Source organism: uncultured Roseobacter sp. (genome assembly GCF_947501835.1).
Taxonomy (GTDB): domain Bacteria; phylum Pseudomonadota; class Alphaproteobacteria; order Rhodobacterales; family Rhodobacteraceae; genus Roseobacter.
This window is the reverse complement of the sequence record NZ_CANMXR010000009.1, coordinates 56901-227939: the sequence shown is the minus strand read 5'-3', so window position 1 is coordinate 227939 and position 171039 is coordinate 56901. Positions and strand designations below refer to the sequence as shown.

General features: G+C 60.0%; 161 protein-coding genes, 8 tRNA genes and 1 other RNA gene (1 of these 170 cut by a window edge). 91 read left to right on the top strand and 79 right to left on the bottom strand.

Annotated elements, in window-relative coordinates:
- The first annotated feature begins 194 nt into the window (after nucleotides 1–194).
- A complete protein-coding gene (locus Q1A20_RS19095) occupies nucleotides 195–728 on the top strand; it encodes an AAA family ATPase (protein ID WP_299409593.1) in 534 nt (177 codons plus the stop codon).
- A 102-nt stretch (nucleotides 729–830) separates the two neighbouring features.
- Here the strand turns inward: Q1A20_RS19095 and infC are convergent, their stop codons facing one another.
- A complete protein-coding gene (gene infC, locus Q1A20_RS19090; RefSeq protein WP_298976073.1) occupies nucleotides 831–1400 on the bottom strand; it encodes a translation initiation factor IF-3 in 570 nt (189 codons plus the stop codon).
- A gap of 180 nt (nucleotides 1401–1580) precedes the next feature.
- Between infC and Q1A20_RS19085 the strand changes: the two genes are divergently transcribed.
- Nucleotides 1581–2315: a translation initiation factor 3 gene (locus Q1A20_RS19085; RefSeq protein WP_299918155.1), complete on the top strand. Its 735-nt coding sequence runs from the start codon at nucleotides 1581–1583 to the stop codon at nucleotides 2313–2315.
- 59 nt (nucleotides 2316–2374) lie between these two features.
- Here Q1A20_RS19085 and Q1A20_RS19080 read toward each other — a convergent pair whose 3' ends face one another.
- The 6 genes from Q1A20_RS19080 to cysG all read right to left on the bottom strand — a co-directional run bounded on the left by Q1A20_RS19080 (nucleotide 2375) and on the right by cysG (nucleotide 7853).
- Nucleotides 2375–3223: a ferredoxin--NADP reductase gene (locus tag Q1A20_RS19080; RefSeq protein WP_299409587.1), complete on the bottom strand. Its 849-nt coding sequence runs from the start codon at nucleotides 3221–3223 to the stop codon at nucleotides 2375–2377.
- Nucleotides 3224–3303: 80 nt separating this feature from the next.
- Complete coding sequence (locus Q1A20_RS19075; RefSeq protein ID WP_299409585.1) at nucleotides 3304–3723, bottom strand: DUF934 domain-containing protein; 420 nt, start codon at nucleotides 3721–3723, stop codon at nucleotides 3304–3306.
- Nucleotides 3720–4466 carry a phosphoadenylyl-sulfate reductase gene (locus Q1A20_RS19070; protein ID WP_299918152.1) on the bottom strand — a complete coding sequence of 249 codons (747 nt, stop codon included), beginning with the start codon at nucleotides 4464–4466 and terminating at the stop codon, nucleotides 3720–3722. Before Q1A20_RS19070 ends, Q1A20_RS19075 begins: the two co-directional genes overlap by 4 nt.
- Nucleotides 4456–6120, bottom strand: coding sequence for a nitrite/sulfite reductase (locus tag Q1A20_RS19065; RefSeq protein WP_299918149.1), 1665 nt, complete (start codon nucleotides 6118–6120; stop codon nucleotides 4456–4458). The genes Q1A20_RS19070 and Q1A20_RS19065 overlap by 11 nt, the downstream gene beginning before the upstream one ends.
- Nucleotides 6113–6418: a DUF2849 domain-containing protein gene (locus tag Q1A20_RS19060; protein WP_299409576.1), complete on the bottom strand. Its 306-nt coding sequence runs from the start codon at nucleotides 6416–6418 to the stop codon at nucleotides 6113–6115. The genes Q1A20_RS19065 and Q1A20_RS19060 overlap by 8 nt, the downstream gene beginning before the upstream one ends.
- Nucleotide 6419: 1 nt before the next feature.
- Complete coding sequence (gene cysG / locus Q1A20_RS19055; protein ID WP_299918146.1) at nucleotides 6420–7853, bottom strand: siroheme synthase CysG; 1434 nt, start codon at nucleotides 7851–7853, stop codon at nucleotides 6420–6422.
- Between the two features lie 140 nt (nucleotides 7854–7993).
- Here cysG and Q1A20_RS19050 point away from each other — a divergent pair, with 140 nt between their 5' ends.
- A complete protein-coding gene (locus Q1A20_RS19050) occupies nucleotides 7994–8455 on the top strand; it encodes an Lrp/AsnC family transcriptional regulator (RefSeq protein ID WP_298976065.1) in 462 nt (153 codons plus the stop codon).
- Between the two features lie 74 nt (nucleotides 8456–8529).
- Here the strand turns inward: Q1A20_RS19050 and Q1A20_RS19045 are convergent, their stop codons facing one another.
- Nucleotides 8530–9711 carry a cytochrome P450 gene (locus Q1A20_RS19045; protein ID WP_299409570.1) on the bottom strand — a complete coding sequence of 394 codons (1182 nt, stop codon included), beginning with the start codon at nucleotides 9709–9711 and terminating at the stop codon, nucleotides 8530–8532.
- Between the two features lie 60 nt (nucleotides 9712–9771).
- Between Q1A20_RS19045 and Q1A20_RS19040 the strand changes: the two genes are divergently transcribed.
- The 5 genes from Q1A20_RS19040 to Q1A20_RS19020 all read left to right on the top strand — a co-directional run bounded on the left by Q1A20_RS19040 (nucleotide 9772) and on the right by Q1A20_RS19020 (nucleotide 16136).
- Nucleotides 9772–11520 (top strand): ATP-binding protein, encoded by a 1749-nt coding sequence (locus tag Q1A20_RS19040; protein WP_299918142.1) that lies wholly within the window; start codon nucleotides 9772–9774, stop codon nucleotides 11518–11520.
- Nucleotides 11517–12749: a sigma-54 dependent transcriptional regulator gene (locus tag Q1A20_RS19035; RefSeq protein ID WP_299918140.1), complete on the top strand. Its 1233-nt coding sequence runs from the start codon at nucleotides 11517–11519 to the stop codon at nucleotides 12747–12749. Before Q1A20_RS19040 ends, Q1A20_RS19035 begins: the two co-directional genes overlap by 4 nt.
- A gap of 252 nt (nucleotides 12750–13001) precedes the next feature.
- Nucleotides 13002–14003, top strand: a complete 1002-nt coding sequence (locus tag Q1A20_RS19030; protein WP_299918137.1) for a DctP family TRAP transporter solute-binding subunit — start codon at nucleotides 13002–13004, stop codon at nucleotides 14001–14003.
- A gap of 69 nt (nucleotides 14004–14072) precedes the next feature.
- Nucleotides 14073–14753 carry a TRAP transporter small permease gene (locus tag Q1A20_RS19025; RefSeq protein WP_299409560.1) on the top strand — a complete coding sequence of 227 codons (681 nt, stop codon included), beginning with the start codon at nucleotides 14073–14075 and terminating at the stop codon, nucleotides 14751–14753.
- A 3-nt stretch (nucleotides 14754–14756) separates the two neighbouring features.
- A complete protein-coding gene (locus Q1A20_RS19020; RefSeq protein ID WP_299409557.1) occupies nucleotides 14757–16136 on the top strand; it encodes a TRAP transporter large permease in 1380 nt (459 codons plus the stop codon).
- 104 nt (nucleotides 16137–16240) lie between these two features.
- On the opposite strand, the gene tpiA is transcribed toward Q1A20_RS19020, so the two are convergent.
- Nucleotides 16241–16990, bottom strand: a complete 750-nt coding sequence (tpiA, locus tag Q1A20_RS19015; protein ID WP_299409555.1) for a triose-phosphate isomerase — start codon at nucleotides 16988–16990, stop codon at nucleotides 16241–16243.
- 127 nt (nucleotides 16991–17117) lie between these two features.
- Here tpiA and Q1A20_RS19010 point away from each other — a divergent pair, with 127 nt between their 5' ends.
- On the top strand, nucleotides 17118–18023 hold the full coding sequence (locus tag Q1A20_RS19010) for a 2-oxoglutarate and iron-dependent oxygenase domain-containing protein (protein WP_299409552.1): 906 nt from the start codon (nucleotides 17118–17120) through the stop codon (nucleotides 18021–18023).
- Between the two features lie 4 nt (nucleotides 18024–18027).
- Here the strand turns inward: Q1A20_RS19010 and Q1A20_RS19005 are convergent, their stop codons facing one another.
- Genes Q1A20_RS19005 through Q1A20_RS18995 form a run of 3 tightly spaced genes read right to left on the bottom strand, consistent with a single transcriptional unit; the run spans nucleotide 18028 to nucleotide 19334 of the window.
- The gene (locus tag Q1A20_RS19005; protein WP_298976056.1) at nucleotides 18028–18372 is read right to left on the bottom strand and encodes an iron-sulfur cluster assembly accessory protein; all 345 of its coding nucleotides are present in this window, start codon (nucleotides 18370–18372) and stop codon (nucleotides 18028–18030) included.
- Between the two features lie 23 nt (nucleotides 18373–18395).
- Complete coding sequence (locus Q1A20_RS19000) at nucleotides 18396–18962, bottom strand: sugar O-acetyltransferase (RefSeq protein WP_299409548.1); 567 nt, start codon at nucleotides 18960–18962, stop codon at nucleotides 18396–18398.
- Between the two features lie 9 nt (nucleotides 18963–18971).
- Entirely contained in the window at nucleotides 18972–19334 is a 363-nt protein-coding gene (locus Q1A20_RS18995) for an SUF system Fe-S cluster assembly protein (RefSeq protein WP_298976054.1), read from the bottom strand.
- Between the two features lie 178 nt (nucleotides 19335–19512).
- On the opposite strand from Q1A20_RS18995, the gene Q1A20_RS18990 reads away from it, so the two are divergent.
- Nucleotides 19513–21315: an NAD(P)/FAD-dependent oxidoreductase gene (locus tag Q1A20_RS18990; protein WP_299409546.1), complete on the top strand. Its 1803-nt coding sequence runs from the start codon at nucleotides 19513–19515 to the stop codon at nucleotides 21313–21315.
- A 107-nt stretch (nucleotides 21316–21422) separates the two neighbouring features.
- Here the strand turns inward: Q1A20_RS18990 and Q1A20_RS18985 are convergent, their stop codons facing one another.
- The 5 genes from Q1A20_RS18985 to Q1A20_RS18965 all read right to left on the bottom strand — a co-directional run bounded on the left by Q1A20_RS18985 (nucleotide 21423) and on the right by Q1A20_RS18965 (nucleotide 26690).
- Nucleotides 21423–21920, bottom strand: coding sequence for a GNAT family N-acetyltransferase (locus Q1A20_RS18985; RefSeq protein WP_299409544.1), 498 nt, complete (start codon nucleotides 21918–21920; stop codon nucleotides 21423–21425).
- Nucleotides 21921–22036: 116 nt separating this feature from the next.
- Complete coding sequence (rimK, locus tag Q1A20_RS18980) at nucleotides 22037–23416, bottom strand: 30S ribosomal protein S6--L-glutamate ligase (protein WP_299409542.1); 1380 nt, start codon at nucleotides 23414–23416, stop codon at nucleotides 22037–22039.
- 155 nt (nucleotides 23417–23571) lie between these two features.
- A complete protein-coding gene (locus tag Q1A20_RS18975) occupies nucleotides 23572–23847 on the bottom strand; it encodes a hypothetical protein (RefSeq protein WP_299409539.1) in 276 nt (91 codons plus the stop codon).
- Nucleotides 23844–24740, bottom strand: a complete 897-nt coding sequence (locus Q1A20_RS18970; RefSeq protein WP_299409536.1) for an SPFH domain-containing protein — start codon at nucleotides 24738–24740, stop codon at nucleotides 23844–23846. Before Q1A20_RS18970 ends, Q1A20_RS18975 begins: the two co-directional genes overlap by 4 nt.
- 129 nt (nucleotides 24741–24869) lie before the next feature.
- Nucleotides 24870–26690 (bottom strand): pentapeptide repeat-containing protein, encoded by a 1821-nt coding sequence (locus Q1A20_RS18965; RefSeq protein ID WP_299409534.1) that lies wholly within the window; start codon nucleotides 26688–26690, stop codon nucleotides 24870–24872.
- Between the two features lie 96 nt (nucleotides 26691–26786).
- On the opposite strand from Q1A20_RS18965, the gene tgt reads away from it, so the two are divergent.
- The 5 genes from tgt (at nucleotide 26787) to Q1A20_RS18940 (ending at nucleotide 32100) form a co-directional block, all read left to right on the top strand.
- Complete coding sequence (tgt, locus tag Q1A20_RS18960; protein ID WP_299918130.1) at nucleotides 26787–27911, top strand: tRNA guanosine(34) transglycosylase Tgt; 1125 nt, start codon at nucleotides 26787–26789, stop codon at nucleotides 27909–27911.
- A gap of 101 nt (nucleotides 27912–28012) precedes the next feature.
- Nucleotides 28013–28699 carry a methyl-accepting chemotaxis protein gene (locus Q1A20_RS18955; RefSeq protein ID WP_299409529.1) on the top strand — a complete coding sequence of 229 codons (687 nt, stop codon included), beginning with the start codon at nucleotides 28013–28015 and terminating at the stop codon, nucleotides 28697–28699.
- 197 nt (nucleotides 28700–28896) lie between these two features.
- Nucleotides 28897–31311 carry an endopeptidase La gene (gene lon, locus Q1A20_RS18950; RefSeq protein ID WP_299409526.1) on the top strand — a complete coding sequence of 805 codons (2415 nt, stop codon included), beginning with the start codon at nucleotides 28897–28899 and terminating at the stop codon, nucleotides 31309–31311.
- A 219-nt stretch (nucleotides 31312–31530) separates the two neighbouring features.
- Complete coding sequence (locus Q1A20_RS18945) at nucleotides 31531–31971, top strand: HU family DNA-binding protein (protein ID WP_299409523.1); 441 nt, start codon at nucleotides 31531–31533, stop codon at nucleotides 31969–31971.
- A 54-nt stretch (nucleotides 31972–32025) separates the two neighbouring features.
- Nucleotides 32026–32100: transfer RNA gene (locus tag Q1A20_RS18940), tRNA-Val, on the top strand.
- A gap of 81 nt (nucleotides 32101–32181) precedes the next feature.
- Here Q1A20_RS18940 and Q1A20_RS18935 read toward each other — a convergent pair.
- Nucleotides 32182–34359: a molybdopterin cofactor-binding domain-containing protein gene (locus Q1A20_RS18935; RefSeq protein WP_299409520.1), complete on the bottom strand. Its 2178-nt coding sequence runs from the start codon at nucleotides 34357–34359 to the stop codon at nucleotides 32182–32184.
- 3 nt (nucleotides 34360–34362) lie between these two features.
- Nucleotides 34363–34824 carry a (2Fe-2S)-binding protein gene (locus tag Q1A20_RS18930; protein WP_299918126.1) on the bottom strand — a complete coding sequence of 154 codons (462 nt, stop codon included), beginning with the start codon at nucleotides 34822–34824 and terminating at the stop codon, nucleotides 34363–34365.
- A gap of 257 nt (nucleotides 34825–35081) precedes the next feature.
- On the opposite strand from Q1A20_RS18930, the gene Q1A20_RS18925 reads away from it, so the two are divergent.
- The 8 genes from Q1A20_RS18925 (at nucleotide 35082) to Q1A20_RS18890 (ending at nucleotide 39043) form a co-directional block, all read left to right on the top strand.
- Nucleotides 35082–35657 carry a histidine phosphatase family protein gene (locus Q1A20_RS18925; RefSeq protein WP_299918123.1) on the top strand — a complete coding sequence of 192 codons (576 nt, stop codon included), beginning with the start codon at nucleotides 35082–35084 and terminating at the stop codon, nucleotides 35655–35657.
- 35 nt (nucleotides 35658–35692) lie between these two features.
- Nucleotides 35693–35768: transfer RNA gene (locus Q1A20_RS18920), tRNA-Val, on the top strand.
- Between the two features lie 176 nt (nucleotides 35769–35944).
- On the top strand, nucleotides 35945–36247 hold the full coding sequence (locus Q1A20_RS18915) for a hypothetical protein (RefSeq protein ID WP_298976033.1): 303 nt from the start codon (nucleotides 35945–35947) through the stop codon (nucleotides 36245–36247).
- A gap of 256 nt (nucleotides 36248–36503) precedes the next feature.
- Entirely contained in the window at nucleotides 36504–36779 is a 276-nt protein-coding gene (locus Q1A20_RS18910; RefSeq protein ID WP_298976031.1) for a hypothetical protein, read from the top strand.
- A gap of 70 nt (nucleotides 36780–36849) precedes the next feature.
- Nucleotides 36850–37788, top strand: coding sequence for a pirin family protein (locus Q1A20_RS18905; RefSeq protein ID WP_299918120.1), 939 nt, complete (start codon nucleotides 36850–36852; stop codon nucleotides 37786–37788).
- A 15-nt stretch (nucleotides 37789–37803) separates the two neighbouring features.
- Entirely contained in the window at nucleotides 37804–38523 is a 720-nt protein-coding gene (locus Q1A20_RS18900; RefSeq protein WP_299918118.1) for an SGNH/GDSL hydrolase family protein, read from the top strand.
- Nucleotides 38524–38666: 143 nt separating this feature from the next.
- Nucleotides 38667–38743 (top strand) — tRNA-Asp (locus Q1A20_RS18895).
- Between the two features lie 223 nt (nucleotides 38744–38966).
- Nucleotides 38967–39043: transfer RNA gene (locus Q1A20_RS18890), tRNA-Asp, on the top strand.
- A gap of 19 nt (nucleotides 39044–39062) precedes the next feature.
- Here the strand turns inward: Q1A20_RS18890 and Q1A20_RS18885 are convergent.
- Together Q1A20_RS18885 and Q1A20_RS18880 are read right to left on the bottom strand one after the other, a co-directional pair.
- Nucleotides 39063–39941 (bottom strand): alpha/beta fold hydrolase, encoded by an 879-nt coding sequence (locus Q1A20_RS18885; RefSeq protein WP_299918160.1) that lies wholly within the window; start codon nucleotides 39939–39941, stop codon nucleotides 39063–39065.
- A gap of 26 nt (nucleotides 39942–39967) precedes the next feature.
- On the bottom strand, nucleotides 39968–41341 hold the full coding sequence (locus Q1A20_RS18880; RefSeq protein ID WP_299918116.1) for a M20/M25/M40 family metallo-hydrolase: 1374 nt from the start codon (nucleotides 41339–41341) through the stop codon (nucleotides 39968–39970).
- 243 nt (nucleotides 41342–41584) lie between these two features.
- Between Q1A20_RS18880 and hemA the strand changes: the two genes are divergently transcribed.
- From hemA to ispG, 3 genes are all read left to right on the top strand, one after another.
- Entirely contained in the window at nucleotides 41585–42808 is a 1224-nt protein-coding gene (hemA, locus tag Q1A20_RS18875) for a 5-aminolevulinate synthase (RefSeq protein WP_299409501.1), read from the top strand.
- Between the two features lie 130 nt (nucleotides 42809–42938).
- Complete coding sequence (locus Q1A20_RS18870) at nucleotides 42939–44177, top strand: helix-turn-helix domain-containing protein (protein WP_299918114.1); 1239 nt, start codon at nucleotides 42939–42941, stop codon at nucleotides 44175–44177.
- Nucleotides 44178–44265: 88 nt separating this feature from the next.
- On the top strand, nucleotides 44266–45396 hold the full coding sequence (gene ispG, locus Q1A20_RS18865) for a flavodoxin-dependent (E)-4-hydroxy-3-methylbut-2-enyl-diphosphate synthase (RefSeq protein ID WP_299409495.1): 1131 nt from the start codon (nucleotides 44266–44268) through the stop codon (nucleotides 45394–45396).
- 36 nt (nucleotides 45397–45432) lie between these two features.
- On the opposite strand, the gene Q1A20_RS18860 is transcribed toward ispG, so the two are convergent.
- Together Q1A20_RS18860 and Q1A20_RS18855 are read right to left on the bottom strand one after the other, a co-directional pair.
- A complete protein-coding gene (locus Q1A20_RS18860; protein WP_299409493.1) occupies nucleotides 45433–46185 on the bottom strand; it encodes a DsbA family protein in 753 nt (250 codons plus the stop codon).
- Between the two features lie 4 nt (nucleotides 46186–46189).
- The gene (locus Q1A20_RS18855; RefSeq protein WP_299409490.1) at nucleotides 46190–47467 is read right to left on the bottom strand and encodes a M48 family metalloprotease; all 1278 of its coding nucleotides are present in this window, start codon (nucleotides 47465–47467) and stop codon (nucleotides 46190–46192) included.
- Nucleotides 47468–47547: 80 nt separating this feature from the next.
- Here Q1A20_RS18855 and Q1A20_RS18850 point away from each other — a divergent pair, with 80 nt between their 5' ends.
- The 6 genes from Q1A20_RS18850 to Q1A20_RS18825 all read left to right on the top strand — a co-directional run bounded on the left by Q1A20_RS18850 (nucleotide 47548) and on the right by Q1A20_RS18825 (nucleotide 56157).
- Nucleotides 47548–48690: an aminotransferase class I/II-fold pyridoxal phosphate-dependent enzyme gene (locus Q1A20_RS18850; protein WP_299918111.1), complete on the top strand. Its 1143-nt coding sequence runs from the start codon at nucleotides 47548–47550 to the stop codon at nucleotides 48688–48690.
- Between the two features lie 65 nt (nucleotides 48691–48755).
- Entirely contained in the window at nucleotides 48756–49973 is a 1218-nt protein-coding gene (locus Q1A20_RS18845) for an N-acetylmuramoyl-L-alanine amidase (RefSeq protein WP_299409485.1), read from the top strand.
- Nucleotides 49974–50090: 117 nt separating this feature from the next.
- Complete coding sequence (locus Q1A20_RS18840; protein WP_299409482.1) at nucleotides 50091–52643, top strand: penicillin-binding protein 1A; 2553 nt, start codon at nucleotides 50091–50093, stop codon at nucleotides 52641–52643.
- A 93-nt stretch (nucleotides 52644–52736) separates the two neighbouring features.
- Nucleotides 52737–53861, top strand: a complete 1125-nt coding sequence (prfB, locus tag Q1A20_RS18835) for a peptide chain release factor 2 (protein ID WP_298976007.1) — start codon at nucleotides 52737–52739, stop codon at nucleotides 53859–53861.
- Between the two features lie 76 nt (nucleotides 53862–53937).
- Nucleotides 53938–55347, top strand: coding sequence for an amidase (locus Q1A20_RS18830; RefSeq protein ID WP_299409480.1), 1410 nt, complete (start codon nucleotides 53938–53940; stop codon nucleotides 55345–55347).
- 24 nt (nucleotides 55348–55371) lie between these two features.
- Nucleotides 55372–56157: a DUF2189 domain-containing protein gene (locus Q1A20_RS18825; protein ID WP_299409477.1), complete on the top strand. Its 786-nt coding sequence runs from the start codon at nucleotides 55372–55374 to the stop codon at nucleotides 56155–56157.
- Here Q1A20_RS18825 and Q1A20_RS18820 read toward each other — a convergent pair.
- The 3 genes from Q1A20_RS18820 to Q1A20_RS18810 form a co-directional block, all read right to left on the bottom strand.
- Nucleotides 56154–56372, bottom strand: a complete 219-nt coding sequence (locus tag Q1A20_RS18820; protein WP_299409474.1) for a hypothetical protein — start codon at nucleotides 56370–56372, stop codon at nucleotides 56154–56156. The two genes, Q1A20_RS18825 and Q1A20_RS18820, sit on opposite strands and share 4 nt — an antisense overlap.
- Nucleotides 56369–57529, bottom strand: a complete 1161-nt coding sequence (locus tag Q1A20_RS18815) for an aromatic ring-hydroxylating dioxygenase subunit alpha (protein WP_299409472.1) — start codon at nucleotides 57527–57529, stop codon at nucleotides 56369–56371. The genes Q1A20_RS18820 and Q1A20_RS18815 overlap by 4 nt, the downstream gene beginning before the upstream one ends.
- A 108-nt stretch (nucleotides 57530–57637) precedes the next feature.
- Complete coding sequence (locus Q1A20_RS18810) at nucleotides 57638–58435, bottom strand: helix-turn-helix transcriptional regulator (RefSeq protein WP_298975998.1); 798 nt, start codon at nucleotides 58433–58435, stop codon at nucleotides 57638–57640.
- Between the two features lie 267 nt (nucleotides 58436–58702).
- On the opposite strand from Q1A20_RS18810, the gene Q1A20_RS18805 reads away from it, so the two are divergent.
- Entirely contained in the window at nucleotides 58703–59047 is a 345-nt protein-coding gene (locus Q1A20_RS18805) for a hypothetical protein (RefSeq protein ID WP_298975997.1), read from the top strand.
- Nucleotides 59048–59054: 7 nt separating this feature from the next.
- Here the strand turns inward: Q1A20_RS18805 and ilvN are convergent, their stop codons facing one another.
- From ilvN to Q1A20_RS18780, 5 genes are all read right to left on the bottom strand, one after another.
- Nucleotides 59055–59615 carry an acetolactate synthase small subunit gene (gene ilvN / locus Q1A20_RS18800; RefSeq protein WP_298975995.1) on the bottom strand — a complete coding sequence of 187 codons (561 nt, stop codon included), beginning with the start codon at nucleotides 59613–59615 and terminating at the stop codon, nucleotides 59055–59057.
- A 72-nt stretch (nucleotides 59616–59687) separates the two neighbouring features.
- Entirely contained in the window at nucleotides 59688–61439 is a 1752-nt protein-coding gene (locus Q1A20_RS18795; protein ID WP_299409464.1) for an acetolactate synthase 3 large subunit, read from the bottom strand.
- A 327-nt stretch (nucleotides 61440–61766) separates the two neighbouring features.
- The gene (locus tag Q1A20_RS18790; RefSeq protein ID WP_299409462.1) at nucleotides 61767–62486 is read right to left on the bottom strand and encodes a methyl-accepting chemotaxis protein; all 720 of its coding nucleotides are present in this window, start codon (nucleotides 62484–62486) and stop codon (nucleotides 61767–61769) included.
- A 113-nt stretch (nucleotides 62487–62599) separates the two neighbouring features.
- A complete protein-coding gene (locus Q1A20_RS18785) occupies nucleotides 62600–63247 on the bottom strand; it encodes a response regulator transcription factor (protein WP_299409459.1) in 648 nt (215 codons plus the stop codon).
- On the bottom strand, nucleotides 63244–64671 hold the full coding sequence (locus Q1A20_RS18780) for a cache domain-containing protein (RefSeq protein ID WP_299409456.1): 1428 nt from the start codon (nucleotides 64669–64671) through the stop codon (nucleotides 63244–63246). The genes Q1A20_RS18785 and Q1A20_RS18780 overlap by 4 nt, the downstream gene beginning before the upstream one ends.
- A gap of 251 nt (nucleotides 64672–64922) precedes the next feature.
- On the opposite strand from Q1A20_RS18780, the gene Q1A20_RS18775 reads away from it, so the two are divergent.
- The 3 genes from Q1A20_RS18775 (at nucleotide 64923) to Q1A20_RS18765 (ending at nucleotide 69466) form a co-directional block, all read left to right on the top strand.
- A complete protein-coding gene (locus Q1A20_RS18775) occupies nucleotides 64923–66008 on the top strand; it encodes a TRAP transporter substrate-binding protein (RefSeq protein WP_299409453.1) in 1086 nt (361 codons plus the stop codon).
- Nucleotides 66009–66136: 128 nt separating this feature from the next.
- Complete coding sequence (locus Q1A20_RS18770; protein ID WP_299918104.1) at nucleotides 66137–67069, top strand: C4-dicarboxylate ABC transporter permease; 933 nt, start codon at nucleotides 66137–66139, stop codon at nucleotides 67067–67069.
- 42 nt (nucleotides 67070–67111) lie between these two features.
- On the top strand, nucleotides 67112–69466 hold the full coding sequence (locus Q1A20_RS18765; protein ID WP_298975983.1) for a TRAP transporter large permease subunit: 2355 nt from the start codon (nucleotides 67112–67114) through the stop codon (nucleotides 69464–69466).
- Nucleotides 69467–69580: 114 nt separating this feature from the next.
- On the opposite strand, the gene Q1A20_RS18760 is transcribed toward Q1A20_RS18765, so the two are convergent.
- The 4 genes from Q1A20_RS18760 to Q1A20_RS18745 form a co-directional block, all read right to left on the bottom strand.
- Nucleotides 69581–69973, bottom strand: a complete 393-nt coding sequence (locus Q1A20_RS18760; protein WP_299918102.1) for a GFA family protein — start codon at nucleotides 69971–69973, stop codon at nucleotides 69581–69583.
- A 130-nt stretch (nucleotides 69974–70103) separates the two neighbouring features.
- Entirely contained in the window at nucleotides 70104–70922 is an 819-nt protein-coding gene (locus Q1A20_RS18755) for an arginyltransferase (RefSeq protein WP_299918101.1), read from the bottom strand.
- Between the two features lie 77 nt (nucleotides 70923–70999).
- Nucleotides 71000–71434 (bottom strand): RDD family protein, encoded by a 435-nt coding sequence (locus Q1A20_RS18750; RefSeq protein WP_299918100.1) that lies wholly within the window; start codon nucleotides 71432–71434, stop codon nucleotides 71000–71002.
- A 58-nt stretch (nucleotides 71435–71492) separates the two neighbouring features.
- Nucleotides 71493–71909: a DUF2852 domain-containing protein gene (locus Q1A20_RS18745; RefSeq protein WP_299918099.1), complete on the bottom strand. Its 417-nt coding sequence runs from the start codon at nucleotides 71907–71909 to the stop codon at nucleotides 71493–71495.
- A 263-nt stretch (nucleotides 71910–72172) separates the two neighbouring features.
- Here Q1A20_RS18745 and Q1A20_RS18740 point away from each other — a divergent pair, with 263 nt between their 5' ends.
- The 5 genes from Q1A20_RS18740 (at nucleotide 72173) to Q1A20_RS18720 (ending at nucleotide 77838) form a co-directional block, all read left to right on the top strand.
- Nucleotides 72173–74962 (top strand): glutamine-synthetase adenylyltransferase, encoded by a 2790-nt coding sequence (locus Q1A20_RS18740; RefSeq protein WP_299918098.1) that lies wholly within the window; start codon nucleotides 72173–72175, stop codon nucleotides 74960–74962.
- Nucleotides 74959–75228 (top strand): hypothetical protein, encoded by a 270-nt coding sequence (locus Q1A20_RS18735; RefSeq protein WP_298975976.1) that lies wholly within the window; start codon nucleotides 74959–74961, stop codon nucleotides 75226–75228. The genes Q1A20_RS18740 and Q1A20_RS18735 overlap by 4 nt, the downstream gene beginning before the upstream one ends.
- 123 nt (nucleotides 75229–75351) lie before the next feature.
- On the top strand, nucleotides 75352–76026 hold the full coding sequence (locus Q1A20_RS18730; RefSeq protein ID WP_299409439.1) for a DUF6778 family protein: 675 nt from the start codon (nucleotides 75352–75354) through the stop codon (nucleotides 76024–76026).
- 39 nt (nucleotides 76027–76065) lie between these two features.
- A complete protein-coding gene (locus Q1A20_RS18725) occupies nucleotides 76066–77289 on the top strand; it encodes an RSP_2647 family RNA methyltransferase (protein WP_299409437.1) in 1224 nt (407 codons plus the stop codon).
- 3 nt (nucleotides 77290–77292) lie between these two features.
- Nucleotides 77293–77838, top strand: a complete 546-nt coding sequence (locus Q1A20_RS18720) for an RSP_2648 family PIN domain-containing protein (protein WP_299409434.1) — start codon at nucleotides 77293–77295, stop codon at nucleotides 77836–77838.
- A gap of 4 nt (nucleotides 77839–77842) precedes the next feature.
- Here Q1A20_RS18720 and Q1A20_RS18715 read toward each other — a convergent pair whose 3' ends face one another.
- The 6 genes from Q1A20_RS18715 to Q1A20_RS18690 all read right to left on the bottom strand — a co-directional run bounded on the left by Q1A20_RS18715 (nucleotide 77843) and on the right by Q1A20_RS18690 (nucleotide 82815).
- Nucleotides 77843–78532 carry a M48 family metallopeptidase gene (locus tag Q1A20_RS18715; RefSeq protein ID WP_299409431.1) on the bottom strand — a complete coding sequence of 230 codons (690 nt, stop codon included), beginning with the start codon at nucleotides 78530–78532 and terminating at the stop codon, nucleotides 77843–77845.
- Nucleotides 78533–78622: 90 nt separating this feature from the next.
- Nucleotides 78623–79810, bottom strand: coding sequence for a VWA domain-containing protein (locus Q1A20_RS18710; protein ID WP_299409429.1), 1188 nt, complete (start codon nucleotides 79808–79810; stop codon nucleotides 78623–78625).
- Between the two features lie 9 nt (nucleotides 79811–79819).
- Complete coding sequence (locus Q1A20_RS18705; RefSeq protein WP_299409426.1) at nucleotides 79820–79987, bottom strand: apolipoprotein acyltransferase; 168 nt, start codon at nucleotides 79985–79987, stop codon at nucleotides 79820–79822.
- Between the two features lie 52 nt (nucleotides 79988–80039).
- Nucleotides 80040–81404, bottom strand: coding sequence for a DUF2927 domain-containing protein (locus tag Q1A20_RS18700; RefSeq protein WP_299409423.1), 1365 nt, complete (start codon nucleotides 81402–81404; stop codon nucleotides 80040–80042).
- A complete protein-coding gene (locus Q1A20_RS18695) occupies nucleotides 81401–81856 on the bottom strand; it encodes a GNAT family N-acetyltransferase (protein WP_299409420.1) in 456 nt (151 codons plus the stop codon). The genes Q1A20_RS18700 and Q1A20_RS18695 overlap by 4 nt, the downstream gene beginning before the upstream one ends.
- A gap of 119 nt (nucleotides 81857–81975) precedes the next feature.
- A complete protein-coding gene (locus Q1A20_RS18690; protein ID WP_298975963.1) occupies nucleotides 81976–82815 on the bottom strand; it encodes a MoxR family ATPase in 840 nt (279 codons plus the stop codon).
- A gap of 169 nt (nucleotides 82816–82984) precedes the next feature.
- Between Q1A20_RS18690 and dksA the strand changes: the two genes are divergently transcribed.
- Nucleotides 82985–83407 (top strand): RNA polymerase-binding protein DksA, encoded by a 423-nt coding sequence (gene dksA / locus Q1A20_RS18685; RefSeq protein WP_298975960.1) that lies wholly within the window; start codon nucleotides 82985–82987, stop codon nucleotides 83405–83407.
- Between the two features lie 76 nt (nucleotides 83408–83483).
- On the top strand, nucleotides 83484–84632 hold the full coding sequence (locus Q1A20_RS18680; RefSeq protein WP_299409416.1) for an FAD-dependent monooxygenase: 1149 nt from the start codon (nucleotides 83484–83486) through the stop codon (nucleotides 84630–84632).
- Nucleotides 84633–84721: 89 nt separating this feature from the next.
- Here the strand turns inward: Q1A20_RS18680 and Q1A20_RS18675 are convergent, their stop codons facing one another.
- From Q1A20_RS18675 to rocF, 3 genes are read right to left on the bottom strand one after another with little or no spacing between them, the layout of a single operon-like run.
- Nucleotides 84722–85771: an ornithine cyclodeaminase gene (locus Q1A20_RS18675; RefSeq protein WP_299409413.1), complete on the bottom strand. Its 1050-nt coding sequence runs from the start codon at nucleotides 85769–85771 to the stop codon at nucleotides 84722–84724.
- A 1-nt stretch (nucleotide 85772) separates the two neighbouring features.
- On the bottom strand, nucleotides 85773–86696 hold the full coding sequence (gene ctlX, locus Q1A20_RS18670) for a citrulline utilization hydrolase CtlX (RefSeq protein WP_299409601.1): 924 nt from the start codon (nucleotides 86694–86696) through the stop codon (nucleotides 85773–85775).
- Nucleotides 86696–87616, bottom strand: coding sequence for an arginase (gene rocF / locus Q1A20_RS18665; protein WP_299409410.1), 921 nt, complete (start codon nucleotides 87614–87616; stop codon nucleotides 86696–86698). Before rocF ends, ctlX begins: the two co-directional genes overlap by 1 nt.
- Before the next feature lie 110 nt (nucleotides 87617–87726).
- Between rocF and Q1A20_RS18660 the strand changes: the two genes are divergently transcribed.
- Nucleotides 87727–88152 carry an Lrp/AsnC family transcriptional regulator gene (locus Q1A20_RS18660; protein ID WP_299409406.1) on the top strand — a complete coding sequence of 142 codons (426 nt, stop codon included), beginning with the start codon at nucleotides 87727–87729 and terminating at the stop codon, nucleotides 88150–88152.
- Here Q1A20_RS18660 and Q1A20_RS18655 read toward each other — a convergent pair.
- On the bottom strand, nucleotides 88149–88607 hold the full coding sequence (locus Q1A20_RS18655; protein WP_299409403.1) for a disulfide bond formation protein B: 459 nt from the start codon (nucleotides 88605–88607) through the stop codon (nucleotides 88149–88151). The two genes, Q1A20_RS18660 and Q1A20_RS18655, sit on opposite strands and share 4 nt — an antisense overlap.
- Nucleotides 88604–89182, bottom strand: a complete 579-nt coding sequence (locus Q1A20_RS18650) for a YqaA family protein (protein ID WP_299409400.1) — start codon at nucleotides 89180–89182, stop codon at nucleotides 88604–88606. The genes Q1A20_RS18655 and Q1A20_RS18650 overlap by 4 nt, the downstream gene beginning before the upstream one ends.
- Nucleotides 89183–89314: 132 nt before the next feature.
- On the opposite strand from Q1A20_RS18650, the gene Q1A20_RS18645 reads away from it, so the two are divergent.
- Nucleotides 89315–89398: transfer RNA gene (locus tag Q1A20_RS18645), tRNA-Leu, on the top strand.
- Between the two features lie 625 nt (nucleotides 89399–90023).
- Nucleotides 90024–91805 carry a Hint domain-containing protein gene (locus Q1A20_RS18640; protein ID WP_299409395.1) on the top strand — a complete coding sequence of 594 codons (1782 nt, stop codon included), beginning with the start codon at nucleotides 90024–90026 and terminating at the stop codon, nucleotides 91803–91805.
- 102 nt (nucleotides 91806–91907) lie between these two features.
- Here the strand turns inward: Q1A20_RS18640 and Q1A20_RS18635 are convergent, their stop codons facing one another.
- On the bottom strand, nucleotides 91908–92528 hold the full coding sequence (locus Q1A20_RS18635) for a nucleotidyltransferase family protein (protein ID WP_299918092.1): 621 nt from the start codon (nucleotides 92526–92528) through the stop codon (nucleotides 91908–91910).
- Between the two features lie 41 nt (nucleotides 92529–92569).
- Complete coding sequence (locus tag Q1A20_RS18630; RefSeq protein WP_299918090.1) at nucleotides 92570–94987, bottom strand: FAD-dependent oxidoreductase; 2418 nt, start codon at nucleotides 94985–94987, stop codon at nucleotides 92570–92572.
- Between the two features lie 307 nt (nucleotides 94988–95294).
- Here Q1A20_RS18630 and Q1A20_RS18625 point away from each other — a divergent pair, with 307 nt between their 5' ends.
- Nucleotides 95295–97715, top strand: a complete 2421-nt coding sequence (locus tag Q1A20_RS18625; RefSeq protein WP_299918087.1) for an FAD-dependent oxidoreductase — start codon at nucleotides 95295–95297, stop codon at nucleotides 97713–97715.
- 100 nt (nucleotides 97716–97815) lie between these two features.
- On the opposite strand, the gene Q1A20_RS18620 is transcribed toward Q1A20_RS18625, so the two are convergent.
- A tRNA-Asn gene (locus Q1A20_RS18620) sits at nucleotides 97816–97890 on the bottom strand.
- An 80-nt stretch (nucleotides 97891–97970) separates the two neighbouring features.
- Nucleotides 97971–98882 (bottom strand): MBL fold metallo-hydrolase, encoded by a 912-nt coding sequence (locus Q1A20_RS18615; RefSeq protein ID WP_299918085.1) that lies wholly within the window; start codon nucleotides 98880–98882, stop codon nucleotides 97971–97973.
- Between the two features lie 48 nt (nucleotides 98883–98930).
- Here Q1A20_RS18615 and Q1A20_RS18610 point away from each other — a divergent pair, with 48 nt between their 5' ends.
- Complete coding sequence (locus Q1A20_RS18610; RefSeq protein ID WP_299409381.1) at nucleotides 98931–100256, top strand: ATP-binding protein; 1326 nt, start codon at nucleotides 98931–98933, stop codon at nucleotides 100254–100256.
- A 438-nt stretch (nucleotides 100257–100694) separates the two neighbouring features.
- Here the strand turns inward: Q1A20_RS18610 and Q1A20_RS18605 are convergent.
- A tRNA-Ile gene (locus tag Q1A20_RS18605) sits at nucleotides 100695–100771 on the bottom strand.
- Nucleotides 100772–100902: 131 nt separating this feature from the next.
- Here Q1A20_RS18605 and purM point away from each other — a divergent pair.
- From purM to rnd, 3 genes are all read left to right on the top strand, one after another.
- Nucleotides 100903–101949, top strand: a complete 1047-nt coding sequence (gene purM / locus Q1A20_RS18600; protein WP_299409378.1) for a phosphoribosylformylglycinamidine cyclo-ligase — start codon at nucleotides 100903–100905, stop codon at nucleotides 101947–101949.
- Nucleotides 101946–102539 (top strand): phosphoribosylglycinamide formyltransferase, encoded by a 594-nt coding sequence (gene purN, locus Q1A20_RS18595; RefSeq protein ID WP_299409375.1) that lies wholly within the window; start codon nucleotides 101946–101948, stop codon nucleotides 102537–102539. The genes purM and purN overlap by 4 nt, the downstream gene beginning before the upstream one ends.
- Nucleotides 102540–102633: 94 nt before the next feature.
- On the top strand, nucleotides 102634–103794 hold the full coding sequence (gene rnd / locus Q1A20_RS18590; protein ID WP_299409372.1) for a ribonuclease D: 1161 nt from the start codon (nucleotides 102634–102636) through the stop codon (nucleotides 103792–103794).
- 21 nt (nucleotides 103795–103815) lie between these two features.
- Here the strand turns inward: rnd and Q1A20_RS18585 are convergent, their stop codons facing one another.
- A complete protein-coding gene (locus Q1A20_RS18585) occupies nucleotides 103816–104319 on the bottom strand; it encodes a hypothetical protein (protein ID WP_299918082.1) in 504 nt (167 codons plus the stop codon).
- 124 nt (nucleotides 104320–104443) lie between these two features.
- Between Q1A20_RS18585 and Q1A20_RS18580 the strand changes: the two genes are divergently transcribed.
- Nucleotides 104444–104854, top strand: a complete 411-nt coding sequence (locus Q1A20_RS18580; RefSeq protein ID WP_299409366.1) for a SufE family protein — start codon at nucleotides 104444–104446, stop codon at nucleotides 104852–104854.
- A gap of 78 nt (nucleotides 104855–104932) precedes the next feature.
- On the opposite strand, the gene Q1A20_RS18575 is transcribed toward Q1A20_RS18580, so the two are convergent.
- From Q1A20_RS18575 to Q1A20_RS18560, 4 genes are all read right to left on the bottom strand, one after another.
- Entirely contained in the window at nucleotides 104933–105589 is a 657-nt protein-coding gene (locus Q1A20_RS18575; RefSeq protein ID WP_299918079.1) for a DUF1638 domain-containing protein, read from the bottom strand.
- A gap of 70 nt (nucleotides 105590–105659) precedes the next feature.
- Nucleotides 105660–106358: a B12-binding domain-containing protein gene (locus tag Q1A20_RS18570; RefSeq protein ID WP_299409361.1), complete on the bottom strand. Its 699-nt coding sequence runs from the start codon at nucleotides 106356–106358 to the stop codon at nucleotides 105660–105662.
- A gap of 213 nt (nucleotides 106359–106571) precedes the next feature.
- Nucleotides 106572–109709 carry an efflux RND transporter permease subunit gene (locus Q1A20_RS18565; RefSeq protein ID WP_299918076.1) on the bottom strand — a complete coding sequence of 1046 codons (3138 nt, stop codon included), beginning with the start codon at nucleotides 109707–109709 and terminating at the stop codon, nucleotides 106572–106574.
- Nucleotides 109709–110866 (bottom strand): efflux RND transporter periplasmic adaptor subunit, encoded by a 1158-nt coding sequence (locus Q1A20_RS18560; RefSeq protein WP_299918072.1) that lies wholly within the window; start codon nucleotides 110864–110866, stop codon nucleotides 109709–109711. Before Q1A20_RS18560 ends, Q1A20_RS18565 begins: the two co-directional genes overlap by 1 nt.
- Nucleotides 110867–110947: 81 nt before the next feature.
- On the opposite strand from Q1A20_RS18560, the gene Q1A20_RS18555 reads away from it, so the two are divergent.
- A complete protein-coding gene (locus tag Q1A20_RS18555; RefSeq protein WP_298975636.1) occupies nucleotides 110948–111577 on the top strand; it encodes a TetR/AcrR family transcriptional regulator in 630 nt (209 codons plus the stop codon).
- 5 nt (nucleotides 111578–111582) lie between these two features.
- Here the strand turns inward: Q1A20_RS18555 and bmt are convergent, their stop codons facing one another.
- A complete protein-coding gene (gene bmt, locus Q1A20_RS18550; protein ID WP_299918069.1) occupies nucleotides 111583–112608 on the bottom strand; it encodes a betaine--homocysteine S-methyltransferase in 1026 nt (341 codons plus the stop codon).
- A gap of 155 nt (nucleotides 112609–112763) precedes the next feature.
- On the bottom strand, nucleotides 112764–113078 hold the full coding sequence (locus tag Q1A20_RS18545) for a DUF1476 domain-containing protein (RefSeq protein WP_299918066.1): 315 nt from the start codon (nucleotides 113076–113078) through the stop codon (nucleotides 112764–112766).
- 156 nt (nucleotides 113079–113234) lie between these two features.
- Between Q1A20_RS18545 and purC the strand changes: the two genes are divergently transcribed.
- From purC to Q1A20_RS18515, 6 genes are all read left to right on the top strand, one after another.
- Nucleotides 113235–113996 (top strand): phosphoribosylaminoimidazolesuccinocarboxamide synthase, encoded by a 762-nt coding sequence (purC, locus tag Q1A20_RS18540; protein WP_298975628.1) that lies wholly within the window; start codon nucleotides 113235–113237, stop codon nucleotides 113994–113996.
- Between the two features lie 36 nt (nucleotides 113997–114032).
- Entirely contained in the window at nucleotides 114033–114263 is a 231-nt protein-coding gene (gene purS, locus Q1A20_RS18535; RefSeq protein ID WP_298975625.1) for a phosphoribosylformylglycinamidine synthase subunit PurS, read from the top strand.
- On the top strand, nucleotides 114263–114931 hold the full coding sequence (gene purQ, locus Q1A20_RS18530; RefSeq protein WP_298975621.1) for a phosphoribosylformylglycinamidine synthase subunit PurQ: 669 nt from the start codon (nucleotides 114263–114265) through the stop codon (nucleotides 114929–114931). The genes purS and purQ overlap by 1 nt, the downstream gene beginning before the upstream one ends.
- A 37-nt stretch (nucleotides 114932–114968) precedes the next feature.
- Nucleotides 114969–116729 (top strand): ATP-binding protein, encoded by a 1761-nt coding sequence (locus Q1A20_RS18525; protein ID WP_298975619.1) that lies wholly within the window; start codon nucleotides 114969–114971, stop codon nucleotides 116727–116729.
- Nucleotides 116730–116732: 3 nt separating this feature from the next.
- The gene (locus Q1A20_RS18520) at nucleotides 116733–118067 is read left to right on the top strand and encodes a sigma-54 dependent transcriptional regulator (RefSeq protein ID WP_298975618.1); all 1335 of its coding nucleotides are present in this window, start codon (nucleotides 116733–116735) and stop codon (nucleotides 118065–118067) included.
- 478 nt (nucleotides 118068–118545) lie between these two features.
- Nucleotides 118546–121260 carry a ribonuclease E/G gene (locus Q1A20_RS18515; protein WP_299409344.1) on the top strand — a complete coding sequence of 905 codons (2715 nt, stop codon included), beginning with the start codon at nucleotides 118546–118548 and terminating at the stop codon, nucleotides 121258–121260.
- Nucleotides 121261–121317: 57 nt separating this feature from the next.
- Here the strand turns inward: Q1A20_RS18515 and Q1A20_RS18510 are convergent, their stop codons facing one another.
- Nucleotides 121318–121548: a sulfurtransferase TusA family protein gene (locus Q1A20_RS18510; protein WP_298975613.1), complete on the bottom strand. Its 231-nt coding sequence runs from the start codon at nucleotides 121546–121548 to the stop codon at nucleotides 121318–121320.
- A gap of 92 nt (nucleotides 121549–121640) precedes the next feature.
- Between Q1A20_RS18510 and Q1A20_RS18505 the strand changes: the two genes are divergently transcribed.
- The 4 genes from Q1A20_RS18505 (at nucleotide 121641) to Q1A20_RS18490 (ending at nucleotide 125997) form a co-directional block, all read left to right on the top strand.
- On the top strand, nucleotides 121641–122393 hold the full coding sequence (locus tag Q1A20_RS18505; protein ID WP_298975610.1) for a cytochrome c biogenesis protein CcdA: 753 nt from the start codon (nucleotides 121641–121643) through the stop codon (nucleotides 122391–122393).
- Between the two features lie 56 nt (nucleotides 122394–122449).
- The gene (locus Q1A20_RS18500; RefSeq protein ID WP_299918062.1) at nucleotides 122450–123688 is read left to right on the top strand and encodes a hypothetical protein; all 1239 of its coding nucleotides are present in this window, start codon (nucleotides 122450–122452) and stop codon (nucleotides 123686–123688) included.
- Nucleotides 123685–125037, top strand: coding sequence for a cytochrome P450 (locus Q1A20_RS18495; protein WP_299632441.1), 1353 nt, complete (start codon nucleotides 123685–123687; stop codon nucleotides 125035–125037). Before Q1A20_RS18500 ends, Q1A20_RS18495 begins: the two co-directional genes overlap by 4 nt.
- 69 nt (nucleotides 125038–125106) lie before the next feature.
- Entirely contained in the window at nucleotides 125107–125997 is an 891-nt protein-coding gene (locus Q1A20_RS18490) for a fructose bisphosphate aldolase (RefSeq protein WP_299918060.1), read from the top strand.
- On the opposite strand, the gene Q1A20_RS18485 is transcribed toward Q1A20_RS18490, so the two are convergent.
- From Q1A20_RS18485 to fumC, 3 genes are read right to left on the bottom strand one after another with little or no spacing between them, the layout of a single operon-like run.
- Nucleotides 125979–126224, bottom strand: a complete 246-nt coding sequence (locus Q1A20_RS18485) for a ribbon-helix-helix domain-containing protein (RefSeq protein ID WP_299409332.1) — start codon at nucleotides 126222–126224, stop codon at nucleotides 125979–125981. The genes Q1A20_RS18490 and Q1A20_RS18485 overlap by 19 nt on opposite strands.
- Nucleotides 126221–126397 carry a DUF4169 family protein gene (locus tag Q1A20_RS18480; protein WP_299409330.1) on the bottom strand — a complete coding sequence of 59 codons (177 nt, stop codon included), beginning with the start codon at nucleotides 126395–126397 and terminating at the stop codon, nucleotides 126221–126223. Before Q1A20_RS18480 ends, Q1A20_RS18485 begins: the two co-directional genes overlap by 4 nt.
- Complete coding sequence (gene fumC, locus Q1A20_RS18475) at nucleotides 126394–127785, bottom strand: class II fumarate hydratase (protein ID WP_299918058.1); 1392 nt, start codon at nucleotides 127783–127785, stop codon at nucleotides 126394–126396. The genes Q1A20_RS18480 and fumC overlap by 4 nt, the downstream gene beginning before the upstream one ends.
- Nucleotides 127786–128029: 244 nt before the next feature.
- On the opposite strand from fumC, the gene Q1A20_RS18470 reads away from it, so the two are divergent.
- Nucleotides 128030–128566 carry a hypothetical protein gene (locus Q1A20_RS18470; RefSeq protein ID WP_299409324.1) on the top strand — a complete coding sequence of 179 codons (537 nt, stop codon included), beginning with the start codon at nucleotides 128030–128032 and terminating at the stop codon, nucleotides 128564–128566.
- 40 nt (nucleotides 128567–128606) lie between these two features.
- Here the strand turns inward: Q1A20_RS18470 and Q1A20_RS18465 are convergent, their stop codons facing one another.
- The 8 genes from Q1A20_RS18465 to Q1A20_RS18430 all read right to left on the bottom strand — a co-directional run bounded on the left by Q1A20_RS18465 (nucleotide 128607) and on the right by Q1A20_RS18430 (nucleotide 134435).
- On the bottom strand, nucleotides 128607–129122 hold the full coding sequence (locus tag Q1A20_RS18465) for an SspB family protein (RefSeq protein ID WP_299409322.1): 516 nt from the start codon (nucleotides 129120–129122) through the stop codon (nucleotides 128607–128609).
- 92 nt (nucleotides 129123–129214) lie between these two features.
- A complete protein-coding gene (gene chrA / locus Q1A20_RS18460) occupies nucleotides 129215–130462 on the bottom strand; it encodes a chromate efflux transporter (protein ID WP_299918055.1) in 1248 nt (415 codons plus the stop codon).
- A complete protein-coding gene (locus tag Q1A20_RS18455; RefSeq protein WP_299409317.1) occupies nucleotides 130459–131265 on the bottom strand; it encodes a chromate resistance protein ChrB domain-containing protein in 807 nt (268 codons plus the stop codon). Before Q1A20_RS18455 ends, chrA begins: the two co-directional genes overlap by 4 nt.
- Before the next feature lie 126 nt (nucleotides 131266–131391).
- The gene (locus Q1A20_RS18450) at nucleotides 131392–131817 is read right to left on the bottom strand and encodes an ester cyclase (RefSeq protein WP_299505004.1); all 426 of its coding nucleotides are present in this window, start codon (nucleotides 131815–131817) and stop codon (nucleotides 131392–131394) included.
- Nucleotides 131818–131905: 88 nt separating this feature from the next.
- Nucleotides 131906–132253, bottom strand: a transfer-messenger RNA (tmRNA) gene (gene ssrA, locus Q1A20_RS18445).
- 156 nt (nucleotides 132254–132409) lie between these two features.
- The gene (locus Q1A20_RS18440) at nucleotides 132410–132763 is read right to left on the bottom strand and encodes a DUF4345 family protein (RefSeq protein ID WP_299409314.1); all 354 of its coding nucleotides are present in this window, start codon (nucleotides 132761–132763) and stop codon (nucleotides 132410–132412) included.
- 55 nt (nucleotides 132764–132818) lie between these two features.
- Nucleotides 132819–133553, bottom strand: a complete 735-nt coding sequence (locus Q1A20_RS18435) for a leishmanolysin-related zinc metalloendopeptidase (RefSeq protein ID WP_298975575.1) — start codon at nucleotides 133551–133553, stop codon at nucleotides 132819–132821.
- 150 nt (nucleotides 133554–133703) lie between these two features.
- Entirely contained in the window at nucleotides 133704–134435 is a 732-nt protein-coding gene (locus Q1A20_RS18430) for a FadR/GntR family transcriptional regulator (RefSeq protein WP_299409311.1), read from the bottom strand.
- A gap of 85 nt (nucleotides 134436–134520) precedes the next feature.
- Here Q1A20_RS18430 and Q1A20_RS18425 point away from each other — a divergent pair, with 85 nt between their 5' ends.
- From Q1A20_RS18425 to acuI, 5 genes are all read left to right on the top strand, one after another.
- A complete protein-coding gene (locus Q1A20_RS18425; protein ID WP_299409308.1) occupies nucleotides 134521–135282 on the top strand; it encodes a DUF2182 domain-containing protein in 762 nt (253 codons plus the stop codon).
- A 3-nt stretch (nucleotides 135283–135285) separates the two neighbouring features.
- Nucleotides 135286–135993 carry a DUF1326 domain-containing protein gene (locus Q1A20_RS18420; protein WP_299409305.1) on the top strand — a complete coding sequence of 236 codons (708 nt, stop codon included), beginning with the start codon at nucleotides 135286–135288 and terminating at the stop codon, nucleotides 135991–135993.
- On the top strand, nucleotides 135990–136499 hold the full coding sequence (locus Q1A20_RS18415; protein ID WP_299409302.1) for a DinB family protein: 510 nt from the start codon (nucleotides 135990–135992) through the stop codon (nucleotides 136497–136499). The genes Q1A20_RS18420 and Q1A20_RS18415 overlap by 4 nt, the downstream gene beginning before the upstream one ends.
- A gap of 1 nt (nucleotide 136500) precedes the next feature.
- Nucleotides 136501–137604, top strand: coding sequence for a dimethylsulfoniopropionate demethylase (locus Q1A20_RS18410; RefSeq protein WP_299409299.1), 1104 nt, complete (start codon nucleotides 136501–136503; stop codon nucleotides 137602–137604).
- An 81-nt stretch (nucleotides 137605–137685) separates the two neighbouring features.
- Entirely contained in the window at nucleotides 137686–138678 is a 993-nt protein-coding gene (gene acuI / locus Q1A20_RS18405) for an acryloyl-CoA reductase (RefSeq protein ID WP_299409296.1), read from the top strand.
- A gap of 179 nt (nucleotides 138679–138857) precedes the next feature.
- On the opposite strand, the gene Q1A20_RS18400 is transcribed toward acuI, so the two are convergent.
- From Q1A20_RS18400 to Q1A20_RS18390, 3 genes are all read right to left on the bottom strand, one after another.
- The gene (locus Q1A20_RS18400; protein WP_299918053.1) at nucleotides 138858–140243 is read right to left on the bottom strand and encodes a PepSY domain-containing protein; all 1386 of its coding nucleotides are present in this window, start codon (nucleotides 140241–140243) and stop codon (nucleotides 138858–138860) included.
- Between the two features lie 71 nt (nucleotides 140244–140314).
- Complete coding sequence (locus Q1A20_RS18395) at nucleotides 140315–140674, bottom strand: hypothetical protein (RefSeq protein ID WP_299918051.1); 360 nt, start codon at nucleotides 140672–140674, stop codon at nucleotides 140315–140317.
- A 148-nt stretch (nucleotides 140675–140822) separates the two neighbouring features.
- Nucleotides 140823–141695 (bottom strand): LysR family transcriptional regulator, encoded by an 873-nt coding sequence (locus Q1A20_RS18390; protein WP_299918049.1) that lies wholly within the window; start codon nucleotides 141693–141695, stop codon nucleotides 140823–140825.
- An 83-nt stretch (nucleotides 141696–141778) separates the two neighbouring features.
- Here Q1A20_RS18390 and Q1A20_RS18385 point away from each other — a divergent pair, with 83 nt between their 5' ends.
- Nucleotides 141779–142075, top strand: a complete 297-nt coding sequence (locus tag Q1A20_RS18385) for a YciI family protein (protein ID WP_299918046.1) — start codon at nucleotides 141779–141781, stop codon at nucleotides 142073–142075.
- A 169-nt stretch (nucleotides 142076–142244) separates the two neighbouring features.
- On the opposite strand, the gene Q1A20_RS18380 is transcribed toward Q1A20_RS18385, so the two are convergent.
- Nucleotides 142245–144086 (bottom strand): BCCT family transporter, encoded by a 1842-nt coding sequence (locus Q1A20_RS18380; protein WP_299918043.1) that lies wholly within the window; start codon nucleotides 144084–144086, stop codon nucleotides 142245–142247.
- A 284-nt stretch (nucleotides 144087–144370) separates the two neighbouring features.
- Between Q1A20_RS18380 and Q1A20_RS18375 the strand changes: the two genes are divergently transcribed.
- The 12 genes from Q1A20_RS18375 (at nucleotide 144371) to Q1A20_RS18320 (ending at nucleotide 157720) form a co-directional block, all read left to right on the top strand.
- Nucleotides 144371–145594, top strand: coding sequence for an aminotransferase class V-fold PLP-dependent enzyme (locus tag Q1A20_RS18375; protein WP_299409287.1), 1224 nt, complete (start codon nucleotides 144371–144373; stop codon nucleotides 145592–145594).
- Nucleotides 145595–145662: 68 nt separating this feature from the next.
- Entirely contained in the window at nucleotides 145663–147081 is a 1419-nt protein-coding gene (locus Q1A20_RS18370; protein WP_299918040.1) for a deoxyribodipyrimidine photo-lyase, read from the top strand.
- Nucleotides 147082–147154: 73 nt separating this feature from the next.
- Nucleotides 147155–148363 (top strand): cyclopropane-fatty-acyl-phospholipid synthase family protein, encoded by a 1209-nt coding sequence (locus Q1A20_RS18365; RefSeq protein ID WP_299918037.1) that lies wholly within the window; start codon nucleotides 147155–147157, stop codon nucleotides 148361–148363.
- Nucleotides 148364–148388: 25 nt separating this feature from the next.
- The gene (locus Q1A20_RS18360; RefSeq protein WP_298975545.1) at nucleotides 148389–148829 is read left to right on the top strand and encodes a TrgA family protein; all 441 of its coding nucleotides are present in this window, start codon (nucleotides 148389–148391) and stop codon (nucleotides 148827–148829) included.
- Between the two features lie 16 nt (nucleotides 148830–148845).
- Complete coding sequence (locus Q1A20_RS18355; RefSeq protein WP_299918035.1) at nucleotides 148846–149952, top strand: NUDIX domain-containing protein; 1107 nt, start codon at nucleotides 148846–148848, stop codon at nucleotides 149950–149952.
- Nucleotides 149953–150007: 55 nt separating this feature from the next.
- On the top strand, nucleotides 150008–151045 hold the full coding sequence (locus Q1A20_RS18350; RefSeq protein WP_299409277.1) for a cysteine synthase A: 1038 nt from the start codon (nucleotides 150008–150010) through the stop codon (nucleotides 151043–151045).
- Entirely contained in the window at nucleotides 151042–153369 is a 2328-nt protein-coding gene (locus tag Q1A20_RS18345) for a DUF3772 domain-containing protein (RefSeq protein WP_299409275.1), read from the top strand. Before Q1A20_RS18350 ends, Q1A20_RS18345 begins: the two co-directional genes overlap by 4 nt.
- On the top strand, nucleotides 153366–154085 hold the full coding sequence (locus tag Q1A20_RS18340; protein WP_299409272.1) for an alanyl-tRNA editing protein: 720 nt from the start codon (nucleotides 153366–153368) through the stop codon (nucleotides 154083–154085). The genes Q1A20_RS18345 and Q1A20_RS18340 overlap by 4 nt, the downstream gene beginning before the upstream one ends.
- Before the next feature lie 70 nt (nucleotides 154086–154155).
- A tRNA-Ser gene (locus Q1A20_RS18335) sits at nucleotides 154156–154245 on the top strand.
- A gap of 149 nt (nucleotides 154246–154394) precedes the next feature.
- Nucleotides 154395–155396 carry a hypothetical protein gene (locus Q1A20_RS18330; protein ID WP_299409270.1) on the top strand — a complete coding sequence of 334 codons (1002 nt, stop codon included), beginning with the start codon at nucleotides 154395–154397 and terminating at the stop codon, nucleotides 155394–155396.
- Between the two features lie 127 nt (nucleotides 155397–155523).
- Nucleotides 155524–155709 carry a hypothetical protein gene (locus Q1A20_RS18325; RefSeq protein WP_299409267.1) on the top strand — a complete coding sequence of 62 codons (186 nt, stop codon included), beginning with the start codon at nucleotides 155524–155526 and terminating at the stop codon, nucleotides 155707–155709.
- Between the two features lie 718 nt (nucleotides 155710–156427).
- Complete coding sequence (locus tag Q1A20_RS18320; RefSeq protein WP_299918032.1) at nucleotides 156428–157720, top strand: hypothetical protein; 1293 nt, start codon at nucleotides 156428–156430, stop codon at nucleotides 157718–157720.
- A 223-nt stretch (nucleotides 157721–157943) separates the two neighbouring features.
- Here Q1A20_RS18320 and Q1A20_RS18315 read toward each other — a convergent pair whose 3' ends face one another.
- From Q1A20_RS18315 to Q1A20_RS18295, 5 genes are all read right to left on the bottom strand, one after another.
- Entirely contained in the window at nucleotides 157944–158855 is a 912-nt protein-coding gene (locus Q1A20_RS18315; protein WP_299918030.1) for a 2OG-Fe(II) oxygenase family protein, read from the bottom strand.
- 400 nt (nucleotides 158856–159255) lie between these two features.
- Nucleotides 159256–161238 (bottom strand): cation:proton antiporter, encoded by a 1983-nt coding sequence (locus Q1A20_RS18310; protein ID WP_299918028.1) that lies wholly within the window; start codon nucleotides 161236–161238, stop codon nucleotides 159256–159258.
- Nucleotides 161239–161241: 3 nt separating this feature from the next.
- Nucleotides 161242–161850: an NAD(P)H-dependent oxidoreductase gene (locus Q1A20_RS18305; protein WP_299918027.1), complete on the bottom strand. Its 609-nt coding sequence runs from the start codon at nucleotides 161848–161850 to the stop codon at nucleotides 161242–161244.
- Nucleotides 161851–161967: 117 nt separating this feature from the next.
- Entirely contained in the window at nucleotides 161968–162954 is a 987-nt protein-coding gene (locus tag Q1A20_RS18300; protein ID WP_299409256.1) for a zinc-dependent alcohol dehydrogenase family protein, read from the bottom strand.
- A 147-nt stretch (nucleotides 162955–163101) separates the two neighbouring features.
- Nucleotides 163102–163947, bottom strand: coding sequence for an enoyl-CoA hydratase/isomerase family protein (locus Q1A20_RS18295; protein WP_299409252.1), 846 nt, complete (start codon nucleotides 163945–163947; stop codon nucleotides 163102–163104).
- A gap of 345 nt (nucleotides 163948–164292) precedes the next feature.
- Between Q1A20_RS18295 and Q1A20_RS18290 the strand changes: the two genes are divergently transcribed.
- From Q1A20_RS18290 to Q1A20_RS18250, 9 genes are all read left to right on the top strand, one after another.
- On the top strand, nucleotides 164293–165306 hold the full coding sequence (locus Q1A20_RS18290; RefSeq protein ID WP_299918024.1) for a thiamine pyrophosphate-dependent dehydrogenase E1 component subunit alpha: 1014 nt from the start codon (nucleotides 164293–164295) through the stop codon (nucleotides 165304–165306).
- Nucleotides 165307–165322: 16 nt separating this feature from the next.
- Nucleotides 165323–166342, top strand: a complete 1020-nt coding sequence (locus Q1A20_RS18285; protein ID WP_299918021.1) for an alpha-ketoacid dehydrogenase subunit beta — start codon at nucleotides 165323–165325, stop codon at nucleotides 166340–166342.
- Nucleotides 166343–166398: 56 nt separating this feature from the next.
- Complete coding sequence (locus tag Q1A20_RS18280; protein WP_299918019.1) at nucleotides 166399–166629, top strand: lipoyl domain-containing protein; 231 nt, start codon at nucleotides 166399–166401, stop codon at nucleotides 166627–166629.
- A complete protein-coding gene (locus Q1A20_RS18275; protein ID WP_299918017.1) occupies nucleotides 166626–167306 on the top strand; it encodes a 2-oxo acid dehydrogenase subunit E2 in 681 nt (226 codons plus the stop codon). Before Q1A20_RS18280 ends, Q1A20_RS18275 begins: the two co-directional genes overlap by 4 nt.
- Nucleotides 167303–167989, top strand: a complete 687-nt coding sequence (locus Q1A20_RS18270) for a hypothetical protein (protein ID WP_299918016.1) — start codon at nucleotides 167303–167305, stop codon at nucleotides 167987–167989. The genes Q1A20_RS18275 and Q1A20_RS18270 overlap by 4 nt, the downstream gene beginning before the upstream one ends.
- Before the next feature lie 35 nt (nucleotides 167990–168024).
- The gene (locus Q1A20_RS18265; protein WP_299918014.1) at nucleotides 168025–168387 is read left to right on the top strand and encodes an antibiotic biosynthesis monooxygenase; all 363 of its coding nucleotides are present in this window, start codon (nucleotides 168025–168027) and stop codon (nucleotides 168385–168387) included.
- A 185-nt stretch (nucleotides 168388–168572) separates the two neighbouring features.
- On the top strand, nucleotides 168573–169166 hold the full coding sequence (locus tag Q1A20_RS18260; RefSeq protein WP_299918012.1) for a gluconate 2-dehydrogenase subunit 3 family protein: 594 nt from the start codon (nucleotides 168573–168575) through the stop codon (nucleotides 169164–169166).
- 13 nt (nucleotides 169167–169179) lie between these two features.
- A complete protein-coding gene (locus Q1A20_RS18255) occupies nucleotides 169180–170757 on the top strand; it encodes a GMC family oxidoreductase (RefSeq protein ID WP_299918009.1) in 1578 nt (525 codons plus the stop codon).
- 87 nt (nucleotides 170758–170844) lie between these two features.
- Nucleotides 170845–171039, top strand: the beginning of a protein-coding gene (locus Q1A20_RS18250; protein WP_299918006.1) for a VOC family protein. 402 nt of this gene lie beyond the right edge of the window; 195 of the gene's 597 nt are visible here — the first part of the coding sequence; the start codon lies at nucleotides 170845–170847; its stop codon lies beyond the right edge, outside the window.

The window sequence follows — 171039 nt, the reverse complement described above, 5'->3', positions numbered from 1 at the left end:
GACAAAACGCGCCGTCACCGCCGCGGCCTGAAACATCCCCCGCCCCGCGGCTTCGCGCGGGGCCGGGGCTAGAGGGTGATGCATTAGATGCAGCACTCACGGATTTTGGACCATGATCCGTTCCGATTTCTGTTTGTGTCGACATCGTTACGGTGGAAAATATAATCCGCGCATCATCGGGAGCAGACACCACATTGAACAGGTTCGTTTTGATCACGGGATGTTCGGGCGGTGGTAAAACCACGCTGCTGAAAGAACTCGAAGGTCGCGGATATGCCACCGTCGCGGAACCCGGGCGGCGCATTCTGGCAGAGGAAAGGGCAGGCACCGGACGTGCATTGCCTTGGGTTGATGGGGCCGCATTTGCCCAGCGGGCAGTAGAGGTGGCGCGCTCGGATCTTGCCGCGATGCGCAACCAAAAAGGCCTTGTTTTCTTCGACCGAGGGGTGGTTGATGCCGCCGTGGCGCTGGACCATGCGACGGGTCTGCCCTATCGCCAGACCCTCGGGGCACACCGACACTACGACAGCACTGTCTTTCTTGCGCCACCCTGGCCGGAGATCTTTTCACAGAATGATGACCGTCGCCACGATCTGACTGCTGCAAAGGAAGAATTCCAGCGACTGGAAGCCGCGCTAGAGGCGTTGGGGTATGACATTTGCCTGTTGCCAAAAGTGCCCGTCGCAGAACGTGTAGAGCGCGTCCTGTCCAGGCTAAAACACTCCTAAGGGGGGCGGGCGCCGGATCGGTAAGAGGCTCAGCATATTACCAAATGAAAACGCCCTGTCCGATTGAACAGGGCGCATAGCGTTTTCACAGCATCAGCCGGATTATTTCGGCAGCGGCCCGATCAACATGACCATCTGGCGGCCTTCCATCTTGGGAAAGTTCTCCACCCGACCCACATCCTTGGTGTCCTCAGCCACACGTTCCAAGAGCTCCCGGCCCAGGTTCTGGTGCGCCATTTCACGCCCGCGAAACCGCAGCGTGATCTTCACCTTGTCGCCATTGTCGAGAAACTTGAACACGTTGCGCATTTTCACATCGTAGTCATTGGTGTCCGTATTCGGGCGGAACTTGACCTCTTTGATCTCGATGATCTTCTGCTTCTTGCGCGCTTCGGCCTCGCGTTTTTGCGTCTCGTATTTGAACTTGCCGAAATCCATGATCTTGCACACCGGCGGGTTGGCATTCGGCGAGATTTCCACAAGATCGAGACCCGCCTCATCCGCCATATCCATGGCGCGGTCCGGTGTTACAACACCGACGTTTTCACCGTCTGCGCCAATCAGGCGAATTTCAGAGCTTCGGATTTTTTCGTTGACGCGCGGGCCGGTTTCTCGTTGTGGCGGTGCGTTATGGGGTCTGCGAGCGATGGTGTTCGTCCTTGAATTGTTCATAAATATGGATGTGTAAAGTAACCGCGTGAAAGCGCCACTTCAAGCCGCAAATTAGGCTGATATGGGTCGATTGGAACTGTTTTCCCCCTTGTTGGTTTGTCCAGTGAGGTACAATTGCCATCACCACGCATAATATCGTCCGGTGTCGCGTGCCGGACAGTTACAGAGGGAAGACTCGTAATGAAAAACATCATTTGGATTCTGGTGGCCGCCGTGATCATCGGGGGCGGATATCTGTTGTATTCCGAGCAGGCGTCAGACGATTTGACGCTGGATACGACTGAAACAGACGCAGCCGATGCGACGGAAGAGGCTGCCGAGGCGGTTGAAACAGCCCCGGAGGCTGCCGAGACCCTGGCCGAAACCGCAAGCGAGGCTGCGGATGCGGTGACCGAGACGGTCACAGAGGCGGCGGAAGGGGCTGCTGATGTGGCTCAGGATGCGGCGACTGCCGTTTCCGAGGCGACGACGGAGGCTGTGGATACCGCCACGGAAACCGCCGAACAGGCGCTGGACGCTGCAAGTGAGGCCGCGACTGACCTGCAGGAAAGCGTTACGGCGCTGACCGAGGACGCAGGCACCGCAGTTGAAGAGACAGCGGTAGAAGGTGCTGAAACTGTCGAGACCGTGACGGAAACAGCTACCGAGACAGTCACCGAAGGTACGAGTTCGACAGCTGAGGCCGCAGATGGTGTCGCGGAGGATACCGTGGCCGCCGTGGACGAGGCCAAGCAAGCGGAAGCCCTGACCGTGGAAGGGTTTGATTTTGCCAAGGTCAATGAGATGATCAAAAACTCAGACCTCGGCACATCGCAAAAGCTGGTGCTGGCAAATTCGGTCAAACAAGCGCAGGACAACCCCGAACTGTTGCAAGCCGCTTTGACCCAATTGCGCGACGCCTTGGGCGTTGAATAAATAAAGAACGGCGCCGGACCAATCGGTTCGGCGCCGTTTATCACTGTAAGCTGAACGCTTTAGCCGACGAAGGCTTTCTCGACCACATAGTGTTTGGGATCGGAATTGGCGCCTTCTTCCAGCCCGAAACCTTCCAGAATTTCCTTGAGATCGGTGTTGAGCCCCATGGAGCCACAGACCATTGCGCGGTCCGTCTCAGCTGAAATGCCATCGATACCCAGATCCGCAAAAACCGTGCCATCCTTGAGCAGGGTGGTGATGCGGCCCATCTTGGGTGAGGTTTCACGCGTGGTGGTCGGATAATAGGTCAGCTTGGCCAGGTTCTCTTCGCCCAGCAATTCCAGCATCAGCTCGTCCTTGCGCAGGTTTTCGATCAATTGCCGACCATACTCCAGCTCTGCCACGTCGCGGCAGGTATGGGTCACGATCACCTGATCGTAATCCTCATAGGTCTGCGGGTCGCGCAGCAGCGAGGCAAAGGGCGCAAACCCGGTGCCGGTGGCAAAGAACCACAGGCGCTTGCCCGGCAGCAGCGCGTCATGCACCAGCGTGCCCACCGGTTTGGGGCGCAGGATGATCTCATCGCCCGGCTGGATGTGCTGCAGTTTAGAGGTCAGCGGGCCGTCCTGCACCTTGATCGAGTAGAATTCCAGCTCCTCATCCCACGAAGGTGAGGCGATGGAATAGGCGCGCAGCAGCGGTTTTTGCTTGCCGGTCTCGGGGTGCGGGTCGCCCATCAGGCCGATCATCACAAACTCGCCGGAGCGGAACCGCAGCGAGGCGGGGCGCGTCACGCGGAAGGAAAACAGGCGGTCCGTCCAATGCTGGACAGCGGTCACGGTCTGCGCGTCGGGCAGCGTCGGGATTTTTACAGCAGATGCTTCGGTCACGGGGGTTTGCTCGGTCATAATGATGTCAACGCAGGTTTACACCTGCGCAGTCCTTTTAGAAAGAAGAATGGAGAGGGGAAAGGCGTCAATCGGCCGCGTTAGGCGTTGGTTGCACCTGCGCCACGCAGTCTGGCCTGATAATTATTGTCCTGCCAGTTGGCGCGGAACTGCCATTGGTCTTGCGGTTGTCGGGCAGCCAGATCATCGGAGATCTCGACCTCGTCAAACCCGGATCGGCGCGCCATTGCGTATTGATCGGCCAGAACATGGCCTTTGGCACGCAAACGCCCAGTAAAGCCGCGCAGACGTAGCTGCCTGGCGATGGTAAAACCGCGCCCATCGGCAGAGGAGGGAAAATCCACGCGGATCATCTGCAGCCCGTCGCAGAGCGGGATCGCCTCGGGATCGGCGTCGGAGGGCACATCCAGCGCGCTGGCGTCATTGGCCGCATCAAGGGTGATGAAGGGCTCCGCCCAGTCATCGCTGGCAAAACCGGTGTCTGTAACGAGAATGCTCATGAAGGGGCTCCTGTGCGGATCGCTTTTCCGTTGACGAAGTGGATGCCACATTCGTCCTTGTCTGAATTGCGCCAGCGGCCCGCGCGGGGGTCTTCGCCAGCTGTGACGGGGGAGGTGCAGGGCGCACATCCGATAGAAGGGTAGCCCTGCGCGACCATGGGGTGGCGCGGCAGGCGGTTTTCGGCGATGTAATCAGCCACGTCGCCCGGCTGCCAATAGGCCAGCGGGTTGACCTTGATGCGGGTCGTGCCTGCTTCCACCTCGAAAAATTCCAGATCGGCGCGTTGGCCCGACTGGAACCGCTTGCGTCCGGTGATCCAGCCACCCTGCTGCTGCAGCGCCAGTTGCAGGGGCTGCGTTTTGCGCAAGGCACAGCAGGCATCGGTGTCGCGCTGGTGCAGTGTCCCATCGGGGTCCAGGTTGCGGATGGCGTCACCGCGGATGATCCGCAGGTTGCGCAGACCAAGGCGCTCCGCCACCTCCTGCTGATAGACCAGCGTCTCGGCAAAGAGCATTTCCGTGTCGATGAACAGCACCGGCACGTCGCGGTTGACCATGGCCGTCAGGTGCAGCAAAGCCACCGATTCCGCGCCAAAGCTCGACACCAGCGCCAGATCAGGCACCGCATCAAAGGCGGCCCGCAGCACGTCCGTCGCGCTATGGTGGCGCAGCGTCGCATTGAGCTGCGCCACCTGGGCACGCAGGGCCTGATCGTCCCGGGAGACAGGGTGATCAAGCGGCATTGGCCTGTGCCTCTGGGTAGAGGGCGGCTTTGAACGGGGCCAGCCCAAGGCGGCGATAGGTCTGCAGGAAGGTTTCAGCAGGCTCGGCACGCAGATCGAGATACGCCAGCACCAGACGTTCGACCGCCGGGATGATCTCATCAGCCGAGAAACCAGGCCCGGCACGTTCGCCGATGCTCGCATCTTCGGTGCCGTCGCCACCCAGCGTGATCTGATAGTTCTCCACGCCTGCGCGGTCGAGACCGAGGATGCCGATGTGGCCGACGTGGTGGTGACCACAGGCGTTAATGCAGCCGGAGATCTTGATCTTCAGCGGGCCCACGTCATGCTCCAGCTTCAGCTCGTCAAACCGTGTCGCGATTTCCTGGGCGATCGGGATCGAGCGGGCCGTGGCCAGCGCGCAATAGTCCATGCCCGGGCAGGCGATGATGTCGGAAATCAGACCGATGTTGGCGGTGGCCAGCTTCGCTTCCTTCAGCGCGGCATGAAGCGCAGGTAGGTCGGATTTATGCACATGCGGCAGGATCACGTTCTGCTCGTGGCTGATGCGCAGCTCGTCATGGCCGTATTGTTTGGCCAGATCGGCCATCACCCGCATCTGATCCGAGGACGCATCCCCGGGCGTGGCGCCATGCGCCTTCAGGCTGATCGAGACAATCGCATAGCCCGGTGCGCGGTGATCGTTGAGGTTTGTATCCGCCCAGGAGCGGAAGACCGGATCATTAGTATAGGCGCTTTCAAAAGCGGCGAGCGATTTGGTCTTGAACTTGGGCGCGGCGAAATCCGCCTCAATTCCCGCCAACAGCTGCTGGTCCACACCAGTGAACTGCGGGCGGATCAGGGCATAGCGTTCTTCGACGCGGGCGCGGATGTCCTCCAGCCCGTTCTCGTGCACAGTGATCTTGATCCGTGCCTTGTATTTGTTGTCGCGGCGGCCCAGCAGGTTGTAGACGCTGACGATCGCTTCGAGATAGGGCAGCAGGTCTTCACGCGGCAGGAAGTCGCGCAGCACCTTGCCGATCATCGGCGTCCGACCAAGGCCGCCGCCCACGATGACCTCAAAGCCAGCAACGCCGTCGCGTTCGACCATGCGCAACCCGATGTCATGAGCTTTGGTCACCGCGCGGTCATTCGGCGAACCGGTCACCGCCACCTTGAACTTGCGCGGCAGGAACTGGAATTCCGGGTGATCGGTGGACCACTGACGGATGAGCTCCGCCACAGGACGCGGATCGGCGATTTCATCTGCTGCGGCACCGGCGAAATGGTCTGCCGTCACGTTGCGGATGGTGTTGCCGGAGGTCTGGATCGCGTGCATCTGCACCTCCCCCAGCGCATCGAGCATATCGGGCACATCACGCAGCTTGGGCCAGTTGTACTGGATGTTCTGGCGCGTGGTGAAATGGCCATAGCCCTTGTCCCACTTGTCGGCGATGTCCGCCAGCACATGCATCTGGCGGCTGTTCAGCGTGCCATAGGGGATCGCCACGCGCAGCATATAGGCGTGCAATTGCAGGTAGAGCCCGTTCATCAGGCGCAGCGGTTTGAACTCGTCCTCGGTCAGCGAGCCGTCGATGCGGCGCTCGACCTGAGACCGGAATTGCGCATTGCGTTCCTTGATGAAGGCGGTATCGAAGTCTGTGTAGCTATACATGGCTGGCTGCCTCTTGTTTACCGTGGGCGTAGTTGGACGGGCCCTTGGCGCGGAAATCTTCACGGAAATGGGTGGGTTTCGGGGTCGGGCCGGAGGTGTCGACATCCGCCAGATAGACCCCCACCACCACGTCGATCTGCTGGGCGGCATCGATCAGGCGCAGGTCGGCATCGGCCTCGTCGGTCAGAACTTCTGCTTCGGCCAAATCACGTGTCCAGCCGGTGGCGGTTTGATAGATCACATCACCTTCGAGCAGGGCATTGGCGGTCACGACTTTCGGGGTGAACGGCTTGGACATATCAGAGAGCCTCCTGTGTCATGGTTTCATGTCGGTGCAGGGTTGGTTGTGCATCTGGGCTGTGTTGGTGCAGCGCGCCCGTCGCCGCGCGCGGGGCCAGACCGTAGAAGGTGAGCGCGGGGCCCGACATCTCGGCTGCGGCCAAGGCGTTGGGCAGCGCGTCGAGTGTCGTCTCCAGAATGCGCTGATCGGGGCGCGACGCGTTTTCGATCACGGTTACGGCTGTGTGGCGGTCCGCGCCGTGCATGATCAGCCTGCCTTGGATGAATCGCGCGGATTTCTTGCCCATATAGATCGCGGCAACCTCGCCGGGGCGCGCCAGCGCCGCCCAGTCATGATCGGCAAAGCCTTTCATGTCGTGGCCGGTCAGGAAACGCACCGAGGAGTTGCGCCCGCGTTTCGTGAGGCTCTGACCGATTTCGGCCACAGCGGCGGAGGCAGAGGTGATGCCGGGCACAATGCTCCAGGCGATCTGCTGCGCGTCCAGCGCATCAATCTCCTCGTCCAGACGGCCAAAGACCGTCGCATCGCCGGATTTCAGCCGCACCACCTGCGCGCCCTTTTGGGCGTGCTCAACAATCAGATCGTTGATGGCTTCCTGCGGGGTGGAAGGCCCAAAGGCTTCCTTGCCCACATCGATCATCACCGCCTCGCGGCGGGCCAGTTCGAGGATGGGTTTGCTGATCAGACGGTCGTAGATCACCACATCGGCCTCATCCAGCAACCGGCGGGCTTTCATCGTCAGCAGATCGGGGTCACCCGGGCCGCCGCCGACAAAATGCACGTGACCGGCGCGCGCCTTGCGCTGCAGGTGATCGGCAAGCAGCGTATCGAGCGCGCGGTTGACCGCGGTTTCGCCACCGCTGATCGCATCGGGGCCTGTCTGGAAGTAATAGGCGCGCCAGAAGTCCCGGCGGGCACGGCCGAAGGGCAGGGCCTCTGCAACCTTGCGGAATTTCTTGCCGATGCGCGCCAAGGGGCCAAGCGCGGCGGGCAGGCGGGCTTCGAGATCGGCCTTGATGGCGCGGGCCAGTACCGGCGCCGCGCCTTCGGTACCGATGGCAATGGTCACCGGGTCGCGGTCCACAATGGCCGGGGTGATGAACTGACTGTCGCCGAGGTTGTCAACGATATTGACCAAGGCGCCATCGGCCCGCGCGATGGCGGCGGTGCGTGCGTCTTCCGCGTCATCTTCATCGGCGGAGTAGAAGAGGGCAGCACAGACCGCATCACCCGGGGCCATGGCGCGGCGGATCAGGGTCAGTTTGGCCTCCTTGGCCCAGTGCACGATTTCCGGCGCCGGGTCGGCGCTGAAGACGGTGATGTGGCCTGCGGTTTTCATCAGCAGACGCAGCTTGGCCAGGGCAGCTTCGCCCCCGCCCGACAGGACGATGCGGCGTCCTTCGACACGCAGGAAGATCGGAAAATGGTCCATGAGGCCGCGCCTTTCGAGTTTCTTCCGCTCAATATAGGAAAAAATCCCATATTTGCGCTAGGTTTGCGGGTTGATAAGGACGTGTGTTCTGAATTAGTTGAGAAATAGAACAAATGACCGCTTAGAAGGGGTTTTGCAGAATGAGCGTTCGAATAGACGACACAGACCGGAAAATCCTTGGCGAGCTGCAGCGCGATGCCAGCCAGTCATTGGACGAAATTGCGGCCCAGGTGGGCTCCTCCAAGACCCCGGTGTGGAATCGGATTCGCAAAATGCGCGATGCGGGCGTGATCGGGCAGCAGACCGTTGTGCTCGATGCGGATGCGCTGGGATTTGAGGCATGTTTCTTTGTCCTAATCCGCACCTCCGAGCATGAGGCAGAGTGGCAGGCAGCGTTTCTGAAAGCGCTGCGTGACAGACCGGAAGTGCAGGAGGCGCACCGGCTGGCAGGAGATATCGACTATATTCTTAAAGTGCGGGTGAAGAATGCGCGCGCCTATGATGCGTTTTATCAGGCGCTGATCTCAGAGGTGCGGGTGCACAATGTGACGGCTTTGCTGTCGATGGAAGAGATCAAATCCACCACCATGCTGCCGCTCTGATCCGTGATCCAAAGGCGCGGCTTACGCCGCATTTTTATGCTTGGCGCATGTGGCCGATGTGAGCCCATCGCGGCCTAAGGTGTGACGTGCAGATGGCGCAGGCCGTGGAAATGGTAACTGTTTGAATAAAAGGGTTTTCCAGTAAATTTCAGATGTGGCACATGGGCAAAGAGACGCTGCAGGCCCATTTGCAGCTCCAGCCTTGCCAGTGGCGCGCCAACGCAGAAATGCAGCCCACCCCCGAAGGCCGCGTGAGCTGTGGGGGTGCGGAAAGGCTCAAAACGGTTCGGGCCTTCGGTCTGGGCGGGATCACGGCCCGCAGCCCCCAGCATGAGCGCGACCTGCGCGCCCTTTTTCAACGGATGGCCCCGCACCTCGATATCTTCGTAGGCATAGCGCGTGAACATGTGCAGGGGCGGATCAAAGCGCAGAACTTCCTCCACCGTGTCAGCGATGGCATCGGGCGCCAGGGCGGTGTGGGGGATGTCGTGCTCCAGGAGTGCCTTTACCGCATTTCCCAGAGTCTGAACCGTTGCCTCGTGACCGGCATTCAGGAGCAGAATGCAGGTCCCGATCATTTCGTCCCGGGTGAGCGTTTCACCGTCTTCTTCCGCTGCGATCAGATGGGTGATCAGATCGTCGCGCGGATCGCTGCGTCGCTTTTCGATATAGCCGCCCAGAAAATCAGCGAACGCCAGCGCCGCAGTATTTGCGGCAATTTCGGTATCGCGGGTTTTGCCCGCCTGATACATGGCCACCATCGCATTGGACCAGCGCAGCAGGCTGTCCGACATCTCCTCCGGCACGCCCAAAAGTCGCGCGATCACACGGACGGGCAAGGCGGTACAAAAGGCAGGGATCAGATCAAAGGGGCCTTCTGGAAAGGCCGCCAAGAGGTCGTCGCAGATCTCGTGAATGTCCGGCGCCAGCGCCTTCACCCGCCGCGAGGTGAACGCCCGCAACACCAGACCGCGCAATCGCGTGTGGGTGGGTGGCTCCATATCCAGCATCGAGTGGTGCTCAACCGCATCAAACCCGCGCAAGTGCTCCGGTACGGGGTGTTTCTGATCGTCTGGCACAGCCCGCCCCAAACGCCGGTCGCGCAACAGGGCCTGCACCGTTGCGGCGTCAAAAACCGCCATCATCCCATAATCATGCCAGTACTGCACCGGATCATCCGCCAATACACGCGCATAGAGCGCATAAGGATCTTGCACAAAAGCAGGATCGAGCGGGGATTGGTGCAGCGTTTTCATAGGCCTCTTTAACCGCCAGGGCACTGGTCAAGGCAAGGGGCTGTTTGTAAACTCGCGCTGATGTCCAAGGGTTTGATGCACCGCGTGCTGATCATAGCCATGTTTCTGGGCGCGGTGGCGGCGGCCTCTGCGGGGGTCTGGCGCTATGGGTATCTGCAGGCGCTGGGTCAGTTGGAGCGGCAGGGGCAAAGTGACCTGACGCTGGCCAGCGATCGCTTGGTCGGTCAGTTGCAACGCTTTCGGGAACTCGCCGTTTTTCTGGCAGATCATCCCTATAGTGCGGCGCTTGCGCAGGGGCGCGGTGTAGAAGCGGCTCGGCGGCTGTTTCTGGAAGCGGCTGACAAAGCGGATGCGCTTGACGTGATGTATGTCGATCTGGAGGGGCAGATACAGGCCTCTGCGCGCGCCTTGTCGGACGCAAAGCTGGGCGATACGGATTACGTCAAACGCGCCATGCAGGGGGCGTTGGGGCGCGATCACGGGATCGGCACGCCGCTCGTGCAGCGGGCGTTTTACTATGCAGCGCCGGCCTTTGGACCGGGCGGCAAGGTGCAGGGCGCTGTGGTGGTCGCCGTGGGGATGCACGGTATCGAAGACGCCTGGCGCGGTGGGCTGCGCGCGGTCTTTTTCACGGATGAGCAGGGAAAGGTCTTTGTCACGAACCGGTCGGAACTGGTCTTGTGGCAGCGACCGCCCGATGGCCCGGGTCTGGCCCCGCCCTTTGGTCAGGCGCCGCCCTTTGCCAGCTATGAGACCGGTGGCCATGAGATCTGGCAATTGGGCTGGGGGCCCTATTTGCCGAAAAATGCGCTGCATCTGGTGCGCGACCTGCCAGTGATCGGCCTGACCGCAGAGGTGCTGGTGGATGTGGCGCCTGCGCGCCAATTGGCCAAGTTGCAGGCGACGGTTGTCGCAGCGCTGTGTCTGGCCTTTGGTGCGATGCTGTTTCTGGCCACTGAACGGCGGCGGGCGCTGGCGCGGGCCAATGCACAGCTGGAAGAACGGGTGGCGCGCCGCACCGCCGCCCTGTCGGAGATCAACACGGCCCTGCGCCAGGAAGTGGGCGAGCGCAAGGAGGCGCAAACCGCTTTGGCGCGGGCGCAAGCCGATCTGGTGCAGGCCAGCAAGCTCAGCGCTTTGGGCAAGATGAGCGCCGGGATCAGCCATGAGTTGAACCAACCGCTGATGGCGATCCGCTCCTTTGCGGAAAACGCAGGGCTGTTTCTGGACCGCGGCCAGCCTGAGCGGGCCACCGAAAATCTGGGCCGGATATCGGATATGGCGCGCCGCATGGGCCGGATCATCAAGAACCTGCGCGCTTTTTCCACACAGCAGACCGAACCGATGACCCGCGTCGATCTGGTGGCCGTGCTGGACAGTTCGGTTGAGATGATCAGTACCCGGGCGGCCGAGATGGACGTTACCCTAGATTACACAAGCGCCGGGCACCCCATCTGGGTCAAAGGGGGCGAGGTGCGGCTGGGCCAGGTCTTTGTAAACCTGATGACCAACGCGCTGGATGCCATGAGCGAGAGCGAGACGCGGCGCCTGACGGTTTCTGTCACGCGGGGCAATCCGCTTAGCATCGATATCCGCGACACCGGGCCGGGGGTGCGTGATCCGGAAAAGGTGTTCGACCCGTTCTATTCGACCAAGGAGGTTGGCGCGTCAGAAGGCATGGGGCTGGGCCTGTCGATCTCTTATGGGATCATGCAGAGCTTTGGCGGTGAAATCCGGGTGCGCAATTGTGACCCCGGCGCGCTTTTTTCCGTTGAAGTCCAGCCATGGGCGGCACAGAAAGCCGCATGAGCACCCGCGTTCTATTGGTCGATGACGATGCTGCCGTGCGTGATGCGCTGGCGCAGACGCTCGAATTGGCGGATCTGGAGCCGGTCACGGCGGGTTCCTTCGTGGCGGCCAAGGACCTGATCACGGCAGATTTTGACGGCGTGATCCTCTCGGATCTGCGGATGCCTGGCCGGGACGGGTTTCACCTGCTGTCCTATGCCCGCGCGCAGGATGCGGATCTGCCGGTGATCCTGCTCACGGGCGAGGGGGATATTCCCACCGCCATGAAAGCCGTGGGGCAGGGGGCGTTTGATTTTCTGGAAAAACCCTGCGCGCCCGCCGACCTGCTGGCCGTGCTGGAGCGGGCCTTGAAAACGCGGCGTCTGGTGCTGGACAATCGCCGGTTGCGCGCGTTGATCGAGACCGGCGATCCGGCTGCGCGCATGCTCTTTGGCGCGTCACAGCTTGCGGAAGGGCTGCGGGCGCGGGTACGCCGCGTCGCTGTGACAGAAACCGAAGTGCTGGTCACCGGGGCGCCGGGCACCGGTATTTCGAAAGTCGCGGAAGTCATCCACCTGTGCTCCGCGCGCTCCAAAGCGCCGTTTGTCAAACGGGCTGCGGCGGCATCGGATGTGGCCGAGCTTTCCGAAGCGCTGGAAACGGCGCGCTCTGGCAGTCTTTTCCTGGATGAGATCACTCAAATGCCCGCGCAGGCGCAGCTCGGTTTGCTGGAGGCGCTGGAGAACGGGACAGAGACCCGCGTGATTGCCGGGTCAAACCGCGATCTGGCCGCCAGTGTCGAAGCGGGGCAGTTGAATTCGGAGCTTTATTATCGGCTCGAAGTTACGCCGGTGCGCATCCCGTCCCTGTCCGAGCGGCCGGAGGATATTCCGATCCTCTTTCGCCACTACGTCGCGCAAGCCAGCGAGCAGGCGGGGCTGAGCGCGCCCGAGATCACCCCACAGGTGGTTGCCAGATTGATGGCGCGGGATTGGCCAGGGAACGCCCGGGCGCTGATGTCGGAGGCGATGCGATTCTCCTTGGGCCTGGCCAAAGAGGCAACACCCGATACCAACCTGGGTCTTGCGGAGCAGATGGCACAGGTGGAACAGAGCCTGCTGGAACAGGCACTGCGCCGTGCGGAAGGGCGCGCTGTTGTGGCCGCTGAAGCGCTGCAACTGCCGCGCAAAACCTTCTACGACAAACTGACCCGCTACGGGATTCGAGCCGAAGATTACCGCGAGAAATAATGTGCGGATTTTCGCACAAATCATGGGGGTGATGTGCGGCCTCCCGCACGCAGGTGAAATGCTGCAAGCGGACAATTGCCTTCAATACGCCTCGTATCATTATGGTAAGTAAGCGTTTTTCCTGAAATATACGGGCGAAATTCATAACGCTTGCCCTTCGCGAATAAGGGCTATTTGATATCCCACAGCGCATCCAACGCGTGATGCCCGACAAGAAAATGAAAAGCCAAAAAGTTTCTGGGAGGAAACCACATGAGAATTGTAACTGCTGCCCTCACGGCGCTGACCCTTTCGGTGAGCGCATCTGCCGTCGCTGCGGCCTGCGATGATGGCGAGATCGTCATCAAATTCAGCCACGTGACCAACACCGACCGTCACCCCAAAGGCATTGCGGCGAGCCTGCTGCAAACACGGGTGAACGAAGAAATGAACGGCAAGGCCTGCATGGAGGTCTTCCCGAATTCCACGCTTTATAACGATGATCAGGTGCTGGAAGCGCTGCTGCAGGGCGACGTGCAGATGGCCGCGCCCTCGCTGTCCAAGTTCGAGCAGTTCACCAAAGTGTTCCGCATCTTCGATCTGCCCTTCATGTTCAAGAACATTGATGCAGTAGACGCGTTCCAGAACTCCGAAACCGGTCAGGCGATGAAGGAATCGATGACCCGTCGCGGGCTGATTGGTCTGGCGTTCTGGCACAATGGCATGAAACAGATGTCCGCCAATGTGGCACTGAACAGCCCCGCGGATGCCAACGGTCTGAAGTTCCGGGTGCAAAACTCTGACGTGCTCAAGGCGCAGATGGCGGCTCTGGGCGGCTCACCCCAGCCGATGGCTTTCTCCGAAGTATACGGCGCGCTGCAGACCGGCGTCGTCGACGGGCAGGAGAACACATGGTCCAACATCTACGGCCAGAAGTTCTTTGAGGTGCAGGACGGCATCACCGAGACCAACCACGGCATCATCGACTACATGCTCGTGACATCCACCGACTGGTGGGATGCGCTGGACGCGGATGTGCGCGATCAACTGTCCACCATCGTGGCGGAAGTGACCGAGGCGCGAAATGCCGAATCCACCTCCGTGAACGAAGAAGCCAAGGCCGCAATCATCGAGGCCGGCGGCGTTGTGCGCCAGTTGGATGAAGCGTCCCGCGCCGAATGGGTTGCGACGATGAAACCCGTCTGGGAGCAGTTCAAAGACGACGTCGGTCAGGAAAACATCGACGCAGCACAGGCGATCAACGCCGGTTTCTAAGGCCTTATCGGCCATCCCATCCGGCCCTGACATCGCGGGCCGGATGGACTAATCTGGGGGGAGGGGCGCATGTCGCATTCCTATGAGGCGGAAACGATCCTGGGTCGGATCGTCAACGAAATCGAGGAAACGGCGATTGCCCTGATCCTTGGACTGATGACCATCCTGACATTCATCAATGTGGTGCTGCGCTACGGGTTCAATACCGGCATCATCTGGGGGCTGGAGGCGGTCACGTTCCTATTTGCCTGGCTGGTGCTCTTTGGGGTGAGCTACTGCGTGAAGGTCACCGCCCACCTTGGGGTGGATGCGGTCATCAACCTCTTTTCCCCGCCCGTCCGGCGCACCTTGGCGCTGTTTGCTGCAGCGGTTTGCGTGGTCTATGCGGCCCTGGTGTTCAAAGGCGCCTGGGACTACTGGGCTCCCTTTGCCGGGTTCGATGCGACCTCGGGGCGTTGGTTCCCCACCGGGTTTGAAAACAGCCGGGATCAGGCGTGGTACGAGGTTGTCGACATGCCGATGCCCGAATGGCTCCGCTGGATCGAGCCGATTTTCAATGAAAACGAAGAATACGAGAAAATTCCGCGGTTTATCCCCTATGCCATGCTGCCCTTCGGCATGGGGCTGCTGCTCTTTCGCTTCCTGCAGGCCACGCTGCGCCTGCTGCGCGGAGAGGCCACCAGCCTGATCGTCAGCCATGAGGCCGAAGACGAGGTCGAAGCCGTCAAACATATGAACGCGGGGAAATAACCCATGGAAGTCGCTATTCTTTTTGCCATGGTCGTTGGCCTGATGCTGGTCGGCGTGCCGATCGCTGTGAGCCTCGGCATGTCCTCGATCGTCTTCCTGCTGGTGCTGAGTGATACGTCGCTGGCCTCCATCGCGCAGACGCTGTTTCAGGCGATGGCAGGGCATTACACGCTGCTGGCGATCCCGTTTTTCATCCTTGCCTCCAGCTTTATGTCCACCGGGGGCGTGGCCAAGCGGATCATCCGGTTTTCCATCGCCCTGGTCGGGCATTTGCCGGGCGGGTTGGCCATCGCGGGTGTCTTTGCCTGTATGCTCTTTGCGGCGCTGTCCGGCTCGTCCCCGGCCACGGTGGTGGCCATCGGCTCCATTGTCATCGCGGGCATGCGGCAGGTCGGGTATACCAAGGATTTTGCCGCTGGTGTGATCGCCAACGCGGGCACGCTGGGCATCCTGATCCCGCCTTCCATCGTGATGGTGGTCTATGCTTCGGCCACGGATGTTTCCGTGGGCCGAATGTTTCTGGCCGGTGTCATTCCGGGCCTGATGGCGGGATCCATGCTGATGGTGACCATCTACATCATCGCCAAAATTCGCGACCTGCCAAAAGGTGAGTGGCGGGGATGGGGCGAGGTCTTTGCCTCCGGGCGCGAGGCGGGATGGGGTCTGTTCCTGATCGTGATCATTCTGGGCGGCATCTACGGCGGGATTTTCACCCCGACGGAGGCGGCAGCGGTAGCGGCGGTCTATGCGTTCTTCATTGCAAGCTTCGTTTACCGGGACATGGGGCCGCTGCATGTCAAAGGCGACGAGACGCGCAACCTGTCGCTGATGCAGAAGCCCATCGCGCTGGTCACGGCATTCTTTCACCGCGACACCAAGAATACGCTTTTCGAGGCCGGCAAGCTGACTGTCACACTGATGTTCATCATCGCCAACGCGCTGATCCTGAAACACGTGCTGACCGACGAGCAGATCCCGCAGCAGATCGCGAGCGCCATGCTGGACGCCGGGTTCGGGCCCATCGTGTTTCTGGTGATCGTAAATGTGATCCTGCTGATCGGTGGACAATTCATGGAGCCGTCCGGGCTTTTGGTGATCGTTGCGCCCTTGGTCTTTCCCATCGCCATCGAATTGGGGATCGATCCCATTCACCTCGGCATCATCATGGTGGTGAACATGGAGATCGGGATGATCACGCCGCCGGTGGGTCTCAACCTCTTCGTGACCTCGGGCGTGGCCAACATGCCGATGTGGGCCGTGGTCAAGGCGGCGCTGCCCTTCACCGCGGTGCTCTTTGTCTTCCTGATCATGGTCACCTACATCCCGATCATCAGCACCTGGTTGCCAACGCTGGTGATGGGGCCGGAGATTATCGTGAAATAGGGGCTCCGCCCCGTTCGGCCCTCGGACTGTCCGCGGGACAGTCCGCCGCTGGCGCGGACCGGACCTCACCCCCCGGGGATTTTTTTGGCCAGAAGAAGCGGGGGTCAGCTCTTTTCGAGCGCGTGGATGATCGGCGAAAAGTCTTCGGCTTTCAGGCTCGCACCCCCGACAAGCGCGCCATCGACATTTGCGGTCGCAAAGATGTTGGCGGCATTATCGGGTTTGACCGATCCGCCATAGAGCAGGCGGATCGCCTCACCGGTCTCGGCGCCAAAGCGCGCGACCAGTTCAGCCCGGAGTTTTGCATGGACCTCGGCGATCTGCGCCAGCGTGGGGATCTTGCCGGTGCCGATGGCCCAGATCGGTTCATAAGCGACCACCAGGGTGGCGGCGGTGCTAGCCTCCGGCACCGACCCGGCCAGTTGTGCGGTGATCAGGGGCAGAGCCTCGCCAGCCTCGCGTTGCGACAGGCTCTCGCCGAGGCAGACAATGGCGATGAGCCCGTTTGACTGGGCCGCCACGGCTTTGGCCTGCACCTGTGCATCCGTATCACCGTAGGCTTCCCGGCGCTCGGAATGTCCGACAATCACATAGCCCGCGCCCGTGTCCGCGATCATGCCTGCGCTGACGTCCCCGGTGAAAGCCCCCTTGGCCTCTGCGTGGCAATCCTGTGCGCCGATGGCGACGGGCCCGCCCGCGCAGCGTGTGGTTGCAGGGATCAGCAGCGGGTGAGGTGGGCAGATCACGATGTCGCAGGGGCTCTCTGCATGGCTCGCTATGAGCCCGTCCAGCACGCTCAGGCCTGCCTGCGCGCCATTCATCTTCCAATTGCCTGCTGCCATTTTCCGCCGCATGAAACTCTCCTGCCATGATGTCTGCCCTTTGGTAACAGCCTGATCCTGTGGCGGCAATCGACCAGCGCTGCTTGCGCCGCAGTTCTTCCTGTGGCAGGGGCAGTCGGACAGGTTTCGGAGACGCATGATGATCCCCAGGTTGGACGCCCGATTGATGGCAAAAGGTGACGCCGACACCATGGCGCAGTTGCGCGAGGCGGCGACGGGCATCGGTTTTTTCACCGTTTTCAACACCGACCTCACACCGGCAAGGATGCAGGATGTGCTGGCGCAGTATCGGGCGTTTTTCCTCCTGCCGGAGGCGGAAAAAGCCACCATCGACATGGCCCGCACCGGGGCAAATCGCGGGTGGGGGGCGTCTGGCTCCGAGCAGGTCGACCCAGCGGCCAATCCCGACTACAAACAGTTCTTTGACAGCGGCTTCACACTGCCCGCGGGTGACCCGCGCGGTGCCTTGCCGGTCTATGCGCCCAACCAGTGGCCAGCCTCCCTGCCGACGTTCCAGCGCGAGATCGAGCGCTACTATGATCAGGCACGCGGCGTTGCGATGGATGTTCTGCGCGGGATCGCCCGGGCAATTGACGCGCCTGATGATTACTTCGACGAGGCGTTTGAGACACCGATGGCGCTGTTGCGGGGGAACTATTATCCGGCCCGCCCAGCCTGGGCGACGGCGCGGGATTTTGGCATCGCCACGCATACCGATTATGGCTGTCTGACCTTGCTGGCCACGGATGGTGGACCGGGCCTGGAGGTGCGCAAGCGGGGCGGTGGGTGGATCCCGGTATCAGCCCCACCGGGCGAGTTTGTGATCAATTTCGGCGAGATGATGGAGATCTGGACGGATGATCTGGTACGCGCCACACCGCACCGGGTGATCGGAACCGACTTTGAACGCATCTCCATCCCGTTGTTTTTCAACCCGTCCCACGACACCAACATCGCACCGCGCGGATCAGGCAAGACCATGTTGGCGGGCGATCACCTGTCGCGGCGCTTTGCCGAGACCTATGTGCATTTGAAAAAACCCTGAGAGGTCAGCCAAATTTAATCGATTCACCGCAGCCGCAGGCCTCGGTGACATTTGGATTGCGGAACTTGAAGCCGCTTTCCAGCAAGGAGGTTTCATAATCGATCTCGGTGCCGAAAAGGAACATCTGCGCCATTGGGGCGATCATCACGCGCGCGCCATCCTGTTCCACGATCTCGTCGTTGGGATCGGTCTCTTCGACATACTCCATGGTGTATTCCATGCCCGCACAACCGCCTTTCTTGACGCCAATGCGCAGACCCGCATGACCCGCTGAGGTCATGAGCTTGGACACCTGTGCGGCGGCCTTGGGGGTCAGTGTGACGGCTTGCTTGCCGGGAATACCAAACATGGAACCTCTCCTTTGACGCCAATCTAAGCAGTCTGAGCGCGCGGGACAAGCGGGCGCGCGGGATTTCCTGCGACCGTCACCTCGGCTGAAACACTCCGGGTGACCACGGCACCGGCGCCGATGACCGCATCGTCGCCCACCGTCACCCCCGGCAGGATGATTGCGCCGCCGCCAATCCAGACATTCCGCCCGATTTCAATGGGTTGGCCAAACTCCAACCCGGCATCCCGTTGATGCGGCGCGCGCGGATGATCTGCGGTAAGGATTTGTACCAGCGGTCCGATCTGGGTTTTGTCGCCGATGCGAATGTCACAAACGTCCAGCAACACACAACCATAGTTGAAAAAGACATCGGCGCCGAGATGGACGTTATAGCCATAATCGGTATAGAAGGGGGTACGCAACGCACAACCTGAACCGCGGCTTCCAAGCCATTGATCCAGAATGGTTTTGCGATCCTCGGTGTCCGACACAATGGTCGCATTATACTGGCGCTGCAGGGTTTGACTGCGGGCGCGATCCCGCACCAGTTCTGCATCCCCGGGCAAATACATCTCGCCCGCGATCATTTTCTGTTTTTCGGTTGTCATTGGGGGGGCTTACATAAAACCCAGTTCGAGCCGCGCCTCGTCAGACATCATATCCATGCCCCAGGGTGGCTCCCAGACCAGCTCGACATTGACGTGTTTGACACCGGCAATCGGCTCCACCGCGTCGGCCACCCAGCCGGGCATTTCACCCGCCACGGGGCATCCAGGCGCGGTCAGCGACATCTTGATGGCCACTTCGCTTTCATCATTGATATCAATGGTATAGATGAGGCCCAGCTCGTAGATATTGACCGGGATTTCCGGGTCATACACGCTCCGGCACGCTTCGACGATCTGCTCATAGAGCGGATGGTCCGTTGAGGAGGGCGCAATCAGAGGTGCGCCTTCGAGCGGTTCGGGTGCATTGTTCATCGAGGGCCTCTCTTATTCCTTAGCGTTTTATATAGGAATTTCGGCGGGGGCGTAAAGGGGTCTGGAGGGGGATTGCTCTGCGCCCGAGCCCCGGTGGGCACCACAGGGTACAAAAGTATGCCTCGCCTGAGAGAACAGGTTCTGCCACACTTCTTCTCGTCTGACGGGAGGTAGATGCATGCTGGATACAACGACCAACGACCAGGTAACGGATTTTCTGGATAGATTTGGGGCAGCGCTGGAGGCCGGGGACATTGATGCCGCCGCAGCGCTGTTTCAGACCGATTGCTATTGGCGCGATCTGGTTACGTTCACATGGAATATCAAAACGATGGAAGGTCAGGATCAGGTGCGCGACATGCTGGATGCGCAGCTATCTGCCACCAAACCCACAGCCTGGCGCGTTGCCGAGGGCGAAATGGCGACGGAAGACGGTGGAATCATCACCGCCTGGATCAGTTTCGAGACCGCCGTGGCGCGTGGGTATGGGTTGGTCCGGCTCAAGGACGGGCTGATCTGGACCCTTTTGACGACCATGGTCGAGTTGAAAGGGCACGAGGAACCGCTGGGCTACGAACGACCACTGGGGGCCAAACATGGGGCGGGCAAACACCGGCTGACCTGGGCCGAAGAGCTTGAAAAAGAACGCGCGGAGCTGGGCTACAAGACGCAACCCTATACTGTGATCATCGGCGGCGGGCAGGGCGGCATCGCGCTGGGGGCGCGGCTGCGGCAGCTGGGTGTGCCCACGATCATCGTCGAGAAAAACGACCGTCCCGGTGACAGCTGGCGCAACCGTTACAAATCCCTCTGCCTGCACGATCCGGTCTGGTATGACCATTTGCCTTATCTGCCGTTCCCGCCGAATTGGCCGGTCTTTGCCCCCAAGGACAAGATCGGTGACTGGCTGGAGATGTATACCAAGATCATGGAGCTGAACTACTGGACCCGCTCCACGGTGCAGAACGCCAAATATGACGCCGCAACCAAGGAATGGGTCGTGACCGTCGATCGTGATGGCGAAGAGGTTGTGCTGAAACCGAAGCAACTGATCTTTGCCACCGGCATGTCTGGCAAGGCCAATATGCCGGAGCTGCCGGGCATGGACAGTTTCAAGGGCGATCAACATCATTCCAGCGCGCATCCGGGGCCGGATGCTTATGCCGGGAAAAAGGCGGTGGTCATCGGGTCGAACAATTCTGCCCATGACATTTGCGCGGCCCTTTGGGAGGCGGATGTGGACGTGACGATGGTGCAGCGGTCGTCGACCCATATCGTGCGCTCCGAGCCGCTGATGGAAATCGGGCTGGGCGATCTTTATTCCGAGCGCGCGGTCGAGGCCGGGATGACGCATCACAAGGCCGATCTGATCTTTGCCTCGCTGCCCTACAGGATCCTGCACGAATTCCAGATCCCGGTTTATGACAAGATCAAGGAAGTGGATGCGGAGTTCTACGCCGGGCTTGAGAAAGCCGGTTTCCAGCTCGATTGGGGCGCGGATAACTCCGGTCTGTTCATGAAATATCTGCGGCGCGGGTCGGGGTATTACATCGATGTGGGCGCGAGCCAGCTGGTGATTGATGGCAAGATCAAACTGGCGCACGGACAGGTCACGGAAGTGGTCGAGGATGGGGTGGTCCTGGACAATGGCGCCAAGCTGGAGGCGGATGTAATTGTCTACGCCACGGGCTATGGCTCGATGAACGGCTGGGTGGCCGATATCATCGATCAGGACACCGCGGATAAAGTCGGCAAAGTCTGGGGGTTGGGCTCCGATACGCCGAAAGATCCCGGGCCCTGGGAGGGCGAGCAGCGGAATATGTGGAAGCCGACGCAGGTTGACGCGCTGTGGTTCCACGGCGGCAATCTGCACCAGTCCCGGCACTATTCGCAGTTCCTGTCGCTGCAGATCAAGGCGCGGTACGAAGGCATCGACACGCCGGTCTATGGCTTGCAGGAAGTGCATCACAACGGACGGTGAGGTTCGCGGCGGCGGCCCTCAAAAGGACCGCCGCTTTATTGGCTGCGCGGCAACGGGTATTTCAAGGGGCGTGGCGCGCGCCTGAACGTTTCTTTTGACGTCAAATACTAGAGCCGCAGCGTCATGAAGGCGCTGTTTCGAGGTTTTCCGTCGATCCTGAGGTTGTCGGAAAAGGTGGCGACATGCTCGAAACCCTGTCCTTCGTAGAAGGCCCGGGCGCGCAGGTTTTCGGTATCCACAAAGAGTTCGAGTTGCGCGAGCCCATTGCCTTTTGCCTCGGCGATAACACCTGCCATCATGGTCTTTGCAGCGCCTGATCCCTGTCGGCTTCGGGTGACAAAAAATGGCCCGATTTCACCGCGATGCCGGATCCGTTCCAGATGCTGAGGGCGGTAACCACAGAACCCGACAAGTTCCTCACCCGCGAAGACACCCCTCATCCCATGGTAGCCCAGGATTTCACGACACCGATCAAGGCTGATCGCTTCCGTCTCGTCAAATGTGGTCAGAAATCCCAACGGGAAATCGCGCGCGCCTTCCAGCCGCAGTTCCCGCCATGTTTCGGCATGCTCAGACGTGAGGGTTTTGTAGATGAAACGTGTCATTGGCAGTTCAATTAATAAGCCATGTTGCCTGTGGAGTGGGTGGGTAACATGGCCAGGTGCGGAAAGTTCATGGGTTTGGCGGGCGGTTCTTTGCCACGGCACGGCGGCAGGTTGGTTTAGCTGCGGCGTTTACGGGCGGGTTGCGGACGCACGCGGGTTTCGATTTCGTCGTAAAGCTTGCCGACGATATCCTTGCCTGTCGCGTTCTCGATGCCCTCGAAACCGGGCGAGGAATTCACCTCCAGCACTTTTGGTCCCGCCTCGGAACGCAAGAGATCCACACCCGCCTTGCCGAGGCCAAAGGCGCGGGCGGCGCGCACAGCTGTTTCACGCTCAGCCTTGGTGATGCGCACGACCTTTGCCGATCCGCCGCGGTGCAGGTTGGAGCGAAAATCGCCTTCTGCACCGGTGCGTTTCATGGCCGCCACCACCTTGCCCGCGATCACCAGACAACGGATGTCCTCGCCCGCGGCCTCCTTCACAAAATCCTGCACCAGAAAATTGGCCTTGAGCCCGCGAAAGGCGTCGATGACGGATTCAGCGGCTTTTTTGGTTTCGGCCAGCACAACCCCTTTGCCTTGGGTGGATTCCAGTAGTTTCACGATCAGCGGCGCGGTGCCCACCAACCCCATGAGATTGGATGTATCTTTCGGCGAGGCGGCAAAGGCCGTGGTGGGCATGCCGATTTTTTTCGAGGCCAGGACCTGATGCGCGTGCAGCTTGTCGCGGGATGCGGTGATCCCGGCAGAACCGTTCACACAATAGGTGCCGATGGTTTCAAACTGCCGGATCACCGCGGTGCCATAGGGCGTGATCGAGGCACCGATCCGCGGGATCACCGCGTCATAGCGGGGCAGGCGTTTCCCGTCATAGTGCACTTCGGGCGCCATGGTGTTAATCGCCATATAGCACCGGGTGGTGTTGATAACCTCGACGGTATGGCCGCGCGCCTCGCCGACCTCGACGAGGCGGCGGGTGGAGTAGTTGTCTTCACGGCTGAGCACCGCAATCCGCAGGGCGCGTTTCGGCGCCCGGCTTTTCAGCGCGGAGGTGTGGTAGACGTCATAGCTGAGATCCGGTTGTAGGCGTTTCTCGGTGGGTGAGATGGAGATATGGTCGCTGAGCGCCTGTCGCCCCAGCAGCATGCGGGACGACATTGATCCGCGATTGGTGAGGGTGATTTCAATGGGCCAGCTTTGCTCTCCGACCGCGAGGGTAGAGGCGATCACAAAGCGCTGTTCCGTCTCGCCATTGGAGGAGGTCACCTCGCGGCGGTCCACCAGCGGGGCGGAGCAGGTGATGGCCACATCCTGACGCCCGGATATCGGGTGCACGTTAAAGCGGACCTTGGGGTGCTTGGCGGGTCCGAACACCTCGATATCATGGGCGTGCAAGGCGGAGGTGCGGGCACCGGTGTCCACCTTTGCCTTGATCGCAGGCAGGCCCAGATCGGGCAGCGCCACCCATTCTTCCCAGCCGAATGTCAGCTTCTCCATCCCGGTCCCCCTTTTTCATTTTGAAAAGGGGTAGCAGGTGCATCCTGCGACCTCAACCGATTGGGGAAACCTGCCCGCCGTGATCTTTGTTTGGCTCAGGCGAAGGCCTGAGCCCATTTTTGCCTCCGGCGGGGATATTTCAGGCCAGAAGAAGATTAGGTGTCGTTGATGTCATCATGCACGATCCGGGCGCCGGTGGATTGCTTGCGAAAGGCGACGCGCAACAAAATCCAGGCAACCAGCGACAGGCCCGCGAAAGTGGCGAGGAGTGCGGCGGCGCTGAAGCCCGGTGCGGCCAAGACCACGGCCACCATTGCGAGCGCTCCCAGCGCAAAGCCGAGGAAAATGAAGCCGGGCACCATGACCTCGATCACGGCAAGCGCCAGCGCTGCGGCCATCCAAACCCACCAGAGGTCGAGCAGATCGGTCACGCGCCGCGTCCTTTGAGCAGCTTGAAGGCATCGCCGAAGGCTTCGATGGCCTGCGCGGGCACCACGATGGTTTGTTTGCCTTCGCCGGATCCAAGCGCATTCAGCGCGTCGACCTGTTTCAGGGCAATCTGGTATTGCGCGGCCTCAAGCCCATTTTCGTTGATGGCGGTTGCAACAACCTGGGTGGCATAGGCTTCGGCGTCTGCCAGAATGCGCCGCGCCTTGGCGGTTTGTTCGGAGGCATAGAGCTCCGCGTCGGCGGCCAGTTCCACAGCCCGCTTGGAGCCTTCGGCTTCGGTCACCTGGGCCCGGCGGGCGCGCTCGGCGTTCAACTGTTGCAGCATGGCGTCGCGGGTGGCCTGATCAAGGTTCACGTCCAGGATTTCGGCGCGGGTGACCTCGATGCCCCAATCGTCCACCGCATCCTCGACCAGCGCCTTGATGGTTGTGATCAGATGCGACCGATTGGCCTGCACATCGTCCAGGTCCATCTTGCCAATTTCCGCCCGCACGATCCCTGCCACCGTCGTGGCAATCGCCGCATCGACGTCGCGGATCCGGTAGACGGTCTTTTCGGGCTCGGTGATGCGGTAGAACACCGATGTTTCCACCTGCACCAGCACGTTATCCTTAGTGATTGCGTCCTGGCTGGCATTGGGTAACTGCCGTTCCAGAATGGAAATCTCATGGGCCACGCGGTCAATGAAGGGCACGATCAGGTTGATGCCCGGGCCAAGCACCGCGCGCAGGCGGCCAAAACGTTCGATCACGTATTTTTCGGACTGCGGCACGATCTTGACCGCTTTCACCACCAGAACGATTAAGAGGGCGGCCAAAAGCAGGAAAACCAGCGAGCTTTCGATCAGGGAGAGAATGAGTGTTTCGATGTCCACGCGCGGCGGTCCTTTTTGTTTATTGTGTCACAGATGTGATTGCTGGGACGCTTAAATGCAAGAATTGAAAAAAGGCTTACTAGCGCGATGAGGCGGAAAAAAGGCCGGGAACTGCGCAAAGTTCCAAATTCAATTCGGGGTTGCACTTGGCATTGGTCCCGCTTTCCAAGTGCAACCCTCAGGCGGAGCAGTGGCGGTAATTTTGGTAAACTCTTTTGGCGCGATGAAGTCCCATAGGTCCAAAAGCCCTTTCGAAGGATTTATCTCAATCCAACCTCGCCAATGCGAGTAGAAAGCACTATCGCTCAATACTGATACTACCCACTGGCATGGGTTGCCCATTTGCGTGCGGAAAGAATCACTTATCAAGACGCTGCCATCGAGAAAGGCGTTGCGGAAATCCGTATTTTCATCAATGCGCGTGCGGCTTAGATCCACGGATCTAAGCATCCCACCATTATTGGTGCTCTTGCTCAGGTCTGTACCAGATAGGATGTTGCTGCTGTGAATTCCAGTCAATTGTGAAAAATCCAAATTTGAGCCCGCCATCTGTGCTTCGCTGAGATTGGTCTGCTTGATCTGCGCGCCGCTGAGGTTCGCACGCTCCATTTGTGCACCGCTGAAATTTGCACCAGTCAAATTCGCATCGCTAAGGTCTGCGTCCGTCATCTGGGCCCAACGCAGCTTTGAATTCTCCAAATTTGCTCCACTGAGGACAACTCGTCCCATCTGCGCACTTGTTAGATCCGCACCTGTTAAATGCGCTCCGCTGAGGTTCACCCCAAGCATCTTTGCGCCGCTGAAATTTGCGTCCTGTAGTTCGGCATTTCTTAGGTCTGCCTGCTGCAGTAAAGCTTTGTTGAAGTGCGCCCCATGCATCCTCGCTTGACTGAGGTCAGCCTGTTCCAACTGAGCACCCTTCAGATTTGCGCCGTGCATTACTGCATCGGTTAGATCCGCGTCTGCAAGGAAGCTATTGATCAGGATAACCTGCCTTAAGTCTGGCTTTTTACGTCCAGTCTTGGTCCAGCTTGGGCGGTTCATATCAGCCAGAAGAGATTTGCGTCTGGTTTTGAGCTCTTCGTTGAAATCTGTTTCGCGCGATCCCAAATCATTGCACTGAGCGCCCGCAAATTCGCGACGACACCAAATTAACCGAAATTCTTTCCTTGCAATATCATAAGGTAGCCAATTTTCTGGGCGTTCGATGATTTCTTGGCCAGACATGTCTAGTCTAGCGAGCCAATCAATTGGTCCTTTTGTCTGCAAATAGCTCATCCACAAGATTGCAGAGGCCCCGAACCCAATACCAAGCACTTGAGGAACTTTTGCCCAATTGACCGGAGTGGCAGTGATCGGTTCAAATCGCATTCGGCGGCGCATCATCACAAAGCTCGAAACGCTGATGATGCTTGAGACTAGAAACGCCACCGCGGCAATAGCTGTCATGCCAAAATCACGCGCAGGCACGGATTGCATCCATAGCATGCCGAGAATTGTGACCCCGAAGCCCCAGGCGAGCAAAATATTGAGGATCATGGCTGAGTCCTCCAATGTGCGCGGCGTCGTTGAATTGTCGTCTCGGAGGCGGCGGCGATAGTGCAACGCGGCATCGGTCACCAACCAGGGTGATATGGCGTCGCCGAGGCGAATACCGTTGAGGCGCGAGGGAGCCGCGCCCAAGGCATCCCAAAGACGGATCAGATACAGATGAAAGTATCCATATATTGCTGCGATAAGAATGGGGGCTGCCAGGAAAAAATAACGCGTCGGTACCTCGACATTGACCAAAGGTAGTTTTGTCGCCCGGTTTACGCCGTAAAAATCAATGTGTTCTACACCCATCAGTGTGATGCCGACAAATACTAATGCGCCGAGAAGGGCAAACCATGTATTTCGGGCATTGCTGGTCAGCGCATTGATGCGGTTCAGGTGGTCCTGATCTCTCATAAAATGGCCTTGGCGTAAAATGGAATTAGTGTGGCGTAGCACACGCGCGCAATCAAGGGGCTTGGATTGCTGCGGGATTTGCGCCAAAGGGGCGGCATGACTTTTTCGTTTGATCTGAATGTCCGCGATGGCAAGGCCCGCACCGGCGTCATCTCCACCCCGCGCGGCGATATTCGCACGCCCGCGTTCATGCCGGTAGGGACCGCAGCGACGGTCAAGGCGATGATGCCTGAGAATGTGCGCGAGACCGGTGCGGATATCCTGCTGGGCAATACCTATCATCTGATGCTGCGCCCGACGGCGGAGCGGATTGATCGCATGGGCGGGTTGCACAAATTCATGAACTGGGAGCGGCCGATCCTAACGGATTCCGGCGGGTTTCAGGTTATGAGCCTCGCCGCGCTGCGCAAACTGACCGAGCGGGGGGTGACCTTCAAAAGCCATATCGACGGGTCCAAACACGAGATCACGCCGGAGCGCTCGATGGAAATCCAGCGGCTGCTGGGGTCGGACATCGTGATGTGTTTCGACGAATGCCCCGCCTTGCCCGCGGACCGCGCGACGATTGCCGAGAGCATGCGGCTGTCGATGCGGTGGGCGGCGCGCTCGCGCGCGGCTTTCGGGGACCGTCCGGGGCATGCGCTCTTTGGCATTCAGCAGGGCGGGCTGGAGCAGGACTTTCGCGCCGAGAGCGCGGAGGCACTACAGGCCATCGGCTTTGAAGGATATGCGGTGGGCGGGTTGGCCGTGGGCGAGGGGCAGGAGGCCATGTTCGGCTGTCTGGATTTCGCCGCCGACCAATTGCCCGCAGACAAGCCGCGCTATCTGATGGGGGTCGGAAAACCCGATGACATTGTGGGGGCAGTCGCGCGCGGCATCGACATGATGGATTGCGTACTGCCCAGCCGGTCTGGGCGCACGGGTCAGGTGTTTACGCGGCGCGGCGTCGTCAACATCAAGAACGCGCGCCACGCGGATGATCCGCGCCCGCTGGATGAGGCCTGCCGCTGTCCGGCCTGCCGCAGCTATAGCCGCGCCTATCTGCACCACGTTTTCCGCAGTCAGGAAATTATCTCCTCGATGCTCCTGACCTGGCACAATCTGACCTATTATCAGGATCTGATGGCAGGAATGCGCGCCGCGATCGCTGATCAGCGATTTGACATATGGCAGGAGGAATTTCACGCCGGACGCGCGCAGGGCGATATTGAGCCGATTTGAGCCGAAATCTACGCGCTCTTTCGCCGGTAAAGCAGATCGGATTAACACAAGCTTAACCCCGCAGGGCGTAGAGAAAACCAACCTGTAGCGGAGTTGCCCGGATGTCTTCAAAACCCAAAACCGCCTCTGTTGAAGGGGGCCCATCGCTGGACCACACGCTGCATCAGATTCAGACCAAAATCGCGCCAACACGCCTGGCAGCTCTACAGATCCTGATCCATCACATGGAAATGAGCACTGCACAGAACGGCAATGTATCCGTAGATGACTTCTTGGATGCCAAGACCAAGCTGAAAGAAGGGTACGATGCGGCGCGGGGCGTGCGGGCATGTTTTCTGGCCGCGCATGACCTGCAAATCCCTGAGTCATTGGGCGAGATGCTTGACGAGGTGGTTGCGGCGCTGGAAGAAATCGTTTCCATGACCGAGCGCTGCACCGTTGCGCAGGGAGAGATCAAGGGGTTTCGCCCGCTCGACAACATGTACGATCTCTGCTGCACCCGCGTTGCCAAGGGCGTCAACGCCTTCAGCGATGCGCTTCGGACGTTCTTTCTGGAACTGAGCGAGAAGGGGAAGGCCGATGCGCTGGACCGGACCAGCACTATTGCGATGGAGATTGGCAAGATCGGGCGTGTCATCAACATGGTGGCCACCAATGCCTCCATCGAAGCGGCGCGCGCCGGGGATGCGGGCAAAGGGTTCACCGTGATTGCAGATGAGGTCAAAGTTCTCTCTTCGCGGGTCTCCTCCCTATCGGTTTCGCTGACAGACCGGCTGCATGTGAATTAATCCCTCATATGCGACGTGTTTGCTTGATTTGAAGGCTTGTGATTCCGCTTTGCAGTGGCCATGCTGCAGGCACAAAAACGACGGTAAGGTTGAATTAAGGTGTGGTGCGCCCCACCTTTAGCTTCCGCGCCTGGAGATGGTCGAGTGTTGCTGCCTGTGCGGGACCAGAACCATCTTGCCAAAAACAAGGATAGAGCATGCAAGAGCCTCTGAACGCCTCATACCCAGTACTGCCGTTGCGCGATATTGTGGTGTTCCCGCATATGATCGTCCCGCTTTTTGTGGGACGCGAGAAATCGGTCCGCGCCCTCGAAGAAGTGATGGCGGACGACAAGCAGATATTGCTGTCCAGCCAGATTGATCCCGGCGTGGATGACCCCGACAGCGACGGCATTTTCAAGGCCGGTGTGCTGGCCAATGTGTTGCAGCTGCTGAAACTGCCAGACGGCACCGTCAAGGTGCTGGTGGAAGGGCAGGCACGGGTGCGCATCACCGAATACCTTGAAAACGATAGTTTTTTCGAGGCCCGTGCCGAGTATCTGACCGAAATGCCGGGTGACGTCGCAACCACGGAAGCCTTGTTGCGCACGGTGTCGGACGAGTTTGAGCGCTACGCCAAGGTCAAGAAAAACGTGCCAGAAGAAGCGCTTGCGGCTGTGGGCGAGTCCACGGAACCGGCAAAGCTGGCCGATCTGGTGGCGGGGCATCTTGGCATCGAAGTGCATCAGAAGCAGGATCTTCTGGAGACCTTAAGCGTGTCGGAGCGGCTGGAGAAGGTCTATGGCCTGATGCAGGGCGAGATGTCCGTGCTGCAGGTCGAGAAGAAGATCAAGACGCGCGTGAAGTCGCAAATGGAACGCACGCAGCGCGAGTATTACCTCAACGAGCAAATGAAGGCGATCCAGCAGGAGCTTGGGGACGGCGAGGACGGCAAAAACGAAGTGGCCGAGCTCGAAGCCAAGATCGCCGAGACCAAGCTCAGCAAGGAAGCGCGCGAAAAAGCCGATGCGGAGATCAAAAAGCTCAAGAACATGAGCCCGATGTCTGCCGAAGCGACCGTGGTGCGCAACTACCTCGACTGGATGCTGTCGATCCCATGGGGTGTGAAATCACGTGTGAAAAAGGACCTTGGCCGCGCGCAAAAGGTGCTGGACGACGATCACTACGGCCTTGAGAAGGTCAAGGAACGCATTGTCGAATATCTCGCGGTGCAGCAGCGATCGACCAAGCTGAAGGGGCCGATCATGTGTCTGGTGGGCCCGCCTGGTGTGGGGAAAACCTCGCTTGGCAAGTCGGTCGCCAAGGCAACGGGCCGTGAGTTCATCCGCATCAGCCTTGGTGGTGTTCGGGACGAATCCGAAATTCGTGGGCACCGGCGCACCTATATCGGCTCGATGCCCGGTAAAATCATTCAGGCGCTGAAGAAGGCGAAAACCACCAACCCGCTGATCTTGCTCGATGAAATCGACAAGATGGGGCAGGATTTCCGCGGCGATCCGGCATCGGCGATGTTGGAAGTGCTCGATCCGGAACAGAACTCCACTTTTGTGGATCACTATCTGGAGGTCGAATATGACCTCAGCAACGTGATGTTCCTGACCACTTCCAACAGCTACAACATGCCCGGGCCGCTTCTCGACCGGATGGAGATCATCCCGCTGGCCGGCTACACCGAGGATGAAAAGCGGGAGATCGCCAAACAGCACCTCGTGCCCAAGCAGATCAAGAACCACGGCCTGAAATCCAAGGAGTTTGAACTGCAGGATTCCGCGATCACGGAGATGATCCGCACTTACACGCGGGAAGCTGGCGTGCGGAACCTTGAGCGCGAGATCGCGAAGGTGGCGCGGAAATCGCTGACCAAGATCATCAAGAAGGAAGCCGAGACGGTGATCGTCACGGATGAAAACATTGATGATTTCCTGGGCGTTAAGAAGTTCCGCTACGGTCTGGCCGAGAAAGAAGACCAGATCGGCGTGGTCACGGGGCTTGCCTATACCTCCGTTGGGGGCGAATTGCTGAGCATCGAAGCGCTGCGGCTGCCCGGCAAAGGGCGGATGAAGACCACCGGCAAGCTTGGTGATGTGATGAAGGAATCCATTGACGCCGCGTCGAGCTATGTGCGGTCGATCAGCCCGAAGATTGGGGTGAAACCACCGCAGTTCGACAAGATCGACATCCACGTGCACGTGCCGGACGGCGCGACGCCAAAGGACGGCCCAAGTGCCGGGCTGGCAATGGTGACGTCGATTGTTTCAGTGCTGAGCCGGATCCCGGTGCGCAAGGACATTGCGATGACGGGCGAGGTGTCGCTGCGTGGCAATGCCATGCCGATTGGCGGGCTGAAGGAAAAACTTCTCGCGGCGTTGCGAGGGGGGATTACGACGGTGCTCATCCCGGAGGAAAACGCCAAGGATCTGCCGGAGATTCCGGATAATGTGAAGGCCGGGTTGGACATCATTCCCGTAAGCCACGTCTCCGAAGTGTTGGAGCACGCGCTTGTACGAACGCCGGAACCCATCGAGTGGGATCAGGCGGCGGAGGAAGAAGCGGCCGCGGCGGCAGCCTTGGCTGGGAAGTCCGATGCCTCCGACGCCGCAACCGCGCATTAACGGCAACTGCCCATTGATTTGGAAAAGCGCGTCCCGCGGGGGCGCGCTTTTTTCGTGCTGAGATTGGATTTCTGAAACCGGATCAGTTTCCGCCAATCAGCGTTGGTTTCCGAGCAACTGGATTTTTTAACCTTGTTCGCCTAGTCTTCTTGCAATTGAAAAGAACGCGCTTGCGTATTTTCGAATGGAATGAGCCGAACAATCGGCCGGAGAGGCGATATGAGCACCACAAAGACAACGGCCAAAAGAACGACCGCACGCGCCGCGGCAAAACCACGCAAGACGGCGCCAAAAACCACCGCGTCCCCGAAAGCCAAGGCGAAAGTGTCTGCGGCAAAGACGCCCTTGGCAACCGCGCCCGCAAAACCTGAAAGCACGTCGGCAACCCTGGTGAACCCGATGCGCAAAAAGGAGTTGGTCGACAGGGTCGTGGCGCGCGCCGGGATCAAGAAGAAAGATGCCAAGCCGGTTGTGGAAGCCATGTTGGCGGAACTTGGCGAAGCGCTCGCAGAGGGGCGGCCTCTGGTTTTACCGCCCTTTGGCCGCGTGCGGATCAACCGGGAGAAAAAGCTCGCGAACGGGCGCGTCATCATTGCCAAGGTGCGTCAGACCGATCAGCCATTGCGTCCGGGTGATGAGGCGGAGACGGAAAAACCCTGAACCCCGTCGACGCGCGCTTGCATGACGCAGAGCGTTTGGCTATGTGATCTGCGGGGGTGATTAGCTCAGTGGTAGAGCGCTTCGTTCACATCGAAGATGTCAGGAGTTCAAATCTCTTATCACCCACCATCCCACACGGGTAATACACCAGAAAAGCCCGCACACGTTTTGCAACGCGGCGGGCCATCAGGCTTTTCGGGTTTCAGGTTTCTAAACGAAATCAATACCTTCATTGGTCATCGGTAGGGATGTAACGCGCGGCCCATCAACCGCGATGGCATTGGCCAGCGCGGGGCCCGCGGGTGGCGTGCCGGGTTCACCTATGCCCGTTGGATCAACGGTGGAGGGCACGATATACGTTTCAATCTCGGCGATGTCATGGATGCGCAGTGGTTCGTAATCAGGAAAATTGATCTGATCCGTGGCCCCCTCACTCAGCGTGATCTCATTGCGCATGACCGCCCCGATCCCATAGCCGATGCCCCCCTCGATCTGGGCTTTGATCACATCGGGGTTCACCGGCAGACCACAATCCACTGCCGCAGTGATTTTCTCGATCTTCACGTAGCCATCCGCGTCCCGTGAAATCTCGGCCACTTCGGCGACATAAGAGCCAAAGGACTTGTGCACGGCAACGCCCTGGCTGCGGCCCGGCGCGGCCTGGCCCCAGCCCGCTTTCTCCGCGGCCAGCCGCAGTACCGCGGCTTTGCGCTCCTGATCCGGTGTGCCATCCGCGAGGTAGTCGAGGCGGAACGCCACCGCATCGCGACCGGCAGCCTTGGCCGCAATGTCCATCATGCTTTCCATGACATATGCGGTATGGGTATGCCCAACGGAGCGCCACCACAGCAGCGTTGTGGCCGGTTTGTTATCCGTCAGGCCAAAGTGCATGCCCGGGATGGCATAAGGCGTATCAGCCGCCCCTTCAACGGAAGAATGATCGATGCCGTCGTGCACGATCACACTCTCAAAGAAGGTGCCCTTGAAGATGGATTGCCCGGCGATGCGGTGATCCCAGCCCACGATTTTGCCCGCGTCATCCAGCCCGACACGGACCTTATGCGCGAATGCGGGGCGGTAATACCCGCCGGTGATGTCATCCTCGCGTGACCAGACCAATTTGACCGGGCGCGTACGGTCGGTCATGGCAAAGGCCAGGGCGACCTCGACCTGATAGTCTGCCGTTGGCGTGGCACGGCGGCCAAAGGAGCCACCGGCCAGCATGGTATTCACCTGAACCTTTTCCATTGGCAATTCGAGGATCTGAGACAGCGCATTGTGATTGCTGGTGGGGAACTGTGCCCCATCGTGGATGATCACACCGCCATCCGCCAGCGGCTCGATCGTCGCTCCCAGAGGCTCCATGGGGGCATGGGCCAGCAGCGGGAAATAGAAGGTTTCTTCAACCACCTGTGCGGCCCCTTCGATGGCCGAGAGCGTGTCGGACAGATCGGTCTCGGATGAGGCATCGAATTCCGCATTGTCATCGAGGGCGGCGAGCAATTCCCGTCGAATGTCATCAGAGCTGCGGGTTTCCGCTGCGGCGAAGTCCCATGTGACCTCTACCGCGTCGCGGGCCTGAAACGCCGCCCATGTCTTATCGGCATAGACAGCGACACCAGCACCGTTGGGCAATGCCAGAGCCTGAATGAAACCCTTGATTTCCTTGGCCGCGCTATCGTCGAAGGAGGCCACAACCCCGCCCATGCGCGGGCTGCGCTTGATCACCACGACCATTTGGCCCTCAAGATGCAGGTCCATGGCGTATTGGGCGCTACCATTGATTTTTGCGTCCTGGTCTTTGCGGTGCACATTCGCATTGCCGATGATGCGGAACTCGGAGGGGTCCTTGAGCCTGGGCTCTGCGGGAACATCAAGCGCCGCGGCCTCTGCCACAAACTCGCCAATGCCTGCTTCTTGCCCCGCGCCGGAAATCATCCCGTCCTGCATCGACAAATCGCTGGCCGATACACCCCAGCGATTGGCGGCAGCCTGCAACAGCATCTCACGCGCTGCAGCGCCGGCCCCGCGATATTGGGCGTAGGAATTGGCCATTGCCGTCGATCCGCCAGTCCCCTGATAGGGGCCAAAAAGGAAATTGTTGTAGACGGCCGGGTCGGACGGCGCGAATTCAAACCTGATCGCATCGAGCGACATGTTCAGCTCTTCCGCGATCAGGGTGGAGAGGCCGGTCGCTGTGCCCTGTCCCTTTTCAAAGTGCTTCACGATTGCGGTGACGGTACCATCTGGCGCAATGGTCACAAATGGGTTCAAAGCGCCGGTGCCTGCCTTGGCCAACGCACCTTTGGGGGAAATGCCGATGGCCAGTAGGCCGGTCGTTGCGGCGGCGGATGCCAGGAAGCCCCGGCGGGTTGTTGTAACGGTCATGGATCAGGCCTCCATCAGATCTGAGGCGCGCAGGATGGCGGCGCGGATGCGTTGATAGGTGGCGCAACGACAGGCGTTGCCGTTCATGTAATCGTCGATGTCTGCCACCGTGGGTTTTGCGTTTTCAGTCAGCAGACCCACGGCCGACATGATCTGTCCGGATTGGCAATAACCGCATTGCACCACGTCCAGTTCCGCCCAGGCAGTTTGCACGGCCTTGGCGGCGTCGGAATTCACGCCTTCGATTGTGGTGACTTCGGAGCCTTCCAGATCTTCGACATAGATCTGACAGGAGCGCACCGGCGCGCCATCGACATGGACGGTGCAGGCGCCGCAGGCGGCCACGCCACAGCCAAATTTGGTGCCCGTCAGTTTGAGGTCATCGCGGATCACCCACAAAAGTGGTGTGCCCGGTTCTGCATCGACCGTATGGGTCTTGCCATTCAGTTTCAGTTCAATTGTCATGAAAATCTCCCCTGGGTATCGCTGAGTGCGTTGCCTGTGCCACTACACGTAAAGATAGTGGAGGGACTGCGAATTGGTACTCGCAAAAGGCGCCAATCTTCTGGCGGTTTGCGCCAGCTTGTGCGCCCACCTGTCAGCCGGCGCTGTCTGGTCGCGTAAAATCGGCATTGCTCTTCCCGTATCAGAGTGACATCGACAGACGCAGATTTGACAGTTGTGACGCGCAGGCTGTCACCCACCGGGAAGGATTTTGAACAATGCCGCCGCTTTACATTCTACGTCACGGGCAAACTGTCTGGAACGCCGAGCACCGGATTCAAGGACGGCTGGATTCGCCGCTGACAGCGGAAGGAAAAGCGCAGGCGCGGGCGCAGAATGACATCCTCCGCGGGTGCGATCTGACGGGCTTTCAGGCCTTTTGCAGCCCGCAGGGTCGCGCGTTTCACACGGCCTCCATCGCGTTGGAAGGGCTGGTGCCAGCCGTGCACACGGACCCTCGGCTGGCGGAGATCTTTGTCGGGGCGTGGGAAGGGCTGCGGCGTGACGAATTGGTGGTCGACCGCCCGGTGGACGAGAGTGAGGAAAGCGCGCTGGACCTTTATGAACGCGCACCGGGGGGCGAGGGGTTTCAGCGGCTGCATGCGCGCTGTACCGCGTTTCTCGCCGATCTGCCGGGGCCCTCGGTGCTGGTCACACATGGTATCACATCGCGGATGCTGCGGCTGATCATACTGGGTAAGGACATCGCCGAGATCGGCATGCTGCCGGGCGGGCAGGGGGTGGTTTATCACCTCGAAGATGGAGAAATGCATCGCTTGTCGATAGGGGCTTGAAGCTGGCTGCGTCTTTGGCTAAACCGCGCGGCATCGGGTCGTTAGCTCAGTTGGTAGAGCGCTTCGTTTACACCGAAGATGTCGGGAGTTCGAGCCTCTCACGACCCACCACTTTCCCGTCTTCCGAGAACTTGTTTCTTAGCGCACGAAAAAACGAGCGCAAATCTGCCGAAAACGATATAGAGTACTGATCTGTAGAGGACCCGCTTGCCAAGGGAAGGTGCGTGTGATTCTGCTCAGGTACCAATGCTGCAATCAAGCGACATGAAAATGGGACGTGTGGTCAAATGTTTTACAATAAAGGCGGGTTTGCCGGGCAATCAGAGACGGATCCGGAGCTGGGAGACAGCGACGTTGATCGGCTCATTCATCTGTTGGATGAGCTTCCCCCTGTTGAGCGCTCGCACAAGGCCATGACGGTTGCCGCACGCCTTTTGGAATATGCCGCATATGAATTGGCAGGGCGACAGCCCGCGCGTCTGGTGGGGGAGCTTGTCGATACCTCCGCACGCATCAATCATTCGTCGCTTGAGGTTCTTGGTGACGACGTCCCCCTGCTGAGATCCCCGACGCCGACGCGTCTGCAATAGGCTGATTGCGTCTTTTTTATCGCTAAACGTGTTGGTGGCGCCTGATTGGTCTACCTCGGGTTGACATAACGGCATCTGTTAAGAGACAGTGAAAGCACGATCAACTCGTTAAGGGTTGGCGACAAAATGCGCTGTTTCGGAGCGGTCCAAGACCCGACGGAAAAAGCCCTGACACTGAAACTGGGCGACAGCGGATGTCTTTGACACGAGGTGTGTGAAAGACTGGTGGGTGATAGTGGTTGAAAGCGGACACGATATGAGCGTGCCGACAGATGACATTTCTTCCAAGGTTGTGGACCTTTCATCGGCTTTTGCCGGGCTTGATGGCTTGCCGCCAGCGGAACGGGTGCGCGCAGCGATGCAGATCGCGGCCCATTTTCTGGAATACGCCGCCTATGAAATGGCGCTGGAACAAAGCGCGGGCGACGTGTCGGAGATCATTCACATGGCGGCACGTCTGGATCAGGCCGCCCGCCGGATCGATGAAAAGTCGGTCGCCGCCGACGCCGCCCGGGATTTACGCAAGATTTAAGCGCGAGATGATTGTCTCGCCCGCAGGCGCCGCTATCTTGAGGGCATGGCAGGATAGAGGAGCGCAGCCCATGAGTTGGAACCCCGCATTGGATCCAGACTGCCCGACAGGCGACGCGGTTGACGCAATTGATACGGTGATCGTGCCGCGTGCGCGTGATCTGGGGGGCTTCGAAGTGCGTCGCGCCCTGCCGTCGCCACGGCGTCAGATGGTCGGCCCGTTCATCTTTTTCGACCAGATGGGGCCTGCGGAGTTTGTCACCGGCAAAGGCATCGACGTGCGCCCGCATCCACATATTGGTCTGGCAACGGTGACCTACCTCTACAAGGGCAAGATCCACCACCGTGACAGTCTCGGGACCGATCAGTGGATTGAACCCGGGGCGGTCAACTGGATGGTGGCCGGTCATGGGATCACCCATTCCGAACGCACGGACGGTGAGATTCGCCAGCGCCCCCATGATCTTTTTGGCATTCAGACCTGGGTCGCCCTGCCGGAGGAGGCCGAGGATGACCCCGCAGCCTTTGAGCACGCGCCCAAAGACACGCTGCCCGTGCTGGAGGGTGAGGGGAAGCAGATGCGGCTGATCCTTGGCCATGCCTATGGCGAACGGGCGCCGGTCAAAACCTATTCGGACATGTTCTATGCCGATGCCTTGCTGGAAGCGGGCGCGCGTCTGCCGTTGCCGGATGATCATGAGGACCGCGGGATCTATGTTGTGTCGGGGTCGATCATGGTGGCAGGAGACGCCTTCGACGCCGGACAAATGATGGTGTTTCGACCCGGGGATCAGATCACCGTGACCGCAGGGGATCAGGGGGCGCGCCTGATGCTGTTGGGGGGCGAGACGCTGAATGGGCCGCGCCATATCTGGTGGAATTTCGTGGCGTCCTCCAAGGACCGCATTGATGCTGCAAAGGAAGCCTGGCGCGCCGGGGATTGGGCGCATGGGCGGTTTCAGCTGCCACCGGGTGATGATGCCGAATTCATTCCTTTGCCGGACAAGTGAAGCGGTGACACGGGGATGCTGACCGGTCGCGCGGCGCAGTTGGTTTTATCGCCGGTGCTGGCCGCTCAGGCCCTTCAGGTCATTCGCAAAACCCCCCGATTGCCCGAGGCTGCAGGCCCGCGAACGGGATCGTCAGGCACCGGCAGGCCGCTTCGCCTGCTGATCCTGGGAGATTCCTCGGCCGCCGGTGTTGGCGCCCACCACCAGCAGGACGCGCTCAGCGGGCAGCTTGTGCAGGCATTGTCGGGTACTGTTTCGCTGCATTGGCGTCTCATTGCGCAGACGGGCATCACCACACGCGCCATTCCAGATATGTTGCGCAACCACGGGCGCGCGCAGTTTGACGTCGCTGTGACCGCTCTGGGCGTGAACGATGTGACACGACTGGTTTCGCCAAAACGGTGGTCCGCACAGACCCGTTTGGTGCATGACATTCTCAAGCGCGACTTTGGTGTCCAGCGCATCTATGGCACCGCCATACCCCCGATTGCGCAGTTTCCGGCACTGCCAAACCCGCTTGGCCTGGTTCTGGGAAAACATGCCGCCGCGATGATGGCCAGATTGACAGCGGATCTGGCACCGGACGCAACGGTGCGGATGGTGGAGCCCAAGTGGGGTTTTGATCCGACGAAAATGGCCAGGGATGGGTTTCACCCGGGCCCGGAAACATATGCGCGTTGGGGCGCGGAAATGGCGCATCATATTCTCGCGGGTCTCCCCGATGGTGCAAGCTGACTTGACCGAGGCTGACCTCATACCCGCGCGTTTAGTAAGATGTCTGCAAAAAAACCGGTTTCGGATGCGCAACCCGCTTGACGCGACCTGAGGCGCGCCATAAGAGGTCCAAACGCATCGGGTTCGCTTGGTGTGTGCAGTGGGCGGTTGTAGCTCAGTTGGTTAGAGTACCGGCCTGTCACGCCGGGGGTCGCGGGTTCGAGCCCCGTCAACCGCGCCACCGCTGCTTGAAAAGGGACCTTCGGGTCCCTTTTTGCGTTTTAGCCCGCAGCGTGCCGTTGGTGATGACATCAGACACCTTGGCCGATCGCGCCGTGATCAACTGGTGCCGCTGATGCCGGAGCGGCATGGCTGCAAAACCGCGTTCGGCGCATTCAAGCCCGGATTCCGCCCGGCGGGCTATTGACGCTTGCGGTCTCTTGGCCTATTCCGCCCGACATCGCGCGGTTGTAGCTCAGTTGGTTAGAGTACCGGCCTGTCACGCCGGGGGTCGCGGGTTCGAGCCCCGTCAACCGCGCCACTTTTCCTTGAACAACCGATCAATGCGTTTCGATCCCGTCGATGAAGATCTGGAGGGCCCGCGCCGTTTCTGCAGGCGATTGATCGACAAAGAAGTGCCCGCCGGGAATTGCCTGCGCGCGCATATCGGCGAGCCGGTCCTGCCAGGTGGCGGGCAAATCATAGGCGCGTGCCATGGCGCCATCGGCCCCGTACAGCACAAGCGCAGGGCAGGTGACGGTGCGGTCCAGATCCTGCGCATCGAGGTCGAAATCATAGTGAAGCGCTGCGCGGTAGTCGGCGCACATGCCGCGGATGGCGTCCGGGTCACGCCAGGCCTCGCGGTAGGCGGATAGCGCCTCTGTCTCGAAGTCGGACAGTTTTGCAGCACCCCAACCCAGCAGGCAGCTTTCAAAATACCGGTCCGGGTCATGTCCGATCATGGTTTCTGGAAAAGGCGCAGGCTGTGCGAGAAAAAACCAGTGATAATAGGCGGTTGCAACCTGCCGCGACAGTTGATCCAGCAACAGGTGCGTGGGCACGATATCCATCACCGTGAGGCTCAGCATTGCATCCGGCGCGTCCAGCGCAAGACGATGCGCGACTCGTCCACCGCGATCATGGCCAGCGACATGAAACCGCGCAAACCCCAGATGTTTCATCAGCGCCGTCTGGTCCTGTGCCATATGGCGGAACGAATAGTTCTCAGTCCCCTCGGGTTTTGAACTCGCGCCATAGCCGCGCAAATCGGGCGCAATCACCGTATAGCGATCACCGAGCAGCGCACCGGCCTGCCGCCAGAGCACATGGGTCTGCGGAAACCCATGCAACAGCAAAAGCGGCGGACCGGAACCCGCCAGCGCATAACAAATGCGCTGCCCGTTCACCTCGACAAAGTCGCTTTCAAAGGATGGGGGCATCATACGCAGGCCTCATACGATGCACGTCACCGCGCGAGGGCGGCGAGAATGCGGGCCCAGCTGCGGATGCCCTTGTGAAAGCTTTCCACGTCATATTTTTCGTTCGGGGAGTGCAGCGCGTCATCATCCTTGCCAAAGCCGATCAGCATCGGCGTGGTCCCGAGGATTTCTTGGAAATGCCCCGCAATCGGGATGGACCCGCCACAGCCGACATAGGCGGCAGGCACCTGCCATTCCTCGGTGAGCGCCCTGCGCGCGGCCTCAAAGCTCGGGTCGTCGGTCTCCGTCATCGAGGCTTTGCCGGCCCCGTGGTCGTTGAAACTCACCTCGCAATCCTCGGGCACCATGTCACGCACCAGAGCCCGGAAATTGTCGCGGATCGCCAGCGGGTCCTGATCACCGACAAGGCGAAAGCTGATCTTGGCATGGGCTTTCGAGGGCAGCACGGTTTTGAACCCATCCCCGGTGTAGCCGCCCCAGATGCCGTTCACTTCGCAGGTGGGGCGCGACCAGATCATCTCCAGCGGTGTGCGGTCCTGTTCGCCCGCAGGCTTCGACAACCCGACATCGCCAAGGAAAGCCGCGTGATCGAATGCCAGCCCCTGCCACTGCGCCTCCATCTCATCTGAAAGCTCCGGCACGCCGTCATAAAACCCGGGGATGGTGATGCGGCCCTCATCGTCATGCAGCGACGCGACAATGCGCGACATCACCCGGATCGGGTTGATCGCCACGCCACCATACATGCCCGAATGCAAATCCACATCCGGTCCCGTGATTGTGATCTCCTCACCCAGAAGCCCGCGCAGCATGGTCACGATGGCCGGTGTCTTGCTCTCGAAGAGCCCGGTGTCGCAGATCAGCGCAATGTCGGATTTCAGCTCTTCGGCGTTTTCCTCCATGAAGGGCACCAGAGAGGGCGAGCCGCTTTCCTCTTCGCCCTCCAGAAAAAAAGTCATCTTGCAGGGCAGGCTGCCATGTTCGGCTTTCCACGCCCGGCAGGCCTCGATGAAGGTCATCAACTGGCCCTTGTCGTCCGAAGATCCACGCCCGCGAATGACCTGGCCCTTGGCGGTTTCTTCGATCTGCGGGTCGAACGGATCATTGTCCCACAACTCAAGCGGATCAACCGGTTGCACGTCGTAATGGCCATAAAACAAAAGGTGCGGCCCGGGGCCGTCGATATGCCCCACAACCATCGGGTGGCCGGGTGTGGTGCGTTTTTCGGTCTTGATCCCGAGGCCGTTCAAATCGTCAACCAGCCAGTCCGCGGCCTTGTCACAGGAGGCTTTGAAGGCCGGGTCGGTTGAAATCGACGGGATGCGCAGCAGGTCCATCAGGCGGTCCATGGCGGCGGGCAGATCGGAATCGATACGGGCTAAAACAGCGTCTAAGGACATGGGGCAACTCCTCTTGTTTGACCCGGACCGTACCAGCAGGCGCTGCGGTGTCCAGATGCGAAACCGCCCAGGCCGATCGCTGCGTACAGTCAGCGAATGGCGCGGTTGTATTTGATGCATATCAAGGATGCGACATGGTGCCCGGTCTAAGGATATTGCACCTCCACGTGAGGGGCTATATTGCTATGTTTAGAAAGATTCCAAAGGTGCGACGTGCCCGGGATCGCATGAAGGAGACACCAGGTGAGCTATAACGACCAGCTGGATCAGGCGATCGCGCGTCTGCACGAAGAAGGGCGCTACCGGACGTTCATCGACATTGAGCGCCACAAAGGTCAATTTCCTCATGCCACGCGCACCCGGCCAGATGGCAGCACTCAATCCGTGACCGTATGGTGCGGCAACGACTATCTGGGCATGGGTCAGCACCCTGTCGTTCTGGAGGCGATGCACGAAGCGATTGATGCCACCGGGGCAGGGTCCGGCGGGACCCGCAATATATCCGGCACCACGGTCTATCATAAGCGGCTTGAGGCGGAGCTGGCAGATTTGCACGGCAAAGAGGCCGCACTGCTGTTCACCTCGGCCTATATTGCGAATGACGCCACGTTATCGACGCTGCCCAAGCTGTTTCCGGGCCTCATTATTTATTCCGACGCGCTCAATCACGCCTCGATGATCGAAGGTGTGCGGCGCAACGGGGGCGCAAAACGCATCTTCCGCCACAATGATCTGGACCATCTGCGTGAACTATTGGAAGCCGACGATCCGGATGCGCCCAAGGTCATCGCCTTTGAATCGATCTATTCGATGGATGGCGATTTTGGCCCGATTGAGGCGATTTGCGATCTGGCGGATGAGTTTGGAGCGCTGACCTACATCGATGAGGTCCACGCGGTGGGGATGTATGGTCCGCGCGGCGCAGGTGTGGCCGAGCGTGATCGTTTGATGCACCGTCTCGACATCATCAATGGGACGCTTGCCAAGGCCTTCGGGGTGATGGGCGGCTATATCGCTGCATCGGCGAAAATGTGTGATGCTATAAGGTCTTATGCGCCGGGGTTTATCTTTACAACATCACTGCCGCCGGCTGTTGCAGCGGGTGCTGCGGCCTCTGTCGCCTTCCTGAAGCGGGCGCCCGAATTGCGCGAAGCGCATCAGACGCAAGCGCGTATTCTCAAGCTGCGCCTCAAGGGTCTTGGGCTGCCGATCATCGACCACGGCAGCCATATCGTGCCGGTGATGGTGGGCGATCCGGTCCATACCAAGATGCTCAGCGACATGCTTCTTGAGGATCACGGGATCTACGTGCAGCCCATCAATTTCCCGACGGTTCCGCGTGGCACGGAGCGGCTGCGTTTCACACCATCGCCCGTACACGGCCCTGACGAAATGAATGCCCTTGTTCATGCAATGGACGGACTTTGGTCACATTGTGCGCTAAATCGTGCCGAAGATGTAGGTTAATACTCACCTATATGAAATTGAAGTTGCCTTGTGTTAACCTAACATAAACAAGAAGTCAGATACGAATCGTGGGGACGATTCACAGTCTGGCGGAGGCGTTAGGCAGGCACGGGGAAGACGGGGCAGGTTTATGATTGGGCGTAAACACTCAGAGAGTGTTGAAGAAGAAGTCGAACGCAAAGGGTTCGATGATTTCGAATTGCGTCTCGGCGATGTGATGCGCGGCGAACGCGCGACCATGGGCAAATCTCTCCTCGACGTCCAACGCGAACTGCGGATCAAAGCAGCCTATATTGCGGCAATCGAGAATTGCGATCCAGACGCCTTTGACACACCAGGATTCATTGCTGGATATGTGCGGTCCTATGCGCGCTATCTTGGAATGAACCCCGATGAGGCGTTCGAGACTTTCTGCAAGGAAAGTGGATTTACCGTTGCGCACGGCATGTCGTCCAAGGCATCCGTCATCAAGAAATCATCGCGCGAGGAACGGGTTGGCAGCCTGGGTGACGGCGATATGTTCAACCGCCCGGGCACGCCCTTTGTGCCGACGCGGGATGGTTTCTTTTCCGGTATTGAACCAAGCGCCATCGGCTCGTCATTGGTTTTGCTGGCGCTGATCTCTGCCATTGGGTTCGGTTGCTACTCTGTGCTTCAGGAGGTGCAACGGGTTCAGGTTGCACCGGTTGAGCAGACACCCGTTGTGCTTTCTGACCTTGACCCTCTGGATGGTGTCTTGGCCGCCGCTCCAAATGCAACGGATGCGGCGCAAACACCCGGTGCCATGGATCAGCCACGCGCTGACGCGCTGGACCAGCTTTACCGCCCGCAGGCGCTTGATGTGCCCGTGCTTGTTGCGCGCGATGCCCCGATATCGACAATTGATCCGCGTACAATCGGGAACTTCGCACAAGTTGAGAAAGACGTCGTGCCGCCGACCGAGTCGCTGGCAGGTGCCATCGACAGTGCCATTTCGGCCAGTCTTGAGCGCGCGAAGACAATCCCCCAAGTGGTTGAAAATCCGGGGCCAGCTTTGCGTATGGTTGCCGTGCGCCCATCCTGGGTCCGCGTGAGCGCCGCAGATGGCACCGTGATCTTCGAAACCATCATGGAACCTGGTGACACCTGGGATGCCCCGCAGAGCGAAGTCCCACCGTTGTTGCGTACGGGCGAAAGCGGTGCGATCTATTTCGCGCTGAATGGCGAGTATTACGGCCCTGTGGGAGAGACGGGTACAATCACCTCGAAACTGCCGCTTGAGGTGGGCGCGTTGAAGTCACGGTACACCGTGGCGGACCTCGCTGCGGACGAGGCCTTGGCGACAACCGTGGTTGAGCTGCAGACACCTTTGGCGCCTGCGACCGAATAACACCTGATCCTTTGTGAAACCCACCATTGCGGGTAGGGGCGCAGCTGTCTATTTTAGCTGACAGAAGCTCCTGACAAAGGAATGTCCCATGTCGCTGAACCACGTGCGCCCCTGGCGCAATATCTATCGCCGCACATCGCGTCAGATCATGGTCGGCAATGTGCCGGTCGGGGGCGATGCGCCGATTACGGTTCAAACCATGACCAACACGCTGACAACGGACGTAAAAGCGACCATCGAGCAGATACAGGCCGCAGTCGATGCCGGAGCTGACATTGTGCGCGTCTCGGTTCCAGATGAGGCGTCCTCCAAAGCGCTCCGCGAGATTGTGCCTGAAGTCTCCGTACCGATCGTGGCGGACATCCATTTCCACTATAAACGCGGCATCGAAGCGGCAGAGGCCGGCGCAGCCTGCCTGCGGATCAATCCCGGTAACATCGGTGACGAGAACCGCGTGAAAGAGGTCATCAAGGCTGCGAGAGACCATAACTGCTCGATCCGCATTGGCGTAAACGCGGGCAGTCTGGAAAAACACCTGCTGGATAAATATGGCGAGCCCTGTCCCGATGCGATGGTCGAATCCGGTCTGGATCACATCAAGATCCTGCAGGACAATGATTTTCACGAGTTCAAAATCAGCTGCAAAGCCTCCGATGTTTTCATGGCAGCGGCGGCCTACCAGCAATTGGCCGAGGCGACGGATGCGCCGATCCACCTTGGGATTACCGAGGCGGGGGGGCTCACCTCCGGCACGATCAAATCCGCGATTGGCCTGGGCAACCTGCTATGGATGGGGATCGGCGACACGATCCGCGTCAGCCTGTCCGCTGATCCGGTGGAGGAAGTGAAAGTCGGCTATGAGATTTTGAAATCCCTCGGCCTGCGGCACCGTGGAGTCAACATCATCAGTTGTCCCAGCTGTGCGCGACAGGGCTTTGACGTGATCAAAACCGTCGAGAAACTGGAAAAGCGTCTTGAACACATCAAAACGCCCATGAGCCTCAGCATCATCGGCTGCGTGGTGAACGGACCGGGCGAGGCGCTGATGACCGATGTGGGCTTTACAGGTGGCGGTGCCGGGTCGGGCATGGTCTATCTAGTTGGAAAGCAGAGCCACAAGCTCAACAACGACGAGATGGTGGAGCACATTGTCGAGCAAGTGGAAAAGAGAGCAGCGCTGCTAGACGCAGAAGCAGCGATTGCGGATGCCGCCGAATAAAATCGAAAAGCTATTCCGCGATATCGACGTTGGTTTTCAGAGGTCGCGTTTTTCGTCCAGCATTGCGCGCATCCGGTCGTAGGGCAGGTATCCGCGCAGCATTTCATCATGCATGACGAAAGTCGGGGTGCCGGTAATGCGCAGCTCTTGGGCCAGAGCGCGCGTGCGCGCGATTTCTTCTGTCACGGTGTCGTCGTTCATCCGTGCCTCAATCGCATCCGCGTCCAACCCGTAGGTGGCAGACAGACGCCGCAACGCGGGCAGGGTGATGTCACCGTTGAACGCCATCAGCGCGTCATGCAGTGATTTGTAAGCCTCTGCGCCCTCTAGCTGCTTGGCGGCAATCGCAAACCGAGATGCCAGGACAGATTGTTCGCCCAAAATCGGGAATTCTTTCACGATGAAACGGATATTGCCGTCTGATTCCAACAGCTTCTCAACCTCGCCGAATGCGCGTTTGCAGTATCCGCAGCGGTAGTCCATGAATTCGACGATGGTAATGTCGCCTTCAGGATTGCCGCCAACAAAAGAATAGCCGTCGTCGAAGATTGCCTCTGCATTGTCTGACACAAGCGTCAGATCAGCCTGCGCCTGTGCTTCGGCTTGCCGGTCTTCCAAGGCCTGCACGGCTTCCATGATCACCTCGGGATTTTCCATCAGATAGCTGCGCACCTCGGATCGGAAAAGCGCGCGCTCCTCGTCCGACATGGTCTCCAGATCAAGCGCCACAGCGGGCAGCGGTAAGGTGAGACACGCCAGCAGAGCGGGCAGGATCAGGCGGTTTGTCATGGCATCATCTCCGTTTTTTTTCGGCGCGTTCAGCAGCAATCAACACATCCTGCGCGCGTTGCCAAGAGGCAGCACCCGTGGGCAGCAGCCCCAGAGCGCGTTCAGCGTGAATTTTGGCATCTTTCATCCGACCCGACAGGGCGTAGCGTTCAGCGGTGACCAGGGAGGCCATGCCGATCTGATCGGATTTCGCATAGGCCACCGATAAGTCCCGCAGCATTACGCCATCACGAAAATCGATTGATCTTGCTTTCTCAAGAGCTTGTCGTGCACTTTTAATGTTACCCGCTGCCAAGAGCGATCGCCCATAGCCCGACAGCACCAAAGCGTCATTCGGGGCCAGCTGGACAGCGCGCCCATAGGCCGCGACGGCTGCCTCGAAATTGCGCGTTTCGATCAGGATCTGGCCGCGCTGGTCGTGCAGAAACGGGTCGTTTGGCCGCAGGGCAATGGCGCTGTCGATGGCGCGCAACGCTTGCTTCGTGCGTGATTGTCGGTGTTCGGCCACGGCTTCACGCGACAGACGCACGTCCTGATAGGGGCTCTCCTTCAGGCGCCGCAGCGTCCATTTCGGGGATCGGGTATAAGCGCTGAGCTTCCCCTTCACCCGATCAAACCAATATGCGTGATCTGGATTTGCCGCCGTGATATTGCCATAGGCTGAAACAAACCCCTCAACGGCCCGCACACGATCCCGCGACAGCGGGTGGCTGCGCAGATAGGGGTCCTGCCGGGTTACAGCCAGGACTTCCTGACCGCGAAAAATCTCAAGAACGTCCATCATGCCCTGCGGATCCACGCCCGCTGATTTCATGAAGCGAATGCCGGATTGATCGGCGGAGGCTTCTTCGGCGCGGGTGTGTTTGAAAAACCGTGCCTGCGCCGAGCTTTGTGTGCCCAGAGCGATACCCCCCGCTGCGCTACCTGCACCGGCCGCCGCCGCCACTGCAGCCAAGGCCAGGCCGAGCCCCGAGGCCGTGCGCGTGTTGGCCAGATTGGTCAGGCGCCGGGTCAGGTGGCCGTTGGCGATATGCGCTGCCTCATGCGAGATCACCGCTTGCAGCATCGCCGCAGTCTCCATCCGGTTGATCAGCCCGTAATGCAGATAAATCGCGTCATTGCTCACCACGAAGGCGTTGAGCGAGCTGTCATTGACCACCAGAATTTTGACGCGCGACGGGCTCAGCCCCGCAGCGCTGAGAATCGGTGCGGCGAGTTGTTTGAGCCCGTATTCCAGATCAGCATCCCGCAACAACCCCTGCGCCTGCAGGGGCGCCGCCATGAGCCACACCATCAATGCCGGGATTGACGTGAGCCTGAAGAACAGGTGAAACAGCATAGTTTTGAAATTGGAGTGAATTCATGCGTAGTTCAAGGCGGTCGGCTGTTGATCCCTTCATTGTGATGGATGTGATGGAGGCGGCGCGCCGTCTGGAGGACGCAGGCCGCCATATCATTCACATGGAAGTTGGCCAGCCCGGGACCGGCGCGCCCAAGGCCGCGGCAAAATCGCTGACCCGCGCGATGGACGCGGGCCCATTGGGCTATACGGTGGCCCTGGGGCTGCCCGCCTTGCGCGCCCGGATCGCGCAGATGTACGGGGAATGGTATAACGTCGATCTCGATCCGAACCGGGTGGTGATCACGCCCGGATCGTCGGGCGGATTTTTGCTCGCATTCACGGCGCTGTTCGATACCGGCGACCGGGTGGGCATCGGCGCCCCCGGCTATCCAAGCTACCGGCAAATTCTGCGCGCACTGGACCTGCAGCCGGTGGATTTGCCCACGGCGCTGGAAAATAGATATCAACCGGTGCCTGCTGATTTTGCCGGGATGGATTTGGCCGGGTTGATGGTGGCCTCTCCCGCCAACCCCACCGGCACAATGCTGGACGCACCGGCCATGCGGGCCTTGATTGACGCGACGCAGGCACAAGGCGCATCGTTCATTTCAGACGAGATCTACCACGGCATCGAATATGAGGCGAAGGCGGTCACGGCGCTGCAGATCACCGATGAGGCCTATGTGATCAATTCCTTCTCCAAGTATTTCTCGATGACGGGATGGCGTGTGGGCTGGATGGTTGTGCCTGAAGATCATGTGCGGACGCTGGAACGGATTGCCCAGAACATGTTTATCTGCGCGCCCCATGCGAGCCAGATCGCAGCGCTCGCCGCCATGGATGCGGAGGATGAATTGCAGCAGAACATGGACGTTTACCGGGCAAATCGGGCGCTGATGCTGAAGGGGTTGCCGGAGGCCGGGTTCACCAAAATCGCCCCGCCGGATGGGGCGTTTTATGTTTACGCGGATGTGTCGGATCTGACCCAGGACAGCCGCGCCTTTGCCGAGGAAATCCTGCAGACGGCAGGGGTTTCTGTGACCCCGGGGCTGGATTTCGACCCCGCGCGCGGACACACCACGCTGCGGTTCTCCTATGCGCGCAGCACCCAGGACATCATCGAGGGGCTTGGGCGTCTCAAGGAATTCATGCAGGGACGCTAATGGGTGTTCCCCTCAGGCCTCGGCCTGCGGTAGGGTGTGGGCAAACAAAACCGGCAGAGCAGAGCATGATCCGGCATTTCATTTTTTTAGCCGCCCTCAGTTGGATGGGGGCAACTGCGCTATCGGCGCAGGAGTTGACCGCCGTTGCGCGCGTCGACCCTGCGTCCAGCCAGATCGAAGAGGGGTGGTTCGGCAAGGCGGAAGTCTCGCTGCACTTGAGTCAGGGCGTGCCTTTCAGGGTGTTTACGCTGGCGGCGCCGCCACGGCTGGTCGTCGATTTTCGCGATGTGGATTGGTCGGGCGTCAAAGCCACGGATCTTTTGGCGAACCCGGGCGCCGTGACCGACATCCGGTTTGGGAACTTTCAACCCGGCTGGTCCCGCATGGTGGCAGATCTGGCCCAGCCGATGCTGCCGGATGAGGTCGGTATGACCATCGATGACGCTACCGGCGCGGCGATTTTGTCCATTGTCGTGGCCCCCGCGGATGCTGCGGAACTTGCGACCCGTTCAGGTCCCCCCGAAGATGCGCTTTGGCCCCAACAAGAAGCGCAGGAAATCCCGGCGCCGCTGGTGGATGACCGGTTTGTCGTTGCCATTGACCCCGGCCATGGCGGTGTGGACCCCGGCGCGGAGCGTGATGACATCAACGAAAAAGAGCTGATGTTGCAAATCGCGCTGGAACTGCGCGAGGCGCTGCTGCGGTCCGGCGTGTCCGATGTGGTCCTGACCCGGGACAGCGATATGTTCGTGTCGCTGGAAGGGCGCGTCGCCATCGCGCACAGATCCGGCGCGGATGTGTTTTTGTCCCTGCACGCGGATGCGCTCAGCCAGGGCGGGGCGCAGGGCGCCACCGTCTATGTCCTGTCCGAAGATGCCAGCGACACCGCCACCGCCCATCTTGCGGCACGGCACAATCGCGCGGATATCATCGCGGGAACCGATTTGACCGGCTCAGATGACGAAGTGGCCAGCGTCCTGCTGGATCTGGCGCGTCAGGAAACCGAACCCCGCTCGAAGTCATTGGCCAAGGCGCTGGTCAAAGGCATGACCGAGGCCGGTGGGCCCATGAACCGCAGACCCCTGCGGCAAGCGGGGTTTTCCGTGTTGAAATCAGCCGACATCCCCTCGGTTCTTGTCGAGGTTGGGTTTCTGTCCAGCGAGCGGGATTTGAAAAACCTGCGGGACCCCACGTGGCGGGCAAAGATCGTCGGCGGCATGGCCCGGTCCATTCTGACGTGGCGTGACGCGGATACGGCAAAGCGCCCGCTGGTACGCCAATAGCGATTTTGCGCTCGAAACCGGCGGGTTCTGGCACGTTTCGTAAGCTTTCGTGTTTTGACGGCACCGGCGCCACTGCCTATATGTAAGCCCAAGCAATCAAAGAGAGGCGTCCGCCCAGTGTTCCGATTCATCCTGTCCTTTTTCGGGGGCATCTTTACGACGATCACGATGGCCATTGGTATGGTCGCGCTGACGGTTGGCGCGGTGTTCTGGATGTACGGGCGTGATCTGCCGAGCCACGAGTCGCTGGCGCAGTATTCACCACCCACGATCAGCAGGATTTATTCCGGGCAGGGGCAAATCATCGACGAGTTCGCCAAGGAACGGCGGCTTTTTGCGCCTGCGGAGACGATCCCCGATCTGGTAAAACAGGCGTTCATCTCTGCAGAGGACAAGAATTTCTATCAGCATGATGGGTATGACCTGCGCGGCATCGGTGCGGCGGCGGTGGATGCGGTGCGGTCGCGCGGCCAGGATGTGCGCGGGGCGTCCACGATCACGCAGCAGGTGATGAAGAACTTCCTGCTGTCCGGCGACCGGCGGGCGGAACGCAAGATCAAGGAGATCATTCTCGCCGCCCGCCTTGAGGAGACGCTGAGCAAGGAGCGAATTCTCGAACTCTATCTCAACGAGATTTTCCTTGGGCAGAATTCCTATGGCGTGGCTGCGGCCAGCCAGACCTACTTCAACAAACCGCTCAGTAGCCTTGCCCCGCATGAGGCGGCATTTCTGGCATCCTTGCCAAAAGCGCCCAGCGACTATCACCCCGTACGCCAGAAAGACCGTCTGCTCGGGCGGCGCAATTTTGTGCTGAAGGAGATGATGGAGAATGGCTACATCACCCAGGATGTGCTGCTCAAGGAATTGAACGAACCGCTGCGCTCTGTGCAGAATGGCGACTTCGAAAGCTTCAAGGCGGAATTGCCGCCGCGGGATTACTTCACCGATGAGATCCGCCGCCAGTTGACCGAAGATTTCGGGGAAGGCGAGTTTTTCACGGGCGGTCTGACCGTCCGCGCCACCATCGATCAGGAAATGCAGCCCATTGCCGCCACCGCTCTGCGTCGGGCGCTTGAAGACTATGACCGCAAGCAAGGCATCTGGCGCGAGGCCAAGATCAAGATCGATCCCGCGCGGTTGGAGACTGAAGAAGACTGGCGTACCGCGCTCGGCGAGACCAAGATGGCGCGCGACATCGACCTTGATGGCCCCTGGTATCCGGCGGTGGTTTTATCCGTCGGCAGCAATGACGCGCGGATCGGCATCGAAGGTGTGGCAGAAGACGACGACGGTCATTTCATCGCGGCAAATGACGTCACATGGGCCCGCAAGCGCGCAGAAGATGGCACCGTGGGTAGCAAAGCCAAAGTAGCCGGGGATCTGCTTGAGGTCGGCGATGTGGTGCATGTGCGCGCAATGACCTCCGATGAGGATGGCACTTTTGTGCGCTGGACCCTGCGGCAGGTGCCTCAGGTGCAGGGTGGCTTTGTCGCGATGGACGTCAACACCGGCCGCGTGATTTCCATGCAGGGCGGGTTCTCCTATCAGGCCAGCGTGTTCAACCGCGCCACGCAGGCCAAACGCCAGCCGGGGTCCAGCTTCAAACCCTTTGTTTATGCGGCCGCCCTCGACAGCGGCTATTCCCCCGCCACCATCGTTGTGGACGCGCCCATCGAGGTCAACACACCGCAGGGGCTGTGGCGCCCGCGCAATTCCTCGCGGGAATTCTATGGTCCAACACCGCTGCGCACCGGGATTGAACGCTCGCGGAACCTGATGACGATCCGGCTGGCCCAGCAGATCGGCATGGATGTGGTGGCGGACTATGCCGAGCGTTTTGGCGTCTATGACAATATGGGCACGTTCCTGGCCAACTCGCTTGGATCAGAAGAGACGACGCTGTACCAGATGGTGGCGGCCTACGCGATGTTCGCCAATGGCGGTGAACGGGTGCAGCCGACGCTGGTTGACCGCGTACAGGACCGCTATGGCAAGACGATTTACCGCCACGACGACCGGCTGTGCTATGACTGTGAACTGGCCAGCCTGGATTCGGGACTGGCGCCCAACATCATCTCGAACCGCGAGCAGGTGATGGATGCGGTCACCGCCTATCAGCTGACATCGATGATGCGCGGCGTGGTGGATCGCGGCACCGCGAGCCGAACCGTCAACTTGCCGGTGCCGACCGCGGGCAAGACCGGCACGACCAATGACGCCAAGGATGTCTGGTTCATCGGCTTCACCAGCAACATCGTGGCCGGCTGTTACATCGGCTATGATCAGCCGCGCGGGCTGGGGCGCGGGGCATCGGGGGGCGGTATGTGCGGCCCTGTGTTCCAAAGTTTCATGGAAGAGGCGACCAAGAAGTATGGCGGCGGTCCGTTCACGGTGCCGCCCGGTGGCCGGTTCATCAAGATTGATCGGTTCACCGGTGCGCGTCTGAGCCCGGAGGCGACCGGTGAAGCGGTGGTGGCCGAATATTTCCGCGAAGGGGAGCAGCCCATCTTTGGCATCACCTATGATGGCGGATTTGCCATGGGGCAGAACCTGCCGCTCTTTGAAGAGGTCGCGCGTCAAACCCAACAGGTCACAACTTCGACCGGGGAAACCACAACCGTGGGGCCAAAAGCCGACTTTGGGACATTGAGTTCCGGCGGACTTTATTAGCATCAGATAAGGGCATCAGCGCCGCCGCTCCCTTGCCGCTGGCAGGGCGCTGGTTTATCACGACGTTCAGACCCAACGCCCGAGGCAGATTTCATGCGCGCTGACGCACAAAATACCGTGGAAAAGATTGAAAAATCGCTGGACCTGCTGGGCCAGAGACTGGACGTGGAAACGGCCCCGTTTCGCTTGGAGGAATTCAACGCGCGGGTTGAGGACCCGAACTTGTGGGATGACCCGGATGCGGCGCAGAAACTGATGCGCGACCGGCAGTTTCTGGTAGATGCCATCGCCACTTACGAGGGGATCAAACAAGACCTCGCCGACAATATCGAACTCATCGAACTGGGCGAGATGGAAGAGGATGAGGAGGTTGTCTCGGACGCGGAAGCGGCTTTGAAAGCGCTCGAAGAGATGGCCGCGAAAAAGGAGCTTGAAGCGCTGCTAGATGGCGAGGCGGATGGCAATGATACCTTCCTCGAAGTGAACGCCGGGGCAGGGGGCACGGAAAGCTGTGACTGGGCCTCTATGCTGGCACGCATGTACGTCCGCTGGGCCGAGAAGAAGGGCTACAAGGTCGAGCTGCAGTCCGAAAGTGCGGGCGAAGAGGCGGGGATCAAATCCGCTACCTACAAGATCAGTGGGCAGAACGCCTATGGTTGGCTGAAGTCGGAGAGCGGCGTGCACCGGCTGGTGCGGATCTCGCCCTTTGATTCAGCGGCCAAACGGCACACCTCGTTCACCTCCGTCTGGGTCTATCCGGTGGTGGACGATAATATCGACATCGATGTGAACCCGTCGGACATCCGCATCGACACCTACCGGTCATCCGGGGCCGGCGGCCAGCACGTGAACACAACGGATTCCGCCGTGCGCATCACCCACCATCCCACAGGGATCGTGGTGACCAGCTCGGAGAAGTCGCAGCACCAGAACCGCGACATCGCGATGAAGGCGCTGAAATCGCGGCTTTATCAGTTGGAGCTGGACCGTCGCAACGCAGCCATCAACGAAGCCCATGAAAACAAGGGTGATGCGGGCTGGGGCAATCAAATCCGGTCCTATGTGTTGCAGCCCTATCAGATGGTCAAAGACCTGCGCACCAACTTTGAAACCTCCGACACCAAAGGGGTTCTGGACGGTGATCTGGATGGGCTGATGGCGGCGACGCTGGCCCTGGATGTGTCCGGCAAGACGCGAGCCGAAGCGCAAAGCGGCTAAGCGCACGCCGAACCGGTTTGCGGGCCGGTGATCTGTCGTCCATAGTCCCGGTGGGGTGACGGACGGTGAGAGAACCATGCAGTTGAACGGAATATCCGCTCTGGATTTGTCCAGAGCCCTCGCCAAACGTGACATCAGCGCGGTGGACGTTATGGCGGCAACACTGGCGCGCATTGATGCGGTCAACGGCGGCGTCAACGCCATTGTGTCGCTGAAAGATCGCGACACCTTGATGCGCGAGGCCGCTCAGACGGATCAGACCGCACGGCGGGGTTGGCTGCACGGCATACCCATCGCGATCAAGGATCTGGCGCATGCTGCGGGTTTGCCGACGTCCAAGGGATCGCTAATTTTCGCAGGTCAGATGGCCCAGGAGGATGATCTGATGGTGGCCCGGATACGGGCTGCGGGGGCGATCATCATCGGCAAGACCAACACGCCGGAGTTCGGACTGGGCAGCCATACGTTCAACCCGGTCCATGGGGCCACGCGCAACCCTTACAACTTGTCAAAATCTGCAGGGGGATCATCGGGCGGTGCTGCCGTGGCGCTGGCGACCGGCATGGTGAGCGTGGCGGACGGCTCCGACATGATGGGATCACTGCGCAATCCGGCGGGGTGGAACAACGTTTATGGCATGCGCCCGACCTGGGGCGTGGTGCCTGCGCATCCCGAGGGCGACGGGTTCTTTGAACAATTTGCCACCGAGGGTCCGATGGCGCGCACGCCTGCCGATCTTTCTGGCCTGCTTGATACCATGGCGGGGCCTGACCCGCGTGTTCCCTTGCCTGTCAGAATTGCACCAACGCTGCCTGCCATCGACGCTCTACCGACAGCGCCCAGAGTGGGGTGGCTCGCGGATTGGGGTGGGGCCTTTCCAACCGAGCCGGAGGTCCTGAGCCTCTGTGAGGCGGCGCTGGCGCAAATGTCGGAAATGGGATGGATGGTCGAGACGCTGGCAGCGCCGTTTTCAGCGGACGCCATGTGGACCAGTTGGACGGACGCGCGATCCTTTTCCATCGCCATGCGCCGCCGTCCCGAATACGACGACCCCCGGAAACGGGCACAGCTCAAGCAATCGATGCTTTGGGAGATTGAGCGGGGCAGGCAACTGTCCGGACAGACGATCTATGACGCCAGCGCCACCCGGTCTGCGTGGTTTCGCCGCGCCGCGCTGCTCTTTGAGACCCATGATGTCTTGGCGCTGCCCTCTGCGCAACTCTGGCCCTTTGATATCGACCTGGAGCATCCCGGCGAAGTCGCAGGTGTCGCGATGGATACCTACCATCGGTGGATGCAGGTCGTGGTGCCCGCAAGCCTGATCGGGTTGCCGGTGGTGAATGTGCCCATCGGGTTCGGGCGCGCCGGTCTGCCCATGGGGCTGCAACTGATCGGCAAACCGGGAAGCGACGGGCATTTGCTGCAGATTGCGCAGAAATGGCACGAAGCCACTGGCTGGCCGCAAAAAACACCTGCTATGATGTAGGGGTTCATGATCGGAGGAGGGACCATGACACCACCAGCATCCGCAGAGCTTGAGATTGGCGCGCCGGAGCTCCGCCCGGCACGGTTCGAGGATCTGAAAACGGCGCTTGCCCGCGGTGCGAAGGATTTTCGCGCGCATCCCTTTTTTGGCTTGGTGTTCGCTACGTTCTATATCTGCGCGGGATGGGCGATGGCCGCCGTGACCGCCGCCACCGGACATACCTTCTGGCTGGTTCTGGCCGCGATCGGCTTTCCGCTTCTGGGCCCATTTGCCGCTGTTGGCCTTTATGAGGTCTCCCGCCGGTTGGAGGCAGGGCTGCCAATCAATTCAGCTGCAATATTCGGCGTGATCTGGCACCAACGTTTGCGGCAGCTGCCATCGCTTTGCACGATGATGGTGGTGATCTTCATGTTCTGGTTTTTTCTCGGCCACATGATTTTCGCGCTCTTTCTTGGTTTGAGCACAATGACCAATATTTCAAGCTCTTACGAGGTGTTCCTGACGCTGAATGGCATCTCCATGCTAGGGTTTGGCACGCTTGTCGGGGGGATATTCGCCTTCGTGATCTACAGTATCTCGGTCATCGGACTGCCGTTGTTGCTGGATCGGGAGATCGACTTCATCACCGCCATGATCACCAGTTTTTCAGCCGTCAAACAGTCGCTTGCGGTGCTGATCTGCTGGGCGGCCATTATTGCAGTTTTGAGTTTTGCCGCGATCCTGCCAGGGTTCCTGGGGCTATGGATTGTGCTGCCCCTGCTGGGGCATGCCTCCTGGCATCTCTACAGATTGCTTGCCACCACGGATTAGGCGGGCAGTTCACGCCCCATGTCGATGAGCCTTTGGCGCAGGCCGTCTGCTTCCGGCGCCCCTGCTTCCAAGGCGTAGATAAAGGCCTGGGTCAGATAGAAACCGCAGGCGTCGACGTCTTCCGCGCGGTCCGCCGCCGCGCGATAAAGATCAACCAGCGCGCGTTGATCACCGGCGTCATGGGCTGCCAACAGTTGCGCGTCCAGCGATGTCACTCCGCCGCCTGATCCATCTGACGACGGGCGTTCAGCCGACCGGCAACCCAATCATGAAAAAGATGCGTCGGCCCGTCCATCGCGGGGGAGAAACGACCGCCATCAAATGACACTGCGTGCCGCCCGCGCTGCATGCCCTCCACGACGAAAACGTCCTCAACAAAAACCTCTTTCCACTGTTGCGCGTTCTTTTGTCGTAGGGCGTCATCGGTGTCGGGCGTGGTGTAGAAGAGATGCACATGTTCGCGCGTCTTCTCCGGACCCTGCGGTTCCAGAATGATAGCAAATGTGTGGTCCCGGTGGACGCCCAACAGGACGTTGGGAAAGGCAGTGATATATTCAGCCGCCGTATCCCACGTATCGCTCAACCCCTCGAAATCCGGAAACACGTCGCCGTTTTCACCTTTGAGCTGTCGGTAGACATGCGTGCCTTGGCCCGCGAAAAGCCCCTTTTCTTCAATATGATAGTGATCTTCCAATCGCGAATAGCTGTTCAGGCCGGGATGTACCCAGGGCAGATGATAGCTTTCGCAATAATTCTCGACGGCAAGCTTCCAATTGCAGTTCACGTCCAGCTGGAAGCAGCTGTCTGCACCGCCATGAAAGATCGGTTTGTCAAACTCCGCCCAGCGTTTTAGCAGCTCGGCATTTGCATCCTCGAAGGCGGGCGCGGTACCCGACACATTGATCCAGACCACACCCATCCAGATATGGCTGCGCACTTCGATCAGACCCAACAGCGCGCGGTCAATACCGTCGTGCTTGTTCTGGCCAGGGCCGCCCACATGCGGTGTGCTGACCAGTTCGCCATCGGTGGAATAGCACCAGCTGTGATAGGGGCAGCGAATGGCACCTTCAATTTTCCGCGGTTCCGAAACCAGGATCATACCGCGGTGGCGGCAAATATTCTGAAACACGCGTAGGGTGCCCTGCCGGTCCCGCACCATGAGCAAGGGCATGCCCAGAAAGCTCAGTGGCACCGCATCGCCAATGTCCGGCACATCCGCTGCTACGGCAAGGCCGGACCATGTATCAAACAGCAGCGCATGTTTCTCTTCCTCGAAAACAGCCGCATCGGTGTAATGCGCGTTGGGAAGACCATGCGCTTGTGCGATCGGGCGGCGTACGTTCGACAGATCGGTGGGTGAATGATCCATGACAGCTCTCCAGAAAGGTTGGAGATATTGTAAGTGACACCGCCACGGATGCCGCGCTTAAAGCGACCCGAGTTTCCTCAAGGCGACATCGCCATCGCGCGCATGTTTTCAGCGGAACGGGTCGTGGGGTTGCAGCAGCCTTTGGTGAAAGGGCATCAGTTCTTCCAGCGTGCAAAACCCGGCTCTGCGCGCGCGGAACAGCGCCTCGGCAGTGTTTTTCCCAAGATATTCATAGACTAAGCGCGTCATACGCATGCCTGATGTGTCTTCCCGCACGGTGCGGGCGACATAGCCGACCCAGAAATTGTTCTGAAATGATGTCACGCGGCTCAGGTAGTTGAACGAAGCTGTCATACCATTGCGTCGGGCCACCGTGGCGGCGACACCATCTTCGATCTGCATTACGAAACCACGGTATTCGCGTGCCTGTGCGGTGGCAGGGATGCCCTGCATCGCCATGGCGATTTTTGGTTCATACCCGCGCAGAAATGTATTGTCCCCGTCGCGCTTGATCAGCACGACACCCCGCACAAACCGGTCATCCTTGACGAAGCTGCGGCGTGCGAACTGGTAAAATCCGCTGGGCAGGCTGTCTTCGGAAACCGATTGAATGGCCGGGCCCATGAAGTCGCGCAGATACTCGCTGGAAATCGGACCGGTGTCGCGCGCCACCTGATCGACGGGTTCGAGAAGCACGCGCGCATCAACGGCAAAAAAATCGCACATTCTTGCGAGAACGTCCGGGCGCGGGAAGCTCTCTCCGCTGAGATAGCGGTTAAACTGCGTCCGGTTGATCCCCAGATCCCGTGAGAGCGCTGAAATTGAGGGGTAATCAGCAGAGAGTGTTCGCAGGTTGGAGCCAAACATATTGCGCAGTTGCGCTGGGGTTCGGGCGGTCACAGGCATCGTCGTCCTTTTGCCTCGTCGCTGCCGCAGCATATTAAGCAATATGTCGCGAATTAGCCAATGATTTACAGATAGACCACCGTTTTTGATGCTAAATAGCGTCAACAGTAGATCGTATTTGTGTCATTCATAGAGCGGGTCGACACAAATTCCAAGCGTACGGTGCTGATTTTATCATGTGCCGAACCGTTAACTTATTGGTACCAATAGGGAGGCGCGATGTTTGTAGGACCGGCGTGCGAGTAGGACCAGGGATAGGATAAAAATATGATAGGTGTAGTCCTATGGAGCGATGCTTCGGACCGAAAGGCTGTCATCTGGTGTGAAGATCAGGGTGATCTGGCTTTTCTGAATTCAGAAACACAGTTGTTTCAGTCAGATATTTTCTTTGATGCCGGGGATGTTGTCCAGTTTGACGTGGAAATTCAATCCTCTATGAGAACTGTTCACAACCCGCGTCTGGTATTGGAGCGCGCAGGGGCGGGCCTGCCAGAGGCCCTGCGCCGGAGTGCTGCAGCCAGCCACAGCACTGTTCAGACGGCTCAGATCATCCCGTTTGAGCCGCGCAGGGCGGAGACGCAAGTGCAGATGCCGCGCGTCTCCGGGGCCTAAAGCCGCGTTATTCGCCGCGTGACAGGGCCGCCACACCGGTTCTGGCCACATCAGACAGGCCAAGCGGGCGCATCAGATCTGCAAAAGCATCGATCTTGTCCGGCGCGCCGGTGATTTCAAACACGAAGCTTTCCAGCGTGCTGTCCACAACCCGCGCCCGGAAGATATCGGCCAGACGCAGCGCTTCGACCCGCTTGTCGCCTGTGCCGCTGACCTTGAACATGGCCAGCTCGCGTTCAACACTTGCCCCCTCAACCGTCAGATCATGGACCTCGTGTACTGTGACGATGCGGCCCAGCTGCGCCTTGATCTGTTCGATCACCTGCGGCGTGCCGGAAGTGACGATGGTGATGCGGCTCAGGTGCCCGGTGTGATCCACCTCTGCCACGGTTAGACTGTCGATGTTGTAACCGCGGCCGGAAAAGAGGCCGATGACGCGGGCTAGAACCCCGGGTTCGTTTTCGACAAGGACAGCCAAGGTGTGCCGCTCAACCACATCGGAAAAGGTGGGACGCAGGTTATAAGCGGAATGGCTGGTGGCGCCTTTTTTGATTTTGAGCGGGGACATGTTCGAAGCCTTATTGAGTGAGAGAGCGGCGGGGCCGGAAGGGCCCACGCCAGAACGAAACCGGGGTAGCGGTCAGACCATGACCGCGCCATCGGCTTTGATCACGCCTTGCGTCTGCGCCTCGCCCAGCAGCATTTCGTTGTGCGCCTTGCCCGACGGGATCATCGGGAAACAGTTTTCATGCTTCTCCACAAGGCAGTCGAAGATCACCGGGCCATCGTAATTGATCATCTCCATGATCGCATCGTCGAGGTCCGCGGGATCGGAGCAGATGATACCCTTGGCGCCAAAGGCTTCGGCCAGTTTCACGAAATCGGGCAGGGCTTCGGACCAGCTTTGCGAATATCGCTCGCCGTGCAGCAATTCCTGCCACTGGCGCACCATGCCCAGACGTTCGTTGTTGAGGATGAACTGTTTGACCGGCAGGTTATACTGCACCGCGGTGCCCATTTCCTGCATGTTCATCAGCCAGCTGGCTTCGCCGGCCACGTTGATCACCAGCGCGTCGGGGTGCGCCATTTGCACGCCGATCGATGCGGGAAAACCATAGCCCATCGTGCCCAGACCGCCCGAGGTCATCCAGCGGTTTGGGTCCTCAAAGCCCAGGTACTGCGCGGCCCACATCTGGTGCTGGCCCACTTCGGTACAGATGTAGCGGTCGTTTTTCTTGGTCAGTTCCTCCAGCCGCACCAGCGCATGTTGAGGTTTGATGGTCTTGCCGGATTGCGTGAACTTCAGACAATCGATGGCCTTCCATTCCTCGATCTGCTGCCACCATTTGGCCAGCGCTTCGGAATTTGTCTTGCGGCCCCGGGACTTCCAGACCTTGAGGATGTCTTCCAGCACATGGCCGACATCCCCCACAATCGGAATATCCGTTTTGATCACCTTGTTGATCGACGACGGGTCGATGTCGATATGCGCCTTGATCGATTTCGGGCTGAAGGCATCGATGCGCCCGGTGATCCGGTCATCAAACCGCGCGCCGATGTTGATCATCAGATCGCAATCATGCATCGCCATATTGGCTTGATAAAGCCCGTGCATCCCCAGCATGCCCAGCCAGTTTTCACCGGAGGCCGGATAAGACCCAAGCCCCATCAGCGTCGAGGTGATCGGAAAGCCGGTCGATTTGACCAATTCGCGCAACAGCTGGCTCGCCGCGGGTCCGGAATTGATCACACCCCCGCCCGTGTAGAAAACCGGTTTCTTGGCTTTTTCAATCGCGGCAACCAGCTCGGTGATCTCCTCCATATCGCCTTTGACCTTGGGCTGATAATGGGACACGGAGGGCTTGGGCTCGGCATAGGTACCGGTGGCGAACTGAACATCTTTTGGGATGTCCACCAGAACCGGACCGGGGCGGCCTTGCGTCGCGACATGGAAAGCCTCGTGCAGCACGCCGGGCAGGGCATCCGTCTCTTTCACCAGCCAGTTGTGTTTGGTGCAGGGCCGGGTGATGCCAACGGTATCCGCCTCCTGAAACGCATCTGAGCCGATCATGAAGGTCGGCACCTGTCCGGTCAGCACCACAATCGGGATCGAATCCATCAGCGCGTCGGTCAGACCGGTTACCGCATTGGTGGCCCCGGGACCTGAGGTCACCAGCACAACGCCGGGTTTGCCGGTGGCGCGCGCATAGCCTTCGGCGGCATGTACCGCACCCTGTTCGTGGCGCACCAGAATATGGCGAATGGCGTTTTGCTGAAAAATCTCATCGTAGATCGGTAGGACGGCGCCCCCGGGATAGCCAAAGACGGTGTCCACACCTTGATCGATCAAGGCTTGGACAATCATTTTTGCTCCGGACATCTGCCGTTTCATATCTTTCAACTCCGTATCGGGCCACGTTCTCGGGCCTGTTCTACCGTTTGCGCAAAAAAAAGCCCCCGTTCTAGCGGGGGCGCATGGGTCAGACTATGGTCTACCGTTACCGGCCCATGCGCGTTTTTCCTACAATGACGACTAGCGTGGCCATGGCCTGAGGCTCCTTGATGCTGGCGGGACATTATGGGCGTAGGTTGGGGGCGTCAAGCACCTAGTGCACAAAAAATCTGTCGCACAGACATAATTTTGCGCCATTTCCTTGCGCTGTGATACGTCATCGCGAAATTTTCGCAAATTTCGTGGTCTGAAACGCCCGATTCTGGCCTAGTGGGAGGCTTCGATGCTTTCAATATCCTCACGCGCGGAGAGGGTGAGCTGCTGCACTTCTTCGGCTAGAACCTTGAATTCCTGCGCGATGATCGCCAGTCCTTTGCCCGCTTCACCCGCACGCGAGGCTTCAACCGAGGCGTTGATCGACATGGAGCGGACGTATTTGCCGATCCGTTCCAGCCGGCTCAACCCTTCACCCAGACGTGTCGCGGATTGCATGGCAACTTCCAATTGCTGGCTTCGACCATTCTCAACCTGGGCCCACACATGGTCCGTCAACCGCGTCACCGCGTCAAAGAATTCTGTCTGTCCAAGTGCGATATAGGACTGCAGGTTTGAGGCCGATGCGCCGTCCGGGCTTCGGGCCGCGGCGGTCAGGGTATCGGTCAAATCGGCCATGCGTCTGATGATGCGCATATGGTCGTTTTGATCCTGTGCCAGATGCGCCAGCCAGAGGCTGAGCTCTTCGGGCAGATCCGAAAAAGTGCTTGTGCCCTGCAGCACTTCGAGCGTGTGGCGCAGCTTTTGCGTTTGCGCCTGCAACATCGACAGCAGTTCCTCGCGGTCCGCCTCACGCGCGCCGCCCGACAGCAAGCTCACATTCAGGGCAATGCGCACGACCAAAGCGCGCGTTGTCGCAACGCGGTCAATGGCGTCGCGGTAGGGGAGCGCGTCGATGGTTGACGCGCTGGGGACCGAAAGGGAGCGCTGCATGTTCATACGACCGGTTTAAGAAGCGGCCTTTAAAAAAGACTGAACATTCGGCGTTGTTTTGGTGAAATCTGCGAGCCCGGTCCACGGCAACGACTACCGCGTGACGAGGGCGGCTAAAATCGCGCGCCGGTGCCCTGCAGTACGCCATGTTCCAGCGCGTATCGGGTCAGCCCTGCGGTGCTGGAAATCCCCAGTTTGCGCTTGATGTTCTTGCGGTGGGTTTCAACTGTCCGCACGGAAATATCCAGCGCCAGCGCCACATCTTTGTTCGACTTACCCTGCGCCAGCTGCAGCAGGATCGTCTGCTCGCGCCCGGTCAGTGCTTCGCGCACGCCAGCCGCTTTCGGCTCCAGCGACCCACGCGCACCGGTGCACAGATAGCGTTCGCCGGACATGACCACGTCAATCGCCTGCTTGATTTCATCCGTGGGCACATCCTTGAGCACATAGCCCATGGCCCCGTGGCTGAGCGCGGAGGAGATGTATTCAGGGCTGTCATGCATCGACAGCACCAGGATTCGCGTGCCGGGGCGCTGTTCCAACACGATCTCGGTTGCCGTGAGCCCGCCCATGTCGGGCATGTTGAGGTCCATCAGGATCACATCCGGATCCAGCACGTCGAGCTGCTCGATGGCCTCGCGGGCCGCATTGCAGGTGCCGACAACGGTGATGTCATCATAGCTTTCCAGGATGGATTGAATGCCTTCGGCGACCATCGGGTGGTCATCAACGATCAGGACTTTGATGGGAGAGTTGGTCATGCGGGTACTTTGGCTTGGTGTGGTGTTTCGGGTTCCGGTGGCAGCAGGTGCGAGAGCGGGACGGTAACTTCGATAATCGTGCCATGGCCCGCGCGCGGGGCGGCGATGATCAGCTCACCTTCAAGCTGCTCCACACGTTCCTGCATGTTGCGCAACCCCAGACCGCCGCCATGGCCGACGGTGTCATCGGGCATGCCGCGACCGTTGTCTTCGATCCGCAGGGTCGCCCCTTTCTTGTGGCCGCGCAGATCGATACGCACGTGGCTGGCCTGGGCGTGACGTTCGATATTGGTGAGCGCTTCCTGCGCGATGCGGTAGAGCGCGATCTTGGCCTCGCCATCCAGCCGGTTGCGGAAAACAACCGTGTCAAATTCCGTGGTCATGCCGGTGCGCTCGCTGAAATCATCGGTGAGCGCCTTGACCGCCGGGCCAAGCCCAAGGTCGTCCAGAACACCGGGGCGCAGATCGCGGCTGATGCGGCGCACCTCGGAAATGGCCTCGCCCAGGGTCTCGATGCCCTTGGCCAAGGGCGCCGCGGCGGTCGGATCGCCACGGTCGAGCTTGCGCCGGGCGGTGTCGAGCGCATAGCGCACACCCACCAGCAGCTGGCTGATGCCATCGTGCAATTCGCGCGCGACGCGGCCGCGTTCTTCTTCCTGGGCGTCCAGCACCCGTTGGGTGAGTTTTTTCAGTTTCGCATCGGCCAGGCGACGCTCGCGAATGTTCAGCACCATGCCGGTCAGGAAAACCGCCAACAGGGCGGCCAGAGTGATCATACCGATATAGAAAAACGTCTGCTGGACCCGCTCTTCGACATCTGCGCGGGCAGAGGCGACGGTGGCCAGCACGTCATCGATGAACACGCCCGTGCCCACGGCCCACCGCCAGCTTGGAAAGCTGGTGACATAGGTGATCATCCGCGCCTCCTCCCCGGTGGAGGGTTTTGGCCAGAGGTAGCTGTGATACCCCGCGCCTGATCGGGCAATGCGAATGATCTCATCGGTGATGGGGGTACCTTCGCTGTCGGCAAGGCCGGTCCAGTTGCGGTTGATCATCTCGGTCTGGCGCGGGCTGACAAGATTGGTGCCATCATAGTCGTAGACAAAGAAGAAGCCTTCGGTCCCGTAAATCATGGCCGACAGGATCTGCGCCACCTGATCGCGGGCGTCCTGATCATCGGGGGCGGCATTGCCGTAGATAAAGTAGAACCCATTGCGGGCCTGCGTGACGTAATTGGCCAGCTCCACCTTCTTGGCTTCCAGCAGCTGTGTCTCCAGCGCCTTGATCTCGCGTTCGGCCAGCATACGCGACTGATAGGCCACCAGAACGGCAATCGCAGCCACCGCCGCGATCAGCGGAACCGTGGCCACCAGCGACAGCTTTTGCGCGTAACTGGGCCGAAAAAATGCGCCAAACCGTTTCATGACAGTCTGATTACGTTGAAATCAGGGCGAATCAAAGTCTGATCCCGCGACACACGCGCGGCTAATCCGACCCCGCGCGGTGTTTCGGCGCGAAAACCGGCCAAAAAATATGACCAAAATGGCGTAAATGCCGCTCATCTACGCAGTACTAGGTATTTTCATTGGAGCGCGCATCGCTAGTGTGGCCACACTCGAAACGACCTGCGCGTGATCCATGCGACGTGGGCGTCATATTTGGGAGGAGTAACTAAATGGATCGTCGTTCATTCCTGAAGACATCTGCACTGGGCGGTTCCGCCGCCGCCACAACGCTGGCAGCACCCGCATACGCACAAGGCAATCGCGCCCTGACCATGGTCACATCCTGGCCCCGTGGTTTCGCGGTTCTTGATGACGCGGCTACATATTTCGAAGAAATGGTTGGCGCCATGTCCGATGGCACGCTGACCATCGACAAAAAGGCCCCTGGCGAGCTGGTTGGCGCCTTTGAAGTCTTTGACGCGGTATCCTCCGGTCAGGCCGACCTCTATCACTCCGCCGACTACTACTTTATTGGTCAGCACCCGGGCTATGCCTACTTTACCGCTGTTCCCTTTGGCGGCACAGCGCAGGAAGTGACCAACTGGTACCACCACGGTGGCGGCCATGAGCTGCACAACGAACTGGGCGAAATCTTCAACCTGAAATCCTTCATCGCGGGCAACTCCGGCTCGCAATCCGGTGGCTGGTTCCGCAATGAGATCAACTCCGCGGACGATTTCAACGGTCTGAAATTCCGGATGCCGGGTCTTGGCGGCAAGGTTCTGGGTGAACTGGGTGCCTCTGTGCAAAACATCCCCGGTGGTGAGCTTTATCAGGCGCTGTCGTCCGGTGCCCTGGACGGTCTGGAATGGGTTGGCCCCTTTGCGGATGAACGCGCCGGTTTCCAGGAAGTGGCGAAAGTCTACTACACAGCGGGTTTCCACGAGCCGGGCTCCGCGCTGGCCTGTGGCGTCAACCTCGACGTCTACAATGACCTGTCGCCCGCACATCAGGCGATCATCGCCAACGCGGCGATGGCCACCACGCACACCCAGCTGGCCGAAACACTGGCCAACAACGGGGCCGCGCTGGCGCGCCTGCAGGCACAGGGCGTGAAAACGCTGCAATTCCCGGATGATGTCTGGGATGCCTTCGGTGCAGCGTCCAAGAAAGTCATGGACGAGAATATGAACGATGAGCTCTTTGCCAAGATCCGCGCGTCCTTCGAGGAATCGCTGGCACAAAGCTCTGACTGGCTGCTGAAATCGGACGGTTTCTACGTGGCACAGCGTAACCGCGTTCTGGCCAACGGCTAAACGCCTTACGAAGCTTCATGAGGGGCCGTTCACGGGTGAATGGCCTCTCATATGAGGAAGAATTCCAACGACCGGACACGGACGACACCTTGGAGCGCTAAAATGCGTACCCCAAGGGAGGGGGACATATGGAAAATGACGTAGACGCAGCAGGCGGTTCGCTATCTGTCATCTTTAACGGGATATTGTGGTTTTTCACGAATATCGGCTTGGCGGTTTACAACTTTTTCTACGCGGTCTCGCATCCCTCCCTCTGGCTGGACTGGTCTGACAAAGAAGCGATCATGCGCTTTGTCTACTACGGCGGTTCGGTGGAATTCTTTTTTGTGGTTTTCACCGCCTTCCTGATCATGTTTGCAATCGGCCTGTGGCGGAACGATATCATGTGGGGCTACGTCCGCGTGCTCGAAGGCTTCGCCAATACGGTGGGCCGCTTCTTTGCCTGGGCGGGCCTCTTGATGGTCTTGCAACAGATCATCATCGTCTTCATGCAGCGGATCTTCACCCGGCCCGATATCTCCTTTGGCTTCGGCATTCCGCTGCGCTTCGACATCAGCTGGTTTGCCGAAGAACTCAAACTCTACAACGCCTTGGTTGTCTGTCTCTGCATGGCCTACACCTTCGTGCAGGGCGGCCATGTGCGGGTCGATCTGATCTATTCTGCGGTCAAGTTCCGCACCAAGAAGGTGATCGACATGTTCGGCGCCATCTTCTTCATGATGCCGGTCGCGGTACTGATCTGGATGTACGGCTGGTTCTTCATGTGGCGGCATCTGATCGTGCCGAAACCCTCCGCCTCCGACACGCTGGACCGGTTGGTGTTGAAATCCCGGGCGCTGCGCTGGAACGTGGAAACCATCGGGTTCAGCCCCAACGGGTTCAACGGGTACTTCCTGTTCAAGATCCTGCTCTGCGCCTTCACCGCGATGCTCTTTCTGCAGGCGATGGCCATGTTCTACCGCTCCTATCTGGAATGGAAAGAAGGACCCGAGAGCGAAGGGAAGTATCTGGACCGTGACAGCCTTGGTGACGGTGAAGAAGCCTATGAGGGCACACACTAATAAGACGCAGCGGAGCACGCAGCGCATGAGGGGACTAAGCCCATGTTTTTCGGTCTAGACGGCGTAGAAGTTGGCCTGATCATCGTTTTCATCTGCCTTTTTGGCGGTATTCTGTCCGGCTTTCCGGTGGCTTTCGCCATCGCCGGGGCAGGGATCATCTCCTTCGGGATCATCGCCGCCCTCGACAGTGCGGGGCTGCTGATCCACCAGGCCATTGACACCGGCAGCGCGGTCTACCGCGATCTGGTGAATTCCGGCGTCAAGGCCGATACGATATCGGTCTTCCGATACCCCGATTTACCGCGGATCGAGGAGCCCGTTTTCCCCAGAGGCTGGGAAGTCGCCCTGGACCGCAACGTCTCCTTTGTTGTGAACCGGATGAACGAACGGGTGCTGGCGGGCCAGTCCATCGAGACCCTGCTGGCGGTGCTGATGTTCGTGCTGATGGGCATCACGCTGGAACGCTCGAAGATCGCCAACGATCTGCTGACCACCATGGCACGCGTCTTTGGCCCGCTGCCCGGCGGTCTGGCCGTCTCCATCGTGGTTGTGGGTGCGTTTCTTGCGGCCTCCACCGGGATCGTCGGCGCCACCGTGGTAACGATGGGCCTGCTGGCGCTGCCGACCATGTTGCGCAATGGCTATTCGCCGGAGCTGTCGACCGGGGTCATCGCGGCCTCGGGAACGCTGGGGCAGATCATTCCGCCCTCCATCGTGATCGTTCTGCTGGGCACGCTTGCGGGCGACCTCTATTCCGCCGCGCAGGAAAAACGCGCGGTGACGCAGGGCTGTACCGACGCGCTGACCTATCTGGGCGAGCCTGCGGTTCTGTCGGTGGGGACGCTCTTTCAGGCCGCCCTTTTGCCGGGCATCATGCTGGCGCTGCTCTATGCGCTTTACGCCTTTGGCTTTGCGCTGCTGAACCCGGACAAGGCGCCCGCGGTGCCGATGGGCAGCACCAATGCCGAACCCGTCACCCGCAATGAAGCGTTCACATGGTTCCTAGGCGCGCCTTTGGCGATCATCGTCGGCGCGGTGCTGCTGGGCAATCTCGGCGTCATCGGGGATCAGTCCACCAATGTGTCGCGCTATTCCGATATCGGTGAAGGCGCCGCGCTGCGCACCAACGTGAGTGCGGAATGTCAGGCCTCGATGATTGAGCTCCACGGGCAATCCGCCTGGGACGCAGCGGTGGCGCAGCAGACGGCCATCAATGATGCTGGCGGCATCCAGCAATCCGAACGCCTGAGCGAGGAAGAACTGGCGCAGGCCAGGGCGGACAAGATCGCCAATGCGGCCCCAATCGGAACAGGGATCGCCATCATTCTGGTGCTGACATCGCTGTTCCTGACCACGGCGCGGGGCGTGTCGCCCTCCAGCCCGGCGCAGCCCTTGCTGATCGGGGCCGTGGGGGCGGTGTTGATGATCCTTGTCGATATCATCCTCATCGGCCCGGCCACATCATCCGGGGCCATGGTTGCCCTGATGGCGCTGCCTTTTGCGGCGCTGATGTATGGTGTGGTGCACGCCACGAAGATCTGCGCCACGAATGAGCTGATCCGCGTGGTCTTTCCACCGTTGGTGCTTATCGTCGCGGTGCTGGGCTCGATCCTTGGCGGGATCACCAACCCGACGCCTGCCGCCGCCCTCGGGGCCGGTGGGGCGATCATGCTTGCAGCCTACCGCAAGCTGAAAGATCAGGACCGCTCCCCCAAGGTGATCATCTGGTCGACGCTGGCGATCATCGTCTGCATCCTGGTGGGCATCAATTTCGACCTGCGCATCAACACCGGTGCGGTCGGCTTCCAAAGCTGGTTTGCCTTCTTTGTCGCCTATGCCGCGTACCTCTACGCGCTCTTTGGTCTGATCTTCTCCTGCTGGATCCTCTATACCTCCGGCGTGCTGAGCCCGGTGGTGCGGGAAACGGCGAAGGTGACCAGCATGGTCTTCACCATCCTGATCGGTTCGCAACTGCTGAACCTGGTGGTGATCTCCTTTGGCGGTGAACACTACATCCAGCAGTTCCTGAAGTCCTTTGACAATGAATTCACCGTTTTCCTGATCGTGATGCTGGTGCTCTTCGTGCTGGGCTTTGTGCTCGATTTCCTGGAGATCATCTACATCGTTATCCCCATCGTCGGGCCGGTCATCTACGGCGGCACCTTTGACCCCAAATGGGTCACCATCATGATCGCGGTGAACCTGCAGACGTCCTTCCTGACGCCGCCCTTTGGCTTTGCGCTCTTCTACCTGCGCGGGGTTGCGCCCCGTGAAGTGACGACGGGTCATATCTACCGCGGGATCATCCCCTTCGTGCTAATCCAGGTGGCGGGACTGGCGCTCCTATGGACCTTCCCGAGTATTGTGACGATTGTTCCGGATCTGATCCCGAACTGATCTGATATGTCGAGACATGAGGGAAGAGAAGGGTGCCACGTGCCCCCTTTTTCGCGGCTGACCATCGGCGGCGCGGACCAGCAAGCAACAGGGGTTATGTCAGAAAAGCGCGGCCTATTTTGCGCCCACGTCAATGTGCCACCACTTGGGGCGTCCGCCCTTGTAGGAATGGGCCAGCGGCATCAGGTCTTTGCGGTTGGCCTTGTCAAAGGTGCCGACCAGCAGCGCAACCACCGGGTCATCATCAATCGCGCCCAGGGTACTGCCACAGGTCGGGCAGAACGCGCGGCTGGAGTAGTCTGAGGATCGATAGGTCGCGGGCAGGCCACCCGTGCCTGTCCAGGTCACGGCCTCCTTCGGAAATTCGACCCAGACCGCGGTGAGCGCGCCGCTGTGCCGCTGACAGATTTTGCACGAGCAGGTATGAGGCTTCAGGGCCGGGGCCTGCGCCTCAAACCGAATGGCGCCGCAAAGGCATCCGCCAAGGTGAGTTGTCGTTTTCGCCATATCCCGTACCTCCTGACCTTTTCCAAACTATCAGAAGACCCGGCGAAACGGAGGGCAAAAGACATAGGCACAATGGCGGGAAAACAGATTTGACCCCGGCGCCTAATTCATCGGCAAAGCGGGCACGCGCCTACTTGGTCGGACGTGTATCAGGCAGGTGAATGTTGGCCACCTGTTCGACAATCGGATCGGTGGACAGCGGATGCGTATCGGCGCTGAAATCATCGGGGCTTTTCATTTTCTGCCAGCTCCCGCCGACATAGACCTCAAGCCCGGAAAACTTGGCCTTGTAGCCCATCTTCTGGCTGCCCGGGACCCAGTAGCCGAGATAGACGTAAGGCAAGTCCGCTTCCTGTGCGATCTTGATGTGATCGAGGATCATGTAGGTGCCCAGCGACCGTTTGGGATCATCGGGTGCGTAGAAGGAATAGACCATGCTCAACCCGTCAGACAGGACATCCGTCAGGCTCACCCCAATCAGCGCGTTGCTGTTTCGGTCGGTGTATTCGACCACGCGGCTGCGGATGGGCGTTTCCTCGATCATTGCGGCGAATTCGAACACATCCATATCCGCCATGCCGCCCTCGGCGTGGCGACTGTCGAGATAGGTGCGAAAGAGCTCGTATTGCTCCTCGGAGGCCCAGGGCGAAGTGGCCCGGCGATCCAGATCGTCATTGCGGTTCATCGTCCGGCGCTGGCTGCGCGAGGCGGTGAAGGCACTGACATCAATGCGGGCGCTGAGGCAGGCGGAACACTCAGCACATGAGGGCCGGTAGAGCACATTCTGGGACCGGCGGAAGCCCTGTTGGGACAGGCTGTCGTTCAGCTTATCCGCGTTCTCGCCCTGCAACGCGGTAAACAGCTTACGCTCCATGCGCCCGTCCAAATAGGGGCACGGCTGAGGGGCAGTGACATAGAACTGCGGAGCGATGGGCAGCGTATGGCGCATGAGATTCCAGAGGTTATCCGAAACAGGATAACAAGACAGACGCCAGCCGCCAAGACGTAGTTTCCGCTGTGTTAACGCTAGCTTGCGCGACGGTTGACCATCACCGTACCGAGCACGTGATCGCTCAGGCCCTGGCCACGTTCCGTGACCGCCATCAGCACAATCGAAATCAGTTGCAAGGGGAAGAAAGCCCAGCTGATGGTGTAGCCAAAGGTATGGGCAAAAGCGCTGCCTGCGTCGAGCCGGGCCCCATCTGCCTCGCGCAATTCAATGGCAAAGAGGCGCATGCCCCAGGTCGCCGATCCATTCGCCAGCGTGATCATCCGGTAGACGAATCCAACGATCAGAAAGAGCAGGGGAAAGAAGAAGATGCCGGTGAAAGCCGTGAACGGCAGGATCACAAGGCAGGCAAGGAAAGTCAGAACCGCGTCAATGCCCCAGGCGATCAGGCGCTTGAAGGGCACGTCCTTGTAAAAATCCGGTTGGCTGTGGGGGTCGGGCGTGGCGGTCATGATGATCTACTTTGGTGCAATGGGTGACGTGCCGGGGACATTCCCCGGCACAGGTCTTTTAGGCCTCGGCGGTGCCGTTGTCTGCTTTTTCGGCGCGGTCGTTCATGAATTGGTCGAACTCCGCTTTGTCTTTTGCCTCGCGCAGACGCTCCAGGAAGGCTTCGAACTGTTGCTGTTCGTCTTCCAGGCGGCGCAGGGTGTCGGCTTTGTAGGCGTCAAAGGCGCTGTTGCCGCTGGGGCGCATGGCGCTCATGCCGGTGCGCATCGAAGTGGATTTGCGGCTGCAGGATGTGAACATGCGTTTGCTCCAGATCATGTAAAAGAGAAGGGCGAGACCAATGGGCCAGAAGAAGACAAAGCCAAGGACCATCGCGGCAATCCACGCGCCCTTGCCTTTGGAGTCGAGCCATTGTTCAGCGCGGGTGAACCACCCTGGTCGGCTGGTCAGGGGACTGGTTTGTGTGACGGTCGTCATTGTTGTGCCTTTCAGTTTGGGTTTGCGGGGCCGGAGGTGTCCGGGTATGTGAATGTCTTTCACATTGAATAGATTGGCACTTCTCGCCCAACTTGCAAGGCTTTATGTGAATGTTTTTTACATTAATCTTTTAAAGTGTTTTAATTCAGAATATTAGGCCGCCATAAACGGAAGCTGATTTAGCGACTGATATTGGCGATTCAACGGCCCGAGACCCTCCAACGCCCATTGACCTTGGGTATCCCAGGGGCGAGAACACTGCTATGACACTGGTCGAAATGCTCACGCGCTGTCCACGCGCTCATGATCCGGAACGCGGTGCTGAAGCGGTGGCCTCCCTGCCGACCCTGCAAAAGGAGAGCGTTGACCTGATCCGCGGAACGGCCGGATCCAGCCCCTATCTTGCCGGACTGATCACCAAGGAGGCCACGTGGGTGCCAGAGGCGCTGGAGACACCGGAGGCGGCGCTGGCTGCGGAAATCGCTGCCGCCCGCACCGCGCCATCAGAGGGAATTGCCGGAGCTTTGCGGCGAGGAAAGCGCCGTGTGGCATTGCTGACGGCGCTTGCGGATCTGGGCGGGGCCTGGCCTCTGGCCAAGGTCACGGGCGCGCTGACCGATTTTGCGGATGCAGCCTGTTACTCAGCCTTGCGCGTCGGGCTGGCGGTGCAGATCAAACGGGGCAAACTGCCGGGCAAAACCGAGGACGATCTGGAGGACGCCGCAGGCATGTGCGTTCTGGCCATGGGCAAGATGGGCGCGGGGGAGCTGAATTATTCCTCCGACATCGATCTCATCTGCCTCTTTGATGAAACCCGCTTCGATCCGGAGGATTTTCACGATGCACGTGCCAGTTTTGTACGGGCAACACGGGCGATGGCCGCCACGCTGAGCGAAATGACCGCGGAAGGCTACGTGTTTCGCACCGATTTGCGCCTGCGGCCCGATCCGGCGGTCACGCCGGTCTGCATCGCGATGGAAGCCGCAGAGCGGTATTACGAAAGCCTTGGCCGAACCTGGGAACGCGCGGCCTACATCAAGGCCCGCGTGGCCGCCGGTGACAGCGTTGCGGGCAATCGGTTTCTGCGTGATCTCTCTCCCTTCGTCTGGCGCAAGCATCTCGATTTCGCCGCCATTCAGGACGCCCATGACATGCGCCTTGCCATTCGCGAGCATAAGGGCCTGGGCGGGCCGATCACCTTGCCCGGGCACAACATGAAGCTGGGGCGTGGGGGCATCCGCGAGATCGAGTTTTTCACGCAGACACGACAGTTGATTGCGGGGGGGCGTGACCCCGATCTGCGCACCCGTGGCACCCTTGAAAGCCTGCAGGCTCTGGCCCAAAAGGGCTGGGTGGAGACAGAGATGGCCGACACATTGGCCGACCACTACACCGCGCATCGCACGGTGGAGCACCGCTTGCAGATGGTGCAGGACGCGCAGACCCACAGCCTGCCCAACAGTGACGCGGGTTTCGACCGGCTGGCCTGCCTGATGGACTGCGAGGTTGCGGATCTCAAGGCGGACCTTTCCGAGCGGCTGGCTGCGGTGCATGAGATGACCGAAGGATTCTTCGCGCCAGCGCAACCGCAGGACCGCACCCCCCATCTGCTGGATGAGGAGATGCTGACACGCTGGCTGAGCTACCCTGCATTGCGCAGCGAGCGCAGCCGCGAAATCTTCCGACGTCTGAGGCCGGACCTGCTGGCACGCCTGGCGCAATCCTCGCGGCCGGAAGAAGCGCTCGTGGCCTTCGACGGTTTTCTCAGAGGGTTGCCCGCGGGGGTGCAACTCTTTTCGCTGCTGGAAGCCAACCCGCAGCTGACCGATCTTTTGATCGACGTGACCGGCACCTCCCCGGAACTGGCGCAGTATCTGTCGCGCAATGCCGGGGTGTTCGATGCGGTCATTGCCGGTGATTTCTTCACCGACTGGCCGGGGCAGTCGGGTCTGGAACGCCTGCTGCACCAGCGATTGGACGCGGAGGCGGATTATGAAGCGCGTCTGGATGCAACGCGCCGGTGGTCAAAGGAATGGCACTTCCGGGTCGGTGTGCATCTGTTGCGCGGTCTGATCACCCCTGCAGCCGCCGCCACGCAATATGCCGATATCGCCCGCGCGGTCCTGAGCGTGCTGTGGCCTCTGGTCATTGACCAATTTGCCCGCCGCCATGGGCCGCCGCCGGGGCGCGGGGCGGTGGTGCTCGGCATGGGCTCGTTGGGAGCAGGGCACTTGAATGCGGGGTCTGATCTCGATCTTATCGTCATCTACGACCCCTTGGATCACGACATGTCAGAGGGTGAAAAACCGCTCTCAACCCGACCTTATTATGCACGCCTCACCCAGGCGCTGATCACGGCGCTGACCGCCCCGATGGCGCAGGGGCGGCTCTTTGAGGTCGACATGCGCCTGCGACCTTCGGGCAATCAGGGTCCGGTGGCCACCAGCTGGGCGTCATTCCAGAGCTATCAGGCCGAAGAGGCCTGGGTCTGGGAGCATCTGGCGCTGACCCGGGCGACCGTTGTGGCCGGACCGCCCGATCTGGCCGAGGACGTAGAGATGTTCCGCCGGGAGGTGATCGCGCTACAGCGCATCACAGCGGGCGTGGTCGCCGAGGTGGCGCAGATGCGCGCGCGCATTCAGGCGGCGAAACCGCCCACCAGCCTTTGGGATGCGAAAATTGGACCGGGCCGCCTGCAAGAGATCGAACTGCTCGCGCAGGCGGGGGCGTTGTTGCAGGGCGACAGCAGTGGGCAGACGGAGGCAGGCCTGCTGGCTGCTGTCGCATCGGGGCTTTTGGATGACGCACAGGGGCGCGAACTGACGCAGCTGCACGCATTTTATGCCCGTGTGCATCAGGTGGCGCGCCTGCTGTCCGACAAGCCGCTGGACGCTCAGACGCTGGGGCCTGCAGGTCGGTCATTCCTGCTGCGTGCGCTGGAGGAGGAAACCATGCAATGTCTCGAAGATCGGCTTACCGCCTGCTACACCCGCTCCGCCGCCATCCTCGACGCAGCCCTTGCCCTCCCGGACCCCGAGACTGGTGCGCCATGAAAGGGGATGAAAACGATCCAAAGGGCCTGATCCTGGAGGCCTACCGCATTGACGGCATTTCCAAAAGCGAGTGTCGGACGGTGTTTCTGGACTGGGCGCTGAGCCTGCCGGACGGCCAGGATACCGGTCGTGTCCTCAAGGTCCTGGTGCGTCAATATGGGACCGACCATCCGGATCATCCGATGACGGAAGTCATGACCGAGGGCCTTGCCAGCATGGCCACACCGCGCCGACGGGGCGGCTGGCGGTCCCGACCCAGAAATTAGAGCTTTCGCAGAATTATCGTCAGTTTTACCTAAAATTCGTCATAATTCAGCCCCAGTTGATTTCTATATCTTTGCTCGAACCCATCGAGGCGTGCAGAAGTCGCCCCCGTCGAGGAAACCATCATGAAATCGACCAAACTGATCGCGACCTTGTTTTTTGCAGCCATCGTCGCAGGCTGCGCGACAACGGATACCGCCAGCCGAAACACGCCGTTTACCAATCCGGCGGTGGAAGGTGCCACACAGCAGAACCTGCTGGACACCTCCGTCAATCCGGCTGTCCAGTCTTACAACGTCAGCACCATCAACGTGGCGGTGCCGCGCACTCTGATCGTGTCTGAAGCCAACAGCTACTATCCTTCGGGCGATATCGTCTGGCGCGGGGATACCGCAGGGGATCGCCACGCACAGGTCAAGGCCATCTTTGAAGACGCCATGGCGCGCGGCACTGCTGGCATGTCCAAGGGCACGCCTGTTGTGCTCGACATCGAAGTCCTGCGCTTTCATGCGCTGACCGAAAAAACCCGCTATACCATTGGCGGCGTGCATTCGATCACCTTCCAGCTGTCTGTGCGCAGTGCGGAAACCGGGCAGCTTTTCGGGGCCCCGCGCGTCGTCAAAGCAGACCTCAAAGGGTTTGGCGGAGAGCGGGCCATTGAAGCCGAACGCCAGGGCCAGACGCAGAAAGTGCGCATCACGGACCATCTTGCGAAGGTGATCCAGGCCGAGTTGGCCAGCCCGCAAGGCTACGTCAACCAGCGCCTGGGGCTGGTGCAGGCGATCAACAACGCATTCTGATCTTTCACCCCACGGCAGAACGGATTAGAGGAGGGCGCTATGACAGCGCCCTTTTCCAATTCCGACACCGCTCCCAGCGACCTGCCCGTCGTCCGCCTGAAACCAAAGGCCAATGCCCGGGCCATTCGCCATGGGTTCCCTTGGGTCTATGCCAATGAGTTGGTCACCGACAGGCGCACGAAGGCCTTGGCGCCCGGCGCATTGGCGCAGCTGCAGGATGATGCGCGCACGCCCATGGGGGTCGTTGCGGTCAATCCGCGCTCCAAGATCATCGCGCGCATGCTCGACCCGAACCCGGACGCACAGATCGACCAGGGCTGGTTCGAGGTGTGTCTGGCCAAGGCGTTGGCGTCCCGTGAGCGGCTCTTCGATGCGCCGTTCTACCGCCTGATCCATGCCGAAGCGGACGGGCTGCCGGGTGTGGTGATCGATCGCTTCGACACGATCTGTGTGGTCCAGCCCAATGCGGCCTGGGCGGAAGGGCTGCTTGCGCCGCTCACGGCAGCCCTGCAATCGGTCACCGGTGTCCAGACCGTGCTGAAAAACGCCTCTGGCCGGACGCGGGGGCTGGAAGGGCTGGACGACGTCAACGCGGTCCTTATCGGCGCCGCGCCGGATGCGCCGGTGCCTGTGCCGATGAATGGGGCGACCTACATGGCCGGCCTGACCGGTGGGCAAAAAACGGGTCTTTTTTACGACCAGCGCCCCAATCACGCCTTTGCCGCCGGTCTGTCGCGCGGCGCGAGGGTGTTGGACGTGTTTTCCCATGTTGGCGGCTTTTCTTTGGCAGCGCTTGCGGGCGGTGCAGCACAGGCACTGGCGGTGGATGGATCACAACAAGCGCTTGAGCTGGCCCAGGCCGGGGCGCGGGCGATGGAGGTTCAGGACCGTTTTGCCACGAGACAAGGGGACGCTTTTGAGGTGCTGACGGCCCTGCGTGCGGAGGCAGCTACTTTCGATGTGGTGATCTGCGACCCACCAGCCTTTGCCCCTGCGCGCCCTGCGTTGGAGGCTGGCCTGCGCGCCTATGAGCGGCTCGCGCGATTGGCGGCCCCCTTGGTGGCAGAAAACGGTGTCCTTGGCCTCTGCTCCTGCTCACATGCCGCCGATCTGGCCGCCTTTCGTGCCGCGAGCGTCCGTGGAATTGGACGGGCGGGGCGCCGGGCGTCCCTGATCCACACCGGGTTTGCCGGACCAGATCACCCGCAACTGCCGCAGCTGGCGGAAAGCGGGTATCTGAAATCCATCTTTTTCCAACTCTGAGCCATGAAAATCACCATCGACGCCTGCGTGCTCTATCCGACAGTCATGCGCGAAATGGTTGTGGGCGTGGCGCGGACGGGCGCTTTTCAACCGGTCTGGTCCGCCCGTATTCTCGAGGAATGGGCGCGCGCGGCAATCAAACTTGGCCCGACCGGTGAGGTACAGGCACGCAGTGAAATCGCCCTGCTGCGTGCGGCGTGGCCCGAGGCGGAAGTGCCCGCTGTGCCGCATGTTGAAGCACGTCTGTGGCTGCCCGATGAAAATGACATTCACGTCCTCGCCGTTGCCGTGGCCACATCAAGTGATGCAATCATGACATTGAATGCAAAAGATTTTCCCAAGGGGACCTTGGCCGAAGAGGGGGTGCAGCGTGTTGATCCCGATAGGATGCTGCAACAAACTTGGCTGGAGACGCCACATCAGGTTGCAGCGGTCGCGGAACGCGTATTGGACGAGGCGCGCCGGTTGTCCGGGCGCGATTGGGAAATGCGGGCCTTGTTGAAAAAAGCGCGTCTGCCACGCCTGGCCAAGGCGCTGACCCGATCCTAGCGGGCTAGTCCGGCGCCACCCATTTGGCTTCCAGCGCCTTCAGGGCCGCAATGCGGTCATCGGTTTTTGGGTGGCTGAGCAACCATGCCGGTGCAGTGCCGCCGTTTTGCTGGGTGAGAGATTCGAGCTTTTCAAAGAGGCTGATCTGCGGGGCGAGACCAATGCCCGCTTTGGTGAGAAGGGCGGCAGCATAGGCGTCCGCCTCATATTCATCCGACCGCGACAGACGGGCGGCGAGCAGCGTGGTGAGCATGCCTGCGATCCAGACGCCAACGCCTGGAATGAAGCGGCCCAGGACCATCGCAAGCGCTGTGCGCAGCGCATTCTGGCCCGAAAAATCGATCATCCGGCGGCGCGAGTGGCCCAGTGCCACATGCCCCATTTCATGGGCGATGACGCTGGCCATTTCTTCGTCGGTGACCTCGCCGGATCGGAATTTGTTGTAAAACCCGCGGGTGATGAAAATGCGTCCGTCCGGGGCCGCCAGCCCGTTCACCGGATCGATCTCGTAGATGTTCACGCGGATACGCGGCAGATCAAGGGCTGCCGCCATGCGATCCATGAGCGCCTTGAGCTTGGCGTCGGCCAATTCGGTCGAGCGCGCGTCGAGTTCGCGGGCCGTGCGCCAGGCGGAAAACCTGTACATCGCGAGGCCATAGAGGATGGCCAGAAGGATCGGAGTGAATTTTATCATGTGTTAAATATGGGCAGCGCGGCGCCCGGGGCAAGTTTCGGGAGCCTCCGGCGGGGATATTTTTTGCCAGAAGAAGCGATGCCGTGGTCGCTAGCGGGTCAGGGCGCGCATGCCCCGAGACAGACCTTCGAGTGTCATTGGCACCATGGCGTCTTCGCCGATGACCTCCTGTATCATCGCGATGGACTGGGTGTAGGACCAGTATTTCTCCGGCACCGGGTTGATCCAGAGGGTGGAGGGCCATTGCGCGCGCACGCGGGTCAGCCAGGTGGCACCGCTTTCTGCGTTCCAATGTTCAGAGGCGCCGCCCGGATAGGCAACCTCATAGGGCGACATCGACGCGTCCCCGACAAAGATGCACTTGTAGTCGGGTCGGTAGGTGCGCAGCACGTCGTGTGTGGGGATCTGCGCGTCCCAGCGGCGGCGGTTGTCCCGCCAGACGCCCTCGTAGAGACAATTGTGGAAGTAGTAATATTCCATATGCTTGAATTCGGCGCGCGCGGCGGAAAAGAGTTCTTCGACCACCTTCACATGTGGATCCATCGACCCGCCGACGTCGAGAAACAGCAGCACCTTGACCGCGTTGCGCCGCTCGGGCCGGGTTTTCACATCAAGATACCCGTGTTCCGCCGTCGCGCGGATGGTGCCATTCAGGTCGAGCTCTTCATTGGCGCCGTCGCGCGCCCACCGGCGCAGGCGTTTAAGCGCGACCTTGATGTTGCGGGTGCCGAGCTCGACCGTGTCGTCGAGATTCTTGAACTCGCGCTTGTCCCAGACCTTGGTGGCGCGTTGATGCCGCGAGCGATCCTGCCCGATCCGCACGCCTTCGGGGTTGTAGCCATAAGCGCCGAAGGGCGAGGTGCCTGCCGTGCCAATCCACTTGTTGCCCCCCTGGTGACGACCCTTTTGCTCCTCAAGGCGTTTTTTCAGTGTTTCCATGAGTTTATCAAAGCCACCTAAAGCTTCGATTTCTGCGCGCTCTTCCTCTGTGAGATGTTTTTCGGCCATTTTCTGCAGCCAGTCACCAGGGATTTCCACCGCCTCCAGCACATCCTGCGCGGTGATGTTCTCCAACCCGGAAAAGGCCGCGGCAAAAGCGCGGTCGAACTTGTCGATGTTGCGTTCGTCTTTGACCAGGGTCACCCGCGCGAGATAGTAAAACGCCTCAATGTCATAGGTGGCCAGCCCTGCCTGCATGGCTTCGAGAAATGACAGGAACTCCCGCAGGGAGACAGGCAGTCCGTTTCTTCGCAGCGCATCAAAAAAGGGCAGGAACATGAGAGAAGGTTATACGATCATGCGGTGCACGACCACCGTGACAATCATGCCGACAACAACGAATGCCATGGCATAGCCCGCCGCATATTGCGCGATATCCTTGCGGTTGCCCTTGCGCCGCGCCGCGGTGACGCCCCCGACAATTGCGCCCAGAATGGCAGCAGCTATGACGATCATCCGTTTCCTCGTACTTCATATCGCAGCGGCGAGGCGTGAGGCCAAACGCCGGTCAGACAGGTGTTTTTAAAGGGTTGAGCGCGGAGATTTCGCGTATCTTGGCCCGCACCGCCCAATCCGCGCCGAACCCGTATCGCGCCCATCCCAGACTGTCCAGTCTGACGGTGCGTGCCGCATCGTCGCGCCCTGCAAGGCTCAGGGCTTCGGCGCGCAGCAATTGCAGCGTCGCCAGCAGGGCCGCATTCTGCGATGTGCGCGCGATATCGATGTTGGGATCAATGAGGCGCAGCGCTTGATCGGCATTGCCATCTGCAATCTCATAGGCCGCCAATTGCGTAGCGACATAGGCACGGTGCAATCGGGTGCTAGAGGACTGCGCGTAAAACCGATCAGCGATGGTATATTCGCGTTTCGCTGCTGCTGGGTCGCCGGCCTGCAACAATCGGGCCTTGGCATAATGGGCAAAGGCGCGGCGGTTGTCCGTCCAGCCGCGTGCGGTGGCGATGCGCACTGCGGTTTCCGTGGCCCGTCGGCGTGTGCTGCGATTGGCCCCGGGGCCAAGGGCTGTTTGAATGGCGCTGCTCCACTCTTGCGGAGTTCTGTCGGGGCGTGGTCGTGGCCCGGTCTGACCCCTGGGGTTGATCCGCGCAAAGATCGCGGGCAGGCGTCTGGCCACCGCGTCGCGTGACATACCCGACTTCAGCTCAGGCGCGTAGGTCGCCCGCAGGATCAGCATGTCGAAATTGGTCAGGACCGTATGTACATTGTCATCGTTGAACACGGAATTGGGCAAGCGGTAGAGGTCGTTGAGCGGCCCAAGCGCCTGTGCCAGTTCTTCATGCAGACAATCACGCACTTCCTGCGGGCTGACATCGCTGGGCACGATGATGGCGAGACGCTCACGTGTCTGCAGCAAGGCCCAATTGGTGCGCGGACTGCGACGCGCGGCGCGGAATTCGCTCAACGAACTGACGTTCGGGGCCACGAAACAGGCCGCTTGTGGCAGCACCCGGCGAATCGCGGCGCGCGGCACCGACTGAATGGTGATGTTCGCGCCCGGTGAAGTGGTGGTGGTGATGGCAATGCCCGCCTCATTGCGCAGCCGGATCAAGAGCGCGCTCAGATCGCCTTCCAATGTGGGCGGCGGCGCGCCGGTGACACGCAGGGTGATCGGCCCTTCAAACCTGGTCAGTACCGGCAGCTGCCGACCGCTTTCCATCTCAAAGGAGAGATCTATGAAATCCCGGACAAGGTCGGCATTTGCGACTGCGGGGCGTCGGATGTCAGCGCGCCCGAAGGTTTTCATCGGCGGCAGGCTGCTGTCGGCGATCACTGCGCGCGACGGGATTCCACCCTGCGAGATTGGCACGCAGGCATTCAACACCATGATCAGGGGCAGAATCAAACGGCGCTTCATTGGCGCGTATATTTGATGAAGGGCGTCTTGGTGCCAATGCGATCGTATAATTTGCGGGCGGTTTCGTTAAAGTCTTGCGTCAGCCAGTAGACGCCCGGGGCGCCAGCGGCATCGGCTGCCGCATAGACCCCTTCGATCAGCGCGCGCCCAACGCCTCTGCCGCGCAGGGCAGGGTCCGCATAGAGGTCCTGCAGGTAGCAGACGTTTTCCTCCGACCAGCCATGACGGTGGTAAACATAATGGGCCAGCCCAACGAGCGTGCCGTCAACTTCGGCGACCAGACAGTTGAAATCCTGCGGATCATCCCCCAATAACCTGTTGAAATAAAGATCGAATATCTCTGCGGGACGCGTGGTTTCGTAAAAGGCGAGATACGCCGTCCACATCTCTGACCACTGCGGTTTGTCAGACGCCCGCATGGGACGCACGACAACGCTTACACGGTTTGCCATCTTATAGTGCCTGCCTAAATGCCTCTGCCCGCGATCTTTGCGCCGCGGATCTTCTTCAGCTTAGTCGTTAAAAACCTCTTAAGGCAAGCTTTTGGTCGCTGCGGTGTTCTGCGCGCCTGTCACCGACCGCTGCGTGCGAGAAAAGCCAGGCGTTCAAACAGGTGCACGTCCTGTTCGTTTTTCAGCAGCGCACCGTGCAATTTCGGCAATGCGCTGGCGCCCGATGCCTTGAGGTCTTCAGCGCTCAGATCTTCGGCCAGCAACAGCTTGAGCCAATCCAGAACTTCCGAGGTGGAGGGTTTTTTCTTCAGGCCGGTCTGCTCGCGGATTTCATAGAATTGGGTGAGAGCGGTTGTGAGCAGCGCATCCTTGATGCCCGGAAAATGTACCTCGACAATCTGGCGCAGCGTCTCGATCTCGGGAAACCGGATGTAGTGAAAGAAGCAGCGGCGCAGAAAGGCGTCGGGCAGTTCCTTTTCATTGTTTGATGTGATGATCACCACGGGGCGGTGCCGCGCCTTGATGGTCTCACCAGTCTCGTAGACGAAGAATTCCATCTTATCGAGTTCTTGCAGCAGATCGTTGGGGAATTCGATGTCCGCCTTGTCGATCTCATCGATCAGCAGCACCACCTTTTGGTCGGCCTCAAAGGCCTCCCAGAGCTTGCCCTTGCGGATGTAGTTTTTCACGTCGTGCACGCGTTCGTCACCCAACTGGCTGTCGCGCAACCGGCTGACCGCGTCGTATTCATAAAGGCCCTGCTGCGCCCGCGTGGTCGATTTGATGTTCCACTCGATCATCGGCAGATCCAGCGCCTTGCTCACCTGCCGCGCCAGTTCGGTTTTACCCGTTCCAGGCTCCCCCTTCACCAAAAGCGGACGCTCAAGCGTGACAGCGGCATTCACCGCGACCGTCAGGTCGTCCGTTGCGATGTATTCGGCGGTTCCCTGGAATTTCATTCTTGTGTCAACCCTTTGCGCGATGAAATCTTGTTTCGCTTTTAGCCGGAATTCTTCAGCTTTGTGTAGTGACAATTGTAAGGACGTGGGGTAGATCGTGGCGCATGGGGGCACTTGGCCTGAGGACAAGTAGCGAATGACAGACGTTAGCCATGTTGAGGGGAAGCAAATGAAACAGGAACTGTTTCTGCCGGATGATTATCGTCCGGCTGAGGACGAACCGTTCATGAATGAACGACAAGTTGAGTATTTCCGACGCAAACTGTTGAACTGGCGGTCCGAGCTTCTCGCAGGCAGCCGGGACACCATCGAGGGTCTGCAAGACGGGACCCGCAACATTCCTGACGTCGCGGACCGCGCCTCCGAGGAAACCGATCGGGCGCTGGAACTGCGCACCCGGGACCGTCAGCGCAAATTGGTCAGCAAAATCGACGGTGCCCTGCGCCGCATCGAAGAAGGCGAATTTGGCTATTGCTCGGTGACGGGCGAGCCGATCTCGTTGAAACGCCTGGACGCGCGTCCCATCGCCACGATGAGCCTTGAAGCGCAGGAGCGTCATGAGCGCCGCGAAAAGGTGCACCGCGACGATTGATCCCGCGCGCGTGAGACGAAATGAGTTTAAAAGCGTCGGAGCCCGGGCTTCGGCGCTTTTGTTTTGAGGGGGCGTGATGATCAGAAACGCAATCGTCATCGGGGCAGGGATCGGCGGATTGGCCTGCGCTACGGCGCTGGCGCGCAAGGGGGTCACGGTGACCCTGTTGGAACAGGCGTCGGAAATCGCGGAAGTCGGGGCCGGTTTGCAGATCAGCCCAAACGGGTTGGCGGTGCTGCGGGCCCTGGGCTTGGAAGACGCGCTGTTGCGCAGCGGTGCGGTGACCGCGCAGGCGGTGGTTCTGGCAGATTACAAGCAGGGCGCCGTGGTTGCGCGTCTGGATCTGACCCGGTTGCAGCACCAACGCTATCTCTTTGTGCACCGGCATGCACTGATTTCGATCCTGCTGCAGGCCGCGCGGCAGGCAAATGTGACCTTGGAAACAGGTCAGAAGGTTGTTTCGGTGACGCAGGGCGATCTGCCAAGCGTCACATTTGCAGATGGTCGCACGGCGCGGGCGGAACGGGTGATCTGCGCAGATGGGGTGCATTCCATTGGGCGCCAGACGGTATCGCCGGGCCCGGAAGCGCAGTTTACCGGACAGGTCGCCTGGCGCGCAACGGTGCCAACTCAAGGCGCCAAACCGGAGGCGCGGGTCACGATGGCCCCCGGGCGTCATCTGGTCAGCTATCCCATCAGCGGTGGTCGCCTGATGAACATCGTGGCCGTGCAGGAGCGCGATGTCTGGGCCGCGGAGGGATGGCATCATTCCGATGATCCCGACGCCCTGCGCCGCGCCTTTTCCAATTTTGGGGGGCCGGTCGCGCCCTTGCTGGAGCAGGTTTCCGAGGTGAACCTATGGGGTCTTTTTCGCCATCCTGTGGTGGAGACATGGGCCTCTGGCAATGTCGCCTTGCTGGGGGATGCTGCGCACCCGACGCTGCCGTTTCTGGCGCAGGGGGCCAATCTGGCGCTGGAGGATGCCTGGGTTCTGGCTGAATGTCTGGCCGGAGATCAGCCAGAGGAAAGTTATCAGGCCTTGCGCAAAGACCGCGCGACACGAGTGATTGCAGCCGCCGGCAGGAATGCCTGGAAATATCACCTGCCGGCGGGTCCGCTCAGAACCTTGGCACATCTCGGCTTGTTAGTTGCAAGCCGCTGTGCGCCCGGGGTGATGATGCGCCAATTCGATTGGATTTACAGCCATGACGTCACCAAGCGCTGATCTATGATCCAGCGGCGTGTGGCTGCGCCACACACGCCATTCTTTTGGTTTTGGGCGCACCCAAAACGGCCTATGCGGTGGGGTCTGGCTCAGCGGGACCGCTGCAGCATGCCGAAAAGGTCCCGGGGATCATCCGGATCGGCCAGCAGATCCAGCGGGTGGAAAAGCTGTGTCGTCTCGATCTGGTCCCGCACGTAGCGTAAGGCACTGAAATCCTCGATCGCAAAGCCCACGGAATCAAAGAGGGTGATCTGCTTGTCAGACGTGCGCCCCTCCGCCTGACCGGTCATGACCTGCCAGATTTCGGTCACGGGATGCGTGTCGTCCAGTTGCTGGATTTCACCCTCGATACGGGTCTGTTCGGGATATTCCACAAAGATGTCCGCGCGGTGCAGGATCGCCGAGGCAAGCTCCGTTTTGCCCGGGCAGTCACCGCCAATGGCGTTGATGTGCACACCGGCGCCCACCATGTTGTCGGTCAGGATCGTCGCATATTGCTTGTCCGCGGTGCAGGTGGTGATGATCTGCGCGCCCAGGATCGCCTCTTCGGCGGTGGTGCAGGGTGTGACCACCAGACCGAGATTTGCAAGGTTGGCTGCGCATTTTTCAGTGGCCCGCGCGTCCGCGTCAAACAGGCGAACCTCGTTGATCCCGCAGATGGCTTTCATCGCGAGGCTTTGGAACTCCGACTGGGCGCCATTGCCGATCATGGCCATGGTTGTTGCGCCTTCGGGCGCCAGCACGCGGGCGACAAGGGCGGATGTGGCCGCCGTCCGCATCGCCGTCAGCATGGTCATTTCCGACAGCAGGACCGGATAGCCGGTGCCCACATCCGCAAGCAACCCAAAGGCGGTGACCGTCTGCAACCCCTCCGAGGTATTCTTGGGGTGGCCGTTGACGTATTTGAACCCGTAGACCTCCCCGTCCGAGGTTGGCATCAGCTCGATCACCCCTTCCGCGGAATGGCTGGCGACGCGGGGTGTTTTGTCGAAGAGCTGCCAGCGCTTGAAATCCGCTTCGATGTAATCGGCAAGACCGCGCAGCATGTCTTCGATGCCGATGTGGTGGATCAGCTGCATCATGTGATCAACGGAGACGAAGGGCACAAGCGCCTTGTCGGAGGGGGCCATATTGGTCATGTCAGACACCTTTGCGAGGGCGGCGGGACAGGTGCAAACCAGCGATCATGCAGCGCACCGACCCTCCGGCCGTTTCGAGAGTGGGAATGGAGAGCGGTAGCAGCCGTGCGTGGGTTTCGATGCGGGCGATCTGATCTGCGCTCAGCGCGGCACGGGCACGCGCAGAAAGCGCCAGAATCGTCCCGTCCTTGCCGGTCAGTTCAATCGCGTTTCCAGCAAATTCAGCTATTTGATGGGCGGAAAGGGCAATCACATCCCGGCCGGTTTCTTCCAGCCGCTGTTGCACCGTTGCACGGCGCGCCGGATCGGTGATCATCTCGAGCCCGACCATGGCAAAACGGGTGCCGACGGCCATCAGAACATTGGTGTGATAGACGGAACGTCCCGCGCCATCTACCGCATCAAAGGCGATAGGTTCAAAATTGAAATGCGTGCAGAAGCGCTCAAGCAGGACCGGGTCGGCGCGGTGGGATCGCGCCACAAACGCCAGCCGACCAATGTGATCCAGCACCATGGCACCCGTACCTTCGAGGGCGAGACCATCCTGTTCCAGCCCGGAGTAATCAATGACATCCTGCACGCGGTAGTCACGTTTCAGCAGATCGATCACATCCCATCGCCGCTCCCGACGCCGGTTTTCAGCATACATCGGGTAGACAGCAACATGGCCACCCGCGTGGGTGGAAAACCAGTTGTTGGGAAAAACGCTGTCGGGTGTGTGGGTGCTGTCATCGTCAAAATCATGCACCGAGATGCCATGCGCGCGCAGCTGATCCACCACGCGGTCGAATTCCGTACGGGCTGCGGCGGATACATTTCCCGCACTTGTGGTTTGAAAGGCGTTGTCGCCCTGGGTTTCCGGGTTTGAGCGAAAGTGATGGGGTCGGATCATCACCACGTCGGTGGGTGCTTGCATCTGCATGATCAAAAGGCCCGGGTCGGACGGTCAAAGACACGGCGGCCCAGGGCAGAGGCCGCAAGATCCACCATCACCTGCGCCGTGCGTCCGCGTTCATCCAGATAGGGGTTCAACTCCACCAGATCGAGCGAGGTCATCAGGCCGCTGTCATGCAGCATCTCCATCACCAGATGCCCTTCGCGGATCGTGGCACCCCCCGGTACGGTCGTGCCCACGGCGGGCGCGGCGGATGGGTCGAGGAAATCGACGTCCAGCGAGACGTGCAGCATACCGTTGGCGGCGGTCACCCGGTCAAGGAAAGCGGTCAGCGGTTTGGCAATGCCGGTCTCGTCAATCTCGCGCATGTCCACACGCTGGATCGTGGTGTCCTGCAAGGCCGCGCGTTCCGCGCTGTCCACCGACCGCAGGCCAATGATGGCGATGTTATCCTGCGGTAACGGGGATCGAATGTCAGGGAAACCGTCAAAATCCGGACGCCCGGTGACGTATCCCAACGGGGTGCCATGCAGGTTGCCGCTGTTGGTTGTTTCGGGCGTGTGAAAGTCACTATGGGCGTCCAGCCACAGCACAAAGAGCGGGCGGTCTACGGTTTGCGCATGTCGCATCGCCCCCAGAACGGTGCCCAGCGACAGGGAATGATCGCCGCCCAGGAAAATCGGCAGGCCGTCTTTCAGCCCCGCCTCTGACGCCTCTGCCAGGGCAGTGGTCCAGGCGATTGTCTCTTCACGCGCGTGGATCTTGGGATGCGATTTTGGCGCGAAAGGGGCGGGTGTGACATTGCCGCGATCTTCAACCGTGTGACCAAGGTCCGACAGCGCTTCGGCGAGCCCGGCGGTGCGGTAAGCATCAGGGCCCATCAAACAGCCACGCCGACGCTTGCCGCTGTCAACGGGCGCACCAATGAGAATACAGGCCTGATGGGTCATAACTACCTCTGCGATTTGGGGTTGAAGAGAAAATACTGATCACTTCGGGGTGTTCACAAGCACTCAATTTGTACGTATTGTTCTCATGACAACCAAAATGGGCATATGATATGGACGAAATGGATAGACGACTGATCGGCGCGCTCAGGCATAACGCGCGGGCGTCGCTGTCAGAGCTTGCATCGCTTTTGGGGCTGACGCGGGCCACAGTGCGGACGCGTCTGGCCAAATTGCAAGACCGCGGTGACATCCTTGGTTTTTCGGTGGTGATGAAAGAGGACGGGCTGACCGATCCGGTGCGGGGTCTGATGATGATCGCGATCGAGGGACGCGGGACGGATCGAATCATTCGGCAGTTGGGGGGGATGCCAGAGCTGCGTCGGGTTTATTCGACCAACGGCCGCTGGGATGTGATCGTCGAGATTGGCACCGCGACACTGGAAGAGTTGGACAGTGTGCTGGCGCGGGTCCGTCGCCTGGACGGGGTGACCGCAAGCGAGACCAGCCTGCTGCTGAGCACGCGGAAGGCCAGCTAGGTGCGCTTGAAGGCCATCAGCCAAAAGGCAACGAGAGAGAAGGAAATGAGCGCGTTCCACCCGGCCATGCTGATCCCGGCAAACTGCCATGCAATCTCATCACAGCGCACCAGCGGCGCGCTGAGGATCTGATCGAGCAATTCATCGGCGCTGATACCCCCGACCGGACCGGCGGAGCAGGAGGTGGGGCCTTGCCACCACCCTTGCTCGACGCCCGCGTGATAGACGCCGATGGCGCCGGTGGCAAAGGCCGCGAGCGCGCCGAGGAGGATCAACAGATCGCTACGCAGGCGCAGGGCGATCAGACCAATCCCAACGGCAATCACATGGGGATAGCGCTGCCAGATGCACATCTTGCAGGGGGGCAGGCCGCCCAGATGCTGAAAGGCAAATGCGCCGAGCAGAAGCGCCAGGGAGCCAAAACTGGCCGCCGCTATCGCTTGCGTCCGGTTCACAGGTACTTCAGGGCCGCAAATCCGCCGACCAGCAATACGATGAAAAGGGTGAACATCAGCCCCAGACGACGCTCGATGAAATCGCGGATCGGCGCGCCGAATTTCCACAGCAGAAACGCCACCAGGAAAAACCGCAGGCCGCGAGCGAGAATAGAGGTCGCGATGAAGGTGCCCAGTGGCATCGCGGTCCAGCCAGACATGATCGTGATGACCTTATAGGGGAAGGGTGTCACGCCCGCGGTCAGAACCGCCCAGAAGCCAAGATCGTTGAACCGGGTGCTGAAGGCCGCCATGGCATCGTCTTTGCCCAGGCTCTCAAGGATGGGTTTACCGATGGTCTCAAAGGCGAAAGCCCCGATGGCATAGCCCAAGATGCCCCCCAGCACCGAAAACACCAGGGCAACGCCCGCAATCAGCCAGGCGCGCGACGGGCGCGCGATGATCATCGGGATCATCAGGATGTCGGGTGGGATGGGGAAAACCGAACTCTCAATAAAGCTGATAAAGGCGAGAACCCACAAAGCACGGGGGTGATCCACCATGCTCAAGGTCCAGTCGTAGAGTTTGCGCAACATGAGAGAAATCGTTCCAGATAAAGACTTGGCTTGGCAGACCACGAGATCGGGAGTGGGTCAAGCAGATCACCGCATGTTTCGCGAAAATCCTCTTGCCGGGAGCGCGGTCACGGGGTAAGTCGCTCATGTTGTGCCCAAGTGGCGGAATGGTAGACGCAGGGGATTCAAAATCCCCCGCCGCGAGGCGTGCCGGTTCGAGTCCGGCCTTGGGTACCACAGCACAGCATTGCTCGTATATCGGGAAAATCTCTCATAACTTCAACGCTGTAGCGACCGCAGCGTACGATTCGCGATGATGATACATCGTGCGCGCGATGGCATCAGTGTTGCGTATATTGGAACATTGTTCATTTTTTTGCGCAGAAGAAGGCCACAAAGTGGCGAAATGATGCCGCTGTGCGCTGCGTGGTCGGTGTTTCCGATTTGAGAACATGTGGCCGCGAGGCAATTGCCTGAATTTTGTGCATCATCTTCCAACTAACCGGTTTAAAAGCAGATTTTGGCGGCGCGGTTTTCATCGCTCGGAAACGATCCTGAGAAACGGCGCCTTTCCGGGCATCCAGTCAGATCCGAACCACCGGCGCCGCCTCATTTCTGATGTTTTTATGACAATTTTCCCTTTGTCGACCTGATCTGCAGCCCTAAAACGAATGTCATGCTTTTTGACGGGGGCCCCAGTACCGGCCCTGCGGGCACTTTGTCAGGCTGGGACGGGCCTGAGGGGGGAAGTGCGAAAAGCGATGCGATGATCGAGCACCCCGTGTGCTTGTTGGTTGATGAGTGAAGAGATGTGTACGCCAGCAGATTTGCCAAGATCTGCTGACGGGTAAAAGGGAAGAGCATGTCTGAAAGCGGAAGGGACCCGAATGCTGCCAGCTTGATTGGCTTTTGGGACTTTGCAGAGGGGCGCGAAAACGACGACACCGGGCTTGCAGACGGTATCGCTCAGAACGGTCATCTGTTCGGAGATGCAGAGGCGGACGATGGGCAACTCGAACTGGACGGCCACAAGGATTACTTTTCGACCAAAGGCCCCGATGCCCCTTTCGATCTGACCGAAGGTACAATTGCGGTGCGGTTCAGGCAAGAGGATCAGTCCGGTCGATCAAGCGACATTCTGATCAATCGCGGCGAATACAACGACCGCATGCAGGACGGTTACTTCGCGCTGGGGGTCACCGGCGACGGTCGCGTCACCGTCACGCATTTCTCGGAAGATGGCGAACTGCGGCTGAAGACGCAAAGGCACCTCTTTTCTGAAGATGACGAGGTGGTGGTGACTTACGGCTGGTCCGCCGATCAGGGCGGCACATTGCGGGTCGAAAACCTGACCCGACATACCGAGACCAGTTTCGATTTCGACACCACCGGCCTGACACTGGTCACCCGGGATGACGATGGCGAGAACTTCACTTTCGGCGCGCGCGAGACACGCGAAAACAGCTACGGCAAATTCTTTGAAGGCGAGATTGATTATGTGGCCGTTTATGACCGCGACATCATCAATAACCCGGTGGTGCCCGATGGCATTGTGTCCGGCACGGATGCTGACGATCTGATCAACCTTGATTATCTGGGGGATCCTGAGGGCGACCGCATCGATGCGGGTGACGCGGTCATTGCAGGGGAGGGGCCTGACGACGATATCGTCTATGCAGGCGCAGGCGATGACATCGTTTTTGCCTTGGACGGGGACGATGAAATCTATGCAGGTGCGGGATCGGACGTCGTTGAGGGCGGCAAGGGCAATGACCTGCTGTCGGGTGGCGAAGATGGGGGCGCGGATACCCTTTTGGGGGGGGATGACCGCGACACGTTCCGCGACCTGAGCGCCGGGGATTTCATTGATGGTGGCGACGGCGGTGACGACTTCGATACGCTGGATCTGACCGGGTCGGCGGCGGGCGGCACATCGACGCTGACATTTACCTCCGATGATCGCGAAGACGGCGTGGTCACGTTTTTCAACGCCGACGGCGTGTCCACCGGCCAGCTGGTTTTCGAGGACATTGAAAACATCGTCGGGGGGCCGACGCCGATCTGCTTTACCCCCGGCACGCTGATTGCCACGGCGGACGGGCAGCGTCCTGTTGAGGATCTGCGCCCCGGTGACCGGGTGATCACCCGTGATAACGGCATTCAGGAGATCAGCTGGAAAGGGGCGCGCGGCCTGACCGGAGCCGAGTTGGCGCGTCACGCATATTTGAGACCGATCAAGATCAGCCAGGGGGCCTTGGGCGGTGGTCTGCCGGAGCGCGATATGCTGCTCAGCCCGAACCACCGTGTGCTTGTGTCCAGCGACAAGACGGTGCTCTATTTCGAAGAGAGCGAAGTATTGGTTGCCGCAAAACATCTGACGGGATTACCGGGCATTCAGACGGCACATGTGCCCTGGACGACCTACATCCATTTCATGTTCACGCAGCACGAAGTGGTTCTGTCGGACGGGGTTTGGACGGAGAGCTTTCAGCCCGGCGATTATAGTCTGGCAGGCATTGGCAACGCGCAGCGCACCGAACTGGAGCACCTCTTTCCCCAATTGAAAACCGCTGAGGGCGTGGCCTCCTACCAGGCCGCGCGGCGGTCGCTCAAGCAGCACGAAGCGCGATTGCTGAATAAGTAGCGCGACATCACACCAAAGAATATGCAGCCTCTGCGCCGGATCGATCCGGTGCGGAGATCGAAAACGGGAGGGATCACCCTCCCGTTTTTGGTGTTTCGGGTGTCAGCCTGTCTGCCGCGCCCGCCACGCCGCCCATTCTTCGGGCGTGTCCAAATCCATACGCGCCCGATGGCCTCTAAGCGGCACCAGCCTGACGTTGTTCCCCGCCGCTTTCACGACGCTGCGCCCGCCACTGTCGCCAGAGATCGTTTTGAGCGCGTCGAAAAGCCGGGCGGAAAACACGATGGGGTGCCCGGCTTTGCCCGCTTGCGTCGCACCGCGCCAGATCAGCACTTCCGAGTCCAGATCCACGGCGGCCATGACCTGCCTCAGATCATCCTCGGTCAACTCCGGCAAATCCCCTAGCAGGAGCATCGCCGCGGGCGCATCGTCGGGCAGGGCGGCGATTGCGGTTCGGATACTGGCGTTCATGCCTTCGGCGGCATCTTCGACCGGGATCCGATTGACGCCAAGCGCATCAAGGCATTGATACCTGGGGTGTGGCCGCGGTGGCAGCGCCACCAGCACCGGTCCTTTTGTCACATCACATGCCATACTGGCCTGCCTGCGCAGCAAGGGCATGCCATCCACCGGTTCCAGAAGCTTGTCTGCACCGCGCATGCGCTTGGACTGCCCGGCGGCAAGCACGATAACGGGCAGATCGGGAGGCGCCGGTGCGGTCATACGTAAAGCATAGCGCAATGAAGGTGGGATAGATAGCGTTCTCAGCCGCGCATGCGTGCCCCGTCAGGATCAAACAGGGGCTCCGTAATCACCCGTGCCGACCGCATTTGACCCAAAATCTCGATCTCGACATCTGGGGCTTGCGCCACGCGATCTATCGGCAGAAAACCCATCGCAATGGATTTGCCTGCGTGGTGCGAATACCCCCCTGAGGTGCAAAATCCGACCACGCTGCCATCCAGCCAGATCGGCTCATACCCGTGCACATCAGCATCCGCCGCATCGACCTCAAAGGCCACCAGCTGACGCGCGGGACCCTTTGCGCGTTCTGCCTCCGCCGCCGCGCGGCCGATGAAATCCGCATTCTTTTTAAAACTGATGAACCGCTCCAGCCCGGTTTCGGCGGCGGTGTAGTCGGGGGAAAATTCCGCCATCCAACTGCCGAAAAACTTGTCCAGCCGCAGTGACATCATGGCCCGCATGCCAAAAGGCGTGATGCCAAAATCCTGACCCGCCCCCCAGAGCGCATGCCAAAGGCTGCGCTGATCCATCGGATCGCAGTAGATCTCGAATCCCAGATCGCCGGTGTAGCTGACCCGTTGGACAATGCAATCGGCACTGCCCACGGTCATGCGGCGCACATCGAGGAATTCCATATCGCTGATGTTGCTGCGGGTGGTCGCCGCCAGCAGATCGCGGGCGTGGGGTCCTGCGATCTGAAAGCCGGTGCGCTGATCACTGATATTACAAAGGCTTACGCCTTCTTCCTGATGTTGCAGGAACCAGCGTAAGTGGAAGGCCTGACTGCCATAGGAGGCGGTCAGTTGAAAATGGTCCTCCGCCAGGCAGGAAATGGTGAAATCACCAATAAGCTTGCCCTTGGGGGACAGCATCGGGCTCAGGCTCAACCGTCCGGGCGCAGGCACACGGCCCGCCATGATACGGTCCAGCCAGGCGCGCGCGCGCGGGCCGGTCACGCGGTATTTGCCGAAGTTCTGCAACTCGTTGATGCCCACCGCAGCACGCACTGCCTTGACCTCACGCGCCGTTGCCTCAAAGGCTTCGGAGCGTCGAAACGATGGTGTCTCGTATGTCGGCTCGTCACCCTGCGCAAAGTAATTCGGGACCTCCAGGCCAAACTGCTGCCCCCAGACGGCACCCATGCCCGAGAAGATGTCATACATCGGGGTGGTGCGATGCGGCCGGGCGGCGGGCAATTCTTCGTTGGGGTAGGCGACGGAAAACCGTTTCTGATAGTTTTCGATCACTTTCGGCAGGGTATATCCGGGCGTGATCCAATCGCCAAACCGCGCCACATCCATCGCCATTGTATCGCGTTCGGTTTCCCCCTCGATCATCCACTGCGCCAGCATCAGGCCGACCCCGCCGCCCTGGCTGAACCCGGCCATGACCCCGCAGGCCGACCAATAGTTGCGCATGCCCAGCACCGGCCCGACCAGCGGGTTGCCATCCGGAGCAAAAGTGAACGGCCCGTGGATCACGTTCTTCACGCCCACACGTTCCAGATCAGGGAAGCGTTTATAGGCGAAATCGATGCTGGCTTCGATCTTGTCGAAATCATCGGGCAGAAGGTCCTGACCGAAGGCCCAGGATGTGCCGTCAACCGCCCAGGGCCGGCAGGGTTGCTCATAAAACCCGATGCACAGGCCACGACCTTCCTGCCGCAAATAGCTCTCGCCCGCAGGGTCCATCACATGCGGATGCTCGCGGCCCTCGGCCATCATCTCGGCGATCATCGGGACCTCTTCGGTCACGAGATACTGATGCTCCATCGGGTGCAGCGGAAAATAGACACCCGCCATCGCGCCCACCTCCCGGGCCCAGAGCCCACCTGCGTTTACCACATGTTCGGCGTGGATCGTGCCCTTATCGGTCACCACATCCCAGGTGCCGTCGGCGCGCTGGTTGGTCTCGCGGACCATGCAATGGGTCTCGATGGTGGCGCCGCCCATGCGCGCGGCCTTCGCATAGGCGTGGGTGGTGCCGGAGGGATCGAGGTGACCGTCCAACGGATCGTAAAGCGCGCCGATGATGCCGTCAGTATTGGTCACAGGCGCAATGTTCCGGATCTCTTCCGGCCCGACGATCTCGGTCTCCAACCCCATGAAACGGTGCTTGGCACGTTCAGCCAGCAGCATGTCGAAGCGGTCCTGATTGTCCGCCAGCGTCACGCCGCCGACGTGATGCAGCCCGCAGGACATGCCAGTGATCTCCTCCAATTCCTTGTAGAGCCGGATGGTGTAGCCTTGCAGCGCAGCCATGTTGGTGTCGCCATTCAAGGTATGAAACCCGCCCGCCGCGTGCCAGGTGGAGCCGGAGGTCAGCTCGGACCGTTCCAGCAGCATCACATCGGACCATCCCAGTTTCGTCAAGTGATAGAGCACGGATGCGCCGACAACGCCTCCGCCGATAATGGCAACGCGGGTGGTGGTTTTCATGGAGATCTCCGATCAGGTGTTGGCTGGATGATCTTCCGACACATCGGCTCTCGCTGGTCTGAAAACGACAGATTTTGCCGCTTAGGGAAGCTTGAGGATCGCACTGCGGAAACGGAAAACTCAGGCCGGAAGCAGGCATTGCGCGCAGCTTTCCCGCTTTGTCAGCTCAATGCTGCAGGCAGTCACTTGTTCCTCACAGGACAAAACCCCTTGTACGCGCGCGACGGATTATGTCGCCAATGCGCAATCGCCCTGTGGACGCGCGCGCCAGTATGCGGGGCAGAACACTCAAACAGGACCCTTCCTCATGCGCACCCATGCTCAGGCCGTTGTCATCGGAGGCGGCGTTATCGGCTGCTCCATCCTCTACCACCTGACAAAATTGGGCTGGACCGACGTGGTTTTGCTGGAGCGGGACGAACTGACCTCCGGCTCAACCTGGCATGCCGCCGCGAATATTCACGGGCTGCACGACAGCACCAACATCAGCCGTATCCAGCATTATACGATGAACCTTTATAATGGTCTGGAAGCAGAGACGGGTCAGAGTTGCGGCGTGTTTCAGCCCGGGTCCCTATACCTTGCACAGACCGTCGAGCGGGAGCATCAACTGCGCCTGCAGGCGGCCAAGGCGAAGCTTTACGGGATGAACTTCCATGAGGTCGACCGCGATGAGGCCGAGCGGTTGCACCCGCTGGTGAATTTCGACGGCATTCGCTGTATCATGTGGGAGCCGGATGGCGGCAATGTGGACCCATCCGGGGTGACCAATGCCTATGCCGCGGGCGCGCGGGCTGCGGGCGCGGAAATCATTCGGTTCTGCCCGGTAACGGGGACAGAGCAGCAGCCCGACGGCACATGGATCGTGCGCACGCCCAAGGGCGATATTGCCACCGAATGGGTGGTTAACGCCGCAGGTCTCTGGGGGCGTGAAGTGGCCACCCTCGCAGGGATCACCCTGCCGCTGCAACCCACCGAGCACCAGTATTTCGTGACCGAGACGATTGCGGAAATCGACGCCTTGGACCGACGCTTGCCGTCCGTCGCGGATCGGGACGGCGAATACTACCTGCGGCAGGAAGGCAAGGGCCTTCTGGTCGGGGCCTATGAGAAGGACCTGCGGTTCTGGGCCGAGGAGGGCACGCCGCAGGGGTTCGGGCATGAACTTTTCGCCGATGATCTGGAGCGCATCGAGGACAATATGATGCGCGCCATTGAGCGGGTGCCTGCGGTGGGCGAGGCCGGTATCAAGCGGGTGATCAACGGGCCGATGATCTGGTCACCGGACAGCAATGTGCTCTTTGGTCCGGTGCCGGAGCTATCGAATTACTTCTGCTGCAACGGCATCATTCCGGGGTTTTCACAATCAGGCGGCATGGGCCTGCTGGCCGCCGATTGGATCGTCACCGGGGAGACGCGATATGACATGTTCGCCTGGGATGTGGCACGGTTCGGCGATTGGGCCGATGCGGCCTTTACCAAGGCGCGGGTGGGCGACCAATACGCCAATCGGTTCAAGATCCATTTCCCCAACGAGGAACGGTCCGCAGGCCGCCCCATGCGCAAACGCCCCGCCTATGACATTCAGAAAGGCCTCGGCGCGGTGTTCGGCCTGAACTACGGGTGGGAACACCCGCTGTGGTACGCACAGGTCCCGGGCATCGAAGATACCGATGGGTTTACCCGCCAGAACTGGTGGGATCCCGTAGGTCAGGAGTGCAGAATGCTGCGGGAGAATGCGGGTATCATCGATATTTCCAACTTCGCAAAATACCGGTGCAAGGGGCCGGATGCCGAAAGCTGGTTGAACGCGGTCTTTGCCAACACCATGCCCAAATCTGTCGGGCGCTCCTGCCTGACACCGCTGATTGGCAAGCGCGGCGGGATCGCCGGTGATTTCACCGTCACTCGGTTGGCGGAGGATGAATTCTGGATCATCGGATCGGGCATGGCCGAACGCTACCACCAGCGTTTTTTCAAAGCAGTGCCGCTGCCGGGGGGCACCACATTCGAGAGTAAAACCGACGAGTTCTGCGGCTTCAACGTTGCAGGCCCCAAGTCGCGTGACATGCTACAACGTCTGACAAATACCTCCCTTGCGACTGCAGATTTCCCCTTCATGGCCAGCAAATGGATCGAGTTGAGCGGGATCCGCGTTCTGGCGCTGCGCGTGTCCTTCACCGGCGATCTCGGGTGGGAGCTGCACTGTGCCGCGCTAGATCAGGCGCGGTTGCTGGAGGTGCTGTTGCAGGCCGGGCAAGAGTTTGACGCAGGTCCGGTTGGATCGCGGGCGCTGATGAGCCTGCGGGTCGAGAAAGGATATGGCTCCTGGAGCCGCGAGTATTCGCCCGAATACTGGCCGCAGGAGGTGGGCCTCGATCGATTGTGCAAGATGGACAAGGATTTCCTGAACAAAGCGGCGGTTGCGGAAACGCTCGCCAAGGAGCCGCGGGAACATCTGGTGCTGCTCGAAATCGATGCCGCGCAGACCGATGCCTCCAATGCCGACGCGACAGGCGGCGAGCCGATTTTCAAAGAGGGGGAAGGGGTCGGGCGCGTGACCTCTGGCACTTATGGCTACACCGTCGGCAAAAGCCTGGCACTGGGGTATGTGAAAGGCGCTGTGCCGGGTGATCATGTCGATGTCATGGTTTTGGGAAAACCCCATGGCGCGAAAATCCTGCACGAACCACCGTTTGATCCCAAAGGTAAGCGCCTGCGCGCTTAGGTGCGATTTGCTGAGCGGCCTCAGGCTGTGATCTGGAGCCGGTTCCACAAGCACCAGCACATCATGCGAATAGCAGGTGAGAATAACAAATCGGGAAATTTGGCTCCGGCGGTAGGGATCGAACCTACGACCAATTGATTAACAGTCAACTGCTCTACCGCTGAGCTACGCCGGAACGGTCTGGGCGATATAGCAGCGGCAATTTGTGTCGTCCAGAGGATTTTGCAGGAAATCCGATAATTGCTGCATCAAATGCTATTTCAGTCTGAACAAGGCTTCGGCGCTCAGTTTTCCAATCACCTCAACCGAATCTTTCCTTTTGAGATCAATGAGGTGCGCCAGAACATTTCGAGCGGCGGCATTCATCAATCTGTCGGGCGTGTCGGTATAGATGATGCGTGCCAGACTATGCGCGTCAGCATCACCTCCCTGTAATGCCTCAAGGATAGCGGCCTCGCGCGACTTGCGATGAGCAATCAACCATGCCAACCGTGCCTCGGGGTTCGAAATCATCTCTCCATGGCCCGGAAAGAAGGCCTGCCACCCGCGCATCTGAAGGCGGGCACAAGACGCCATGAAATCGGTCAGATCACCGTCCGGAGGAGACACCAGCGAACTGGCCCACCCCATCACATGGTCCGCGGTAAAACAGTTGTCATTCCACCCCAGACAGATGTGATTGCCGATGTGTCCGGGGGTATGGATGACGTCCAGTTGCCAATCGGCCGCGTGGATCACATCGCCATCCTTGACCTCCACATCCGGCGCGAAATCGATGTCGATCCCTTCGCCACCGCCCACCAGACCCGTCTGCGCCAGGGTTTGCATGATCTCCGACCGGCCCGCATGTGCAGGACCAAACGCATAGGTTTCTGCACCCGTCGCCTTTTGCAGCGCGCCCGCCAGGGGTGAATGGTCCAGATGCGCATGGGTCACGATGATATGCGTGATCTTCTGACCGGGTTCCAAGGCGCCAAGGATCGCGTCCAGATGCGCCACACTCTGCGGTCCGGGATCGATCACGGCAATCTCGGATGTGCCCAAAAGATAGGTGTTGGTGCCACGATAGGTCATCGGCGAGGGGTTCGGTGCCACGATCCGGCGCAAACCGGGCAGCAGCGGCTCCGGGGCGCCGATCACCGGGTTGAAATCATCTGGCGGCTGCATGGCCATTCGCTCTTTCTAATGGGCAGGGGCGTCGCTAGGGTTTAGCCCATGTCGTTCGTCTGGCTCAAACATTATATGCCGCGCAGCCTCTATGCGCGGGCGGTCCTGATCCTGCTGTTGCCGGTTGTTTTCCTGCAATTGGTTGTCACCGTGCTGTTCCTGACGCGCCACTTTGAGGACGTCACACAGCAGATGACAGATACGGTGGCGCGTGAATTGCGGCTGGTCCTTTCGATCATCGGGGGGGCGCCTGACAGAGGGTCCATTGGCACCGCCGTCATCCAATCCGCCTCGCAACTGGCGATCACGGTGGTGCCCGTCACCCGAGCCCAGGTGCCACAAGAACAAATGCGCGAGTGGTACGATTTTTCGGGCCGCGTGATTGTGCGCCGCCTGCCCAGTCAGATCCCTCAGATCATCAGCGTTGATCTAACCGAAAACCGCCGGGTGCATGTCTATGCGGAAACCAGGTACGGACCCGCGAAGATCAGTTTCGACCGCCGTCGCATCTCGGCAGCAAACCCGCACCAACTCTTTGTGAACATGCTGTTTTTCGGCGGGCTCATCACCGTGATCGCAATCCTCTATCTGCGCAACCAATTGCGCCCGATCAAGCGCCTAGCGCGTGCTGCCGAGGCCTTTGGCCGTGGCCGCCACGAGCCGTACTCTCCCGCCGGTGCTGTTGAGGTACGCGCCGCAGGCAATGCGTTTTTGGACATGCGAACCCGGATTGAACGGCAGATCGAACAACGCACGCTGATGCTCTCCGGGGTCAGCCATGATCTGCGCACACCCCTGACGCGGATGCGGTTGAGCCTGTCGATGCTGGAAGATGACGAGCGGCAACTGCTGGAGCAGGATGTGGATGACATGCAGGACATGCTTGATGCCTTCCTGAACTTCGTCAAAACCGCCGGTGAGGGCGAAACTGAGCCGGTTGATCCGCATGAGTTGGTGGAAAGTGCTGTGGAGAGTGCCCGCAGGGCGGGGCGCAATGTAAAGCTGATGCCGTCGGAAGGCGATGGCACCGGGACGGTGACACTGAACCGGCTGGCCATGCGGCGCGCCCTGGACAATCTGATTTCCAACGCCGTGCGTTACGGTGCGATGGCGGAGGTCTCGGTTCTATTCACTGAGAAAACACTGCGCATCCGGGTGGAGGACGATGGGCCAGGCATCCCGGAGGACCGCCGGGTGGAGGCGACCCGTCCCTTCACACGGCTGGATCCGGCACGCAACCAGGACAAGGGCGGCGGTGTCGGTTTGGGGTTGGCCATTGCCACCGATATTGCACGCGCACACGGGGGGGTGCTCCGGTTGAGCAGCTCGGTCCGGCTGGGCGGTCTCAGAGCAGATATCGTGATTGCGCGGTAATTTGGTCGGCGCGCCCTGAATAGAATGCAAGACATGCGCGCGTGATCCTACCCGATGTCTGGAGACATCATCGTCTTCCCGGAGGTTTCAACGGTGATTCCAGACCGGCGCGGGGCAGCGCAGTGTGTCTGAGCCGGCAAGGCATATGAGAGGCTAGAAAAATTGACCACGCCCAAACGCCTGCCAAACTCAACTCGGCAAAAAGGGGGCAATCCCCAACACTTAACTCGTTACAAAAATCTACACACTGCGCCGTTGCCCCCGCGCCGACTGCATGGAAGAGAATTAGCACAAATTTTACGAAACATGTTTGCTTTCTGCAAAATTGGTAAATTCGAAAAAGCAATAAAGAGAAACCGTTACCGATCTTGGTTAATGTGGCGGGCACTTTTGTGGGACGGATCGCGCGGGCGATCTGATGCGGTAAAAAGTGATTTATGGTAGGCCCGGCAGGACTTGAACCCGCAACCAAAGCGTTATGAGCGCTCTGCTCTAACCAATTGAGCTACAGGCCCGCCATGAGCCTGTGGGTAAGCTGCGCGGATGGCGGCGTCAAGTGGTCGTTGGCCCGGGTGGCAGGCGTTGCATGCGGGCTGCGAATGCTCTAACCCGCCATCAACATATTTGTCGCGCGAGGGACCGGACCATGACACTGCCCAAAAACGGGATCACCTATGCGGACGCAGGGGTCGATATCGACGCCGGAAACGCGCTGGTGGAGAGAATCAAGCCCGCGGCCAAGCGCACAAACAGGTCTGGTGTCATGGCGGGTCTGGGCGGGTTTGGCGCGCTCTTTGACCTCAAGGATGCAGGCTATCACGACCCTATTCTGGTGGCGGCCACGGATGGGGTTGGCACCAAACTGCGGATTGCCATCGATACTGGTCATGTGGATGGCGTGGGCGTCGATCTGGTGGCCATGTGCGTCAACGATCTGGTGTGTCAGGGGGCTGAGCCGCTGTTTTTCCTCGACTATTTTGCCACGGGCGCGCTGGAAACCGACAAGGCTGCGCGCATCATCGAAGGGATCGCTCTGGGGTGTGAGCGGGCCGGTTGCGCGCTGATCGGTGGCGAAACCGCCGAGATGCCGGGCATGTATCCTGCCGGGGATTTCGATCTGGCGGGTTTTTCCGTGGGCGCTATGGAGCGGGGGCAGGATTTGCCGACGGAGGTTGCGGCGGGGGATGTGCTGCTGGGTCTTACTTCGGACGGGTTGCATTCAAACGGCTACAGCCTCGTGCGCAAACTGGTGGAGCTTTCCGGGTTGGGGTGGGAGGATAAATGCCCCTGGTCCCAACAGTCGCTGGGTGCGGAATTGCTCACACCTACACGTCTTTATGTGAAACCCGCGCTGGCCGCGATCCAAGCGGGGGGCGTGCATGCCCTGGCACATATCACCGGCGGCGGGCTGACGGAAAACCTGCCACGCGTTCTGCCGGAAGGGTTGGGTGCGGAAATTGATCTCTCAACTTGGATGTTGCCGGATGTTTTTGGCTGGATGGCACAGACCGGTGGGATGTCAGAGGCGGAAATGCTGAAAACTTTCAACTGCGGGATTGGCATGATCCTTGCGGTCTCTCCTGACCGCGCCGATGCGCTGACCGCCTTGCTGGCGGAGCACGGCGAGGACGTTACCCGCGTCGGGTCCGTGACGGAAACAGCAGGGGTTCACTACCAGGGCGCGCTTTTGTGAGCAAACGCGTTGCGATTTTCATCTCTGGCGGCGGGTCGAACATGCTCAAGCTGCTGGAGAGCATGACGGGAGATCATCCTGCGCGGCCTTGCGTGGTGTTGTCGAACGATCCAATGGCGCGCGGGCTGGAGCTGGCCGAAGCCCGCGGCGTGCCAACAGAGGTGGTACGGCATGAACCGTTCAAGGGCGACAGGGTGGCGTTCGAGCACGCGATTTCCGGCGCCATCGCCCCTCACGCGCCCGATATCATTTGCCTCGCAGGCTTCATGCGCAAGCTGACCGAAAGCTTTGTGGATCCCTGGCGCGGCAGGATGCTGAACATTCATCCCTCCTTGTTGCCCAAATACCGGGGTCTCAACACCCACGCCCGCGCGCTTGCAGCCGGTGACCCTGTGCACGGCTGCACGGTCCATCAGGTCACGCCACAGCTGGATGACGGCCCCATTCTTGGTCAGGCGCAGGTTCCGGTCTTGGCAGAGGATACCGTGGACAGTCTTGCGGCGCGTGTATTGGCGCAGGAACACCTGCTTTACCCCGCGGTGCTGCGCCGTTTTGCGGCAGGGGATCACCACCCGATCCTGTTGCGTTAAGGCTTCGTTCAGGGTTCTGGTCAAAGCTGTGGGGGTCGTGTAACAGTTTAAAACCTGGGTATCACCGACATCATAAAGAAAAAGAAACGCCCGAATGAAAACACTCACCACGACTGAGGAGCTGGCCGCTTTTTGCACGGAAGCGGCGGGCCACGACTATGTGACGGTCGATACCGAATTTCTACGCGAACGCACGTATTATTCCAAGCTCTGTCTGATCCAACTGGCAATGCCTGGAGAGGACGACAGCACGGCGGTTCTGGTCGATCCGCTTTCGGACGGGCTCTCGCTGGAGCCGCTTTACGATCTCTTTCGCGACACCTCGGTGGTCAAGGTGTTCCACGCCGCCCGTCAGGATCTGGAGATTTTCTATGTGGACGCCCAGGTCTTTCCCGAACCGCTTTTCGACACGCAGGTTGCCGCGATGGTCTGTGGTTTCGGGGAACAGGTGGGCTATGAAACGCTGGTGCGGCGCATTGCCAAAAAGCCGCTCGACAAGACGTCGCGCTTTACCGATTGGTCGCGCAGGCCGCTCACGGATGCGCAAAAGACCTATGCGCTGGCAGATGTAACGCATCTGCGCGACATCTACGAGTATCTGGCAAAGAAGTTGCAGGAAACCGAACGCAGCCGCTGGGTGAACGAAGAACTGACGGTGCTGACCAGCGCGGATACCTATGTCGTCACGCCGCATGAGGCCTGGCGCCGGGTCAAAACCCGCACGAATTCACCGAAATTCCTGGCCATTGTGCGCGAGCTTGCAGCCTTTCGCGAGAGCTTTGCGCAGGAGCGCAACATCCCGCGCAACCGTGTGTTCAAGGATGACGCATTGGTCGAACTGGCCTCGAACAAACCCAAAAACAACGAAGAGCTGGGCCGGGCGCGCCTGTTGCTGCGGGAAGCGCGGCGGGGCGATATTGCCGAGGGCATATTGAAGGCTGTGGCCGCAGGTGTGACCTGTCCGCCGGATCAGATGCCCCAACCCGACCGGTCGCGGGACAAGTTGCAGGTCAACCCCGCCCTGGCGGATCTGTTGCGCGTGCTGCTGAAAGCCAAGACCGAAAGCGCCGGGGTGGCCGCGAAACTCATTGCGCCCGCCTCAGATCTGGATGCGATTGCGGCAGGGTTGCGCGACGTGCCGGCACTGGCCGGGTGGCGCAAGGAGGTCTTTGGCGCGGACGCGCTGCGGCTTTGTGATGGCAAGATCGCTTTGGCCGCAGATGGGTCGGACGTGCGCATCGTCGCACTCGACTGAAGCTGACCTTCGTCTCAGAAGCTACCGGCGAGATTGAAGCGCGTTGCGCGCGGCTTCCACGCGGATCGTGCGCACGTCGCGCAGCGTCTGGTCAGTCACCTTGCGCGCGACGTTGACCTCCCGCGATGCAGGCGTGCCTGCGCCGGTGTTTGGCCCGCGCAGCCCCTCCAGACGGTAAGTGAGCACCCCGTCGACGGCCTGCTCATCTTCTTCTGCAGGGGTCAGCTGCACCGAATGAACGCCTTGCACTGCGGCCACACCGGTTGCGCGGATGATCGCGCCGCCGGGCACACGTTCCACGGCAAGTTCGCTGATGCTGTCTATGGGCTGGCCGTTATAGACCACTTCATTGTTGCGCGAATCGAAGATGCCCGTGCGTTCCGGGATCAGCGGGTTTGTGTTTGCGGAAGCTGCCGTTGTCGGGGCCGCTTCGCCGCGGCCAAACCAGTTGAACGGATTGAGACGGGTGCCACAGGCAGATACGACAAGTGTGGAGATCAAAAGGGCGGAAACTGTCTTGTGCATCGGGCCTGCCATGAATTCTTGTTTGCTCTGAACTACCCCATCTCAGGCCACTTGAAAAGCGTCAAGGCGGGCTGGACCTTTGTCCTCACGCGCCTTACCTCAAGGACGAGAAATGAGGGACCCCATGGCGCAAGCAGCTTTCGAAGAATTGGTTGAAGATTTCGAGTTCCTGGAGGAGTGGGAAGATCGCTACCGTCTCGTGATCGAGGAGGGAAAAGCGATGGACCCGTTGGCAGATGCTTTGAAAGTCCCGGCCACCAAGGTGGATGGCTGCGCCAGTCAGGTTTGGCTGCATGCGACGATCGAGGGGGAGACCCTGCACTTTGACGGTGAAAGCGATGCGATGATCGTGAATGGCCTCATTGCGGTCTTAAGAAAGCTGTATAATGGTCTGACGTTAAAGGATGTTTTGGCCGTTGATGCGCGTGCTGAAATGGGTCGGTTGGGGTTGAACGATCACCTGTCGGCGCAGCGCTCAAACGGGCTGCGGGCGATGATCGAACGCATCCGCTCGCTGGCTGCTGCCGCCGCGTGATCCCAATGCGGCGTCTACGACGCCACGCCATGCTTAAAAATTCCTGCCGGAATTTCCGACGGGTGGCCCACGTTATGATTATCGCGCGGGACGGTCTGCAACACCGCCCAAAGCTGTGGCGAGATCCCCATATCCGGTAAAGCGCCTCTCAAATTCGAGGCCGAGGAATTCCGCACAGGTTTTTGCCTTTTCCGTCAACGCCGGGTCATCGGTCTGGGCCTGATAGACAAGTTTTTCGTAGTTGCCAAAATACATGTCGCGCAACTCGGGGTGGCGATCAAGCCCCATCGGCTTGACCACAAAGGCATCGAATTGGCGCACCAGAAAGTCGGTGAGATAGAACGTGGTGAATTCCGTTTCACTCTGTGCGGCAAAGCGGTCATTGCCCTCGAAGAACGAATAGCAATGCGGCCCGGCGATCATTTCCACGCCCAGTTCATCGCAGGCGGCCTGCAAGAGCCCGCCTGTGCCGCAATCGGCGTAAACGATGAAAATCTGATCGTAGGCCCCGCGGTGCTTGGCAACGGCGTCGCGCACAGCTTGGGTGATTTTATCGGGATAGAGGTGGTATTTGGCGGGCAGGCAAGTCAGATCCAGGTGGGACCAGCCGTTTGCCGCTTTCAGGTCGAGAATTTCGCGCGCCAAGGCGCCGCAGGCAATCAAAAGCACCTTGCCGGACCGCTGCGCGAGCGGCAGGCCGCGTTCCGTCAGCTTGGTGTCATTCAGCTCTGGCATGCTCACCCTTCACAAAAACGGCCTGCGCCGGTTTCCCGACAAGAGACCGCTCAATCCGGTTGTGCGGGTGTCAGGCGGATTTCTGATTGTGCTTGCGGCCGACCCATTCCTTGGCCGTCTCCACCGCCACGGCGGCATCCCGGCAATAAGCGTCCGCGCCGATGGCCCGACCGAATTCCTCATTCAACGGTGCGCCGCCGACAAGTACGATATAATCATCGCGGATGCCCTGTTCCACCATCGTGTCGATCACGACCTTCATGTAAGGCATGGTGGTGGTCAGCAGGGCGGACATGCCCAGAATGTCAGGGCCTTCCTTTTCCATCGCTTCGAGATAGGCCTCAACGGCGTTGTTGATCCCCAGATCGACCACTTCGAAGCCGGCACCTTCCATCATCATGCCCACGAGGTTCTTGCCGATGTCATGGATGTCGCCTTTGACGGTGCCGATGACCATTTTGCCCACGCGGGGCGCACCGGTTTCCGCCAGCAGCGGCTTCAGAATGCCCATGCCGCCCTTCATCGCATTGGCGGCGAGTAAAACTTCAGGCACAAACAGGATGCCGTCGCGGAAATCCGCGCCGACGATGGTCATGCCGCCAACGAGCGCCTTGGTCAGGATGTCATAGGGGGCCCATCCGCGTTCCAGCAGGATTTCCACACCTTCAATGATTTCCTCTTTGAGGCCATCGTAGAGGTCGTCAAACATCTGCTGAACAAGTTCTTCGTCGTCCAGTTCTGACAGGATGATATCGTCTTCGTCCGACATTGGCTTTCCTTTATTGCCGCACCAGAAAGCGGGGCGTGGTCTCTGATCCCTTTTGACAGAACGTCCGCACCGGACTTTTCAAATTGCGACACGAAGGAAACAATGTGCGACGCTGTGACGCTATTTTTACCGCAAATACAGGTGACTGCACAAGCTTTTGGAGCGCCTCTGGAGGCGAAACCTTTTCATAATGATATACAGTTTTATCCGCAGTTATTCGGCGGCCTGCACCAGGATGAGCGGACTTTGCTCTTTGGTTTTCGGCTCTTTGCGGCGCCATTTTCGCGCATAGAGCAGCGCAAACATGGGCGGTGTGAAGTAGAACGACACTACTGTGGAGAGCAGGACACCCCCCGCCACAGACATTGCGAAAGGCGGCCAGAACCCGCCCCCGGCGAGGATCAGGGGTAGGAAGCCCCCAAAAGTCGTGATCGTGGTGCTGACGATGTGACGGCTCGACCCCATCAGAACATCGACCATCGCATCCGCGTCCCCCGACCGCGCGCCGGGATCATCGCGCAGGCCGGTCATGATGATGATGGCCGCGTTGATCGACACGCCGATGGAGCCGATCACGCCGATGATCGCGTTGATGCCAAAGGGATATTGGAAGATCGCAAGTGCCAGGATGCTCAGGCCCGCAGAGAGCACGCTGACCACCAGTGCGATGGCGGAGAGGCGGAAGGAGTTGAACGTCATGACAATGGCCGCGATGGACAGCGTCACGATCAGGCCGAGAGACGCCAGCAGGTTGCCCAGGGTTTCCGACCGCGCATCGCTGTCGCCGCCAATCTCCAGACGGTACCCGGCAGGCAATGTGAACCCTTCGGCATCAAGCGCCTGCTGTACTTGAACCAGGGCCTCTTCGGGCAGGACATCGCGCAGGATAAAGGCCTGGATGGTGTTCACCCGCTCGGCGTTGCGCCGGGTGATGATGGGCTCGCTGGGGGTCAGAGACATATCGGCGATGGCGGAGAGGGGCACGCCGGGGAAGGTGCCGTCGCGGGATTGTGCGGCGGCATCAGGGGGCAGAATCGTCATGTCGGCAATCGCCGTCAGATCGCCGCGCGTCGCATCGCCAAAACGCACCCGCACCGGCAATTCTTCGGGACCTTCGAGCAGCGATCCACCGGCGACCCCTTCGAGCCCGGCTTCGAGTTGCCGCGCGATGCTGGAAAGCTCAAACCCCAGCTGGCGCGCCTTGGCCTCATCCACATCGATGCTGACCTCTGGCGCGCCCGTGGTTACGGTGCCCCGCGTCAGCGTAACCGCATCGACATTCGCGATGACGCGGCGCATCTCGGCACCGGTTTCGCGCAGGGTCGCAAGGTCCGGCCCCACAAGCCGCAGTTCAACCGGGGCATCCACGGGCGGGCCCTGCACCAGCCCGCGCACCAGGACCTGTGCCTCGGGCGCTGCTGCACCAATGTCGCGTTCAAGCCGCGCGATCAGGGTTTCGGTGGCTTCGGGGGAAGTGGTTGTGACCAGTGCTTCGGCAAACCGCGAAGCATTATCGCGCCCACCGGCCATGTTGTAATAGAACGCCGGTGCGGATTTACCGATGACCCAGGAGACCTGTTTCGTCTCCGGCGCGTCCCGCAGCAGGGCATCCAGCCTGTCGACCACCGTGGCGGTTTGCCCGATGGCGGCGCCGGGTCGCAAGTCCACTTCGATGTGGAACTGGTCACGGTCGACACCGGGAAAGAACTGTGCGGTCAGCAGCGGCATCGACATGAACCCCAGCACCGGCAGCACCAGCGAAAAGGCGACCGACTTCACCGGATTGCCGACAGCCCAGCGGAGCGTTCCGGCAAAGGCGCGTGACAGGCTGCGGATTTTCAAACCGCTGGCAAGGAGGCCGGTGTTACCTGCCGCTGGCATCGCCCATCCGGCAATGGCGGGGGTCAGGGTCACGGCGATCACGAAGGACCACATCAACATGGTCACCACCGCGATGGCGATGGAACCGACGAAATCGCCCGCCGGTCCGGGCAGCAGGATCATCGGCGTAAAGGACAATGCGGTTGTGACCGTGGAGGCAAAAAGCGGGGCGAAGAGCCGGCGCACGGCCCCTCGGACCGCCGCGGTCCGCGTCTGCCCCCGGGCCACGCGCTGTCCCACCTCATCGGTCATGACGATCCCGGCGTCGACCAGCAGACCTAGCGCCACGATCAGTCCGGTCACGGACATCTGGTGGATGGCCAGTCCGATCACATTCATCGTGGCCAGCGTCGCCAGCGACACCAGCGGCAGGATCAGGGCCACGATCATAGCGGCGCGCGCACCCATGGTGATCAACAACACGCCCACCACCAGCGCCACGCCGATGGCCATATTACCGCCGACTTCGGCCAGACGCTCCGCGGTGTAGCGGCTTTGATCAAAGATCAGCTCGGCGGTGATGCTGGCGGGTACATCCGTCTGAAATCTAGCCAAGGCGCCGGTCACGCGCTCCATCCAGACATCGACCTGCAAACCGTCTTCCAGCTTGGCAGCGACCAACACGGCAGGCGCGCCATTGTGTATGGCTTCTTCGGCAAGGGGCAGGCGGGGCCCGCGGCTGATCCGGGCGATGTCCGCGATGCGGGTGACCTGACCATCCGCGCCTTCGCGCACGATCATCTCGCGCACCCGTTCAAGCGCCGTGATGTCGCCCGCGATGTCGATGATCAGCTCATTGTCGAGGCTGCGCACGCGCCCGGCCTGGCCCTTGCTGTCGGCGCGCGCGATGGCGGCGGAGACATCATCTGCCGTCAGGCCAAGTGCTGCGGATTTTATGGGATTGAGGGTGACCAGCACCTCTTCTTCCGGGCTGCCAAAGGTTTCGACCTGCTTGGTCCCGGACAGCGAGCGCAAGTCATCTGCAAGGCTTTCCGCATAGCGCCCCATGATGGTCAGCGGCACCTCGGCGTGATCGGCCGAGAGCGCCATGATCGCGCCGAAGGTACCCGCCCCATCGGACGAAAACTCAGGCGTCGGGACACCCGCGGGAAACTCGGCCTCCGCATCGCCCAGAGCATCGCGGATTTCGGACCAGACCTGCTCGATGCGTTCATCGCCCAGGGTGTCCAACAAATCCACCTGCACGATGGAAATGCCGGTGGCGGAGGTTGAATTGATCTCATCGACTTCCGGGATCTCCCGCAGGACCTCTTCGATCTCGGCGGTGACGAGGGTTTCAACGCGCGCCGGGTCGGCGCCGGGGTAGGGCGTGGTAATGGTGGCAAAAAGATTGGTGATCGTGGGGTCTTCCTGCCGCCCGATGGCCAACAGGGACGACAGGCCCGCCGCGATGATCACCAACAGGGCAAGGGCGACAACGCGTGGTTCGCGAAACGTGAGCGTTTCCATCAGCCTGCCTCACCGGCGAGTTGCACCCTCTGGCCGGTGACTACGCGGTGGGGGCCGTCGGTGATGTATCGGGTACCCTCGGGGAAGGTGCCGCGCACATAAGCGCGCTGTGCATCCGAGAAGAGCACTTCGACGGCTTCGCTCTCGACCATTGGGGTGTCGATCTCAGGCACGGTCATCAGGCGCCAAAGCCCGCGCGGTGCATCCTGAAGCGCTGCCAGCGGCACCCAAGCTCCTGTTTCCAGGACCTTCTGTTCCAGCACCAGCGTGCCCGTATCCCGCAAGGGGGGCAAATCGCTTCCAGCGAAATTCAACAAAACGGTGCGTGTGCGTGTGGCGCTGTCCAGCTCGGGCAGCACGGAGGCGAGTGTCAGCGGGTAGCGTCGCCCGTCAAAGAGCGCGTAGAGCTCCGTGCCTTGCGACAGCGCATCGACCATGTCGGGCGTCAAGCCTACCCGAAACTGCTGCCCGCCGCTCTCCACCAGGGAAAAGATCGGCTCACCGGCGCCCACCGTGCCGCCGGTGTCGACCAGGCGCGAGGATATCGTCGCGGCAAAAGGGGCTCGAAGCTCTGATTTTTCAAGCTGCAATGCCACGGAAACCAGGCTGGCGTCGATCTCCGCGATCCGCGCCTCCAGCTCTGCCAGCAGCAGCGCCACATTGTCGACGGCCTGAGAGGAGGCAAACCCGCGCTCGCGCAGTTCCGTCTGACGATCGGTGGTGCGGCGGGCCAGTTCCGCCTGTGCTTCGAGCGCGCGCCGGGAGGCCTGCAGCCGCGCTTTTTCGGCCTCAATGAGGCGCGTGTCCAACCGCGCGACCAACGTGCCGGGGGTGACGGTATCACCCTCGTCCAGCGCCAGATGGGCAACCGTCCCGCCTTGCTCAAAGGCCATCGTGGTGCGCTGCGCCGCCTGGATCTGGCCCGGGAACCGCCGCGCAACCGTATACCCGTTTTCCAGGGTCAGCAGCGCTGTGGAAACCGGCATGGGCGCGGTGGCTTCGGGGGCTGTTACCTCGGCGGCGCGCCCTGCGAGCACGTTTTGGCCCAGGATCATCAGGCCGATCGCAAGGCCGATCATCAAAAGGGTGAAGACGAGCGTGATCCCTTGTCGTATCATGCGACGCCAAAGGGGTATTTGCGGAACTGTGGTCGCCATCGTGCAAAGCCTCACTTGCGAAGTAAGTATCGCTTACATATGTTATAGGCTCTAACTTAATCAAGCGCAAAGGAGCGTTTTTTGTCAGATTCTTCCCCAGAGGTGCAGGACCGGCGCACGACATATCACCACGGCGACCTGCGTGGGCAGCTGCTGTCGGTTGTGCGCGAACTCGTGGAACTCCATGGTCCTGAAGGGTTTTCCGTTGCCGAAGCGGCGCGCCGGGCAGGGGTCAGCACCGCAGCCCCCTACAAGCATTTCAAGGATCGGACGGATTTGTTGAATGCGCTGGTCTCGGATGCGATGGACCGTCTGGCAATGCATATGGCACGCGAACGCGACCTGTTTCCGGTCGGATCATATGAGGCCATCGCGGGAATCGGCAGAGCATACATCACCTTTGCCAAGACCGAACCGGGCATTTTCCGGCTGATGTTCGGGCTGACCGAAGGTCAGGAAGACGACGATTGTTTGCAAAAGAAAGGGATGATTTGCCGGGAAATCGTCGAGAAAGCCTGCGCGGATTGTCTGGGCAAGGACGCCTCGACCCAAGCTGTGACCCTTGCGGCCTATATTCTATGGACCAGCGTGCACGGCCACGCGTTTCTGAGCATCGACAACAAGAACAAGGCCGAAGCGCAGGAACTGGACGATTGGGATTTTCTGATGACCGTCACGCGGGGCATTCTTGAGGCCTCGCTGCGACGCTGATCCGGTCAGCTCGCTGCGGCGCGCCGCCGACGGGAGGTTCGGCGTGCCGGGGCGGCATCCTCGCCGGTGCCATCGCTTTGCGAGGAAAACCCACCCAGACGATCCACGATTTCTTCCAGTGACGGCGGGTGATCCAGCGTGCGGGTATCCAGCGCCTCGCGCATGTGGCGCAGGTGTTCCGGCATCGTGCCGCAGCACCCGCCAATGATCTTTGCGCCACAGGCCCGCGCCATCACCGCATAATCCGCCATCAATTCCGGCGTGCCATCATAGTGAATGTGACCGTCCACGTATTTCGGAATGCCCGCATTGCCTTTGGCAATCACCGGGCGTTCTGGCCCCTGGGCGGCAAACCCCAGAATGGTGCGCAGCAAATCGGACGCGCCGGTGCCGCAATTGGCGCCAAAGGCCAGCGGTGCGTGATCCCCCAGATCGTCCACCAGCTTGACCATATCGGCGCTGGTCAGACCCATCATCGTGCGTCCGGCGGTGTCAAAGCTCATGGTGCCTGCCCAGTCCAGCCCGGCCAGGGAAAAGCCCTCAGCCGCGGCGCGGTATTCCTCGGGCGCGCTGATCGTTTCCAACCAGCCGATGTCGGCCCCGCCTGATTTCAGCCCGTCAGCGGCCTCATGAAACATTTCCACGGCGAGCGCGTGGCTCAGCGTGCCAACCGGTTCCATGATCTCGCCAGTGGGACCGACGGAGCCCGCGACGATCACCGCGCGGCCCGCAGTATCCGCAACATCACGGGCGATTTCGGCCGAGACGCGCGCCAGCTCATGGGTGCGCTTTTCCGCGTTGTGCAGTTTCAGACGCGAGGCATTGGCGCCAAAGGAATTGGTCAGGAACAGATCGCTGCCCGCCTCCACAGCGCCCGCATAAAGCGCCTTGATCTTCTGCGGCTCATCCGTGTTCCACAATTCCGGCGCATCGCCGGACATCAGCCCCATATTGAACAGGTTCGTGCCCGTCGCCCCATCGGCAAGCAGGGTGCCCTTGGCGTTGAGCAATTCGATCATGGGATTTGTCATGGAGGCCTCACTGGGTACAACAGTGCATGCTGTGTCACGAAGGCATCTTCAAAGCAAACTCATAAAATTCATCTTGGTTATGAGTTTGCTAGAGGTTTGGTCGCAGGTCCCGGGGCGAAAACATCGCAGACCCGGGAAATGCGTGGTCGGAAGGCTCAGACTTCCTGCATGATCTGGGATTTGGCTTCGGCCATCAGTTCACGCATTTTCGCGCGGATGGTGGCCTCATCCGCCCTGCTGCCGAGGTCCCCGGAGACTTTGCGGTAAACATCTTCGTCGCCAGCCTCTTCAAAATCGGATTTCACGACCTCTTTGGCATATTCTGTTGCATCATCCCCTGATTTACCCAACAAATCCGCAGCCCAGAGGCCAAGAAGTTTGTTGCGCCGCGCTTCGGCCTTGAATTGCATCTCTGCATCATGCGCGTATTTGTTTTCAAAGGCATTTTCGCGATCGTCGAAAGTTGTCATGGGCGGGTCTCCTGTTGAACGTAAGGGGCTGACTTTTGATATGCGGGTTCGGATCGCTTTGCGCAAGGGCCGTTGGCTTGCAGCGGCAGGGGCCTTGCACTAAGAGGGGCGCATCATAGGTCGCAAATGCTGCGGCACGACTGCGAAAGGATGCCAATGGCCCGGCGCAAGAAAATCTACGAAGGCAAAGCGAAAATCCTGTACGAAGGCCCTGAGCCCGGCACCATCGTTCAATATTTCAAAGACGACGCAACGGCCTTCAACGCCGAGAAAAAAGCCGTGATCGAGGGCAAGGGTGTGCTGAACAACCGCCTGTCGGAGTTTTTCATGACCGGTCTGGGACAGATCGGCGTGCCCAACCATTTCATCAAGCGGCTCAACATGCGTGAGCAACTGGTGCGCCAGGTGGAAATCGTGCCGCTTGAAATCATCGTGCGCAACTACGCGGCGGGCACCATGTCCAAACGGCTCGGCATCGAGGAAGGCACGCAGCTGCCGCGCCCGATTGTCGAATATTGCTACAAGGATGACGCCCTGGGCGATCCGCTGGTGACCGAAGAGCATATCGCGGCCTTTGGCTGGGCCAGCCAGCAAGATATGGATGACATTCTGAGCCTGGCGCTGCGGGTGAATGATTTTCTGTCCGGTGTGATGATGGCCGTGGGCATTCGTCTGGTCGATTTCAAAATCGAGGTCGGGCGGATTTTCGACGGTGATTTCCAGCGTCTGATCATCGCGGATGAGATCAGCCCGGACAGTTGCCGGCTTTGGGACATCGAAACCGGGCAGAAACTGGACAAGGATGTCTTTCGCCGCGATCTCGGCGATCTCAAGGACGCCTATACCGAAGTTGCGCGCCGTCTGGGGGTGATGCCCAAGAACGCGCAGCCGATGACGAAACCGACATTGATCAACTGAGGCGCAAGCCGCTTTCGAAGGGGTGAGGGAAACAGCATGAAAGCACGGGTGCATGTGATGCTGAAAAACGGCGTATTGGATCCGCAGGGCGAGGCCGTGCGCCACGCTTTGGGCGCGCTGGGGTTTGACGGGGTCAACGGTGTCCGGCAGGGCAAGGTGATCGAACTGGACCTGGCCGAAGACGCGACAGAGGCCGATGTGACCGCGATGTGCGAGAAACTATTGGCCAATACGGTGATCGAATCCTATTCGGTGGAGCTGATCTGATGCACGCAGCGGTTGTCGTTTTTCCGGGATCGAACTGCGATCGGGACTTGGCTGTTGCATTTGAGGCAGCCGGCGCGAAGGTCAGTATGGTCTGGCACAAGGACAGCGCGCTGCCCTCTGGCGTCGATATTGTCGGCATTCCGGGCGGGTTTTCCTTTGGCGACTATCTGCGCTGTGGCGCGATTGCGGCCAACTCGCCGATCTGCCGGTCGGTGGCGGATCACGCAACGCGCGGCGGCTATGCTCTGGGCATTTGCAACGGGTTTCAGGTGTTGACGGAAACCGGTCTGTTGCCCGGCGCACTGCTGCGCAACGCGGGCTTGAAGTACATCTGCCAAACCGTTGGATTGAAAACGGAAACCTCCGATTCAGTCTATACGCAAGGGTATAATGCGGGCGATGTGATTGACATTCCAATCGCCCACCACGACGGCAACTACTATGCGGATGACGCGACGATTGCGCGCTTGCAGGGCGAAGATCGGATTGCCTTCACCTACACTCAAAACCCGAACGGCGCGCGGGCAAATATCGCGGGCATTCTGTCGGAAAACCGGCGCGTGCTTGGCATGATGCCGCACCCGGAACGGGCCGCGGATGTCGGCCATGGCGGCACGGACGGGCAGGCGCTCTTCCGCGCATTGGCAAACGCGCTCGTGACAGCGTGACTTGAGCAGGGCTTGCGCTTTCGCGTAGTCTCCGTCCATGGAAACTTCTGCCGATCCCAACAGCCAGACACCGCCGATCAACTGGCGCGTCCGTTTGGCGCTCGGGTTGCTGCTGGCCTTGGCGATTGTGGTTGTTTCCGTCACCAACAAGATGCTGACAGACCGGTTCACCGAAAGCACGCGCAACCGTGCGGAATTGCGGTTGGCGCTCTATAGCGGGAACCTGCTGTCGGAACTGCGCCAGAACGCAATTGTGCCGCAGCTTCTGGCCCGGGATGCGGAACTGATCGGCGCGCTGAATTCTGCCGATTACACCGCCTCGACCCGGCGGTTGATTTCCTTCGTGGAGGAGATCGGGGCCGCCTCGCTGATGCTGTTCGATATCGACGGGCGCACCGTTGCAGCCACTGATCGCAACCGTCTGGGCGCCTCGCATCGGGCGGAATCCTATTTCGTTGATGCCATCCGGTCCAACGCAACGATCTTCACGGTCGCCGAAACCGAAGCCGGTGGATACCGCTTTGTCTATACCCGCCGGGTGCAATCCGGCTCGGATGTGCTGGGCGTGATCGCCGTCGAGGTTGATCTGCAGAAATTCGGACGCGCCTGGGCGGGGATTTCGGATGCGGTGATCGTGACCGACAGCACCGGCAACATCATTCTGACAACCGAGCCACGTTGGCGCGGGCGGACCGAAGAAGAGGCACTGGTGCGACATACACCCGAAAACGCCATCCAACGCGCCATTCAGGCGACGGCAGATTGGACAGCCCTGCCACCCGACGCCTATTTGCAGGGTGAGGCGGTGATGCGGCTGGAAACGCGCATTCCCTTCCGCGGCTGGCGCATGGCTTCTTTCACCACCTATGCCTCGGTGCGCGAACGCGTGAACGCGGTTTTGGCACTGGAAATCATGGGTTTCGCAATTCTGCTGGCGCTCAGTTTTTATGCATTGAGCCGTCGCAATGCCCTGCGCATGGCGTTGTTTCAGCGGGAATCCGCCGAGCTGCGTGCGTTGAATGTTGCGCTGCAGCGGGAAATCGCTGAGCGCAAACGGGTGCAGGAAACGCTCGCTGTCGCCGAGCAAACACTTGAGCAATCCAGCAAGCTGGCGGCTTTGGGCGAGATGTCTGCCGCTGTCTCTCACGAGCTGAACCAGCCGCTGGCGGCGATGAAAACCTACCTCGCCGGTGCGCGGCTTTTGCTGCGCCGCAACCGGCAGGAAGAGGCGTTGTCCTCCTTTGGGCGCATCGATGATCTGATCGAACGCATGGGCGGCATTACCCGCCAGCTGAAATCCTACGCCCGCAAGGGGCAGGAGGCGTTTTCCCCTGTAGATATGGGCGATGCGCTGGCTTCGGCCCTGTCCATGATGGAGCCGCAGTTGCGTCAGCGGCATGTGCAGATCAGCCGGATTGTGCCCGATAACCCGGTTCAGGTCATGGGGGACCGGCTGCGGATCGAGCAGGTTATGGTAAACCTCTTGCGCAACGCCCTTGATGCTACCAAATCAGAACGGAACCCCAAGGTGGATATTATGTTATCTGCAGGGGAGACGGCGACCCTGACGGTGCGCGACAATGGCCCTGGCATCGAAGATCTCGATCAATTGTTCGAGCCATTTTACACGACAAAACAGCCCGGAGACGGCGTCGGGCTGGGTCTTGCGATCTCTTCTGGTATCGTTAACGACCTAGGAGGACGGCTCACCGCACGGAACGGACAGGCGGGTGGCGCAGTTTTTGAAATGCAGCTGCCCATAATGGACAGCGACCAGAGTACTCAAGCGGCGGAGTAAGCCATGACCCAAGCAATGAAAATCGCAATCGTAGATGATGAACAGGATATGCGGCAATCGATCAGCCAATGGCTGGCCCTGTCCGGATATGACACTGAAACCTTTGGCAGCGCCGAGGATGCGCTCAAGGTTCTGGGGCCTGACTATCCCGGCATCGTCATTTCCGACATCAAGATGCCCGGCATGGATGGCATGCAGTTTCTCAAGAAGCTGATGGGCAATGACTCAGCACTGCCCGTCATTATGATCACCGGTCACGGCGATGTGCCGATGGCGGTTGAGGCGATGCGCGTGGGCGCGTTTGATTTCCTGGAAAAGCCGTTCAACCCCGACCGGATGAACGAATTGGCCAAGAAAGCCACCGGCGCGCGGCGCCTGGTGATGGACAACCGCGCGCTGCGCCGCGAACTCTCCGATGGCGGCCAGCTGATGAAAAAGCTGATTGGTCAGAGCCCGGTCATGGAGCGTCTGCGCGAGGATATTCTCGACCTGGGGCAGGCCGACGGCCATGTGCTGATTGATGGCGAGACCGGCACCGGCAAGACGCTGGTGGCGCATGCGCTACATGCGGTGGGGTCCCGGGCGGGCAAGAAATTCGTGCTGGTGAGCTGCGGCGCCTATGAAGAGGAGGCGCTGAGCAAGCGGCTCTTTGGCCCGATGCAGCCCGAAGACGCCCAATTGCCCGCGATCGAAGAGGCGCGCGGGGGCACGCTGGTGCTCGAAGACATTGAGGCGCTGACAGAGACCCTGCAGGCCCGTTTGCTGAGTGTGATCAACGAGCAGGGGGCCCCGGCCGAAACCCGGATCGTGGCCATTTCCAACTTGCAAGAAGCGGGCCGCACCTCTGAGGATGCCCTGCGCGCGGATCTTTTCTACCGTCTGGCCGCGCTGCGCATCACCGTGCCACCGCTGCGGCAACGTGGGGAGGATATCCTGACGCTCTTCACCCGGTTGAGCGAGCAATTCTCTGACGAATATGGGTGCGACGCGCCGCAGGTTTCTGCACAGGAGGCAGCGCAGCTCTTGCAGGCTCCATGGCCGGGCAACGTGCGCCAGTTGATCAATGTGGCGGAACGGGCGGTGCTCCAGTCGCGCCGTGGCTCGGGCACCATTGCTTCGCTGCTGATGAACGACCATGAAGACATGCAGCCGGTGATGACCACCGAGGGCAAGCCCTTGAAAGAATATGTGGAAGCCTTTGAGCGCATGCTGATCGATAACACCATGCGCCGCCATCGCGGTTCCATTGCCTCCGTGATGGATGAACTCTGCCTGCCGCGACGCACGTTAAACGAGAAAATGGCGAAATACGGCTTGCAACGCTCGGACTATCTCTGAGTCCGGCCAGATTCCGAGCTCTTAACGAAAAATCGCGTAAAATCTTGAGGGTAGGGTCGTTTTGCGGCCCTATTTTCACATTCCCCATTGTGTTTTGGCGCGTGCTGGCCTTATTTAGGAGTGTGGAGACGCGTCACAGGCTGACGCACCCCTCCTTATGAGTTTCGCTGCCTTGGGCGCGGTGTGGGACGTATCACATCACCAAAGCAGACCGATTGGGCCGGAAACGGCCAACGAACCGCTGATGTGATCCAAGGCTCCGAGCCTGAGACACACAGTATATAATGGATACGAGGCCGCGAACCGCGCGCCCGTGTCGGAGAAGAAACGCGATGACGCGCGCCGATGCAATGAGCAGAACCACCATGGCCCCATCAGGCCGGGTGCGCCGTGCGTCTCAAATCGCCCTGACAAGACATATCCCGCATCTCTCTGATCCTCCGGGGTCGGGGCGACTGCGGCTGTGCAATTTGGAAATATGGCTAAGAAAATGCTTATCGATGCCACCCACGCGGAGGAAACCCGCGTCGTGGTGGTGGACGGAAACAAGGTCGAGGAGTTCGACTTTGAATCTGAAAACAAACGCCAGCTTGCTGGCAACATCTATCTCGCAAAAGTAACCCGGGTCGAGCCGTCGCTGCAGGCGGCCTTCGTAGATTATGGCGGCAATCGCCATGGGTTCCTCGCGTTTTCGGAAATCCATCCCGACTACTATCAGATCCCGGTCGCAGACCGTCAGGCGCTGATGGAAGAAGAACGCGCCTATGCCGAAGCGCAAAAGGCCAAGGAAGACGAAGACGAAAAGCCCAAGCGCCGCTCACGCAGCCGTAGCCGGTCCAAGGCCAAGGCGGTGGAAGCGGCCAGCGAAGATGCAACCGCGTCGAAAGAGGTCGATACCGATCAGATCGACGGGATGCAGACCATCGATCTGGACGACGAGGAAGGCTCCTCGCCGATGGAGCGGGTGGCGGAAACGCCGGTCGAAGAACCCATTGATGAGCCCGACACCGATGCATCTGATGCTCCCGATGCGGCGGCAGAGACAGCAGCCGAGGAGGGGGCCAGTGACGATTCTGGGTCAGCGGCTACCGAAGCAGAAGACGACTCCGACGATGATGGGGACGACGAAACCCCTCCGCGCAAGGCAGATGCCTCGGCCAAGGATGATACCATCGAATCCGTGGCAGATGACGATGATCAGGAAGACATCCGCCCCGCCCGCAAACCGCGCCCGCGGCGGTATAAAATCCAGGAAGTCATCAAGGTCCGCCAGATCCTGCTGGTGCAGGTCGTCAAGGAAGAGCGTGGCAATAAGGGGGCGGCGCTGACCACCTACCTCAGCCTTGCCGGACGTTATTGCGTGTTGATGCCGAACACGGCACGTGGGGGCGGGATTTCCCGCAAGATCACCAATGCCGCCGACCGCAAGAAGCTCAAGGAAATCGCCAATGAGATCGAGGTGCCGGAAGGCGCCGGGCTGATTGTGCGCACCGCCGGGGCAAAACGCACCAAGGCGGAGATCAAGCGTGACTATGAATATCTGCAGCGGCTCTGGGAGCAGATCCGCGAGCTGACGCTGAAATCCATAGCACCCGCGAAAATCTATGAAGAGGGCGACCTGATCAAACGCTCGATCCGCGATCTTTACAACCGCGAGATCGACGAGGTGTTTGTCGAGGGCGAGCGCGGCTACCGCATCGCCAAGGACTTCATGAAGATGATCATGCCGTCTCACGCGAAAAACGTGAAGCTCTACGCCGAGACGCTGCCGCTTTTTGCGCGCTACCAGGTGGAAAGCTATCTGGCGGGTATGTTCAACCCCACGGTGCAGCTGCCCTCGGGCGGCTACATCGTGATCGGCGTGACCGAGGCGCTGGTGGCCATCGACGTGAACTCGGGCCGCGCGACCAAGGAAGGCTCGATCGAGCAGACCGCGACCAAGACCAACCTAGAAGCCGCCGATGAGGTGGCGCGCCAGCTGCGTCTGCGCGACCTTGCCGGTCTGATCGTCATCGATTTCATCGACATGGACGAGCGCAAGAACAATGCCGCCGTCGAAAAGCGCATGAAGGAAAAGCTGAAAACCGACCGCGCCCGCATTCAGGTGGGCCGCATTTCCGGCTTTGGTCTGATGGAAATGTCGCGCCAGCGCCTGCGTCCGGGCATGATCGAAGCCACCACGCAGCCCTGTCAGGCTTGCCACGGCACCGGTCTCATCCGGTCGGACGACAATCTCGCCTTGTCGATCTTGCGGCAGATTGAGGAAGAGGGCACGCGCAAACGGTCGCGCGAGGTGCTGGTGCGGGCGCCCGTGGGCATTGCCAACTTCCTGATGAACCAGAAGCGCGAACATATCGCGCAGATCGAGGCGCGCTATGGGCTGTCGGTGCGGATCGAAGGAGATCCCGTGCTGGTCAGCCCCGATTTCAGCCTTGAAAAGTTCAAGACTGCAACCCGTGTGGTGCATGCCGCGGCAGCCCCTGTCGTGTCTGTCGACACATCAATCATGGATCAAGTGGACGCAACCGAGGATGATGAAGTCCTTGCCGAAGAGGCCCCGGCACCACAAGGCGCCGATCAGCCGCGTCATGGTGGCGACGAGGGCGACGGCGAGGGCAAGCCGAAGCGCCGTCGGCGCCGTCGGCGTCGCAGCCGCAACAAATCGGGTGCTGCGGAAAACAACCAATCCGCAGAAGGCACCGACAAGCCTGCGCAGGAGGGCGATGCACCTCAGCCGGTAGAAAACGGGGCGGATACCTCCGTGGCAGCGGATCAACCGACAGAAACAGCGCCGGAAGCCGCCCCAGACGCTCCGGCCGAAAAGCCCAAACGCACCCGGACCCGGTCCCGGACAACCAAAGCAAAGGCCGAGGCGGAGGCTGCTGCATCTGATGACGCCCAAGTGAGTGAAGCCCCCGCAGAGGCTGTTGCGCCAGATGCGGGCGAAGCACCGGAGGCGGAACCCAAACCGAAGCGGAAGCGCGCCAGCCGCGCCAAAAAGCCAAAGGTTGTGGAAGAGCCCACGGCTGAAACGCCTGAGCCGGTTGCCGAAGCGGTGGAGGCAAAAGAAGCGCCCGCGCCGGAAGCGCCGGTAGAGGCCGAACCTGCCCCGGTCGCCAAGGAACCGGAGCCGGTTGCAGAAGCAGCACCCGCCAAGCCAAAGCGCAAGGGGTGGTGGTCGCTCGGCGGCTAACGGCCCGACACGCAACAACGAAAGGGCGCGCCACATTGGCGCGCCTTTTTCACATCTTCAGGATTTGCGGATCACATAGATTTGCACGGGGCCGTCGTTTTCCATGGAAACCAAGGCATGGCCCGCCTCCGCGCAAAAATGCGGGACATCGACAACAGCGGCAGGATCATCCGCGCGCATGGTCAACACTTCCCCCATGGCCAGGGCCTGCAGGCGTTTGCGTGCCTTGAGCACGGGCAGGGGGCAGAGTAACCCGGTTGCATCGAGATCATATTTGCTATCGGCCATAACCCTCAGATAAGCGTGATGTTTCAGTCTGTCCACAAGGATGTGACTGCTGAGCGCGTGACCTGTTAAGGCTTATCCGTTAGGGGTGGATCATGTTTGGAATCGAGATCATCGACGCAGGCCTTTTGCCTGCCATGCTTGTGGCCCTCTTTGCCGGTGTCATCAGCTTTCTCAGCCCCTGTGTGCTGCCTATTGTCCCGCCCTATCTGGCCTATATGAGCGGCGTGTCCATTGGTGAAATGTCGGGGGAGACCGTCGCCCGGCGGCGGGCGGTGATATCGGCGCTGTTCTTTGTGCTCGGGCTCAGCACGGTGTTTTTGATCCTCGGCTTCACAGCCTCGGCATTCGGGGCGTTTTTCCTGCAAAATCAGGTGCTTTTTGCCCAGGTGTCCGGTGTTGTGGTCATTGTCTTTGGTCTGCATTTTCTGGGGCTCTTCCGCATTCCGTTTCTGGATCAGGAAGCGCGCCTGGATGCGGGTGATCAGGGCGGATCTAGCTTTGGCGCCTATATCCTTGGTCTGGCCTTTGCTTTTGGCTGGACACCCTGCATCGGGCCGCAGCTGGGCGCGATCCTGTCACTGGCCGCCTCTGAGGCCTCGGTCAGCCGGGGCACGCTCCTCTTGGGCATCTACGCTGCAGGCCTGGGCATCCCGTTCCTGCTGGCCGCCATGTTCATGACCCGCGCCGTGGGCCTCATGAACCGGCTCAAGCGTCACATGAAAACCATCGAGCGGGTGATGGGCTCCTTGCTAATTGCCGTAGGGCTGGCGATGGTCACCGGCGCCTTCACCACCTTCTCATATTGGCTGCTGGAACAATTCCCGGCCTTGGCATTGCTGGGCTGATCCCCTTAGACTGTATGTCACCCCTGCGATGCTGCCGGGATGCATAAGGTCTGGTCATGGGCAGCACGTCTGACGCACGCGTAAAACGCCGCAAGGTTTTCTATATCCCCGGCTACGACCCCTTCCCGCCGCGCCGGTACCGCGAGCTTTATCGCAAAGAAGGGGCCGCCCAGGCTGCTATTTCCGGCTATGATCTTGAAATGCTCGGCGCGCTTGAAGGCGCTGATTTCGGATGGCGTGTGCAAACTGGCATCAACGGTCAGACCGTGCAGGCGGAGATTGAGGTGCTGATCTGGTCGGACCTCGTGCAGGAGAGCTTTCACGATTCCATTGTTCTGACCTATCTGGCGATGCTCCGCACGGCGTGGATCTACATTTCCACTGGCGCCCTCTGGCGGCTGATGCGATTGCGCAAGGGGCCGGTGATCGCGGCGCTCTATCCGGTTGCGATGCTCATCGCACAATTGGCAGCGGCCTGTGTGGTTTTCTGGGGCGTCAGCGCCGTGATGCATTGGGCGCTATCGGGCGTTGCGGCGCCATTTCTGGCATCTATCCTCTCACTGGCTCTTGGGCTTGCGGCAGCGGCCTTTCTACTCAGAGGATTCAGGTCCCATGACGGCAAGTTTTTCGCCTACTACCTGATGCATGATTTCGCCCACACTGCATCTGAACATGGTGCCTACCCCAGCGCATTGACCAACCGTCTGAACCGCTTCGAAGGCCGGATTTCAGAAGCCCTTGCGAGCGATGTGGACGAGGTTCTTATCGTCGGCCACTCCTCCGGTGCGCATCTCGCCGTGACCGTGCTATCCGATTTGCTGCGCACCCAAAGTGATACACCCAATGGCCCAGAGCTTGCCTTTCTGTCGCTGGGACAGGTGGTGCCAATGGTGTCTTTCCTGCCCGACGCGCATGAATTGCGGCGCGATCTGCGGTTCCTGTCTAAGCAAGAGGCGCTGACCTGGGTGGATGTCTCGGCGCCTGGGGACGGGTGCTCTTTCGCGCTCTGCGATCCGGTAAGCGTGTCCGGGCAGGCCACATCGGAAAAACGCTGGCCGCTGGTGTTTTCGGCAGCCTTTACCCAAAGCCTCTCTCCCGCGCGGTGGCGGGCGCTCAGATGGCGCTTTTTCCGCCTGCATTTCCAGTATCTCTGTGCTTTCGATCAGCCCAAGGATTACGACTACTTCCAGATCACGGGTGGTCCAATCACCCTGCGCGAACGCTATGCGAACCGGCCCGCATCGCGCTCCCGGATCGAAGACTCCGTCAGCAAATTCACCTCGGTCGGCCCATGACGCTGCCACCCAAACCCCCAAGCCGCGTGGATCGCGTCACGCTCTGGCAGTACATGCGCCTCTTTCGCCATGACATCCTGTCGGCGCAGCCGGAGCGGCTTTATCGGGCGTGGATGGCAGAGTTTCGCACGCCGTTTTTCCGCAGCTATATGGTCAACGATCCCGACCTGATCAAAACCTTTCTCAAGGACCGACCGATGGATTTCCCGAAATCTGATCGGGTCGGGTCCGGGCTGCGGCCCCTGCTGGGCAATTCGGTTTTCCTGACCAATGGGGATACCTGGCAACGGCAGCGGCGCATAATCGATCCGGCCTTCGAGGGGGGGCGGTTGCGGGAGACATTCCCGTCGATCTGTGCCGCCGCTGAGGCTGCTGCCGCGCGATTTGCGGACCACACGGGCGATGAGATCGAAATCGAGGTTGAAACCAGCCACGCCGCCGCAGACGTGATTTTTCGAACGCTGTTTTCGATGCCGATAGACACTGAGATCGCGCGGGATGTGTTTGAGGCATTTCGCACCTACCAGCGCAGCCAGCCCATCCTTAACCTTGCCGCTTTTCTGCCCCTGCCGGATTGGATGCCACGCGGTTACAAAAAGGTGACCCGGCAAAGTGCGGCGCGCATCCGGACGCTGATCCACCGCATCACAGATGACCGGCAGGCGGAGATTGATGCCGGCACAGCACCGCCCGACCTCGCCACCAAGATCATGACAACCCGCGACCCGCAAACCGGCGAGACCTTCGATGTTGATGAAATGGTCGATCAGGTGGCGATCTTCTTCCTTGCCGGGCATGAAACCAGCGCCTCGGCCTTGGCCTGGGCGCTTTATCTGCTGGCGCTTTACCCGGAGTGGCAGGATCGGGTGGCGGAAGAAGCGCGCGCGGCGGACCTCAGCGATTTTTCGCAACTGTCGCAGCTGAAGATCACCCGCGACGTCTTTCGTGAAACGCTGCGGCTTTATCCGCCGGTGCCGATGATGGTGCGCGAGACGCAAGGCCCGGAAACCTTCCGCAACAGGCCCGTGAAAAAGGGTGCGCAGGTGGTGATGAGCCAATGGCATCTGCACCGGCAGAACCGCCTGTGGGACGCGCCGGATGCGTTTCAGCCTGAGCGGTGGGAGACGGAGAATGGCAAAAATTGCGCCCGCGATGCCTATATGCCCTTCAGCGAAGGGCCGCGCGTGTGCCCGGGCGCCGGGTTTGCGATGATCGAAGGGGTCATGATGTTGGCCTATACTCTGCGCGATCTACGGGTCGAATTGACGGACCGCCCCCCGCCGATACCGGTTGCACATCTGACCGTCCGGGCGCGCGACGGCATCTGGTTGCGCATTGTCCGGCGCTAACATGTACCATCTGCCGTTCTTCTGTTTTAAGGAATGGCCAAGGGGCGGAATCAGAAGGAAAATTCGATCATGTCAGACCAGAACGCGATGCGAAACCAAATGAAATCCGGGGCGGGGTTTATTGCGGCCCTGGACCAATCCGGCGGCTCAACCCCCAAAGCGCTCGGCCTTTATGGCGTTGAGCCAACGGATTACTCTGGTGACGAGGAAATGTTCCGCGCCATGCATGACATGCGCGCCCGGATCATTCTGGCGGATGACTTCACCAACGAGAAGGTGATCGGCGCAATCCTGTTCGAACGGACCATGCACGACACAATCAACGACACACCTGTGGCTGAATTGCTGTGGCGCGACCGCGGCATCGTGCCCTTCCTGAAAATTGACAAGGGTCTGGAGGAACAGGCCGATGGGGTGCAAATCCTCAAGCCGATGCCGGGGCTGGAGGACACCCTGAAGGTTGCCAAATCCAAGGGCATTTTCGGGACAAAGGAACGTTCGGTCATTCATGACGCGGACGCCAAGGGCATCGCGGATATCGTGGCACAGCAGTTTGAGGTGGCCCGCACGGTGATTGCCGCAGACCTTGTGCCGATCCTGGAGCCGGAGGTGAACATCCATTCCGAGACAAAGGCCGAGGCCGAAGCGCTGCTGGAGGCGGAAATTGCAAAACATCTCAATACACTGGATGACGGTGTTGATGTGATGCTAAAGCTGACCTTGCCGGACCAGCCGGGGCTTTACGATGGCTTGGCGGCACATCCGCGCGTGTTGCGTGTGGTGGCGCTTTCGGGCGGCTATTCGACCGATGTGGCCTCGGCCAAGCTGGCGGACAACAAGCACATGATCGCAAGCTTCAGCCGGGCGCTCACCGAAGGGTTAAACGTGAAAATGAGCGATGCTGAATTCGGTGCGGCACTGGGCGGTAATATCGACAAGATCTACCGGGCGTCGATCTGAGCTTCTGCCAATCGCTGCTGTAAATCGCGCAAAATATGCACGCGGATCGCGGAGGCCAGACCCATGGCGCTTCCGCGATCAACATCTATTTCTGCAATCAACACATTGATTGGCAGCGCCTTTCGGTCTGCGAGCGCGCGCAGCGCATGCCAGAATTCATCCTCAAGTGAAATCGACGTCCGGTGACCTTTCAGGGTCACCGAGTGTTTCACCGGGCGGCCGCTCATGTCTCCCGCTTATGCGCATCCAGATTACGGGCGATTTTCTCCGCCTTCGCCTTCAGCAGGTCCTTTTGCGCCTTGGTCTGGCCGAAATTCACCGCGTTCTCATCTGCGCGCGCCCTGCGAGACGCGCGGTTGCGCTCTTTGCGGACCTTATTGAGGTTCACAGGCGTGCTCATTTCGGGCCAATCATGTTTTCCGGGCGCACCACACGTTCGAAGGTTTCGGCATCGACAAACCCAAGTGCGATGGCTTCTTCTTTCAGCGTGGTCCCGTTTTTATGCGCGGTCTTCGCAACCTTGGTCGCGTTGTCATAGCCGATCTCGGGTGCAAGCGCCGTGACCAGCATCAGGGATTCGCGCATCAGCCGTTCAATCCGGTCCGCATCGGCCTTCAGCCCCACCACCAGATTGTCGGTGAAGGCCGAGGCGGCATCGCCCAGAAGCTGCATGCTTTGCAACACGTTATAGGCCATCATGGGTTTATAGACGTTCAGCTCGAAATGCCCCTGGCTGCCTGCAAATCCCACGGCGGCGTCATTGCCGAAAACATGGGCGCAGACCTGCGTGAGCGCTTCGCATTGGGTGGGGTTGACCTTGCCGGGCATGATGGAAGACCCCGGCTCGTTTTCCGGCAACACCAACTCGCCCAGACCGCAGCGGGGGCCGGAGCCCAGCAGGCGAATGTCATTGGCGATCTTGAAAAGCGAAGCGGCCACGACCTTCAGCGCACCAGAGATTTCGACCATCGCGTCATGCGCGGCCAGCGCTTCGAACTTGTTGGGCGCGGTGACAAAGGGCAGGCCGGTGATCTCGGCCATATTGGCCGCCACCGTCACGTCCCACCCCTTGGTGGTGTTGAGCCCGGTGCCCACCGCGGTGCCGCCCTGCGCCAGCTCGTAAATACGCCCCAACGCGTCCTTCACCCGCTGGATGCCCATCGCGACCTGATGGGTATAGCCGGAAAACTCCTGGCTGAGGGTCAGCGGTGTCGCGTCCTGGGTATGTGTGCGCCCGATCTTGATGATGCCGTCGAATTCCGCGACCTTGGCCTGCAATGCGCCGTGCAGCTTTTCCAGACCCGGCAGCAGCACGTCCCGCGCGGTCATTGCGGTGGAGATATGCATCGCCGTGGGGAAGGTGTCGTTGGAGGATTGCCCCATGTTGCAATGGTCATTGGGGTGCACCGGGTCCTTGGAGCCGATCTCGCCGCCCATGATCTCGATGGCGCGGTTGGCGATCACCTCATTGGCATTCATGTTGGACTGGGTGCCCGAACCCGTCTGCCAGACAACCAACGGGAAGTTGTCGTCGAACTTGCCCGCGACCACTTCGCCTGCAGCCTGAACGATGGCGTTGCCGCGCTCTGCGTCGAGCTTGCCCAGTTCGATATTGGCCTGTGCGCAGGCCTGCTTGATCACGCCAAGCGCGCGCACCACCGCGACGGGTTGTTTCTCCCACCCGATGGGGAAATTCATGATCGACCGCTGTGTCTGAGCACCCCAGTATTTATCGGAAGGAACTTCCAACGGGCCAAAGCTATCGGTTTCGGTGCGGGTCTGAGACATGATATCATCCGTATTCTGAAGCTAACTGCGGTGTATCGTTGCAGCCTGCGCGGTGCAACATGCTCTTGGTCAAAACGCGTTGCGGCATGAGCTTTTTCAAGCACATGAAAGCGCTCATGCCGCAATGCGCCGTTGAATAGACGCCCCGCGATGCTATCTTGATAGGTGCAAGAAGCTCGTCTCAACCCGCAAATTTGCGCCCCCGCGCTCAAAAAGGACCGCCGAAATGATTTCAGACCATCGAATGCTCAGTTGGTTTGCGGCACGTATGGTTCTGGCGGCGGGGCTTATGGTCTGCGCGACCCTGGCTCAGGCTGACATTGCGCGCTTTGTTGGCAGCTACGAGGGGTCAGCGGCCGTAAAATCCGCCGATGGCAGCAAGCGGCAACGCGATATGAGCGTGCAGATTTTCGAAACCGATGATGGTTTCAAGGTCAACTGGACCTCGACCACCTATCGACCGGACGGATCCAGCAAGGAAAAATCCTATTCCATCGAATTTGTGCCCTCTGATCGCGGTGATGTGTTCGCCTCGGCGATGAAGCGCAATGTCTTTGGACATGATGTGCAGCTCGACCCGATGAAGGGAGAGCCCTACGTTTGGAGCCGCATCGACGGTGATACGCTGAGCGTATATTCGCTCTTCGTGGCCGAGGATGGCGGCTATGAAATCCAGCAGTTCAACAGAACATTGGCCGACGGCGGGTTGCAACTGGAGTACCAAAGTGTGCGCAACGGCACGATCCAGCGCACGGTATCCACATTTCTGGAAAAACAGTAGATCAGCAGCGTCGTCCGGATCTGGCCTGACCGCTTGATCGTTATTTGCGGAAGCTGTCCAGCGATACGATCTCTGCGTCCTTCGCTGGGTCCTTGGCAGTTTCCTCAACCGTCACCGGCGGTTTGGCGGGAGGCTTCACCGCGGGGACGGGCGCGGTCGGGATGGTCGATACTTCCGTGCCGGGCGCGGCTTCGTCTTCCTCTTCCTGTGTCTCGAACCTCAGACCGAACTCCACGGAGGGATCGACAAAGGTCTTGATCGCGTCATAGGGAATATAGAGCGGTTCCGGGGCATCTCCGAAATTCAAGGTAACGGAAAACCCGTCTTCTCCCACATCCAGATTGTCATACCAATGCTGCATCACCACGGTCATTTCACCGGGATATCTGTCAGACAGCCAATCGGCCAATTCGGCATCCGGGTGGCTGGTATCGAAGGTGATGAAAAAGTGGTGCGCTCCGGGCAGACCATTCGCCGACACATCCTCAAGCACCTTCTTGATGAGGCCGCGCATGGCCTCATGCATCAGGTTACCATAATCAATGCTGCGGCTCATCGTGATCCTCTGAGCTGTCCGGGGTCCATTAAGGGAAGCATAGCCGATTCCCGCGTGGAGGAAAGAGGCTGCATGCGGAAATCGGCGCAGGCTCAGAGGAAGCTGAGCGCGAGACCCGTAAGTGCCATAAACGCCAGCGTTTCGACCATGCCGCGTTTCAGCCCCAGCAGCAGACCGGCGGCCAGAATGGTCTGGCCAAGTGCCGCGAAATTCATCGATGCAAACTCAGGAACCGGCATCGCTCCCCAGGCCGCGGTGCCGACATCGGCAAAAAGCACATGGATCGCAAACCAGATCGCAAGGTTAAGAATGACGCCGACAACCGCCGCCGTGATGGCGGATAGGGCCGCAGAGAGACGGGGCTTTTGAGATATCTTGTCGAGATAGGGGCCCGCCAGAAAGATCCACAAAAAACACGGCGTGAAAGTCACCCAGAGCGCGATGGCCCCCGCCGCGAGGGCGAGGCCGATGCCGCCCTGGGCAAATCCGGCAAGCAAGGCCACGAACTCCGTGACCAGAATGAGGGGGCCGGGTGTGGTCTCCGCCAGCCCCAGCGCGTCGATCATCTGCGCCGTGGTGATCCAGCCAAAATCCTGCACTACCGTCTGGGTCATATAAGCCAGAACCGCATAGGCACCGCCAAATGTCACCACGGCGAGCTTTGAAAAGAAAAGCGCGATCTGGGTCAGGAAGGTCTGTTTGGTGATCCAGAGGATCAGGACGGGCAGGGCCCAGAGGCTGCCCCAGATCAAACAGGTCACCAGGGTGCGGGGCGGCGCGCTTGGCGGTATCGCGGTGTCGGTTGGGGCCGCGTTTTGCGTCACTGCGCCGTAGAGCGCTGCGGCGGCGATGATCAGCGGGAACGGCAGACCAAAAACAAACAGCGCCACGAAGGCGGCTCCCGCCAGTGCCCATGCCGACCGGGTTGTCAGGGCTTTGCCTGAAACCTTCATCAAGGCCTGGAGCACGATGGTGATGACCGCCGCCTTGATCCCTTCAAAAGCAGCCTGCACCAGCGGCACCTGCCCATAGAGCGCGTAGCCAAGTGCCAGCGCCAGAATGACAAGAGCGCCCGGAATGACAAAAAGCAGCCCCGCGATCAGACCACCCAGGGTGCCGCGCAGACGCCACCCGGCATAGGTGGCCAGTTGCATCGCCTCCGGGCCCGGCAGAAGCATGCAAAGCGACAGGGCGCGCAAAAAGCCGTCTTCGCTCAGCCAGGCGCGGGTTTCCACCAATTCGCGATGCATCAGCGCGATCTGCGCTGCAGGCCCGCCAAAGGACAGGAGGCCAATGCGTCCGAAAACGCGCGTTAATTCCTGCAAGGAGGGGGCCGTCATGCCGCGTCCTCCTGCCAATCGTGCGTTTCATTCTGACCATCACGGGCCCAGCGGTAAAGCGCGTCATAGATCACCATTCCGGCGTCCAGTTGCGCCTGATCATCGGCATGGGCGCGCGACAAGCCGACAGAGAGCGCCAGCAATCCGGCGCATTCCGGTGCCAAGGCGTGCTTGTTGGTATCCGCGCCCCGAATGACCCGCGCCATTTTATCCAAAGCCGGGGAGCGCAAGCCGAAGCCTTCGACCATTGCATCGAATGTGCACAGCGGGCCTGCGTGGGTCCAGGGCGCGTCGGGCATATCAAAAGCCGTTGCATCGAATTTCTCCGCAACAGCCGCGACATCGGAAGGCGGCACAAACAGAAACTGCGCGTGAGGGTCGACAAATCGCCGGATCAACCAGGGGCAGGCGATGCGGTCAATCTTGGGGCGGTGCCGGGTGACCCAACGCGTATGCGGCCCGGTGCGGCGAAGCGCAGCCTCCGGCACCCGGGGCAGATCGGCAGCGCGCCAGGCCATGTTTCCCCCTTCGAGCACTTCGGCGCCAATGCCATGGGCTCTGAGCAGCGCGGCGGCCCCCTGGCTGAGCTTGAGCCCCTTTTGACAGACAACGACGACGCGTTTGCCCGCCAGTTCCGGCACCCGGTCTTCTATAGATATGTGGGGACACCGGCGCGCCGTGGGGATCAGATAGGGGTCGTTGTCAAAGTCCTCTTGCAGGCAGACATCGATGATCTCGGGCGCGTTTGGCGTCCCGATCAGGCGCATGAGCGAAGCGGGAGAAATAGAGGCAAATTGAGCCATGAATGCATCCTTTTGTCAGACGAACAGGATGCGATACTTGGGCCTGAGCCTCACGGGGCGATCGCGAACTCCCCATGTGCACAGAGGTGGCACAGAAGCCAACGGATCGTCAATAACAGAAAGGGGTCATTCCAGTTTGGTGCCACCAAGCAGCAGCGCATGGGTGTTTTCCGGCAGCTGACCTAGCTGCTCGAAAAAGCGGATGAAGTCGAAGGATGGATAGCTTTCCGCCTTCAGGGGCCCGTCAAACCGCAGCATGATCTGCTGATAGACCTTGACCGGCTGTCCCGAAAGCGCATTCAGGCAGCGGATTTCGAGCATCGCGCTCAGCCAGTCACCCTCTTCGATGCTATGTACAATTGTGACCTTGATGTCGGTCACGAAACTGCGCAACACGCTCACCCACTCGCGGATTTCGGCGGGTTCTATCCCGAAGTTCGGGACGATGTACTGATTATGGGGTTCGGAAACAAAATAGTCTTCGATGACATCCAGTTTGCCATCCTCCCAGACCTCCTTGTACCACTGTTTTAGGATTTCAGCTTTGGTCAAAACAGTCCCCCGGGACATTTACAGGCCAAAAGCTATCACTCAAGCTCTTGCGAAAACCTTAACGGGAACAGTCCGGCAGCGGGAGGAAAGTGCAGGCTTCTGTTGCCAGGTGCCTGCGAACCCCGCCTTACGTCGCTAAACGCAAGGAGTTAGGTTTCAGTATCTCAGGTCGCTTACGCGGCCATTGCTACTGGAGCACGATTGTCATTTGCAATTGTACATGTTTCGCCGATAACGGTGGCAGACAGCCGAGACAAAGCAAACCCCTTTAGACGTTCGTCGATCCTGTTTCGGCCCCATGATCCCCAAATGAAGGATGTTGGTGGAGCCGCCGGGTACCGCCCCCGGGTCCGATCCGCTTATTACGAGCGCGTTTATGTCCATAGTCCCAAAGGACCTCTTTGACATAAGCGAGTGGTGGGGAAATCTCAAGGGGGAAGCGGCGGGCGTGTGTTTTACGTCTTTGGTGGGCAGGTCTGATAAATAGCTTTGTAAATCATAATCTAAAGAAGCTTTCTTAATGTGACCAGGCATTGTGCGACATGGTCACGCTCAACACGTTCCAGCAGTGTTTTTCGCAAATGACAGCGCGTCAGAGTGGGTTCGCGATGAAAAGTGCTGTGGCCAGCGCCGCCTCAATACCGCCGAAGATCAGCACTTTGACCACGGGCGGCTTGTCAAAAATCAACGACAGCACGCGCCCGAGGGCGGCACCGGTGAAGGCAAAACCGATCATCAGATAAGCAACGGGATTGTCCAGCCAGAGCGCGGCAAACCCGGAGATCACAAAAAGCCCGCCCACCGAAGCGCGCATCTCACTGAGACCCATGGTCGATGTGGTGGTCTCCAAATCCAGCGTGGCCGCGGTGTAGCGGGGGGCCAGAAACCCAAACAGGCCGAATGCGATGGTCAGCAAGCAGGCGAGCGTATTCAATGTGTCAGTCATGCCCTGTCACGTAGTCGCACATCACCGGGCCGACAAGAGCTACTGCCCCGCGCCGCTATTGCAGCACAACCGGTTCAGGTCGGCCCATGCGGCACAGATCGCATACCCGCACGGCTTCGGTGATGCCCATTTCGGCCAGATCGCGAAAGGAGGGCAGGGTGAAATCATCCGCCACGCTCAGGTCCACATCATATCCCAAATCCTGAAACGATGCGACGGACAGGCGGCTGATCGGCCGTTGCGCGCCGGAGAGGAACCCGGTCAGCAGCTCATCACCAAAGATCAGCTCGCGCCAGTGGCCTTCGCGGGTGCCGGCGCCACCGGTGTTGGCGATTGGGACCGTTTCGCCCGTGCCGCCAAGCGCGCTATATTCCCGCGTGGCCACAGGACCGATAAAGCGCGGATCATTGGTGCCGCTGGCCTGCACCAGACCCGACCGCGCCCAAAGTGTGCCAAACCCCAGGACATGGGCCATCTCATGCAGCACCACATCCTCGAAACTGCCTTCGGCCTCCAACCGCGCCACATCCGCCGTGTCGAATTGCATGATCCCGGCGACAGGCAACTCTGTATCCGGGCGCAAAACGGTCGGCCCGGCTTGACCAAGAACGCCGCTGGCACCGTCAATGGGTTCGATCGAGGCTTCGATCAGCAGCCCGTTCAATTGTCGCCCGTCCAGGGTGACGGGGTCAAACCCGGTTTCGATCAATGTATCCCACCGCGTTGCGGATCGGGTAAATGCTCCGCGTCTCGCATTGGAGATCGGCGTGGTGAATTCGACTGTGATCATCGGGTGCCTGCCTTTCATATCGCCGCAGATGCGGCTGTTGTGAAACAGACATGGGCAGGTAGCTCGCGGTTTAAACCCAACCGCTGCAGGAACGGCAAACTCTTGCGGAGGTTGCCAGTTCAGGCTGGCGGCATTCGGCGCATGCGGACGTCAGGACCGGGCAGCACGGGATGCAAAAACGCTTGCAGCGAGCGTTTGGGTTTCCGCCTCCAACGCCGTCAGGGCCGCACTGGTTGCAACCCCATCCTGTGTCTCGATCGCATCGGCAATATCGGTATGCAGCGCGATGATCCGGGCGCGGTCGCGGGCGGTGAAGGTGATCATGTTCATCAGGGGCTGCATGGCTTCGACGGCACCGGCCAACTGGTAACTAAGCACCGGGTTTCCCGCACCATCGACCAGCGCACGGTGGAACGCCACATCGGAAGCGCAAAAGGCCTCATCCGTCAGGCCCGGCTGGCCTTGCCGGTGAATTTCGGCGCGCATGGTTGCGAGATGGTCGGCCGAACGCCGATCCGCGGAGAGCGGCGCACAGGCCCGTTCCAACGCGTATCGCGCCTCGCAAGCGGTGCCAAAACTCACCGCGTTCATGCTCAGCAAAAGCGTTGAGGTGGTGATCTGCTGGGGGTAGGCGGCCTCGAAGCTCAACCGATTTACAAAAGCGCCGCCCGTGGCCCCGCGTTGCGTGCGGATAAGCGATTGCGCTGCCAGCCGCTTTAACGCTTCGCGCACCGTGGGGCGCGAGACCTCGAATTGCTCAGACAATTCCGCCTCCGACGGCAGGCGTTCATCGACGATCAACGTGCCATCGACAATTGCGTCGCGAATGGCCGCGGCAATCTGTGCGGAGAGGTCGGCGGGGTTGTCGGGGTCAATTTTCATATGTCTTACAATTAGTGTTTGCTCGATTTCTAAATGTCTGGCATTTGAATGGCAAGGAAGAAGGACTCACCCCTTGCACGGTTTGATGCGATCCACTCTCTGGCTGAGCTTTTTCGCTGCCATTCTGGCGGCGTGGTGGGTCATGTACACCATGAGCCTGGACATGGATCTCGACCTGCTGGGGCGTCCCGGTGAGATGGGCGCGGCGATGGCTGCGATGGACCCGCGAATGCCCATGTATATGCCGATGGCCAATTTCGGCCCTCTGTTCTGGATGTGGGCGATCATGATGGCGGCGATGATGCTGCCGACCTTGGTGCCGACCCTGCGCGCCTACGAGGACCTGATGATCAGCGCCAATGGCACAAGGCCTGGGTGGCTGGGCGTGCTGCTGGGGTACTTCATCGTCTGGGTGGTTTTTGCTGCGGCGATCACCGGCGCGCAGCTGGCACTCCTTTTTGGCGGTGTGATCGACATGCTGGGCATTGCCCGAAGCCCCTGGGTGGGCGGCGGTTTGCTGCTGGTCGTAGGGCTTTTTCAGTTTACCCGCGCCAAGGAAATCTGCCATGGTGTTTGTCACGCCCCCGCGATGTATTTTCTGGGACACTGGCGTACCAGCTTTGCGGGCGGGGTGCGGATGGGGCTGGGGCTCGGCGCGTTTTGCGTCGGTTGCTGCTGGGGTTTCATGGCACTGGGCTTTGTCGGCGGGGTGATGAACCTCGCCTGGATGGGGCTAGCCACGCTTTTCATGGTCATTGAGAAACTGCCACAGATTGGCCACGTGGTGACAAAGCCGATGGGAATTTTACTGTGCCTTGCGGGGCTTGCAGTGATGATAGGAGGATAGAAAATGGCGCGGAACAAAAAGGCGGATGCCGATAAGCTGCCGATCAGCCAGCGGATTGATCAGCGGATGCCGAACCCCAAGCGGCGGCAGACCAGCCCGACCGACTGGGCGATCAAGGGCGAGCTCTTTCTGAACTGCTCCTGCACGGTGTTTTGCCCCTGCGTCGTATCACTGGGGGCGCATCCACCCACGGAAGGCCACTGCCATGCCTGGATGGCGATTGCCATTGATGAGGGGCATTATGAAGGCGAAGACCTTGCCGGCCTGAACATCGGGCTGCTGGTCGACATACCGGGCCGTATGGGTGAGGGGAACTGGAAGGTGGCCGCTTATGTGGATGAGCGCGCCACCGGCAAGGCCTACAACGGGATTTTGCAGATCTTCTCGGGCGCGGCTGGCGGGACCACAGGGCTTTTCACCATGCTGGTGAGCGAGATCATCGGCGCCGAGCGGGCGCCGGTGGAGATCGTGCGCGACGGCAACCGGCGCAGCATCATGATCGGGCGCAAGATTCAGGGCGAGATTGAAATGGTCGCGGGCAAGGACCCGGAGCATCCGGTGATGGTGAGCAATTCGAAATACTGGATGGGTCCGGACATCATCGCCGCCACCGGTCTCAAAAGCCGGGTGCGCGACTACGGTCGGGTCTGGGATTTCGGCGGAAAATCGGCGGAGATCTGTCCGATTGATTGGAAAGGCCCCAAACCGTGATCGATCCGGCCTACGCACAGACGATGGCGCGCTACAATCGCTGGCAGAACGATCAGTTGACGCCGGTGCTGCAGGCCCTATCGCCTGAAGAACTGACAAAGGATCGCGGCGCTTTCTTCGGCTCGCTGCTGGCCACGGCGAACCATCTGCTCTGGGGGGATACGATCTGGATGAGCCGGTTTGATGCATCGGTGGCCCCCCCGGCTGTCCCTGCCAAGGAGCATGCAACGCTGCACCCGACCATCGCCTCCTGGGCGGCGGACCGGTTTCGCATGGATGGTCGGATATCCCAATGGGCCGACCGGTTGCGGGCCTTGGACTTGCGCGAAGATCTCATCTGGTCATCAGCGACCTTGGGCCGCGAGATGCGGACGCCGATGACAGCTGCTGTTGTGCATTTCTTCAACCATCAGACGCACCACCGCGGCCAGATCCATGCCATGCTGACGGCGATGGGGCAGAAGGCGCCGGTGACGGATCTGGCCTTTATGCCGGAGGATGCCTGAGATGGCGCTGATTTCTCATTCGCGCAGGCTGCGCCGCACGCCGTTTTCCCAAGGTGTGGAAGCAGCTGGTGTCAAAGCCTATACGGTTTACAATCACATGCTTTTGCCGACGATGTTCGAGAGCGTGGAGGCGGATTATCACCACCTGAAAAACCATGTGCAGGTCTGGGATGTCTCCGTGGAACGGCAGGTGGAGTTGCGCGGGCCCGATGCGGCGCGGCTGATGCAGATGCTGACGCCGCGTGACCTGCGCAGCATGCTGCCCGGGCGCTGTTTCTACGTGCCCATTGTTGATGAAACCGGCGGCATGCTGAACGATCCGGTGGCGGTAAAGCTTGCCGAAGACCGTTGGTGGATCTCGATTGCCGACAGCGATTTGCTGCTTTGGGTCAAGGGGATCGCGAATGGCTACCGGCTCGATGTGCTGATCGACGAGCCCGATGTCTCGCCACTTGCTGTGCAAGGGCCCAAGGCCGAAGATCTGATGGCGCGCATCTTTGGCGAGACCATCCGCGACGTTCGGTTTTTCCGCTTTGGTCTTTTTGAGTTCGAAGGCCGCGAACTGGTGGTTGCGCGATCAGGGTATTCCAAGCAGGGCGGGTTTGAGATCTACGTTGAGGGCAGCGATCTGGCGATGCCGCTTTGGCATGCGCTTTTTCGCGCTGGCGAAGATCTGAATGTCCGTGCAGGTTGCCCCAATGCCATCGAACGCATCGAGGGCGGGTTGCTGTCTTACGGCAACGATATGACCGACGACAACACACCGCATGAATGCGGCCTGGGGCGGTTCTGCGACACGCAGACGGCGATTGGCTGTATTGGTCGGGACGCGCTGCTGAGGGTGGCCAAGGAAGGGCCGGTGCAGCAGGTGCAGGCGATTGCCATTGAGGGTGACGCGGTGCCGCTTTGTGATCGGATCTGGCCACTTTACGGGGGTGGACGCCGCGTGGGTCAGATCACTTCCGCGATCTGGAGCCCCGATTTTGCCACCAATGTCGCCATCGGCATGGTGCGGATGACCCATTGGGACAGCGGCACGAAACTGGAAGTTGAGACACCGGATGGTATGCGCGTGGCGACCGTACAGCCCGGGTTCTGGGCGTAGCCTTTGCGGGACCGTCGGAGCCTCCGGCGGGGATATTTTAAGCCAGAAGAAACAGGGGACAGCCCCCGGAATGGAGACGTGATGTTCAAGGCACTTGTGGTGAACAAGGATGAGGAAAGCGGCAAAACGTCTGCTGCGGTCGAGGAGATGACGGTTGCGCAATTGCCTGCGGGTGATGTGACCGTTGCGGTCGAGTTTTCCACGGTGAACTACAAGGATGGGCTGTGCATTGGCCCCGGCGGCGGTTTGGTGCGCAATTATCCGCATGTGCCGGGGATCGATTTTGCGGGCACGGTCGAGGCGTCGGACGATGACCGCTACAAGCCCGGTGACAAGGTGGTGCTGACCGGGTGGCGCGTGGGCGAGATGCATTGGGGGGGCTATGCGCAAAAGGCGCGGGTCAAGGCGGATTGGCTAGTGCCGTTGCCCGAAGGTCTGGACACGCGTGCGGCCATGGCAGTGGGCACCGCAGGGTTCACGGCGATGCTGTCGGTCATGGCGTTGGAAGATCACGGGTTGAAACCCGGAGATGGTCCGGTGCTTGTGACCGGCGCTGCCGGTGGTGTCGGGTCGGTTGCGGTGGCGTTACTGGCGGCACTGGGGCATGAGGTGGCCGGTGTCACCGGGCGGCCGGAGACGGCAAATTATCTGAACTCTCTTGGCGCCAGCCAGATTGTCGCGCGGGAAGAGATCAACGAGACCGTCAAACGCCCGCTTGAGGCGGAAACCTGGGCAGGCTGTGTGGACGCCGTTGGCGGTGCCATGCTGGCCCGTGTTTTGGGGCAGATGAAATACGGCGCGTCTGTTGCGGCTGTTGGTCTCGCCGGGGGGGCGGGGCTGCCTGCAACCGTCATTCCATTCCTGCTGCGGGGTGTGAACCTGCTGGGCATCGATTCCGTGATGCAACCCTATGAAAACCGTGTCCGCGCCTGGCAGCGGATCGCGTCTGATCTGCCGATGGACAAGCTTGAGGCGATGGTGATGCTTGCGACGCTGGACGACCTGCCGAAGCTTGGCGGCGATATCCTGAAAGGGCAGATCAAGGGCCGCGTCGTCGTTGATGTGAACGCCTGAGAGGGTCGGCAGCGCGCTGCCGCGATGCGATATCGTGTATTGCCGGTGAGTAGCGTGAGACGGCGCACCGTGCTCTGGAACGCGGTGTGCGCTATCGCGCGAAACCTGCCCCTTTTAGGGAGTACGGATATTCAATCAAAGATAACGGCGCAGCGCATGGGCACGCTGCGCCGCCGCATTTATGTCAGGCTATGGCGAAGCTTCGGCAGCTTTGACAAAACGAACATGTCGACCGCAAGGGCGGTCAAGAGTGCCAGCCCGGCCATCGGGAAAGCCATCGACACCCCAAGACCCACGAGAACCGCGCCCTGCCAGACGGGCATCTCCTTGGGCATCGGCGGGGCTGCCAGACGGCCAGCCCTTGTGGGGCGCCGCTTCCACCACATCACCACAGAAGAGACGCAGAGAAACAGCACGGAGAGGCACACCAGCGTGTTTGCCAGCACGCTCCACAACCCCAGCGTCCCCATGTGCAGCGCAATGCCCACGGCCATCGCCTTGCCCGCAAGCGAATAGTCTTCGTAGCGCACATCGGCCAGAATGTTCCCGCTGTATTGATCCACATGCACGGTGCGATCCGACATCGGATCGGTGCTGTCGGTGCTCATTAAATCGCGGCTCAGCGTCCAGACACCGGTATCTCCGCTCGGCAGGTTCATCTGATACCGCGCATCAAACCCAAGCGCGCGCGCCAGCGCATCGACGCTGTCGATCGTAACCACGGTGCCGGTGATCCCGGCAACGCCCGCGTCGCTGCCCGAGGCGGGCATTGGCGTCAGCTCCAGCGCCCAAGGCACCTCTCGCCGGGCTTGGTTCATATTGGCATGCGTGTCGTCCGAGAGCGGCACGGCATCCCATTTCTCCGCCGGGAACTGGCTCCAGGCCTGGACAATTTTACCTCCCCATATTCCGGCCCAGGCAAGGCCGGATACAAGGAAAAACACCAAAATGACCGAGATCCAGATGCCTACAACCCCGTGCAGGGATTTCCACAGCGACCGTCCACGCGCAACGGTGGGCAAAAGCGCCGCGCGCCAGCCCGCTTCGCGCGGCCACCACATGTAAAGGCCGGTGGCAATCAGCACCAGCGTCAGCGATGCGGCGGTTTCCAGGAACCGGTCCCCGGTGACGCCAAGCATCAGGTCGCTGTGGATGCCGTCAAAGAAGTCATACCACCCGGCGCGACGGGGAAAGGTCTCGATCACGTGGGCGGTAAACGGATCAACTGCAACCATTATCGCGTCCCCCTGGCTGTCGACGCGGAACAATGCGGCGACATCATGCGTGCGCGGGGCGACGTATTGCTTCAGAACGCCTTCGGGCACGACGGCCACCGCAGCGTCCGCCTGTTGCGAAACCGGGGTGGGGCTGTCTTGTGGCACAACCGCCGTGCGTTCGCCATCACGCCCGTCCAACCAGGCAATCCAAAGCATCATCATGCCGGTGAACGCCAGGATGGTCAGAAAGGGGATGACGAACAGGCCAGCGTAGAAATGCCAGCGCCAGGCGGCGAAGTAGAGTTTGTTTGCGGTGCCATCGGGCAGCGCATCGGTATGGGATGTCATGTTTGGGGTCTCCAAGCCAGTAACCCGCCTCTGGGACGGGAGGGTCGCATTTGAACTGTGATTTTGTCAGATCAGGCTTGAGGGGGCGCGCGGGTCAATCGGGCCGGATCGAGACCCTGACTTTGACGCAGGCGTTTCGAGACGAAGGCCAGCGTTCGGGTCTCTGCTAGAACGGCCAGGGTTGCGAGGCCACCATGATGCGGCAGCGCGAGGTTGTCGACGATGCGGCAGGCTTCACAATCGGTGGGCATCATCGGACCCTGTCCATCGATTTCACCGCAAATGTCGGCGAGCGATCCGCCCGCGGCAACGTATTCCGCAAGTTCCGGCGACAGCGTTGCGCGGCTAAAGGTATGCGCGAACCCAACTGAAACCAACGCAAAGACCAAGACAAGCTTGGTCAGAACACTTGCTAGAACGGGCAGGGACATGCGCATACCCGAATCAATAGCCAGATATCTGCGGTTGCACTAGAGGGTATTCGTTGCCGTGCGGCAATCCGGTCGCCGAGTGCAAGAGAAGCCGTCAGATCAGGTTTTTTCGGACAGTACCTCGCTGCGCTGAGATCAGCGCATAGCCCTATTCAAACAGGCTCGTTTGGGTCAGCCAATCGACCATGGCCTCCATACGCGGCACCCCGCGCGTATCACAGTGCCGCATCAACCAAACATCGCGGTACATCTCCTGTACCAGCTGATCTTCAAGCCTCTTCAGCTGCGGCGCGTTGCGCGCAACCGCATCGGGCAGTACCGCGCGAACGGGCATGTGAAGGGTGGTCTCATAGGCGGCCTCAAGATCGTGCATGAGCAGGCTGGAGAGCCTGCCACCTGAAGCATTCGCCAGCATTTCGGTCCAGGACGCCTGCGGCAAATGCCGTGCGATGGATTCGTAGCCCAGCCAGGGACGGTCGCCCGTTGGCACATCTGTGAACCCTGTCGCCGTAAAGGCGGAAAACATGACCCGACCCAACCGCTGCGTGAGCACCGCGTCACCGCCCTCTTTGGGCTCGCCAAACCGGATCGCCAGATCAACCTCTCTGCGCGTGAGACTGAGGTTGCGATTGTCTGGCACAAGGCTGACCTGAAGCGCGGGATGGGCGGCGGTAAAACCCGAAAGGTGGGGAATGACAAACCGGTTGAGTAAAAATGGGGACGCCGTCAGCCTGACCGTGCCGCTGAGCACCGTGTCTTGACCCAGTGCGGTCTCCGCCTGAATAGCATGGCGTTCCATCGCATCGGCGTGATTTGCCAGCGTTTGCCCGCTTTCGGTAAGGCCAACCGTGCCATCTCGGTTCCGTATCAGCAGGGCGACACCGACCCCGTCTTCCAACATCTTGAGCCTGCGCGACACGGTGGTGGCGTCGACACCCAGAAGCGTCGCAGCGCCCGAGAGGGATTGCGCGCGGGCGAGCGTAAGCAGAATGCGAAGATCATTCCAAGGCAGGGACTGCATATTTGCAGATATCTACTGCATTCATCTGAATTGTAAATGCATATCCGCAGATCGATACTGCGCGCGATATCCAGGAGGCAGCGATGCTCTTTATTGTTCATTTTCATGACAACGAAACCGCAGAACCCGACCTGCGCGCAAAATATATGGCAGCGCATCTGGCGTTTCTGGGTGATCATAAGGACCAGATCCACGCCGCAGGCCCGCTGAAAGAACGAGACGGGCAGATCAAAAGCGGGCTCTGGCTGGTCGATGTGGAAAGCACTGACGCCGCATGGGCGCTGGTGCATGCCGATCCGTTCTGGCCGACCGGTCTGAGGGATCGGGTAGAGATCAAGCAGTGGTCGCAGGTCTTTGCCGATGGCCAGGCGCTGATCTGACCCCGTTGCGCCGATCTGAGCGCCAGGTGCGATCTGCGCTTTCCAACCTGACTTCGCAATCCGCCGACTTCAACAAAAGGATGAAACCGCCGAGGCTAGCGGGGCAGGGCGGTAAGTAAAAAAGGGCGCCCGAAGATACAGGCGCCCTGTGCCGTTTCTTGAGCAGATCTTACTCTGCAGGCTGCGCTTCGGCCTCCGAGGCATCCCCGGCTTTATCTCGGCGTCCATCGTTGAAGAGCGCCTTGATCAGCGCGGCCACCATCAGCACCATGACCATGGTAAAGGGCAGCGCCCCGATGATCATCGCGTTTTGCAGCGCGCCAAGGCCACCGCCGCCCGCCAGCAGCAGGGTACCGATCACCAGCGTCAGGATAACGCCCCAGATGATGCGATGCTTGACGCCGGTTTCTTCGGCGCCACCGGACATGATCGTGTTCATCACCAGGATGCCAGAATCTGCGGAGGTCACGAGGAAGGTCATGATCAGCACCACGCACATGATGATGATCCCATGCAGGAAACCGCCCGAGAGCATGTTTTCAAGCGTCACAAACAGCTTTGCCGAGTTGGACGCCCCGATGATGGCCCCTTCTGCGGCCCCGTTGATCTCCAGATCGATCGCGGTGCCCCCAAGGATGGTCATCCAGGCAAAACACACAAGCGCCGGCGCGATCACTGCGCCCAGCACGAACTCCCGCACCGTGCGGCCCTTGGAAATCCGCGCAAGGAACAGACCCACGAAGGGCGAGAAGGCGATCCACCAGGCCCAGTAGAAGGTCGTCCACCCGGCCTGCCAGCCAAAAAGCCGACCCTGGGCACCGGTATCGTAGGCGGCTTCGAGGTCGGCCGCGGGCAGGGCTGCTGCGGCCCCTTCCAGACCGCCGGTGAAACCCTCAAGCGAGCCCCAGGGATCGGTTGCGGCACTATAGACCGCCCCCAGTTCTTCAGCGGGCAGCGCCTGCACCGTGGCAGGTGCTGCTGTGGCAAAGGCTGTTTCGCTGAGCGGGGTGTAGGCTTCAAAACTGAGGTTCACGAAAGCCAGAAGGTAATCGACCAGGGCCGTCGCATAGGTGGTCAGCGCGAATAGGAAGGAGCCGAAGATCACAAAGGTCAGCAGCAGGATCAGAGAGAGCACCAGATTGAGGTTGGAGAGGTATTTCACCCCCCGCCCGACACCTGATACCGCCGAGATGATCGACATGCCCATGATCACGACGAGGGCTGCGATCAGGCCTGCCTTGGCGGGAACGGGTGTGTCGCCGGTGCTGTCCATCATCCATTCCATGCCGGTGATCGAATAGACCCCGTCAACCAATTGGCTGACGCCATAACCGATGGTCACCGAGACGCCGAGGATTGTGGCCACCACGCCCAGAACATCGATGATATGGCCGAAAAATCCATTGGCGAAACGCCCGATCAACGGGGTCAGGGCGGAGCGGATCGTCAGCGGCATGCCACGTGTGTAGGCGTAATAGGCGAGGCTGAGACCCGTCACCACATAGATGGCCCAGGCGTGAAACCCGTAGTGCAGGAAGGTGTAGCGAAAGGTTGATTTCAATGCCTCAGGCGTATTGCCGGTCACCTCGCCAGCAACGACGATGGGGTTGGAGCCCCAGAGGCCCAGCGGCTCAGCCGTCGCGAAGGTCATCAGGCCGACGCCAAGACCGGCGCCGAACATCATCGAAAACCAGGAGAAATTGGTGAACTCCGGCTTTTGCCCCTGAGGTCCGAGCACACGGCTGCCGGTGGATGGGATTAAGGCAATGATGATCAGGAAAAATGCAAAAACGCCAACCGACAGAATATAGAAGGTGTTGAAAGACAGCAGCAGCGCGCTGTTGATCGAAGAGAGCATCGCCCCGGCACCCGCCGGAAAGACCAGGGCCCAAAGGACCAAAAGCACCATGCTGACTTTCGAGATCAGCGCGATGGGAAGGCTATAGCCTTCATAGAAACCGGCATCCTGAGTATTGATCTCAAGATCCGTAAACGGTGGTTTTACAGACATTCCAGGGTTCCTCTGTTGAAACGCGGCCATCTTGGCGGGCCGTCATTTGTGTCTGACCGTGGCATTGGGGGGCGTTCCAAACGTGCCCATTGCCTCCCAGTCGCCGGTCATTTGGTGGCGGGTGGTCAACCACCCGTTATACGAGTGTGACAACGGTCCTGGGGTTTGAGTGGCCGGGGCGCGACACAAAATGCAAATAAACGACGCCTTTTGACGGTGGTTGACGCGGCGTCGAGGCAGATTGAGTTCTTGACCTGTCCTGCGCGTCAGGGGACCTTGCGGCCATGAAACTAGATATTGACTTCGTGCGCGGCCAGTTCCCCGCCTTTGAAACCGCTTCCCTTCAGGGGCAGGCATTCTTTGAAAACGCGGGGGGGTCCTATACCTGCGCGCCGGTGATCGACCGCCTCACTCGGTTCTACCATGAGCGCAAAGTGCAACCCTACGCGCCCTATCCCGCCAGCCGTTTGGGAGGCGCGGAAATGGACGAAGCCCGGCAACGGCTGGCAGCCATCCTGGGCGTCGAGAGTGATGAGTTGAGCTTTGGCCCTTCTACCACGCAGAACGCCTACGTGCTGGCGCAGGCCTTTGCCGAGATGATGGCACCCGGCGAGGCCATCGTGGTGACCAATCAGGACCATGAGGCAAACTCCGGACCGTGGCGCAGGCTCGCGGCGCGGGGTTTGGACATCCGCGAATGGCAGGTGGATCCGGAGACCGGGCACCTCAACCCCGAAGACCTCGAAGACCTGCTGGACGATAGCGTACGGTTGGTCTGCTTCCCGCATTGCTCCAATGTTGTGGGGGAGATCAACCCGGTCACGGAAATTACCGCGCTGGCCCATGCCGCGGGCGCTTTCACCTGCGTGGACGGGGTCTCCTATGCGCCGCACGGGTTGCCCGATGTGGGGCGTCTGGGTCCGGACATCTATCTGTTCTCCGCCTATAAAACCTACGGGCCGCACCAGGGCATCATGGTGATGCGGCGGACTTTGGGAAATCTGCTGCCCAATCAGGGGCATCATTTTAACGGTGACAGCCTCTATAAACGCTTCACCCCCGCGGGGCCGGATCACGCACAAGTCGCGGCCTGTGCAGGCATGGCGGATTACATCGACGCGCTCTATGCGCATCATTTTGACCAGGACGCAGACCCAAGCGCACGGGGGCAGGCTGTGCATGATCTGATGCGCGCCCATGAAAAAGAGCTGCTGGCCCCGTTGCTGGAGGCGGTGACGTCAAGAAACTCCGTGCGCCTGATCGGACCTGCGGACGCAGGCAACCGGGCCCCCACGGTGGCGCTGGCGCTGAACCGGCCCGGCGAAGAGGTTGCCGCCAAGCTGTCTTCGCACGGCATCATGGCAGGTGGCGGGGATTTCTACGCGGGCCGGGTGCTGAACGCGATGGGCGTGGATGACGGCACGGGCGTGCTGCGGCTCAGCTTCACCCACTACACGGCGCCGCATGAAATAGATCAGCTCTTGGGCGCACTTGACGCAGAGTTATGATCCTTGACGGTGATCCAAAGCCCGCTGGCTTGCGTAGCCCTCAATATGAAACGTGAAGGCCGCACTGCGTGAGCTCATCTCCCATTCTTGTCTGGTTTCGCCGCGACCTGCGGCTGAGCGATCATCCGGCCCTGAACGCGGCCTGCGCGACCGGGCGACCGGTGATCCCGGTGTTCATCCATGATGATACAGTACAGGCTCTGGGGGCCGCGCCGAAATGGCGGCTGGGGCTGGGGCTGGAGGCGTTTGACCAAAGCCTGCGCGCAAAGGGCAGCCGCCTGATCCTGCGCCAAGGCGATGCGCTTGAGCAACTTCAGGCACTCACACGCGAGACCGGCGCCAGTGCGGTTTATTGGTCGAGGCTCTATGATCCGGCTGCCGTTGCGCGCGATACCGGCGTGAAATCCGCGTTGAAAGAACAGGGGGTCGAGGCCAGATCCTTCGGCGGCCACCTGATGTTCGAACCCTGGACGGTCGAAACCAAAACGGGCGGTTTCTACAAGGTCTATACGCCGTTCTGGAATATGGTGAAGACGCGCGAGGTCGAACCACCCCTGCCTGCGCCCGCAACCCTACCCGCGCCATCCAACTGGCCAGAAAGTGACACGCTTTCTGATTGGCAGATGGGCAAAGCGATGGATCGCGGTGCGGAGATTGTCCGCCCGCATGTGCGGTTGGGTGAGCAGGCGGCGCAGACCCGGCTGGCGATGTTTGTGGACCGGATCGTCGATGGCTATGACACAACGCGCGATTTGCCCGGCGTCGATGGCACCTCCGGCCTGTCGCAAAACCTCAGCCTCGGAGAGATCAGCCCGCACCAATGCTGGCACGCCGGACAGCGGGCGCGGCAGGAGGGCAAGAAGGGCGCCGAGACCTTTCTCAAGGAGTTGGTCTGGCGCGAGTTCGCCTACCATCTGATGCACCACACGCCGCATCTGCTGACGGGAAACTGGAAGGAAGCCTGGGATGCCTTTCCCTGGCATCGGGATCCGAATGCCCCCGCCGTCATGGCCTGGAAGCAAGGGCGCACCGGCATCCAGTTTGTCGATGCCGCGATGCGCGAAATGTACGTCACCGGCACGATGCACAACCGCGGGCGCATGATCGTGGCGAGCTACCTGACCAAGCACCTGCTGACCCATTGGCAGATCGGCATGGATTGGTTCGAAGACTGTCTGGTCGATTGGGACCCGGCCAGCAACGCCATGGGCTGGCAGTGGTCCGCAGGCTCCGGACCAGATGCAACGCCCTATTTCCGCGTGTTCAACCCGGTCACGCAACTCGATAAATTTGACAAGAACCGGGACTACGTCAGCCGCTGGATTGCCGAAGGCCGATCCCATCCCAGCGCGCAGGCGCTTTCCTATTTCGACGCCATCCCGCTAAGCTGGAAGATGACCCCGAAAGACGCATTTCCCGCCCCGGTAGTAGCCGCGGATGAGGGCAGAAAAGTCGCACTGAATGCCTATGAAAACAAAGGCTTCTGAATCCCTTGATCGCGCGTTTGCGTGTCCCCTAACATTGGGTTAACGCCCGACCTTCACTACAAGCGGAATGCATATGATCCTGACCACAACCGATGGCCAACACAACCTGCCGCGATACTTCACACGGGTGTTTGCCATGGCGCAGCAGATGAACAACGGCCGGGTCGATTTTGTCGTGCCGGATGGTCGCCGGTTCCGCGCAGAGGGGCAAAATCCCGGTCCGATTGCGGAACTGGTCATCCACAATGACGACCTCTTTGCACGTCTGATCCGCGAGGGTGATCTTGGGTTCTGTGACGCCTATCTGGATGAATGGTGGTCAACGCCGGATCTGCAGGCTTTCATGGATCTGGTGCATGCCGACAACGAAGACATCTACGATGGCTTCCCCGGCATGATTCTGGTGCGCAATTATGAAAAATTTAGGTTCTGGCTGCAGCGAAACCATAAAAACCAGGCACGCAAAAACATCAGTTATCACTATGATCTGGGCAATGAGTTTTACGGTTTGTGGCTGGATGACACCATGACCTATTCCTCTGCGATGTTCCGCACCGGGCAGGAGAGCACCGAGAAAGCGCAGATCGCCAAATACAAGTCCATGGTGGATGAAATGGGCGCGCAGCCGGGGGATCACATCCTTGAGATCGGCTGCGGTTGGGGGGGCTTTGCGGAATATGCCGCCAAGGAGCGCGGCTTAAAGGTGACCGGGCTTACCATTTCAGAAGAGCAGTTTAAGTACGCGCGGGAACGTATTGAAAAAGCTGGACTTTCTGATCATGTAAGTTTCAAGCTACAGGACTATCGCGACGAAAAGGGGCTCTATGATGGCATCGCCAGCATCGAGATGTTCGAGGCCGTGGGTGAAAAATACTGGCCTGCCTATTTCGATGTCGTACGCGAACGCCTGAAGCCCGGTAAAATGGCGACGTTGCAGATCATCACCGTCGCGGATCGGCGGTGGAGCGTGTACCGGCGCGGGGTCGATTTCATCCAGAAATACATCTTTCCCGGTGGCATGCTGCCCAGCCCCACGGCGCTGCGGGATCAGGTGAAAAACGCAGGTCTGGGCGTTGAGCGATCTGTCGAATTTGGCCACAGTTATTCCATAACTTTGCGCCGATGGCACGATACTTTCAACGAGAAATGGGATCAGGTGAGCAACCTTGGCTTCGATGAACGCTTTCGTCGGATGTGGAATTTTTACCTGACCTCATGCGCGGCGACATTCGATAGTGCGAACTGCGATGTCACGCAAATCACTGTGAAGCGGCCTGGCTAGGTCGTAGCCTGAGAGGTAAGACCAGATGCCTGACGCAGCCCGGCTGATCGCCGCCCTTTGCATCTGTTGTGTGGGATATGTCGTGTCGGTGGTTTTCATGCCGCTGATGCCTGAAAGCACGAATTTTGGCTATTTCATCTATGTAAATGCTTGCATCGGTATCTTTGTCGGCTGGACCGTCATGGGCAAACGTGCCGGGCGAGGGGTGACGGCCGCGATCAACAATGGCTTTGGTGGGGTGCTGATGCTGGTGCTCTGGTGTCTCTTCATTCACTCCAGCTACCAGATGTTCGACCGGGCCATGGCCAATTGGTACAACGGCGCCTTCGACGCACTTCTGGCGATTTTCAAGTTCATGGCGGAATACGGTCTGGTGATGCTCAACCCGCTTGTGATCTTCTCGCTGTTTGCGGGCGGACTTTTGTCGGGACTGGCCACGGAATACGCTTGGCGGACGTGGCGCTGACGCGTAAGCACGCGGCATGAAACCCTTGTTTTTCTTTGGAACACTGCGTCACCCGGCGCTCCTGCAGGCCGTGCTGGGAGAGGTTGCACATATCGAACTGACCCCGGCCCTTTTACCCGGCTATGCCATAAAGGCGGCTGCAGAAGGCCCGTTTCCCATGATTCTGCCCGCAGAGGGTGGCGATGGCACGGGCCTCTTGGCAGAAGGGATCACGGATGCGGATCTGGCGCGTTTGGATTACTATGAAAGCGCGTTTGGCTATGATCTTGTCGATGTCACGCTGCAATATGGGCGTGCCGCGCGGACCTATATGCCACAAGAAAACCTTTGGACGCCGCAGGGACCCTGGTCGCTTGACGACTGGGCGCGCGATTGGGGTGCGATCAGCGTGATCGCCGCGCAGGAAGTCATGAGCTATCTGGGCCAAAAGTCACCCGGCGAGATTGCGACGATGTTTCCAATGATCCGGGCGCGCGCCTGGTCACAGGTCAATGCCGCGCAAAGCCGCCACAGCGCGGACATGCTGCACGGGCGCATCGACATGGCAGAGCGGACCCGAAAATATGCGCGCTACTTCGCAGTGGATGAGCTGAGGCTACGACATGAGCGATTTGACGGCACGATGTCGGAGAAAATGTTGCGGGCGGTCTTCATCGCGGCGGATGCTGCATTGGTGCTGCCCTACGATCCGGTGCGCGACAGGGTTTTGCTCATCGAACAGATGCGGGTCGGCCCACTGGCGCGAGGTGATACATCGCTCTGGCATCTGGAGCCGATCGCGGGCCGTCTCGATCCGGGCGAGCCCGCACAGACCGCCGCGCGGCGCGAAGCCGTGGAAGAAGCCGGCGTAGAATTGGGCGCATTGCACGAGGTGGCGGAATGCTATTGCTCCCCGGGGAATTCGACGGAGTTTTACTACATCTACGTAGGTCTTGCCGACCTGCCCGATGACATCACGGGCGTTGGCGGGTTGGCGGATGAAGATGAGGACATCCGCTCCCATCTGATGGATTTCGATGAATTGATGCGGCTCTGCGACAACCAGCTGATCGCCAATGCGCCGCTGGTTCTGATGGCCTATTGGCTGGCCAGACATCGCGCCGGTTTGCGCGCCGCCTCTTGAGGTCCCGCCAGTGCACCGCTAGGTGTGGAGGACGCATCTAAAAGGGGGCACATGCATGCAAGTTGCAAGCGATCTGGCCGGGGCCATTGGAAATACACCGCTGATCCGATTGAAGCAGGCGAGTGACGCCACAGGATGCGAAATTCTGGGCAAGGCCGAGTTCATGAACCCGGGCCAATCCGTCAAGGATCGCGCAGCACTTTTCATCATCAAGGACGCGGTGGAAAAGGGGCTGTTGAAACCCGGCGGTACCATCGTTGAGGGCACGGCCGGCAACACCGGTATCGGGCTGGCGCTGGTTGGCGCCTCCATGGGTTTCAAGACGGTGATTGTGATCCCCGAGACGCAGAGCCAGGAGAAAAAAGACATGCTGCGCCTTGCCGGTGCGGAACTGGTGCAGGTGCCTGCCGCACCTTACCGCAACCCCAACAACTTCGTGCGCTATTCCGAACGTCTGGCCACTGAGCTTGCACGGACCACCAATGAGGGCGTGATCTGGGCCAATCAGTTCGACAACGTGGCCAACCGGCGGGCGCATGTCGAAACCACCGGGCCGGAGATTTGGGAACAGACCGGCGGCAAGGTCGATGGCTTCATCTGTGCAGTTGGCTCGGGCGGAACCTTGGCGGGGGTCTCGGAAGCCTTGAAACCCAGGGGCGTCAAGATCGGCCTGGCGGATCCCGACGGCGCATCGCTTCATAATTTTTACACCAAGGGCGAGCTGGCGATGTCCGACGGGTCATCAATCAACGAAGGGATCGGTCAGATCCGAATTACCAAGAACCTCGAAGGCTTTACCCCGGATTTCAGCTACAACATCCATGACGCCGAAGCACTGCCAATCGTTTTTGATCTGCTGGAGCACGAGGGGCTTTGCCTTGGCGGGTCGTCCGGCATCAATATCGCGGGCGCGATACGACTGGCGCGCGACCTGGGGCCGGGGCACACGATTGTCACCATTCTGTGCGACTTTGGCACCCGCTATCAATCCAAGCTGTTCAATCCCGAATTCCTGCGGGAAAAAGGTCTGCCCACACCGGGATGGATCGAGCGGCCCCCGGCAAGCATTCCCGGCGTATTCGAAGACGTATGACCCGGCTGTTGCGCGCCTTTGCGATTGTTCTGATCTGGCTCGGTGTCCTCTGGGGGCAGGGGAGCTTTGCCCAGGATGCGGCGAGCGCAGATATCGCGCAAAACCTGCAGACCTGGGATGAGGTCGCCTCATTGGCCGAAGCCGCCATTGACCGGAATATTGCCAGCAATGAGCGCTTTGAACGGCTGCGGGCGGAAATCGCCGAATACCGGGCTGACTTTACCGCAGGCACCAGGATCAATGCCGAACGTATTGCCACGCTGCGCGGGCAAATAGATGCCCTGGGACCTGTTCCCGAAACAGGTGATGAACCCACCGATATCAGCTCGCGCCGCGCGCAATTGGAAGAACAGCTTGAAATGCTTCAGGCACCGGTGCGCGTGTCAGAGGAAGCGTTTCGCCGTGCCGATGGCCTGATCCGCGAGATCGATACCATCATCCGCGAACGGCAGGCGGACCGATTGCTGTCGCTGGGTCCATCGCCGCTCAATCCGATACATTGGCCAAAAGCCATTGAGGATCTGTTCGGCATTCTGGGCGCCGTCGGTCAGGAAACCGCCAGCATCACCGACGCGGCACAGATGGGGCAGCTCAAAGGCAACGCACCGCTTGTGCTGTTCCTGCTGGCGCTGGCGCTGGCTCTGATCATTCGCGGTCGCGCCTGGGCGGGCATGGCTCTGAACACCCTGCGCCGCTGGGGGGGACGTGGCTCTGGCGTCTGGCGCTTTCTGGTCTCCCTCCTGCGGATTTTCCTGCCGCTGACCGGTTTGCTGATCCTGACCCATGCGCTGCGGCTGACCGGTCTGATGGGCACCCGGATCGACCAGATTCTGGAGGCTTTGCCTGCCTTTGGTTTCGTCCTTCTGGGGTTTCGCTGGCTCGCTGAGCGGCTGTTTTCAAAGATCGACGAAGAGGCGCTGATCCCGCTCGCGCCCAGCAAGCGGACCGCCGCGCGGTTCTACATGCTGATCCTGTCCATTCTCTTTGTCTCACGCGGTGTCTTTGAGCTTTTCCTTGGCTTCACCGATGTGGATGCGGCAACAGATGCGGTTTTGACCTTTCCCATCGTGGTGCTGATCGGGATGACGCTGGCCTCCATTGGCAATCTCTTGCGCGGCTGGTCGGTGGACAGCGACCCAGACGCGGAGACCGCCCCCCGCGGCACGGGCCTTGCGCGGGTTGTCCGACTGTTGGGCACCGCGCTCATCGTTGTTTCCGTGGTATCGCCCCTGATGGCCGCCGTGGGTTATGCCGAGGCGGGCAATGCCTTGCTCTATCCGACCCTGGTCAGCCTGTTGATCCTGGGCTTTGTGCTCACGCTCCAGCGGTTTTCGGCGGACGTCTACGGTTTGATCACCGGCGAGGGCGACGGTGCACGGGACGCCCTTGTCCCGGTGCTGGTCGGGTTTGCACTGGTGGTCGCCTCCTTGCCCTTGCTGGCACTGGCCTGGGGCGCGCGCGTGGCCGATCTCACCGAGGTCTGGGCCACGTTCAGCCGCGGTTTCCAGCTCGGCAACACGCGTATTTCACCCGGTGACTTCCTGACCTTTGCGGTCATCTTCGTTGCCGGATATTCCGTTACCCGACTGGTACAAAGTACCCTGCGCGTCAATGTTCTGCCCAAGACCAAGATCGATATCGGCGGGCAGAACGCGATTGTATCGGGCCTGGGATACGTCGGTATCTTTTTGGCGGCGATCCTGGCGATCACCGGCGCGGGCATTGATCTTTCGTCGCTGGCCATCGTCGCCGGTGCTTTGTCCGTGGGCATCGGTTTCGGCTTGCAGACCATCGTGTCGAATTTTGTCTCAGGTATCATCCTGCTGATCGAACGCCCGATATCGGAAGGCGACTGGATCGAAGTGGGCGGTCAGATGGGCTACGTGCGCGATATCTCGGTGCGCTCCACGCGGATCGAAACCTTTGACCGCACCGATGTCATCGTCCCCAATGCCGACCTCGTCTCGGGTACGGTCACCAACTACACGCGCGGCAACAAGGTCGGTCGCCTAATTGTATCTGTCGGCGTGGCCTATGGCACCGATACACGGCGGGTCGAGGGGATCTTGCGCGAGATTGCCGAGGACCAGCCCATGGTGCTGCGCAACCCGCCGCCGCTGATCCTGTTCAACAACTTCGGCGCGGATTCACTGGAGTTCGAAATCCGGGTGATCCTGCGGGATGTAAACTGGATCATGGCCGTGAAGAATGACATCAACCACGCCATCGCGAAACGGTTCAGCGACGAGGATATCGAGATACCATTCGCCCAGCGTGACGTTTGGCTGCGTAATCCCGAAACACTGAAAGACGCCAAGTCATGACGCAGATGCTGTTTCGCGAAGACGCTTATGCGCAGGAAGCTGCAGCATCGGTGATGGGTCACACCGAGGAGGGCGGTATTGTACTGGACCGCACGGTGTTCTACCCTGCGGGCGGCGGACAGCCTGGCGATAGCGGTAACTTGACATGGCAGGGCCGCACCTTGACCATCGCGACGACCGTCAAGGGCCCTGCCGACACGATCGTGCTGGTGCCCGCGGAGGCCGACGTCTTGCCCGCGATTGGGCAAGAGATCACCCAGAGGCTGGATTGGGACCGGCGGCACCGTCACATGCGCGTGCATACTGCGCTGCACCTGTTATCTGTGGCGATCCCCTTCGGTGTGACCGGTGGTGCCATCAGCGCGCAGCATGGGCGGCTTGATTTCAACATGGCCGATCCGCTTGACGACAAGGACGCGGTCGAAAGGGCGCTCAACGACATGGTGGCCAGCGATGCGCGGGTTTGCGAAAGCTGGATCACGGAAGCGGAGTTGGATGCGCAACCTGACCTGGTCAAAACCATGTCAGTGCAGCCCCCGCGCGGTGCCGGGCGTATCCGGCTCATTCGGATTGGGGACGAAGCAGCGCCGCTGGATCCGCAACCCTGCGGCGGCACGCATGTGGCGCGCCTAGGTGAGATCGGTGCGGTGAGGCTCGGCAAGACCGAGAAAAAGGGACGCATGAACCGGCGTGTCTATCTGCACCTCGACGGTTAAATCAGGGGTCGCATGATTAACGATTTTGCCTCTTGCGCATCCGGTCGCAGGCGCGCTACACCGCCGCAACGGAGCGGTGGCCGAGTGGTCGAAGGCGCACGCCTGGAAAGTGTGTAGGCGGGAGACCGTCTCCAGGGTTCGAATCCCTGTCGCTCCGCCACTAGAATGGCTCTATGAGCCATGTTGATTGCAAAAATCCCAATGATTTCAATAACGGTGCGGTGCGTTTTGGCGCTGTAACGGGCGTGTCCCTCATAAAATCCCGCATGGATTCCCGCATAGCGGCGGGTTTGTGATAGAAGGTTTTGCATGGGGCTGACGTTGGATCGGGGGCGGTATTACTTCGTGATGAATGTGCCCAAGCATCTCTTTGGGAAGGTTTTGGGGCGTGCTGGGCAACCGGTGCGGCAGGTGCGGCAGGCGTTGCGGACGGCTGATCTGAGCGTGGCTAAACGCAAACCGTTTCAGCTGGAAGACCTGAAACGGTTGGAGTGGCACCTTCTTGAGCTGGGTGAAGAGGCACTAGCTCATGAGAAGTTTGCCGCGGCGAAGCGGATGGCTGAGAGCCGCGGTTTTGACTACGTGTCGAGTGATGTGCTGCTGCGTCGCTCCTTTGAAGAGGACTTGCCTCGACTAATGGCTGCGGCGGGCACGGAGGCGCAGCAGACACCGCCCGAGGTGGCCGAGGCGATCCTGGGCGGCGTGGAGGTGGCCTTGCCGCCTCTACGGGAGGTGCTGCAGGAGTTGGTTGAGCTCACCAAGACGAAGCACATCCGGAAGTCCGACCGCCAGCGGCATCTGTGGCGCCTTCAAAGAGAGCGTGCCGTATCCAACTTCGAAAAGGCTGTGCCCCGGCGCACGAAGGTCGGCATTGATCGGATCACGCGGGAGGATGCGCTGGCCTTCCGGGCCTGGTGGGCGACGCGGACCGAGGCGGGAGAGACGCGCGCAGAGACGGCGAACAAGGACTTTGGGCACCTGTCGCAGATCATTCGGCACTGGTGCGAGCTCAAGGGCTATACGGACCTTGAGAACTCCTTTGCCAAGCTGCGCTTCGACAAGGCCATAGATCCGCTGGTCAGCCGCCCGCCGTTCTCCCGCGAATGGGTGAAGACGCGTCTGCCGGCCCCGCTGCGCTGGATGGTCTCAACAAGAGGCCAGAGATGCGTTTGTCATACTGATCAACACAGGGCTGCGGCCCTCAGAAGTATTCTCCTGCCCGCTGGAGGACTTCTGCCTGGAAGCAACCATTCCGTTCTTGCGCGTGGCCCGGCATGGTCGGGAGCTCAAGCAGCGTCATACCGCCCGTGAGATCCCGTTGCTGGGTGTGTCGCTTGCGGCGGCCAAACAGATTGTAGCGCGCGGTGGGATCCAGAGGTACTCGCATAAGGCAACCTCCTGGTAGAACCTGGTCAACAAATAACTGGAAACCAACGGTTTGAAAGAAACGCCAGCGCGCACCGCCTATAGCCTGCGGCATTACGTTGAAGACGCGCTGCTCACTGCCGGGATCGACGACCGAGTGCGGGCAGACATTCTGGGCCACAAGTACAAACGGTCTGTCTACTGGTCAGGCGGCGGGTTGGCTTTGCAGCATCAGGCCTTGGCTGAAATCGCCCTCTAACCTCACATCCCGCAGATCATACACTCACCGCTCCGGAGCCCTTGTCGCGATCGCGCCCGGACGGATTTCCACTCCCTCTCGCACATCTCGGACCGCTTCGCGCGCCGGCGCAGGCCTTGGCGCTTCTAGGAGGCCAACAGAAACTGCTACAGGAGCGAGCAGCGCCATTTGCGATGGACATGCGCGGTCTGCGGTGACTGTGGATCATAGAGATCTAGCGATGCTTTTGGTCTGACGGCATACCTTCCTGAACACTGCACATCACGGCTTTTGCAGCAGCAACCGAACACTCAACCCTCGGCGAAGTACCAACCATCAACCGGCGTGATCTTGCGTTTGTCCGTGAGTCGCATGCGCAAAAAAATTCTGTCGGCGGATTGCCGAACACCGATATTCCATCGTGGACGAGGATCGGGGCGGCAAGCGATACAGCGTTATGATAAAAAGAAAATCCCTATAGATTGCGCCGACCTCATCTAACGGTTCGCCGGAATGACCGCATTTTCCATAATCAAAAACAGGTTCCAAGAAATGACCGTTTCGGCGGCCATCTGGCGACGGGCGCTGCGGCAGATGTTGGGCTCATCTGGCAGCTCTTTGCCACAAAACAGCAGAACTCAGCCCAAAACGACAAACCGCATATGGCGTCGTTGTGGCGGACTTGCTCGAGAATAACGTCGCCCGCGTTTTCCCCACCCAAACACTGGACTGACACATCATGAAAAATCACAATCACTCCGACTCCACCGACGCGCATGGCAGCACAAACTTCAAGACACTCTTTGATGAAATTGAAGAGGCCACCGGCTTCAGCATGAAAAAGGAGCTCAATGCGCTGATCACCGAAGTCTTCGTCTCTGATAAGTTTGATTCAGACAACAAAGTGGACGCACAAACCACGAAGTCTGCGGCGTTCATCGTCGGCATGCAGGAAATATCGAAGTACCTGTATGAGAAACCCATGACCGAACTGATCGGCAGCGACGACGCGCAAAAGCACACGTTGGGCCTGCACGCTATGACCGTCTCTTTCCACAAGGCCAACATGGAACACGGGCGTGGCCATAGCGGCAAACAAGACCCAGGCAGCTTTGAGCTGATGCACGTGCTCAATCCGAGGAAAGATACCGAAAACGTCAGAGACCATTTCTGGGACGATTATGAGCTGACCGCCGAAGAAGGGGCTAAGCTGCGTGAGGAAATCCAATCCGGCAAAACGGTTGCCGATATCTTTGGAAAGATGGGTGGTATGTCCGCCGACGGATTGCTCGGCCAGGGGTTCCACACAAAAGGCATCATGAACCTGGCCGAATGGGCCGGTGTCGAATTGGGCCGTTATGATGCGGTCAATACAAAGAAGATGAGCGTCAACTTCCTAAACTTCGACAGCAACAACGTCGATGGCATCTTCTTGGGCATGGGCAAGCGCGGCAACGGCAGGTATACCGAAGATGGCGAGGGCCGCAACAAGTTTGAGGAAACCCTGGAATATTCTGATTTCGCGAAGAGACTTGACTTTGTACCCGGAGAGGCAAGCGACCGTGACGATACAGCATCATCGCCAGGACCTGGCGGGTTCACGGATGAGGGAAAATCGGATCCTGAAACGCCAGATGCCGAGGATGGGCAAGAGAGCCCAACCGAGACGGGGGCGCTGCTAGACGATGAGGATCCTCCGTTCGAGTTTTACTTTGTGAACACCGAAACCGACGCTGTCATTGGACAGGTCAAAAACGGCGAAACAGTATCCGCCGCGGATCTGGACGGGCCAATGTCCATATTCGGTACGAAAATCGAAGGCGATGACATCGAAGTCACTGCAGTACGTCTGTCGTATGGCAACCATGAGCGCGTCGAGTTATTGGAGCCATACGCCTTGTTCGGCAACAGGGGGGACGACTTCTGGGGCGGCAGAACCTTTGAAGAAGGTCAGCATGAAATTGAGGTCGACCTCTTGGACACGGACCGAAAGGTGATCGAGTCCTTCGATTTCGTATTCGACATCGCCTGATTGACATCGCAGAAGAACTCACCAATCCGGCAAAAATGTACGCCTAATTGGTGAGTTCAACGACCAGCGATTGACCTGATGAGCCAAGTCATTCCAGACGCTATGAACACTGTTGGCACAGAACTGAACTCTAGCGACGGCCCGACCGCTGTTGTAGCTTTCGCCAGCCAGCTACCGAGCCGCACGGCCAATGCCTTCGCCAGACTTTCGGAGGTCCCAGCACCTAGAACGGTGCAAAGCCGTCGCTTTCTGAGGCAGGTTGTGTCCAGCGTTCAATCGGATCTACTGAGCGAAGCGTTGTGCCCTGCATCGGGATCTGACCGTGGTCGCCATAGAGCCAGAGGACGAAGTTGAAACGCTCCCCTTTAGTGATCGGTTCGGACGCGTGGGGCACGCTGCCGTGGTGGATCAGAGCGGTTCCGGGCTCAAATGTCAGTTTCTCAACCCGGCGCGAGGCTGGATCGATGAAACTGACGGCGGAGCCGGAATAGTCCTCACCGGGCAGATTCAGGTTGATGTTCAGTGTCACAGCCGAGGCATCCGTATGCGGGCGCAAGGACGTGTCCTTGTTTTCCTGCCATTGGATCGAGAACCCGAACGTCTGAGTGTCATACCCCATCACATCCGGGAACAAGAGGCGCGACACCGGGCGCATGTAGCGGTCCATCAATTCTTGATAGAACGTCTGGAACGACGGCTCCGCAAGGTGACCTTCGGATCGCGGGTCGAGCATTGCGCCGCCGCGGTTCAGAACAATCCCATAGGGCGGGCGCAGAGGGATATCAGCCTCGGCGACCTCATACAGGTAGGCCCTCAAAACCGCCAGTTGATCAACGTCGAAAAACTGTGTGCGATAAACCCCGGGGAACACCTCTTCCCACAGGTCCTTGACCGCTACTTCCTTGACCGGGTCGGCCCAGGCAGTATTCACAGCCTCGCGTAGGCGCGGATCAAAGATCGAACTGTCGAGTTTCGGTGTCTTGCCATTCAGGCCGGTTTCCCACTCCGCCCAGGCGTCCTTGAACAGGTCCTTGTTCTGCTCCCAGAACCGTTGAACCGAGGGAGCCCGTTGCATCATATCGTCTCGCGACGGCCTTTCGACGGTGCGGGCCTGCTGAAGCGTGGTCTGTGTCATGATATGAAGTCCTTCTGATGTAAGCGGCTATCTGCGTCTGAGGCCCAGTTATTTGTTCGGCTTTACGATTTAAATGCGGTCATTTGGGAATGAGAACTCTGGTTTCGCATATAATAAGCCGCCGCTCACGGCCTGCCCGGCATCACTGGTAGACCTATGGTCACAGCCGAATGTCGTGGAAGGCCGCCAATCTGAGTAATCTCTTGATGCATCGCGGTGACCTGCGACAGCGACAGCACCACCAAAAATTTCGATCCGTGCAGATCATGGCGCGGGACACGCCTAACCTCACCGCGAGCGATGCAGTGCGAGACGTCTGTCACCTGAGCTGCTCTATCTGCGAGCCTCGCTTAGATCCTGACCGGACCAGCCAAGACAAGATGTTATCGAGGGCGTATCCCTACGAGGTCTTGGCCTTATGTTCTGCCAAGATCGCATCGAGGTCCTCTTCGGACGGCGGATGCCATCCGCGATCGGTACTCAGGTCAAAGGCTTCGCGTTTGCCGAACATTTGCTCCTCACGTTCCTTCATGAGGGTCTTTGACTTCTCGATATAAGCCGTGTTCTGACTGGTCGGAATGTCGGGATCATGCACCTGCGCCATCTCTTTCAGGATGTGCCTGTCATCCTCCGCAAACTTGCGCGCCGCCAGTTCCGCATCAAAAGGGTGCATGCCAAGTTGCTCCATCGCAGAACGCCCCGTGCGCACACTGGAATCAAACGTCTCGCGGATGATCTCCACGCAACCCATCGAGAAAAGGTCATAGACATGCTGGCGATCCACCGCCCGCGCGATCACGGGCACCTGCGGGTAATTCTCGCGCGCATAATGCACCAAAGCATTGATCTGCTCCTTCCCGTCGATCGCTACGACCAGAAGCTTGGCCTTCTCAATCCCCGCCGCATGGATCAGATCGGGTCGCGTTGCATCCCCGAAAAACACCTTGAAGCCGAAGCTGCGCAGCATGTCGAGGTGGTCGGCATTGTAGTCCACAACCGTTGTCGAATACCCCGTCGCCCGCAGCATCCGGTTCACGATCCCACCAAAGCGGCCATGGCCCGCGATGATCACGTCGCCTTCTTCGTCGATCTCATCCGCCTCGCGCTCTTGCGTTGTGACGAAGCGCGGCGCGATGACTTTTTCGTAGAGGATGAACAGGCCTGGGGTGAGCAGCATCGACAGCGCGACAATCAAGAGCAGCTGATCGGCCAGACCCTGCGGGATGACATCACTGGCAACGGTGAATGAGAGGAGTACAAAGCCGAACTCACCAGCCTGGGCGAGGCCCAGCCCAAAGAGCCATTTGTCCGCGCCCTGGAGCTTGAAGATCCAGGCCAGCGCCAGCAGAACCAGCGCCTTGAGTGCGATCAGACCAAGTGTCATGCCGACGATAGTGCCGAAATTCCCGAACAGCAGATCAAAGTCAATCGCAGCGCCGACCGTGATGAAAAACAGGCCCAGCAGCAGCCCACGAAACGGGTCGATGTCGGACTCAAGCTCATGCCGATACTCGCTGTTGGCCAGCACGACGCCCGCAAGAAAGGTGCCCAAAGCAGGTGAAAGGCCGACCAGTGTCATCAGAAGCGCGATGCCGATCACGAACATCAGCGCGGCGGCAACAAACAGCTCGCGCAGCTCGGCCATGGCGATGAACCGAAAGAGCGGTCGCGTCAGATAGACACCGCCGAGGATGACCGCTCCAATGGCGCCAATCGTGACCAGCCCGGCCTGCCAAGCGGGCAGCCCGTCCACTAGACTGAGGGAGGTGCCATGTCCTCCGTCAGCATGCCCATCGTCATGTGTCGCGTGGCCGTGGGTATCACCGTGGTCCGAGCAATGACCGGCATCAGAAGTCAGATCCATCAGCTCCGGCATCGCAAGCAGTGGGATCAGGGCCAGCATCGGGATGACCGCAATGTCTTGAAAAAGCAGAACGGAGAAGCTGGACTGCCCGCCATTCGACCGCATCAGCCCCTTCTCGTTCAGAGTTTGCAGCACGATGGCGGTGGAGGACAGCGCCAGTACAAGACCGACCGCAAGCGCGATGCTCCACGGTTGACCAAAGACCATCGCAACCGCCATCACAAGCAGAGTAGTGCCGCCAACCTGCAGCCCGCCCAGCCCCAGCAGCTTGGCGCGCATGTTCCAAAGCATGCGGGGCTCCAGTTCGAGCCCGACAAGAAACAGCATCATGACCACGCCGAACTCGGCGAAGTGCTGGATCGAGATGACATCAACACCAAGCGCCGCCAGAAGCGGGCTGATCACGATCCCGGCAATCAGGTAGCCGAGAACGGAACCCAGACCCAACCGTGAGGCAATTGGCACTGCGACCACTCCGGCGACCAGAAAAACAAAGGCCAGTAACAGAAAATCAGCCATGGATCACGCCTCGCTCTTCATCAGAATATCACTCGCCGTCAGGACCATTTCCGCACCTGCGTCGCGCAGGTCGAACTGGTCATCACGGAGGCGGGTCAGCAGCTCCGCGTAACCGTCGACGTGGTGCGCAAGCTCGGCCGACTCCTTGGCCTTCAGCGCGCTGAACAGCACGTATGGCACCGCAAAACGCATCTGACAGAGGCCCGCAGTCTGCTCTAGCGGCGTCAGGAAGGCGCGCATCGGGTGTTGCTGGTAGCCATCTTTCGAGTACGCCTCATCGGATCCGCCCGCCGTGATCGCCAACAGCAGCGTCTTGCCTGCCAGCTTGTCGCCGCCATGCCCGTAGGCAAAGCCATGTTGCAACACGAGGTCCTGCCACTCCTTCAGCAAGCTCGGGGTTGAGTACCAATAGAGCGGGAATTGGAAGACGATGACATCATGCGCCAAAAGCCGCGCCTGCTCTTTGTCGACATCAATGTCGTGACGCGGATACTCGGCATAGAGATCGACGAAGGTGACCCCTTCGATCTGACGGGCTTTCTTCGCCATCGCGCTGTTGGCCCGGCTGAAGGTTTGGCCGGGATGCGCGTAGTATACGACGATCTTTGCCATCAGCGGCGCCTTCCTGTCGTGAGTTTAGCGGACATAGGTCCTGAAACGCTCGTATGGTCTGGTTCCAGCAGGAGAGTTTTGGCCGACAGCACGAGAGATGCGCGCGCCGCCCATGGGTCAAATATCAATGACAACCTTGCCGACGGCTTGACCGCTCTCAAGTCTCGCGTGGGCCTCGGTGACATCGGCAAAGCCAAAATTCTGGTCATCCAGAACCGGTTTGAGCGCACCGGCATCTACAATCTCGGCAAGGGCCTTGAGGATGGCACCATGCACCTCGCGCCCCACGTTATGCATCATGGGCAGCAGCATGAAGACGACATGCAGCGACAAGCCCTTGAAATGTGCTGGCGTTAGGTCGATCTCCACCAGCGCGACAGTGCTCGCCACATGGCCGTTGAGCTTGGCCGCTTCAAAGGAGTTGGTCATGTTGGCGCCTCCGACCGTGTCAAACACCACATCGAAACCCGCGCCTTCTGTCTGCGCGGCGACAATGTCGGTCGTCTTTGTCGACATGAAGTCGACCGGCTGCGCGCCCAGATCTGCCATCAAGGTCATTTGCGCTGCACCCGTGCCAGTGGCGGTCACATCCGCGCCCATGTGTTTGGCCAGTTGGACGGCGACGTGACCAACACCCCCTGCGCCGCCTTGGATCAGCACTTTCTGTCCCTGCGATACTTCTGCGCGGGTCAGACCTTCATAGGCAGTGATCCCGACCAGTGGCAGGGCCGCCGCCTCGCGCATGGTGAGGGACTTGGGTTTGTGCGCAATGAGACGTGCATCGGCGCAGATGAACTCGGCCAGGGCGCCTTGGAGGTCCATCAGGCCACCTGCACAGCCATAGACTTCGTCACCAACCGCAAAGCCTGCGACGTCCTCGCCCACAGCCTCGACAGTCCCGGCGAAATCCATGCCCAGCACGGCGGGCAGTTCTGGTGACAACGGCAGATCCGCGCCCATGTTGCGGATCATTGTGTCGACCGTATTCACGCTCGTGGCGGCGATCTTGACGATCACGTGGCCGGGCATGATCTCAGGCTTGGCGATCTCCGCAAGTTCGAAGACCGAGTCGCTGCCGTAGCTGTTGAGAGACATCGTTTTCATGGGCTTTCTCCTGAATTCTGCTTCAGGCACGGTCTAAAGACGCCTGAAATGAAGATAAATAACCATTCTGATAAATCAGAATTCCGATTTTCTAGATAATAGAGGGATGCCTCGCCCACCCCGACGTGGCATCCCGAAGCGCATGTATCAGTTGATCTCTTGCACCTTCATGACAAGCTCGCCCCAGTTGCGCTGGTTCTCGATGTCATGCTCCAGGCCCTGTTCATCCGCGATGGTGAACCGCTTGACCGCAGGCGTTTTGCTCGTCGCCTGATAGAGCCAGTAGGCTTCTGCCTTCAGCGCCTCGTTGATGGGTTTGTCGATGGATTCATAGACCATCTGCTTGCAGGCATTGATCGATTCTGCCGGAAACTGCGCGATGCGTTGCGCGAGCGCGTCGACATAGGGGCCAATTGCGTCAGGTTCGAGCGCCTTGTTAATCGTGCCCAAACGTTCTGCATCATCGGCGTCGTAGTCCTGCGCGCTCAGGATGATCTCCAGCGCTTTGCCCAAACCGGTTTGACGCGCCATCCGTGACGCACCGCCGCCGCAGGGCAGGATGCCCATGCCAACCTCCATCTGCATGAACTTGTACTTGCCGCGCGCCGCAAAACGCATGTCGAGCGCAAGCGCCAATTCGTGCCCGCCACCGCGGGCAAACCCTTCGAGCTTAGCAATGGTCGCCTGCGGGACCTTACTGATCCGCTCGCAGACAGCTTGCAGATCCAGCAGCTGTGCATCTTCGCGCGAGACGGCCTCGGTCGACATGTCTTTGAGCAATTCCGTGTCGTAGTGACACACCCAGATCTCGGGATTTGCCGACTCGAAAACAACGACTTTGACTGAACGGTCGCGCTCAAGCCGCATGGCCAGGCTGTTGAGATCGGCCAGCATTTCCTGACCTTGAACATTCACTGAACCGAAGTCGAAGGTCACGGTGGCGACAGCGTCCTTTACATCCACAGTGAACGTCTGAAAGTTTTCGTACTTCATTTTAATCCTTATCATGAGTTGCCGCCGAGAGTGGCGCTTCGAAGTTTCGATTACGCTGGCTTCCAAGGGCTCGGGGAACCGCAACCAGCAACGCGGAAGCTAATCATCGGGCTTTCAAAGAAAATGCGATTTTCTCGAATTCAGTCTTTAGAAAAACAAGCGCCTCGTGCGCCACAAAAAGACCATGTGGTTGGCTCGCACCGCATACTGGTGTCTCATTTTCGGCCAATCTGTCTCACCCTGTCTCATCGCGAGACACATTGAGACACCCCGCAAATCGGCATCACTTTGCGCCTTGTTCGAAAGGCCCGGCTCGTACCAACTTTGTGCTTATCGGATGGGAGTATGCCGATAGCAGGGGAGGATGAGACTTTGGCACCAACGCGCGACGAGCAGCATTGGATGTATCGCAACATGGTCACGAGCCGGAAGTTCGAAGAGGCCATTGCGGGGATCTATTTCGAAGGTAAGACACCAGTCTTCAGCATGGCCGACGGCCCCATTCCGGGCGAGATGCACCTGAGTGACGGGCAGGAACCTGTGGCGGTGGGGGTGTGTGCGCATCTGAACGCCGATGATGTGGTGACGGCCACGCACCGCCCCCACCATCAGGCCATCGCCAAGGGGGTCGATCTGGACAAGATGGCGGCGGAGATCTTTGGCAAGAAAACGGGTCTGTCCGGTGGGCGCGGCGGGCATATGCACCTCTTTGATGCGGATGTGAACTTCGCCTGTTCGGGCATTATCGCACAGGGCATGGGGCCAGCGGTTGGGGCAGCGCTCAGTCGCCAGATGCAGAAGAAACCCGGGGTCGCCGTGGCCTTTGTCGGCGAAGGTGCGGTGAACCAGGGCGGCTGGCATGAGGCGATGAACCTCGCGGCCACCTGGAAGCTACCGTTCGTCTGCGTGATCGAAGACAACGCCTGGGGCATCTCGGTCTCCAAGGAAGATTCGACGGCGATCTCCAACAATGCCGACCGTGCGGCAGCGTATGGAGTCCCCGGCGTTCGTGTCGCAGACAATGACCCATACACCATCTATGAGGCCGCCGGTGATGCCATCTCGCGGGCCCGTGCAGGCAATGGCCCGTCACTGATCGAGGTCGAGACTTACCGCCTTGCTGGCCACTTCATGGGCGATGCTGAGGGCTACCGCCCCAAGGGCGAAAAAGACGCTCTGTTTGAGAAGGACCCAATCCCAAAGATGCGGGCAAAGATGCTGGCCGATGGCGTTGCCACCGAGGCCGAGCTTGACGCCATTGAGGCTGAGAGCGCCGCACGCGTTGACACCGCAATCAAATTTGCCCGCGAAAGCGCGGACCCGGCGCCCGAAGACGCGCTGACATCGGTCTTTGCGTGAAGCCAGGGAGGACATCATGACCAAAACGAACGAGAGAAAACTGACCATCGCCCGCGCCATGGCCGAAGCGGTGCAACAGGAGATGCAAGTGGACCCATCGGTCTTTGTGATGGGCGAGGATATCGGGGCGCTTGGCGGCGTTTACGGCAACACGCGGGGGTTGCTGGAGGAGTTCGGCCCGGAGCGGATCCGCGACACACCGATCTCTGAAACCGCCTTCATCGGAGCCGCAGTCGGTGCGGCTCAGGACGGCATGCGCCCGGTCGTCGAACTGATGTTTGTTGATTTCTTCGGCGTCTGCTTCGACGCGATCTATAATCTGATGGCCAAGAACATCTACTTTTCCGGCGGCGCCTTCAAAGTGCCAATGGTGCTGATGACGTCGACCGGTGGAGGCTATTCCGATGCGGGTCAGCACTCGCAGTGTCTCTATGGCACCTTCGCGCATCTGCCCGGTATGAAAGTCGTCTGTCCCTCGAATGCCTATGATGCCAAGGGCCTGATGACGGCTGCGATGCGTGACGACAGCCCGGTCGTCTACATGTATCACAAGAGCCTTCAGGGCATGGGTTGGTTGGCAATCGAACCCGGCGCAACCGTCCACACACCCGCTGAAAGCTACACCCTGGAGATCGGCAAGGCCAAGGTCGTGCGTGAAGGCAGTGACGTGACCATCGTCAGCCTCGGCATGGGAGTGCATCACGCGTTGAAAGCCGCCGAAGAGCTGGAGGTCAAAGGCACCAGCGCGGAGGTCATTGACCTGGTCAGCCTCGTGCCGCTCGACCGTGATACCATTCGAGCCTCTGTCGCCAAGACGGGTCGGCTGATCGTCGTGGATGAGGACTACATGTCCTACGGTGTCTCGGGTGAGGTGATCGCCTCGGTGACAGAACACGACATCTCGGTTCTCAAAGCCGCGCCCAAGCGGGTCGCTTACCCGGATGTGCCAATCCCGTTTGCGCGGGTCATGGAGCAGTACTGCCTGCCCAATCCCGACAAGATCGTTGCTGCGTTTGACGGCATGAACGCCGCCTGACGCGCTGCTTTGACAGGGGCCACGTCGTAGCGCCCCACGACACACAGGAACACTAAATGACTGATATCATCATCCCGACCGATTTGTGGGAAGAGGACGAAGACGCCGTGATCACATCATGGCTCGTCAATGACGGCGCGACCGTGGAGGAGGGCGCCCTCATCGCCGAGATCATGACCGCAAAGGTCCAGTATGAAATCCATGCACCGGCTTCCGGCACGCTCAGCATCAAGGAAGAGGCCGAAGCCGTTGTGCCAAAGGGCGGTGTCATCGGCACCGTCTCATGAGCGAGGGCGTGCGCATCATTCCCTTGAAAGGCGTGCGCGGCATGATCGCGGACGCCATGGTGAAAAGTCTCGCGACTGCCGCTCAACTGACCCATCACGGCAGCGCGGATGCCTCGCCCCTGATGGCGGAGAAGGCCCGGCTTGAGGAGGCGGGCACCAAGGCGTCGGTCGAAGACCTTCTGATGCTCGCCGTGATCCGGGCGCTGAAGACGCACCCGGACGGCAACGGACGGGTCGAAGGCAAGGAGGTGCGCCTCTCGGACTCCATTGACCTGTCGGTCGCGATTGCGCTGCCGGGGAACCTGCTGGTGGCCCCGGCGATCTTTGGCGCCGGCGACATGGACGTCTCGGACCTGCGTGCAGCGCGTCAGGACCTGGCGGCACGGGCCAAGGCAAACAAGCTCTCCGTCAGGGAAATGACTGGCGGTACCTTTACGGTGTCCAATCTCGGTCTCACCCGGGTGGAGCATTTCACTCCGATCATCAACGCGCCGCAGATTTGCATCTTGGGCATCGGCAAGCTGACCGATCGCGCGGTGCGGGCAGAGGATGGCGGCATCGAACTTCGCCCCCACGTCGGTCTCTCTCTGACCTTTGATCACCGAGCGATCGACGGCGCACCTGCCGGGGATCTTTTGACATCGATCTGCACGGAAATCGAAGGGATGGGCGGATGACCACGGGGCTGCGTCTGGTTCAGGATGCCGCGGAGGGTCTGGCGCTCGAAGCCGCGCTCTTTGCCGCCCCCGATCTTGGTGTCCTGCTGTGGAGCCCACAGAGGCGCAGCATCGTATGTCCGGCCTCTCTGATCCGCAAACACGGGCTTCAAGACCAAGGGCGTTTTGCCGGATGGCCCATTGTGGCGCGCCCGACGGCGGGCGGTGCGGTGCCGCAGGGCCCCGGGATCCTGAACCTCGCCCTAGGCTACAGTGTTCCCGCCGGGACGACCATCGAAGACGGTTATGTGCTTCTGACGCAGTGTCTGCGCCAAGCGCTGACTGAGTGGGACCTCAAACCCGGTCACACCGCAGCAAGCTTCTGCGACGGTGGTTGGAACCTCAGTGCCGGGGGCAAAAAAGTGGTCGGCACGGCGCAACGTTGGAGACCGCTGCCGGATGGCGGGTTTCGCGTCCTTGCCCATGCTCTAGTTCTGGTTGCAGGCGATGTCCGGGGGGATGCGCGTCTGATTGCGGCGCTTCACCGTTCGCTCGACCTGCCGCCGGTCGAGCCTGATGCCCATGAGACGCTCTGCGGCCTCAACGACCAGCAAGAGCCGGACATGAGCGACATCGCTGACCGCCTGTATCGCGCCAGTTGGACGCAGCTGCAACAGGTGGGCCAAAGTCGGGTCGCTGCATGAGCTAGTGGAACGAGAGAAGTAAGGGAGGAAGAAACATGTCTGATACAACGATACACATCCATCTGGAGGTAGATGTTCCAGCCGCGAATGCAGGCGGGTTCAAGGAGTTGATGGACGAGCTGGTGGAACGCACCGACAAGGAGCCCGGCACCTTGATGTATGAATGGTCCGAGGTCGGAGACACAGGCAAATGGCATATTCACGAGGTCTATGCCGACGCCGAGACTGGCGATCTGCACGTCAAAGGCTTTGCAGAGAACTATGCGGGCCGCTTCTTTGAGCTGGTCGACAGGTGTGCCGGTACGGTGTCGGACAACGCGACCCCTTACATCAAGGGCGTACTGGAGGGCATTTCGCCGACCTACATGTCGCAAAAAGGGGGGTTCAACCGGTTCTAGATATACGTTCCCCGCGCGTGGTGTGGCCTTAACGCCCCCCGGCAAACAGCACTGAACCACGCCCTAACGCCGGTTCCGCCCGGCACTTCGCTGATCTCTTCAGCGGAGCCGGAGTTCTTTTGCCCTCAAGAGGGCCTGCGACCCAGAAAAACCAAGCAAAAAGAAGACGTAGCACGGAGGAGACGATGAAGATCAACTTTCACAGATATGTGTCGCCCAAGCAGGACTATGCAGGCTTCAGCCGCCGCATGTTTCTGATGACGTCGACCATGGCGGGGGTGACGACCAGTGCAATGCTGGCAGGAGCCCGGCCTGTGCTGGCAGCGGCTCTCGACGCTGATCAGTCCGCCATGCTGCTCCGTATGGTGCAGGACATCTACCCGCACACTGACCTCTTGAGCATCGACGTGTATCAGGCCATCGCCGACGGTGTCAGCGCCGGCGCAGATGCTGACGAAGCGAATGCAACCGCATTGAAAGCCGGATTGGATGAAGTCGACACGCAGGCACAGGCGCTCTTCGGCGCCAGCTATGTCGACATCGAGGATGACGACGCGCGCGAAGGAATTCTGCGCACATTCCAGAACGAGGGTTTTTTCCAGGGCATCCGCTGGGCCGCGTATTTCGGCATCTACAACAACCCCGACGTCTGGCCGAAGTTTGGCTATCAGGGCTCGTCCGTCGAGCATGGTGGTTACATCGATCGCGGGTTCTCCGACATCACGTTTGTTCCCGAGGGGCCGACCCTCGAGGAGCGCATAGCGCAGGTCAAAGGGTAGGGGGAACGGAAAGATGGCTACATTCGATCTGAATGACGAAGGCATTGTTGTCATTGTCGGCTCAGGCGCCGGCGGCGGCACCGTCGCAAATGAACTGGCGCAGAAGGGGATCAAATCGGTCGTGCTCGAGGCTGGTCCGCGTTTTGACTCCAGCGATATGGTCAATGACGAGTGGGGGGCGTTCCAGAAACTCTCCTGGCTCGACAAGCGGTATTCTGCAGGTGGGTGGCATGGTGCGGTGAACCACCAGAACCTGCCAGCCTGGATTGTAAAGGGCTATGGGGGCTCGACCGTTCACTGGGCCGGTGTCGCGCTGCGGTTCAAGGACTACGAATTCAAGACCCGCTCGACCTACGGCGAGATTGCTGACGCCAACGTCGAAGACTGGCCTGTGTCGCTGGAGGAGATGACGCCTTACTACGAGAAGGCCGAGATCAAGATGGGTGTCACCGGCAAGACCACCGGCATGCCGCATCTGCCCTGGAACAACGGCTTCCGTGTGCTGGCCGAAGGGTGCCGCCGGACCGGGCGCACGGACTACGATTCCGGACCGATGGCGATCAATTCAGTTGAGCGTGACGGGCGGCCCGCCTGTCAGCAGATTGGGTTCTGCATGCAGGGCTGCGCCATCGGTGCAAAGTGGTCCACCATGGTGACCGAGCTGCCGCAAGCCGAAGACACGGAGTATTGCGAGATCCGGACGGGTGCCATGGCCTTGAAGGTCGAACACGATGACAGCGGCAAGGTCACCGGCGTGCTTTACGCCGATGCGGAGGGCAACCAGCAGCTGCAAAAGGCGCGTGTGGTCTGTGTGGCGGGCAATTCGATTGAAAGCCCCCGGCTTTTGCTCAACTCCGCATCCGCGATGTTCCCGGATGGTCTGGCGAACTCCTCGGGTCAGGTCGGCAAGAACTACATGGTGCACACCACCAGTGGGGTCTATGCCGCGATGCCCGAGCCCGTCCATATGTTCCGGGGCACGTCGGTGGCGGGGATCGTCGGCGACGATGTCTATCACGACCCGGCCCGGGGCTTCTCCGGCGGGTTCTATCTGGAGTTTCTCTCGCTTGGTTTGCCCTTCATGGCTGCTTTCATGGAGCCTGGCAACACGGGCTGGGGCAAGAGTGTGGCGCAAGGCTTGGAGAAGTATGACCACATGTCGGGCGTTTGGGTGCTGGGTGAAGACCTTGCGCAAGAGCAAAACGGCGTGACGCTGCACGACAGCGAGGTCGATCAGTATGGCCTGCCGGTGCCCGTCGTCGCCAAGACGCCGCACATCAACGACGTCAACATGACGAACTACATGTTCGAGACCTCGGCCCAGATCTATGAGGCCGTCGGCGCGACCGATGTCTATGAACTGCCTGCCTATCCGGCCTCTCACAACATGGGGACCAACCGGATGCATGCGGAGGCTTCAAAGGGCGTCGTGAATGCCTTTGGCCAATCCCATGACATTGCGAACCTCTTTGTCTCGGACGGCAGCCAATTCACGTCATCGGGGGCCTGCAATCCGACGCTGACCATCGTGGCGCTCGCGATCCGTCAGGCGGAGTACATCGCGCAGGAGATGAACGCGCAAAACATATAGAGGTCCGGGCCTCCCCGGGCGCGGTTTGGTCTTCGGGTCGGGCCGCGCTTGGAGGCCAGACACACTCACCAACACACGGAGGACATCATGATCAAAGAACTCTCGACACTGACTTGTGCCGCACTGATGGCAGCGAGCATCCCGCTTGGCGCCCAGGCCGAACTGCCAGGCATGCGCGGCACCCAACATATCGGCATCACGGTCCCGAACGTGGATGAGGCGGTTGAATTCCTGGTCGACGTCATGGGGTGCGAGTCCTTCTTCTCGTTCGGACCTTTTGGT

Excerpts from the sequence above, each read along its gene's own strand:
- Q1A20_RS18790 (WP_299409462.1), bottom strand. The coding sequence starts at position 62,486 with ATGCAGCGCTCCCTTTCGGTCCCCAGCGCGTCAACCATCGACGCGCTC.
- Q1A20_RS18825 (WP_299409477.1), top strand. The coding sequence starts at position 55,372 with ATGACACCACCAGCATCCGCAGAGCTTGAGATTGGCGCGCCGGAGCTC.
- Q1A20_RS18850 (WP_299918111.1), top strand. The coding sequence starts at position 47,548 with ATGCGTAGTTCAAGGCGGTCGGCTGTTGATCCCTTCATTGTGATGGAT.
- Q1A20_RS18275 (WP_299918017.1), top strand. The coding sequence starts at position 166,626 with ATGAGCGAGGGCGTGCGCATCATTCCCTTGAAAGGCGTGCGCGGCATG.
- bmt (WP_299918069.1), bottom strand. The coding sequence starts at position 112,608 with ATGACAAATCCCATGATCGAATTGCTCAACGCCAAGGGCACCCTGCTT.
- Q1A20_RS18745 (WP_299918099.1), bottom strand. The coding sequence starts at position 71,909 with ATGACGACCGTCACACAAACCAGTCCCCTGACCAGCCGACCAGGGTGG.
- Q1A20_RS18730 (WP_299409439.1), top strand. The coding sequence starts at position 75,352 with ATGAAATCGACCAAACTGATCGCGACCTTGTTTTTTGCAGCCATCGTC.
- Q1A20_RS19080 (WP_299409587.1), bottom strand. The coding sequence starts at position 3,223 with ATGACCGAGCAAACCCCCGTGACCGAAGCATCTGCTGTAAAAATCCCG.
- Q1A20_RS18690 (WP_298975963.1), bottom strand. The coding sequence starts at position 82,815 with ATGAAATTCCAGGGAACCGCCGAATACATCGCAACGGACGACCTGACG.
- Q1A20_RS19030 (WP_299918137.1), top strand. The coding sequence starts at position 13,002 with ATGAGAATTGTAACTGCTGCCCTCACGGCGCTGACCCTTTCGGTGAGC.
- Q1A20_RS18885 (WP_299918160.1), bottom strand. The coding sequence starts at position 39,941 with ATGCCCCCATCCTTTGAAAGCGACTTTGTCGAGGTGAACGGGCAGCGC.
- Q1A20_RS18270 (WP_299918016.1), top strand. The coding sequence starts at position 167,303 with ATGACCACGGGGCTGCGTCTGGTTCAGGATGCCGCGGAGGGTCTGGCG.
- Q1A20_RS18315 (WP_299918030.1), bottom strand. The coding sequence starts at position 158,855 with ATGACACAGACCACGCTTCAGCAGGCCCGCACCGTCGAAAGGCCGTCG.
- Q1A20_RS18630 (WP_299918090.1), bottom strand. The coding sequence starts at position 94,987 with ATGAAAACCACCACCCGCGTTGCCATTATCGGCGGAGGCGTTGTCGGC.
- Q1A20_RS18295 (WP_299409252.1), bottom strand. The coding sequence starts at position 163,947 with ATGAAGTACGAAAACTTTCAGACGTTCACTGTGGATGTAAAGGACGCT.
- Q1A20_RS18910 (WP_298976031.1), top strand. The coding sequence starts at position 36,504 with ATGAGCGTGCCGACAGATGACATTTCTTCCAAGGTTGTGGACCTTTCA.
- Q1A20_RS18740 (WP_299918098.1), top strand. The coding sequence starts at position 72,173 with ATGACACTGGTCGAAATGCTCACGCGCTGTCCACGCGCTCATGATCCG.
- Q1A20_RS18720 (WP_299409434.1), top strand. The coding sequence starts at position 77,293 with ATGAAAATCACCATCGACGCCTGCGTGCTCTATCCGACAGTCATGCGC.
- Q1A20_RS18675 (WP_299409413.1), bottom strand. The coding sequence starts at position 85,771 with ATGACCAATATGGCCCCCTCCGACAAGGCGCTTGTGCCCTTCGTCTCC.
- fumC (WP_299918058.1), bottom strand. The coding sequence starts at position 127,785 with ATGTCTCAGACCCGCACCGAAACCGATAGCTTTGGCCCGTTGGAAGTT.
- chrA (WP_299918055.1), bottom strand. The coding sequence starts at position 130,462 with ATGACGGCCCCCTCCTTGCAGGAATTAACGCGCGTTTTCGGACGCATT.
- Q1A20_RS18705 (WP_299409426.1), bottom strand. The coding sequence starts at position 79,987 with ATGATCGTCATAGCTGCTGCCATTCTGGGCGCAATTGTCGGGGGCGTC.
- Q1A20_RS18435 (WP_298975575.1), bottom strand. The coding sequence starts at position 133,553 with ATGATCACAGTCGAATTCACCACGCCGATCTCCAATGCGAGACGCGGA.
- Q1A20_RS18700 (WP_299409423.1), bottom strand. The coding sequence starts at position 81,404 with ATGAAGCGCCGTTTGATTCTGCCCCTGATCATGGTGTTGAATGCCTGC.
- Q1A20_RS18500 (WP_299918062.1), top strand. The coding sequence starts at position 122,450 with ATGGGCAGCACGTCTGACGCACGCGTAAAACGCCGCAAGGTTTTCTAT.
- Q1A20_RS18780 (WP_299409456.1), bottom strand. The coding sequence starts at position 64,671 with ATGAAACGGTTTGGCGCATTTTTTCGGCCCAGTTACGCGCAAAAGCTG.
- Q1A20_RS18775 (WP_299409453.1), top strand. The coding sequence starts at position 64,923 with ATGGATCGTCGTTCATTCCTGAAGACATCTGCACTGGGCGGTTCCGCC.
- Q1A20_RS18390 (WP_299918049.1), bottom strand. The coding sequence starts at position 141,695 with ATGCAGTCCCTGCCTTGGAATGATCTTCGCATTCTGCTTACGCTCGCC.
- Q1A20_RS18485 (WP_299409332.1), bottom strand. The coding sequence starts at position 126,224 with ATGAGCGGCCGCCCGGTGAAACACTCGGTGACCCTGAAAGGTCACCGG.
- Q1A20_RS18380 (WP_299918043.1), bottom strand. The coding sequence starts at position 144,086 with ATGTCTGTAAAACCACCGTTTACGGATCTTGAGATCAATACTCAGGAT.
- Q1A20_RS18935 (WP_299409520.1), bottom strand. The coding sequence starts at position 34,359 with ATGACCGTTACAACAACCCGCCGGGGCTTCCTGGCATCCGCCGCCGCA.
- Q1A20_RS19010 (WP_299409552.1), top strand. The coding sequence starts at position 17,118 with ATGATCCCCAGGTTGGACGCCCGATTGATGGCAAAAGGTGACGCCGAC.
- Q1A20_RS18945 (WP_299409523.1), top strand. The coding sequence starts at position 31,531 with ATGAGCACCACAAAGACAACGGCCAAAAGAACGACCGCACGCGCCGCG.
- Q1A20_RS19050 (WP_298976065.1), top strand. The coding sequence starts at position 7,994 with ATGAGCGTTCGAATAGACGACACAGACCGGAAAATCCTTGGCGAGCTG.
- Q1A20_RS19085 (WP_299918155.1), top strand. The coding sequence starts at position 1,581 with ATGAAAAACATCATTTGGATTCTGGTGGCCGCCGTGATCATCGGGGGC.
- Q1A20_RS18565 (WP_299918076.1), bottom strand. The coding sequence starts at position 109,709 with ATGGAAACGCTCACGTTTCGCGAACCACGCGTTGTCGCCCTTGCCCTG.
- Q1A20_RS18695 (WP_299409420.1), bottom strand. The coding sequence starts at position 81,856 with ATGGCAAACCGTGTAAGCGTTGTCGTGCGTCCCATGCGGGCGTCTGAC.
- Q1A20_RS18360 (WP_298975545.1), top strand. The coding sequence starts at position 148,389 with ATGCCTGACGCAGCCCGGCTGATCGCCGCCCTTTGCATCTGTTGTGTG.
- Q1A20_RS18385 (WP_299918046.1), top strand. The coding sequence starts at position 141,779 with ATGCTCTTTATTGTTCATTTTCATGACAACGAAACCGCAGAACCCGAC.
- Q1A20_RS18520 (WP_298975618.1), top strand. The coding sequence starts at position 116,733 with ATGACCCAAGCAATGAAAATCGCAATCGTAGATGATGAACAGGATATG.
- Q1A20_RS18925 (WP_299918123.1), top strand. The coding sequence starts at position 35,082 with ATGCCGCCGCTTTACATTCTACGTCACGGGCAAACTGTCTGGAACGCC.
- Q1A20_RS18750 (WP_299918100.1), bottom strand. The coding sequence starts at position 71,434 with ATGACCGCCACGCCCGACCCCCACAGCCAACCGGATTTTTACAAGGAC.
- Q1A20_RS18795 (WP_299409464.1), bottom strand. The coding sequence starts at position 61,439 with ATGAAACGGCAGATGTCCGGAGCAAAAATGATTGTCCAAGCCTTGATC.
- Q1A20_RS18680 (WP_299409416.1), top strand. The coding sequence starts at position 83,484 with ATGATCAGAAACGCAATCGTCATCGGGGCAGGGATCGGCGGATTGGCC.
- Q1A20_RS18770 (WP_299918104.1), top strand. The coding sequence starts at position 66,137 with ATGGAAAATGACGTAGACGCAGCAGGCGGTTCGCTATCTGTCATCTTT.
- Q1A20_RS18280 (WP_299918019.1), top strand. The coding sequence starts at position 166,399 with ATGACTGATATCATCATCCCGACCGATTTGTGGGAAGAGGACGAAGAC.
- Q1A20_RS18785 (WP_299409459.1), bottom strand. The coding sequence starts at position 63,247 with ATGACCAACTCTCCCATCAAAGTCCTGATCGTTGATGACCACCCGATG.
- Q1A20_RS18650 (WP_299409400.1), bottom strand. The coding sequence starts at position 89,182 with ATGTTGCGCAAACTCTACGACTGGACCTTGAGCATGGTGGATCACCCC.
- Q1A20_RS19040 (WP_299918142.1), top strand. The coding sequence starts at position 9,772 with ATGTCCAAGGGTTTGATGCACCGCGTGCTGATCATAGCCATGTTTCTG.
- Q1A20_RS18575 (WP_299918079.1), bottom strand. The coding sequence starts at position 105,589 with ATGCCAGAGCTGAATGACACCAAGCTGACGGAACGCGGCCTGCCGCTC.
- Q1A20_RS19020 (WP_299409557.1), top strand. The coding sequence starts at position 14,757 with ATGGAAGTCGCTATTCTTTTTGCCATGGTCGTTGGCCTGATGCTGGTC.
- Q1A20_RS18365 (WP_299918037.1), top strand. The coding sequence starts at position 147,155 with ATGATCCTGACCACAACCGATGGCCAACACAACCTGCCGCGATACTTC.
- Q1A20_RS18930 (WP_299918126.1), bottom strand. The coding sequence starts at position 34,824 with ATGACAATTGAACTGAAACTGAATGGCAAGACCCATACGGTCGATGCA.
- Q1A20_RS18470 (WP_299409324.1), top strand. The coding sequence starts at position 128,030 with ATGCTCAGTTGGTTTGCGGCACGTATGGTTCTGGCGGCGGGGCTTATG.
- tpiA (WP_299409555.1), bottom strand. The coding sequence starts at position 16,990 with ATGCGGCGGAAAATGGCAGCAGGCAATTGGAAGATGAATGGCGCGCAG.
- Q1A20_RS18350 (WP_299409277.1), top strand. The coding sequence starts at position 150,008 with ATGCAAGTTGCAAGCGATCTGGCCGGGGCCATTGGAAATACACCGCTG.
- ilvN (WP_298975995.1), bottom strand. The coding sequence starts at position 59,615 with ATGTCCCCGCTCAAAATCAAAAAAGGCGCCACCAGCCATTCCGCTTAT.
- Q1A20_RS18610 (WP_299409381.1), top strand. The coding sequence starts at position 98,931 with ATGTCGTTCGTCTGGCTCAAACATTATATGCCGCGCAGCCTCTATGCG.
- tgt (WP_299918130.1), top strand. The coding sequence starts at position 26,787 with ATGACTTTTTCGTTTGATCTGAATGTCCGCGATGGCAAGGCCCGCACC.
- Q1A20_RS18615 (WP_299918085.1), bottom strand. The coding sequence starts at position 98,882 with ATGCAGCCGCCAGATGATTTCAACCCGGTGATCGGCGCCCCGGAGCCG.
- Q1A20_RS18755 (WP_299918101.1), bottom strand. The coding sequence starts at position 70,922 with ATGCGCCATACGCTGCCCATCGCTCCGCAGTTCTATGTCACTGCCCCT.
- Q1A20_RS18995 (WP_298976054.1), bottom strand. The coding sequence starts at position 19,334 with ATGAACAATGCACCCGAACCGCTCGAAGGCGCACCTCTGATTGCGCCC.
- Q1A20_RS18635 (WP_299918092.1), bottom strand. The coding sequence starts at position 92,528 with ATGACCGCACCGGCGCCTCCCGATCTGCCCGTTATCGTGCTTGCCGCC.
- Q1A20_RS18905 (WP_299918120.1), top strand. The coding sequence starts at position 36,850 with ATGAGTTGGAACCCCGCATTGGATCCAGACTGCCCGACAGGCGACGCG.
- Q1A20_RS18255 (WP_299918009.1), top strand. The coding sequence starts at position 169,180 with ATGGCTACATTCGATCTGAATGACGAAGGCATTGTTGTCATTGTCGGC.
- Q1A20_RS18495 (WP_299632441.1), top strand. The coding sequence starts at position 123,685 with ATGACGCTGCCACCCAAACCCCCAAGCCGCGTGGATCGCGTCACGCTC.
- Q1A20_RS18660 (WP_299409406.1), top strand. The coding sequence starts at position 87,727 with ATGGACGAAATGGATAGACGACTGATCGGCGCGCTCAGGCATAACGCG.
- Q1A20_RS18355 (WP_299918035.1), top strand. The coding sequence starts at position 148,846 with ATGAAACCCTTGTTTTTCTTTGGAACACTGCGTCACCCGGCGCTCCTG.
- Q1A20_RS18300 (WP_299409256.1), bottom strand. The coding sequence starts at position 162,954 with ATGAAAACGATGTCTCTCAACAGCTACGGCAGCGACTCGGTCTTCGAA.
- Q1A20_RS18830 (WP_299409480.1), top strand. The coding sequence starts at position 53,938 with ATGCAGTTGAACGGAATATCCGCTCTGGATTTGTCCAGAGCCCTCGCC.
- Q1A20_RS18570 (WP_299409361.1), bottom strand. The coding sequence starts at position 106,358 with ATGTCGGACGAAGACGATATCATCCTGTCAGAACTGGACGACGAAGAA.
- Q1A20_RS18625 (WP_299918087.1), top strand. The coding sequence starts at position 95,295 with ATGCGCACCCATGCTCAGGCCGTTGTCATCGGAGGCGGCGTTATCGGC.
- acuI (WP_299409296.1), top strand. The coding sequence starts at position 137,686 with ATGTTCAAGGCACTTGTGGTGAACAAGGATGAGGAAAGCGGCAAAACG.
- Q1A20_RS18805 (WP_298975997.1), top strand. The coding sequence starts at position 58,703 with ATGATAGGTGTAGTCCTATGGAGCGATGCTTCGGACCGAAAGGCTGTC.
- Q1A20_RS18955 (WP_299409529.1), top strand. The coding sequence starts at position 28,013 with ATGTCTTCAAAACCCAAAACCGCCTCTGTTGAAGGGGGCCCATCGCTG.
- Q1A20_RS18640 (WP_299409395.1), top strand. The coding sequence starts at position 90,024 with ATGTCTGAAAGCGGAAGGGACCCGAATGCTGCCAGCTTGATTGGCTTT.
- Q1A20_RS18440 (WP_299409314.1), bottom strand. The coding sequence starts at position 132,763 with ATGACTGACACATTGAATACGCTCGCCTGCTTGCTGACCATCGCATTC.
- cysG (WP_299918146.1), bottom strand. The coding sequence starts at position 7,853 with ATGGACCATTTTCCGATCTTCCTGCGTGTCGAAGGACGCCGCATCGTC.
- Q1A20_RS18505 (WP_298975610.1), top strand. The coding sequence starts at position 121,641 with ATGTTTGGAATCGAGATCATCGACGCAGGCCTTTTGCCTGCCATGCTT.
- Q1A20_RS18965 (WP_299409534.1), bottom strand. The coding sequence starts at position 26,690 with ATGAGAGATCAGGACCACCTGAACCGCATCAATGCGCTGACCAGCAAT.
- Q1A20_RS19045 (WP_299409570.1), bottom strand. The coding sequence starts at position 9,711 with ATGAAAACGCTGCACCAATCCCCGCTCGATCCTGCTTTTGTGCAAGAT.
- Q1A20_RS19065 (WP_299918149.1), bottom strand. The coding sequence starts at position 6,120 with ATGTATAGCTACACAGACTTCGATACCGCCTTCATCAAGGAACGCAAT.
- Q1A20_RS18715 (WP_299409431.1), bottom strand. The coding sequence starts at position 78,532 with ATGATAAAATTCACTCCGATCCTTCTGGCCATCCTCTATGGCCTCGCG.
- Q1A20_RS18525 (WP_298975619.1), top strand. The coding sequence starts at position 114,969 with ATGGAAACTTCTGCCGATCCCAACAGCCAGACACCGCCGATCAACTGG.
- rocF (WP_299409410.1), bottom strand. The coding sequence starts at position 87,616 with ATGACCCATCAGGCCTGTATTCTCATTGGTGCGCCCGTTGACAGCGGC.
- Q1A20_RS18320 (WP_299918032.1), top strand. The coding sequence starts at position 156,428 with ATGAAAAATCACAATCACTCCGACTCCACCGACGCGCATGGCAGCACA.
- purQ (WP_298975621.1), top strand. The coding sequence starts at position 114,263 with ATGCACGCAGCGGTTGTCGTTTTTCCGGGATCGAACTGCGATCGGGAC.
- Q1A20_RS18375 (WP_299409287.1), top strand. The coding sequence starts at position 144,371 with ATGAAACTAGATATTGACTTCGTGCGCGGCCAGTTCCCCGCCTTTGAA.
- Q1A20_RS19025 (WP_299409560.1), top strand. The coding sequence starts at position 14,073 with ATGTCGCATTCCTATGAGGCGGAAACGATCCTGGGTCGGATCGTCAAC.
- Q1A20_RS18490 (WP_299918060.1), top strand. The coding sequence starts at position 125,107 with ATGTCAGACCAGAACGCGATGCGAAACCAAATGAAATCCGGGGCGGGG.
- infC (WP_298976073.1), bottom strand. The coding sequence starts at position 1,400 with ATGAACAATTCAAGGACGAACACCATCGCTCGCAGACCCCATAACGCA.
- ispG (WP_299409495.1), top strand. The coding sequence starts at position 44,266 with ATGTCGCTGAACCACGTGCGCCCCTGGCGCAATATCTATCGCCGCACA.
- Q1A20_RS18260 (WP_299918012.1), top strand. The coding sequence starts at position 168,573 with ATGAAGATCAACTTTCACAGATATGTGTCGCCCAAGCAGGACTATGCA.
- Q1A20_RS18860 (WP_299409493.1), bottom strand. The coding sequence starts at position 46,185 with ATGACAAACCGCCTGATCCTGCCCGCTCTGCTGGCGTGTCTCACCTTA.
- dksA (WP_298975960.1), top strand. The coding sequence starts at position 82,985 with ATGAAACAGGAACTGTTTCTGCCGGATGATTATCGTCCGGCTGAGGAC.
- Q1A20_RS18985 (WP_299409544.1), bottom strand. The coding sequence starts at position 21,920 with ATGACACGTTTCATCTACAAAACCCTCACGTCTGAGCATGCCGAAACA.
- Q1A20_RS18395 (WP_299918051.1), bottom strand. The coding sequence starts at position 140,674 with ATGTCCCTGCCCGTTCTAGCAAGTGTTCTGACCAAGCTTGTCTTGGTC.
- Q1A20_RS18510 (WP_298975613.1), bottom strand. The coding sequence starts at position 121,548 with ATGGCCGATAGCAAATATGATCTCGATGCAACCGGGTTACTCTGCCCC.
- Q1A20_RS18545 (WP_299918066.1), bottom strand. The coding sequence starts at position 113,078 with ATGACAACTTTCGACGATCGCGAAAATGCCTTTGAAAACAAATACGCG.
- Q1A20_RS18855 (WP_299409490.1), bottom strand. The coding sequence starts at position 47,467 with ATGGCGGCGCCCCTGCAGGCGCAGGGGTTGTTGCGGGATGCTGATCTG.
- Q1A20_RS18340 (WP_299409272.1), top strand. The coding sequence starts at position 153,366 with ATGACGCAGATGCTGTTTCGCGAAGACGCTTATGCGCAGGAAGCTGCA.
- Q1A20_RS18345 (WP_299409275.1), top strand. The coding sequence starts at position 151,042 with ATGACCCGGCTGTTGCGCGCCTTTGCGATTGTTCTGATCTGGCTCGGT.
- Q1A20_RS18880 (WP_299918116.1), bottom strand. The coding sequence starts at position 41,341 with ATGTCCTTAGACGCTGTTTTAGCCCGTATCGATTCCGATCTGCCCGCC.
- Q1A20_RS18330 (WP_299409270.1), top strand. The coding sequence starts at position 154,395 with ATGGGGCTGACGTTGGATCGGGGGCGGTATTACTTCGTGATGAATGTG.
- purC (WP_298975628.1), top strand. The coding sequence starts at position 113,235 with ATGGCCCGGCGCAAGAAAATCTACGAAGGCAAAGCGAAAATCCTGTAC.
- lon (WP_299409526.1), top strand. The coding sequence starts at position 28,897 with ATGCAAGAGCCTCTGAACGCCTCATACCCAGTACTGCCGTTGCGCGAT.
- Q1A20_RS18265 (WP_299918014.1), top strand. The coding sequence starts at position 168,025 with ATGTCTGATACAACGATACACATCCATCTGGAGGTAGATGTTCCAGCC.
- prfB (WP_298976007.1), top strand. The coding sequence starts at position 52,737 with ATGCGCGCTGACGCACAAAATACCGTGGAAAAGATTGAAAAATCGCTG.
- Q1A20_RS18430 (WP_299409311.1), bottom strand. The coding sequence starts at position 134,435 with ATGAAAATTGACCCCGACAACCCCGCCGACCTCTCCGCACAGATTGCC.
- Q1A20_RS18580 (WP_299409366.1), top strand. The coding sequence starts at position 104,444 with ATGGCGCAAGCAGCTTTCGAAGAATTGGTTGAAGATTTCGAGTTCCTG.
- Q1A20_RS18845 (WP_299409485.1), top strand. The coding sequence starts at position 48,756 with ATGATCCGGCATTTCATTTTTTTAGCCGCCCTCAGTTGGATGGGGGCA.
- Q1A20_RS18480 (WP_299409330.1), bottom strand. The coding sequence starts at position 126,397 with ATGAGCACGCCTGTGAACCTCAATAAGGTCCGCAAAGAGCGCAACCGC.
- Q1A20_RS18760 (WP_299918102.1), bottom strand. The coding sequence starts at position 69,973 with ATGGCGAAAACGACAACTCACCTTGGCGGATGCCTTTGCGGCGCCATT.
- purS (WP_298975625.1), top strand. The coding sequence starts at position 114,033 with ATGAAAGCACGGGTGCATGTGATGCTGAAAAACGGCGTATTGGATCCG.
- Q1A20_RS18285 (WP_299918021.1), top strand. The coding sequence starts at position 165,323 with ATGACCAAAACGAACGAGAGAAAACTGACCATCGCCCGCGCCATGGCC.
- Q1A20_RS19060 (WP_299409576.1), bottom strand. The coding sequence starts at position 6,418 with ATGTCCAAGCCGTTCACCCCGAAAGTCGTGACCGCCAATGCCCTGCTC.
- Q1A20_RS18400 (WP_299918053.1), bottom strand. The coding sequence starts at position 140,243 with ATGACATCCCATACCGATGCGCTGCCCGATGGCACCGCAAACAAACTC.
- Q1A20_RS19075 (WP_299409585.1), bottom strand. The coding sequence starts at position 3,723 with ATGAGCATTCTCGTTACAGACACCGGTTTTGCCAGCGATGACTGGGCG.
- Q1A20_RS18420 (WP_299409305.1), top strand. The coding sequence starts at position 135,286 with ATGGCGCGGAACAAAAAGGCGGATGCCGATAAGCTGCCGATCAGCCAG.
- Q1A20_RS18710 (WP_299409429.1), bottom strand. The coding sequence starts at position 79,810 with ATGTTCCTGCCCTTTTTTGATGCGCTGCGAAGAAACGGACTGCCTGTC.
- Q1A20_RS18305 (WP_299918027.1), bottom strand. The coding sequence starts at position 161,850 with ATGGCAAAGATCGTCGTATACTACGCGCATCCCGGCCAAACCTTCAGC.
- Q1A20_RS18425 (WP_299409308.1), top strand. The coding sequence starts at position 134,521 with ATGCGATCCACTCTCTGGCTGAGCTTTTTCGCTGCCATTCTGGCGGCG.
- Q1A20_RS18515 (WP_299409344.1), top strand. The coding sequence starts at position 118,546 with ATGGCTAAGAAAATGCTTATCGATGCCACCCACGCGGAGGAAACCCGC.
- Q1A20_RS19000 (WP_299409548.1), bottom strand. The coding sequence starts at position 18,962 with ATGACAACCGAAAAACAGAAAATGATCGCGGGCGAGATGTATTTGCCC.
- Q1A20_RS19005 (WP_298976056.1), bottom strand. The coding sequence starts at position 18,372 with ATGTTTGGTATTCCCGGCAAGCAAGCCGTCACACTGACCCCCAAGGCC.
- Q1A20_RS18585 (WP_299918082.1), bottom strand. The coding sequence starts at position 104,319 with ATGCACAAGACAGTTTCCGCCCTTTTGATCTCCACACTTGTCGTATCT.
- Q1A20_RS18465 (WP_299409322.1), bottom strand. The coding sequence starts at position 129,122 with ATGAGCCGCAGCATTGATTATGGTAACCTGATGCATGAGGCCATGCGC.
- Q1A20_RS18560 (WP_299918072.1), bottom strand. The coding sequence starts at position 110,866 with ATGGCGACCACAGTTCCGCAAATACCCCTTTGGCGTCGCATGATACGA.
- Q1A20_RS18870 (WP_299918114.1), top strand. The coding sequence starts at position 42,939 with ATGATTGGGCGTAAACACTCAGAGAGTGTTGAAGAAGAAGTCGAACGC.
- Q1A20_RS19035 (WP_299918140.1), top strand. The coding sequence starts at position 11,517 with ATGAGCACCCGCGTTCTATTGGTCGATGACGATGCTGCCGTGCGTGAT.
- Q1A20_RS18990 (WP_299409546.1), top strand. The coding sequence starts at position 19,513 with ATGCTGGATACAACGACCAACGACCAGGTAACGGATTTTCTGGATAGA.
- Q1A20_RS19070 (WP_299918152.1), bottom strand. The coding sequence starts at position 4,466 with ATGCCGCTTGATCACCCTGTCTCCCGGGACGATCAGGCCCTGCGTGCC.
- Q1A20_RS18900 (WP_299918118.1), top strand. The coding sequence starts at position 37,804 with ATGCTGACCGGTCGCGCGGCGCAGTTGGTTTTATCGCCGGTGCTGGCC.
- Q1A20_RS18810 (WP_298975998.1), bottom strand. The coding sequence starts at position 58,435 with ATGCCTGTGACCGCCCGAACCCCAGCGCAACTGCGCAATATGTTTGGC.
- Q1A20_RS18410 (WP_299409299.1), top strand. The coding sequence starts at position 136,501 with ATGGCGCTGATTTCTCATTCGCGCAGGCTGCGCCGCACGCCGTTTTCC.
- Q1A20_RS18290 (WP_299918024.1), top strand. The coding sequence starts at position 164,293 with ATGCCGATAGCAGGGGAGGATGAGACTTTGGCACCAACGCGCGACGAG.
- Q1A20_RS18765 (WP_298975983.1), top strand. The coding sequence starts at position 67,112 with ATGTTTTTCGGTCTAGACGGCGTAGAAGTTGGCCTGATCATCGTTTTC.
- purM (WP_299409378.1), top strand. The coding sequence starts at position 100,903 with ATGACACTGCCCAAAAACGGGATCACCTATGCGGACGCAGGGGTCGAT.
- rimK (WP_299409542.1), bottom strand. The coding sequence starts at position 23,416 with ATGGAGAAGCTGACATTCGGCTGGGAAGAATGGGTGGCGCTGCCCGAT.
- Q1A20_RS18455 (WP_299409317.1), bottom strand. The coding sequence starts at position 131,265 with ATGGCTCAATTTGCCTCTATTTCTCCCGCTTCGCTCATGCGCCTGATC.
- Q1A20_RS18735 (WP_298975976.1), top strand. The coding sequence starts at position 74,959 with ATGAAAGGGGATGAAAACGATCCAAAGGGCCTGATCCTGGAGGCCTAC.
- Q1A20_RS18815 (WP_299409472.1), bottom strand. The coding sequence starts at position 57,529 with ATGGATCATTCACCCACCGATCTGTCGAACGTACGCCGCCCGATCGCA.
- Q1A20_RS18725 (WP_299409437.1), top strand. The coding sequence starts at position 76,066 with ATGACAGCGCCCTTTTCCAATTCCGACACCGCTCCCAGCGACCTGCCC.
- rnd (WP_299409372.1), top strand. The coding sequence starts at position 102,634 with ATGAAAACACTCACCACGACTGAGGAGCTGGCCGCTTTTTGCACGGAA.
- Q1A20_RS18310 (WP_299918028.1), bottom strand. The coding sequence starts at position 161,238 with ATGGCTGATTTTCTGTTACTGGCCTTTGTTTTTCTGGTCGCCGGAGTG.
- Q1A20_RS18915 (WP_298976033.1), top strand. The coding sequence starts at position 35,945 with ATGTTTTACAATAAAGGCGGGTTTGCCGGGCAATCAGAGACGGATCCG.